The 208,834-nt window shown below is 71.6% G+C and carries 188 protein-coding genes and 4 pseudogenes; 117 read left to right on the forward strand and 75 right to left on the reverse strand.

Going from position 1 to position 208,834, the window contains the following annotated elements:
* A pseudogene (locus BG482_RS44520) lies at positions 1-262 on the forward strand (hypothetical protein); the annotation flags it as partial.
* Here BG482_RS44520 and BG482_RS07295 read toward each other — a convergent pair.
* Positions 231-1,505, reverse strand: coding sequence for a hypothetical protein (locus BG482_RS07295; protein ID WP_069768064.1), 1,275 nt, complete (start codon positions 1,503-1,505; stop codon positions 231-233). The pseudogene BG482_RS44520 and the gene BG482_RS07295 overlap by 32 nt on opposite strands.
* 66 nt (positions 1,506-1,571) lie before the next feature.
* A complete protein-coding gene (locus BG482_RS07300; RefSeq protein ID WP_069768065.1) occupies positions 1,572-2,084 on the reverse strand; it encodes a SigE family RNA polymerase sigma factor in 513 nt (170 codons plus the stop codon).
* A 131-nt stretch (positions 2,085-2,215) separates the two neighbouring features.
* Between BG482_RS07300 and BG482_RS07305 the strand changes: the two genes are divergently transcribed.
* Entirely contained in the window at positions 2,216-2,635 is a 420-nt protein-coding gene (locus tag BG482_RS07305) for a hypothetical protein (protein ID WP_069768066.1), read from the forward strand.
* A 3-nt stretch (positions 2,636-2,638) separates the two neighbouring features.
* The gene (locus tag BG482_RS07310; RefSeq protein WP_069768067.1) at positions 2,639-3,244 is read left to right on the forward strand and encodes a hypothetical protein; all 606 of its coding nucleotides are present in this window, start codon (positions 2,639-2,641) and stop codon (positions 3,242-3,244) included.
* 22 nt (positions 3,245-3,266) lie between these two features.
* On the opposite strand, the gene BG482_RS07315 is transcribed toward BG482_RS07310, so the two are convergent.
* On the reverse strand, positions 3,267-3,851 hold the full coding sequence (locus BG482_RS07315) for a GNAT family N-acetyltransferase (protein ID WP_069768068.1): 585 nt from the start codon (positions 3,849-3,851) through the stop codon (positions 3,267-3,269).
* Between the two features lie 75 nt (positions 3,852-3,926).
* Entirely contained in the window at positions 3,927-5,633 is a 1,707-nt protein-coding gene (locus tag BG482_RS07320) for a chitinase (protein ID WP_069768069.1), read from the reverse strand.
* A gap of 250 nt (positions 5,634-5,883) precedes the next feature.
* On the opposite strand from BG482_RS07320, the gene BG482_RS07325 reads away from it, so the two are divergent.
* From BG482_RS07325 to BG482_RS07390, 14 genes are all read left to right on the forward strand, one after another.
* On the forward strand, positions 5,884-6,771 hold the full coding sequence (locus tag BG482_RS07325) for a hypothetical protein (RefSeq protein ID WP_107450426.1): 888 nt from the start codon (positions 5,884-5,886) through the stop codon (positions 6,769-6,771).
* A 65-nt stretch (positions 6,772-6,836) separates the two neighbouring features.
* Entirely contained in the window at positions 6,837-7,544 is a 708-nt protein-coding gene (gene cpaB, locus BG482_RS07330) for a Flp pilus assembly protein CpaB (protein ID WP_069768071.1), read from the forward strand.
* A 13-nt stretch (positions 7,545-7,557) separates the two neighbouring features.
* A complete protein-coding gene (locus BG482_RS07335) occupies positions 7,558-8,814 on the forward strand; it encodes an AAA family ATPase (protein WP_069768072.1) in 1,257 nt (418 codons plus the stop codon).
* Position 8,815: 1 nt separating this feature from the next.
* Positions 8,816-9,250: a TadE family protein gene (locus BG482_RS07340; RefSeq protein WP_079141651.1), complete on the forward strand. Its 435-nt coding sequence runs from the start codon at positions 8,816-8,818 to the stop codon at positions 9,248-9,250.
* Between the two features lies 1 nt (position 9,251).
* Positions 9,252-9,650, forward strand: a complete 399-nt coding sequence (locus BG482_RS07345) for a TadE/TadG family type IV pilus assembly protein (RefSeq protein WP_069768073.1) — start codon at positions 9,252-9,254, stop codon at positions 9,648-9,650.
* Positions 9,651-9,666: 16 nt separating this feature from the next.
* Positions 9,667-11,001: a CpaF family protein gene (locus BG482_RS07350; RefSeq protein ID WP_069768074.1), complete on the forward strand. Its 1,335-nt coding sequence runs from the start codon at positions 9,667-9,669 to the stop codon at positions 10,999-11,001.
* 5 nt (positions 11,002-11,006) lie between these two features.
* The gene (locus BG482_RS07355; RefSeq protein WP_069768230.1) at positions 11,007-11,951 is read left to right on the forward strand and encodes a type II secretion system F family protein; all 945 of its coding nucleotides are present in this window, start codon (positions 11,007-11,009) and stop codon (positions 11,949-11,951) included.
* A 24-nt stretch (positions 11,952-11,975) separates the two neighbouring features.
* The gene (locus BG482_RS07360; protein ID WP_069768075.1) at positions 11,976-12,863 is read left to right on the forward strand and encodes a DUF5936 domain-containing protein; all 888 of its coding nucleotides are present in this window, start codon (positions 11,976-11,978) and stop codon (positions 12,861-12,863) included.
* A 17-nt stretch (positions 12,864-12,880) separates the two neighbouring features.
* On the forward strand, positions 12,881-14,152 hold the full coding sequence (locus tag BG482_RS07365) for a sensor histidine kinase (protein WP_079141652.1): 1,272 nt from the start codon (positions 12,881-12,883) through the stop codon (positions 14,150-14,152).
* 32 nt (positions 14,153-14,184) lie between these two features.
* Positions 14,185-14,991 (forward strand): response regulator transcription factor, encoded by an 807-nt coding sequence (locus BG482_RS07370; RefSeq protein WP_069768232.1) that lies wholly within the window; start codon positions 14,185-14,187, stop codon positions 14,989-14,991.
* A 142-nt stretch (positions 14,992-15,133) separates the two neighbouring features.
* Positions 15,134-15,337: a Flp family type IVb pilin gene (locus BG482_RS07375; protein WP_069768076.1), complete on the forward strand. Its 204-nt coding sequence runs from the start codon at positions 15,134-15,136 to the stop codon at positions 15,335-15,337.
* A complete protein-coding gene (locus BG482_RS07380; protein WP_079141669.1) occupies positions 15,334-15,936 on the forward strand; it encodes a pilus assembly protein TadG-related protein in 603 nt (200 codons plus the stop codon). Before BG482_RS07375 ends, BG482_RS07380 begins: the two co-directional genes overlap by 4 nt.
* A 31-nt stretch (positions 15,937-15,967) precedes the next feature.
* Positions 15,968-16,552: a hypothetical protein gene (locus tag BG482_RS07385; protein ID WP_069768078.1), complete on the forward strand. Its 585-nt coding sequence runs from the start codon at positions 15,968-15,970 to the stop codon at positions 16,550-16,552.
* Between the two features lie 8 nt (positions 16,553-16,560).
* Positions 16,561-17,175 carry an OmpA family protein gene (locus BG482_RS07390; protein WP_069768079.1) on the forward strand — a complete coding sequence of 205 codons (615 nt, stop codon included), beginning with the start codon at positions 16,561-16,563 and terminating at the stop codon, positions 17,173-17,175.
* A 3-nt stretch (positions 17,176-17,178) separates the two neighbouring features.
* On the opposite strand, the gene BG482_RS07395 is transcribed toward BG482_RS07390, so the two are convergent.
* On the reverse strand, positions 17,179-17,526 hold the full coding sequence (locus tag BG482_RS07395) for a DUF192 domain-containing protein (protein ID WP_069768080.1): 348 nt from the start codon (positions 17,524-17,526) through the stop codon (positions 17,179-17,181).
* 71 nt (positions 17,527-17,597) lie between these two features.
* Between BG482_RS07395 and BG482_RS07400 the strand changes: the two genes are divergently transcribed.
* From BG482_RS07400 to BG482_RS07430, 7 genes are all read left to right on the forward strand, one after another.
* Complete coding sequence (locus tag BG482_RS07400) at positions 17,598-18,167, forward strand: dihydrofolate reductase family protein (RefSeq protein WP_069768081.1); 570 nt, start codon at positions 17,598-17,600, stop codon at positions 18,165-18,167.
* Positions 18,168-18,206: 39 nt separating this feature from the next.
* Positions 18,207-19,061: a class I SAM-dependent methyltransferase gene (locus BG482_RS07405; RefSeq protein WP_079141653.1), complete on the forward strand. Its 855-nt coding sequence runs from the start codon at positions 18,207-18,209 to the stop codon at positions 19,059-19,061.
* 570 nt (positions 19,062-19,631) lie between these two features.
* Positions 19,632-20,405, forward strand: a complete 774-nt coding sequence (locus tag BG482_RS07410; protein WP_069768082.1) for an isoprenyl transferase — start codon at positions 19,632-19,634, stop codon at positions 20,403-20,405.
* A 336-nt stretch (positions 20,406-20,741) separates the two neighbouring features.
* On the forward strand, positions 20,742-22,067 hold the full coding sequence (locus tag BG482_RS07415; protein ID WP_069768083.1) for a PhoH family protein: 1,326 nt from the start codon (positions 20,742-20,744) through the stop codon (positions 22,065-22,067).
* A gap of 421 nt (positions 22,068-22,488) precedes the next feature.
* Positions 22,489-23,163 carry a transglycosylase SLT domain-containing protein gene (locus BG482_RS07420; protein WP_069768084.1) on the forward strand — a complete coding sequence of 225 codons (675 nt, stop codon included), beginning with the start codon at positions 22,489-22,491 and terminating at the stop codon, positions 23,161-23,163.
* A 69-nt stretch (positions 23,164-23,232) separates the two neighbouring features.
* On the forward strand, positions 23,233-23,946 hold the full coding sequence (locus tag BG482_RS07425; RefSeq protein WP_069768085.1) for a transglycosylase SLT domain-containing protein: 714 nt from the start codon (positions 23,233-23,235) through the stop codon (positions 23,944-23,946).
* A gap of 159 nt (positions 23,947-24,105) precedes the next feature.
* Positions 24,106-25,485, forward strand: a complete 1,380-nt coding sequence (locus BG482_RS07430) for an AI-2E family transporter (RefSeq protein WP_069768086.1) — start codon at positions 24,106-24,108, stop codon at positions 25,483-25,485.
* Between the two features lie 59 nt (positions 25,486-25,544).
* Here the strand turns inward: BG482_RS07430 and BG482_RS07435 are convergent, their stop codons facing one another.
* Both BG482_RS07435 and BG482_RS07440 read right to left on the reverse strand, forming a co-directional pair.
* Positions 25,545-26,078 carry an alkyl hydroperoxide reductase gene (locus BG482_RS07435; RefSeq protein WP_069768087.1) on the reverse strand — a complete coding sequence of 178 codons (534 nt, stop codon included), beginning with the start codon at positions 26,076-26,078 and terminating at the stop codon, positions 25,545-25,547.
* 6 nt (positions 26,079-26,084) lie between these two features.
* A complete protein-coding gene (locus tag BG482_RS07440; protein ID WP_069768088.1) occupies positions 26,085-26,639 on the reverse strand; it encodes a peroxiredoxin in 555 nt (184 codons plus the stop codon).
* Positions 26,640-26,772: 133 nt separating this feature from the next.
* Here BG482_RS07440 and BG482_RS07445 point away from each other — a divergent pair, with 133 nt between their 5' ends.
* From BG482_RS07445 to BG482_RS07460, 4 genes are all read left to right on the forward strand, one after another.
* On the forward strand, positions 26,773-27,732 hold the full coding sequence (locus tag BG482_RS07445) for a LysR substrate-binding domain-containing protein (protein ID WP_079141654.1): 960 nt from the start codon (positions 26,773-26,775) through the stop codon (positions 27,730-27,732).
* A 187-nt stretch (positions 27,733-27,919) separates the two neighbouring features.
* Complete coding sequence (locus tag BG482_RS07450; RefSeq protein WP_069768090.1) at positions 27,920-28,819, forward strand: hypothetical protein; 900 nt, start codon at positions 27,920-27,922, stop codon at positions 28,817-28,819.
* Between the two features lie 84 nt (positions 28,820-28,903).
* Positions 28,904-29,290 carry a roadblock/LC7 domain-containing protein gene (locus tag BG482_RS07455; RefSeq protein WP_069768091.1) on the forward strand — a complete coding sequence of 129 codons (387 nt, stop codon included), beginning with the start codon at positions 28,904-28,906 and terminating at the stop codon, positions 29,288-29,290.
* Between the two features lie 4 nt (positions 29,291-29,294).
* Complete coding sequence (locus BG482_RS07460; RefSeq protein ID WP_069768092.1) at positions 29,295-29,723, forward strand: hypothetical protein; 429 nt, start codon at positions 29,295-29,297, stop codon at positions 29,721-29,723.
* Between the two features lie 64 nt (positions 29,724-29,787).
* On the opposite strand, the gene BG482_RS07465 is transcribed toward BG482_RS07460, so the two are convergent.
* From BG482_RS07465 to BG482_RS07485, 5 genes are all read right to left on the reverse strand, one after another.
* Positions 29,788-32,127: an ABC transporter permease gene (locus BG482_RS07465; RefSeq protein WP_069768093.1), complete on the reverse strand. Its 2,340-nt coding sequence runs from the start codon at positions 32,125-32,127 to the stop codon at positions 29,788-29,790.
* Entirely contained in the window at positions 32,124-32,813 is a 690-nt protein-coding gene (locus tag BG482_RS07470) for an ABC transporter ATP-binding protein (protein ID WP_069768094.1), read from the reverse strand. The genes BG482_RS07465 and BG482_RS07470 overlap by 4 nt, the downstream gene beginning before the upstream one ends.
* A complete protein-coding gene (locus BG482_RS07475) occupies positions 32,810-33,334 on the reverse strand; it encodes a PadR family transcriptional regulator (protein WP_069768095.1) in 525 nt (174 codons plus the stop codon). Before BG482_RS07475 ends, BG482_RS07470 begins: the two co-directional genes overlap by 4 nt.
* Positions 33,335-33,523: 189 nt before the next feature.
* Complete coding sequence (locus tag BG482_RS07480; protein ID WP_069768096.1) at positions 33,524-33,778, reverse strand: hypothetical protein; 255 nt, start codon at positions 33,776-33,778, stop codon at positions 33,524-33,526.
* Positions 33,775-34,749, reverse strand: coding sequence for an SPFH domain-containing protein (locus tag BG482_RS07485; protein ID WP_069768097.1), 975 nt, complete (start codon positions 34,747-34,749; stop codon positions 33,775-33,777). Before BG482_RS07485 ends, BG482_RS07480 begins: the two co-directional genes overlap by 4 nt.
* A gap of 289 nt (positions 34,750-35,038) precedes the next feature.
* Here BG482_RS07485 and BG482_RS07490 point away from each other — a divergent pair, with 289 nt between their 5' ends.
* Positions 35,039-37,486 carry a transglycosylase domain-containing protein gene (locus BG482_RS07490; protein ID WP_069768098.1) on the forward strand — a complete coding sequence of 816 codons (2,448 nt, stop codon included), beginning with the start codon at positions 35,039-35,041 and terminating at the stop codon, positions 37,484-37,486.
* 109 nt (positions 37,487-37,595) lie between these two features.
* Here the strand turns inward: BG482_RS07490 and BG482_RS07495 are convergent, their stop codons facing one another.
* From BG482_RS07495 to BG482_RS07510, 4 genes are all read right to left on the reverse strand, one after another.
* On the reverse strand, positions 37,596-39,710 hold the full coding sequence (locus BG482_RS07495; RefSeq protein WP_079141656.1) for a SpoIIE family protein phosphatase: 2,115 nt from the start codon (positions 39,708-39,710) through the stop codon (positions 37,596-37,598).
* 317 nt (positions 39,711-40,027) lie between these two features.
* Positions 40,028-40,720, reverse strand: a complete 693-nt coding sequence (locus BG482_RS07500; RefSeq protein WP_069768100.1) for a DUF402 domain-containing protein — start codon at positions 40,718-40,720, stop codon at positions 40,028-40,030.
* A gap of 74 nt (positions 40,721-40,794) precedes the next feature.
* Complete coding sequence (locus BG482_RS07505; RefSeq protein ID WP_069768101.1) at positions 40,795-42,180, reverse strand: class II fumarate hydratase; 1,386 nt, start codon at positions 42,178-42,180, stop codon at positions 40,795-40,797.
* 115 nt (positions 42,181-42,295) lie between these two features.
* Positions 42,296-43,963, reverse strand: a complete 1,668-nt coding sequence (locus tag BG482_RS07510) for a fumarate hydratase (protein WP_069768102.1) — start codon at positions 43,961-43,963, stop codon at positions 42,296-42,298.
* Between the two features lie 177 nt (positions 43,964-44,140).
* Here BG482_RS07510 and BG482_RS07515 point away from each other — a divergent pair, with 177 nt between their 5' ends.
* Both BG482_RS07515 and BG482_RS07520 read left to right on the forward strand, forming a co-directional pair.
* On the forward strand, positions 44,141-44,851 hold the full coding sequence (locus BG482_RS07515; protein WP_069768103.1) for a DUF1707 domain-containing protein: 711 nt from the start codon (positions 44,141-44,143) through the stop codon (positions 44,849-44,851).
* Positions 44,852-44,981: 130 nt separating this feature from the next.
* Entirely contained in the window at positions 44,982-45,356 is a 375-nt protein-coding gene (locus BG482_RS07520) for a WhiB family transcriptional regulator (protein WP_069768104.1), read from the forward strand.
* A 134-nt stretch (positions 45,357-45,490) separates the two neighbouring features.
* On the opposite strand, the gene glpX is transcribed toward BG482_RS07520, so the two are convergent.
* A complete protein-coding gene (gene glpX / locus BG482_RS07525; protein ID WP_069768105.1) occupies positions 45,491-46,525 on the reverse strand; it encodes a class II fructose-bisphosphatase in 1,035 nt (344 codons plus the stop codon).
* 131 nt (positions 46,526-46,656) lie between these two features.
* Between glpX and BG482_RS07530 the strand changes: the two genes are divergently transcribed.
* Entirely contained in the window at positions 46,657-47,184 is a 528-nt protein-coding gene (locus tag BG482_RS07530; RefSeq protein WP_069768106.1) for a DUF4245 domain-containing protein, read from the forward strand.
* 84 nt (positions 47,185-47,268) lie between these two features.
* Here the strand turns inward: BG482_RS07530 and BG482_RS07535 are convergent, their stop codons facing one another.
* The 3 genes from BG482_RS07535 to xseA form a co-directional block, all read right to left on the reverse strand.
* Complete coding sequence (locus BG482_RS07535; protein WP_069768107.1) at positions 47,269-47,859, reverse strand: malonic semialdehyde reductase; 591 nt, start codon at positions 47,857-47,859, stop codon at positions 47,269-47,271.
* 194 nt (positions 47,860-48,053) lie between these two features.
* The gene (locus tag BG482_RS07540; protein ID WP_069768108.1) at positions 48,054-48,284 is read right to left on the reverse strand and encodes an exodeoxyribonuclease VII small subunit; all 231 of its coding nucleotides are present in this window, start codon (positions 48,282-48,284) and stop codon (positions 48,054-48,056) included.
* Positions 48,281-49,549, reverse strand: coding sequence for an exodeoxyribonuclease VII large subunit (gene xseA, locus BG482_RS07545; protein ID WP_069768109.1), 1,269 nt, complete (start codon positions 49,547-49,549; stop codon positions 48,281-48,283). The genes BG482_RS07540 and xseA overlap by 4 nt, the downstream gene beginning before the upstream one ends.
* Before the next feature lie 98 nt (positions 49,550-49,647).
* Here xseA and BG482_RS07550 point away from each other — a divergent pair, with 98 nt between their 5' ends.
* On the forward strand, positions 49,648-50,676 hold the full coding sequence (locus BG482_RS07550) for a 4-hydroxy-3-methylbut-2-enyl diphosphate reductase (RefSeq protein WP_107450415.1): 1,029 nt from the start codon (positions 49,648-49,650) through the stop codon (positions 50,674-50,676).
* A gap of 30 nt (positions 50,677-50,706) precedes the next feature.
* A complete protein-coding gene (ppgK, locus tag BG482_RS07555) occupies positions 50,707-51,453 on the forward strand; it encodes a polyphosphate--glucose phosphotransferase (RefSeq protein WP_069768111.1) in 747 nt (248 codons plus the stop codon).
* 112 nt (positions 51,454-51,565) lie between these two features.
* Here the strand turns inward: ppgK and BG482_RS07560 are convergent, their stop codons facing one another.
* On the reverse strand, positions 51,566-51,967 hold the full coding sequence (locus BG482_RS07560; RefSeq protein ID WP_370745760.1) for a DUF6542 domain-containing protein: 402 nt from the start codon (positions 51,965-51,967) through the stop codon (positions 51,566-51,568).
* Between the two features lie 385 nt (positions 51,968-52,352).
* On the opposite strand from BG482_RS07560, the gene ychF reads away from it, so the two are divergent.
* Positions 52,353-53,441, forward strand: coding sequence for a redox-regulated ATPase YchF (gene ychF / locus BG482_RS07565; RefSeq protein ID WP_069768112.1), 1,089 nt, complete (start codon positions 52,353-52,355; stop codon positions 53,439-53,441).
* A 368-nt stretch (positions 53,442-53,809) separates the two neighbouring features.
* Positions 53,810-53,956: a hypothetical protein gene (locus BG482_RS43810; protein WP_176741325.1), complete on the forward strand. Its 147-nt coding sequence runs from the start codon at positions 53,810-53,812 to the stop codon at positions 53,954-53,956.
* 47 nt (positions 53,957-54,003) lie between these two features.
* On the opposite strand, the gene BG482_RS07570 is transcribed toward BG482_RS43810, so the two are convergent.
* The 3 genes from BG482_RS07570 to BG482_RS07580 are packed head-to-tail and all read right to left on the reverse strand — an operon-like array spanning position 54,004 to position 56,049.
* Positions 54,004-54,669 (reverse strand): NAD(P)-dependent oxidoreductase, encoded by a 666-nt coding sequence (locus tag BG482_RS07570; RefSeq protein WP_069768235.1) that lies wholly within the window; start codon positions 54,667-54,669, stop codon positions 54,004-54,006.
* A gap of 42 nt (positions 54,670-54,711) precedes the next feature.
* Positions 54,712-55,356: an FMN-dependent NADH-azoreductase gene (locus BG482_RS07575; protein ID WP_069768113.1), complete on the reverse strand. Its 645-nt coding sequence runs from the start codon at positions 55,354-55,356 to the stop codon at positions 54,712-54,714.
* A gap of 15 nt (positions 55,357-55,371) precedes the next feature.
* Positions 55,372-56,049: a DsbA family protein gene (locus tag BG482_RS07580; protein ID WP_069768114.1), complete on the reverse strand. Its 678-nt coding sequence runs from the start codon at positions 56,047-56,049 to the stop codon at positions 55,372-55,374.
* Between the two features lie 118 nt (positions 56,050-56,167).
* Here BG482_RS07580 and BG482_RS07585 point away from each other — a divergent pair, with 118 nt between their 5' ends.
* Positions 56,168-56,578, forward strand: coding sequence for a helix-turn-helix domain-containing protein (locus BG482_RS07585; protein ID WP_107450430.1), 411 nt, complete (start codon positions 56,168-56,170; stop codon positions 56,576-56,578).
* Positions 56,579-56,712: 134 nt separating this feature from the next.
* Here the strand turns inward: BG482_RS07585 and BG482_RS45005 are convergent.
* The 3 genes and pseudogenes from BG482_RS45005 to pepN form a co-directional block, all read right to left on the reverse strand.
* Positions 56,713-56,790 (reverse strand): annotated as a pseudogene (locus BG482_RS45005) (type II toxin-antitoxin system RelE/ParE family toxin); the annotation flags it as partial.
* A 135-nt stretch (positions 56,791-56,925) separates the two neighbouring features.
* Positions 56,926-58,065, reverse strand: coding sequence for a serine hydrolase (locus BG482_RS07590; RefSeq protein ID WP_079141658.1), 1,140 nt, complete (start codon positions 58,063-58,065; stop codon positions 56,926-56,928).
* A complete protein-coding gene (pepN, locus tag BG482_RS07595; protein WP_069768117.1) occupies positions 58,062-60,635 on the reverse strand; it encodes an aminopeptidase N in 2,574 nt (857 codons plus the stop codon). The genes BG482_RS07590 and pepN overlap by 4 nt, the downstream gene beginning before the upstream one ends.
* Before the next feature lie 228 nt (positions 60,636-60,863).
* Between pepN and BG482_RS07600 the strand changes: the two genes are divergently transcribed.
* From BG482_RS07600 to BG482_RS07615, 4 genes are read left to right on the forward strand one after another with little or no spacing between them, the layout of a single operon-like run.
* Positions 60,864-62,165, forward strand: coding sequence for an MFS transporter (locus BG482_RS07600; protein WP_069768118.1), 1,302 nt, complete (start codon positions 60,864-60,866; stop codon positions 62,163-62,165).
* Positions 62,162-65,467, forward strand: a complete 3,306-nt coding sequence (locus BG482_RS07605) for a type I polyketide synthase (protein ID WP_069768119.1) — start codon at positions 62,162-62,164, stop codon at positions 65,465-65,467. The genes BG482_RS07600 and BG482_RS07605 overlap by 4 nt, the downstream gene beginning before the upstream one ends.
* The gene (locus BG482_RS07610; protein ID WP_069768120.1) at positions 65,464-71,439 is read left to right on the forward strand and encodes a non-ribosomal peptide synthetase; all 5,976 of its coding nucleotides are present in this window, start codon (positions 65,464-65,466) and stop codon (positions 71,437-71,439) included. The genes BG482_RS07605 and BG482_RS07610 overlap by 4 nt, the downstream gene beginning before the upstream one ends.
* On the forward strand, positions 71,436-72,956 hold the full coding sequence (locus tag BG482_RS07615) for a condensation domain-containing protein (protein ID WP_069768121.1): 1,521 nt from the start codon (positions 71,436-71,438) through the stop codon (positions 72,954-72,956). Before BG482_RS07610 ends, BG482_RS07615 begins: the two co-directional genes overlap by 4 nt.
* Before the next feature lie 31 nt (positions 72,957-72,987).
* Here the strand turns inward: BG482_RS07615 and BG482_RS40655 are convergent, their stop codons facing one another.
* Complete coding sequence (locus BG482_RS40655) at positions 72,988-73,695, reverse strand: response regulator transcription factor (RefSeq protein ID WP_079141659.1); 708 nt, start codon at positions 73,693-73,695, stop codon at positions 72,988-72,990.
* 210 nt (positions 73,696-73,905) lie between these two features.
* A complete protein-coding gene (locus tag BG482_RS07625; protein WP_069768123.1) occupies positions 73,906-74,829 on the reverse strand; it encodes a helix-turn-helix transcriptional regulator in 924 nt (307 codons plus the stop codon).
* Positions 74,830-75,098: 269 nt separating this feature from the next.
* On the opposite strand from BG482_RS07625, the gene BG482_RS07630 reads away from it, so the two are divergent.
* The gene (locus BG482_RS07630) at positions 75,099-75,281 is read left to right on the forward strand and encodes a hypothetical protein (RefSeq protein ID WP_069768124.1); all 183 of its coding nucleotides are present in this window, start codon (positions 75,099-75,101) and stop codon (positions 75,279-75,281) included.
* Positions 75,282-75,406: 125 nt separating this feature from the next.
* On the opposite strand, the gene BG482_RS07635 is transcribed toward BG482_RS07630, so the two are convergent.
* The 20 genes from BG482_RS07635 to ddaH form a co-directional block, all read right to left on the reverse strand.
* Positions 75,407-76,765 carry a cation:proton antiporter gene (locus BG482_RS07635; protein ID WP_069768125.1) on the reverse strand — a complete coding sequence of 453 codons (1,359 nt, stop codon included), beginning with the start codon at positions 76,763-76,765 and terminating at the stop codon, positions 75,407-75,409.
* 6 nt (positions 76,766-76,771) lie between these two features.
* Entirely contained in the window at positions 76,772-77,356 is a 585-nt protein-coding gene (locus BG482_RS07640; protein ID WP_256096292.1) for a deoxycytidine triphosphate deaminase, read from the reverse strand.
* Complete coding sequence (locus tag BG482_RS07645) at positions 77,353-77,898, reverse strand: AAA family ATPase (protein WP_069768126.1); 546 nt, start codon at positions 77,896-77,898, stop codon at positions 77,353-77,355. Before BG482_RS07645 ends, BG482_RS07640 begins: the two co-directional genes overlap by 4 nt.
* Positions 77,895-78,980, reverse strand: a complete 1,086-nt coding sequence (locus BG482_RS07650; protein ID WP_069768127.1) for a hypothetical protein — start codon at positions 78,978-78,980, stop codon at positions 77,895-77,897. Before BG482_RS07650 ends, BG482_RS07645 begins: the two co-directional genes overlap by 4 nt.
* On the reverse strand, positions 78,977-79,423 hold the full coding sequence (locus BG482_RS07655) for an SRPBCC family protein (RefSeq protein ID WP_069768128.1): 447 nt from the start codon (positions 79,421-79,423) through the stop codon (positions 78,977-78,979). The genes BG482_RS07650 and BG482_RS07655 overlap by 4 nt, the downstream gene beginning before the upstream one ends.
* A 26-nt stretch (positions 79,424-79,449) precedes the next feature.
* Complete coding sequence (locus tag BG482_RS07660) at positions 79,450-80,019, reverse strand: DUF6031 family protein (protein ID WP_069768129.1); 570 nt, start codon at positions 80,017-80,019, stop codon at positions 79,450-79,452.
* Positions 80,016-82,892: a DUF6001 family protein gene (locus BG482_RS45010; RefSeq protein WP_069768130.1), complete on the reverse strand. Its 2,877-nt coding sequence runs from the start codon at positions 82,890-82,892 to the stop codon at positions 80,016-80,018. Before BG482_RS45010 ends, BG482_RS07660 begins: the two co-directional genes overlap by 4 nt.
* Positions 82,889-83,671 carry a TIGR01458 family HAD-type hydrolase gene (locus tag BG482_RS07670; protein WP_069768131.1) on the reverse strand — a complete coding sequence of 261 codons (783 nt, stop codon included), beginning with the start codon at positions 83,669-83,671 and terminating at the stop codon, positions 82,889-82,891. The genes BG482_RS45010 and BG482_RS07670 overlap by 4 nt, the downstream gene beginning before the upstream one ends.
* Position 83,672: 1 nt before the next feature.
* Positions 83,673-84,911 carry a hypothetical protein gene (locus BG482_RS07675; protein WP_069768132.1) on the reverse strand — a complete coding sequence of 413 codons (1,239 nt, stop codon included), beginning with the start codon at positions 84,909-84,911 and terminating at the stop codon, positions 83,673-83,675.
* Positions 84,908-87,412 carry a PEP/pyruvate-binding domain-containing protein gene (locus BG482_RS45785; RefSeq protein WP_069768133.1) on the reverse strand — a complete coding sequence of 835 codons (2,505 nt, stop codon included), beginning with the start codon at positions 87,410-87,412 and terminating at the stop codon, positions 84,908-84,910. Before BG482_RS45785 ends, BG482_RS07675 begins: the two co-directional genes overlap by 4 nt.
* 31 nt (positions 87,413-87,443) lie before the next feature.
* Positions 87,444-88,709 carry an ATP-grasp domain-containing protein gene (locus BG482_RS07685; protein ID WP_069768134.1) on the reverse strand — a complete coding sequence of 422 codons (1,266 nt, stop codon included), beginning with the start codon at positions 88,707-88,709 and terminating at the stop codon, positions 87,444-87,446.
* Complete coding sequence (locus tag BG482_RS07690; protein ID WP_069768135.1) at positions 88,706-89,974, reverse strand: ATP-grasp domain-containing protein; 1,269 nt, start codon at positions 89,972-89,974, stop codon at positions 88,706-88,708. Before BG482_RS07690 ends, BG482_RS07685 begins: the two co-directional genes overlap by 4 nt.
* Before the next feature lie 30 nt (positions 89,975-90,004).
* On the reverse strand, positions 90,005-91,270 hold the full coding sequence (locus BG482_RS07695; protein ID WP_069768136.1) for an ATP-grasp domain-containing protein: 1,266 nt from the start codon (positions 91,268-91,270) through the stop codon (positions 90,005-90,007).
* Between the two features lie 6 nt (positions 91,271-91,276).
* Positions 91,277-92,683, reverse strand: coding sequence for an amino acid permease (locus BG482_RS07700; RefSeq protein ID WP_069768137.1), 1,407 nt, complete (start codon positions 92,681-92,683; stop codon positions 91,277-91,279).
* Positions 92,680-93,564 (reverse strand): hypothetical protein, encoded by an 885-nt coding sequence (locus BG482_RS07705; protein ID WP_256096293.1) that lies wholly within the window; start codon positions 93,562-93,564, stop codon positions 92,680-92,682. Before BG482_RS07705 ends, BG482_RS07700 begins: the two co-directional genes overlap by 4 nt.
* Positions 93,565-93,664: 100 nt before the next feature.
* Positions 93,665-94,195 carry a flavin reductase family protein gene (locus tag BG482_RS07710; protein ID WP_218108777.1) on the reverse strand — a complete coding sequence of 177 codons (531 nt, stop codon included), beginning with the start codon at positions 94,193-94,195 and terminating at the stop codon, positions 93,665-93,667.
* Between the two features lie 24 nt (positions 94,196-94,219).
* Positions 94,220-95,758: a tryptophan halogenase family protein gene (locus tag BG482_RS07715; RefSeq protein ID WP_069768138.1), complete on the reverse strand. Its 1,539-nt coding sequence runs from the start codon at positions 95,756-95,758 to the stop codon at positions 94,220-94,222.
* Positions 95,759-95,837: 79 nt separating this feature from the next.
* A complete protein-coding gene (locus BG482_RS07720) occupies positions 95,838-96,842 on the reverse strand; it encodes a class I SAM-dependent methyltransferase (RefSeq protein ID WP_069768139.1) in 1,005 nt (334 codons plus the stop codon).
* Positions 96,843-96,844: 2 nt separating this feature from the next.
* On the reverse strand, positions 96,845-97,963 hold the full coding sequence (locus tag BG482_RS07725; protein ID WP_069768140.1) for a histidinol-phosphate transaminase: 1,119 nt from the start codon (positions 97,961-97,963) through the stop codon (positions 96,845-96,847).
* Between the two features lie 110 nt (positions 97,964-98,073).
* The gene (ddaH, locus tag BG482_RS07730; RefSeq protein WP_069768238.1) at positions 98,074-98,865 is read right to left on the reverse strand and encodes a dimethylargininase; all 792 of its coding nucleotides are present in this window, start codon (positions 98,863-98,865) and stop codon (positions 98,074-98,076) included.
* A gap of 208 nt (positions 98,866-99,073) precedes the next feature.
* On the opposite strand from ddaH, the gene BG482_RS07735 reads away from it, so the two are divergent.
* The 32 genes from BG482_RS07735 to BG482_RS07885 all read left to right on the forward strand — a co-directional run bounded on the left by BG482_RS07735 (position 99,074) and on the right by BG482_RS07885 (position 134,869).
* Positions 99,074-99,862 (forward strand): metallophosphoesterase, encoded by a 789-nt coding sequence (locus BG482_RS07735; protein ID WP_069768141.1) that lies wholly within the window; start codon positions 99,074-99,076, stop codon positions 99,860-99,862.
* Between the two features lie 167 nt (positions 99,863-100,029).
* Entirely contained in the window at positions 100,030-101,040 is a 1,011-nt protein-coding gene (locus BG482_RS07740; RefSeq protein WP_069768142.1) for a LuxR C-terminal-related transcriptional regulator, read from the forward strand.
* Positions 101,041-101,376: 336 nt separating this feature from the next.
* A complete protein-coding gene (locus tag BG482_RS43815; protein ID WP_176741326.1) occupies positions 101,377-101,520 on the forward strand; it encodes a hypothetical protein in 144 nt (47 codons plus the stop codon).
* 59 nt (positions 101,521-101,579) lie between these two features.
* Positions 101,580-103,169 (forward strand): AMP-binding protein, encoded by a 1,590-nt coding sequence (locus tag BG482_RS07745; protein ID WP_069768143.1) that lies wholly within the window; start codon positions 101,580-101,582, stop codon positions 103,167-103,169.
* Positions 103,166-103,417, forward strand: a complete 252-nt coding sequence (locus BG482_RS07750; protein ID WP_069768144.1) for an acyl carrier protein — start codon at positions 103,166-103,168, stop codon at positions 103,415-103,417. The genes BG482_RS07745 and BG482_RS07750 overlap by 4 nt, the downstream gene beginning before the upstream one ends.
* Positions 103,418-103,428: 11 nt before the next feature.
* On the forward strand, positions 103,429-104,412 hold the full coding sequence (locus tag BG482_RS07755; RefSeq protein WP_069768145.1) for an amidohydrolase family protein: 984 nt from the start codon (positions 103,429-103,431) through the stop codon (positions 104,410-104,412).
* A gap of 30 nt (positions 104,413-104,442) precedes the next feature.
* Positions 104,443-105,369, forward strand: a complete 927-nt coding sequence (locus BG482_RS07760; RefSeq protein WP_079141661.1) for a chlorinating enzyme — start codon at positions 104,443-104,445, stop codon at positions 105,367-105,369.
* Entirely contained in the window at positions 105,359-105,640 is a 282-nt protein-coding gene (locus BG482_RS07765; protein WP_069768146.1) for a hypothetical protein, read from the forward strand. Before BG482_RS07760 ends, BG482_RS07765 begins: the two co-directional genes overlap by 11 nt.
* Positions 105,641-105,715: 75 nt before the next feature.
* Positions 105,716-106,645, forward strand: a complete 930-nt coding sequence (locus BG482_RS07770; protein ID WP_069768147.1) for a hypothetical protein — start codon at positions 105,716-105,718, stop codon at positions 106,643-106,645.
* A 69-nt stretch (positions 106,646-106,714) separates the two neighbouring features.
* Positions 106,715-107,170 (forward strand): GNAT family N-acetyltransferase, encoded by a 456-nt coding sequence (locus tag BG482_RS07775; protein ID WP_069768148.1) that lies wholly within the window; start codon positions 106,715-106,717, stop codon positions 107,168-107,170.
* 28 nt (positions 107,171-107,198) lie between these two features.
* The gene (locus tag BG482_RS07780; RefSeq protein ID WP_141746550.1) at positions 107,199-108,146 is read left to right on the forward strand and encodes a hypothetical protein; all 948 of its coding nucleotides are present in this window, start codon (positions 107,199-107,201) and stop codon (positions 108,144-108,146) included.
* Positions 108,143-109,459, forward strand: a complete 1,317-nt coding sequence (locus tag BG482_RS07785) for a cation:proton antiporter (RefSeq protein ID WP_079141662.1) — start codon at positions 108,143-108,145, stop codon at positions 109,457-109,459. The genes BG482_RS07780 and BG482_RS07785 overlap by 4 nt, the downstream gene beginning before the upstream one ends.
* Before the next feature lie 305 nt (positions 109,460-109,764).
* Positions 109,765-111,615 (forward strand): asparagine synthase (glutamine-hydrolyzing), encoded by a 1,851-nt coding sequence (asnB, locus tag BG482_RS07790; RefSeq protein ID WP_218108778.1) that lies wholly within the window; start codon positions 109,765-109,767, stop codon positions 111,613-111,615.
* A gap of 48 nt (positions 111,616-111,663) precedes the next feature.
* Complete coding sequence (locus BG482_RS07795; RefSeq protein ID WP_069768151.1) at positions 111,664-112,503, forward strand: TauD/TfdA family dioxygenase; 840 nt, start codon at positions 111,664-111,666, stop codon at positions 112,501-112,503.
* Positions 112,500-114,110: a GMC family oxidoreductase gene (locus BG482_RS07800; protein ID WP_069768152.1), complete on the forward strand. Its 1,611-nt coding sequence runs from the start codon at positions 112,500-112,502 to the stop codon at positions 114,108-114,110. Before BG482_RS07795 ends, BG482_RS07800 begins: the two co-directional genes overlap by 4 nt.
* Before the next feature lie 41 nt (positions 114,111-114,151).
* Entirely contained in the window at positions 114,152-115,534 is a 1,383-nt protein-coding gene (locus BG482_RS07805; RefSeq protein ID WP_069768153.1) for a hypothetical protein, read from the forward strand.
* A gap of 13 nt (positions 115,535-115,547) precedes the next feature.
* On the forward strand, positions 115,548-116,246 hold the full coding sequence (locus tag BG482_RS07810) for a bifunctional 2-polyprenyl-6-hydroxyphenol methylase/3-demethylubiquinol 3-O-methyltransferase UbiG (RefSeq protein ID WP_069768154.1): 699 nt from the start codon (positions 115,548-115,550) through the stop codon (positions 116,244-116,246).
* A 39-nt stretch (positions 116,247-116,285) separates the two neighbouring features.
* Positions 116,286-117,590, forward strand: coding sequence for a diaminopimelate decarboxylase (locus BG482_RS07815; protein WP_069768155.1), 1,305 nt, complete (start codon positions 116,286-116,288; stop codon positions 117,588-117,590).
* On the forward strand, positions 117,587-118,408 hold the full coding sequence (locus BG482_RS07820) for a 2,3,4,5-tetrahydropyridine-2,6-dicarboxylate N-succinyltransferase (protein WP_069768156.1): 822 nt from the start codon (positions 117,587-117,589) through the stop codon (positions 118,406-118,408). Before BG482_RS07815 ends, BG482_RS07820 begins: the two co-directional genes overlap by 4 nt.
* Before the next feature lie 3 nt (positions 118,409-118,411).
* Positions 118,412-119,641 (forward strand): aminotransferase class I/II-fold pyridoxal phosphate-dependent enzyme, encoded by a 1,230-nt coding sequence (locus BG482_RS07825; protein ID WP_069768157.1) that lies wholly within the window; start codon positions 118,412-118,414, stop codon positions 119,639-119,641.
* Positions 119,638-120,897, forward strand: a complete 1,260-nt coding sequence (locus BG482_RS07830) for an acetyl-CoA carboxylase biotin carboxylase subunit family protein (RefSeq protein WP_069768158.1) — start codon at positions 119,638-119,640, stop codon at positions 120,895-120,897. Before BG482_RS07825 ends, BG482_RS07830 begins: the two co-directional genes overlap by 4 nt.
* Positions 120,898-120,906: 9 nt before the next feature.
* Positions 120,907-122,109: an acetyl-CoA carboxylase biotin carboxylase subunit family protein gene (locus BG482_RS07835; protein ID WP_069768159.1), complete on the forward strand. Its 1,203-nt coding sequence runs from the start codon at positions 120,907-120,909 to the stop codon at positions 122,107-122,109.
* Positions 122,106-122,648, forward strand: coding sequence for a cupin domain-containing protein (locus BG482_RS07840; protein WP_069768160.1), 543 nt, complete (start codon positions 122,106-122,108; stop codon positions 122,646-122,648). Before BG482_RS07835 ends, BG482_RS07840 begins: the two co-directional genes overlap by 4 nt.
* Positions 122,638-123,969 carry an MFS transporter gene (locus BG482_RS07845; RefSeq protein WP_069768161.1) on the forward strand — a complete coding sequence of 444 codons (1,332 nt, stop codon included), beginning with the start codon at positions 122,638-122,640 and terminating at the stop codon, positions 123,967-123,969. Before BG482_RS07840 ends, BG482_RS07845 begins: the two co-directional genes overlap by 11 nt.
* A gap of 3 nt (positions 123,970-123,972) precedes the next feature.
* Entirely contained in the window at positions 123,973-125,163 is a 1,191-nt protein-coding gene (locus BG482_RS07850) for an ATP-grasp domain-containing protein (RefSeq protein ID WP_069768162.1), read from the forward strand.
* A 236-nt stretch (positions 125,164-125,399) separates the two neighbouring features.
* The gene (locus BG482_RS07855) at positions 125,400-127,604 is read left to right on the forward strand and encodes a DEAD/DEAH box helicase (protein WP_069768163.1); all 2,205 of its coding nucleotides are present in this window, start codon (positions 125,400-125,402) and stop codon (positions 127,602-127,604) included.
* A gap of 181 nt (positions 127,605-127,785) precedes the next feature.
* Complete coding sequence (locus BG482_RS07860) at positions 127,786-129,138, forward strand: DUF4190 domain-containing protein (protein ID WP_069768241.1); 1,353 nt, start codon at positions 127,786-127,788, stop codon at positions 129,136-129,138.
* 147 nt (positions 129,139-129,285) lie between these two features.
* Positions 129,286-130,038 (forward strand): GntR family transcriptional regulator, encoded by a 753-nt coding sequence (locus BG482_RS07865; protein ID WP_069768164.1) that lies wholly within the window; start codon positions 129,286-129,288, stop codon positions 130,036-130,038.
* A gap of 515 nt (positions 130,039-130,553) precedes the next feature.
* Positions 130,554-130,829 (forward strand): hypothetical protein, encoded by a 276-nt coding sequence (locus BG482_RS07870; RefSeq protein ID WP_069768165.1) that lies wholly within the window; start codon positions 130,554-130,556, stop codon positions 130,827-130,829.
* 97 nt (positions 130,830-130,926) lie between these two features.
* Positions 130,927-131,337 (forward strand): (deoxy)nucleoside triphosphate pyrophosphohydrolase, encoded by a 411-nt coding sequence (locus BG482_RS07875; RefSeq protein ID WP_069768166.1) that lies wholly within the window; start codon positions 130,927-130,929, stop codon positions 131,335-131,337.
* A 183-nt stretch (positions 131,338-131,520) separates the two neighbouring features.
* On the forward strand, positions 131,521-131,949 hold the full coding sequence (locus tag BG482_RS07880; RefSeq protein WP_069768167.1) for an ATP-binding protein: 429 nt from the start codon (positions 131,521-131,523) through the stop codon (positions 131,947-131,949).
* A 271-nt stretch (positions 131,950-132,220) separates the two neighbouring features.
* Entirely contained in the window at positions 132,221-134,869 is a 2,649-nt protein-coding gene (locus tag BG482_RS07885) for a SpoIIE family protein phosphatase (RefSeq protein ID WP_069768168.1), read from the forward strand.
* A 7-nt stretch (positions 134,870-134,876) separates the two neighbouring features.
* Here the strand turns inward: BG482_RS07885 and BG482_RS07890 are convergent, their stop codons facing one another.
* Positions 134,877-136,754 (reverse strand): hypothetical protein, encoded by a 1,878-nt coding sequence (locus BG482_RS07890; RefSeq protein ID WP_141746551.1) that lies wholly within the window; start codon positions 136,752-136,754, stop codon positions 134,877-134,879.
* 91 nt (positions 136,755-136,845) lie between these two features.
* On the opposite strand from BG482_RS07890, the gene BG482_RS07895 reads away from it, so the two are divergent.
* Both BG482_RS07895 and BG482_RS07900 read left to right on the forward strand, forming a co-directional pair.
* Entirely contained in the window at positions 136,846-138,000 is a 1,155-nt protein-coding gene (locus BG482_RS07895) for a glycoside hydrolase family 18 protein (protein WP_256096294.1), read from the forward strand.
* A gap of 62 nt (positions 138,001-138,062) precedes the next feature.
* Positions 138,063-138,395, forward strand: coding sequence for a hypothetical protein (locus BG482_RS07900; protein WP_141746552.1), 333 nt, complete (start codon positions 138,063-138,065; stop codon positions 138,393-138,395).
* Here BG482_RS07900 and BG482_RS07905 read toward each other — a convergent pair.
* The 4 genes from BG482_RS07905 to BG482_RS07920 are packed head-to-tail and all read right to left on the reverse strand — an operon-like array spanning position 138,376 to position 142,266.
* On the reverse strand, positions 138,376-139,146 hold the full coding sequence (locus BG482_RS07905) for a succinate dehydrogenase/fumarate reductase iron-sulfur subunit (protein ID WP_069768171.1): 771 nt from the start codon (positions 139,144-139,146) through the stop codon (positions 138,376-138,378). The genes BG482_RS07900 and BG482_RS07905 overlap by 20 nt on opposite strands.
* Positions 139,143-141,080 (reverse strand): fumarate reductase/succinate dehydrogenase flavoprotein subunit, encoded by a 1,938-nt coding sequence (locus BG482_RS07910; RefSeq protein ID WP_069768172.1) that lies wholly within the window; start codon positions 141,078-141,080, stop codon positions 139,143-139,145. The genes BG482_RS07905 and BG482_RS07910 overlap by 4 nt, the downstream gene beginning before the upstream one ends.
* Before the next feature lie 32 nt (positions 141,081-141,112).
* Entirely contained in the window at positions 141,113-141,946 is an 834-nt protein-coding gene (locus BG482_RS07915; protein ID WP_069768173.1) for a hypothetical protein, read from the reverse strand.
* Positions 141,947-141,975: 29 nt separating this feature from the next.
* Complete coding sequence (locus BG482_RS07920; protein ID WP_069768174.1) at positions 141,976-142,266, reverse strand: hypothetical protein; 291 nt, start codon at positions 142,264-142,266, stop codon at positions 141,976-141,978.
* 281 nt (positions 142,267-142,547) lie between these two features.
* On the opposite strand from BG482_RS07920, the gene BG482_RS07925 reads away from it, so the two are divergent.
* Positions 142,548-144,914: an ABC transporter family substrate-binding protein gene (locus BG482_RS07925; RefSeq protein WP_069768175.1), complete on the forward strand. Its 2,367-nt coding sequence runs from the start codon at positions 142,548-142,550 to the stop codon at positions 144,912-144,914.
* Between the two features lie 219 nt (positions 144,915-145,133).
* On the forward strand, positions 145,134-147,041 hold the full coding sequence (gene typA, locus BG482_RS07930) for a translational GTPase TypA (protein WP_069768176.1): 1,908 nt from the start codon (positions 145,134-145,136) through the stop codon (positions 147,039-147,041).
* A gap of 86 nt (positions 147,042-147,127) precedes the next feature.
* Here typA and BG482_RS07935 read toward each other — a convergent pair whose 3' ends face one another.
* Positions 147,128-147,865, reverse strand: coding sequence for a trans-aconitate 2-methyltransferase (locus BG482_RS07935; RefSeq protein ID WP_069768177.1), 738 nt, complete (start codon positions 147,863-147,865; stop codon positions 147,128-147,130).
* Between the two features lie 183 nt (positions 147,866-148,048).
* Between BG482_RS07935 and BG482_RS07940 the strand changes: the two genes are divergently transcribed.
* Together BG482_RS07940 and BG482_RS07945 are read left to right on the forward strand one after the other, a co-directional pair.
* Positions 148,049-148,555, forward strand: a complete 507-nt coding sequence (locus tag BG482_RS07940; protein WP_069768178.1) for a DinB family protein — start codon at positions 148,049-148,051, stop codon at positions 148,553-148,555.
* Positions 148,556-149,015: 460 nt separating this feature from the next.
* Positions 149,016-152,519: a BTAD domain-containing putative transcriptional regulator gene (locus BG482_RS07945; protein WP_069768179.1), complete on the forward strand. Its 3,504-nt coding sequence runs from the start codon at positions 149,016-149,018 to the stop codon at positions 152,517-152,519.
* 22 nt (positions 152,520-152,541) lie between these two features.
* Here BG482_RS07945 and BG482_RS07950 read toward each other — a convergent pair whose 3' ends face one another.
* On the reverse strand, positions 152,542-153,327 hold the full coding sequence (locus BG482_RS07950) for a BTAD domain-containing putative transcriptional regulator (RefSeq protein WP_079141663.1): 786 nt from the start codon (positions 153,325-153,327) through the stop codon (positions 152,542-152,544).
* Positions 153,328-153,978: 651 nt separating this feature from the next.
* On the opposite strand from BG482_RS07950, the gene BG482_RS07955 reads away from it, so the two are divergent.
* The 5 genes from BG482_RS07955 (at position 153,979) to BG482_RS07975 (ending at position 159,813) form a co-directional block, all read left to right on the forward strand.
* The gene (locus BG482_RS07955; RefSeq protein WP_069768180.1) at positions 153,979-155,595 is read left to right on the forward strand and encodes an ABC transporter substrate-binding protein; all 1,617 of its coding nucleotides are present in this window, start codon (positions 153,979-153,981) and stop codon (positions 155,593-155,595) included.
* A gap of 152 nt (positions 155,596-155,747) precedes the next feature.
* The gene (locus tag BG482_RS07960) at positions 155,748-156,674 is read left to right on the forward strand and encodes an ABC transporter permease (protein ID WP_069768181.1); all 927 of its coding nucleotides are present in this window, start codon (positions 155,748-155,750) and stop codon (positions 156,672-156,674) included.
* Positions 156,667-157,605, forward strand: a complete 939-nt coding sequence (locus BG482_RS07965; RefSeq protein WP_069768182.1) for an ABC transporter permease — start codon at positions 156,667-156,669, stop codon at positions 157,603-157,605. Before BG482_RS07960 ends, BG482_RS07965 begins: the two co-directional genes overlap by 8 nt.
* Positions 157,606-157,616: 11 nt before the next feature.
* Positions 157,617-158,672 carry an ABC transporter ATP-binding protein gene (locus tag BG482_RS07970; RefSeq protein WP_069768183.1) on the forward strand — a complete coding sequence of 352 codons (1,056 nt, stop codon included), beginning with the start codon at positions 157,617-157,619 and terminating at the stop codon, positions 158,670-158,672.
* Positions 158,665-159,813: an ABC transporter ATP-binding protein gene (locus BG482_RS07975; protein ID WP_069768184.1), complete on the forward strand. Its 1,149-nt coding sequence runs from the start codon at positions 158,665-158,667 to the stop codon at positions 159,811-159,813. Before BG482_RS07970 ends, BG482_RS07975 begins: the two co-directional genes overlap by 8 nt.
* A 74-nt stretch (positions 159,814-159,887) precedes the next feature.
* Here the strand turns inward: BG482_RS07975 and BG482_RS07980 are convergent, their stop codons facing one another.
* Complete coding sequence (locus tag BG482_RS07980) at positions 159,888-160,427, reverse strand: hypothetical protein (protein WP_069768185.1); 540 nt, start codon at positions 160,425-160,427, stop codon at positions 159,888-159,890.
* Between the two features lie 535 nt (positions 160,428-160,962).
* Between BG482_RS07980 and BG482_RS07985 the strand changes: the two genes are divergently transcribed.
* From BG482_RS07985 to BG482_RS08010, 6 genes are all read left to right on the forward strand, one after another.
* Positions 160,963-161,247: a helix-turn-helix domain-containing protein gene (locus tag BG482_RS07985; RefSeq protein WP_256096295.1), complete on the forward strand. Its 285-nt coding sequence runs from the start codon at positions 160,963-160,965 to the stop codon at positions 161,245-161,247.
* Positions 161,248-161,525: 278 nt separating this feature from the next.
* Positions 161,526-163,157, forward strand: a complete 1,632-nt coding sequence (locus BG482_RS07990) for an ABC transporter substrate-binding protein (RefSeq protein ID WP_069768186.1) — start codon at positions 161,526-161,528, stop codon at positions 163,155-163,157.
* Positions 163,158-163,163: 6 nt separating this feature from the next.
* A complete protein-coding gene (locus BG482_RS07995) occupies positions 163,164-164,087 on the forward strand; it encodes an ABC transporter permease (protein ID WP_069768187.1) in 924 nt (307 codons plus the stop codon).
* A complete protein-coding gene (locus tag BG482_RS08000) occupies positions 164,080-165,120 on the forward strand; it encodes an ABC transporter permease (protein WP_069768188.1) in 1,041 nt (346 codons plus the stop codon). The genes BG482_RS07995 and BG482_RS08000 overlap by 8 nt, the downstream gene beginning before the upstream one ends.
* Positions 165,121-165,127: 7 nt before the next feature.
* Positions 165,128-166,147, forward strand: coding sequence for an ABC transporter ATP-binding protein (locus tag BG482_RS08005; RefSeq protein WP_069768189.1), 1,020 nt, complete (start codon positions 165,128-165,130; stop codon positions 166,145-166,147).
* The gene (locus BG482_RS08010; protein ID WP_069768190.1) at positions 166,140-167,180 is read left to right on the forward strand and encodes an ABC transporter ATP-binding protein; all 1,041 of its coding nucleotides are present in this window, start codon (positions 166,140-166,142) and stop codon (positions 167,178-167,180) included. The genes BG482_RS08005 and BG482_RS08010 overlap by 8 nt, the downstream gene beginning before the upstream one ends.
* A 165-nt stretch (positions 167,181-167,345) precedes the next feature.
* Here the strand turns inward: BG482_RS08010 and BG482_RS08015 are convergent, their stop codons facing one another.
* Complete coding sequence (locus BG482_RS08015) at positions 167,346-169,472, reverse strand: S9 family peptidase (protein ID WP_069768191.1); 2,127 nt, start codon at positions 169,470-169,472, stop codon at positions 167,346-167,348.
* A gap of 179 nt (positions 169,473-169,651) precedes the next feature.
* On the opposite strand from BG482_RS08015, the gene BG482_RS08020 reads away from it, so the two are divergent.
* Positions 169,652-169,846, forward strand: coding sequence for a hypothetical protein (locus BG482_RS08020; RefSeq protein WP_062641281.1), 195 nt, complete (start codon positions 169,652-169,654; stop codon positions 169,844-169,846).
* A gap of 110 nt (positions 169,847-169,956) precedes the next feature.
* On the opposite strand, the pseudogene BG482_RS40665 reads toward BG482_RS08020, so the two are convergent.
* Positions 169,957-170,118, reverse strand: a pseudogene (locus BG482_RS40665) (DUF397 domain-containing protein); the annotation flags it as partial.
* A gap of 249 nt (positions 170,119-170,367) precedes the next feature.
* On the opposite strand from BG482_RS40665, the gene mshB reads away from it, so the two are divergent.
* The 7 genes from mshB (at position 170,368) to BG482_RS08055 (ending at position 177,905) form a co-directional block, all read left to right on the forward strand.
* Complete coding sequence (gene mshB / locus BG482_RS08025; protein ID WP_069768192.1) at positions 170,368-171,282, forward strand: N-acetyl-1-D-myo-inositol-2-amino-2-deoxy-alpha-D-glucopyranoside deacetylase; 915 nt, start codon at positions 170,368-170,370, stop codon at positions 171,280-171,282.
* Positions 171,282-171,692 (forward strand): DUF6113 family protein, encoded by a 411-nt coding sequence (locus tag BG482_RS08030; protein ID WP_069768193.1) that lies wholly within the window; start codon positions 171,282-171,284, stop codon positions 171,690-171,692. The genes mshB and BG482_RS08030 overlap by 1 nt, the downstream gene beginning before the upstream one ends.
* A gap of 154 nt (positions 171,693-171,846) precedes the next feature.
* A complete protein-coding gene (locus BG482_RS43820) occupies positions 171,847-174,345 on the forward strand; it encodes a hypothetical protein (protein ID WP_069768194.1) in 2,499 nt (832 codons plus the stop codon).
* Between the two features lie 92 nt (positions 174,346-174,437).
* Positions 174,438-175,352: an ABC transporter ATP-binding protein gene (locus tag BG482_RS08040; protein ID WP_069768195.1), complete on the forward strand. Its 915-nt coding sequence runs from the start codon at positions 174,438-174,440 to the stop codon at positions 175,350-175,352.
* Positions 175,349-176,089 (forward strand): ABC transporter permease, encoded by a 741-nt coding sequence (locus BG482_RS08045; protein WP_069768196.1) that lies wholly within the window; start codon positions 175,349-175,351, stop codon positions 176,087-176,089. The genes BG482_RS08040 and BG482_RS08045 overlap by 4 nt, the downstream gene beginning before the upstream one ends.
* 5 nt (positions 176,090-176,094) lie before the next feature.
* The gene (locus BG482_RS08050) at positions 176,095-177,291 is read left to right on the forward strand and encodes a sensor histidine kinase (RefSeq protein ID WP_069768245.1); all 1,197 of its coding nucleotides are present in this window, start codon (positions 176,095-176,097) and stop codon (positions 177,289-177,291) included.
* Positions 177,288-177,905, forward strand: coding sequence for a response regulator transcription factor (locus BG482_RS08055; protein WP_069768197.1), 618 nt, complete (start codon positions 177,288-177,290; stop codon positions 177,903-177,905). The genes BG482_RS08050 and BG482_RS08055 overlap by 4 nt, the downstream gene beginning before the upstream one ends.
* Before the next feature lie 34 nt (positions 177,906-177,939).
* On the opposite strand, the gene BG482_RS08060 is transcribed toward BG482_RS08055, so the two are convergent.
* Together BG482_RS08060 and BG482_RS08065 are read right to left on the reverse strand one after the other, a co-directional pair.
* Positions 177,940-178,794 carry a transglutaminase-like domain-containing protein gene (locus BG482_RS08060; RefSeq protein ID WP_069768198.1) on the reverse strand — a complete coding sequence of 285 codons (855 nt, stop codon included), beginning with the start codon at positions 178,792-178,794 and terminating at the stop codon, positions 177,940-177,942.
* Entirely contained in the window at positions 178,791-179,876 is a 1,086-nt protein-coding gene (locus tag BG482_RS08065) for a GNAT family N-acetyltransferase (protein ID WP_079141665.1), read from the reverse strand. The genes BG482_RS08060 and BG482_RS08065 overlap by 4 nt, the downstream gene beginning before the upstream one ends.
* Before the next feature lie 110 nt (positions 179,877-179,986).
* Here BG482_RS08065 and fdxA point away from each other — a divergent pair, with 110 nt between their 5' ends.
* The gene (fdxA, locus tag BG482_RS08070; RefSeq protein ID WP_069768200.1) at positions 179,987-180,310 is read left to right on the forward strand and encodes a ferredoxin; all 324 of its coding nucleotides are present in this window, start codon (positions 179,987-179,989) and stop codon (positions 180,308-180,310) included.
* A 112-nt stretch (positions 180,311-180,422) separates the two neighbouring features.
* Positions 180,423-181,517, forward strand: coding sequence for a bifunctional succinyldiaminopimelate transaminase/glutamate-prephenate aminotransferase (locus BG482_RS08075; protein ID WP_069768201.1), 1,095 nt, complete (start codon positions 180,423-180,425; stop codon positions 181,515-181,517).
* Positions 181,518-181,592: 75 nt separating this feature from the next.
* On the opposite strand, the gene BG482_RS08080 is transcribed toward BG482_RS08075, so the two are convergent.
* Positions 181,593-182,042 (reverse strand): ATP-binding protein, encoded by a 450-nt coding sequence (locus tag BG482_RS08080; protein WP_069768202.1) that lies wholly within the window; start codon positions 182,040-182,042, stop codon positions 181,593-181,595.
* A 312-nt stretch (positions 182,043-182,354) separates the two neighbouring features.
* Entirely contained in the window at positions 182,355-183,371 is a 1,017-nt protein-coding gene (locus BG482_RS08085; RefSeq protein WP_079141666.1) for a heavy metal transporter, read from the reverse strand.
* 94 nt (positions 183,372-183,465) lie between these two features.
* On the opposite strand from BG482_RS08085, the gene dapE reads away from it, so the two are divergent.
* Both dapE and BG482_RS08095 read left to right on the forward strand, forming a co-directional pair.
* Positions 183,466-184,545 carry a succinyl-diaminopimelate desuccinylase gene (gene dapE, locus BG482_RS08090; protein ID WP_069768204.1) on the forward strand — a complete coding sequence of 360 codons (1,080 nt, stop codon included), beginning with the start codon at positions 183,466-183,468 and terminating at the stop codon, positions 184,543-184,545.
* 107 nt (positions 184,546-184,652) lie between these two features.
* Positions 184,653-185,411 carry a TIGR00730 family Rossman fold protein gene (locus BG482_RS08095; RefSeq protein ID WP_069768205.1) on the forward strand — a complete coding sequence of 253 codons (759 nt, stop codon included), beginning with the start codon at positions 184,653-184,655 and terminating at the stop codon, positions 185,409-185,411.
* 3 nt (positions 185,412-185,414) lie between these two features.
* On the opposite strand, the gene folP is transcribed toward BG482_RS08095, so the two are convergent.
* A complete protein-coding gene (gene folP / locus BG482_RS08100) occupies positions 185,415-186,275 on the reverse strand; it encodes a dihydropteroate synthase (RefSeq protein WP_069768206.1) in 861 nt (286 codons plus the stop codon).
* A 130-nt stretch (positions 186,276-186,405) separates the two neighbouring features.
* On the opposite strand from folP, the gene BG482_RS08105 reads away from it, so the two are divergent.
* A complete protein-coding gene (locus BG482_RS08105) occupies positions 186,406-186,759 on the forward strand; it encodes a DivIVA domain-containing protein (protein ID WP_069768207.1) in 354 nt (117 codons plus the stop codon).
* Positions 186,756-187,343, forward strand: a complete 588-nt coding sequence (locus BG482_RS08110) for a DNA-3-methyladenine glycosylase I (protein WP_069768208.1) — start codon at positions 186,756-186,758, stop codon at positions 187,341-187,343. The genes BG482_RS08105 and BG482_RS08110 overlap by 4 nt, the downstream gene beginning before the upstream one ends.
* Positions 187,344-187,391: 48 nt before the next feature.
* On the opposite strand, the gene BG482_RS08115 is transcribed toward BG482_RS08110, so the two are convergent.
* A complete protein-coding gene (locus tag BG482_RS08115; RefSeq protein ID WP_069768209.1) occupies positions 187,392-188,183 on the reverse strand; it encodes an enoyl-CoA hydratase/isomerase family protein in 792 nt (263 codons plus the stop codon).
* A 380-nt stretch (positions 188,184-188,563) separates the two neighbouring features.
* Between BG482_RS08115 and BG482_RS08120 the strand changes: the two genes are divergently transcribed.
* Complete coding sequence (locus BG482_RS08120; protein ID WP_003966491.1) at positions 188,564-188,731, forward strand: DUF3117 domain-containing protein; 168 nt, start codon at positions 188,564-188,566, stop codon at positions 188,729-188,731.
* Positions 188,732-188,927: 196 nt separating this feature from the next.
* Here the strand turns inward: BG482_RS08120 and BG482_RS08125 are convergent, their stop codons facing one another.
* A complete protein-coding gene (locus BG482_RS08125; protein WP_079141667.1) occupies positions 188,928-189,626 on the reverse strand; it encodes an O-methyltransferase in 699 nt (232 codons plus the stop codon).
* A gap of 163 nt (positions 189,627-189,789) precedes the next feature.
* Between BG482_RS08125 and sigE the strand changes: the two genes are divergently transcribed.
* The 5 genes from sigE to BG482_RS08150 all read left to right on the forward strand — a co-directional run bounded on the left by sigE (position 189,790) and on the right by BG482_RS08150 (position 195,295).
* Positions 189,790-190,575 (forward strand): RNA polymerase sigma factor SigE, encoded by a 786-nt coding sequence (sigE, locus tag BG482_RS08130; protein ID WP_256096296.1) that lies wholly within the window; start codon positions 189,790-189,792, stop codon positions 190,573-190,575.
* Positions 190,572-191,561 (forward strand): anti-sigma factor, encoded by a 990-nt coding sequence (locus BG482_RS08135; protein WP_069768212.1) that lies wholly within the window; start codon positions 190,572-190,574, stop codon positions 191,559-191,561. The genes sigE and BG482_RS08135 overlap by 4 nt, the downstream gene beginning before the upstream one ends.
* Positions 191,562-191,717: 156 nt before the next feature.
* Complete coding sequence (locus tag BG482_RS08140) at positions 191,718-193,799, forward strand: trypsin-like peptidase domain-containing protein (protein ID WP_069768213.1); 2,082 nt, start codon at positions 191,718-191,720, stop codon at positions 193,797-193,799.
* A gap of 220 nt (positions 193,800-194,019) precedes the next feature.
* Positions 194,020-194,466, forward strand: a complete 447-nt coding sequence (locus BG482_RS08145; RefSeq protein ID WP_069768214.1) for a sec-independent translocase — start codon at positions 194,020-194,022, stop codon at positions 194,464-194,466.
* 169 nt (positions 194,467-194,635) lie between these two features.
* Entirely contained in the window at positions 194,636-195,295 is a 660-nt protein-coding gene (locus BG482_RS08150; RefSeq protein ID WP_069768215.1) for a hypothetical protein, read from the forward strand.
* 127 nt (positions 195,296-195,422) lie between these two features.
* Here the strand turns inward: BG482_RS08150 and BG482_RS08155 are convergent, their stop codons facing one another.
* The 3 genes from BG482_RS08155 to BG482_RS08165 are packed head-to-tail and all read right to left on the reverse strand — an operon-like array spanning position 195,423 to position 198,523.
* The gene (locus BG482_RS08155; RefSeq protein WP_069768216.1) at positions 195,423-196,556 is read right to left on the reverse strand and encodes an Mrp/NBP35 family ATP-binding protein; all 1,134 of its coding nucleotides are present in this window, start codon (positions 196,554-196,556) and stop codon (positions 195,423-195,425) included.
* Between the two features lie 43 nt (positions 196,557-196,599).
* Complete coding sequence (locus BG482_RS08160; protein WP_069768217.1) at positions 196,600-197,223, reverse strand: DUF1003 domain-containing protein; 624 nt, start codon at positions 197,221-197,223, stop codon at positions 196,600-196,602.
* Positions 197,213-198,523, reverse strand: a complete 1,311-nt coding sequence (locus BG482_RS08165) for a magnesium transporter MgtE N-terminal domain-containing protein (RefSeq protein ID WP_069768218.1) — start codon at positions 198,521-198,523, stop codon at positions 197,213-197,215. Before BG482_RS08165 ends, BG482_RS08160 begins: the two co-directional genes overlap by 11 nt.
* 211 nt (positions 198,524-198,734) lie before the next feature.
* Between BG482_RS08165 and BG482_RS08170 the strand changes: the two genes are divergently transcribed.
* A complete protein-coding gene (locus BG482_RS08170) occupies positions 198,735-199,484 on the forward strand; it encodes a hypothetical protein (RefSeq protein WP_069768219.1) in 750 nt (249 codons plus the stop codon).
* A 52-nt stretch (positions 199,485-199,536) separates the two neighbouring features.
* On the opposite strand, the gene BG482_RS08175 is transcribed toward BG482_RS08170, so the two are convergent.
* Both BG482_RS08175 and BG482_RS08180 read right to left on the reverse strand, forming a co-directional pair.
* Complete coding sequence (locus tag BG482_RS08175) at positions 199,537-200,067, reverse strand: hypothetical protein (RefSeq protein ID WP_069768220.1); 531 nt, start codon at positions 200,065-200,067, stop codon at positions 199,537-199,539.
* 49 nt (positions 200,068-200,116) lie between these two features.
* Positions 200,117-201,247: a magnesium and cobalt transport protein CorA gene (locus tag BG482_RS08180; protein WP_069768221.1), complete on the reverse strand. Its 1,131-nt coding sequence runs from the start codon at positions 201,245-201,247 to the stop codon at positions 200,117-200,119.
* A gap of 556 nt (positions 201,248-201,803) precedes the next feature.
* On the opposite strand from BG482_RS08180, the gene BG482_RS08185 reads away from it, so the two are divergent.
* Positions 201,804-202,388 (forward strand): suppressor of fused domain protein, encoded by a 585-nt coding sequence (locus tag BG482_RS08185; protein WP_069768222.1) that lies wholly within the window; start codon positions 201,804-201,806, stop codon positions 202,386-202,388.
* A gap of 67 nt (positions 202,389-202,455) precedes the next feature.
* Here BG482_RS08185 and BG482_RS08190 read toward each other — a convergent pair whose 3' ends face one another.
* Entirely contained in the window at positions 202,456-203,679 is a 1,224-nt protein-coding gene (locus tag BG482_RS08190; protein ID WP_069768223.1) for an MFS transporter, read from the reverse strand.
* Positions 203,680-203,848: 169 nt separating this feature from the next.
* Here BG482_RS08190 and BG482_RS08195 point away from each other — a divergent pair, with 169 nt between their 5' ends.
* From BG482_RS08195 to BG482_RS08205, 3 genes are all read left to right on the forward strand, one after another.
* Entirely contained in the window at positions 203,849-204,490 is a 642-nt protein-coding gene (locus tag BG482_RS08195) for a DUF6758 family protein (RefSeq protein WP_069768224.1), read from the forward strand.
* A 212-nt stretch (positions 204,491-204,702) separates the two neighbouring features.
* Complete coding sequence (locus tag BG482_RS08200) at positions 204,703-205,560, forward strand: PHP domain-containing protein (protein ID WP_069768225.1); 858 nt, start codon at positions 204,703-204,705, stop codon at positions 205,558-205,560.
* A gap of 54 nt (positions 205,561-205,614) precedes the next feature.
* Positions 205,615-206,220, forward strand: coding sequence for a MarC family protein (locus BG482_RS08205; protein WP_069768226.1), 606 nt, complete (start codon positions 205,615-205,617; stop codon positions 206,218-206,220).
* Positions 206,221-206,290: 70 nt separating this feature from the next.
* On the opposite strand, the gene BG482_RS42410 is transcribed toward BG482_RS08205, so the two are convergent.
* The gene (locus BG482_RS42410; RefSeq protein ID WP_094103735.1) at positions 206,291-206,443 is read right to left on the reverse strand and encodes a hypothetical protein; all 153 of its coding nucleotides are present in this window, start codon (positions 206,441-206,443) and stop codon (positions 206,291-206,293) included.
* Between the two features lie 202 nt (positions 206,444-206,645).
* Here BG482_RS42410 and BG482_RS08210 point away from each other — a divergent pair, with 202 nt between their 5' ends.
* Positions 206,646-207,539 carry an NYN domain-containing protein gene (locus BG482_RS08210; RefSeq protein WP_069768227.1) on the forward strand — a complete coding sequence of 298 codons (894 nt, stop codon included), beginning with the start codon at positions 206,646-206,648 and terminating at the stop codon, positions 207,537-207,539.
* Positions 207,540-207,590: 51 nt separating this feature from the next.
* On the opposite strand, the gene BG482_RS08215 is transcribed toward BG482_RS08210, so the two are convergent.
* Complete coding sequence (locus BG482_RS08215) at positions 207,591-208,460, reverse strand: alpha/beta fold hydrolase (protein ID WP_069768228.1); 870 nt, start codon at positions 208,458-208,460, stop codon at positions 207,591-207,593.
* A 121-nt stretch (positions 208,461-208,581) separates the two neighbouring features.
* Positions 208,582-208,834: pseudogene (locus BG482_RS43825) on the reverse strand (hypothetical protein); the annotation flags it as partial.

Here is a 208,834-nt window from a genome sequence, read left to right on the forward strand (position 1 = left end):
TGGCCCGGACGGCCGCCTCGCCCCGCCCGCGACGGGTGCCCCGCCCCTGATCGGCGCCCCGCCCGCGCCCGACGCGGTGACCGGCGGCATCGCCGAGGGCGCGGGCCGGCGCCGCGTGTCGTGCCTGTCTGCGCTGATCGGCGAGCCGGGCACGACCGGGGAGATCCCCGCCCTGCTCTCCGACGCCCGGTCCCGAGCCGGAAGGCCAGTCCATCGCTGTCCCTCCGCCGTCAGTCCTGGGCGCTGCGCCACCGCGGGCTGAGCGCGATCTCCCGCAGCTGCCCGATCGTCAGGGCGGGCGCGGCCCGCGTCGCCTTCCGGTCCTGCGCCGAGGCGTTGAAAGCGCTGATCACCACCCGCAGGCCGTCCTTGCGCAGGGTGTCGACGGTCCACATCACGACGCCCTCGCCACCCTTCTCGCCCGGCTCCTGACGCGTCGCGACGCGTGTCCCGTCGGGCAGCGTCTCGGCGTCGGAGCCGTACAGGTCACCGGCCGGATCGGACATCCCCGGCTGCACGTTGACCTGGACCAGGCTGCCGCCCTTGCCGTCGTCGACGACGAAGTAGGCGTAGCCGGTCTCCTGGCTGCCGTGCGCGACGCGCTGCAGGCTCTTGGGCAGCAGGAGGGTGAGCTTGCGCAGGACGAGCCAGCCGGCCATCTCCCCGGGACGGGCGGACGAGCCGGACGAGCCCGGCGAGGAGGGCCGGCTCTCCTGCTTCCTCTCGGGCATGGCGTCGATGATCCGCCGCCAGTCGGAGGCCGCGGCCAACGCCTTCAACCGGGCCACGGCGAGCGGCGGTTCGGGCCGGGTCACCGGCTTGCCCTTCTCCGCCGCGGCGTTCCACTCCATGACGCTCACATGGTGCCCGGCCGGGGTGACCAGGTCCGCGCCCCACGCCTTGGTGTCCTCGCGACGGTCGGGATACTCGTAGCCCTGGTAGACGGTGATCGCGGACCGGTCGGGCAGGACCTCGGTGCTGCAGCTGTCGAAGGGCGACTGCTCGCCCTTCTTCGGACAGGGCATCACCGCGGTGGACGGATCGACGCCGCTCGCACCCGGAGAGATCCGGTCCAGGCCCACGGAGACGGACCCCGCGCCCTTGCCGTCGTCGAACACCCCCGCCGCGAGCGGCGGCAGGTCCCCGCCCGTGCCGCGCGCGTCCGACACGGTGAACTCGCCCCGGGGCAGCAGCTTTCGGAGCGTGCGGACCACGTCGTCGGCGGAGTAGGACGCCGGCCCGGCGCTGCCGCTCGCCGCGACGGAGGAGGGCTTCGCGGTGGACGCACCGTCCCACGGCGTCAGCAGCGCCCCGCCCACCCCCACCAGGGCCAGACCGGCCGCACCACCCGCCACGGCGGCCCTGCGCCGCAGCCGCAACCGGTGTCCGCGTGCCTGACCGGCGGCCACGAGCGCGCCGCCCGGGCCGCCGAAGGCGCCGCCCGCCTCGTGCAGGGCGGCGGTGAGCTGTTCCTCGAAAGGGTCGCTGTGCTGGTCTACGGGCATGGTGAACCACCGTCTTCCGCGGGGGATGGATTGAAGTCGTCGGCCGGGGCGAGGAGGGGCCGCGGCTCAGGGTCTGGCGTACTCGCTCATGTCCTCGCCGAGCAGCTCCCGCAGCCGTCCGAGCGCCCGGGAGCAGCGCGTCCGCACCGCCGCCGAACTCGCGTTCATCGCGGAGGCGGTCTCCTCGACCGAGCGGTCCTCCCAGTACCGCAGGACCACCACGGCCCGGTCCTTGGCGGGCAGCCGGCCCAGGGCCTGCAGCAGCGTCAGCCGCAGCGACATGTCGGCGCCGTCGCGGTCGGCGACGTCCGGGAACACCGCCATGGCCCGCTCGCGGCTGCTGCGCCGCCGCTGGTGGGCGAGGAAGGTGCGGGTGAGGACGGTCTGCGCGTATCCGGCCGGGTTGTCGACCCGGGACACGCGCCCCCAGCGCAGGTACAGCCTGCCGAGGGTCTCCTGCACCAGGTCCTCGGCCAGGTGCGTGTCCCCGGCGGTGAGCAGACACGCCGATCGGTACAGATGCCCGGAGCGCGCCGCCGCGAACTCGGCGTACTCGTCCGCGCGGGCGGACTGCCTCATGAATGTTCCCCCTGTGACTGTGCCGGTACCGGTCGGCGTGCTGTCCTCACCTCACTGATGCGGTGGGAGGCGGAAATGTTTCACGGCGGACCGAAAGCAGGCCCACAGAGGGCGCCGGGTAGGTTTCGGCTGTGACAGACCAGCCGCCGCCACCGCCCTCCGTGCCCCCGGGTTTCGGCCCGCCCCCGCCGCAGTACGCCCCGCAGCCCGTCCCACCGCAGCCCGTCCCGCCGCAGCCCGTCGCACCGCAGCCCGGGCCGGCCGGGCCGGGGCCGGAGTTCCTGGCGGTCGACAAGCACAACTCGGTCGTCGTCGACGCCTCGGGCGTGGCCTTCGAGATGTACGACATCACCGTCGACTTCCCGTGGCCCGAGATCCGCAGCGTGCACTACAAGGCGAGCCCCAACGGCAAGGCGCTGATGGTGGCCGTCGTCCACCTGGACGGCCGGGTCTACGAGTGCGTGGTGACGGCGAAGCCGAGGGAGCGGCTGCAGGGCTGGTTCGCTCAACTGGCCTGGGTGCTGGGCCACTACCGGCCGTCGGGCTACTAGCAGATGGCAGCCGAGCGGCCGTCGGGTCCGGCGGGACCGGACCGCGGGCCCGTCCGCCACCACGACCCGGGGGCCCCGCTCGCCTGTTTCACCGCCCGCGTGCTCGTGGTCTGCCCACGCTGCGGCGGTCGCGCTCTGGTGGCTCCCCGGCCGGGCGTCCCCGCACCCCGGTACTGCACGGATCTCCTGTTCCAGCCGCGCCGGCTGGTGTGCGGCGGGTGCGGCGCGACGGCCGGGTGGGAGGCGCGGGCGGACGGCTCCAGCCGGGTCGGCGCGGTGCCGGGCGGCACCGAGGATCCGTTCTTCCGGATGCCGTTGTGGCTGCAGACCCGCTGCGTCGGCCGGATCCTGTGGGCCTACGACGAGGAGCACGTGGAGGCGCTGTCGGCCTTCGTCGGGGCCCGGCTGCGGGAGCGGGGAGGATGGCGGTCGACGAGGGCGATGTGCGACCGGCTGCCGGCGTGGATGAAGAGCGCGCAGAACCGCGCAGAGATCCTGGCCGGCCTGGAGCGGCTGCGGGCGCTGGCGCAGCGGTCGTCCCCGGCCGACCGTTCACCGGCCTCCCACGAACGGAACGACCGCCCGCGCCCGTACCGGATCCTCTACTAGGGCGAACGCGGCCCAGAGCCCGTCAGGCCCGCACGGGCGGCCCCTCTGGCCGTCGGACGGCGGTTCCGTTCGTCGGGGTCGGCCTCCACTCGTGGGCCAGGAGTCCGAGCACCACCTGGTCCAGGAACTCGCCCATCACCCAGGCCGAGGAGCGCAGCACGCCCTCGCGGACGAAGCCGTTGCGCTCGGCGGCGCCCAGCATCGCGGCGTTGTCCGACAGCGTCTCGATCTGCAGCCGCTGCAGGCCCCGCACGACGAAGCCGTAGTGGCACAGCACCGCGACCGAGTCGGCGCCGTACCCCTTGCCGCGGGAGGCCGGCAGCAGCTCCAGCCCGATGTGCGCGGAACGGCTGTGCTGGTCGATGCCCCACAGCGACGCGGCGCCGACCAGCGTGCCACCGCCGAGCTCCACCACGGAGAACGGGACGTGCCGCTCGTTCTTGTCGTCGACGACATGCGGCGATTCCTTCGAGTCGGGCGGGAGCGGCCGCCACGCCCGGCCCTCGGACCGCGAGGCGTTGACCACGTCGTCGTAGAGTTCGGCGTGCAGGACCGCGACGTCGTCCTCGTGCCGGGCCCTGAGCCCGACCTTGCTGCCTCGTAACATGCAGGCTTCCTATCCGAGCGGGCCGACGGAGTGCAATCCGATTTGCCGCCGGCGCCGCGTCGGACTTCCGCCGCGCTACGGCAGCCCGTGCACGTGCGGGCCCACCGCCGACGACCAGGCGTTGCCCGCCGCCGCGTCCCAGTTCGTCGACCAGGTCATCGCGCCGCGCAGGCCGGGATAGGTCTTCGAGGGTTTGAAGGAGCCGCAGTTCGTGCCCTTGGCCAGACAGTCCAGGGCGTTGTTCACCACGGACGGGGAGACGTAGCCGCTGCCCGCGCCGCGGGTGGAGGCCGGGACGCCGAGGCCCACCTGGGACGGGGCCAGGCCGCCTTCCAGCTGGATGCAGGCGAGCGCCGTCAGGAAGTCCACCGAACCCTGGCTGTAGACCTTGCCGTCGCAGCCCAGCATGGAACCGCTGTTGTAGTACTGCATGTTGACGACCGTGAGGATGTCCTTCACGTTCAGCGCGGTCCGGAAGTAGCCGTTCGACGTCGACTGCATGTCGATCGTCTGCGGGGCCATGGTCAGGATCAGCCCGGGCCCCGCCTTCGCGGACAGGGAGCGCAGCGCCTGGGACATGTACGTCGGGTCGAGGCCGTTCTCCAGGTCGATGTCGACGCCGTCGAAGCCGTACGTCTGCATCAGCGCGTACACGGAGTTCGCGAAGTTCGCCGCGGAGGTCGCGTCGTTGACCGACACCGTGCCGTTCTGGCCGCCGATGGAGATGACGACCTTCTTGCCGGCCGCCTGCTTGGCCTTGACGTCGGCCTTGAACCGGTCGACCGTGTAGCCGCCGAGGCCTGCGGAGTCCAGCGTGAACGACACCGCGCCCGGCGTCGAGGTGGCGTCGGCGAAGGCGACCGCGATGATGTCGTAGGCCGAGGGGACGTCGGAGATCTTCTGGACGGTGGCGCCGTTGTCGAAGTTCTGCCAGTACCCCGTCACGGCGTGCCCGGGCAGGGCTCCGCCGCCTCCGTCCCCGCCTCCGGTCGCGGCGGTCGTGCCCGTCACCGGGGCCGACTTCGCCGACTCTCCGGCCGCGTTGGTCGCCGTGACCTGGAAGGTGTACGCCGTCGAGGCGGTCAGGCCGGTCACGGTCGCCGAGGTCCCGGTCACGGTCGTCGCTTTCGCGCCGCCGCGGTAGACGGAGTAGCCCGTCGCGCCGGACACCGCGTTCCAGGAGAGCGAAACGGACGACGACGTCGTGCCGGAGACGGCGAGGCCGCCCGGGGTGCTCGGCACGGTGGGAGCCGGGTCGCCGCCTCCGCCGCCGTCGGGGCCGAACACCGAGACGTCGTCGGCGTAGTAGGCCGCCTGGCCGTACCAGCCGTGCGTGTACGCCGTGACCGAGGTCGTGGACGCTCCGGTGGTGAACGTCGTCGACAGCTGTTTCCACGCCGACGAGTCCGGGGTCCAGGTCGAGACGTCCGTCGTGCCGGTGCCGGTGACGCCCAGGTAGGTGTAGCCGCCCTGGACCCAGGCGCTCAGCGTGTACGTGGAGTTGGGCTTCACCGCCACCGTCTGGCTGCACCGGGCGTTGTCCTGCCCGGCGGGCGTCGCCCTGAGGGCGGACACGCCGCCGTGCACGGGGGAGGGGACCGTGGCGCCGCTCGCCGCCGTGCAGGTCCAGTCGGTCAGGCCGGCCTCGAAGCCGGCGTTCCTGGCGTTGTTCAGGTCCACGGCGGACGCCTGAGCCGCGCCCGTCAGGGACAGGACGAGGGCGGCGGCGACGGCGCCCGCGGCTCCCGGCCAGAGTCGTGTCACGTGCTTAAGTGGGGACATGACAACAAGTTGGTCCAGACCAATTCCGTTGTCAAGGGGTTCGCCCGTGGAGGGCCGGTGGAGGCGGTCGCCGCGTAACCTGCCCCGGTTTGCTGTGAGTTGCGCAAAGAAGAGTTGGCAGGCAGCTACGGAAAGCTGTTCTCCGGCCACAGGGGGCTGGATACAGTGCTGAGGTAGTCACGCAATGAAGTCACCCCGGTGCACCGGAGTAACGCCGGTGGACCGGACCGCGGGAATCGGGGAGCTGCGCGTGCCAACAGCCATTGCCGTGACCGGAGCCGACCTGGCGCTGCCGCCCCAGGACGAACGCACCCTGCCCGCCGCCGTCCTCGCCGACCTGGACCGGCAGCCGCTCGAACAGGCCCTCGCCACCGTGCAGACGCTCGTCGAACAGCACGGGCATGTGATCGTCCTGTACTCGCGGGCCGTGCCGGCCGCCGTGGAGCAGCGACTGCACACCGTCCGCTCCCTCCTGGAGAGCGACCGCATCGCGCTCTTCCGCCCCGACCTCCCCCCGCTCGCGGTGGCCGTCCTGGCCCGCCAGTTGCGCCAGCTCGCCTCCTGCGACCTCGGCCCCGGCGTCGTCGCCTCGGCCGGCCGGCTGCTCACCCACTACCTGCACGCCGGAGCGCTCCTCGGCTCGGTCGCCCGCCTCGACCGCGTCCCCGGCGTCGGCCTGAAGTCGCACGCCCGCTCCTGGGTCCCGGGCAGCCAGTTCGGCGTGCTCGCCCATCCGCAGCCGCAGTTGGTGCGCGCCGGCCCCGAAACCGTGCTCCCCGGACCCGAGTTCGGCACCTGGCTGATGGTCGCGCGCGGTCAGCTGCAGTCCGACTGGGTCACCGATGTCCTCGCCCCCGCCTGGAAGGCACAGGGGCTGCGGGAGACGACGCTGCCCGCCGAGTCCGCCGACTGGTGGGGCACCGGAAAGGCGATCGAGTTCTGCGCCTATCTGCCCGACCTGTCGGTCCTCTACCAACTGGTCGCCTCGGTCCGGCAGAGCGTCTGCCACTGGTGCGGCATCGACGTCATCGGCGACCGCTGCGTCTTCTGCTCCGCGACCCCGCCGTCCGCCGCCGAACTCGGCGCCCGGACCCCCGGCGCCCACCACACCGCCCGCGCGCTCACCGCGGGCGGCTGATCCGGCATGGCCCGCCCGCCCGTTCCCGCCCGCCCGACCCGACCCCCGACGAGGTTGTACGGCTCATGAACTCCCGTCAGCGCCGCGGCGTGATCCTCCTGCTCCTGTCGGTGGTGTGCGCCCTCGGCGCGTTCGCCGGCGTCCTCTCCGTCATGGACGACGTGAAGTCCAAGGTCGGCCCCGAGGTCACCGCGTACGAACTGCGCGCCGACGTCGCGCCGTACACCACTCTGAGCGCGGACCAGTTCAAGAAGATCGAGATGCCGGAACGCTGGCTGTCCGAGAACGCCGTCACCGACCTTGCCGCCATCCGCGGCAAGATCGCCGTGACGACGCTCAGGAAGGGCTCGCTGCTGCAGAGCGACATGATCGTCGACCAGCCCGCCCTGCAGCCGGGGCAGCAGGAGGTCGCCATCATGGTCGACGCGGCCACCGGCGTGGCCGGCAAGATAACCCCGGGCTCGGCGGTCAACGTCTACGCCACCTTCGAGGGGGCCAAGGAGGGCGACCCCGACCAGTCGAAGATCATCGTCACCGGCGCCCGCGTCCTCGACGTCGGCGAGATCAAGGCCCTGGAGCCGGACCAGAACGACCGGAACCGCTCGGCCACCGACGCCGTCCCCATCACCTTCGCGCTGTCCACCCTCGACGCCCAGCGCATCACGTACGCGGAGTCGTTCGCCAAGCGCGTCCGCCTCGCCCTCGTCGCACCCGGCGGCAGCGCCACGGTCCCCGACAAGGACCGCACGTACGAACTCACCACGGACAAGTGAGAGGCCGCCGCCCATGCCCACGAGGATCCTCCCGGCCGTCGGCGACGCGGACGCGGTCCGTTCCCTCACCACCCTGCTCAGCCAGCTCCCGGACGCCGAACCGGTCACCCCGGTCGGCGACTCCACCCAGCTCGTGGACACCCTCGCCCGCCTCGCCGCGGAGTCCGTCGACGAACTGCCCGAGGTCGTCGTCGTCCACGAACGCATCGGCCCGGTACCGGCGCTGGAGCTGGTCCGCGAGGTCGCGCTGCGCTTCCCGGCGGTCGGCGTCATCCTCGTCACCACCGACGCGGGCCCCAGCCTGTTCGCCGCCGCCATGGACTCCGGCGCCCGCGGCCTGGTCACCCTGCCGCTGAGCTACGAGGACCTCGCCAACCGCGTACAGGCCGTCGCCCAGTGGTCGGTCGGCGTACGACGTCACCTCGGCCACGGCGGCGACGTGTTCACCGGCGTCGGCGGCACCGTCGTCACCGTCAGTGGCGCCAAGGGAGGTGTCGGTGCGACCCTCACGGCCGTCCAGCTCGCCCTCGCCGCACAGGCCTCCGGCCGTCCCACCGCCCTGGTCGACCTCGACCTGCAGGCCGGAGACATCGCCTCCTACCTGGACGTCCAGTTCCGCCGCTCGGTCGTCGACCTCGCCGCCATCGCCGACATCTCGCCCCGCATCCTCTCCGAGGCCGTCTTCCGCCACGACACCGGCGTCGCCCTGCTGCTCGCCCCCGGCGAGGGCGAGCGCGGCGAGGAGGTCACCGACCGCGCCGCCCGCCAGATCCTCACCGCCCTGCGCGCGCGCTACGAGGTGGTGGTCGTGGACTGCGGCGCCCAGCTCAGCGGCGCGGGCGCGGTCGCCGTCGAACTGGCCGACCGGGCCCTGCTGGTGACCACCCCCGACGTGGTCGCCGTCCGCGGCGCCAAACGCACCGTCCGCATGTGGGACCGGCTGCAGATCCGCAAGGCCGAGGAGACGACCGTGGTCGTCAACCGCCACAGCCGCGCCACCGAGATCCAGCCCTCGCTCATCCAGAAGATCACCGGCACGACCGTCGCCGCGACCACGGTCCCCGCCAACTTCAAGGAACTCCAGGCCGCGGTCGACGCCGGCCGCGTCCACGCCCTCGACGCCAGGGGCGCCGTCCGCCAGGCGCTGTGGGCGCTCGCCGGCGAACTGGGGCTGGTCAAGGCGCCGGAGACGGCCCTCGTGCGCAGGAGCGGCGGCCGCGGACGCGGCCCTGACCGGGGTCCGGCGGGGTTCCGGCGGCGGAGGGAGTGAGATGACCCCACGGCAGGCGAGGGCGCGCGTGAAGGGCTTCGTGCGGAGCCTCGCGAAGGCTTCCCACGCGCGTGACCGGGGCCAGGTGACCGTCGAGTTCCTCGGCATGACACCGCTGATCATCGTGACCCTGGTGGTGGTGTGGCAGTTCGTCCTCCTGGGATACACGTACACGCTCGCGGGGAATGCTGCCGACGAGGCGGTGCGGGCGGGGACGGCAGCCGAGCCGGGGGAGCGGGAAGCGGTGTGTCAGGAGGCGGGGACCGACAAGCTGTCCGACGCGTGGCAGGCGGACGCCGACGTGTCCTGCGGCGGCAGCGGATTCGTGACGGCCGACGTCACCCTGCACGTCCCCGTCCTCTTCCCCGGCGCCTTCAACCTGCCGTTCACCGTGCACGCTCACGCGGGCGCGGTCGAGGAAGAGGACGGCGACTGAGATGGCGCACCGAAGGCGCGGCAGCGGGAGCGGCGGCGGGCCAGGCCGCGGGCTCGGGCGGGGGCAGGGGCGCGACCGGGGGCAGGCGGCCATCGAGTACCTGGGGTTCCTCCCGGTGCTGCTCGCCGTGGCGCTGGCCGCCGTGCAGCTCGGCCTGGTCGCCTACGGCGCCCAGCAGGCGGGGACGGCGGCCCGTACCGGAGCGCGCAGCGCGTCCCTGCACGAGGACTACGCGGGGGACTGCGCGCGGGCGGTCAGCAGCTGGCTGGACGCCGCTTGCGCGCCCGCGTACTCGGGCGACGAGGTCCGGGTCACGTCCACCGTCACCATCCCGTCCGTCATCCCCGGAGTCGGGGACTTCGAGGCCCACCGGACGGCCACGATGCCGGTCGACCACTGAGGGAAGGGCATCCGACATGAGCCTGCGGGCGCGCATCACCTCCCCCGAGGAGAACGGGCGGGGCGAGGACGGTCATCTGGTCGCCTCCTACCGGACCAAGCTGCTGGAGGAGATCGACCTCGCCGAGATGAGTTCGCTGGCCGCGGCCGAGCGCCGGGCGCGCCTGGAACGGGTGCTGGGCCACATCATCAGCCGCGAGGGGCCGGTGCTGTCGACGGCGGAACGGGCCCAGCTGATCCGCCGGGTCGTCGACGAGGCGCTCGGCCTCGGCATCCTGGAGCCGCTGCTGGAGGACGCGTCGATCACCGAGATCATGGTGAACGGACCGGACGCGATCTTCGTCGAGCGCGGCGGCCGGGTGGAACAGCTACCCCTGCGCTTCGCGTCGAACGACCAGCTGATGCAGACCATCGAGCGCATCGTCTCGACCGTCAACCGGCGGGTGGACGAGACGAACCCGATGGTCGACGCCCGCCTCCCCTCGGGTGAGCGCGTCAACGTGATCATCCCGCCGCTGTCGCTCACCGGCCCCACCCTCACCATCCGCCGCTTCCCCCGCTCCTTCACCCTGCACGAGCTGGTCGGCTTCGGCTCGCTGGACGAGCAGATGCTGTACCTGCTCGCCGGGCTGGTGCAGGCGAAGTTCAACGTGATCGTCTCGGGGGCCACGGGCACCGGCAAGACGACCCTGCTGAACGCGCTCTCCGGTCTGATCCCGGAGGGCGAACGCATCATCACCATCGAGGACTCGGCGGAACTCCAGCTCCAGCAGTCCCATGTGATCCGCCTGGAGTCCCGTCCGCCGAACGTGGAGGGCAACGGCCGCATCACCATCCGCGACCTGGTCCGCAACTCCCTGCGGATGCGCCCCGACCGGATCGTGGTCGGCGAGGTCCGCGGCGGCGAGTCGCTCGACATGCTCCAGGCGATGTCGACGGGCCACGACGGCTCCCTGGCCACCGTCCACGCCAACAGCGCGGAGGACGCCCTGATGCGGCTGCAGACCCTCGCCTCGATGTCGGAGGTCGAGATCCCCTTCGTCGCCCTCCACGACCAGATCAACAGCGCCGTGGACGTCGTCGTCCAGCTCACCCGGTTCGCCGACGGCGCTCGCCGCGTCACCGAGATCGCCCTGCTCGACAGCCACGGCGGGGAACCGTACCGGCTGGCCACGATCGCCCGTTTCAACGCCCAGCCGATGGCCGCGGACGGCCGCGTCCACGGCGCCTTCGAGTACTTCCCGCTGCCACGCCGCACCGCGGACCGCCTGTACATGGCGAGCCAGCCGATCCCGCAGGCCTTCGGAGTGGCGCGAGCGGCACACGAACTGACGACAAGGGAAACCCGGTGACGCCGATGGACCTCGACACCCTGACCTCCCTCACCACCGGCGTGGCCCTCCTGACCTGCGTCCTGGCCGTCGCCGGCCTGCACGCCTACGGGCGCGGCCGGGCGCAGCGGGCGGAGCTGGTCGAACGTCTCTCCCACACCGGCCAGCTCTCCGGCGTCGGCCGTCGGCGCCGCTTCCGCGGCCTGGACCGACGGCTGCGCCGCACGACGGCCGGCCGCAAGCTGGAACTGAGGCTCGCGGCGACCGGCCTCGACGTGACGCCCGGCGAGTTCTTCGCCTGCATGCTGGCGGCGGTGGCCGGCCTGTGGCTGATCGGCCAGGCCACCCTGGCCCCCTTCTTCGGTCCGCTGGCCGGGCTCCTCGGCATCTGGGCCGCCTGGCAGTTCCTCAACTGGCAGCGCCAGAAACGCATCGAGAAGTTCATCAACCAACTCCCCGAGCTCGCCCGCATCCTGGCCAACGCCACCCACGCCGGACTCGCGCTGCGCACCGCTGTCGGCATGGCCGCCGAGGAGCTGGAGGCGCCGGCCGGTGAGGAACTGGCCAAGGTGGCCAACCAGTTGGCGGTCGGCCACTCCATGGACGACGCCCTGGGCGAACTCGCCGACCGCCTCCCCTCCCGCGAACTCGTCGTCCTCGTCACCACCCTGGTCCTCTCCAACCGCGCGGGCGGCCAGGTCGTCGGCGCCCTGCGCAACCTGACGGAGACGCTGGAGGAACGCAAGGAGACCCGGCGCGAGGTGCGCACACAGTTGTCGCAGGTCAACACGACCGCCTACGCCGTGCCGGTGCTGGGGGTGGGCTCCCTCTTCCTGATGAACGGGGTCAAGGACGGCGCCCTGGAACGCATGACCGGCTCACCGCTCGGCCAGGGCGCCGTCATCATCGCCTTCACGCTGTACGCGGTCGGTTTCGTCCTCATCCGCCGCATGTCCCGGATCGACGTCTGAGCCGCAGGGAAGGGAGCACGAACCATGGAACTGCTGCTCGCGACCGTCATGGGCCTGAGCGTCTGGGGCGTCTTCGTCGGCGTGCGCATGTACCGGGCGGACGCCAAGCTCCCCCCGGACCTGGCGCTGGCCCTGGAGATCGGCGCCACCCGCACCGGCGCGGTCGACTCCCTCGTCGACCGGATGGGCATGCGCTACGCCCCCGCCGTACTGCGCCTCATGGGACCCAAGCAGGTGGCCAGGTACCGGCGGAAGATAGACCTGGCGGGCAACCCGGGCGGCCTGACCATCGACCGGTACGCGGCCCGGCGCGCGGTGTACGGCGCGCTGGGCGGGTTCGGCGGCCTGGTCTTCCTCCTGCAGGGCAGGATCGTCCTGGCCCTCGTACTGTTCGCGTTCGCCGCGTTCTGGACCGAGGTCGGCATCTGGGCGGCGATCCGCATCCGCAAGGACGTCATCGAGCGGACGCTGCCCGACTTCCTCGACGTCCTCGCCGTCGTGGTGAGCGCGGGGCTGGGCTTCCGGCAGGCGCTCGGCCGGGTCGCGTCGAAGTACGAGGGACCGTGGGCGGACGAGATCCGCATCACCCTGCGTCAGATGGACCTCGGCGTGAGCCGCCGCGAGGCCTTCGCCGAGCTGCGCCGCCGCAACGACTCCGAGCAGGTCGCCATGTTCGTCACGGCGCTTCAGCAGGGCGAGGAACTCGGCGCGCCGATCGTGGACACCCTGGTCTCGATCGCCAGGGACATGCGCCGCACGGACGCCCAGAACGCCCGCCGCAAGGCGGCCCGCGCCGTGCCCCGGGCCACCCTGATGATCACCACCTTCATGGTCCCGGCCACCATGCTCCTGCTCGGCGCGGGCCTCCTGCTCGGCTCGGGCACCGACTTCAGCCCCCTCACGGGCAACTAGGCGAGCGGGGGACCGCGATGGCGGCGATCACACGAACGGGGGGTACCGGGACGCCCGCCCTGGAGGACGTCTCCCTCCAGGTCAACGCGCTGCAGGCGATGTGCCGGCAGGTCTTCGGGTTCCGGCTCGCGATGATCGCCGTCGCCGCGCCCCCGGCGCTCCTCAACGCCGCGCCCGGCATCGGCGTCCGGCTGGTGGGCGCGGCCGTGGTCGTCACCTTCATGGGCTCGTACGTCCTCTTCCGTGACTGGGAACGCTTCGGCCCGCTGCTGCTGCGCCACCCCTCGCTGCTGGCCGTCGACACCCTGTTCGGCGCGCTGCTGCTGATCTCCGCGGGCCCGGACACGACCCTCGCCTACGTCAGCGTCTGCACCCCGCTGCTCGCCGGCCTCGTGTACGGCTGGCGGGGCGCCGCCTGCTTCGCCTCGCTGCAGTCGCTGATCCTGCTGCTGGTCTACGCGGCCCTGCGCGCGGGCCCGGGCACCGGCGTCGCGGACCGGCTGCTGCTGCCCGGCCTCTGCGTCATCACCGGCGCGATGGGCTCCACCCTGCGCCGGCTCATGCTGCGGTTCGGCTCGGCGACGCAGGCGCTGACCACCGTCCGGGCGCGTCTCGCCGTCACCGAGGCGGTCGCCGCGGAGCGCGCCCGGCTGGCCCGTGAGATGCACGACTCCGTGGCCAAGACGCTGCAGGGGGTGGCTCTCGCCGCGGACGCCCTGGCCCGGTCGGCGGGCTCGCCGGACATGGACCCGGCCCGGGTGCGGCAGCACGCCGACCTGGTGGCTCGCGCCGCCCGCCGCGCCGCCGCCGAGTCCCGCGAACTCCTCACCGAACTGCGCCGGGACGCACCGGACCCCACGCAGGAGATCGACGTCCTGCCCGAACTGGCGGCCCGCACCCGGGCGTTCGCCGACCGCACCGGCCTGGCCGCGAGCTACCACGCCACGGGCGACCGTGCGACGCTGCCGGTCCCGCCCACGGTGGCCCGCCATCTGCTGACGATCACCTCGGAGGCCATGGACAACGTCCAGCGCCACGCGGATCCCACCCACGTCGACGTCCACGCGGGCGTCCACGGCGACGCGCTGTGCATCAGCGTGTACGACGACGGACGCGGCCTGCCCGACGGCACGACGCTCGAACAGCTGCGCCGCGACGGCCACTTCGGCCTGGTCGGCATGGTGGAACGGGCCGCCGCCATCGGCGCCCGCATCCACATCGGCCGCGGCGCGCACCCCGGGGGCACCGAAGTCCGCCTGGAGCTCCCCCTCACCGGGTCCCGCCCGTGAACGACACCCCCCACGCGAACGGAAGCCACGTCATGCCGGACCGACTGCCGCCCCCGGGCGCCGTGCACCCCCTGTTCCCCCCACCGCCCCGGCCCGCCCCCGTACGGGTGATGGTGGCCGACGACAACCCGGTCGTCCGTGCGGGTCTCGCGGCCCTGCTCCGCGACCGGGACGGCATCGCCGTCGTCGCGGAGGCGGCGGACGGCCGCGAGGCTTGCGAGGCCGCAGTCCGGCACCGGCCCGACGTCGTCCTGCTGGACGTCCGCATGCCCGGCGTCGACGGCCTCTCGGCCCTGCCCCACCTGGCCCGGATCGCCCACGTGCTGATGCTGACGTACAGCCACGAGGCCGGAGTCGTCCAGCAGGCCCTGCGCGGCGGGGCGGGGGGATATCTCGTGCACGGGGAGTTCACCGTGGAGGAGCTGGTGTCGGCGGTGCGGGACGTCACGGTGGGCCGGGCGCACCTCACCCCGGCGGCGGCGACGGCGGTCCTGGAGCATATCCAGAAAAGTGCGACTGCACACGACGAAGCGGATCCCGTCCCCCTGTTTTCCCTGACTTCAGAGGAATCGCTTTCGCAGTTGCAATCGCCTGTGAGAGCATCGGTGGCGGAGGGTGGCGCCGGATACGCGCTCAGCGGGAGGGAGGCGGAGATCATGGATCTCATCGCGTCGGGCATGAACAACCGGCAGATCGCCGCCACCTGCTTCATCAGCGAGAAGACGGTCAAGAACCACATCAACCGCATCTTCGCCAAGCTGCACAGCAGCAGCCGCTCCGAGGCCGCGGCCAAGTGGCTGGGGACGGTTGCGGGGGCGCCCCGGCGAGGGGTGGGGTGACGGGCGATGGCGACTCGGGATTGGGCCCGGCATTGGGCCCTGAGGCCCTTAGCCGGAACGGGCGTTCAGGCCTACGCTCAGGATGCCGACAGCGGCACCGGCGCCGAGCGAGCCGGTCACGCGACACCCGGAGGGGAACAGCATGACCAACTGGAACTGGATCCACACCACCGTCGCGTACGTCCAGGCCCGCGCCGCCCGCAGCGACAGGGGCCAGACGGCGGTGGAGTACCTGGGCATCATCGCGGTGGTCGTGGCCATCGTCCTGGCGATCACGGGAACGGACATCGGGCAGACGATCTACAACGCGATCACCGACAAGATCAACGAGGTCATCTCGGGCTGACGAGGTCCTCGCGGTCCGCGGACGCAGGGCAGGCCTTCCCCATCTACATCATGGTGGTGGCGGGTCTGCTCTTTCTGGCGCTCGCCTACCTCGCCGTGGGCCAGGCCGGGGCGAACCGCAACGGAGCCCAGACGGCGGCGGACGCGGCCGCGCTCGCGGCGGCCCTGGACACCAGGGACCAGCTCACCGACGAGTGGACGAGGATCGTGCGCGACCCCACCAAGTGGCAGGCCGTCTTCCATGCCACAGATGCGGTGTTCAACGGCTGCGGGCGTGCCGACCAGCTGGCCGCCCAGAACAATGCCCGCCGACTGGGGTGCGGGCGGGCGGACGGGCTGCTTCCCGGTTACACCGTGCGTGTGGAGACCACCAACGCCGTCGGCGATTCCATAGTCCCCGGCACCGAGAACCTGCACGCGAAGGCGACCGCCACCGCGGTGATCGAACCGGCCTGCACGTTCGAGCTGCCCGGGGCCGGCCCCGCCGACGCACCGCTGCCGACGCTCAGCTGCGATGACGGCGAATGGCATCCCGACCCCGAGCACCCCGCCGACCTCCCGGGCCCCGAAGACCTCTTCGACGTCCACCTGGCCGACTGAGAAGCGAACGACGAGCGAAGGAAACAGCGTGATGAGCATGCGGTTCACGGCGAAGGCCGTCAGGAGGACGACCGCACTGACTGCTGTCGTCGGGTTGGCCCTCGGCGTGGCCGGGTGCGGCGGTGGAGGCGGCGACGACAAGCCCCCGGCGTCGGCGGCGGCGTCGGCGTCGAAAGGAGACGGCTCCGCGCCCACCGCACAGGAGGGGCAGTCCGGTGAGCCTCTGGCCGAGTTGAAGGGGCCCAGCGGCCTGCTGTTGCAGATCACCTCTGCTCTGCGCGACTCGGGTGGCTTCGTCACCGTGACCGCGGACCTGAAGAACGACAGTGCGAAGTTGCTGACCATCCCCGCCCAACTGAGCGGCAACGAGACCGAGATCATCAGAAACGGTCGTTCGTTCGGCGGAGCGACCCTGGTGGACTCCAAAGGGAAGAAGCGTTACTACGTCCTCCGGGACACGGACGGCAGGCCCCTGACCACCACGGGCGTCTCCAGCGTCAAGTCCGGAGACTCCGTACCGGTGTTCATGCAGTTCCCCGCACCGCCCGCCGGCACCTCCGAGGTGTCGTTCCAGATGCCGATGTTCGCGCCTGCCGACATCGCGATCTCCGGGTGAGGCCGCTCATGAACCCACGCCCCACCCTCCTCGCCCTCACCCTCGTATTCGTGTTCGCCGCCCCCGTTCCCGTCGTGCGGGCCGACACCTCGCCCAGTGTTCCCCCCGGCACCGAGCCGACGGCAGCCGCGCCCGTGCAGGTGGACCCCAACGATCCCGACCTCAAGCTTCCCGAGGGCGGCACCCTCGCCGCGCCCAAGGTGCTCGACATCAAGCAGGTCGTCGAGGACGAGTCGGGGGACGAGCGCCGTGAGGACACCAACGCGGACGTGACGTTCGCCCTGCAGGCGGAGGTCCTCTTCGGCAAGGACAGCGCCCGACTCGGCCCGGCGGCGAAGTCCCGCATCGCCAGGATCGCCGAGGAGATCAAGAAGCAGCACACCACCGTCGTCCGCGTCTTCGGCTTCACGGACGACTTGGGGTCCTCCGCTCACGGCGACGTCCTGTCGAAGCAGCGGGCGGACGCCGTCCAGGCGCAGCTCGCGGGCCAGTTGAACGACCCGGACATCACTTTCGAGGTGCGCGGCTACGGCGAGCAGTACCCCATCGCCGACAACTCGACCGAGGCCGGCCGCAAGAAGAACCGCCGGGTGGAGGTCACGTTCCCGCGCACGACGGGCTGAGCCTCACGCGCACACCCGCACCCGGACTCCGGCCGTCAGCCCCCACCCGGCCATCGCGCCTGCCGCCGCCTCCAGGACGTGCCGGGACCGCAGCCGGGGCAGTCCCAGCCGCCCCGGCGCCATCGTGCGCACCGCGATGACGGTGAGCCGGCGGTCGAGATAGGCGACGTCGATCGGCATGCGCATCCCGAAGGTGTGCACCCCGCCGGCCGGCGACAGCAGCAACGCCCCGTCCACGGCGTCCCGTCCCAGCAGCCCTCTGGTCCGGGCCCGGTAGGAGGCGGCGATCTCCAACGGCACCCGGGCCTCCGCCACCAGGAGTTCGCCCCGTCCGTCCCGCCAGCGCGCCATACCCGTCTCCCCTCGGCCGCCTCGCTACCCTCTGCACGGTAGCGAGCCGGGAGACGAAAAGGGGCCCTCGCATGCGGAAGATCGTCCTGATGATGTCGACGTCCCTGGACGGCTATATCGAGGGCCCGGACCGCGACATCTCCTGGCATCGCGTCGACGAGGAACTGCACCGGCACTTCAACACGTTCATCGGGGGACTGGGCGGGCTCCTCAGCGGACGGACCACGTACGAGCTGATGGCCGGCTACTGGCCGACCGCCGACGCCGACCCCGACGCCTCCCCCACCGAGGCCGAGTTCGCCGGCATCTGGCGCGAGATGCCGAAGATCGTCTACTCGCGGACCCTGGAACGCGCCGGCTGGAACACGACGATCGTCCGGGACGTCGTCCCCGAGGAGGTCGTCGCGCTCAAGGAGCAGGCGGGCGGCGACCTGGCGCTCGGCGGAGCCGACGTCGCCGCCGCCTTCCTCCGGCACGATCTCGTCGACGAACTGCGCGTCTACGTCCACCCGGTGCTCATCGGCCGGGGCAAGCCCCTCTTCCCGCACACCGACACCGCCACCGAGACCGCCCTCCGCCTCACCGGGTCGCAGGCCTTCGGCAACGGAGTCGTGCTGCTGCGGTACGAGCGTTCCCGTTAATCGACGGCGTCTCCGCGGCCTCTCTGTCACGATCGTCGGATGGACGACCGGGACAGCGCGTACGACGGCGAGAAGGACGGCGGCACGGACGGCCGAACGGGCGGCGGCGCGACCGGCCGTGTGAAGGGCTCGTTCGAGGACCTGCTCGCCGAAGGGGCGGCCGTCCCCGTCGACGGGTGGGACTTCTCCTGGTTCGAGGGACGCGCCACCGAGGCGCGGCCCTCCTGGGGGTACGCGATGTCGCTGGCCGCGCGGCTGGCCGGCGCGAGCGCCGCGCTCGACGTGCAGACCGGGGGAGGCGAGGTCCTCGACTTCGCCCTCGGCCGGGCCGCCCCCAAGGCTCCCGTCCTCACCGTCGCGACCGAGGGCTGGCCGGCGAACGTCGCCAAGGCCACCGCGCTGCTGCGGCCGCGCGGCATCGCGGTCGTCGCGACCGCGGAGGACGCCCCGCTGCCCTTCGCGGACGCCTCCTTCGACCTGGTGAGCAGCAGGCACCCGGTGCGGCCCCTGTGGCACGAGATCGCCCGGGTCCTGCAGCCCGGCGGAACCTACTTCGCCCAGCACGTGGGCCCGCGCAGCGTGTTCGAGCTCGTCGAGCACTTCCTCGGACCGCAGCCACAGGAGGTGAGCTCCAGTCGTCACCCCGACCGCGAGCGCGCCGAGGCGGAGGCGGCGGGACTGGAGATCGTCGATCTGCGGGCGGAGCGGCTGCGCGTCGAGTTCCACGACGTCGGCGCCGTCGTCCACTTCCTGCGCAAGGTGGTGTGGATGGTCCCCGGCTTCACGGTGGAGGCCTACCGGCCCCGGCTGCGCGCCCTGCACGAGCGGATCGAGGCCGACGGTCCCTTCGTCGCCCACAGCTCCCGCCATCTCGTCGAGGCACGTCGTAGGTGAAGCGGGCGGGAACAGCCGCTCGGGCCCGCTTCTGACCGGATCCGGGAGGCTTCGGTCTCCATGGAGTTTCCACATCGTTATCGCATGTGGTTCACATCCCCGTCCCGCCTGACGTAAGTTCAAGCGAGGCAATTCGCGTGAGCAAAGCTGCGTGGACGTCACCGCGCAGTGGAGGGGGCTGCGCGGTGACGCTCGCGTCAAGCGGGCGTTCGCGGCCGGGTTAGCCCGTCAGGGGGACGGGTCGACGGGCGGCCGACAGGGCCCGAGTCTCCGCGAAACCTGAACTTTCTTCGGCATCAGGGCCCGCTTCCCTGCGAATCAGTCGCATTCCGGCCGTGAACCACCCATGAACCATGTCTAAAACGGTCACCCTCGCGTCGCCGAACGACTCCGGAGAGTAGTTGTGGCGCGCCGATGCGCGCAGCATCACTTACGAAGGGTTATGGTGGAAACCCCCCCTCGGGCCGGTCCGTCTCCCCCCCACGGACCGGCCCGTTTTTTTGCCCAAGTCCCCACAGGGGTAGGCTGCGCCCCGCGGGGACCGCACCGTACGGAGGGGCTGACAATCACGTGAACCTGCGCGACAAGCTGCGCGGCCTTCTGGTCAGGCTGTACGCACGCCGGGTGGAAGGCCACCTGGACCACGCTCAGGTGCCCAAGCACATCGGCGTCATCATGGACGGCAACCGACGCTGGGCGAAGGCCGCGGGTTCCACCACCGAGCACGGTCACCGGGCCGGCGCCGACAAGATCGAGGAGTTCCTCGGCTGGTGCACCGAGACGGACGTCGAGGTGGTCACCCTCTGGCTCCTGTCGACGGACAACCTCGACCGCCCCCAGGAAGAGCTCGTCCCCCTCCTCGGCATCATCGAGGACGTCGTGCGCACCCTCGCCGCGGACGGCCGCTGGCGCGTCCACCACGTCGGCACCCCCGACATCCTCCCCTCCCATGTGCAGACCGCGCTGAAGGAGGCCCAGGACTCCACCGCCCACGTCGACGGAATACTGGTCAACGTCGCCATCGGGTACGGCGGTCGCCAGGAGATCGCCGACGCGGTGCGCTCGATGATCGTGGACGCTGCGGAGAAGGGCACCTCGATGGAGGACCTCGCCGACTCCGTCAGCGTCGACCTCATCGGCCGCCACCTCTACACCGGCGCCCAGCCCGACCCCGACCTGGTGATCCGCACCAGCGGCGAGCAGCGGCTGTCCGGATTCATGCTGTGGCAGACGGCGCACGCGGAGTACTACTTCTGTGAGGTCTTCTGGCCGGCCTTCCGCAAGGTCGACTTCCTGCGGGCCCTGCGCGACTACGCGGCCCGCCATCGGCGCTACGGCGGCTGAGGCGCACACCGGCGAAGCCCCCCGAAGGGGGTTCCGGATACCCCCTTCGGGGTGGACGTAACGTGGAGTTCATCGGCGCGCCGTCATATGCCGTGGCATGGCGGCGCGCGTTCGAGGGCATAAGCCAAGCAGGTCGACGCCCGAACCACGGGTGTCGGATCTCAGCGGACGGCACGGGGCCGTCCGCCCGGGAGGCCCTTTGCACCAGCCCGACCGTGCGGTCACGGCACGGAACAAGCAGCGGGGGGCCGGTTCTCGGCCCGTGCAGGGCGGCCGAGTACCGGCCCAGCTCCACTCCGTCGCTCCCCGACCTCATCCGAGGGGGTACGTCCTTCCGTGGTGACCAGCACAAAGCGTCGTATGCCAGACCGGCGCACCTATGTTCTCGACACCAGCGTCCTGCTGGCCGACCCGAACGCCATGACCCGCTTCGAGGAGCACGAGGTCGTGCTCCCCATCGTCGTGGTCACGGAACTGGAGGCCAAGCGGCACCATCCGGAGCTCGGCTACTTCGCCCGGCAGGCCCTGCGTCTGCTGGACGACTACCGGGTGAAGTTCGGTCGCCTCGACGCCCCCATCCCGATCGGGGAACTCGGCGGCACCGTCCGTGTCGAGCTCAATCACTCGGACCCCAGCGTGTTGCCGACCGGCTACCGCCTGGGGGACAACGACTCCCGCATCCTCGCGGTGGCCCGCAATCTGCAGGCCGAGGGATTCGACGTCACCGTCGTGTCGAAGGACCTCCCGCTCCGGATCAAGGCGTCCTCGGTCGGGCTCCTCGCCGAGGAGTACCGTGCCGAACTCGCCATCACCGGCTCCTCCGGCTGGACCGGGATGTCCGAACTGACGCTGTCCGGCGAACAGGTGGACATCCTCTTCGAGGAGGGCCGCCTGCACGTGGCCGAGGTCGCGGACCTGCCCGTGCACACCGGTCTGACCATCCAGTCGGAGCGTGGCAAGGCCCTGGGCCGCGTCACCGCCGACGGCAGCGTCCGGCTGGTGCGCGGCGACCGGGAGGCCTTCGGCATCAAGGGCCGCAGCGCCGAGCAGCGCATCGCGCTCGATCTGCTGCTCGACCCGGACGTCGGGATCCTGTCCATGGGCGGCCGGGCCGGCACCGGCAAGTCGGCGCTGGCCCTGTGTGCGGGCCTGGAGGCGGTCCTGGAGCGCCGTCAGCACCAGAAGGTGATGGTCTTCCGGCCGCTGTACGCGGTGGGCGGGCAGGAGCTGGGCTATCTGCCCGGTTCCGAGGCCGACAAGATGGGTCCCTGGGCCCAGGCGGTCTTCGACACGCTGTCCGCGGTCACCAGCCGCGAGGTCATCGAGGAGATCACCGCCCGCGGCATGCTGGAGGTCCTGCCGCTGACCCACATCCGCGGCCGCTCCCTCCATGACGCCTTCGTGATCGTCGACGAGGCGCAGTCCCTCGAACGGAACGTGCTGCTCACCGTTCTGTCCCGGATCGGCTCGAATTCCCGGGTGGTTCTGACCCATGATGTCGCGCAAAGGGACAATCTGCGGGTCGGGCGATATGACGGCGTGGTGGCCGTCGTCGAGAAACTGAAGGGGCATCCGCTCTTCGCGCATGTCACGCTGAACCGGTCCGAGAGGTCCCAGATCGCGGCGCTTGTGACCGAAATGCTGGAGGATGGGCAGATCTGATCGACCCGCCCCAAGACATCGGGGCCCGGCGGTAGTTGGCGCCGCTCGACAAAGGCTGTGAGCCTAGTCGGGCGGCGTCGCCGTGTGTGGGGGTTTCGCGAAATCCCTGGGGCCTCCACAGGTGTGAGCTTTCACACGCAACTCGGAATTGCCTTGCGGTGTCGGGTTACGGCAGAGTCTCGGTTCTGTCAGGCCCCGCATACGGCACACCTGTACCCCCAGGGGTACGGAAACCCACTTGCACCACTGTTCAACTCCATAGCGCCGTCGTATGCCGCCCGAGCACCACGCGGCGCTCCCCTTCCGGGAGTTGCCCACCGGGCCCGTGTCTCCAGTGACCCCGTAGTTCGGAGACCAGCGTCAAGGGCACGATCGCGTCCGCCAGGGTCAACGAAGCGGACGATGCTGGAAGGAAAACCGTGTGAGCCGGATCTCGGTCCGGGGATTCGCAGTGGCCTCGGCCACGGCGGTCACCGCTGTCGGAAGCGTCGTCGGCGTTGCCTCGGGCAGCGTCGCGCAGCCCAACGACGCAGAGGCGACGGCGAGCGACGCGACGCTCCTCGCCGACCTGCCCGTGGGCCAGCAGGCCCAGGTGCAGACGGCGTCCCTCACGCAGCAGGCCAGCTACCAGGCCATCGCCGCGGACGAGGGCGCGAAGAAGGACGCCGAGGAAGCGGCCCGCAAGGCCGCGGCCAAGACGGCGGTCGCGAAGAAGGAGGCCGCCGAGAAGGCGGCCAAGGAGCGCGCCGAGGCCAAGACCAAGGCCAGCCGCAGCGCGGGCGACTTCCCGATCCTGAGCTCCTACTCCACCTCGCAGATCCAGGCGATGGCGGCGCAGATGGTGCCGGGCGGCCAGTTCCAGTGCTTCAGCAACATCGTGGACCACGAGTCCAGCTGGAACTACCACGCGGTCAACGCCTCCTCCGGCGCCTACGGCCTCTTCCAGGCGCTGCCGGCCGGCAAGTACGCGTCCGCCGGCGCCGACTGGCAGACCAACCCGGCCACCCAGATCAAGTGGGGCCTGAACTACATGGACAGCCGGTACGGCAGCCCCTGTGAGGCGTGGTCGTTCTGGCAGGCCAACCACTGGTACTGAGCGCGGGCGGCTTCCGGCCGTCGTCCCCCTTCATCTGATGCATCTGATGACACAGCAGAAGGAATCCGAGTGAGCCCGATATCCGCCAGGGGATTCGCCGTGGCCTCGGCCACCGCGGTCACCACCGTCGGCGCCGTCGTGGGAGTCGCCCAGGGCAACGCCCTGCACCCCGTCGACGACGCCCAGGCGACGGGCGGCTCGACGCTGCTCGCCGACTTACCCGTTGGTGAGCAGGTCGAGGTCCAGACCGCCTCCCTGAGCCGACAGGCCGACGCCCAGGCCGTCGCCGCCGACGCCACCGCCAAGAGGACGGCGGAGGAGACGGCCCGCAAGCAGGCCGCCAAGGACGCGGTGGCCAAGCAGCAGGCGGCCGTGGACAAGGCGAAGGCCGAGAAGGAGGCCAAGGAGGCCAAGGAGCGCGCCGAGACGAAGGCCGACACCGAGACGGAGTCCGCCTCGGGCAGTGCCACCTTCGTCCAGCAGGGGTCGTACTCCGCTTCCGAGGTCCAGGCCATCGCCCGCGGGATCGTTCCCGGCGGGCAGTTCCAGTGCTTCAGCAACATCGTGGAGCACGAGTCCGGCTGGAACTACAAGGCCGTCAACCCCTCCTCCGGCGCCTACGGCCTCGTCCAGGCCTACCCCGGCTCCAAGATGTCGTCCGCCGGCGCGGACTGGCGGACCAACCCGGCCACCCAGATCAAGTGGGGCCTGAACTACATGAACGAGCGCTACGGCAGTCCCTGCGGCGCCTGGGACTACTGGCAGGCCAACAGCTCCTACTGACGCCCGTCGTCCCGAGCCGGGGCCCGCAGCGGCCCCGCTCAACCTCGCGCAGCCCCTCCCCGTCATAGGGGGAGGGGCTTTCGCCCTGTACGGTCGGACGGGCCGTGACCGACGACTCCAGGGGGAGTGGTGGGGAGAGACGGGGGAAGAGGACGGATCATGTCGCGAGTGCCAGGGTGGCTCGGCCGGCTCGGCGCCGGTCTGAGCGAGATGAGTGAGCGGCTCGACGAACGACGTGTCGAGGTCCAGCGGGAGAGCGCCGAATCGGAACCGGCGCCCCCCGAGGCGTCCGCGCCCTCTCCCGAGGCGTTCCCGCAGGATTCCGTCCCTCCGGTCCCGCGCCCCGACCCCGCGCACGCGGTGCCGTGGGGGGTCCGGGTCGCGGCCGAGGCGGGCTGGCGGCTGCTGGTGCTCGCCGGGACCCTGTGGGTGCTGATAAGAGTCATCAGCGCGGTCCAGCTGGTCGTCATGGCCTTCGTGGTCGCCTTGCTGCTGACCGCGCTCCTGCAGCCCACGGTGGCCCGGCTGAAGCGGGCCGGCGTGCCCGGCGGGGCCGCCACCGCGCTGACGGCGATCCTCGGATTCGTCGTCATCGGTCTGATGGGCTGGTTCGTGACCTGGCAGGTCATGGCGAACATCGACAACCTCTCCGACCAGGTCCAGGGCGGCATCGACGACCTGCGCCGCTGGCTGCTCAACAGCCCGTTCCACGTAACCGACAAGCAGATCAACGGCATCGCCCAGAACCTGCGGGACGCGATCGGGAACAACACCGACTCGATCACCTCGGCGGGCCTGGAGGGCGTCACCGTCGTCGTCGAGGCGCTGACCGGCATCCTGCTGGCGTTCTTCTCGACCCTGTTCCTGCTCTACGACGGCCGGCGCATCTGGGAGTGGACGCTCAAGCTGGTCCCGGCCGCGGCCCGGCCCGGCGTCGCGGGGGCCGGTCCGCGGGCCTGGGCGACGCTGACGGCGTATGTGCGCGGCACGGTGATCGTCGCGCTGATCGACGCGATCTTCATCGGCCTCGGCATCTACTTCCTCAACGTGCCGATGGCCGTCCCGCTCGCCGTCTTCATCTTCCTGTTCTCCTTCATCCCGCTCGTCGGCGCGGTCGCCTCCGGCGCGCTCGCCGTCGTGGTCGCGCTGGTCACCCAGGGCGTCTTCGCGGCGGTGATGACGCTGCTGGTCGTGCTGGCGGTGCAGCAGATCGAGGGCCACATCCTCCAGCCGTTCATCCTCGGCCGCGCGGTGCGCGTCCACCCACTCGCGGTGGTCCTGTCGGTAGCGGCGGGCGGCATGGTCGCGGGCATCGGCGGCGCGATCGTGGCGGTGCCCCTGGTGGCCGTCACCAACACGGTGGTGGGCTACCTGCACACGTACTCGCGCGAGCAGGCCCTGCGGCACGCACCCCGTCCGCGGGGGGCCACGGCGTCGAACGTGGCCCCGGTGACGGCGGCCCCGGTGACGGCGGCCCCGGCGGGCGGCGCCGAGCCCCCGCCCGGCCCGGCCGCGGAACCCCCGGCCCCGGACGCCTGACGACGACGAAGGCCCCGCACACCCGTGAGGTGTGCGGGGCCTTCGCGCGGCCGCGTACGTCAGTCGGCGAGGATCGCTTCCGCGTCCAGGGTCACGCCGACGGCCTGGATCACCGAAGCGATCTTGAAGGCCTCCTGGACGGTCTCGCGGGAGACGCCCGCCTTGCGCAGCACCTGCTCGTGGGAGTCGAGGCACAGCCCGCAGCCGTTGATCGCGGAGACCGCGAACGACCACAGCTCGAAGTCGACCTTGTCGACGCCGGGGTTGCCGATCACGTTCATCCGCAGCCCGGCCCGCAGGGTGCCGTACTCGTGGTCCGAGAGCAGGTGGCGGGTGCGGTAGAAGACGTTGTTCATCGCCATCACGGCGGCGGCCGACCTGGCGGCGGTGTAGGCCTCCGGCGAGAGGTTGGCCCTGGCCTCCGGCGCCAGCTCGCGCAGCACGATCGGGGAGCGGGAGGCGATCGCGGTCGCCAGCACCGTGCCCCAGAGCTGCTGCGGGGGCAGCTCGGAGTTGCCGATGACGGAGCCGAGGTTGAGCCGCAGGTCCTTGGCGTAGTCCGGTATCGCGGACTTCAGGGAGTCGAGAGACATCTCAGCTCACTCCCCGGCCAGCAGCTTGACCGGGTCGAGGGTGTTCTCGCCCTTGGTCCAGTTGCAGGGGCACAGCTCGTCGGTCTGGAGGGCGTCCAGGACCCGCAGGACCTCCTTGGGGTTGCGGCCGACGGAGCCCGCGGTGACCATCGTGAACTGGATCTCGCGGTTCGGGTCCACGATGAACACGGCGCGCTGGGCGAAGCCGTCCTCGCCCTCGATGCCGAGGTCGCGCATCAGCTCGTGCTTGGAGTCGGCCAGCATCGGGAACGGCAGGTCGGTCAGGTCCGGGTGGTCCTTGCGCCAGGCGTGGTGGACGAACTCGGAGTCACCGGAGAAGCCGAGGATCTGCGCGTCGCGGTCGGCGAACTCCTCGTTCAGCTTGCCGAACGCGGCGATCTCGGTCGGGCAGACGAAGGTGAAGTCCTTGGGCCACGCGAAGACCACGAGCCACTTGCCCTCGTAGGACTTGTGGTGGATCTGCTCGAACTCCGCACCCTTGTCCAGCGAGACGCAGGCGGTCAGTTCGAACTCGGGGAACTTGTCACCGACAGTGAGCACACGCTCTCCTTGCAGCGAGGGAGTGTCCGGATCGCGGACACTTCCCTTGGGTTGGACGGAGCCGATCGTGGCACAGGGTGCATTGATTCGGGAAATGGCTACACTCGATTGAATTGATCGGAGGTAGCTATCAGTGACTGTAGGTAATTCCAGGGCCAGAAGGCGACCGCCCAGTCTGGCCCAGCTCCGGGCCTTCACGGCCGTCGCCGAGCATCTGCACTTCCGGGACGCGGCCGCGGCCATCGGCATGAGCCAGCCCGCCCTGTCCGGCGCCGTCTCGGCCCTGGAGGAGACCCTCGGCGTCACCCTTCTCGAGCGTACGACCCGCAAGGTGCTGCTCTCGCCGGCCGGCGAGCGGCTCGTCGTCCGGGCCAGGGCGGTGCTCGGCGAGGTGGAGGCGCTGATGGAGGAGGCCGAGGCGGTCCGGGCCCCCTTCACCGGAGCGCTGCGCCTCGGCGTCATCCCCACCGTCGCGCCCTACCTCCTGCCGACCGTCCTGCGGCTGGTCCACGAGCGCTACCCGCACCTCGACCTCCAGGTCCACGAGGAGCAGACCGCCGGCCTCGTGGACGGCCTGCACACGGGACGGCTCGACCTGCTGCTGCTCGCCGTCCCCCTCGGTGTCCCCGGTGTCGTCGAACTCCCGCTGTTCGACGAGGACTTCGTGCTGGTCACGCCCCTCGGCCATGAGCTCGGAGGGCGCGCGGGCATCGCGCGCGAGGCACTCAGGGAGCTCACGCTGCTGCTCCTCGACGAGGGGCACTGTCTGCGCGACCAGGCGCTGGACATCTGCCGCGAGGCGGGCCGCGGGGACGCGCCGGTGACGACCACCGCCGCCGGGCTGTCCACCCTCGTCCAGCTCGTCGCCGGCGGCCTGGGCTGCACGCTCCTGCCGCGCACCGCCGTCACCGTCGAGACCAGCCGCAGCACGCACCTGCTCACCGGCTCCTTCGCCGACCCCGCGCCCGCCCGCCGCATCGCCCTGGCCATGCGCACGGGAGCCGCGAGAGGAGCCGAGCACCGGCAGCTGGCGGACGCCCTCCGGGAGGCGCTGCGGCCGCTTCCGGTGCGGGTGCTCGGGGACGACGACTGAAGTCCGCCAGGGCGCGGCACTCGGTCAAATAGCGTCCCTACGAAGCGATTTGAGCTCCCCGGAGGAGCAACTTCCGTCAGCTGAGGGCAGGTCGGAAATCCCGCGCTGGGCCGTGCGCGCCGGCTGATACACATTCCCTCCTCAGCGCTACGCGTCAGGCGTATGTGCGAGAGGCCCAAGGGGAGTGATGTCGGGCTACGAGCTGCTGGCACGCGACCTCGCCGCGTGCGGCCGGGACGGCTTCACCGGGGAGGTGCGCGTGTCCGGCTCGCCCGGCGGCGCCTTCCATCTCCACGGCGGGCTGGTCGTCGCCGTCGAGTCGCCCGGCGCGCCCGGCCCCGAGGCGCTCCTGCTGCGCTCCGGCCGGATCGGGGGCGAGGAGTGGGCCGCTCTGGTGCGCGAGTCCGGCGGCGCGCGCTGGCCGGCCGCCGGACTGATCGCCCACGGCTACGCGGGGGCCGCCCAGCTCCGGGTGGTCTGCGCGATGTCCCTCCAGGACGCCGCGTTCGCGGTCGTCGCGGGCAGCGTCGACGGCTGCGAACGCGGTCCGGCGGCAGGCCCCCCGCCCGCCGCGGTCGCCGTGGGCGAACCGCCCACCCGGCTGCTCCAGGAAGCGTCCCGCAAGCTGCGCGCGCTGCTGGCGCTGCCGTACCCCGTGCGCCCGGACCGGGAGCGGCCCACGCCCGCCCCCGTCTCCTGCGCGGCGACTCGCCTCGGCGACCTGCGGTGCGAGCTGCTCGCGCACGCCGACGGCCGACGCACCGCCCGCGACCTGGCCTTCCGCACCGGACGCGGCGTCTACACCGTCACCGTCGAGGTGGCTCGGATGCTGGGCGAGGGGCTCCTGGAGTGCGTGGACGCACCCCACCCGATCCCGGTCCTGCTACCGGCGGACGGCGGCGGACTGGGCCCCCGGGAACCCATGGCGCCCGCCGCGCCGCCGCAGGGGCCGCCGGACCCGGACCCGTCCGCGCTGCCCCGGCGGCGCCCCGGCGCCAGCGGCATCAACGAAACCCTCACGCCGGAACCGAACGGCGGCAACGGCTGGAAGGAGTTCTTCCGCCTGCGGAACCCCACGGCGAGATGACCACCCCCACGCACCGACCCCACGCACCGACCCCCACAGACAGAACAACGATCACATGCGATCACAGACAGGGGAGTTGCACACATGGACCACCAAGCCCTCGCGCGGGAGATGCGCGGCCTGCGCGAGCAGGTGACCGGCATCACCGACACCGCGGTGGCGGCGGCCGACGGACTGCTCATCGCCGCCGACACCGCCGACTCCATCGACCCCGAGGGCCTCGCCGCCCTCGCCGCGGCCGGCCTCGGCCTCGCCCGCCGCACCTCCGAGGCGACCGCCCGCGGCGCCCTGCACCGCACGGTGGCCTACGGCAGCCACGGCTGCGCCGCGTTCTACGCGGTGGGCGACACCGCGCTGATGGTCGTGCTCGGCGACGAGGGCATGGACGTGGAGCGCCTGCACACGGCGACCCAGCCCGCCCTGCGCCGCATCGACCTGATCCTCACCCGGAAAGCCGCCGAAGGAGTCTGAAGGGATGGCGACGAAGCGTATGACCCCCGGTTTCTCCGATCAGGTGATGGGCCTGGTCAAATCACTGCGTACGGATGCCCCCGACTGCGTCGCCTCCGGCGTCGTCGACATGGCCACCGGCATGCTGCTGTCCTACGAGACCGTCGACAACCATCCGCCCGAGGTCCTGGACCTGCTGGCGGGAGCGACGCTGGACCTGTTCCAGGGCCGCACGGTGGTGATGATCGAGGACGTGTTCAAGGAGCGTCGCGGCGTCCAGAGCGACAACCACTTCTTCCAGGAGATCCTCGTCAACAGCGAGAACCTCACTCACCTGTTCGTGCGGATGACCGAGCAGCAGGACGTCGTCGCGGTGGTCGTCTGCCGCAAGTCGGTCAACGTGGGCATGCTGTTCGCCCAGGTGCGAAGGGTGGTGCGGGAGTACCAGCTGTGAACGCGGACGGTCCCTCCCCCGAGCGGGGGGAGGGACCGGACCGGACGACCGTGGCGGGCGGCGGCTACTCCGTGCGCAGCCCGTCCGGCCGCAGCAGCCGCAGCAGCGGAGGCAGGCTCAGCAGCGTCACCAGGAGGACGACCGCCGCGCCGATGCCGGTCATCGCCAGCACGCTCGGCCAGTCCACGTCCACCGGGGTGTCCGTCATCCGCAGCAGCACCGCGCCCAGGGTGATGCCCACCGTCGCGGCCAGCAGCAGCCCCAGCACGATCGGGATCGCCGTCTGCCACAGCACGGACAGCCCGAGCGTGCGCCGCCGGGTGCCGAAGGCGACCAGCGACGACAGCAGCTTCCTGCGTTCGCGCAGCTGCTCCAGCTGGGAGACCAGCAGGCTCGCCCCGATCAGCGCCAGCACGGCGGCCGCGCCGACCAGCAGCCCGGTGCGGATGGAGCTGAACTTCGTGTCCTGCCGGGTGGCCGTCCAGTTCATCGGCTGGGACAGCGGGTCGACCCTGAACGCCGTGTTACGGGCGTACTCGTAGGCGTCGGGCACGGACTCGTCGATCGAGAGGTAGATCTCCCCGCTGACCCGCTTCTCGGCCGCCTTGGGCAGCGCGCTCGGCGTCATCAGGAAGCCGTCCCGTTCCCAGTCGGTCAGGCCCTTCACGGCATGGGCCTTCTTGACGCCCGGGGGGACGGTCCACTGGACATCCGGGCTGTGGTCGTCGGAGGACTGTTCGAAGTACAACTTCTTGCCGGGCTTGTTGAGGTGCGCACCGTCGTCGGAGTTTCCGGCGCCGTCGAGGACGAACGTGTCGCCGTCCTCGCAGGAGGGCAGCTCCGCCAGCTCGCGCAGGGCCGGGCAGTCGCCCACGGCCAGCGCGCCGAGCGTGTTCGGGCCGTTCTCGGTCTTCCAGGAGGTGTCGCCGAGGTAGCCCTCCCACAGCGCCGTCACCTTGCGGACGGCCTTGGTCTCGGCGAACTTCCGGGCGGTAGGGGCCAGCGGCGCGCCGTCCGGCACCCCGACCTGCATCTGCGCCCGGCTGACGTCCTGACCGGTGGACTTGGTGTAGTCGCTGTCCACGCCGGCGAACAGCATCTGGAGCGCGATCGCCCCGGCCACCGCCACCGCGATGCCGTTGACCATCCGGGCCGCCGTACCGCTGCTCAGCTGAAGCCGCCGTACCGCCAGTTGCCAGGCGACGCCGCCCGAGCCGAGCCGGGCGACGACCGCCTCCACGAGCCAGGGGAGCAGTGCGGTGATGCCGACGAGGATCAGGATGACGCCGCCGCTCACCAGGTACTGGTTGAAGTCGCCGTTGGCGTGGCCCTGCCCGATCATCGGGTAGAGCATCGCGACGCCGCCCAGGGGCAGCAGCAGCCGCCACCACAGGCGCCGCCGCGCGGGCTTGGCGGTGCGCACCACTCCGAGGGGTTCGATCACCACACCGCGCAGGGCGAACAGGGTGACCAGCACCGCCGCCGTCGGCACCGCCAGGACGACCAGCGCGGCCAGGGCGGGCGAGGGGTCGAGATAGCTGGGCCACACACTCACGCCCACCACTTCGACGGTACCCGCCACCTGACGGCCGATCAGGAAGAACACCGTGCCGAGGACCAGGCCCAGCAGGGAGCCGGCCATGGCCTCGCCCGCCGCGATGCGCCGGGTCATCCGGCTGTCGGAACCGATCAGTCTGAGGGCCGCGAGCCGGCGGTCGCGCCGCTCGCCACCGAACCGCACGGCCGCGGCGATGAACACGGCGACGGGCATCAGCAGCACCACGATGACCACGAGGATCAGCAGGAGCAGCACCGGATCGGTCTTCTCGTGCGACGGGTTCGGGTCCCCGAACGTCTCCAGCCGGCTCACCGAGCCGCCGCCGTTGACGTGCATGCTCAGCCCGGTCGCGCCCGAGTAGTAGGCGAGTTCCTGTGAGCCGACCAGCCCGTTCTCCCCGATGGTCCCGACGACGTGGTACGGCAGCCGTTCCCGCAGCGGCGCCGAGTCGTCGGCGGCCAGCAGTCTCTTCAGCGCGGGCGAGACGAACATGTCGCCCTTCGCCGGGAACCGGCTCACGCCGGGCGGCAGCGGGGCGCCCGAGCCTTCCGGCTCCAGCATCCGGCCGCGGATGTCCTTGTCCCGGAACGTGGTGTCGGACTGCGCGATCAGCAGGGTCTTGTCGGATTTGACCGGCGGTTCGCCCAACGGCCAGTCCAGCCTCGCCTGTTCACGGTCGTGGCGTACCTCGAGCGCGTTGGGCGCCGCGGTCGTCAGCAGCAGTACGGCCACCCCGAGGCCGACGCCGACGGCCGTCAGGACCGCCCGGATCCAGCCCTCCCGCCCGCCGCTGAAGGCGAACCGGACCCCCAGGCCCAGGTCTCTGGACCATTGGCGCAGACTCATATGACGCGCTCCATGTCGCGCGACTTGCCGTCCCGAACGACGATCTCGCGGTCGGAGTACGCGGCCACCCGTGCCTCGTGCGTGACGAGGACGACGGCGGCGTTGGCCGTCCGGGCGGCCTCGGTGAGCAGCTCCATCACGCGTTCGCCGTTGAGGGAGTCGAGCGCCCCGGTCGGCTCGTCGGCGAACAGCACCCGGGGGTTGGTGACGAGCGACCGCGCCACGGCGACCCGCTGCCCCTGCCCGCCGGAGACCTCGCCGGGCCGCTTCTTGCCGAGGTCGTCGACCTCCAGGCGCCGCATCCAGTCCAGCGCGGTGCGCTCGGCCTGCTTGCGCGGGGCGCCGTTCAGCCGCAGCGGCAGCGCGACGTTCTCCACGCAGGTCAGTTCGGGCACGAGCTGGCCGAACTGGAACACGAAGCCGAACTCCGTGCGCCGCAGCTGACTGCGCTGGGCGTCGCTCATGGTGGCGAGGTCCCGGCCGTCGTACATGATCGAGCCGGAGTCCGGCGTCACGATGCCGGCGAGGCAGTGCAGCAGCGTCGACTTGCCGGACCCGGACGGACCCATCACCGCGACGACCTCGCCGGGGTGGATGGAGAACTCGGCGCCGTCCAGCGCCATGGTCGGGCCGTATGCCTTGCGCAAGTCCTCGGCGACGAGCAGGGACCCCCCGGGAGCGTTCACGCGTGCATCGCCGCCTTCAGCTTGTCGAGACGTGCGGCGGCCAGCTCCAGCCAGCGCAGGTCGGCTTCGAGATGGAACAGCGCGTGGTCGCAGATCAGCTGGTCGGCCAGATCGCCCTTGCGCTTGCGGTCGGTGAGGATGCGCATGCTGCGCAGGTGCTCCGAGCGCTGGGTGTCGAGGATGTCGGCGGCGTCGCGGTCGGTGAGCAGCGCGAGGACGATCTTCGTGTAGAGCGTGGACTGCAGATACGGCTCGGGCTTCTCGGGCGTGGCGAGCCACTTCTCGACGTCGGTGATCCCGGCGTCGGTGATGGCGTACCGCTTGCGCTCGGGACCGCCGCCGGCCTCGATGCCGTCGACCTCGACGAGCCCGTTCTTCAGCAGACGCGACATCGTCGAGTAGACCTGGCCGTAGTGCAGCGGCCGGTCGTGACCGAACTTCTCGTCGAAGGCCCGCTTGAGGTCGTAACCGTGGCGGGGCCCGGACTCCAGGAGTCCCAGGAGAGTGTGACCGATGGACATGCGAGGACTGTACCCGCGGTGTATACCTGCCGTGTATACACGGAGTGCGCAGGTGGCAGCGGGGGGTACGGTTCCGCAGGTGACAGCGCATTGTCACCGTTTCGCAACAGGTCCCGCGGGAGGATGCCCGGCGCCGGCCCCTGCAGCTGTCGCCCGCCCGCCCCGGGGCGGGCCCGGCAGGCGGGTCCGTCAGGGCTTCGGGGGCCCGGCGGCGGAGCCGCCCGGGGGGCGGCCGCGGCGGGGCAGCGGGCCGGTGTCACCGGGCAGCCGGCCCGCCTCCTTCAAGGCCCTCCGCAGCAGGAACTCGATCTGCGCGTTGGCGGACCGCAGGTCCTCACCGGCCCACCGGGCCAGCGCCTCGTACACCGCGGGATCCAGCCGCAGCAGCACCTGCTTGCGCTGCGGCCGGCCTTGAGGGGCTGCACCCCCGGGGGGAACCGTCACTGGTAGAGGGTCCCGGTGTTCAGCACCGGCTGGGGCGCCCGGTCCCCGCACAGCACCACCATCAGGTTGGACACCATTGCCGCCTTCCGTTCCTCGTCCAGCTCGACGATGCCCTGCTCGGCGATGCGGCCGAGCGCGGCCTCCACCATTCCGACGGCCCCGTCCACGATCTCCCGCCGTGCCGCGACGACCGCACCGGCCTGCTGCCGCTGAAGCATCGCCGAGGCGATCTCGGGAGCGTACGCGAGGTGGGTGAAACGGGACTCGATGATCCGCACACCGGCCGCCTCCACGCGCGCGTGCAGCTCGACGGCGAGCTTCTCGGTGATTTCCTCGGCGTTCCCGCGCAGCGAGAGCCCGTTCTCGTCGTGCGCGTCATAGGGGTACTCGATGGCGATGTGCCGGACGGCCGCCTCGGTCTGGGTGGCGACGAACTCCAGGAAGTCGTCCACCTCGAAGGAGGCCTGCGCGGTGTCCCGCACGTTCCACACCACGACCGCGGCGAGCTCGATCGGGTTGCCGTAGGCGTCGTTGACCTTGAGGACGGCCGTCTCGTGGTTGCGGACCCGGGTGGAGATCTTCTCGCGGGAGGTGAAGGGGTTCACCCAGCGCAGGCCGTCCTCGCGGATGGTGCCCCGGTAGCGGCCGAAGAGCTGCACCACGCGTGCCTCGCCCGGCGCCACCGTGTTCAGTCCGCACATCGCGAGGAACGCGGCGAGGGCGACCAGCACGCCGACGACGATCAGCGCCGCCTTGAGGCCGGTCGCCGTCACCGCGGTGGCCGCGACGATCATCCCGGCGCCGGCCAGCAGCCCGGCCAGGCCGAGCAGCAGCGCCAGTCCGCCGCCCACGCTGTGCGCGGGGAACTCGGTCACGCGCGGGGCGGGCATCTCGGGTGCGTCGACGGCTTCGGCGGCGGCCGAGGGGCCGGGCGCCGAGGTGTCGTGAGCCGAAGGGTCGTGTACGGACATGGCGGGTCCCCGTTTCTCGTCAGCAGCCGTCAACAGTCTTTTCAGTGATCGGCTGTCTATCTAAGTGATATCACTTAAGCGCGAGATGGCAACCCTCCACCCCTCTCGGACGTCGAATCGGTGGGGAGGTCACGCCGGTTCCGCCGGGCGGGGTGCTGATTCTCACGCCCCCCGAAGACCGGATCGACTGCGCCTCGTCATAGACAGCGGTGTTAGCTTTCTGAGCTGACCTGCCCCTGCCCCCGGGCGCTGGTGTGACTGCCGAGTAGGAAGCGGAGCGAGCGGACTCATGGGACGAGCGGAAGAGAGACGAGCGCGACAGCGCGGTGGCCGCCGCGCGGCGCCCCGGAACCGCTCGACGGAGACGGAGTCCGTGGCGCCCACCGCCCACGAAGCCACCGCCGGGACCGCCACAGCGACCGCGACCACCACGGCGCCCGCGCCCGGCGGCCGCGCGGCCGCCCGCAAGGGCGCGAAGAAGGCCGGCAGGGGCACGAAGGGCAAGGCCGGCAAGAAGGACAAGAGCTTCATACGCCGGCTCTTCACCTGGAAGAAGATCCTCGGCACGTTCCTCGGCCTCTGTCTCGCCGTCATCGGCGCCTTCATCTGGCTGTACGTGAGCACCCCGATCCCCGCGGGCAACCCCGACGCCAACCTGCAGAGCAACGTCTACAAGTACGGCGGCGGCGCGCTCCTCGCCCGTGACGGCGACGTCAACCGGGAGAACGTCGACCTCGCCACGATCCCCAAGCCCGTCCAGCACACCTTCGTCGCCGCCGAGAACAAGTCCTTCTACAACGACAACGGCGTCGACTTCAGGGGCACCGCCCGCGGTGTGCTCAACACCCTGATGGGCAAGGGCGCGCAGGGCGGCTCGACGATCACCCAGCAGTACGTCAAGAACTACTACCTGTCCCAGGAACAGACCGTCACGCGCAAGCTGAAGGAACTGGTCATCTCCCTCAAGCTGGACCGGGAGAAGGACAAGGACTACATCCTCGCCGGGTACATCAACACCAGCTACTACGGCCGCGGCGCCTACGGCATCCAGGCCGCCGCCCAGGCCTACTACCGCGTCGACGCCGACAAGCTCAGCGTCGAGCAGGGCGCCTACCTCGCCGCGCTGCTGCAGGCCCCCAGCCAGTACGACTGGGCCGCCGCCTCCGACACCGGCAAACGCCTGGTCCAGGCCCGCTGGAACTACGTCCTCGACAACATGGTCGGCCAGAACTGGCTGGACAAGTCCAAGCGCGAGGGGATGAAGTTCCCGATCCCCAAGGACCCCAAGGCCGCCCCGGGGAAGCAGGGCCAGATCGGCTACCTGGTCGACGCGGCCAACACCGAGCTCGCCAACCAGCTCGTCGCCACGGGCGTCGCCGACGACTACGAGTCGGCCGCGGCCCTGGTCCGCAAGGGCGGCTGGAACATCGAGCTCAACATCGACAAGAAGAAGCAGAAGGCGCTGGAGACCGCGGTCAAGGAGCAGCTCACCAGCAAGCTGGACAAGAAGAAGCGCCCGGTCGACGGCGACGTCCAGGCCGGCGCGGTGTCGGTGAACCCGAAGACCGGCGCGGTCGAGGCGATGTACGGCGGCACGAGCTACACCGAGCACTACCTCAACAACGCCACCCGCACCGACTACCAGCCCGCCTCCACCTTCAAGCCGGTGATCCTCGCCGCGGCCTTCGACGAGAACGCCGTGACCCAGGACGACCAGAAGATCACCGCCAACACGATCTACGACGGCACCAGCAAGCGCCCGGTCGTCGGCAGCGACATCGGGTTCGCCCCGGAGAACGAGGACGACCAGGACTACGGTCCCGTCACCGTCCAGACGGCGCTGAACAAGTCCATCAACTCCGTCTTCGCACAGATGGGCGTGGACGTCGGCATGGACAAGGTGCTCAAGGTCGCCGACGAACTCGGCATGCACACCAAGGACCTGAAGGCCGTGCCGGCCCAGACCCTCGGCACCATGGGCGCGAGCCCCCTGCAGATGGCCGGCGTCTACGCCACCCTCGACAACCACGGCAAGAAGGTCACCCCGGCGCTCATCAAGTCGGCGGAGAACAGCGCCTACCCGTCCTTCAAGCACACCGCCCCCGTGGGCAAGCAGGTCATCGACCGCGAGGCGGCCGACTCGGTCACCTCGGTGCTCACCGGCGTGGTCGACGACGGCACGGCGAAGATCTCCGTGCGGGACAACCCGCTGCGCAAGGGCCAGAAGGTCGCGGGCAAGACGGGTACCTCCGACAACAACAAGTCGGCCTGGTTCACCGGCTACACCCCCGATCTCGTCACCTCGGTCGGCCTCTTCGGCGAGTCCGCGAAGGCCCCGCACCCCCAGGTCACGCTGACCGGCGCGATGACCGGCATCACCAGCAAAAAGGGCCGGATCAACGGCGGTGGCCCCCCGGCGCAGATCTGGGCGGCCTACACCTTCGGCGTCTCCACCAAGGTCACCAAGTTCGACCTGGAGACCGAACAGGGCGCCGCGGTCCAGACGGCGCCCCCGTCGCCGTCCTCGTCGCCGTCGCCGAGCTCCTCGCCGTCCTCGTCGCCGAAGCCGAGCTCCTCGCCGTCCTCGTCGCCGAAGCCGAGCAACTCCGCGTCCTCGTCGCCGAAGCCGAGCAACTCGCCGTCCAGCTCACCGTCGGGCAACACGCCGTCGGTCCCGAGCACGGACGCCCCCCCGACCGGATCGGGGGAGCCGGACAACCCGCTCCTCGGCCAGTAGCACGACGCCGCAGCCGGCGGCGGAACAGCGAAGGGGGCGCCCGGAGATCTCCGGGCGCCCCCTTCGCGCTGTGCATCGTGCGTCTGCTCCTCGCGTCCGCGCGGCGCCGTCAGCTCCGGTTCAGCTCGAACCAGACCACCTTGCCGGTGCTGAGCCGCGTGGCCCCCCAGCGCCGGGCGAGCCGGTTCACCAGATACAGCCCACGCCCGCCCTCGTCGGTCGCCCGGGCCTGCCGCAGCCGGGGCAGCTGCGGGACGTCGTCCCCCACCTCGCACCGCAGCACGTCGGTCCGCAGCAGCCGCAGGGTGACCGGCCGCGTGGCATACCGCACCGCGTTCGTGACGACCTCGCTCACCAGCAGCTCGACCGAGTCGGACATGTCCTCCATGCCCCAACGGGACAGCGCCCGCCGGGCCAGCCGCCGGGCCCGCCCCGGCGCGGCGTCCTCCGGCTCGAGGATCCAGTAGGCCACATCGCTGGGCGCGATCCCGTCGAACCGGGCGGCGAGCAGCGCGATGTCGTCGTCCCGGTCGCCGGGGCCGAGCATGTCGAGCACCTCGTCGCACAGGGCTTCGAGCGGCGGCGGATGGTCCGGTCCGGTCAGCTGGGCGGTCGCCGCGAGCTTCTCCCGCAGCTGTTCTATACCGGTCGCCACGTCCCGCAGCCGGGACTCCACCAGGCCGTCGGTGTACAGCAGCAGCGTCGCCCCGGCGGGCGCGTCGAGTTCCACCGCCTCGAAGTCGACCCCGCCCACGCCGATCGGCGCGCCCGGCGGGACCCGCAGCACCTCGGCCCGGCCGCCCAGATGCAGCAGGACGGGCGGGGGATGCCCCGCGTTGGCGATCGTGATGCGGTGCGCGACCGGGTCGTAGACGGCGTACAGACAGGTCGCCATGCGGTCCGTGCCCAGCCGCTGGGCCTGCTCGTCGAGATGGTGCAGGACCTCCTGCGGCGGCAGGTCCAGCCCGGCCAGGGTCTGGGCCGTCGTGCGCAGCTGCCCCATGATGGCCGCCGACGTCATGGAGTGCCCCATGACGTCGCCCACGACCAGCGCCACCCGGCTGCCCGGCAGCGGGATGGCGTCGTACCAGTCGCCGCCGACCCGGGCGGTCTCCGCCGCCGGCAGGTACCGGGACGCCAGCCGCACGCCCGTGGGACGCGGCAGCGTCTCCGGCAGCATCGTGCGCTGCAGCTCGTCGGCGATGTACGCCTCACGGTCGTACAGCACCGCCTTGTCGATGCCCAGCGCGCTGTGCGTGGCGAGCTGGGCGGCCACCAGCAGATCGTCGTTCTCGAACGGGAGGCGCTCGGGACGGCGCAGGAACACCGCGGCGCCGATCACCCGGCGCCGGCCCCGCAACGGGGCCAGGACGGCCCGCTGACCGCCCGGGACGATCAAGGTGCTCTCCTCGCCGAGGAGTTCGGGCAGAGCGGCCCGGGCGGCCGGATTGTCCGCGAACACCGGACGCACCCCGCGCAGCACCTCCGCGAGCGCGCCGCCGGGCCGCACCTCGCACATGTCCCCGACCGACGCCGACAGCTCGGCCGTCAGCTCCCCGGGCTCCGGAGGCGGCAGCGCCAGCGCGGCGAAGCCCGTCTCGGTGTCACGCTCCTCCGGGATGCGGTCGGTGCGGCGCAGCCGCAGCATGATGCGGTCCGCCGCGGGCCGCTCGTCGCCGACCGGCAGCGGATCGCGCAGATAGACCAGGATCGCGTCGGAGAAGGTCGGCACGGTGGCCCGGCACAGCCCCATCACGATCTCGTCGAGGTCCAGGCCGCGGGCGATCCGACGGGTCGCCGCGCCCACGAAACGCAGCCGGTCCCCGTCCCGGCGCATCGGCGTGGGCCGGCCGGGCGTCACCGCCACCCCGCCGCGCCGCTCCTGCCCGCCGGGCCCCCGTTCCGGGCGCGCCTCGGCGCCCGGCTGGGCCGGGATGGACTCGGGCGCGGGGCGCGGCCGATGCGTGTCCGGTTCGGAGGACGCCGACGGCTGGGAATGCTCGGTCCCGGAGCCCGCCTCCGGACCGGCCGCCGCATCCTTTCCCGCAGCTCCCTGGCCGCCCATGGTGCCCTTTCCGCCTTTTCCGCAGGTCGTCGTACCCGAGCCGTCGGGCGGTAACGCTGCTGCACCCGGCGCGGACGCCTGGGTATGCAGGAGTGCCCCACGGGGGTCCGTGGGGTCGACGCCCTGGGGGCGTTCGTAGGAGATGGGCTGCTCCGTCACGCGTGTCGAATCCGTCCGTCCGGGGCTGCACGCCGCGCGCGCAGTTGGTCCCGCAGGAAGTCCGATACCCGGAATACGTGTCCCCGGAACGGAATTCCCGCGTGGTCAGAGGTTGTTCCTGTGTCGCCGGTGGACCTCGCGCGACCCTGGGAGCCTACGTGGAACGTCCCGCCGGTGTTTCCCTCGTGCCCCTCGCTCACGTCCTGCCGCCCCTCGGTGACGTTCGGTCAGACCCGGCTCGAACTCCGGGAGTTACCGCCTGCGGTGCCTTGCGGAGGACGATCCTACGTTTGCCGCCCGGGGGCGCATCAAGGGTCTCATGTGGACATGTGCGCGGGGGTGCGGTCCCAGTCCTCCGGCAGCAACGGTACGGCCCAGGACGGATCCGGGCGCCAATGCTGCCATCCCTCGTCGAACGGCGGCCCCCACGCGCGGATCCTCTCCACGGCCCTGCGGCCCGCCTCGCGCACCCGCCGGGCCACCGCCGCGTCCATCAGGCCGTCCTGCTGGGCCTGCGCGAACTCGTCCTCGTCGCGCCAGCCCCAACTGCGGTCCGGGTAGACGCAGATGTCCAGGAAATGGTCCTCGGAGTCCACCCCGCCGTCCCAACGGGCCAGCGGCTGCTCCAGGTTGACGTACCAGTTCTTGAACTGCCACCCCGGCTCCCAGAACAGCCACACCGACCAGGGCTCGCCGGGCCGGGCCAGCTTCAGCACGCCGGTCCCGAACCAGCGGTCGCGCTGCACGGTCCGCGGCTTGGTGTACCGGGTGTGCAGCGGCTCCTGGTGCAGCGGAGTGCCGTCCGCGAGCACCGGCTTGACGCACTCCGTGCCCGGGGCCATCCACACGGCGAGGAGTTCCTCGTCGTCCCGCACGACGGTGACCGGGCGGGCGATGTGGAAGCGCGCACCGCCGTTCTCCCGGTAGCGCCACAGGATCCGGTCCCCCGGCTCCCAGAAGGCCGCCGCACCGCCCGTTCCCACGCGTCTCACCGCTCCGCCGTCTGCCATGGACAGATATTAGGTGCCATGGCCATACGACGCTGCGGCGCGCGTCACGGTTCTCACGCCGGGGGCGCGAAATGTCACGGGCGCGTCATCCGCAGGACATCCAGCGCCTCGTCGAGCTGCTGAAGCGTCAGGTCCCCGCGCTCCACGTACCCGCCGTCCAGGACGACCTGGCGGATCGTCGCGCGCTCCGCCAGCGCCTTCTTGGCCACCTTCGCGGCCTCCTCGTACCCGATGTACTTGTTCAGCGGCGTGACCACGGACGGCGAGGACTCGGCGTACTCCCGGGCGCGTTCACGGTGGGCCACGATCCCGTCGACGGTCCGGTCGGCGAGCAGCCGGGAGACGTTGGCCAGCAGCCGGATCGACTCCAGCACGTTCTTGGCGATGACCGGCAGCATGACGTTGAGCTCGAAGTTGCCCGCCGCGCCCGCCGTGGCCACGGTCGCATCGTTGCCGACGACCTGCGCGGCGACCATCAGCACCGCCTCCGGGATCACCGGGTTGACCTTGCCGGGCATGATCGACGAACCCGGCTGGAGGTCGGGCAGGCTGATCTCGGCCAGACCCGTGCGCGGCCCCGAGGCCATCCACCGGAGATCGTTGGCGATCTTCGTGAGGCCCACGGCGATGGTCCGCAGCTGGCCGCTCGTCTCCACGATCCCGTCCCGCGCGCCCTGCGCCTCGAAGTGGTCCCGCGCCTCGGTCAGCGGCAGCCCGGTGACGCGGGCGACCTCCTCGATGACGGCGGCGGAGAACCCGGGGGGAGTGTTGATGCCGGTGCCGACGGCCGTGCCGCCCAGCGGCAGCTCGGCGAGCCGGGGCAGGGAGGCGGTGAGCCGCTCCACGCCGTACCGCACCTGGGCGGCGTACCCGCCGAACTCCTGCCCCAGGGTGACGGGCGTCGCGTCCATGAGGTGGGTGCGCCCCGACTTCACGACGTCGGCGAACTCCTCCGACTTGCGGGTGAGGGAGGCCGCGAGGTGCTCCAGCGCGGGGATCAGGTCGCGGGTGACGGCGGCGGTGGCGGCGATGTGGAGGGAGGAGGGGAACACGTCGTTGGAGGACTGGGAGGCGTTGACGTGGTCGTTGGGGTGCACGTCCCGGCCCAGGCGCTCGGTGGCGAGGGTGGCGACGACCTCGTTGGCGTTCATGTTGGACGACGTCCCGGACCCGGTCTGGAACACGTCCACGGGGAAGTGCTCGTCCCACCGGCCCTCGGCGACCTCGGCGGCCGCCTCCTGGATGGCGTCCGCGATGTCCTGGTCGACCACCCCGAGCCGCGCGTTCACCTTCGCCGCGGCTCCCTTGATGCGCGCCAGCGCCTCGATGTGGGCGCGCTCGATGCGCTGGCCGGAGACGGGGAAGTTCTCGACGGCACGCTGGGTCTGGGCCCTCCACTTGGCGTTCGCCGGGACGTGTACCTCGCCCATGGAGTCGTGCTCGATGCGGTAGTCGCTCATGCACGGTACAGCGATCGGGGCGGCCCGCTTGTTCCTGGCACAGTCCCCTGGGGAGGGGCCTGTGCCACGAGTGCGGGGACGACGGGGCGAGGTCGCTCCGCCGCCCCCTGAACGTTCACGCGAGGCCGGGACCTCGCACGGGGATGGTGGTGAAGGTGGGCGCGGGCGCGGGGTCCTGGAAGAAGTCGTTGCCCTTGTCGTCGACGACGATGAACGCCGGGAAGTCCTCGACCTCGATCTTCCAGACGGCCTCCATGCCGAGCTCCTCGTACTCGACGACCTCGACCTTCTTGATGCAGTCCTGGGCGAGGCGCGCGGCCGGGCCGCCGATGGAGCCGAGGTAGAAGCCGCCGTGGGCGTCGCACGCGTCGGTGACCTGCTTGCTGCGGTTGCCCTTGGCCAGCATCACCTTGGAGCCGCCCGCGGCCTGGAACTGCTCCACGTAGGAGTCCATGCGGCCGGCGGTCGTCGGCCCGAAGGAACCGGAGGCGTACCCCTCGGGGGTCTTGGCCGGACCCGCGTAGTACACCGGGTGGTCCTTCAGGTACTGCGGCATCTCCTCGCCCGCGTCCAGCCGCTCCTTGATCTTGGCGTGCGCGATGTCACGCGCCACGACCAGCGGGCCGGTCAGCGAAAGCCGCGTCTTGACCGGGTACTTGGTCAGCTCGGCGAGGATGTCGTCCATCGGCTGGTTCAGGTCGATCCGGACGACGTCGGACGCCTCGTCGAGGTGCTCGTCCGTGGTCTCCGGCAGGAACCGCGCCGGGTCCGTCTCCAGCTGCTCCAGGAAGACGCCCTCGGCGGTGATCTTCGCCACGGCCTGGCGGTCGGCCGAACAGGAGACGGCGATGGCGACCGGGCAGGACGCGCCGTGCCGCGGGAGGCGCACCACGCGCACGTCGTGGCAGAAGTACTTGCCGCCGAACTGCGCGCCGATGCCGATCTTCTGCGTCAGTTCGAAGACCTTCTCCTCCAGCTCCTTGTCCCGGAAACCGTGCCCGAGCGGCGATCCCTCCGCCGGGATCTCGTCCAGGTAGTGCGCGGAGGCGTACTTCGCGGTCTTCAGCGCGTACTCGGCGCTGGTGCCGCCGACGACGATCGCCAGGTGGTACGGCGGGCAGGCGGCCGTGCCCAGCGAGCGGATCTTCTCCTCCAGGAACTTCATCATGGAGGCTTCGTTCAGGACGGCCTTCGTCTCCTGGTAGAGGAAGCTCTTGTTGGCCGAGCCGCCGCCCTTCGCCATGAACAGGAACTTGTAGGCGCCGCCGTCGGTGGCGTACAGCTCGATCTGCGCCGGGAGGTTGGAGCCGGTGTTCTTCTCGTCCCACATGGTCAGCGGGGCCATCTGCGAGTAGCGCAGATTGAGGTTCAGGTACGCGTCGTAGATCCCGCGGCTGAGGGCGGCCTCGTCGCCGCCCTCGGTGAGCACGTTCTGCCCGCGCTTGCCCATGACGATCGCGGTGCCGGTGTCCTGGCACATGGGCAGCACGCCCGCGGCCGCGATGTTCGCGTTCTTCAGCAGGTCCAGCGCGACGAACTTGTCGTTGGCGGAGGCCTCCGGGTCGTCGATGATGCGGCGCAGCTGGGCGAGGTGGGCCGGGCGCAGATAGTGCTGGATGTCGTGGATCGCCTCCTCGGCGAGCTTGCGCAGCGCCTCCGGCTCGACCTTGAGGAACGTCCGCCCGTCGGCCTCGAAGGTGGAGACACCCTCGGAGGTCACCAGCCGGTAGGGGGTGGTGTCCTCTCCCTGGGGGAGCAGATCGGTGTACTCGAACTCAGGCATCGGTGCCCATTCCTCACTCGACAGACGGCGACCGCCTCCATTGGCGGGCGCCCACCAGCGTAGGACCTGCCGCGGACGGCGGGTCTGTGAGGTCGGGCTCAGTACCCCTGTTCCCGGACGCGCGGACGGCCGGGAACAGGGGTATCGCGATCTATCGTGTTTCGGTAGGCTGCTGTCGTGGACCTTCAGAAGCAGAGCAGCGCCCCTGCCGCCGCCCCCACCACGGCCTCCGCGCCGGTCGCCGAGCTGCGCGCGTCGGACGCCGACCGCGACCGTATCGCCGACATGCTGCGCGAGGCCCTGGCGGAGGGCCGGCTGACGGCCGACGAGCACGCCGAGCGCGTCGACGGCGTGCTGGCCGCGAAGACGGTCGGCGAGCTGGAGGCGTTCGTCCGGGACCTGCCGGCCGCGCATGAGCGGCGCGCGGCTCCCGCCTCCGCCCCCTCCCGGCCCACCGTCGGCGCGATCCCGGCGGACCCCGACGACAGCGTTGTCGCGATCTTCAGCAGTGCGGTCCGTCGTGGACGCTGGCGCGCGGGCCGACGGATTCACGCCTATGCGGTCTTCGGCAGCGTGGAGATCGACCTCACCGAGGCGCTCTTCGAGTACCAGCAGGTGGTGATCAAGGCGATCTCGGTCTTCGGCAACGTGGAGGTCCGCGTCCCGGAGAACGTGTCGCTGCGCGGCACCGGCGGCGCGGTCCTCGGCAACTTCGAGGTGGACGCGCTGGACTCCCCGCAGCCGGACGCGCCGGTGGTCTACGTCGACGGCTGGGCGGTCCTGGGCAACATCGAGGGCCGGCCGAAGCGGGGCAAGCTCGTGGCGGACATCCTGGACCGGGTGCAGCGCAAGGTCGACAAGGGGCTGCGCAGACACCTGGACCGTTGACGGCGAGAACGCGCCAACGTCGGGGCCGGCGGAGTCCGGCGGTCGCGAACCCTGTGCATAGGCGCGCGTACAGCGGGTAGGCCTTGCTGCATCGTCGCTCGCTCGCGAAGCCGTCGTCAGGAGTAGACCCGTGCTGCAACCGCCGCATTCGTCCCTGCAGGTCGCCGCCGTCCCGGCCCAGCGGGTGCCAGCGCGCGACAGGGACCAAGACGCTCCCTGGCACACCGAGGCGGTGTGCCGCCGGGACGAGGCAGGCCTGTTCTTCGCCCCCTCCAAGGAGCCCACGGCCGCCCGGCTCTCGCGCGAGGAAGCGGCGAAGCGGGTCTGCGCGCGCTGTCCCGTGATGGTGGAGTGCCGCGAGCACGCGCTGCTTCAGCCCGAGCCCTACGGCGTCTGGGGCGGCCTCACCGCGGCCGAGCGCCGCGTGGTCCTCGCCCGGCGCCGCCGCCGGGACGTCGAACTGCAGAAGGCGCGCGCGGCGGGCCGCATAGCGCAGGCCGGTTAGGGCGCGCGTCCGGAGCATGAAAGGGGCGCCCCCCTCCGCACCGGGGGGCGCCCGCAGACCGGAACGAGCCAGGGCGAAGCCGCTTCGTCCGGCGGTGGCGTGCCGCCCGGCCGATGCCGCTTCGCCCGGACCGGCTACTTCGCCCGGTCGAAGTCGACGGCGCTGTAGGCCCGCAGCTTGCTCAGCCGGTGCTCCGAGTCGATGCGCCGGACCGTGCCGGACTTCGACCGCATCACGATCGAGTCCGTGGTCGCCGTCTCCGACCGGTACCGGACGCCCCGCAGCAGCTCGCCGTCGGTGATGCCGGTGGCGACGAAGAACACGTTCTCGCCGGTGACCAGGTCCTCGGTGGTCAGCACCCGGTCGAGGTCGTGCCCGGCGTCGATCGCACGCTGCCGCTCCTCGTCGTCCTTGGGCCACAGCTTGCCCTGGATGACGCCGCCCAGGCACTTCACGGCGCAGGCCGAGATGATTCCTTCGGGCGTGCCGCCGACGCCGAGCAGCAGGTCGATGCCGGTGCCTTCGCGCAGAGCCAGGATCGAGCCGGCGACGTCGCCGTCGGAGATGAGCTTGATGCGCGCACCGGTCGCCCGGATCTCCTCGATGATGCCCGCGTGCCGCGGCCGGTCCAGGATGACGACGGTGACGTCCTCGGGCGTGGCCCGCTTGGCCTTGGCGACCCGGCGGATGTTGACCTCGACGGGCGCGTCGATGTCGACGAACTCGGCCGCCTCCGGCCCGGTGACCAGCTTGTCCATGTAGAACACGGCGGACGGGTCGAACATGGCCCCGCGCTCGGTGGCGGCGAGGACGGCGATCGCGTTCGGCATGCCCTTGGCCGTCAGCGTGGTGCCGTCGATCGGGTCGACCGCGATGTCGACCTCGGGCCCGGTGCCGTCGCCGACGCGCTCGCCGTTGAAGAGCATCGGGGCTTCGTCCTTCTCGCCCTCCCCGATGACGACCACGCCGTTCATCGACACGGTGGACACGAGGGTGCGCATGGCGCGTACCGCGGCGCCGTCGGCGCCGTTCTTGTCCCCGCGTCCCACCCAGCGGCCCGCGGCCATGGCGGCGGCTTCGGTCACCCGGACGAGTTCCAGGGCGAGGTTGCGGTCGGGGGCCTCGGAGGGCACATCGAGTTCGGACGGCAAGTGATGATGCTCGGTCATCGGAGCGCACCTTTCTGACTGATACGACGACGGCCGGATGAGGGTTCGAAGTCCGACTCTATCGTCAGTACGACAAAATGAGCAGGGGACCCCACGGATGAGCGCGCCGGGCACCTGCGACGATAGGGGGCGTGGCAGGTTCGAACGGCAAGCAGAAGACGGCCCGGGACATGATCCTCTCCCTGGGGCTGATCATGATCGCGGCGTGGGTCATCTACCTCTTCATCCCGCACGACGACCGCGCTCCCGACGTCAAGCGGGTCGACTACCGCGTCGAACTCCTCACCGCGCGCCGAGCGGCGTCGTACCCGGTGGCCGCGCCCGAGGGCCTGCCCGACACGTGGAAGGCGACCTCGGTGCGCTTCAAGGGCGACGACTTCGACGCCTGGCACCTCGGCTTCCACGCCCCCGACGGGGAGTACGTGACCATCGAGCAGTCCACTCAGCGCCGCTCGCAGTTCATCGACGAGGCCAGCCAGGGCTCGACCGAGACCAAGGTCACCGAGCAGATCGACGGCCGCACCTGGACCCGTTACACCGGCGGCCGCTACGACGCCCTCGTCCTGCGGGACGCCGCCAAGGGTTCCACCACGGTGGTCGCCGGCACGGGCGGCTTCGGACAGCTGACGACGATGGCCGGCGCGCTGAAGCTGGCGTGAGCCCACCCGTGCGCACGCACCCGGGCGCACGCGCGAAGAGGCCCCCGGCGTGTGTGCCGGGGGCCTCTTCGCGCGTGCGCGGTCTCAGACGGTGGTGACGACCTCGTCGTAGGCAAGGCGCGGGGAGCGCGGGTACCAGGCGTCCTCGCCGGGCCTGCCGATGTTGACGACCATCAGCGGGGTGTGGTCGTCGTCCAGGAACTCCTTGCGGACGCCCTCCAGGTCGACGCCGGTCATCGGGCCGGCGGCGAGGCCCGCGGCACGGACGCCGATGATGAAGTACGCGGCCTGCAGGGCGGCGTTCAGCGCGGCGGCGCCCTCACGGGCCGGACGCTCGCTGAAGAAGAGGTCCTTGGCCTGCGGGAAGGCCGGGAAGAGGGTGGGCAGCTCCTCGTGGAACTCGTTGTCCGCGGAGAGGATCGCGACCAGCGGGGCGGTCGAGGTCTTGGCCTGGTTGCCCTCGGCCATGTGCTGCACCAGGCGCTCGCGGGCCTCGGCGGAGCGGACCAGGGTGATGCGCAGCGGGGTCTGGTTGAACGCCGTCGGCCCGTACTTGACCAGGTCGTAGATCGCCTGGACCTGCTCGTCGGTCACCGGCTCGTCGGTGAAGGCGTTCGCGGTGCGGGCCTCGCGGAACAGCAGGTCCTGGGCGGCGGGGTCAAGAGCGAGAGACATGCGTGGACTTCCTCGGGGTGCGTCCGGATCCAGTACCGGACCGTGGTCCGGATCGGCTGACGTCGTCGACCGTACGTCAGGGAAGTTCAAGGTTCAACGAATGGCGGGGTGGAGTGATCCACTTCACAGTCACCCGGGGCGGTGTGGCGCCGGGGTCGGCGGCGGGTCTGCCGGGGTGACGGGGCGCAGGCGGATCATTCGTCGTCCGCGGTCCCCGTCTCCCCCTCCTCGGCCAGCGCCGCGTCCAGCCGGGCGCGGGCGCCCTCCAGCCAGCGCCGGCACACCTTGGCCAGCTCCTCACCGCGCTCCCAGAGGGCGAGGGACTCCTCCAGCGACGTGCCCCCCGCCTCCAGACGCCGTACTACCTCGATCAACTCGTCCCGGGCCTGCTCGTAGCCGAGCGCCTCGTCCGTCCTGCTCGTCATGCACCCATTCCCTTGCCGGTTCCTGCCTTGCCGGTTCCCGCGCCGCCGGTTCCTGCCGAGTCGTCGACCCGGACGGTGAACTCGCCCTCGGCGACCCGCGCGCGCAACACGTCGTCCGCCGTCACGTCGCCGGGATCCCGGACCACCTGCCCGTCCGCCCTCTGCAGCACGGCGTACCCGCGCTTCAGCGTCGCCGCCGGCGACAGGGCGACCACGCGCGCGTGCGTGTGCGTCAGTTCGGAGTCGGCACGGTCCAGGAGATGTCCGAGCGTGCGCCGCGAACGGTCCACGAGCGAGGCGACGTGATCGGCCCGTTCGTCGATCATCCGGTGGGGATCCTGTATCGCGGGCCGCGCGAGGGCCTGCGCGAGCCCGCGCTCCTCCCGCTCCACGTACGCCTCCACACACCTGCGCGCCCGCCCGCGCAGCATCCGCACCCGCTCCAGCTCCTCGCCGACGTCCGGCACCACCTTCTTCGCGGCGTCGGTCGGCGTCGAGGCGCGAAGGTCGGCCACATGGTCGAGCAGCGGGTTGTCCGGCTCGTGCCCGATCGCCGAGACGACCGGCGTACGGCAGGCCGCGACCGCGCGGACCAGCTGCTCGTCCGAGAACGGCAGCAGATCCTCCACGCTTCCGCCGCCCCGCGCGACGACGATCACGTCCACCTCTTCCAGCGCGTCCAGCTCCTTCACCGCCTGGACGACCTGGGTCACCGCGTGCACCCCCTGCACGGCGACGTTGCGCACCTCGAAGCGGACCGCGGGCCAGCGGTGCCGGGCGTTCTCCAGGACGTCCCGCTCCGCGGCGGAGGCCCGCCCGCACACCAGCCCGATCAGCTGCGGCAGAAAGGGCAGCGGCTTCTTCCGCGACGATGCGAAGAGCCCCTCCGCGGCCAGCGACTTCTTCAACTGCTCCAGCCGCGCCAGCAGTTCCCCGACACCGACCGGTTTTATCTCCACGGCCCGCAACGACAACTGCCCGCGCGGCGCGTACCACTCCGGCTTCGCGTGGACGACGACCCGCGCGCCCTCGCCGACGACGTCCGCGACCGCGTCGTAGACCTGGCGGTAGCACGTCACACCCACGGAGATGTCGTGCGAAGGGTCCCGCAGCGTCAGAAAGACGACGCCCGCCCCCGGGCGCCGTGACAGCTGGGTGATCTGCCCCTCGACCCACACCGCGCCGAGCCGGTCGATCCATCCTCCGATGAGCCGCGAGACCTGGCCGACGGGCAGCGGGGCGTCCGCGGACGTGTTCACAGCCATGCGGTCGAGAGTATCGGCCCCGACCGACAACCCGGGGCCCGCGACCCGGCCGGCGGCGGGGCCCCGATACGCCGACGGGGGCCTGGCACGGCCTTACGATGGGAGGCATGACTGCTTCGCCTGGCCGCCGCCGTGTCCTGCTCGCCGCTCCCCGGGGCTACTGCGCGGGCGTCGACCGCGCCGTGATCGCCGTCGAGAAGGCGCTTGAGCAGTACGGGGCTCCGGTCTACGTCCGGCACGAGATCGTCCACAACAAGTACGTCGTGCAGACCCTGGAGAACAAGGGCGCCGTCTTCGTCGAGCGGACGGAGGAGGTGCCCCCGGGCAACATCGTCATGTTCTCCGCGCACGGCGTCGCCCCCGTCGTCCACGAGGAGGCCGCGCGCGGCCGGCTCGCGACCATCGACGCGACCTGCCCGCTGGTCACCAAGGTCCACAAGGAAGCCGTCCGCTTCGCCCAGGAGGACTACGACATCCTGCTGATCGGGCACGAGGGCCACGAGGAGGTCATCGGCACCTCCGGCGAGGCCCCGGACCACATCCAGCTCGTCGACGGCCCCGAGGACGTCGCCAAGGTCGAGGTCCGCGACCCGTCGAAGATCGTCTGGCTCTCCCAGACCACCCTCTCCGTCGACGAGACGATGGAGACGGTCGACGCCCTGAAGGAGAAGTTCCCGCAGCTCGTCTCCCCGCCGAGCGACGACATCTGCTACGCCACGCAGAACCGTCAGCTCGCGGTGAAGCAGATGGGTGCGGAGGCCGAGCTGGTGATCGTGGTCGGCTCGCGCAACTCCTCCAACTCCAAGCGGCTCGTCGAGGTCGCCAAGCTCGCCGGCTCCCGTGAGGCCTACCTGGTGGACTTCGCGAGCGAGATCGACGAGGCCTGGCTGGAGGGCGTCACCACGGTGGGCGTCACCTCCGGCGCCTCCGTCCCGGAGGTCCTCGTGGAAGAGGTCCTGGCCTGGCTCACCGAGCGCGGCTACGGCGACGTCGAGCTGGTCAAGGCCGCGGAGGAGCACATCACCTTCTCGCTGCCCAAGGAACTCCGCCGCGACCTGCGCGAAGAAGCCGCGGCGCTGGTCGCCGAGCGCGGCGGAAGCGGTGCCGCGGGCTCCTCGGCGGAGTGACCGATCAGTCGGTCGTCGTAACGTAGGGCCATGCAGATCTTCGGCGTGGACATCGGTGGATCCGGGATCAAGGGCGCTCCCGTTGACCTGGACAAGGGCGATCTGGCTCAGGAGCGCCACAAAGTGCTCACCCCGCAACCGGCGACACCCGAGGGCGTCGCCGACGGCGTGAAGCAGGTCGTGGAGCACTTCGGCTGGAGCGGCCCCGTCGGCCTGACGTTTCCCGGCGTGGTCACCGGCGGATCCACCATCCGCACGGCGGCCAACGTGGACAAGAGCTGGATCGACACCGACGCGCGCGCGTTGTTCGGCGAGCGGCTCGGCGGCCTGCCGGTGACCGTGGTCAACGACGCGGACGCGGCCGGCGTCGCCGAGATGTCCTTCGGCGCGGGCCGCGACCGCAGCGGCACGGTGATCATGCTGACGTTCGGCACCGGCATCGGCAGCGCCCTCTTCGTCGACGGGGCCCTGGTCCCCAACAGCGAACTCGGCCACCTGGAACTGCACGGCCACGACGCCGAGAAGCGCGCCAGCAGCAAGGCCAGGGAGGACCACGAGCTGACGTGGGAACACTGGGCGCACCGCGTCCAGAAGTACCTCGCCCACGTCGAGATGCTCTTCTCACCCGAGCTGTTCATCATCGGCGGCGGCGTCAGCCGCAAGTCCGACAAGTTCCTGCACTTCATCGAGGGCATCAAGGCGGAGATCGTCCCGGCCCAGCTCCAGAACAACGCGGGAATCGTGGGCGCGGCGATGAGGGCGGCCAAGCCGGAGTAGGGGACCGGGGCCCCGGTCCCGGCCTTCGGCCCCGGTTCCGGCCGTAGGCGGCTCCCGTCCGTTTGTCGGCGGGCCCTGCCCCGGGCCGGCCCGCGGTCGCGGGCCGGGCGGGCTAGTCGCGGGTCGCGTCGGTTCGTCGGCGGGTCGCTGTCCGGTGCAGACCGCGGGTCAGGATGGTCAGTCCGGCCAGCAGGGTGCCGCCGTAGAGCCAGCCGACCTGCGTGGCCAGCGCCGTCACCAGTCCCGCCAGCCGCTCCCCGGCCCCGTCGCCGCCCCTGGCCACGGGCAGCAGCCCGACCGCGAAGGCGATCGGCACGACCACCGGTGCGGCGAGCAGCTCGGCTCCGCGCACCCAGAGGCCGGTGAGCACGCACACCGGCAGGAACAGCACGCTGTACACCGTCAGCGAGGCACCGAAGAGCAGCTGGTCCAGGCATCCGAGCACGAACATCAGGGCACCGCTGAACAAGCCGCCGCCCAGCCCGGTGAGCCGTGGGTTCGGCAGCCGTCGCACGGCCCCCGGGCCGGTCGCCGCCGCCGACGACGGCGGAGCCGGCCGCCGTCCTGCGGGGCGTGCGGGGCGTGCGGGCCTCGCGGCCGGGCGTGGCGGTCTGCGGTTTGCCTCCCGGTCGGCCTGGGGCGGCAGCGGCTGACCGCCGGGTCGGGTGCCTGGGTTCGGGGGGCGCGTCCTGTGTTGCTCCACCGGACCAACCTAGGTCGGTTTATGTGCTGAATCGGGTGTCGGACACGCCGTGCGGCGATGCTTGGCCATCCGTTCGACAGGGCCGCCGGGCCGGGGCCGGCCACGCCGTAAACTGGTGGATCGGTCAGCCCTCTGGCCCTGGCCCTCTCACTCCGGGAACGGGCCCTTTGGCCCTCTCACCACGGGAAGTCGCAACGTGTCGCTCACGATCGGAATCGTCGGTCTGCCGAATGTCGGCAAGTCGACCCTGTTCAACGCCCTGACCAAGAACGACGTGCTGGCGGCCAACTACCCGTTCGCCACGATCGAGCCGAACGTGGGCGTGGTCGGCGTCCCCGACGCGCGCCTGACCAAGCTGGCCGAGATCTTCTCCTCGCAGCGGATCCTTCCGGCCACCGTCGACTTCGTCGACATCGCGGGCATCGTGAAGGGCGCCTCCGAGGGTGAGGGCCTGGGCAACAAGTTCCTGGCGAACATCCGCGAGTCCGATGCGATCTGCCAGGTCATCCGCGCCTTCAAGGACGAGAACGTCGTCCACGTCGACGGCAAGGTCTCGCCCAAGGACGACATCGAGACGATCAACACCGAGCTGATCCTCGCCGACCTGCAGACCATCGAGAAGGTCCTGCCCCGCCTCCAGAAGGAGTCGCGGATCAAGAAGGACGTCGGACCCAAGGTCGCGGCGGTCGAGGCGGCGAAGGAGATCCTGGAGAAGGGCGACACGCTCTTCTCCGCGGGCATCGTCCAGGGCTCGGGCAACGAGGAGCTCCTGCACGACCTGCACCTGCTCACCACCAAGCCGTTCCTCTACGTCTTCAACGTCGACGAGGACGAACTGGTCGACGAGGACTTCAAGGCCGAGCAGCGCGCCCTGGTCGCCCCCGCCGAGGCGATCTTCCTCAACGCCAAGCTGGAGGCGGACCTCGCCGAGCTGGACGAGGACGACGCCATGGAGCTCCTGGAGTCGGTCGGCGCGGAGGAGCCCGGCCTCACCACCCTCGCCCGCGTCGGCTTCAACACCCTCGGCCTGCAGACGTACCTCACGGCCGGTCCCAAGGAATCCCGCGCCTGGACGATCAAGAAGGGGGCCACCGCCCCCGAGGCCGCCGGCGTCATCCACACGGACTTCCAGAAGGGCTTCATCAAGGCGGAGGTCATCTCCTTCGCCGACCTGGTGGAGACCGGCTCGGTCGCCGAGGCCCGCGCGAAGGGCAAGGCCCGCATGGAGGGCAAGGAGTACGTGATGCAGGACGGCGATGTGGTGGAGTTCCGCTTCAACGTGTAGCGGGTCACCTACCACCGCGCCGTCGATCTGGTGAACATGCAGGTCAGGAAGGGTCTGACTCCGGGGAGTCGGACCCTTCGTTTTTTCCGTGCCCGGATCGTGCTGGGATGAGAGTCGCCGAGGCCGCGCTGCGACAGCATCGCCCCGTGGCCATGCTGACTTCCGATATCGACGGCATGTGCCGAGCTGTGCGGCGAGCGGGTCCGGTTCGTGGCGGTGTGACTTCCCCTGGTCCGTTTTCTGCAGTTCCGTGGACCGCCGATGTCGGTAACCGGCGATCCGCCACGATGTGGCGAGCCAAGGCTCAGTAGGAGCGGGAGGGGCTCCAGTCGCCGAGGAAGGGCTCGAGGTCGTCGCCGAGTGATGCCGTGCCTGAGCGCCACGGCCCCGAACGCCTTCTGAAGATCGTCGAACACGACGCGCAGGCGCTGGTTGAACGCGATGTCGGTGTGGGGGTGTCGGTTGTCGTCATGTCACTCCAGTCCGGCGTCGCGGTCGAGGGGCGGCGCGCCTGAGATCGGACAGCTGTTGTGCACGGCGTGGGTGTGGATCATGGGGTGGGTCATCCTCGGGTGTTCCAGACGAGGGGGGCTCTGCGGATCCAGGTGTCGTCCTCGATCGTCTGGACGAGGAACTGGGCGAGGTCGGCGCGGTTGATCCAGGCGCCGGGCTTTTCGGTGCCGGCCTCGGCTGCCCGTACGGGGCCACCGGCGGGCTTGTCGGTGAGGGCGACGGCGCGGGCCAGGGTCCAGTCGATGCCGGACGAGGCGCGGACGACCTGGTCGAGGCCGGTGTGGTCCTCGAAGCCCGCCTTGATGTTCGACAGCTTGATGAACGCCCTGACCAGCGGGTTGAGCCGGGCCCAGTCGTCGCCCGCGCCCTGCGTGGACGTCAGCACGATGCGGGGTATGCCCTGTTCGCCCATGACGGTGAGCGTGTTGCGGGCGGCGTCGGTCATGAGCATCGGCGGGCTGACCGGCTTGGCCCACGGGTTGTCGGAGGCGCGGGCGTTGGACAGCGCGCTGATCACCCCCTCGGTGCCTTCGGCGGCCCGGCGGATGTCGTCGATGTTCGCAGGGGTGCCCTGGATCAGCTCGACGCCGGCCGGTGCCGGCACCTTGTCGGGGTTGCGGACGAGGGCGCGGACGTGGTGGCCGCGCTGGGCCGCGTGCTCCAGGACGTGGGAGCCGGTGCGGCCGCTGCCGCCGAGGACCAGGAGGTTGCTCATGGTGATCAAACGCCTTTCGGGCAGTTCAGGGTGGAGGGGGGATCAGGCGGCCGGCTGACCGGTCAGGGCAGAGCCCAGGCGGCGGGCCTCGTCGTGCGCCTTCGTCATGGACGCCTCGTGCATCGGCAGCAGCCGGGCCATCATCGGCACGTACGGGGCCATGGTCAGTTCGGGCAGGACCGTCGTCAGGTCGAGGCCGAGGTTGGTCGGGTGGCCGAGGACGGTTTCCAGCGTCGGCACCAGGTGGTCCATGCCGTGCTCGGGGGCGCCGGGGCCGTAGCCGCCGCCGCGTGCGGAGATCAGTACGGCGGGGCGGCCGAGGGTGGGAGGAGGTCCGTCGAAGCTCAGGGTGCGCCCGGCGACCATGATCTGGTCCAGCCATGCCTTGAACACGGACGGCATCGTGAGGTTGTACATCGGCACGGTGAAGAGGTAAGCGTCGGCGCCGAGGAATTCCTCGATCAGTTCGTCCTGGACCGCCAGGGCCTTCGCCTGCTCGGGGGTGTGCTCGGGGGGGTCGGTGGTGCGGGCGGTGATGCCCGCCGCGCTGAGGTGCGGGGCGGGGTGGACGGCCAGGTCGCGGTGGACGACGGCGCCCTTCCACTCGTCACGGAAGGACCGGGCGACCTGACGGGAGACGGATGCCTCGTCGAGCGAGGAGGCGTCGATGTGCAGCAGGTAGGACATGGAGAGTTCAGCCTTTCAAAATGATCGAGGGTGGGTCGGGGAGCGACCGGTGGAGGCCGGCTGCGGTACGGCGCAGCCGTCCGGGCCGCAGACCGGAGCGTCGCCGTCGGTGCCGGGGATGCCGTACCGGCCGTCGACGACGATGAAGGGTGCTCCGGTGGCCCCCAGGCGCCGGCCGCGGGCGGCATCGTCGCGGACCTGCCGCTGGTAGCGGTGCTCGGTGAGCGCCTGACGCGTGCCCTCGCGGTCCAGAGCGATCTCCTGAGCCAGGTCGAGCAGGTCGTCCAGGCTGAAGACCGGGCGGGCCTGACCGAAGTAGGCGCGGAAGATCGCGTCCCAGGCTTCGGGGTTCCTGCCCTCGGCGGAGGCGTGGGCGAGGAACTCGTGCGCCAGGTCGGTGTTGCCGACCAGGTTGTCCAGCACCTGGTAGGGGCTGAGCCCCTCGGACTCGGCCAGCGCCTCGATCCGACGTGTCGACGCCTCGGCCTGGGAGCCGCCCATGCCGTGCCGGTGCAGCAGCGCGTCACGGACGCTGAAGGTCTCGCCCACGGGGAAGGAGCTGCTCAGTGGGAACGAGTGGTGGACGACCTCCACCTCGCCGCCGTGCTCGAACCGCTCCACGGCCCGGTCCAGACGGTGGCTGCCCAGTCCGCACCACGGGCAGGTGACCTCGGCCCAGATCTCGATCTCCATGACGCGCCTCCCATGCCTGCGCTTGATTCCTACTTTTTGTTCGTAGCGCCATGATGGGCCAGTATGGAAGTCGACACAAAAGGCACATCGGTGTTCGTGCCGGAGAGGAATGTTCGTCATGGAGGTCACCGGCAGCCCGGACGGCGCGGCGGCGGTGGGACCCTGTGCCCGCATCCCCGCAGAGCACATGGAGTTCATCCGGCAGGTCCTCGACCGCGTCGGCGACAAGTGGAGCCTGCTGCTCATCGCGGTGGTGGAGGCCGGCCCGCTGCGCTACACCGACCTGCAGCGCCAGGTCCCCGGAATCTCCCAGCGGATGCTCACCCTCACGCTCCGCCGGCTCCACGAGGACGGTCTGATCATCCGCACCGCATACGCGGAGGTTCCACCGCGCGTCGAGTACGCCCTCACCCCGCTGGGGCGCGGCCTCCACGAGATCGTGACGTCCCTGATCGGCTGGGCCGCCGACCATCACGACGAGATCCGCGAGCACCGGGCCCGCGCCGCGGCACCAGCAGCCCGGTCCTGACCGCAGGGGCAGCCGTCGGCTGTCGGCGTCGGGCGGGAAGGCCGTTCTGCGTGGTGAGGACGAGGGTGTGCGTCACCATGCCGACACCGGCGCCGAGCAGGGAGACGCACACGCAGGCGACGGCGATCGGGATGTCGCAGCGCCATGTCCCGAGGGATCTTCCGAAGTTCGGCCTGCGCCTCCGGGCGGAAGACGGTTCGGTGCTCACTCACCGCGCGCCGGCGTCTCCGGCGTGCCCGACGCCTGCCGCCGGGGGCGCGGCCTGCGCGGTGTCGCCTCGCCGGCCGGCCGGCCGATCCGGCGCGGGACGGAACCTTCCCGCGCCCGCCGCCCGCCCGGCGGACCCGCTACAGGCCGTCCAGCACGCTCCCGATCAGCAGGGCGTTCTCCTCGTCGGCCGCTCCGGGTGCCGAGAAGCGGCTGCGCACGTATGCGTAGGCGAGGCCCAGCGCGGGGCTCGCGAACGCGATGGCGCCGGCCGCGCCCCCGTGGCCGTAGGCGTCGGGGCCGAGACGCGGGAAGCGGTCGCCGAAGAGCTGGAAGCCGAGGGCGAAGTGGCTCTCGAACCCGGTGACGACATCCACGCCCTGGGAGTGGATCCGGGTGAACTCCGCGGTCGTGTCCGCGGTGAGCAGCGGAGCGCTTCCGTCGAGTCCGCTGCAGGCCGCCGCGTAGGCGCCGGCCACTCCCCGGGCCGAGGCCACCCCGCCCGCCGAGCCCTGGCCGAGCTCCCGGGTGCGCCGGAAGTTCGGGAAGACGGAGAGGTCCGGCAGATACCGGGTGCTGAAGGCGATCGCGAGCAGCTTCCCGGGCTCCTCCGGGGCGCCGCCGGCCGGGGCGGGCAACTCGGGAGCGGGCCCCACCGGCAGGTAGCGGGGCTCGAGGGTCTCGGGCAGGCCGAGGTAGAAGTCCAGCGCGTGGGGTCGGCGCACCTTGCGCTCCCACCAGTCCTGGAGGCTGCGCCCGGTGGCCCGGCGGACCACTTCGCCGGTCAGCGCGGCGATGACCAGGCCGTGGTACCCGAACGCGGTCCCCGGGCGCCAGTACGGGGCCTGCGCGGCGAGCCGCTCGGCGAGCAGCCGGTCGTCGGCCAGCTCCTCGACCGTGAATTCGTCGGGTACACCGACCAGTCCGGCCTGATGGGCCAACAGCGAGCGCAACGTGATCTCGCCCTTGCCCGCCTGGGCGAACTCGGGCCAGTACGAGGCGACCGTACGGTCGAGATCCAGCACCCCGTCCTGGACGAGGAGCGCCACCACGAGGTGCGCCGCGCCCTTGCTCACGGAGAACACGCCGGTGAGGGAGTCACCGTCGACCCCCGGCCCCGCCCACAGGTCGACCACGCGCCGGCCGTGCACATGCACCGCCAACTGCTGTCCGACCGGCAGCGGCTGCGACTTCACCACCTGCTCGAAGGCCTCCCGCACGCCCTTGAATCCGGCGTCCACCCAGCCCTGCACCATCTGCGGCCCACCCTTCATGGTCATTGCCTCTCAGCATCGGCTGCCTGTGCCCTCAGTGCCCTCTCCAGATCGGCCCGGCATTCAGTGATCATCCGCCGTAGCCTGGCCCCCGGGCGTGCGCTCGCCAGCCAGTCGTCCGTCGCGGCCAGCGTCTCCGGGGAGATCTGCGTACTCGGGTAGAGACCGGTGATGGTCCGCGTACCGGTATCAGGGCTTCGGTTCTCGTAGACGTCCTGGAGGGACGCGAAGTACGCGTCCCTGTACGGCGCCAGGAGCTCGCGCTGGTCGGGCTGGACGAAGCCGAGGATGACGGCATGCTGGAGGGTGTTCGCCAGCTCGCCCTTCTCCACGACCTCCCGCCACGCCTGCGCCTTGGCCTCCGGAGCCGGGCGGGCGGCGCGGGCGGTCGCGGCGTGGCGCTCTCCGGCGGCCGTCCTGTCCCGCTCGTACTCGGCGGCGATCTCCGCCTCGTCGAAGCGCCCGACCACCGCGAGCCGCTGCACGAACGCCCAGCGCAGCTCGGTGTCCACGGCCAGGCCCTCGACGGTCTCGGTCCCTTCCAGGAGTGCCTCCAGCAGGTCCAGCTGCTCCGGGGTCCGAGCGGTCGCGGCGAGGGCGCGGGCCCAGGCCAGCTGATGGTCACTGCCGGGCTCCGCCGTGCGCAGGTGGGCCTGTGTCGCCTCGGCCCAGCGGGTCAGCAGGGACTCGCGGGCGTCCGGGGCGGCGTAGTGGTCGAGCGCGAGCTTGACCTGCTGCTGCACGGACTCCACCACACCGACGTCCGTCTCCTTCGCGACGGTGGCGAGCGCCAGGCCGAGATAGTCGCGGGCCGGCAGCTCCGCGTCGCGGGTCATGTCCCAGGCGGCGGACCAGCACAGGGCTCGCGGCAGGGAATCCTCGAAGTCGCCGAGGTGCTCGGCGACGAACGCCAGCGACTGCTCGTCCAGGCGGACCTTCGCGTACGACAGGTCGTCGTCGTTGAGGAGGAACACCGCGGGGCGGCGCTTGCCGGTCAGTTCGGGCACCGCGGTCAGCTCGCCGTCGACGTCCAGTTCGACGCGGTCGGTGCGGACCAGCTTGCCGGAGCGGGTGTCGAGCTCGTAGAGACCGATCGCGATGCGGTGCGGCCGCAGGACCGGCTCGCCCTCGGCGCCGGGGGGCAGGGGCGGGGCCTCCTGGCGCACGGCGAAGGAGGTGGTGATCCCGTCGGCGTCGGTGGTGATCTCCGGGCGGAGGATGTTGATGCCGGCGGTCTCCAGCCATTTCCTCGACCAGGTCCTCAGGTCGCGGCCGGAGGACTCCTCCAGGGCGCTCAGCAGGTCTGACAGGCGGGTGTTGCCGTAGGCGTGGCGCTCGAAGTAGGCCTGCACACCCTTGAAGAACTCGTCCTCGCCGACGTACGCGACGAGCTGCTTGAGGACGGAGGCGCCCTTGGCGTAGGTGATGCCGTCGAAGTTGCCCATCACGTCGTCGAGATCCCGGATGTCGGCCATGACCGGGTGGGTGGACGGCAGTTGGTCCTGGCGGTAGGCCCACGTCTTGGTGGAGTTCGCGAACGTGGTCCAGGCGTGCGGCCGGCGCGAGCCGGGGGCGGCTGCCTGGCAGGCGACGGAGGCGTAGGTGGCGAAGGACTCGTTCAGCCACAGGTCGTCCCACCACCGCATGGTGACGAGGTCGCCGAACCACATGTGGGCGAGCTCGTGCAGGAGGCCCCGGTCCAGGGTCTCGTGCTCGGAGGGCGTGGCCCTGGACCGGAAGACGTACTGGTCCTTGATGGTGACGGCGCCGGCGTTCTCCATCGCGCCCGCGTTGAACTCGGGCACGAACAGCTGGTCGTACTTCTTGAACGGGTAAGGGCAGCCGAACTTTTCCTGGAACCAGTCGAAGCCCTGCCGGGTGAGCCTGAAGATCTCGTCGGAGTCGAGGTGCTCGGCGAGGGAGGGGCGGCAGTAGATGCCCAGTGGCACGCTCCGCCCGTCCTTCTCGTACACGCTGTGCACGGAGTGGTACGGCCCGACGATCAGCGCCGTGACGTACGACGAGATACGAGGCGTCGGGTCGAAGGTCCAGACGTCGTCCCGCGGTGCCGGCGTCGGCGAGTTGGAGACGACGGTCCAGCCCGCGGGCGCCTTCACCGTGAACTGGAAGGTGGCCTTCAGGTCCGGTTGCTCGAAGGAGGCGAAGACCCGGCGGGCGTCCGGCACCTGGAACTGGGTGTAGAGGTACGTCTGCTCGTCCACGGGGTCCACGAAGCGGTGCAGGCCCTCACCGGTGTTGGTGTAGGCGCAGTCCGCGACGACGCGCAGGACGTTGCGCCCCTCCGGCAGGCCCGGCAGGGCGATGCGTGAGTCGTGCCAGACCCCGGTGGGGTCCAGCGCACCGCCGTTCAGCGTGATCTCGTGGACGGCCGGTGCGACCAGGTCGATGAAGGACTCGGCGCCGCCGCGCGTGACGTCGAAGCGAACCGTCGTCACCGACCGGAACCGGCTTTCCTCCTGCGCTCCGGAGAGGTCGAGTTCGATCTCGTACGAGTCGACGGTGAGCAACTCGCCCCGCTGCCGGGCCTCTTCGCGAGTGAGATTCGTACCGGACAACGGGATCACTCCTGTGGTGAAGCCAAGCCGACCGAGCCGCCGAGCGCCGCCCGCCTGCTGCGAGAGCGTAGCAGCGGGGTGGTGTGCCACCGCGGGGCAAATGCGGACGGACAGTGCGAATTCGGCGCGGCGCGCGGTGAAGCCGCAGAACCGGGCGGTCTCTCCTCATGGCTGGGGGTCGGGACGCGGTGTTTCGATGCCTGGGAAACCGGACGAGGAAGGGCCCCCATGCTTCTCTTCCGTCTGCTGGTCCTCGGCAACTCCGTTTCCGCCTACGGCAGTTATCTGAATCTGGTGGCGGTGAACGTCTTCGTCTACCGGACCACCGGAAGCTCTCTCGCGGTCGGCGCCTTCATGGCGCTCCGGCTGGCGGCGACGGTGGTCTCCGGGTTCATCAGCGGGGAGCTCGTCTCGCGCCACGACCGCAGGAAGATCATGGTTGCGGCCGATCTCCTCCAGGCCGCGGCGCTCGTCGGCGCCCTGCTGACGTCCCGAGAAGCACGGCTCGTCGCGTTGTACGCCTTCGCCCTGGTGACCGGGGCGTGTGCCACGGCCTCGCAGACAGCGCTGCGCAGTGCCGTCCCGGAGATGGTGGGCGCCGCGGAGCGGGTCGGCGCCAACGGGCTGGTGGCCACGGGCAGATCGATCGCGATGGTGGCCGGTTTCTCGTCGGCGGGGGTGCTGACCGCCGCGTACGGCTACTCGGCCGCGCTGGTCGTGGATGCCGGCACCTTTCTCGTGTCCGCCGCCGTCCTGTCGCTGCTGCCGCTGCGCACCCGGGCCGACCAGGCGCTGCCGGGCGCAGAGGGCGAGGCGGGCGAGGCGGGTGGGGAGGAGACGAAGCGCACGGGTCCCGGGGCGCTCGTTCTGCTCCGGGCCTTTCCGGTGGTCGCCGTCCTGATCGCCGTCCGGGGCGTCGACGGGCTGGGGTCCTCCTCCCACAACGTCGCCCTGCCCGTCTATTCGGCGATCCGGGACGCGGCTCACCCGGCCGCGTTCATCAGCTGGTTCTGGGCGACCTGGGCGGTGGGGAACGTCGTGGCGCAGCAGTTGTGCCGGCGCCTCGCGCTGCGGCGCGGCCGGCCGCCCGGCGAGCGGGCCTTCGCGCTGGGCGCGTGTGTGATGTCGGCCGCGTTCATCGCCGTGTTCAGCACGCCGCCGACCGGGCCGGCCATGGGCCTGGCACTGCTCGCCGGCATGGCCGACGGTTTCACCGAGACCGTCTACGTCAGCCGCCTGCAGGAGACGCCCGACCACTGGCGCGGACGGGTCTTCGGGCTGTCCGCGGTCGCCGAGAACACGGGGTTCGGCCTGGGAATGCTGCTGAGCGCCGCCCTGTTGGAGCGGTCCTCCCCGTTCGCCGTGGTGGGCGTCTTCCACGGTCTGGCCATCGCCTTGTGCCTGCTGCTCCTGGCCTGGCTGCAGCAGAGGCGGCGGCGACGCGGCGGTGGACCGGTCGACACCGGCGCCCGCGCGTCGTACAGCGGCCGCACCGTCCGACCGGTACTGACCGAGGGGACGGACGCGTGACGACCGTGAGTTCGGCCCACGTCGCCGTCATCGGCCTGTCGCTCCGCTTCCCGGGCGCCGATTCCCCCGAGCGGTTCTGGGACAACGTCCGCACCGGCACGGTGTCCCTGCGGCACTTCAGGCCGGGGGAGCTGGAGGCGGCCGGTACACCGGCCGCCGTACGGGCCGATCCCGAGTTCGTGGCCGCCGGCGCACCGCTCGGGGACGTCTCCGGCTTCGACGCCGAGTACTTCGGGATGAGCCCGCGGGAAGCCACGATCACCGATCCCCAGCACCGGATGTTCCTGGAGTGCTGCCAGCACGCGCTGGAGGACGCCGGGTACCCGCTGGAACGGGACGGCCTGAGCGTGGGCGTGTTCGCCAGCACCGGACACCACCTCTACTCCATGCAGAACTACCTGCTCAACAACGTCCTTCCGGAGGGGATCCCCGACGACTGGGTCTCCCGTATGCAGACCATGGTCGGCAACTACCCCGACTTCACGGCGACCCGCGCCTCCTTCCGGCTCGGCCTGACCGGGCCCTCGGTCAACGTCCAGACCGGCTGTTCCAGTTCACTCGTCGCCGTTCAGCTCGCCGCCCGGTGCGTCGTCCTGGGGGACGCGGACCTCGCCGTGGCCGGGGCCACCGCCGTCCACGTCCCGCAGACGCTCGGCTACCGCTTCGTGAAGGGGTCGATCCTCTCCCGCAGCGGTGTGCTGCGCGCCTTCGACGCCGCCTCCGACGGCACGGTGGGCGGATCGGGCGTGGCGGCCGTGGTCCTCAAACGGCTGGACCGGGCGCTCGCCGACGGTGACACCGTGTACGGCGTGATCCGCGGCTGCGGTGTCACCAACGACGGTGCCGCGAAACGGGGTTACGCCGCGCCCAGCTCCCTCGGCCAGTACCGGGCCATCCGGCGCGCGTTCGAGGCGGCCGGGGTCGACGCCGCGACCATCGGCTACCTGGAGACGCACGGCACCGGCACGTTCAAGGGCGACCCCATCGAATTCGAGGGCGCGGTACGGGCCTTCCGCGAGGACAGCGATCTGGTCGGGCACTGCGCCCTCGGGGCGACCAAGGCCAACATCGGTCATCTGGACGTGTGTTCCGGGCTCGCCGGACTGATCAAGGCCCTGCTGGTGCTGCGCCACGGGGTCATTCCGCCCCTGGCGGGTTTCACCGCGCCGAATCCGGCACTCGCGCTGGCCGGCAGCCCCTTCTACATCCCCACGGAGGCCCGGGACTGGCCGCGGGGCGACGTCCCGCGCAGAGCCGGGGTCACCTCCCTGGGAGTCGGCGGCACCAATGTGCACATCGTGCTGGAGGAACCACCGGCCCCGGCCCCGCGTGCCTGCGACGCCCCGCCTCCGCCGCCGGTGCTGCCGCTGTCGGGCCGTAGCCGGGCCGCGCTCGCCGCCAACGCCCGCGCGTTCCGGGACCGGCTGCGGCGCACCCCGGAGGTCGACATGGCCGACCTGGTCACGACGGCGGCCCTCGGACGCCGGTCGCACCCTCACCGACTCGCGGTGCGCGGGGCCACTCCCGGGGCGCTCGCGGACGCCCTCGACCGCCATCTCACCGGTGGCGCGGCGTCGGCCGCCACGGGAGTGGCGTCGGAGGGCGCCTTCCCCGGCGTGGCGCTGCTGTTCACCGGGCAGGGCGAGGTGCACCCGGGCACGGCCGGACCGCTGTACGAGCGGTTTCCCGTCGTACGGGACGTGCTGGACCGCTGCGAGGAGCTGTACCGGGCGGAACACGGCGCCTCGCTCCTTCGGTCCATGCGGGCTCCCGGCGCGGTGGAGGGGACATGGCCCTCCTCGTCGGCCCAGCCCGCGCTGTTCGCCCTCCAGTGCGCGCTCACCGCGCTCTGGGCTTCCTTCGGCATCGAACCGGCCGTCACCGCCGGGCACAGCCTCGGCGAGTACGCCGCCCTGTACGCGGCCGGCGGCCTGACACTGACCGACGGACTGCGCCTCACCGCGTGGCGCGGCCACCTGACCGAGCGGCTCGGCGCACCCGGTGGCATGGTGGCCGTGCACACCGACCGGGCGGCCGCCGCGGAGTACGCGGCCCGGGAGCCCGGGGTGGAACTCGCGGCCGTCAACGGGGAGCTGAGGCAGGTGCTGGCCGGTCCCGCGGCCGCTGTGGACCGGTTGTGCCGGACGCTGGACGACGCGGGCGTGGCTCACCGCCGGCTGACCGTGGACCGGGCCTTCCACACGGCGCTCATGGACCCGGTCCTGGAGGAGTTCCGGCATCGGCTCGACGGGCTCGCCTTCCGGCCGCTGCGGGTGCCGTTCGTGAGCGCCGTGGACGGGGCCGCACGACCGGCCGGATGGCTGCCGGACGCCGCCTACCTGCTGAACCAGGCCCGGCGGCCGGTCCGCTTCGACCTGGTGCTGCGGGAGCCCGCCCTGCGCGGCGTCGGCGCGCTGATCGAGGCGGGTCCGCGAGGCACCCTGTGCGCACTGGCCCGGGAGGCGCTGCCGGACGTGCCGGCGCTGCCCAGCCTGCCCCCGCGCGGACGGCTCGAAGCGCTGTGGGAGGCGGTCGCGGCCTTGTACTGCGCGGGCGCGCCCCTCGACTGGCGGACGCTGCTCGACGGCTGTGACGGGCGGCGGATCTCCCTGCCCGGCTACCCCTTTCAGCACAGGAAGTACTGGACAGGACCGGCGCCGGCACCAGACGGCGCCGAGGAATCGACGAAGGACGGGGTCACACCCATGGAATCGTGGTCGGTCACCCAGCGCGTGCGGCGCCGCATCATCGAGGTCACGGCACGTCACCTCAACTACTCCGACGCGGAGATCGCCCCGGACACGTCGTTCTTCGACCTGGGCGCGGACTCCCTGCAGATGATCAACGTGCTGCGGGAGCTGGAGCAGGAGCACCGGGTGAAGGTGACGATGCGTGAACTGTTCGAGGAGGCCACGACGCCTCGGCAACTGGCCGAGCTGATCGTCGGCCGCAGCGAGGGGCCGGCGCCGGAATCCACCGCCGGCACGACTCCGGAACCCGTGCCCGCCACGACGCCGGAACCCGTGCCCGGCACGGCCTCCGTCTCGCCCCTGCGACCGGTGCCGAGCATGTCGCCGTCGCCTTCGCCGTCGCCTTCGCTGTCGCTGTCGCCGGACGCCGTCCCACCCCGGCCGGCCTCGGCCGGCCACGAGGAGTGCGCGTCCCGGCGTGAACTGGTCGACCTCACCCGGCAGGTCATGCAGATCTCCCAGATCCAGCTGCAGCTGATGAACCAGCTGACCCAGATGCTGGCCACCACGACGCCCACGGCCGCCCCGGTCCACGGGAACGTCGTCAGGTGACCGCCCCGACGTCCCTCGGCGCGGCCATCGACCGGGACCTGGCCGCCATGACCGAGCTCGCCCGGCGGATCGACAGCCGGCTCGGCGTTCCCGGCGACCCGGAACCGGGACCGTCCCCCGCGCCGGGCGCCCCACCCGCCGTGCACGGCCCCCGGGTGACCGTCCCCCGTGGCTCCGGGATGGCCGGCGGCTCCGCGTCGCCCCGGCAGCGGGCGCACCTCGACGACCTGGTGCGGCGGTACACGAGCAGGACCCGTCGCTCGAAGGAGCTCGCCGCCCGGCACCGCCGGGTGCTCGCGGACAGCCGGTCGGTGGTCGGTTTCCGCAGCAGCACCAAGGAGATGCTGTACCCGATCGCGGCGAACCGGGCGAGCGGGGCACACCTGGAGGACGTCGACGGCAACCGGTACGTCGACATCACCATGGGCTTCGGGGTACTGCTCTTCGGCCACGAGCCGACATTCGTCACCGAGGCCGTACAGCGCCACCTCGCCCGGGGCATCCGGCTCGGCCCGCGCGCCGAGGAGACCGGCGAGGCCGCGGAGCTGCTGGCCGGTCTCACCGGCATGGAGCGGGTGGCGTTCGCCAACTCCGGTACGGAGGCCAACTCCGGCGCGCTGCGGCTGGCGCGTGCGGCCACCGGGCGCGGCCTGGTGGTGACCTTCCACGGTTCGTACCACGGCCACGCGGACAACGTGCTGGGCCGCGGCGCCCCCGCCCCGGGCGGCGGGCCCACCGTGCCCGTCTCACCCGGCATCCCGCGCAGCGCCGTCGCCGATCTGCTCGTGCTCGACTACGGTACCGAGCAGGCGCTGGCCACGATCGAGGAGCACGCCGACCGGATCGCCGCCGTGGTGCTCGAACCCGTGCAGAGCCGCCACCCCGCGCTGCGGCCCGTCGCGTTCGTGCGCCGGCTGCGGGAGCTGACCCGGCGCCACGGCATCGTCCTGATGTTCGACGAGATGCTGACCGGGTTCCGGCCCGCCCTGCGCGGCGCGCAGGAACTGTTCGGCGTCACACCCGATCTCGCCACCTACGGCAAGCTGCTCGGCGGCGGCTACCCGATCGGTGCCATCGCCGGCCGCGCCGACATCATGGACGGCGTCGACGGCGGGTTCTGGGAGTACGGCGACGACAGCTACCCCCGCACGGACACCACCTTCTTCGGCGGGACGTACATCCAGCATCCGGTGTCCATGACGGCGGCCCGCGCCGTCCTGGCCCATCTCAAGGAGCAGGGGCCGGGTCTCCAGAAGCGCCTGAACGCCCGGACGGACCGGTTCGCGACCGAGCTCAACGGCTTCTTCACGGACGAGGAGTTCCCGCTGCGGCTGGCCCACTTCGGCTCGATGTTCCGGTTCGAGCACCAGGCCGACATGGAGCTGCTGTACCACCACCTGATGCTGCGCGGCGTACACGTCTGGGAGTGGCGGAACTTCTTCCTGTCCACGGCGCACACGGACGAGGATCTGACGGCGGTCACCGACGCGGTCAAGGGCTCCCTGCGCGAACTGCGCGACGCGGGGTTCTTCACCGCCACGAAGCCTCGCCCGCTGCCGAAGCCCCACCCCGAGCGCCTGGCGTCCCCGGCGGCCCTCGCGGCACCCGCGGCTCCGGTGCTGACCGGGGCGGGCGGCGCCACCCCCGACTTCAGTCTCTACTTCTTCGGCGACTATCCCGAGACCTCCAGCCCGCAGGACGGTTTCGAACTGCTCCTGGAGGCCGCCCGGTTCGCCGACGCCCGGGGTTTCCACGCCGTATGGAGTCCCGAGCGGCACTTCCACTCCTTCGGCGGCCTCTTCCCGAACCCGGTGGTCCTCGCCGCCGCCCTCGCCCGCGAGACCTCGCGGATCCGGATCAACGCCGGATCCGTGGTCCTGCCGCTCCACGACTCCATCCGGGTGGCGGAGGAGTGGTCGATGGCGGACAACCTGTCCCGAGGGCGTGTCGGCATCGGCGTCGCGAGCGGCTGGCACGCGGGCGACTTCGTCTTCTTCCCGGGCCGCTACGACCGCCGCAGGGAGACGACGTACGAGCAGGTGGAGGAGGTCCGGCGGCTGTGGCGCGGTGAGGCGCTGACGCGCGGCGGCGGCGACGGGCAGCGCGAGGTGCGGTTGTTCCCACGGCCGGTGCAGCCGGCGGTGCCCATGTACGCGGCCGTCGTCGGCAATCCGGAGTCGTACGAGCTGGCGGCACGGCACGACCTGGGGATCGTCACCAACCTGATGGCCCAGAGCGTGGAACAGCTCGCCGAGAACATCGCGCGGTACCGCAAGGTCCGCGCCGAGCACGGTCTCGATCCCGCCGCGGGCCGGGTGGCCGTCCTGCTGCACACCTATCTGGCCGACGACCACGCGACGGCGCGAGCGGAGGCGTACGAACCGCTGGCGCGCTACATGCGGTCGTCGCTCTCCCTCTTCGCCGGGGTGGCCGACAGCCTCGGCCACCGGGTGGACCCGGACTCTCTCGGCCCCGACGACCTGGACGCCCTGCTGCGCCGCGGATACCGCCGTTACTGCGACCAGCGGGCGCTGATCGGTACGCCCGCCTCGGTCGCGCCGGTCGTCGACGCGGTCGTCGCCGCCGGTGCGGACGAGATCGTCTCCTTGGTCGACTTCGGACTGTCCGCCGACCGGCTGCGCGCCGGACTCGACCGGCTCGACGAGTTGCGCGCCTCGTACGGGCGCCGGGCGGCGGCCCTGAGCGCGGGGGCGCCGCTGTCCGCCGCCCGGCGTGCGGTGTGCTTCGTCGAGCGGATGTTCCCGGGCAGACGGCTGTACAACGAGATCAAGGCCGTACGCCTGGACGGCCCGTTGGACGTCTCCGCGCTGCGTGCGGCGCTGCACGGGCTCGTGGCGCGGCACGAAGCACTGCGGACGGTGTTCCGCGACGTCGACGGCGAGCCCCGGCAGTTCGTGCTGCCGGCCGCGGTGCCGGACTTCACCGTCGTCGAAGGGCCCGTCGAGGAGGCGCTGAGGACGGAGGGGGCGCGCGACTTCGACCTTGCCGAGGGACCGCTGTTCGCGGCCAGGCTGGTCCGGTCGAGCCGGGACGAGCATGTGCTGGTGCTCGTGATGCACCACATCGTCGTGGACGCCGGGTCCGCGGCCGTCATCGCCCGCGACCTGTCGGTCCTCTACCGGGCCGCGCGCACCGCGGAGCCCGCCCGGCTGCCGGAACTCGCGCCCGGTCACGGCGCGGGGGCCGCCGAGCCCGTGGACCACGAGGCGGACCTGGCGTACTGGCGGAAGACGCTGGACGGGGAGCTGCCGGTCCTGGCCCTGCCGGCCGACCGGCCGCGGCCGGCCACGATGACCGGACGGGGCCGTTCCCTGTTCCGCGCCCTCGGCCCCGAACTCAGCCGCGAGCTCAGAGAGTTGAGCCGGCGGCACCGGGTCACCCTGTTCATGACCCTGCTCGCCGGGTACGCGTCCGCGCTCCACCGCGCCACCGGCCAGGACGAACTCGTCGTCGGCACACCGGTGTCCGACCGCCCCGCGGGCGCCGAGGACCTGGTGGGCTTCTTCGTCAACACCGTCGCGCTGCGCCTCGACCTCTCCGGCGCCCCCTCCTTCGCCGAACTGCTGCGGAGGGTGCGGGGCACGGCCCTGGACGCCTACGACCACGCCGCGGTGCCGTTCGAGACGGTCGTACGGGTCGTCAATCCCGTGCGGTGCACGGACCGTACGCCGGTGTACCAGGCGCTGGCCGAGTTCGAGACCGGCGATCCCTTCCGCCTCGACCTGCCGGACGTCCGCGCCGTGCCACTGGAGACCGGGTCCGACCGCGCGCTGACGGACCTGGCGGTGTACTTCACCGACTGCCCCGACGGCGTCCGCGTCCGGCTGGAGTACAGCACGGACCTGTTCGACGAGGCGACCGTGGAGGCGTTCTTCGCCTCACTGCGCGAGATCCTGACCGCGGCCGTACGCGAGGCCGGCCCGCCACCGGGCATGCGTCCGCAGGACCGGGAGGACACCACCGTCCACGGGCTCGTCGCCCGGCGCGCCGCGGCGCATCCCGAGCGCACCGCCGTGGCCGACGGGGCGACGGTGCTGAGCTACGGGGAGCTGGACCGGCGTGCCGGGCGGCTGGGCGCGGTGCTCCGTGCCCATGAGGCGGACGGGCCGGTCGCCGTGCTGCTGCCCCGGTCGGCGGAGCTGGTCGTCGCCCAGCTCGGCGTCCTGAAGTCGGGACGTGCGTATGTGCCGCTCGACCCGGCGCTCGGCTCGGCGCACACGCGGCGGATCCTCGCCGACTGCGGTGCTCGGCTGCTGGTGACCTCGGACGACTTGCGGGAGCCGGCAGGACCGCTGACGGGACTCACCGTGATCGATGTCGCGGAGGCAGGGGACGCCGGGCCGGTGCCGCCCGTGCACGAGCAGCCGTCGGACTCGCCCGACGACCCCTGCTACGTCGTCTACACCTCCGGCACCTCCGGCAGCCCCAACGGTGTCGTCGTCACCCACCGCAATCTGCTCAACCTGTGCCGCTGGCACCACCGGTTCCTGGGCGTCTCGGGCGAGGACCGCAGCGCCCTGGTGTGCAGCCCCGCCTTCGACGCCGCCGTGCTGGAGATCTGGCCGGCGCTGACCGCCGGCGCCTCCCTGGCCGTCGCCGACGAGGCGTCCCGCCTCGATCCGCCGGCCCTGGCCCGCTGGTACTCCGCTGCCGGCGTGACCTTCTCCATCCTGCCCACCCCGCTGGGCGAGGCCGTTCTCCAGCTGGATCCGGCGCGGCAGCCCGCCCTCAGGCAGTTGCTGATCGGTGGGGACGTCATGCGGCGCAGGCCGCGGCCCGGCACGCCGTACCGGGTCTTCAACGTGTACGGGCCGACCGAGGGCACCGTGCTGGCCACCGTCGCCGAGGTCGCCCCCGCGCCGCCCGGCGCCGACGCCGGGCCGGTGCCCATCGGACGGCCCATCGACGGAGTGCGACTGCGGGTGCTCGACGCCGGGGGCGGGCCGGTTTCCACCGGGACCGTGGGGGAGCTGTACCTCGCCGGCGCCGGGGTCGCGCAAGGCTATCTCGGACGGCCGGAGGAGACCGCCCGCCGGTTCCTCCCCGACCCGGACGACCCCACGGGTGCGGGACGGCTGTACCGGACGGGCGATCTGGTGCGGGAGCAGGCCGACGGTGTGCTGGAGTTCCACGGGCGCGTCGACGACCAGGTGAAGATCCGCGGCTTCCGGGTGGAGCCGGAGGAGGTGTCACGGGCCCTGCTCGCGCTGCCCGGAGTCCGGGACGCCGTGGTGACGGCCCGCCGGGACAGCCGGGGGGACGCCTGTCTCGCGGCGTACGTGGTCCTGTCCGGGCCTGCGACCGGGCCGGACGGGGACGAGCGGGCGGCGGCCGACCGGCTGTGCGCCGCGCTGGCGGAGCGGGTCCCGGACCATCTGGTGCCACGGGCCTGGTCGTTCCCTGCCGCGCTGCCCGTCACCGGCAACGGGAAGCTGGACCGGGCCGCGCTGCCGCCGCCCGATCTGGTGGCGTCCCCGGTGGCGGCGGCCGACGTGTCCCTCCCGGTGCGGGCATCGGACGTCAGGTCCGTCCCGGTGCCGGAGCCGGAGGAGACCAACATCGGGTCGACGGAGCTGCGGGTGCGGCTCATCTGGTCGGCGGAGTTCGACGTCGGCGCCGACGAGATCGGGCCCGACACCTCGTTCTTCGAACTCGGCGGCCACTCGATCACGGCCATACGCCTGCTGAACCGGGTACGGGAGGCCTTCGACACCGACTATCCGATGGCGTGCTTCTACCGGGCGCCGACCGTGCGGGCCATGGTGGCGCGGCTCGCCGGTGGCGGCGACGACGGGATCGTGGCCGGTGCGGAGGCGCCGCCCGGCGACCGGGCGGAGACCGGCGAGGGCGCGGGGACCGGCCACGCGGAGTGGACCGGCGAGGAGGGGTGGACCGGCGAGGAGGGCGGCGCCGAGGCGAGGGCCCGCGCGCGTGTGGCGGGCAGTCTGTGAGCCGCCCGGCCGGCGCGGCTCGTGCGGCGGACGCGCCCGGTGGCGCCCCGGCCGACCGGATCACCGAGCTGGTGGTACGGCTAGCCGAGGCCGACGTGCGGCTCTCGGCGGACGGGGCACGGCTGCGGTACGACGGGCCCGCGAGCGCCGTGACAGGGCCGCTGCTGACCGAACTGCGCGAGCTGAAGGACGAGTTGCTGGTGCGGGTCGAGACCGGGCGGGTGCTGCGGAGCGGGGCCGCCAGCCGGGAGCAGACGCGGTACCTGGCCCTGCACGAGGAGCTGCCGCTTCCCCAGGTGCTCAATGTGCCCTTCCGCGTCGACCTGGAGGGAGCGCTGGACGTCGGCGCCCTGCGCGGTGCTCTCGCCCGCCTGGTGCTGCGGCACGAGTCGCTGCGCACCCGGTATCGCCGGAACGGGGCGCGCCGGCTGCAGGAGATCCTCGCGCCGCGCCCGCTGGTCCTGCCCGTCGAGGACCTGACGCGGGACGCCGACCCGGGGGACAGCGCGGGGCGGATCGCGTCGCACGAGGCGGCCGTCGCCTTCGACCCGGGCGCCGGCACCGCGCCGAGGCTGCGGTTGCTGCGCACCGGGCCCCGGGCCTGGACGCTGCTGCTGGTGCTGCACCACTCCGGCTGCGACGGCTGGTCGGTCAGCCTGTTGCTGAGTGAACTGGCAGCGCTGTACACGGCGTTGGTCACGGGTCGGCCGGCCGGCCTGGATCCCCGGCCGCCACAGCCGCTGGAGTACGCGCGGTGGCAGGGCGACCGGGCCGCGGACCCGGCGACGGCGGCCCGCTGCCGCGCCTACTGGGCCGGCCGGTTGGGCGGTCTCCCGGCCGGGCATGCGCTGCCGCTCGACCGGCCGCGGCCGAGGCGACTGAGCGGTCTGGGCGGCACGGAGCTCTTCACCGTGCCGGCCGGGACCCTGCGGGCCGTGGCCGCGTGCGCGGCGCGTCACCGCACCTCGGTGTTCGCGGTATGCGCCGCGGCTTTCGGCATGCTGCTGGGCCGGCTGTCGGGGAGGCCGGAGCTGCCCGTGGTCGTGCCCTACGCCAACCGCGACCGCAGGGAGCTGGAGAGACTCGTGGCCTGCACCACCGCGCCGTTCGTCCTGCGGCTCGCTGCGGGGGAGGAGGCGGATCTCGGCCCGCTGGCGGCCCGCACCGGGCTCGCGGCCCTGGAGTCGGTCGACCGGCTGCTGCCGCTCGGGGAGGTCGAGCAGTGTCTCGCGCCCGGGACCTCCACGGGAGCGGCGCTGCCGATCAGCTTCCACTTCCAGAACTCGCTGGAGATCGGGCCGGAGCTGACCCTGCCCGGCCTGGCCGTGACCGTCACCCCGGTCGCCGGCCCGGCCTCCCGCGACGAGCTGGGGCTCGGACTGATTCCGGTCGGCGATGTCCTGTCCGGGTACGTGGAGTTCACCACGGACCTGTGGGATCCGGCCACCGTGCGCGGCTGGATCCGTGACTACGTGGCGCTGCTGCACCGCGCGGCGAGCCGCGGAGCCGTCTCGTGACGTCGTACGGCGGTCCGGCCCGGGGGCCGGGTCAGCCCTGGCGGCTGAGGGCTCCGGCGCGGCGGACGGCCGGGCTCGACTGCCCGCGGGAGAAGAGGGACCCGGTCACCCTTCGCGCGAAGGCCGTCAGTTCGCTGCGGTCGTTCAGCCCCGTCTTGCGACGGATGACCGCCCGGCACTCCTCCACCGTCCGCACGCCGATGTGCAGCCGGGCGGCGATCTGGCGGTTGGTGAGCCCGTTGGAGATCAGCTCCAGCACGTCCAGTTCGCGCCGGCTCAGCCCGGCGACGGGCTCGACCGGTTCGTCGTAGAGGAGTTGGCCGACGAGTTGCGGGTGGATGTACATGCCTCCGGCGATCACCGCGCGGACCGCGGACTGCAATTCCGCGATTCTGCTGCCCTTGGGAATGTATCCATGGGCGCCGGCCCGTATTGCGGACTGCGCAGTGACGATGTCACCCTGCGGACCGGCGACCAGAATCCGGAGTCCCGGATTTCGGTTGAGCGCATCCGGAATCTCGGCAACGAGATCCATGCCGTGCAGACTGGTTCCCGCGATGAGGAGCCCGGGTGGCGTCGAAGCAAAGCTGCACCGGAGTTCCCGGATGGTCTCCACCTCCGCCACGGCGTCGAATCCACACCGTTCCGCGACGAGGCGCAGACCGTAACGGATGAGCGGCAGGTCATCCGCGACGACAGCTCGTTTTGCCAGGCCGTCTGCCAATTCCGCACCGCGCATGTAGGACCTCACAAGGTGTTTTCTCGTTGAACGTCCGCAGCTTCAATCGTCCGTCACTTCGCTGTCACCGGTCCAGCGCGCCCCGGTGGCAGCAACTGGCCTGCAGTGTCACGCCACTGGCCATCCGGGTCTCCCGACCCTGACACCCCGACCCGACACCCGGACCCGGACACCCGGATCCGGACACCCGGGATGCGGTCGGCCGGTCGGCTATCCGCCCGACTCGGTGAAGCCGAGGTCGGTCACGTCGTCGAGCAGACACCTGCGCTGGGCGACGATGCCGGCCTGGAACCGGCTGTTGACACCCAGGTCCTGCATGATCGCGGCGATGTGCCGGCGACAGGTGCGCAGTGCCATCCCCATGCGCCGGGCCACCGCCTCGTCCGACAGGCCGCGGGCCATGAGTCGCAGGATCGACCTCCTGACCTCCTCGACAGTGCCCTGGTAGCCGAGGTCGGAGGCGTCGAACGGGGTGGCGTCTCCCCATGTCTGGTCCAGCAGGCGCAGCAGATAGGCGACGACGACCCGTTCCCGGACGACGGCGGCTCCGGGCGGACTGTCGCCGTGCGGCCGGTCGGGCAGGAACGCGATCTTGCGGTCGAAGATGATCAGCCGCTCGCCGATCTGCCCGGTGGTGCGCACTTCGGCGCCGCATTTGACGATCTTGCTGACGTAGGACCGGGTCGCCAGGTCGCCGCGCGCGGTGTGCTGGTACAACACCCGCATCCGGACGCCGCGTTCGAGCATGGCGATGTCGCGGGGCAGCGCCTCGGCCAGGATGCGGTGGTTCCTGGCCCCGCCGGGCTGGACCGTGACCACCTCCTCGCGGCACTCGGAGGCCGCGATCCGCAGCAGGCCGCGCACCTCGTCCGCGTCGCTGAACACCTCGACGGCGGACCGGTCGCCGGTCTCGGTCAGCTGTTCCTCGTAGACCGGCAGCAGCGACAGCATCTGCGCGCGCAGCATGCGCAACTGGTTTTCCTGGGCGTGGATTCGCTCTTCGACCGGAGCCGAGAAGTCGGCGGCGGCGATGTCCGGGCGTACCGGAAGCAATGAATCGGTTTCTGTTCCCCGCCGCAGGAGTTTCAGTTCCAGGAGTTGTTCGACGGCACATTTCAGGTCGGCCCGCGCCATCCCAAGATCTTCCGCGGCGTCCTCGAGCCGGATACTCCGGGTGCGCAGCGCGTAAAGATACACCCCTGTTACGTCATCGTTAAGCCCTGCTATTCGAAACAGGCTGCCCTGTCCCATTTTCCCCCTTATGCCCTTAGGGCTGTAAGTGCCGACCACTTGCTGCCATCGCGCAACCCTGGACGAGCCCGTGCGTGACCCGGAAATCTTTTGGCAGCGAGGACGAGCCAACAATTCCGTGGCGAAAAAGGATCCAATTCCGAGGAGTGGAAGTGAACCTCAAGCAAGCGTGGAAGTACCCTTTCGTGGCGCTGGCCCTCACCGCATCGCTCTGGGTCTCCATGGGCACGGTGGCCGGCGGGCCCGCGCAGCACGCCACCGTTCAGGCCGACACGGGGTGGGGCTCGGCCCCGCGGAACCTGGCGCAGGCGCCCGGCGACACGGGCTGGGGCTGAACCTGCCGTCATGTGACGACCGGATGGTGCGGTGTCCGTGACATGGACATACTCTAGCCACGGAGACGGGGCGACGGCATGGATGCCGTCGCCCCGCCCGCGTGAGGTGACTGTCTTCCCTCCGCCTACCGCCGTTCCGGCTCGCTCCCGACCGCGACGGGGGCGTCGGCCGCAGGCCGCGGCAGGCGCTGCGCGGAGCCCAGCAGATCGCCCCGGGACCGTGCGCGTTCCAGCCATATCCCGGCGAGCAGCGAGGTGACGATCGCGGTCAGCACCAGGGTGGTGAACATCTCGGAGCTGACGATCCGTGCGTCGTAGGCGAGCGTCGCCATGAGGATGCCGGGACCGCCGCGGGCGTTCAGGGCGACCGCGAGGTTGACCGCCCCGGAGCGGGGATGGCCCACCAGCCGGGCGCCGCCGTAGACGCTCAGCGCCTTCACCGCGCACGCCAGCACGAGGAAGCCGGTGACCAGGGCCGGGCTGAAGTGGGAGACGAGATCCAGCTTGAGGCCGACCAGGGCGAAGTACACGGGGACGAACAGGCCGTCGCCCAGACCCCTGACCGTGCGCAGGGCCGGCGAGTCGTCGTCGCCGCTGCCGAAACCGACGCAGAGACCCACCGCGAACGCCCCGAAGACCGGAGTGATCCCCAGGAACGTGCACAGCCCGGCGACGGCCAGCAGGAGCAGCAGCAGTACCGGCACCCCGGCGGACGGCAGAACCGGCCGCCGGGGGCGGTCCGCCGCGGCCGCCCTGCCCGCACCCAGCCTCCGTCCGACGAGCGCGACGAGCGCGAGAAAGAGCACCGACACGGTCGCGTGGTACGCGGCGGACTCCCCGCCGGCCCCGACCCCCAGCAGCGCTGCCGCGCCGAACCCGTCGGCGGAGCCATGGTCCGCCATGCCGAGAGCGACGCTCAGCAGCACGTTGAGGACGACGTCCTCCACCACGGCGACCGAGAGCACGACCCGGGCGAAGGCGGTCCGGATGATGCCCAGGTCCAGCATGATCCGGGAGATCACCGGGATGCTGGTCACCGCCACGAAGCTGGCGATGACCAGCGTGAACGCGGTCGCCTCGTGCGCCGCGCCGTAGAAAGGCTCGGCGTCGGCGGCCGTCACCAGGAGACCGCCGAACAGGAACGGCAGCACCATGCCGACGACGGCGATGACCGTGACGGCGGGGGCGTCCTGCCGGCGGAAGACGCTGCGCATCTCGGATCCGGCCATGAACATCAGCAGGATCGCGCCGAGCTGGGAGAACAGTTGCAGCGAGACCGTGGCCGGCCCCGCAGGGGGGAACAGCCACGCCTGCGCGCCGGGCGCCACCGCGCCCAGCAGGCTCGGGCCGAACAGCAGTCCGCCGCCGATCTCCCCGATCACGCGCGGCAGCCGGAACCGGATGAACAGCCGGCCTGCCGCGTGCGCCGCCGCCAGCAGCAGCGCCAGCGAGATCAGCACGTGGAACAGGTCCTCCTGGCCCATCTCCCCCTAGCCCTTCCCCGCCGACACGAGCGCCGGAGCGTCCGGAGCGAGCAGTTCCACGCCGTTCTCGGCCGGCGGCGCCTCCTGGGCCAGCCGGGACGCCACCGCCGAGCGCGACCCGCTGTACTTGCCGCGATAGCCCACCGGTTCACCCTGCATCGACCAGAACGCGAGCTTGCCGATGACCATGCCCGGGTAGACCCGGACCGGGTGGGCGACCTGCATCTCCAGGGTCCAGGGGAACACCGCGCCGCTGTGGCCCAGCGGGGCGGAGAACTGGATCCAGATGCCGAGGGTGGAGGCGGACCGGCAGGCGTACAGGGTGGCCGCGTAGTGCGGGCTGCCCATCGCCTCCATGGTGCCGCCGAGGTAGAAGCGGCCGGGCTCCAGGAGCATGCCCTCGTCGCCCATGGTGGTGTGGTGGGCGGTCGGCGGTTCGAAGCAGTCGATGACCTTGTCGTCGTACCAGAGGATGTCCGGGGCGAGCCGGAAGCCGTAGCTGTTCGGCTCGATGCGTTCGGGGTCGAAGTCGTCGATGTGGACGCGGCCGTTCCGCACCTCGGAAAGAATCTGGGGTCCGCTGAGTATCACAGCCAGCTCCTCAACAAGTCGTGGACGGCGGTGCGGTAGGCATCGAGGTCACCGCTGTTGTCGATGACGGCGTCGGGGGTGATCAGGTCGATCTCCCGGGTGGAGCGGTCGGCGCGGGTGGGATCGCCGCGTTCCGCCAGGCGCTTGAGGCGGACGTCCTCGTCACAGGTGACGCGCAGCACCCGGAACCCGTGCGCGCGCAGCACCGGTGCGTCGACATGCGGGTCCCGCAGGTCGTCGTTGACCACGACCTGCGCCGGCGCCGATGCCAGCCGCCGGGTGAAGTCGTCGGCCAGGGAGGTCGGTCTGATCCGGCGCAGTGCGTCCGCGAGCGCCTCCATCAGGAGCTGGTCCTGGGCCCCCTCGGCCAGCGGCGCGCCGGCCCGCCGGTAGACCTCGGCCTGCAGGTCGTACAGGGGGGCGGCGAGTTTGACCCGCGCGTGGGAGAGGCCCCGGGCGCCGGCGAACTCCGCGATCAGACCGGCGCAGGTGGACTTCCCGGTGCCGGCCGGCGCGACCACCGCGATCCGCAGCGCGCTCATACCGTCGCCCCCGCGCCGGCGTGGTGCGCCAGCACCTCGTCGGGGTCGACGTCCAGCGTGCCGACCAGACGGATCATGGCCACGGAGGGCAGATCCTCCCGGAGCCGGGCCAGCGACCGGTAGAAGTGCTGGTAGTCCGGGACGAGATGGGACTGCCAGGTGAAGAAGGTGGTGTCCACCTGCCGGTCGACGATCTTGTTCAGCTGCGCCCAGCGCTCGTTGCCGTCCGTCACCGCGCGCACCGCCAGTGGCTCGCCGGGCCGCACCTCCGGCAGCAGAATCGCCGCCAGGGGCTTCGGATCGGCGGAGAACGGCGTCCCCAGCCACGACTCGAAGACGTCCGGATCGATGAGGATCTTGTGCGAGTCGGCGTAGGCGTCCAGCCCCGCGTCGACATGCGTGCGCACGAGTTCGGTGAGCCGGGCATGGGCGCGGATGGTGCCGACACCGACATAGGGGTAGTCGCGCCACGGATGCACCACGACCCTGCCGTTCTCGTGGGTGCAGAACAGCTTGTCACCGGTGAAGTAGCGCCACTTGGGGGAGCGGAGCGCGGAGAGCAGGGTGGTGGTCTTGCCCGCGCCCTTCGGCCCGGCGACGATCACCGCGCGCTCTCCGTCGTGGATGCCGGAGGCGTGCAGCACGACGGTGCCGTGGTCCTCCTCGTTGCGGATGACGAGGTCGCGGACGAAGTCGATGATCTGGACGGTGGAGTCGGCGGTGATCCGGATCAGGAACTCGTTGTCCTTGGCGACGTCGACCGGGGCGTCCAGCAGGGTGGCGCGGTTCACGTACAGCCGGCGCCCGCCCTCGTCCACCACGTGGGCGTCGAAGTTGAATTCCCGCGCGTTGCTGCGCCGGATCACCGACAGGGGCAACTGCCAGACCTCCGGGCGCACGTCCGCGCTCGGGTCGTACGGGGCGACCTCGATCCGGAAGGTCGTCTCCCGCCCGGGGCGGTCCTGCGGGCCGTCCGTGATCAGGTGCCGGAAGAACCGCCGTATCGGCGCGAACGCGCTCTCCGCGGCCGGGTCGACGTCGAACCGGACCGTCGTGTTGATGAAGTCGAGCCAGCTGGTCACGGGCTTTCCTCTCGTACGGCCACGGTCAGCGCCCGCAGCAGAGCGTCGGCATGGGCCTGGAACGACTGGGCCCAGATCGGGTCGAGCAGCGGGGCCAGCCCGTCCACTCCGAGGTGGAAGTCCACGGTGAGCGCGACCCGGGAGCCGCCGGGCACCTCGGTCACGGACCAGTCGCCGGACAGCTCCTGGAGATCACCGGTCACCTGCTCGAAGCGCAGCCGAGGGCCCGGTTCGGCGAACTCCCGCTGGCTCCATGTGATCTCACTGCCGTTCAGCAGCACGCGCCACGCGGTTCTGCGGGCGCCGTCGCCCCGGGCCGGCAGCGGCTCCACGGAGCGGACGTGTTCCGCCCGGGAGGCCACCGCCTCCCCCTTCTTGAGTACGGTCCAGGCCTCGTCAGGGTGCACTCCCGGGAGGTCCGTGGTCGCCTGGATCAAAGGCATTACAGCCACCTTTCGCGTCGCACCGGTCAGGCGTCCTTCATGAACGGGGTCAGAAACCCGACGTCCAGCCCGGCCCCCCGGGCCAGCGCGGCCCAGGTGCGCAGGGTCACCAGCATGTCCCGCTGTCCCTGGGCGACCAGCCGGTCCGGCAGCTCGCCGGGGAACGCCGCCAGCAGGCGTTCCCACAGCACGTGGATGTCGTCCACCCGGCAGGAGTCGGCCCCGAACTCCTCGTCCAGGCCGAAGATCTCGATGAGCTCCGGGCCCGACGCGGCGACCAGTTCGTGCAGCCCGTACTCCAGGGCGAGGGCCAGACAGTGTGCGTCACCGGACGGCACCCGGCCGGCCAGCCGCTGGTCGATGTCGGCGAGCTGCTCCAGCAGGCGCAGCCTGGCCGACTGGCGCATCTGCGGCTGCTCGGCGCCTCCCTCCAGGTCCTCGATGTAGGCGCGGCCCTCCGCGAGCATGAGCCAGGCCACCTGGATCCATGTCTCCACGGCGTGTGCGGCGGGCAGCACGTGCCCGGCCCGCACTCCAGGCAGCACCGGCACCTCTCGTGCGGTCTGCGGCCGGGATTCCCGGACGGCGGTGCTCATACGGTCTCCTCCTCGACGTAACCGATCTCCAGCCGGTAGGCGCCCGCCCGCAGGGAGCGCAGCAGCCATGCGGCGCGGTCCGCCCCGAGCTCCGCCAGACCGGACAGCGGGACCGGGTGGGCGAGCTGCCCGGACGGCTCGCCCTCGGACGGCTGCACCAGGCCGCCGCCCGCCGCCAGCAGCACGGAGGCGCCGGGCAGGAACGCATGGGTGCCGACGCCGTCCACGGGGACGCAGCGGACGGTGATCCGTGCGGCGGTCTCCGTCACCCGCACGGCCTCCTCCGCGAGCGACAGGTACTCGGGCGCCATCGCCCGCTCGTCGGTGGAGGCGGGAAGCATGCCGCCGATCTGCTTGCGCAACCGCTCGACCTCGGAGGCGACGGCCTCGGTGCGGGCGTCGCGCCAGCCGGCCGTGCGGACCGTCCGGGTCCAGCGCAGCAGGTACCACTTGCGGGTCGTGTAGACGTCGCCGTGGTGCGAGAGCAGCGCGTCCATGAGGTGCAGCAGCGCGTTGAACGCGTAACCCACCCGGCCGCGCCGCTCGCCCGCGGCTTCCGCGAGGGACAGGTGCACCACCTGCTCCAGCGCGGAGTGCAGCGCGGCGCGGGACCAGACCGTGCTGAGCGCGGGAAGCCAGTCCAGGAACGGTGCCTCGCCGTTCAGCGTGATGCCGTTGACGATCCGCTCGGTCTGCTTGCGGCGCGGCTCACGCTCCTTGTCCCAGCGGCGGAACCCGGCGACCGTGCCGGCCGGTTCGCATCCGGCCAGGGCGGCCAGATGATGCAGGTTCGCCTGCAGTTCGTCCCGCGAGAACGAGACCACCTCCAGATGGTGCCCGCCCTCGAAGATCTTGGTGGAGATCCGGGGGCCGCTGATCGGCTCCTCCTGGATGCGGATGAAGTCCAGGTCGCTCGTCGCGTTGGCGAGGCCGTGCACGGGCGAACTGGTGAGCAGCAGCAGCCCGTCGCCGACGCGCTCCGCCATCAGGCCGGAGAGCCACTGCGGTGCCAGACCTCGGTCGGCGAGGAAGCCGGAGACGTGCGCGGCGCGCCGCGCGACCAGGTCCGTCGGCGGAAGCGTGAGCGGTGATGCCGTACTTGCGCCCAAGACGGGCTCCTTTGCCGAGACGTCGGATACGTGGGGTGCGTGGGATGTGTGGGGTGATGCGGACCCGGGGAGCGCGTGAGGTGCGTGGGATCCGTCCGCCGTGCCGGCTGTTTCCGGCAGGGGCAGCCCCAGCTGTCCGGCGACCAGCCGGGCTGGACGGGTGTTGTCGACGACCGGGGGTCCGCAGGCCGGCGCGATGCCCGGTCCCAGCGCCGCGAAGACCGCGTGCAGCCGGCTGCTGCCGGTGTTGACGACATGGGCGCCGGACTTGGGGGTCCGGCGGACCACGGGTCCGTCGGCACCGGCGGCGGCCGTCGGCTGGTAGTCGTCGGCGAGCGCCACGTACACGGGCCCGCTGTGCTCGGCGGAACCGTCGAGGAGCGGGACGCCGTCCCCGTCCAGGAAACCGGACACCACCGGGGCGCCGCTGTCGGGATCCGTGAGCTGCGCCAGCACGCGCATGGCCCTCGCCAGATCCGCGCCCGGCGCCGTGGACGCCGGCCCGGCCCACAGGGAGCCGTTGTTCGCGGGGTGGTAGTAGACGGCCGAGTCGCGAGGTTCGACCTCCCCGGCCGGGGCCCGGGATGCCAGACCGGCGCGGATCAGCGGTTCGTTGAGATGCACCAGGTGCGTGCTGCCGACCATCCCGTGGTCGGCGGCCAGCACCACGGTGTCGTCCGGTCCGGCCCGGTCGAGAACCCGGGCGAGGATCTCGTCCGCCCACCCGTACACGCGGGTGATCCGCTCCCAGGCGGCGTCCGCGACGTCCGGCCGGTGCGCGGCGCTGTCCCGGTCGCACCAGCCGAGCAGTTCATGGCCGACGTCGTCCGTCATCGGCAGGTAGACGACGACCAGCTGGGCTCCGTGCGTGGCGAGCACCGCGTCCGCGGCCGCGCCGAAGGAGCGCGCCACGCACTCCACGGAGCCGAGGAACACGTCCTCCGCCCGGCCGTCGCCGCCCTCGGCGAGCCGCGGCCCGAAGACCCCGGACCGGTAGAGCGGGCCCACGCCCTCCCCGGCGAACGGCCACGCGGACGCCGACCGCAGCGCGTCCACCACCGGCTCGTCGCCGCCCGCGAACCGCGGCCGCCAGACACCGGTGTGGACGACGAGCGGCCCGTCGGCGCCCTGCACGCACGCCAGCCAGGTGCCCGGAGCCTCCGCTCCCCCGGCGAGGCGCACGGGCCGCCAGCCACCGTCCGGGACGAGGGCGACGGCGGTGCCGTCCGGGGTGCGCACCGTCACCGGCTCGCCCGGCTCGGGGTCCAGGACCTGGAGCGCATAGGGGCCCAGCTCCCAGCGCCGGGTGCGCCCCTCGCCGGGCCGTACCGCGAGCACCGCGTGCCGGACCAGCCGGTCGCCGTACGCCGTGACGGCCCCGTCGACGTACGGGCCGGTGGCGCCGGACCCGTCGAACACCCAGGGCGTGTGGACGAAGGCGCCGCGCAGACCACGCCGGGCGAGCGCGTCCCACACCGGCCGCACCGCGGGGAACTCGGGCGAGAACCCGCTGACCTCGCTCCACGGCTCGCCGCCCCGCCCGCCGGGCACCGTGAACCCCGTCACGCCGTGGTCGCGGGGCCAGCTCCCGGTGAACAGCGTGGCCAGGGACGGCGGGGTCTGGCAGTTGGGCCGGGCCGGGCGGGCCGCCGCGAACAGGCCCTGGCGGCGCAGCCGGCTGACGGCGGGCAGCGCGCCCTCCCGTTCCAGCCGGTCCACCACCCAGTGCGCCGCCGCGTCCCACACCACCCAGTACACGGTCATGCCGCGGTCAACTCCCCCAGCAGGGCGGGCACGTCGGCGATGGAGTCGACGACGTGGTCGGCCCGCGGGTGGCCGCTCTCCGCGAGCTGGTCGGCGTACTTCCCGGTGCGGACCTGGACGGTACGCAGTCCGGCGGCCCGTCCGCCCGCGATGTCCGTGGTCGCGTCGTCGCCGACGACGACGCAACCGCCCGGTTCCGTGCCCAGCGACGCGGCGGCCAGCGCGAAGAACGAGGCCGAGGGCTTGCCGAGGACCCGCGCGGAGACCCCCGCCGCGTACTCCAGGGCCGCAACGACCGCGCCCGTGTCCAGGTGGTCGCCGTCGGCGCGCTTGAAATAGCGGCCGCGCTGCAGCGCCAGCAGCTCGGCCCCGGTGCGGACCGCCCGGAACGCCTCGTCCAGCGACGGGTAGTCAAGGGTGTCCCGGCAGTCGCCGACCAGGACGTGCGTGTACGGACCGCTGTCCGCGGCGTCGAACTCGGCCCGCAGCGCCCGGGACACCAGCGGACGGACCCGGGCGTCCGGAGTGCCCGCGAGGTGGGCACGCGCCGCCGAGACCGGCGTGAACAGCTCCTCCTCGCGCACCTGCAGCCCGAGGCCCGCGAGCATGGCGAGGATGTCCTCGGACGGCTGGGAGTCGGTGTTGGTGAGGAATCGCAGCCCGAGACCCAGCGCGCGCAGGCCGGCCACGGCCTCCGCCGCGCCGGGCACCGGCGCGCCCTCGGCGTACAGGGTGCCCTCCAGATCGAGCAGCACGGCGACGGGAGAGGTGGACGTCACGTCAGCTCACCGCGCCGGACAGCGAGGGGCGGGCCGCCACGACGTCCTTGAGGAAGGTGCGCTTGGAGTAGTAGCCCCGGGTGGCGTCCTGGCCGTGCTCCCGCAAAAAGCCCTCCAGCCAGGAGGCGATCTCCTCCATCTCGGCCAGCGCCGCGGCCTCGTCGGGTTCGACGGCGGTACGGCTGCGCAGATACTCCAGCTCGCACTGGTTGAGGACGACGTCCCGGTCCGCCACCAGGCTGCAGTGGTCGAAGAAGATCCCGTAGACGTGGCCGGTGCGCACGGACTCGAAGTTGATGTCGTAGCGCACCCGCCGGAACGACGGCATCCGTACCGCCTGGACCTTCAGCTCCTCCTCGACGTAACGCTCGAACCCGCCGTCGTCCTCGACCTGCACTCCGTAGGTGTGGGTCTCGCGGCGGTTGAACGTGTCCTCGGCGTACCACTTGCGCTTGACGAGGTGCTTGCCGTCCGTGGTGGGGATGAAGGACACGTACCCGCGCTCGGCCTCGGGCCCGGTCACCTCGAACAGGTGGTTGAGGTAGTCCCACGCCTGGAACTCGTCCCGGTACTCCATGGCGTGACCGGGCAGTTCCCCGCCGCGGACCCGGCGATACAGCTCCAGCGTCAGGCCCCAGGAGTCGACGGGAGGGGCCAGCGTGTACTTGTACTCCAGCTCGTTGCCGCCGAAGCACTTGCGGTAGTAGCGCTGGTGGTTGTTGAGGAACAGGAACTGCTCGGCGTGCGCCTCGACCGCGCCGGCCAGCCAGGTCAGCTCCTCGGGGCCGGCGCCGACGGCGACCGGTTCGGGGGTGACCCGGATGAAGCAGGCGTCCTCGGCGAGGAACCGCACCTGGCTGTGGACATGCACCCCGGCCGCGTCGCCGCTGACGTAGAACAGCGGTACCAGCGGGCCCTGTTCACCGGGCGGGAGACCGGTCACCGCGGTGACCGCGGCTCGCAACGCGCCGCCCGGCTGCATGCCCGGGAAGAGCGCCGCGCCGTCCGCGAGCGCGCTGTGCCGCCGAGATCCGTCGACCGTGCGGGCCTTCAGCTCGACGCCGTCAAGGTCGTTCCAGCCGACCACGATCGTGTTGCTGGGCCAGTCCGTCTCCACCGGGCGGGCCAGCGGAACCAGCACCACGGGGTCCGAACCCCGCAGGGGCGCCGTGCCGTTCAGCAGGTGCAGTCCGCCCAGCACCAGCCAGGCCCGCCGCGCCGTGAGCGTGTTGTCCGTCATCGCCGTTCTCCTTTACGGCCGGCCGTGGTGACCGTTCCGTCGCTGATGACCACTTCGGTCCCGTCGATCGCCCCGCCCGCCGCCACCGCCGGGACGCCGGCCTCCCGGAGCAGGATCGCCAGATGGCCGAGGGTCGAGCCCTGTTCGAAGACGAAGCCCGCGACCCGGCCGATGAGGACGGAGAGCACGGCGTAGGGGCGGCAGGCGTACACGACCGGAGGGCCGTCGCACGCCGCGACCCGGTCGATGACACGGGCCATGGCCTCGTGCTCGCCGACGTCCTGGGACTTGTCCACGCTGACCGCCGGACCGATCGAGAGCCGGGCGAGCAGCTCGTCCTCGTCGTCCAGGCGCAGCAGCGGACCGCGGGCGGTGCCGGGCGAGATGAGCACGCCCCCGCCGGACACGGTGACCGTGTCGTGCGAGCCGAGCAGCGAGTAGTCGACGAAGTACACCTGGTCGCCGTCGAGGACCCACTCCAGGGTGAGCGGACCGTGCGCTTCGTGCATCGCCGTCGTGAACCGGGCGATGCCGGCCAGATGCGGCAGCAGCGCCTCCCCGCCGGGCGCCACGGACACGTTGTCCGGGTCCGTCGGCTCCCGGCCCAGGTCGCGCACCAGGACGGTCTCGCCGCCGGCGGTACCGCGGTTGAGGGCCATGAGCCCGTCCGGAGTGAACTCGACCACCAGACCCTCGCCGGCCGGGCGGGAGATCACCCCGAGCCGTCCGCGGTGGAAGTCGCGGACGACGACCGTGTGCAGTTCCGTGGCCTCTGCGGCGGCGCCGCTGGCCTGCGCCAGACAGGCGACGACCTCCTTCTTGGGCACCACGATCTGCCGCAGCGTGTCGCCGAAGTCCAGCACGCACTCCTCGGAGCCGCCCTCGGCGAGCGTCGCGGACAGGCGGGCCCCGGCCGTCTCGTCGTGCAGGCCGCGCCCGTTGTACCGCAGCACCCAGCCGGCGCCGACCGTGACGCCGTTGTCCCTGGCCAGCCGGTAGGCGGGGCCGCGCTTGGCGACGTACGTGCCGTAGACGGCGGCGACCTCACCGAGGTGGAACCCGGCGGGCAGCTCGTCGAAGTAGAGGCTGTGCGCCTCGATCCGCGGCTCGGGATCGGTGTGCGCGGACCGGCGCGAGGCGGTCACCGGGCGGACCTGCAACAGGTGCACGCCCGTGTCGTCGGCGGCCCATTCGACGTCGACGTCGTGCCCGCGGCTCTCCTTCAGCGCGCGGGCCAGCCCGATCACCTCCTCCAGCACGGCCCGGTGCGGATCGGCGGCCGGGACCGGACGGTCGGAGGTGACGCGCGTCGGCACCGCGACACCGGCGACCAGCTCGTCCGCCAGTCCCTCCAGGTACTCCACGATGACCTGGTCCCCGGTGTCCGCGTCCAGGCCGGTGAAGGCCACCCCCGCGACCGTCGGCCGCACCAGGGCCTGCACGATCACCGCGAGCCGGGGGAGGGGGTCGAAGTTGCCGGCGCGCACCCGGGCCGCGACGGCGGCGGGCTCGTAGTACGACGCCCAGCAGCGCTCCACGGCGGCGGCGGCCTCGTCCGCCCCGGTAACGCCCAGGACGGTGTGATGCACCCCGGCCAGGCTGGACGCCGCGGTGTCCTCCTCGATGCCCGAGGAACGCACGGCCAGTTCGGCGCCCGCCGCGTCCTTGAAGACGTCCTGCAGCCGGGTGGCGAGCAGGGTCCGGGCCTTGTCCGGAAGCCGGACCTGCGCGCCGATCTTGGCGATGCGTTCGACGGAGTCGGTGTAGAAGGCGCCGACGGTGGCCCGCAGATCGACGAACGCGTCCGCCAGGTCCGTCCGCTGCTGCTCGGTCAGCGCATCGGCGAACTCCCCGGCGGGGACGCAGAAGGCCACCGGCACCCGATGCTCGCGGCTGTGGGCCGCCAACTGGGCGAACTTCGGTCCGACTTCGGACACCTCGACACTGGCGCCCAGACCGGGGAACCGCTGCCGGGCGAACTGCTTGTCGATGTCGATGTGGATGTCGCTGGACCGGGGCCCCACGGACCCCTGGTACTTGCCGTCGTACAGCAGGATCTCGCCCTGCGGACGCCACCACATCATCTGGCCGATGTTGATGCCCGGGTACACCCGTACCCGGTTCAGGGTGTAGAGCTGCAGCGTCCACTGACCGGTGAAGCCGATGTCGCCCAGGCTCGCCGAAAGGTTGATGAAGATGCCGAGCCGAGCCACCGAGGAACGTGCCGCGAAGGTCGGCGCGTACACCTTGCTGCCCAGCACCTCGATGGTGTGCGCGAGATACAGCCGCCCCGGCTCCAGTACATAGCCTTCGTCGGGTATCTCGATCTCGTCGAACTCGTTGGTCTGCTTCGCGTCGAGCGGCAGGTTGCGGTAGACCCGCAGGGTGCGCCCGAGGCGGAAGTTGTAGCTGTTCGGATTGACCTGCTCCGGCGTGAACGGCTCAATGGTGATGCGCCCATTGGCCCATTCACGCTCGATCTCGTTGCCCGTCAGAATCACGGAGACTCCTGTGAATGCGAGAGGGGTGCGATCAGGGGGACGGCGGCCGTTCGGTGCTGATTTGTATGCGTGCGGCCAGGTGCTCGGCTCGGGCGACGGCCGCCGGGCCGTCCTCGGCCGTCGCCGTCACATGCCCGGACCGCTGCCAGGAACTGGTCACCGGGTCGATGCGGTCGCCGGGCGCCACATCGATCTCCACCTCGTGGACGCCGGGCAGCAGGGCCGTCTCCTCCCGGCCCGTGACGGCCTGCACGATGCCTGGCGGCGCGGTGAGGAACCGGATGGCGGCCCCGCGGGCCGGCCGGTCGGGCAGCTTGGGCACGCGCCCTTCGAGGACGGCGGCGTAGGCGCGGAACAGACTGGTGTCGTAGGCCAGTCCGATCAGGTGCGGGATGTTGTCGCCGGGCAGGCGGGCCGCGCACTCGACGAGGTGCGGATCGGTGCCGTCGACGAGGATCCACTCCGCGTGCAGCACCCCGCTGCGGAACCCGGTGCCCCGGACCAGGTCGCGGACACCGGCGGCGAGGGCCGCGGTGACCGGTGCGGGAAGGACCGCGGGCACGCCCTGGCCGAGCTCCACCGGTTTGGCGCCGGCCTGGACGGTCTTCGCGGTGACGTTCTCGAAGACGATCCCGCCGTCCTGGACCAGCGCCTCCACGCTGACCTCGGGCCCGTACAGCCGCTGTTCGGCCAGGTAGCGGGCCGCGGGCACCCGTCCGGTGCGGGTGAGGGTCTCGTCCACGTCGACCGTGCTGCGCCAGGCGGCCTCGACCGGGTCTCCCGCGTCGAGCAGGCTGACCCCGAGGCTGGCCTGGCGGTTGGCCGGTTTGAGCACACAGGCGCCGCCGTGCCGGGACCGGAAGTCCTCCACCTCGGCGGGGCCGTCGACCAGCCGCCAGTCGGGCTGCCGGATTCCCGTGTCCGCGACGGCCGTGCGGAGCCGGGCCTTGTCGCGGAAGGCGCGAGCCGCGCGGACACCGGCCCCGGGCAGACCCCAGGCCTCGGCGAGTGCGGCGGCGGCGACGACGGCGTACTCGTTCACGGGGATGACGGCCTGGACCCCGTCCGGGCGGGGGACCTGCCCGATCAGCGCCGTGAGGTCCGCGTCGTCCTCGCTCTGGGTCGGCGCGGGCAGCAGTCCGACGGCGGACGGCAGCGCGGTCACCCGGGCGCCCACCCCGCGGGCGTCGATGATCTCCGGCTCCTCCAGCACCAGCAGCCGGGCGTCGGTGAGATGCCGGTCGAGTTCGGCGGCGAGGTTGCCGAACCCGACGACGACATGGGTGGCCTCGGTCATCCGGTGCCTCCCGCGGGGGCCGTGCGGACCCGCAGCGCGCGCTCGGCGCTGTCGAGGGCGGCACGGCACTTGTCGGCGCCGTCGGCCAGTGCGGTGGCGAAGGCGATGCGCCCGAAGGTGATGCCCTTGGGCGGCGGCGACACGACATCGCCGGGCCGGGCCACGACGACGGCGGAGCTGACCGACGGGGCCAGGGCGTCCTCGTCGAAGGACACCGACTCGATCACGGTGTCGTCGGCCTCCGGGTAGAAGAACCGGATGCCGGCGACGAGCGTCCGGCTGCGCGCGGTGCGCGGCGGACGCCCGCAGGCGACGGCCGCGGCGGCCAGGCCGGGGTCGGTCCCGGTGGCGAGGGCGCCGAGATGCGGGATGAGGTCGCCGCCGAGCCGGCCGTTGACCTCGATGACCTTGGGGCCGTCGGTGGTGAGCTTGAACTCGGTGTGGGTCCAGCCGTCCCGGTAACCGAGGGCCCGGTGGGTGTCGCGCAGCGCGGTCAGAAGGCTCCGGTCGGCCAGCAGCGGGTCGCCGCCGTCCAGCAGATGACCGGTCTCCTCGAAGTAGGGCGGGAACCCGGTCTGCTTGCGGACCACGTACAGCGGCGTGACCTCACCGCGGTGGACGACCGCGTCGACGCTGATCTCGGGTGCGTCGAGATACTCCTCGACCAGGACGGCGCTCTCGTGGCGTGGCGCGTCGGGGACGGTCGCCTCGTGGGAGAACGGGAAGCGGTCGGCCAGCTCGGCCGGGCCGGCGACCAGTACGACGCCGTAACTCGCGGCCGCATTGCGCGGCTTGAGGACCACCGGGTACCCGATGCGGTCCGCGGCGGCCAGTGCCTCGTGCACGTCCGCCACCAGCTGGAACGCGGGTTGCGGCACGCCCGCCCCGGCGAGTGCCCCGCGGGTGAGGAACTTGTCGCGGCAGCGCTCGACGGCGTCCACCTCACCGCCCGGCAGCCCGAGGGCGGCGGCGACGTGCGCGGCCGAAAGGATGCGCGCCTCGTCCCAGGACAGCACACCCGCCACGGGCTCCTCGGCGGCGACCTTCTGCGCGGCCGCCGTCAGCGTCTCCGCGCCCATGTCCGCGACCACGCTGTGCCCGCTCAGGTACGGCGTCTCCCAGGTGGGGCCGGCCGTGTTGAGCAGGTGCAGGCGGTAGCGCGTGCTGATGGACCGGAAGAGGTACTCGCGGAACAGTTGCATCCCGGGACCGATCAGCAGCAGCAGCTCGGGCCGCTCCGCGTCGCCGGGGGCGTGTGTGCCCATGGGGGTTCTCCAGATTCTTCTGAGGTGCCGTCAGTGGCCGGGCGAGGGTTCCAGGTCGTAGAAGCCGGCGCCGTCCAGGTAGCGCGCGGTGGCGTAGTCGCGCAGGACGTAGCCCTCCACCTCGTGCAGCAGGTGGACCAGCATCGGGTAGGTGAAGTCGTTGACGGTCCGGCTGACCGGGCCGCCCGGCCGCACGCGCATCAGCACGTCGTGATAGCTCTCCAGCCCGCGCAGCTCGTCCATCCGCGGCAGCCGTCGCAGGGTTCCGGAAGCGGGGGCGATCATGTTGACGCAGACGGCGTGCCGCTTGATCTCGTACGGGCTGGCCGCCCGCTCCTTGAACCCGTCCGGATCCAGATACGCGTCGACGGTCCACTCCAGCTGGCTCGCCCCGATCGCCTTGCCGGTGAGCACGGGCAGATCCGCCCCGCAGATCCGGGCGCCGGTCTCGACCAGGCGCGGGCCCTTCGGAGTGAGCTTCAGCTCGGTGTGCGCGGGGCCGTTGCGGATGCCGAGGGCGTCCAGCACGGAGAAGGCGTACTCCGTGAGCAACGACTGCTCCGGGCCGGTGCTGGGCAGCAGATGGGATCCGCCCAGCAGGTCGCGGACCCCGTTGACGTCGAGGTGCTGGGTCTTCCAGATGTCGCAGGCGTAGTGGACGCCGTCGAGGCTCACCGAGTTGACGTAGTACTCCACGCCCTCCAGGTACTCCTGGACCACGACCGCCTCGTTGACCAGGTCCAGGGCGCTGAGGTGGCCGACGACCGAGCGGAAGGCGGCCGCCAGTTCCTCCTCGGTGTCGCAGAACGCCACACCGTCGTTGCCGGAGCTCTTGAGCGGCTTGAGGACGACCCGGCCGCCGCCGATCGCGTCGTACCACTCGGCGATCTCGTCCCACGTGGTGGCGCGGATCTGCTCGGCGGCCGGCACCCCGGCCGCCCGCACGGTCTCGACCATGAGGTACTTGTCGCGTCTGGCCGGGCTGAGCGCGGTGCCGTTGGAGCGCAGGCCCAGCGCCTCGGCGAGCGTGTCGGCCAGTTCGACCCCGCTCTCCATGCCGGGTATCAGCACCTCGGGCCCGATCTCGCCGAGGGCCCGCAGAGTGGCCTCGACATCGCCCGCGTGCACGATGTTGGCGCTGAAGTTCTCCTCCAGGAAGGTGTGCCGGACCAGCGGCGGGATCACCGGGGTGCTCTGGACGTGGACGCAGGTGTAACCGCGTTCCTTGAACAGGGGGGCGAGATGGCGCTGGGTGGAGTAGGCGTCGACGATGACGACGACTCGGGCAGGGGCCATGGTCGGTCACTTCTTCCTTCGGACGAGCGGGTGGAGGAGGGCCAGGAACACGAGGAAGGGCAGCCCGACCTTCCAGGCGATGGCGAAGGGGCCGGTGAAGGCGGAGGCGACCAGCACGCCCACGACGAACACCATGGCCGCGACCGTGGAGAACGGCGCTCCCGGAAGGCTGACGGCCGGCCGGGGCGGCCCGTCGGCGGGCCGCCGGGCCCGGAACGCGAGATGGCTGGCGAAGATGATCAGCCAGGTGGCCATGCCGCCGAACAGCCCGATGCCGAGCAGCAGTTGAAACGCGTCGTCGGGCGAGACCGCGGAGACCACGCCGGCGAGCGCGAGCCCGGCGGCCGAGGCCAGCACGGCGGCGGCCGGAGTGCCCCGCCGCCCGACCCGGGCCAGAAGGGCCGGGGCGCACCCGTCCTGGGCGAGCGAGTACACGGTGCGGGAGGCGATGTAGAGCTGGGAGTTGGCGGCGGACAGGGCGGCGGTCAGGACGACGAAGTTCATCACCCCGGCCGCGGCCGGCACCCCGGCCACGTCGAAGAGCCGCACGAACGGACTCTGTTCGACGCCGTGCGCGCCCGCGGCCTCCCGCCAGGGCACGATGGACAGCAGGACGGACGTGGACAGCAGGTAGAACAGCACCAGCCGGGCCACGGTGCCACGGGCGGCGCGCGGCAGATCCCGGGCCGGGTCGCGGGACTCGGCCGCGCTCAGCGCGAACGCCTCCACCCCGCCGTAGCTCAGGGTGACGATGGTCAGGGCGAGGACCACGCCCGTGATCCCGTGCGGGGCGAAGCCGCCGTCGTCGGTCCAGGCGGACACACCGGTCGCCGGGTGCCCCGGAAGGCCGAGGAACACGTAGGCGAGTCCGCAGCCGATGAAGAGCACGATGACCGTCACCTTGATCATCGCGGACCAGTACTCCACCTCGCCGAACAGCCGCACCGAGGCGAGGTTCACCACGAGGATGAGCAGGCCGAAGGCGCTCACGGCCGCCCAGAGCGGAACCTGCGGCCACCAGTAGCGGACGTACAGACCCACCGCGACCATCTCGCTGCCGCTGATGATCACCTGCGTCGTCCAGTAGATCCACCGTTGTACGAAGCCCATGAGCGGCCCGAGATACCGGCGGGTGACGGCGCCGAATCCGCCGGCCTCCGGGTGTGCCACCGTCATCTCGGCCAGGGCGTAGGCGAGCAGGATCGCGACGACGGCGCCGGCCGCGTAGGCCACCACGACCGCCGGACCGGCCAGTGAGATGGCCAGTCCCGAACCGAGGAAGAGACCGGTGCCGATGGTGCCGCCGATGGAGATCATGCCGATCTGCCGGCCGGACAGGGAGCGGCGCAGTCCGCCCGCGTCCGGGGCCGGGACGGCGGTCGAGCGGTCGTCGACGGGTGAGTGAACGCTCATGTCCAGGAGACCACCGTCGTGTCGTCGATGAACCCGAACAGCCCCGAGAGCGTCGTACGGCGCACGTCGGCGGCTTCGCTCGGCTCCACGGCGTGCACGTGCGAGCCGTTGAAGACGTAGACGTCGCCCGGGTCGATCGTCAGCCAGGCGCTCTCGACGCCCGCCAGCGCCTCGACGGGGTACGGGGAGCCGGTGTACACGGTGCCCAGCCGGCGCTTGCTGTTCTCGTCGGGCTGGATGTTCCACACGCCGAGACGGCCGCCGGCCCCGTTCTCCAGGCAGATGTTGAGAGCGCAGATCTGGTGGTCCGCCGTGCGCTGGATCTCGAAGTCCGCCTGCTGCGGCTCGCCGCACTGGCCGCGGTCCTCGTGCGGCAGCAGGGCGAACTCGCCGCGTCCGAACCAGGAGCGCAGCACGCCCCGGCAGGCCTCCCGGCCCTCGTGGGCGGCCCGCCGGACCGTCCCGCCCTCGGGGGCGAGGGCGCCGGCGAGTCCGTCGTAGAACACGGTCAGCGGGTCGCCCTCGACGGCCAGGACGTCGTCCAGGGCCGCCTCGACCTCGGCGCACTCGTCGAGATAGGTCCGCGTGGTCTTGTGGTAGTGGTAGGCGCCGATGTACCGGACGGGAGCCTCGCCGTCCCGGCTGCGGGCCTCGCCGTTTCGCCAGAAACGCTCGGCCAGTTCGGTGCAGACGGCGGCCGGGACCATGCCGCGGAACACGGCGCCGAGGACCTTCCCGCGCAGCACGTCGAGCACCGCCTGTGGCTGATAGCCCTGGTGTTCCTGGAACCGGAAGTAGTCCGCGTCACCGCTCCAGCCGCCGAGGGCGGGGGCGTTCGCGCCGCCGCCGGAGGGGGCGAGGGTGGTGGTGATGGCAGTCAATCTGGTGTCTCCTTCGGACGATCGGTCGGACGGACGGGCGTGCGGTCCGCCGTCCCCCGGGCGTCCGCCCGGCCCGCACGGGTCGGGCGGACGCCCGGGGTCAGGGCGCGGCGTGCTCCTCCACCGGCCAGTGGGAGAAGCGCTGCTGCCCGTACAGCAGGGGGGAGTCCGTCCGCTGCTCCACGTGGACGACCTCGCCGAAGACGACCGCGTGCGTGCCGACGACGGTGGTGGCCGACAGCCGGCACTCCGCGAAGGCGAAGGCGTCCTCTTCCAGCCAGGGCTGCCCGAGCCGCGGCCCCGGCCGCCAGCCGACCCGGGTGAACCTGTCCTCGGCCGGCGAGGAGAAGATCTTCGCCGCGTCCAAGCCGCGCGCGTGCAGCAGGTTGACGGTGAAGGCGCCGCTGTCGCGCAGCGCCCGCAGGGTGCCGCTCGCGGTGTTCAGGCAGACCAGCAGGCTGGGCGGATCGAGGGTGACGCTGCTCAGCGACGTACAGGTCAGGCCATGCGGCCGGCCCTTGCGGTCCACCGCGGTCACCACGGCGACACCGGTCGGGAAGGACCTCATCAGGCCCCGGAACCGGTCGTGTTCCACGGCGTCGGCGGAGCCGGTCACGGTGTGTGTGCTCACCTTGCTCACTCGCCTCTCGGCTCGTCAGGCGTGGAGCGAGGCCAGGTACTGGTAGCAGCTGGGCAGCGCCGCGACCATCTGGTCGGCCTCCTCCTTCAGCCGGGCGAACTCCCGTTCGGCGCCGGCCGGGTCGAGGTGCGCGAGCGCGGGACGCGGCCCGGCCGGCTCCAGGCCCAGGCCCATGAGCATCGCGTTCCACGAGTACGACTCGAAGCCGTGGTAGTACGGGTAGATGGACTCCTCGTCCAGCAGATGCGAACGGGCCGACGCGAGCCGCTCCTTGAGGCCCTCGGGCATGGCCCGGACCTTGGCCTCCTTCCAGTACGGCGTGTCCTCCCGGGTGGCGGCCGCGTAGTGCAGTACCAGGAACTCCTTGACGCCGTCCACGACATGCGCGACCCGGCTGTTGTAGTCGGCCGCCAACTGCGGGTCCCAGTGCTCGTCCGGGAAGTGCTTCACCAGCTGCTCGATGCCGTGCTGGATGAAGAAGATGCCGGTGGACTCCAGCGGTTCGACGAAGGCGCTGGCCAGGCCGATCGCCACGCAGTTCTTCACCCACGACCGGTCATTGCGGCCGATCCGCATGCGGATGTGGTTCGCCTCCAGGTCCTCGTGACCGGGACCGACGAAGTCCCGCAGGGTCTGCTCGGCCTCCTCCGGGGTGATGTACTCGTCCGAGTAGACATAGCCGTTGCCGTTGCGCCTGAAGAGCGGGATCGTCCAGATCCAGCCCGCGTCCATGGCCGTCGCGGTGGTGTACGGGTTCATCTCCGTGGCGTGCTCACGGGGCACCCGCAGGGCCACGGCCCGGTTGTTCGGCAGCACGTCGTTGAACGACTCGAACGTCTCGCCCAGCGTCTTGTTGATCAGCAGGCCCCGGAACCCGGTGCAGTCGATGAACAGGTCGCCCTCGATCCGGCCGTGCTCCTTGGTCGTGACATGGCTGAGCCAGCCGCGCTCGTCCTGACCGACCTCCACCACGTCGTCGATCACATGCCGTACGCCGCGGTCGGTGCTGTACTCGGCGAGGAACTTCGCCACCAGGTCGGCGTCGAAGTGGTAGGCGTACGGGAACTGGGCGCGCTGCTCCTCCAGGGTCGAGCGGCCCAGCGAGCCGTCCAGGTCCATGGAGAACAGGGAGCCGTCCATGAGCCGGGGCGAGCGCTTGGCCTCGCACAGTGCCGTGGTGATGAAGCACTGCCGGTCGAAGGGACGACTGCGGTCGCCGATGCGCAGCCACCAGTCGGCGAGGGAGAAGCCGTCGGCGGACCGCAGCCGCTCGAAGGGGTGGTAGAAGTGCTGGCCGGGGCCTCGCCAGTTCTCGAAGCGGATGCCCAGCTTGTAACCGCCGGCGCACTTCGGCAGCCACTCGCTCTCGTCGAGGCCGAGGTAGTCGAAGAAGTGCCGGACCGTGCTGAACGTGGCCTCGCCGACGCCGATGCGGGTCACCCGCTCGGACTCGACCAGGGTCACCTTCAGACGGTCGTCGAAGGCGGCCTTCAGGTAGGAGGCCGTCATCCAGCCCGCGGTGCCACCGCCGACGATCACTACGGAATCAATCACCGATTTCCCCTTTGCGTTCGCGTGCTCTGTCTGCTGCCGGGCTGCCGGCCGGACGGTTCCCGGCGGCGGCGCGGCGGGGTCATACCGCTTCGAGGAGGTAGAGCCAGGTCGAGGGGGCTCCGAACGGTTCCCGGCGGGCGATCTTCAGTCCGCCCGCCTCGAAGGCGTCCTCGTAGGTGCTGCGGGACTGGAGCCGCACGCCCATGAACGCGTGGGCCAGCTCGAAGCCGAGGGAGAAGACCGGGGGCTGTCCCTGGTGCCGGGAGGCGTCCTGCGCGGCGGTGTCGGCCAGCAGGAAGTAGCGGGCGTCGGGGAAGACCCGGCGCAGCGAACGGACCAACTCGGGATGGTCGTCGGTGGACGCGAACAGGTCGTGCAGCATGAAGATGCTGACGACGAGGTCGACACCGGGAAAGGTGCGGTCCGACTTCAGCAGCTCGATGACATTGGCCTGGACGAAATCGACCTGGTCGGCGAGCCCTCGCTCACGGCTCTGCTCCGTCGCCATGGCGCAGGCGTCGGCGCTGATGTCGATGCCGATGCCCCGGCGCCCGGGGCGCTGCGCGCACAGCTGGAGGAGCCGGGAGCCGTCGCCGCAGCCGATGTCGACCGCGGTGCCGAAGTCGATGGAACCCAGCACCTCGTCCTGGGTCGGGCGCATCAGCGCGCGGTCCGCCTCGGCGCAGCCCAGGGCGACCCGGCCGTCGTCGCGCCGGACGTCGATCCCGAACCGCGCTCCGTCACCCGCGAGTTGGGCCAGCTGCCGCCACACCTCCCCGTGACCGCCCACGCACCAGGTGAAGAAGCCCTGCTGCCGCAGGAGGTCCTGCCCGGTCCCGGTGAGTTCGGCGGTGGTGTCGTCCAGCGTGACGAAGCCGAGGCGGGCCATGGTGACCAGCAGGGCGACGAGCCGGCTCTCCTCGGCCTGCGGGGCGAGCTCGGCGATCTCGGTGACGCCGTCCGCCCAGCGCTCCAGCACGCCGAGTTCGTGCAGCGCGTAGAAGGCGTGGGCGCCGACGTATCCGTTGAACAGCATGGCCGGTGTCATGACCGCGGTGTTCGCGGCCGGTACGGAAGTGGACATCCCTACTCGCTCTCGATGTCGGCGACGGTGTGTGGAACGACGGCGGAAAGGGCCGTGCAGAACCGGTCGACCTGCTCTTCGGTGCCGACGGTCACCCGCAGGTATCCGGGCTTGCCGAGCGGGGCGAGGTCCCGGACGAGCACCCCGTGTTCGGCGGCGAGCCGGCCGGCCACGGCGGTGCTGTCGGCGCCGGTGCGCACCAGCACGAAGTTGGCCTCGGAGGGGACCGGGTCGAGGCCGGCGGCTTCGAGGCCCTTGACCAGCCGTTCGCGGGCGGCCGCGGTCCGCTCGCGAACCCCGGCGAGGAACTCCGGGTGGTCCAGGGCGGTGACGGCCGCCCGCTGGGCGATGCGATTGACGCTGAACGGCATGGACTGCCGGGTGGCGCGGATCCGTCCGACCAGGTCGGCGGGCCCGACGAGGTAGCCGATGCGCAGCGCGGCCAGCCCCCAGGCCTTGGAGAAGGTGCGCATCACCAGGGCGCGCCGGCCGCGGCGTACGGCGTCCAGCGTGACGTCGTGCTCGGGCGCGGCGAACTCGATGTAGGCCTCGTCGAAGACGGCGACGGCCCCGGTCTCCTCGGCGACGTCGATGATCTCCCCGACCTCTGCCCGGTCCAGGACCGTGCCGCTCGGGTTGTGCGGGTTGCAGACGAACGCCAGGCGCGCGCCGTCCCGCAGAGCCTCGGCCATCGCGCTGGGGCAGACCCGGTGGTCGGCCAGGGGGACGGGGCGCGGGTCGGCCCCGGCGACCGCGGCGGCCGCCGCGTACCCGGGGAAGGTCTGCTCCGTGACCGCGACGGTTCCGGCGGCGGGCCGGCCGGAGGAAGGCGTGAGAAAGGTGAGGGAGATCAGCTGGATGAGTTCGTCGGCGCCGTTGGCGACGGCCACCATGTCGGGAGTGACCCCGACGGACCGGGCGATGCGCTCACGGATCTCCGTGCATTCGTGGTCGGGATAATGAGTGTGCAGGCTCCGCAGTTCTTCCGCGGCCGCGTCGAGAGCCTCCGCGGGCGCACCGTAGGGGCTCTCGTTGAAATGGAGCCTGAGTTGCTCGCGGCCGTCGGGGATTTCTCCCTGGGACCCGAGTATTTCACTCGTGGCGGTCAATGCTGTGGCCATGCGGACATCCCCGTTCCTTCCGTCCGTGGGTCGATCGAAGCAGTTGTCCCTGCGGGGCGGCATGAGGGTCGGCCGTCGGATTCCGCGGACTACCCGCAGGACGGCGGGCGTTATGCCGGATTCGGTGGTGCGTCGCGCAACTCGAGGGTGAGGCACTTGACTCCGCCACCGCCCTTGAGGAATTCCGTCACGTCCGTGCCGATGACGTCGAAGCCCCGCTCGCGGATCTGCGCGCCGAGCCGGGCGGCGGCCTTCGCGAGCACGACCGTGCGGCCGTCCGACAGGGCATTGAGCCCGAACGCCGCGGCGTCGTCCTCGTCGGCGAGTACGGCGTCGGGGAACAGCTCACGCAGGGTGGCCCGGCTCTCCGGGGAGAACGCCTGCGGGTAGTAGGCGATCCGCCGTCCGTCCAGTACGGCGATCGCGGTGTCCAGGTGGTAGAAGCGCGGGTCGACCAGCGTCAGACCGACCACGGTCCGGCCGAAGGCCTCGGCGACCTCTGTTCCGGAGGCCGGGTCGGAGCGGAAACCGCTGCCGGAGAGGATGCACTGGTCCAGGACGAGGAAGTCGCCTTCTCCCTCGTTCACCGAATCCGCCTGCAGGGTGGCGAATCCGCGTTGCTCGAACCATTTGAGGAAGGCGGGTTCCTCACCCCTGCGCTCGGGGTTGCGGAATCGCGACACCAGGGCCTTTCCGCCCAGCACGATGCCCGCGTTCGCGGTGAACACGAGGTCCGGCAGTCCGGGCAGCGGGTCCAGCAGTTCGACGGTGTGACCGAGGTCCTGGTAGATGTCCCGGAGTCGCTCCCACTGGCGTACGGCCAACGCGGTGTCGACCGGGATTTCCGGGCGCATCCACACGTTGATCGAATAGTCCACGGTGAACCAGGTCGGCGGGCACATCAGATAGTTGCCCAATGGTCTGCTCCCGTTGGGTGAGGGAATTCTGTGGCTGTTGCCGCAGTGAACCAGCGACGTGCCGTGCCGACCGTCGAGTAACACCGCCGTCTTCTGCGGCTGTTCCGCGACGGGCCGGAAGAAGCGCCGCCGATGTCCCCTTTGTTCAGATCGGTTCGGGGCAGGTGGCGCGACCGCGTCTAGGGTGGGGCGCGTGTTCGTCTTCGCGCAGCTGAGTGACCTGCATCTGGGGCAGAACCGCACCGGGGACGGCGGTGCCAGGGCCGCCGAGCGGGCCCGGCGCGTCCTGACCTACCTGGACCGGCTGCCCGGCCGGCTCGACGCCGTACTGGTCTCGGGCGACCTGGCCGACCACGGCACGGACGAGGAGTACGAGGAGTTCCTGGCGCTCGCCGGGGCGCGGGCCGCCGGCGCGCGGGACAGCCGCCCTCCGCTGCTGGTGTGCCCCGGCAACCACGATGTGCGCGCCCCGTTCCGCCGGCACCTGCTGCCCGGGGACGGCGCGGACCGGGACACCCCGGCCGACCGGGCGCACCGGCTGCCCGGCGCGACGTTCCTGATGTGCGACTCCAGCGTCCCCGGCGAGGACCACGGCGTGCTCACCGCCGAGACCCTGGACTGGCTGGACCGCGAACTCACCGACGACCCGCGGCACGTCCCCGCGTTCGTGGTGCTGCATCACCCTCCGGTGCCGCTGAGCGTGCCCTACGTCGACGAGATCCGCCTCCGGGACGAGGAGTCGTTTGCCGCGCTGCTGCGACGGCATCCGCGCGTGGTCGCGGTGCTGTGCGGGCACGCCCACACCGCTGCCGCCACCACCTTCGCCGGGCGGCCGCTCCTCGTGGCGCCCGGGACCGTGTCGACGTGTGCGCTGCCCTGGGAGGGCGGCGAGCCGGTCGACTACGACCTGCCGCCCGCCGTCGCCTTCCACGTACTGGCCGACGACCACCGTCTGACCACGCACTTCCGCGTCGTTCCCTGACCGCGGGGCCCGCTGCGCGGGTGCTTCTCCTCTGATTCCACGGCCCGGGCCGCCCGCTGCCGTCCGCGTGTCGAACAGGCTCTGCCGGAGACGGCCGTCGAGCCCTTATCGTCCCCATGGACGGAAGCTGCACGGCAGCAAGCTGCCACGGAGTCAGAAAGCGAGATATGAAGGCCAAGTCCCGCATTCCGCAGCAGACGGTGATCGAGGAGACCCTCCAGAGGGTGTACGGCCACGCGCTCAGCCACCCGTTCGGCGACGTCATCGACGTGGAGGCGACGGCCGCCCAACTCGGCTTCCCCGTCACGGACGTGCACGCCGCCGTCGCGGAGCTGACGGACATGGGACTGCTGCGTGACCGGCCGGGACGCGGCCTGGTGGCGGTGGCGCCGGACGAGGCGGTCAGCCGGGTGCTCGGTCCGCTGGAGTTCGAACTGCGCACCCGGCGTGTGCAGATCGAGGAGACCCGGGCGCGGCTCCAGTCCTTCACACCGCTCTTCGAGGCCAGCCGCGGCGTCGGCGGACAGCCCCGGCAGGTGGAGATCATCGAGAACCTCGACGACGTGCGCACCGCCATCACCGAGTTGTCGGCGACCTGCACCTCGGAGATCCTCACCGCCCAGCCTGGCGGCGGGCGCCGGGAGGACGTGCTGGTGGAGGCGGCGCCTCGCGACTACGAGACGCTGCGCAGGGGCGTGGAGATGCGCATCCTCTACCAGCACACCGCCCGCTCCAGCCGGGGCACCCACTCCTACGTCGAGCAGGTGACCCGACTCGGCGCGGAAGTGCGCACGCTGGACGACCAGTTCATGCGTTTCCTGGTCTTCGACCGGGAGCGCGCGCTGATCGCCACGCCCGGCAACCCGGCCGGCGCCGCCCTCGTCCGGGATCCCAACGTCGTCGCGTTCCTGGTCGAGGCGTACGAGCGGCTGTGGCTCTCGGCCGAGCCCTTCGTGGTGGAGGCCGACGCCCAGCCGGAGATCGCGGACGCCCTGAAGGAGGCCATCGTCCGGCTGCTCACGACGGGCCTGACCGACGAGGCCGTGGCCCGGCGCCTGGGGATGTCGGTGCGGACCTGCCGACGCCACGTCGCCGAGCTCATGGCGTCGCTCAACGCCGAGAGCCGCTTCCAGGCCGGCTACCTGCTCGCTCTGCAGGAGCAGTCGGAGTCCGAATAGGGCCTCTCTTCGGGATCTTGCCGGGGTCGCGGGCCCCGGCACACGCCCGCCCCTGCCTTGCAGCCGCACGCACCAGCACCCGCTCGGAGCCGCTACGAGGCGCCGCGGCTGCGCGCGGACCGATCCGAGAGAAAGGCCCTGGCGCCCTCTACATCCGATTTCTCCCCCGGGGCATCAAGCTGCCATGCAGCATGATGCTCACTTCTGCCGCCGCCCAGCGGCCCCCGTTCCTGGCACCGTGATGGCAGCGCGGCGCACCGCCTGCGGGCGGAAGGCGAGTTCCGGCGTCGCAGATCACGTTGAAGTGCATCACTGATACGTACTGGGGGGCGGAAAGTGAAGCGATTCGGCACGTTCTTCTCCGTCGGGGTCATGATCTTCCCGGCCGCGCCGGCGCAGGAAATGGCGGCCATGGTCGAACCGCGGCCCGCATTCACCGCGGCGACCTCGGATCCCGGCGACGACACCGGCTGGGGATGATCCGCTTTCCCCGCGTTCTCACTTCCCGGAATTCCGCGTCCGAACCGAGGATCACGCCCTTGCCGATCAACGATCTCTACAAGAATCTGGCCGAGCATCCGGATCGCCGGATGCGGTTTTTCGCCATCGACGGACGAATGGTCACCAAGACCTTTCCGGAAGTCCACGACGACGTCGTACGGCTCATGGACGAACTGCGCGACCGTGGTGTGGGCGCCGGGGACCTCGTGGGCATCGCCGGCCCGAACTCCTACGAGTGGGTCGTCGCCGACCTCGCCCTGCTGGGGTTGGGGTGCGTCTCCGTGGCGCTGCCGCTGGAGCGCCGCACGGACGCGGCGACCATGGACGAACTGGCCGGCAGGTACGGGCTCTCGGCGCTCCTGCTGACCCAGGCGCCGCCCGGGAACCCGGACCTGCCGCAGGGTGTCGCGTGGCTGGGCCTGCGGCCGCCGGCCTTCGAGCCGAGGCCGGCTCCGGCGCGGCCGGACCTGCCGGACGACGTCTTCTCCATCGCCTTCTCCTCGGGCACGTCGGGCAGCAAGAAGGGCCTGATGATGTCCGCGAAGGGCGTCGAGAACACCATCCGGACCTCCGGCGAGGCCTGGCGGGTGGACGGGGACGACAACCTCCTGATCGTCATGCCCTTCTCCAACTTCCAGCAGCGCTACCTGATCTACCTGGCCGTCCGGTACGGACTCGACGCGACCGTCGTGGCGCCGGAGCGGATGTTCCAGAAGATGCGGGACTTCGAGCCGACCATCGTCCTCGGCCCGCCGTCGTTCTTCGAGGTCGCCCACAACCGGGTCGACTCCGCCGGAGTCCGGGAGCGCTGGCCGGTGCTGCTGGCCGCCGTGCTCGACGCGGTCCTGCCGGACCGGGTCGGCCGCCCCCTGCGGGCCCGGCTGGGCCGCCGCTGGACGGGCATGTACGGCTCCCGGGTACGGCTGATGTTCACCGGCTCCGCCCCGGTGCCCCCGCGCACGGTCCGGCTGTTCCAGCTGCTGGGCGCCCCGCTGCACGAGGTGTACGGGAGCACCGAGGTCGGCTGGATCGCCTTCAACCTGCCGGGGCGCAGCAAGGTGGGCAGCGCCGGCCGGCCCGTCGACGGGATCGGGGTCGAGGTCGCCGACGACGGCGAGGTCGTGGTGCGCACCGACAGCCCGCAGTGCCTCGGCTATGTCTTCGAGGGCACCGAGACCCAGGACACGGTCTTCCTGCCCGGCGGCCGGGTGGCCACCGGCGATCTGGGCCGCTTCGACGAGGCGGGGTTCCTGCGTCTGGTCGGCCGGAAGAAGAACGTGATCATCACGCGCAGCGGGGTCAAGATCAACCCGGAGGAACTGGAACTCGCCGTGGAGAAGGCCTGCCGGGTGACCCGGGCGATGGTCGCGTCGCCCTCCGGGGACGGCTTGCTGACCTGTGTCGTCTGGCTCGACGACTGGCGGTCCCCGGAGCGCACGGCAGAGGTCGAGGCGTACATCGAAGAGTCCAACAGACAGCGCGAAGCAGCCCGCAGGATCTCGGACGTCGTATTCCGGCCCGAGTCCGAACTGACGGTGGAGAGCGGTCTGCTGACGAGAAATTTCAAGGTCGACAGGAGCGCGGTCGCGCGCACGATATTCGGCGAGAAAACCGGGGCGGGACGATGAACAAAGGGCATGTCAGCGACGACGAGATCTGCCGGCTCATCGCGAGCGTCCTCGCGAAGAAGGCGGCGAAGAACGGAGTGTCACCGGAGATGAGCCTGCGCGCCGATCTGGGCGTCGATTCGCTCACCCTCATGAGCATGGTCTTCGTTCTTGAGGAGAAGACCGGAATCGATGCCTTCGGCCGGGTCGAGCAGTTCGTCGGGGCCGAGTCCGTGGCCGACATCATCAAGATCGTACGAGAGAGCTGAGAGGCCCTTTCATGTCCGAATTCGCATCCGGCGCCCACAAGGACCCCGGCGCACCGCGGATCATCGACTTCCACAGCCACATCGCCTCCGGCATGTGTTTTCCGCAGTCCTTCAACGACGGTGTCGTCGACAACATGACGGTCGCTCTGACCAGCCGTGGACTGCCCGTGACCCGCGAGAAGGTCGCGCGGATGCACGCCGGGACCCTGACGGACCCGCTCTGCGACGAACTGGTCGCGCAGATGGACGAGGCCGGCATCGCGGAATCCGTGCTGCTGCTGCCGGACTTCACGTTCGCGCTCAAGGACAGCACGCACACCATCGCGGAACTCGTCGAGCACCACAGGAAGGTCGTGGAGCGTCACCCCGGCCGATTCCGGGTCTTCGTGGGCGTCGACCCCCGGTGGGGCGCGGACGGCCTGGCCCTCTTCGAGCGGGCGATCACCGAGTACGGCTTCGACGGCATGAAGCTGTACCCGCCCTGCGGGTACCGGCTCTCGGACGAGGCGCTCTACCCGTTCTACGAGATCTGCGCGCGATACGGCCTGCCGGTCCTGACGCACATCGGGGCGACATCGCCCGTACTGGACTTCGAGATCGCGCAGCCCATCTACGTCGACAAGGCGGCCAGGGACTTTCCCGGGATCGACTTCGTGCTCGCGCACGGCAGCGTCCACTACCCGGACGAGGTCGCCATGTTGTGCAACAACCGGCCGAACATCTACGTCGACGTCAGCGGTTACGAGGCGTTCGGCGCCGCCGCGCTCAACACGCTGTTCCGGCGCGGCATCAACCACAAGATCCTCTTCGGCACGGACTGGCCGGTGTTCCGGCTCCAGGGCCGGCAGACGGACCTGGTCGAAAAGCTCGACAAGGAGGGCGCGTTCCCCGAGTCGATGACCGATGCGGACCGGGATCTCTTCTTCTACAAGAACGCGGCCCGGTTGCTCGGCAAGAACAAGCTGAAGCCCTCAGAGGTCACTGCCGCTCTCTGAGGTCCCGTTCAATCACAGAAAGGCACCAAGGTGACGGAAGGCCAGACCAAGACGGATTTCCTCGGACTGACCGAGGAGCAGATCGAGTTCTTCAAGGAGAACGGTTTCGTGGGGCCGTTCGACCTCTACTCGGAGGACGAGGCCCCGCTGCTGTGGAACCAGGCCATGATCGAGATGGTCACCTCGGCGAACAAGCCCCACAACTCGACGGTCATCAACTACGACCGGCACCTCGACTGCAACACGCTGTCCGACCACATCAGCCGGCCGGAGATCGTGCACAAGCTGCGCAGCCTCATCGGCGACGACATCCTGTGCTGGAAGACGAACATCTTCAAGAAGGCCCCCGGCGAGGCCGGGACCGGCTGGCACCAGGTGGAGACCTTCGTGGTCGGCGAGACGACCACCTCGGCCACTCCCTCCCTCAAGTACACCGAGGAGACGGACCATCTGACGCAGGAACTGACGGTGTGGACCGCGTTCTCCCCGGCGGGCCGGGAGAACGGCTGCCTGCGCTACATCCCCGGCAGCCACAAGAAGTGGTACTACGACGAGAGCAAGCCGCTCACGTACAGCGTGGAGAGCCGGTCCCACGACTTCTTCGGATACGACTACTCCGAACTCAAGCTCGACAAGGACTGGGACCCCAGCGACGAGCAGGTCGTCGAGATGGAGATGAAGCCCGGCCAGTTCGTCATCTTCCTGGCCAAATGCATCCACGGCTCCCTGCCCAACGTCAGCGACACCACCCGCCTGGGCTTCGCCTCCCGCTACGTCTCGCCGTCGGTGAAGGTGTACGAGGACGTCGACAGCCTCAGTGAGTTCGGCGACACCATCAGCCTCGACTACCACGGCAGCGTCCTCGTCTCCGGTGAGGACAAGTACGGCCACAACCGGATCCACGACAAGAACCTGAACGGACACCCCTTCAAGAAGGCCGACACCGATGAGCACTGACGACTACCGGAAGAAGCTCGCGGACTTCCTCCGGACGCAGCCCACGACCGAGGGCGTGACCCACGAGGACGTCGTCAAGGCGACGACACGCGACGAACTGGGCATCAGCTCGCTCGGCGTCATCCTGCTCCTGGTGACCTACATCAAGGAGCACAAGAACGACTGCGTGCAGCTCAAGCCGGAGTGGGTCTCCCGCCTCCACGACATCGACGGCATCACGTCCGTACTGCGCGAGATCGACGAGACCGACCTGGCGCAGGCCACGGCATGACGTCCACCGGAATGCGTTCCCCGGGTCCGGCGGCCGGCAGCGGCGCGGGACCCGGGGCGGTGAGGGCGAGGCGCGGTGACCACTGATCCCACCGGCATCGGCATCGGCTCGTTCGCCTGCGTCTTCGGCGACCAGCAGCGAAAGCCGCACGACATACCGGGGTTCGAGGCGCTGTGGGACGAGCGGTCCTCCGGCGCGGACTTCTCCGCGATGGGCTGCGAGACCTTCCGGACCATGACCGCCCCGGTCGAGGAGTACGTGATCGAGGCGGTGCGCCGAACCCTGGACGACGGCGCCGTCGCCCCCGCGGACGTCGACTACCTGTTGCTGGCCACCAGCGACGCCCGGCTGACCGCGCTCGGCAGTGACTTCGCCGCCCGCCTTCTGGACGCGCTGGGACTCGTGGACTGCGTCCCGGTGCTGCTCTCCTACCAGCAGTGCTGCAGTTCGCTCACGGCCCTGCGACACGGGCACGACCTGCTCCTGGGCGACCCGGACGCCCGCCATGCGGTCCTGGTCTCGCTGGACTTCACCCCGGACGACGACGACCGGGTGCGCTCCTTCGCCCTGTTCGGTGACGCCGTCGCCAGCTGTCTGATCAGCCGGAGCGGACAGGGCCTGGTACGGCTCCTCGCCTCGGCCGTGCGCGCCGACCACGAAGGGCTGCTGGGACGTGACTCGTTCGTCTCCCGGCAACGGGCCGCGCAGTCGGCGCTCACCCGGGCCGGTGCGTCCGCCGGCCGCCGGGCCACGGACGTCACCAGGGTGTTCCCCACCAACCTCTACGCGCCGATCACCCTGTTCAACGCCTCCATAGCGGGCCTGCACCGCGACCGTCTGCACTTCGCCGGAACCCTCGCCGCGTACGGTCACTGCGGGAACTCCGACTGGCTGATCAACCTCGTCGACCACCATGACGAGACCGGCATCCGCCCCGGGGAGACCCATCTGGCCGTTTCCTCGGCACCCGGATTCTTCGCCTGTGCGCTGTTCGAGGGAATCTGAACCCGGCCCCGCCCCGCGGCCGCGAGGCGACGGCCTCGTCACCCGAGCACCCGGAGGAAAAGGAACACCATGCAGATTTCCGTCGACGACCTCTCCGGCCCGGAGATCGCCTCCTTCCTGGCGGAGCACGTCCAGGACATGCGGGCCGTCACCCCGCTGGAGAGCAAGCACGCGCTCGACCTCGACGGTCTGCGCCGCCCGGAGGTGACCTTCTGGTCGGCCTGGGACGGCGGGGCCCTGGTGGGCTGCGCCGCCATCAAGCGCATCGACGCCGGACACGCGGAGATCAAGTCGATGCGCACGGCCCCGGCCCGCAAGCGCAGCGGGGTGGCTTCCCGCCTGCTCGAACACCTCCTCTCCGAGGCCCGTCGCATGGGGTACTCCCGGCTCAGCCTGGAGACGGGGGCGACGGATTTCTTCGCCCCCGCCCGCGGCCTCTACGAGAAGTTCGGATTCGAGTACTGCGCGCCATTCGCGAACTACAAGGAAGACCCGAACAGCGCGTTCATGACGCGGCTGCTCTGAACCGAGCCCCGAAGGGGGACCACGACCCGTGGATGTGACCTATCCCTATGACAGAGAGCTGTTCAGCCGGCTCTTCCTGAACTGCTCCCAGCGCCAGTCGCTCGTCATGCTCGCCGAACACGAACCGCTGACGCACCTGCTGCTCCAACGGTGTCTGATCAGCACCGACGACATCCTGCGGCAGATCGTCAGGGAGCAGCGGCCCAAGTACGCCTTCGACAGCGGCCTCCTCGACCCCGACGACCTGGCGGACATCGGGGTCGTCGCGGAGGAGACGACGTTCGGCAGCTATGCCGAGGCGCGCGGACTGCTGCTGGACGTGGTCGCTGAGGAGGGGTACGCGATCCTGGTGGGGGACGTCTTCTACTGGCCGCACTGCCCCGAGTACACCCGGCAGCACCTGACGCACAGCATCCTGCTCAAGAAGTACGACGAGGACACGGCCCGCTGGTCGATCGTCGACGACAACCCGGCGAGCCTGCTGTGCGAGTACGCCTACCCGGAGGAGGTGATCGCGGCCGCCTTCGACAACGGCGAACTGCGCCGGGTGCGCTACTTCACCCGCAAGGACTTCGACGCGTCCGAGGCCGCGGCCGCCTCCCGCCGGACCCTCGTCCGGCGGCTCGAGCGGTACGAGGACGGCCTCACCCTGTTCACCGGGGCCGCGGACTTCATCGCCTGCCCCTGGATCGCCCCGGAACGGGTCGTCTCCCTGCTGCACGACGCCTTCTCCCTCTACCAGGGCTCGCGCACCGCACTCACCGAGTACGTCCGCCGCGTCCTCGACGACCCCCGCGCCGAGGACGTGCTGACGACGATCACGCGCCACAGCGCGGAGGTGCAGAACCAGTTGCTGCTCGCCAAGGTCACCGGCTCGCTGGACGCCGGCCCGGTGACGGAGGTCTGCGTCCGGCTCGCGGAGGCCGAGCGGGAACTGCTGCACCGGCTGAGGACCACGTCAGGAGAGCGGGTATGAAGGAGAACCTCGTCTCGCTGCTGATCCTCGACCTCGCTCTGATCATCGCTCTGGCGAAGGCGGCGGGCCGGCTGGCCCGGGCGCTCGGACAGCCACCGGTCATAGGGGAGATCGTGGCCGGGCTGCTGCTCGGCCCCACCCTCTTCGGCGGCGCGCTCTCCGGCACCCTGGTGCCGGTGGAGGTGCGGCCCTACCTCGGCGCCCTGGCCGATGTGGGCCTGGTGCTGTTCATGTTCGCGGTGGGCCTGGAGTTCGACTTCGAGCGTTTGCGCGGCTCGGGCCGTATGGCCGGCGCCGCTGTCGCCGGGGCGGCCCTCGTGCCGTTCGCCCTCGGACTCGGGCTCGGCTGGTATCTGCTGCGCACCTACGAGCCTCCCCACCGCACCGCGTTCCTGCTGTTCATCGGGGTCGCGGTGTCGGTGACGGCCTTCCCGGTGCTGGCCCGCATCCTGTCCGACCGGGGCATGAACGGGACCTGGCTGGGCTCCGTGGCCCTGTCCACCGCGGCGGTCTGCGACCTCGCGGCCTGGTCGATGCTCGCCGGCATCCAGGCCCTGGCAGGCGCGAGCGGGCACCAGTGGCGGGTGCTGCTGGTGGTGCCGTACGCGGCGGTGCTGTTCCTGCTGGTACGGCCGCTGCTCGGGCGGTACCTGGCCGGGGAGGGCGCGGCGGGGTCCCAGCCCGCCGGCACCTTCACCCTCGTACTGGTCGGCGCCCTGGTCTCCGCCGGGGTGACGCAGTGGATCGGCCTGCACTTCGTGATGGGGGCGTTCCTGTTCGGGCTCGTGGTGCCGCGACGGGAGAAGACCTCCGCCGTGCGGGAGGAACTGCTGCAGCGCACCCAGCACATGACCGTGCTCCTGCTGCCCGTGTACTTCGTCGTCGCGGGCTTCAAGGTGGACCTCTCCGACATCGGCGCCGACGGACTGGTCCAGCTGGCCGCGATCTTCCTGGTGGCCGTCACCGGCAAGTTCGCCGGCACCTGGTTCGCCGCCCGGTCCTCGGGCATGTCACCCCGGGGCTCCGCGGTGCTGGCCTGTCTGATGAACACCCGCGGGCTGACCGAGCTCATCGCCCTGGGCATCGGCATGGAGGCGGGGCTGCTCGACCAGCGGCTCTACTCGCTCTTCGTCGTCATGGCGGTCGCCACGACGGCCATGACCGGCCCCGTGCTGCGGCTCCTGACGGGACGCGGCGACCAGGAACTCGAACTGGACTTCATCGTGCCCCCGCCCAGGCGGTCCGTCGAGTCCCCCGCCCCCGCGCGGCGCACCGTCCTGGCGCGTTCCGAGCCGCCCCGCACCCGCTGGTGAGCGGGGCGGCTCCGCCCGCGGGGGAGAAGCGCCCGATTTGCGGCACTCGTTCCGCCGTGCATCAAGATGCCATGCAGCTTCCGCGTCGATAAGGGCGCTCCCTTCGACGGGCCGGTCTGGCACGGTTGTTCCGGGCACCATTACGGAAACCGTCGAGAACTCGGAATACACCACAGTCCGGAAATGATCCGGCGCGGTGGTTCCGTGCGCCCGAAAACCGGCGCGCAGCTATTTCCTCGTGAAGTGAATCCATGAAGGTGATCCGGTGCGAGAAAGCCTCGGATACCTCGATTTTTTTCCAAGGGGTGAAGTCATTGAGCGGCGTGGTGGGGTGGGCCGATTTCCGGCGTGATCTGGGCGACCAGGGTGACGTCCTGCGGGCGATGACGGACACACTGCGTCACCGCGGCCCGGACACCGAGGACGTCTGGCTGTCCGCGCGGGCCGGCATCGGCCACCGGGGCCTGGCGACGACGGGTGAGCCCGACGACGTCCGGCCCGCCCGGGCCGAGACGGACCGGGGCACGGTGTACGTCGCGCACGCCGGTGAGGTCTACGACGCGGACGCCCTGCGACGGGACGTGGAGGCGGCCGGAGGCCGGCCGCGGAACCGCTCCACCGCCGAACTGCTGCTCCAGGCCTACCTGCTGTGGGGCACCGGGTTCGCGGAGCGGGTCGACGGCACCTTCGGCCTCGCCGTCTGGGACGGCCGGGACCGCAGAATGCACCTGATCCGGGACCGGATCGGCATCAAACCCCTCTACTACCACGCGTACCCGGGCGGCGTCCTCTTCGCCTCCGAGCCCAAGGGCGTCCTCGCCCATCCCCGCTTCGAGGCACGCCTGGACCTCGCCAAGCTGCCCGTCGTCCTGCAGCCGAGGCTGGGCCTGCCCGGCGAGACCGCGCTCCAGGGCCTGTACGAGGTCCCGCCCGCCCACGTCGTCACCTTCACCGAGTCGGGCACCACACACCGCCGGTACTGGGAGCTGGTCAGCGAGCCGCACCACGACTCCTTCGAGGTGACGGCGCGCCGCGTGGCCGAACTGCTCGACGACGCGGTGCGCCGGCAGCTCGTCACGGACGTGCCGCTCGCCGCGATGCTCTCCGGTGGTGTGGACTCCACCTCCGTGGCCGCGCTCGCCGTGCGGGCGCTGCGCAAGGAGACCCCGGACCGCGAACTGCGCACGTACTGCGTACGGTTCGAGAGCGACCCGGCGCACTTCGTGGCCACCGAGCTGCGGCCCGACGTCGACGCGCCCTACGCCGCCGAGGCCGCCGACTTCATCGGCACCCGGCACACCACGCTCACCGCCACGCTCCAGGACGTCCTGGACGCCGTCCCGGCCACCCGGCGCGCCCGCGACCTGCCGGGCTGGGGTCAGTTCGACGCGTCGATGTACCTCATTTTCCAGCAGATCGGGCAGGGTGCGAAGGTCGCGTTGACGGGCGAGGCCGCCGACGAGATCTTCGGCGGGTACCCGTACTTCTTCAAGCCGGAGGTCGTCGGACGCGACGACTTCCCTTGGCTGGGCGACGGCCCCCGGCTCTCCCGGTTCCTCAGCCCCGGGCTGCTGGCCGAACTCGACCCGGCCGAGGACGAACGCGCCCGCTACAGCGAGCTGCTGCGCCGGGTGCCGCGGCTGCCCGGCGAGAGCGCCGAGGACGCCCGGATGCGGGAGGTGTTCTTCCTCGGGCTGGCCGGGCCGCTGTCGGTCATCCTCGACCGCAAGGAGCGCATGAGCATGGCGCACGGGCTCGACGTGCGCGTCCCGTTCTGCGATCGCCGGCTCCTGGAGTACGTCTGGAACGTGCCCTGGGCGCTGAAGTCACAGGGTGGGGTGAAGGGCCTGCTCAAGGCGGCCATGGCCGACGCCCTGCCGCCGAGCACGGTCAACCGCAGGAAGAGCGCCTACCCGCATGTGCAGAACCCGGTGTACGACCGGACGCTGATCCGTGAGGCCGCGCGGATCGCGGGCGACCGGCGGTCCCCGCTGTCCGGCCTGTTCGACGGCGCGGCGCTGACCGGGCTGATCGAGCAGATCCGCGCGGGCGCGGTGCGCGGCGAGCTGCCCGGCGGCTCCAACCAGGCCGCGCTGCTGATCCAGCTCGTCGAACTGAGCCACTGGATGGACGAGTACCAGGTGTCCCTGCCCTGACCGGTAACCGCCTGACGTCACGACCGAATTCCCAGGGAGTCCCCACTCATGCTTGAACTGGTCCCCATCACCGACGGCATCGGTACGGAAGTCCGCGGTATCGACGTCTCCGGCCCGATCTCCGACCGCGACTTCGACCGGATCCACCAGGCCTGGATCGACACCACGATCCTGCTGTTCCGCGGCCAGACGATGACGCCGGCCCAGCACATCGAGTTCACCCGGCGCTTCGGCGAGGTCTGCGCCTACACCCGTTCGCAGTTCAACCACGATGAGCACCCCGAGATCCTGATCCTGTCCAACCTCAGCCGCGACGGAAAGCCGATCGGCTCCGCGTACAGCGGGCGGGTGTGGCACAGCGACGGCGCCTATCTGACGGACCCCCCGGTCGGGTCGATGCTCTACGCCCGCGAGGTCCCGCCCGAGGGCGGCGACACCTGGTACGGCAACATGTTCGCCGCCTACGAGGCGCTGCCACCGTCGGTCAAGGAGCGCATCGAGGACCTCAAGGTGGTCATCAGCCGGGTCCGGTCCCGGCCCTACAACTACCCCGACCGCCCCGCGCCCACCGAGCGGGAACGCGCCGAGTGGACCGACGTCATCCACCCGCTGGTACGCGTCCACGAGGAGAACGGCCGCAGGGCGCTGTACGCCGGCGGGAACGTGCCGTGGCACATCGAGGGCCTGTCCGAGGACGAGAGCGCGCCCCTGATCACCTACCTCCAGGAGTTCTCGGTGCAGCCCCGCTTCACCTACCGCCACCGGTGGCAGGTCGGCGACATCATGCTGTGGGACAACCGCAGCGCCATGCACCGGGCCACCTACTACGACCACGTGAAACACCGCCGGCTGATGCACCGTACGACCATCTCGGGGCGGCGCTCATGACGCGCTTCGACTACGTCGTCGTCGGGGCCGGAGCCGCGGGCTGCGTGCTGGCCGGCCGGCTCACCGAGGACCCCGCGATCCGGGTGCTGCTGCTGGAGTCGGGCACCGAACGGCGCAGCCCGCTGCTGACCGTCCCCGCCGCGGAGACGGTGCTGATGGGCAACCCCAAGTACGACTGGTGCTTCGAGACCGACGCCGACCCCACGATCGACGGCCGCAGCCTGAGCATCCCCCGCGGCCGGCTGCTCGGCGGATCCAACGCGATCAACGGCATGATCTTCGTGCGCGGCCAGCGGGAGGACTACGACGACTGGGAGCGGCTCGGCAACCCCGGCTGGTCCTGGGAGGGCGTTCTGCCCTACTTCCGCAGCATGGAGCGCGCCACTGCCTTCGCGAGCGGCAGCCGCGGCCACTCCGGGCCGATCTCGGTCGGCGAGCCGCGCGACCGGGACGAGCTGACCGAGGCGTTCCTCGACGCGGCGGCGAAGGCCGGCTATCCACGGAACCCGGACTACAACTCCGGCGACCAGGAGGGCTTCGGCTACTACCAGGTCAACCACGAGGACGGGCGCCGCTCCTCCGCCCTCGGCACCTACCTCAAGGAGGCCAGGAAGCGCCCGAACCTCACCCTGGTCACCGATTCGCACGTCACCCGGCTCCTGTTCGAGGGCACCCGGTGCACCGGGGTCGCCTTCCGCGACGGAGACGCCGACCGCACGGTCCGCTGCGGCCGGGAGGTCATCGTCAGCGCCGGGGCCGTCCAGTCCCCGCAACTGCTGGAGCTCTCCGGCGTCGGTTCCGCGCAGATCCTGGGCGAGGCCGGCGTACCGGTGGTGCACCACCTGCCCGGAGTCGGCGAGAACTTCCGCGACCACTTCGCCGCCCGCCTGAGGTGGCGGGTGCGCCGGCCGATCACCTTCAACGAGCGCTCCCGCGGACTCGCTCTGGCCCGCGAGGTGGGCCGGTACCTGCGCGAGCGCCGGGGGCTGCTCAGCCTGCCCATCGCCCTGGGCTACGGCTTCGTCCGCTCCATGCCCGAACTCACCCGCCCCGACCTGCAGTTCCACTTCGCGCCGGCGAGCTACGGCGGCGGCAGGAGCAGGCGCCTGGACACCGAGCCGGGCATGACCCTCGGCGTGTATCCGCTGCGGCCCGAGTCCAAGGGGTCCATCCACATCCGCTCCCGCAACCCGATGACCGCGCCGGCCATCCGTCCCCGCTTCCTGGAGTCCGAACGCGACCGGGCCACCCTGATCGAGGGCATGCGCATCGGCCGGCGGATCGTGGAGGGGTCGAGCCTGGACGACTACCGCGCGTTCGAGCTGATGCCCGGCAGCGAGGTGCGCACGGACGACGAACTGCTCGCCTACGCCCGTGAACACGGCGACACCTCCTACCACCCGGTCGGCACCTGCCGGATGGGCGACGACGAGATGGCCGTGGTGGACGCGCGGCTGCGCGTGCGCGGCATGCACGGACTGCGGGTCGTCGACGCGTCCGTGATGCCCGTGATGGTCTCGGGCAACACCAACGCCGCCAGCATGATGATCGGCGAAAAGGGCGCGGCGCTGGTCCTGGAGGACCACCGGGAACGCGACCGCGCCTGACCGGGCAGGGCAGCAACTCCACATCCAGAACAGGAGGTTCCATGTCTGAAAAGCTCACGGCGGACCGTTTCGAACACACCGCCAACGTCGAACGCACCGGTTCGTACCGCGCGCGCCGCAGCGCCTTCTGGCCCCCGTCCGCCTCCTACGCGCTCAGCTGCCTGGACCTCGCCGGGGCGACCCCCGACCTCGGCGACGGCTTCCGCCGGGCGCTGGCCGGCCTCGAGCGCACGATCGAGACCGAGTGGCATGCCGTCAAGGAGATCGGGATCCCGTCCCGCCGCCGCTTCAACGACCCGACGGCGGCCGCCGAGGCCCTGCGCGAGGTCGCCCGGCATCTGCCGGGCGCGGCCGACCGGCGCGCCGCCGAGCTGCGCGCCGACGCGGTCCAGCGCGGCTACGACGACACCATTCTCGAGGAACTCGCTTCGCTGAAGGAGGAGTTCACCGTCGTCGCCGGACAGATCTCCACCTGGTACGGCAAGGACCCCCGGGGCCTGCCCACGGCCTTCGCGTGCCGCGCCGACACGGACCGCCAGGAACACGTCGACCGGGCGCTGGGCCTGCGCGAGGAGGCGGCCGCCTATCTGCGCGGCCTCCACGCCGACCTGCGGCTCGGCGAGATGCCGGCCTTCGGCGCGGCCGAGCTGTTCTTCATGGCCGGTGAGGGCGACCTGCACCCCAAGCACATCGCCTACTTCCTGCCCGAGGACGAGGGCGTGAAGTACTCGCCGTTCAAGAAGACGTACTACTTCGCCAACACCCACCGGGCGCTGCTGGAGACGGTCTCCGCACCGCTGGCCGCCCGCCACCTCACGGCCGGCCCGCGCTTCGACCCGGCCGACGAGAGGTTCGCCGCCATCCCGGTCCTCGGAGTGCTCGGGCACGAACTGGGCCACTTCGTCCACCGGCCGGCGACCGATTTCAAGGACCTCAACGCCGAGGACCGCTGGGCCTCCGTGGTCCTCCAGGAGGTCGCCGCCGACGTCTTCGGCATCCTGATCCTGGCCGAGGTCTGGGCACCGCGGCTGGGCATCGACACCGAGGACTGCCTCGCCTACTACCTCGCCGAGTGCCTGCGCTACCTCGACCGAGGCCTGGGCCACTTCCCGGACAGCGACGGCATGTACCTGCAGCTGTCCTACTTCACGCAACTCGGCGCTCTGGAAACCGACCCGGACGGCGCGCCCCGCCTGACCGGCGAACCCGGCGCCGTCCTGGCCGCCCTGCGCTCGCTGGCGCGGGTCCTGGCCGACACCCTCCTCGCCACGGACACCGGACGGGCGGTCCGCCTGCACGAGGCCTTCGGCCCGGCGACCGCGGCCCCGCTGGCCCCCCTCGTCGAGGGACTGCGCGGTGGGCCGCTGCGCTCCATCGAGTACACCCAAGAGCACCTCCACACCTCCGCCACTGCAGCCTCCTGAAAGCGGGACGACGATGATCACCGGGACTCGGCAGGACCTCGACAGCGTGCGCGACTACTACACCACCCGGCGCGCGGTGGAAGACGGCGAGGCGACCATCTACGCCATCTGGGAGAGGGGAGAGGCATTCAACGACTCGGTCACCCCGTCGACGTACGTGCCCGAGTACCGCTCCCACATGGCGCTCAAGCTGCTCTCGCTCACGCAGGACGGCGCCCGTGTCTTCTCGCTGGGCTGCGGCAACGCCGCCGTGGAAGGGGTCGTCGCCGGCCTCAACCGGGTGGTGCGCGGTATCGACTTCAACGAGGAGGCCGTCGGACTCGCCCGGGACAAGGGCGTGGACGCTTTCACCGCCGACTACTTCAGCCTGCTGCCGTCCGACGTCGAGGGCACCGACCTCATCTACGCCGACGGGTTCTTCGGCCATCTCTTCGACGAGAAGCGGGAGATCGGCCCCGCCCTGGACAAACTCGCCTCCCTGAAGCCCAAGTCGGGCTCCTACCTGGTCGTCTCCAACGACGCACCGGCCGACCCCGACGCGCCGTTCGCCCCGCACGAGCGGGTCCAGGACTTCTGGTTCCTGTCCAAGGACTATCTCCAGAACCGGCTGGCGGACATCGGCTGCACACCGGTGGAGAGCTACTACTTCCCGTACCTGCGACCCCTCAGCGGCATGCGCAACCGCACCGTCTGCGTGGCCCGGGTCCCGTAACCACCATCGGTCGTCCGTCCCGTTGCGAAGGGGAACACCTTGCCCATAGCCGATGGGTTCGAGCGGCGCCTGCGGCCGCTCCTCGCAGATATCGTCGCCGTCTACGGCACCCCGTTCCACCTCTACGACGCCCGGGGCATCATCGACACCCACCGTGCGATGGCCGCCGCCTTCGCCGGCGAGCCCTACCGTCAGCACTTCGCGGTCAAGGCCCTGCCCAACCCCGCCGTGCTCTCCCTGCTGCTGGCGGAGGGCAGCGGACTCGACTGCGCCTCGCCGGTCGAGCTGGAACTGGCCCAGGAGGTCGGGGCCGGCGCCGGCGACATCGTCTTCACCTCCAACAACACCACGCCTCAGGAGTACGAACTCGCCCTGAAAACGGGGGCCTTGGTCACCTTCGACGACCGCTCGCTCCTCGACCGGGCCGACGTCCTGCCGGAGACCGTCGCCTTCCGGGTCTCACCGCACGGGCTGTCCGCCGGCTCCCGCCTCATGGGCGACGCGCAGGCGACGAAGTTCGGAGTGCCGGTGAGCGACCTCGCCGACGCCTACCGAGAGGCCCGTCGGCGCGGCGTCACCCGCTTCGGCATCCACGGCATGACCTGCGCCAACGAACTCGACGTGGGCCGGGCGGCGCGCGCCGCCGCGGACGTGATCGAACTGGGCGCGCGGATCGCCGAGGACGTGGGCATCACGTTCGACTACGTCAACGTCGGCGGCGGCCTCGGCATCCCCTACCGCCCCGAGGAGCGGCCGTTCGACTTCACGGCCTACGCGGACGCCATCCTGGCCGCCCGCCGCCGCTTCTTCCCCCGCACGGCGCCCCGGATCCTGATGGAGTGCGGACGGTACGTCACCGGCCCGCACGGCGTCCTGGTGACCCGCGTCGTCAACCGGTGCCGCAAGAACCGGGAGATCGTCGGTGTGGACGCGTCGATGTCCGCGCTGATGCGCCCCGGGTTCTACGGCGCCTACCACCACGTCAGCCTGCCCTTCGCCGGCGGACGGCCCGAGGCGTGCTACGACGTCGTCGGCTCGCTCTGCGAGAACATGGACAAGTTCGCCGTCGACCGGACGCTGCCCGACCCCCGGATCGGCGACATCGCCCTCGTGCACGACACCGGCGCCCACGGGCACGCGATGGGCTTCACCTACAACGGGCGGCTGCGCCCCGCCGAACTGCTGCTCACACCGGACGGCGACGTCGTCGAGATCCGCCGTGCCGAACGGTACGAGGACTACGTCGCCACCGTCCGCCCGCAGCCCGTTCCCGTCCTGAGCGCACCGGCCCGCCCCGCTGCCCGGGAGCCACACACCGCAGGCGAACAGGAGCCGACGGCATGAATTCCAGAGCGCTCATCGAGGACGCATTCGAGCGCCGCACCGAGCTGACCCCGTCCGACCTCGAAGAGCTCGCCCCGCACATCGAGGCCGGCCTGGCCGCCCTCGACCGGGGCGAACTACGGGCCGCGAGCCCGGTGGACGGGACATGGGTCGCCGACACCTGCGTCAAGAAGCTGATCCTGCTGTCCTTCCTGCTCGGCCGCAGTGAACTCGCCGCGTCCGGCCCCGGCCGGCCCCGGACCTACGACAAGGTGCCGCTGAAGTTCGAGGACTGGCAGGAGGACGACTTCGACAAGGCGCGCATCCGGGTGGTCCCGGGCGCCGTCGTCCGGCGCGGCGCCCATGTGGCGCCGGGCGCCGTGCTCATGCCGTCCTTCATCAACATCGGCGCCTACGTCGGCGCGGGCACCATGGTCGACACCTGGGCCACGATCGGCTCCTGCGCACAGATAGGCGAGCGCTGCCACATCTCCGGCGGCGCCGGTATCGGCGGCGTCCTCGAACCCATCGGCGACAACCCCGTCGTCATCGAGGACGACGTGTTCGTCGGCGCCCGCAGCGAGATCGCCGAGGGCGTACGCGTGCGGCGCGGTGCCGTCATCGGCATGGGCGTGTACCTGGGCGCCTCCACACCGGTCGTGGACCGGGCGAGCGGCGAGGTGCTGCGCGGCGACATTCCGGAGAACGCCGTCGTGGTCGCGGGGGCGCGCACCGACCCCAAGCGGCCCGAGCTGTCCACGTACGCGGCGGTGATCGTGAAGTACGCGGACGAGCGCACCCGGGGGAAGACCGCGCTGAACGACCTGGTGCGGGACTGACCCATGAGCCCGTCCGCCAGCGCCTTCGCCCGGCTGCACACCCTGCAGCACGGCGTGCCCACGCCGCCGGGACTCGACCCCGTCCAGCTCCACCTGGGCGAGGCGCGGCTCGACGCCGGTCTCGACCCGGCCCCCCTGGCCGACGCCGCCGGCTGGGAACGCTATCCGCGCCTGGGCGGCACCGACGAACTGCGCCGTGCCTACCAGGACTGGCTGGGCCGCCGCTTCGGGGTGCGCACAGGCCTGGCCGACGGGCGCCTGGCGGTCGAGCCCACTCCGGGCAGCAAGCAGGCCGTGGCAGTCGCCGTGGCCCGCGCGGTCGCGAACCGGCCGGAGGGTGGCCCGAAGGCGGTCGTCATGCCCAATCCCTTCTATCCGACCTACCATGCCGCGACCCTGGCCTCCGCCGCCCGCCCGGTCTACTACGGCGCCGCCGGCGACGTCGCCGACGGCGTCGCGGCGGCCGTCGAGACGGCGGACGCACCCGTCGCCGCGGTCCTCGTGTGCAGCCCCGGCAATCCGCGCGGTGACGTACTCACCGAGGACGCCCTGCGGTCCGTCGCGAAGACCGCTGCCGCCGCCGGGGCCGTGCTCGTCGTCGACGAGTGCTACACCGACCTCTGGTGCGACCGGCCGCCCCCCGGATTCCTGACGCTGGTGGAGCAGGGGACGGTGGAGCCCGGCCGGTTCCTCGTGCTGCACAGCCTGTCCAAGCGGTCCGGCGCCCCGGGGCTGCGCAGCGGTTGTGCCGCGGGCGACCCGGACACCGTCGCGGAGTACGCCCACTACAACCGGTCCTGCGGCGTGTCCACACCCGCGCCCGTGTGCGCCGCCGCCGCCGCGCTGTGGCGCGACGAGACCCATGTCCGGCGCTCGCGCCGGGCCCTCGCCCGCAACTGGGAGCTCGCGGACGAACTGCTCGCCGCCGTTCCGGGCTACCGCAGGGCGCCGGCCGGGTTCTTCCTGTGGCTGCCGGTCGACGACGACGAGACCACGGCCCGCCGGCTGTGGCACGAGCACGCCCTGTCCGTGATGCCGGGCCGCTATCTGGCCGCCGATCAGCCGGACGGCCGCAACCCGGGCGCCGGGCATCTGCGCATCGCCCTGGTGCACCCCGAACCGGTGATGCGCGCGGCGCTGCTGCGGCTGCGCGACGCCCTGCGGCCGCCCGGCGCACTCCGCCCGACCGCACCACCGAACACCCCTCCACCGACACGAGGACGCCTCCCATGACCCACGCCGAGGAGAAGCCACTGCTGCTGGTCGTCACCAGCGGTCTGCGGCGCTACCGCGAGTACCTGCTGCGGTCGATGGCCACCCGCTACCGGGTCCATCTGATCGACTCCACCGCCCCCACCTGGGAGGCGCCCTACCTGTACGGCTCGACGGTGGTGCCCGACACCGGCGCCCACCATGTGCTCCGGGCCGCCCGGCAGGTCGCGGCGCGCGAAACCGTGTCCGGGGTCATGAGCTGGCACGAGGAGCACATCGTGCAGGCGGCCCTGGTCGCCGCGGAACTCGGCCTCCCCGGCACTCCCGCCGAGGCCGTCCGCCGCTGCCGGGACAAGTTCGCCACCCGCACCGCGCTCGCCGCCGCCGGGCTGCCCCAGCCGCGCTTCGAACTCGCCGGCAGCCGAGCGGAGGCGCTGGCCGCCGCCGAACGGCTCGGCTACCCGGTGGTCATCAAACCGCGCGCCGCGGGCGGCAGCCAGGGCGTCGTCCTCGTCCACGACGCGGCCGAACTCTCCCGGCAGTTCGACACCACCCGGGACGTCCCGGTCCCGCACACCCCCGACTTCGACCGGCTGGTGCTCGTCGAGGAGTACCTGCGGGGTCCGGAGATCAGCGTCGACGCGGTGGTCCGGGGCGGCCGCGTCACCCCGCTCTTCGTGGCCCGCAAGGAGGTGGGGTATCCGCCGTACTTCGAGGAGACCGGCCACCGTGTGGACAGTGCCGACCCGCTGCTCGGCGACCCCGACCTGCTGCGTACGCTGACCCGCATCCACGAGGCGCTCGGCTGCACCGACGGCTGGACCCACAGCGAGCTCAAGCTCGGCCCGCAGGGCCCCCGGCTGATCGAGGTCAACGGACGCCTGGGCGGCGACCTGATCCCCTACCTCGGCCTGCGCGCCACCGGCATCGACCCGGGGCTCGCCGCGGCCGACGTCGCCTGCGGCGCCGTACCGGACACCACCCCGTCGGCCCGGGGAGTGGCGGGCGTGCGCTTCTTCTACCCGGAGCTCAACGACTCCGTCATCGCCTCGATCGGCTTCGACGACAGCGCGCTGCCCGCGGCCACCGACCTGCTGGTGCCCCTGGTGGAGCCCGGCGACGTGGTGTCACCGCCGCGCCAGGGCCTCATCGACGGGCGGGTCGCCCTGGCGACCGCGGTGGCCGGCGGGCGACAGGAATGCGCCGACGCCCTCGACGCGGCCGAGCGCGCGCTGCGCCTGACCGTGGCCGAGCCGTCCTTCGCCCCGGCGCGGTAGGGGAACGCCATGCACATCCTGGTCATGCACCGTGTCCCCGACTCGTTCGTGCACTACGCCGAGCAGATCGACCACGAGGTCCACGACGTCACCTACGTCAGCGCCCCCGACCGGCTCGCCACCCTGCCCGAGGGCGTGCGCGGCCGTCGCATCCGGCGCCGCGGCACCGGCGACACCGCCGACGAGGTGCTCGCCGCCGTGGCCGGACTGCCCCGGCCCGACGCGGTCATCGCCCTTTCGGAGTACGACCTGCTGCCCGCCGCCCGGGTCCGCGAGGCGCTCGGCGTCGACGGCCCCGACGTACAGGCCGTGCTGCCCACCCGCGACAAGGTCGTGATGAAGTCGGCGGTCGCCGCGGCGGGCCTGCGCGTCCCACGCTTCGCCCCACTCGCCACGGCGCTCGCGCAGGGCGCCGACTCGCTGCCCTGGAGCGGGCGCACCATCCTCAAACCGCTCGCGGGCGCCTCCAGCGAGGGCGTCACCGCCTATCCCGGACCCGCCGAGGCACTGGCCGCCGCCGGCAGCGTCGACGTGGACTCCTTCGAGGCCGAGGAGTTCGTCGAAGGGCCGATCATCCACGTCGACGGTCTGCTCGCGGCCGGCGCCCTCGTCGCCGTGCAGGCCAGCCGGTACGTCGGCACCTGCCTGGGCTATGCCGCGGGACGGCCGCTGGGCTCGGTGCAGACCGACACCACGCCCGAGGTGACCGAGTGGACGCTCGCCTGTCTGCGCGCCGTCGGCATCGCGGACGGCCCCTTCCACCTGGAGGGCATCGCCACCTCCGAGGGCCTGGTCTTCCTGGAGGTGGGGGCACGCGTCGGCGGCGCGGACGTGGTCGACACCTTCGAGCTGGCCACCGGGGTGCACATGCCCTCCGTCCAGGTCCGGATGACGGTCGACGGCTCCGCCGCCCTGCCCGCCGCCAGGACACCCGGGCACGGCGAGCGGTACGGCTGGTTCGCCGTGCCCGGTCACACCCTCGGCACCCGTTACTGCCGGATCGAGGGGGAGAAGCCCTTCCGGGACGACCCGGTGGTGCGGCGCTGGGCGCAGCGCTCCCCGCACGAGCCGGTCAAGGACGTGATCACCTACGCCGACGCCGACGTCCCGATCGCGGGAGTGATCGGCCCCGCCCCCACCGACGTACTGGAGCGCTTCCTCACCGACTTCTTCGCATCGGTGCGGATCACCCCGGCAGAGGAGCCCTCATGACCCTGCAACCCCGCCTCGTCGTGGCGGCCCGGACCGAGGACGGCACCTCCGTCGTGGCCGCCGACCACCCCGTCCCGGCCGTCACCGTGGGCGCCTGGCCCGGCTCGCGCTTCCACCTGGCCTGGGGCAGCGAGGACGGCGGCGCCCGGGTCGGCAACGGCACGCCCGAGCCCGTCACCCTGCCCTTCTTCCCCGGACCCGGCGGCACCCGGCTCATCTACGCCCGCTACGAGCCGCAGTCCACCACCCCCGCCCCGGTCGGCGACCCGGAGGCGCTCGCCGCCGAGGTCGAGGAGCGCCTCCCCGGCCTCATGGACGTCTTCGAACCCGGCGGGTCCCCGCTGCACGCCACCGACACCCTGGACTACGGGATCTGTCTGCAGGGCGAGCTGCACCTGGAACTCGACGACGGCAAGGAGACTCTGATCACCCCGGGCACCTGTGTCGTCCAGCTCGGCACACGGCACGCCTGGCACAACCGGGGCACCGAGCCCGCCCTGATGTGCTTCGTCGGGATCGGAGCCGACCGTGACGACTGAGAAGGCGCCCAGGACGGCCGGCCCCCGCACCCCCGTCGCCCTGCTGCGCGCCTGGCTGCCCGCCGGCCGCAGCGCGCGCAGGCTCGTCACCGCGTCGTTCGTCGACTCCCTGGGCACCGGTCTGTTCATCGCCGGCTCGGCCCTGTTCTTCACCAGCGTCCTCGGGCTGACGACCGTTCAGGTCGGCATCGGACTGTCCCTGGCCGGGCTGGCCGGGGTCCTCGGCATGGTGCCGCTGGGCCGGCTCGCCGACCGGATCGGCGGCAAGCGCGCCATCGTGGCCCTCTACACCTGGCGAGGGGTCTGCTTCATCCTCTACCCCTTCGCGCGTGAGCCCGCGGCCTTCTTCGTCCTGGCGTTCCTCATCGGTATGGCGGAGTTCGGCGGCGGCCCCATCGTCCAGCGCATCGTCGGCGCGGTCGAGGGTGAGGGATCCCGGGTGCGGACCATGGCCGTCATCGCCTCTCTGCGCAACGTCGGTTTCAGCATGGGCGCGGTGCTGGCCTCCTTCGCCCTGGCCACGGACAGCCCCACGGCCTTCACGGCGCTCGTCTTCCTCGACGCGCTGACGTTCCTCGGCGCCGCCGTGCTGCTGTCCCGGCTGCCCTCGGCGGCCAACGGCACCACCGGCGGGTCCGCCGACCGCACTTCGGCCGGCGCCGCCGTGCTCCAGGTGCACGACCCCAGGTTCCTGGCCCTGTCCCTGCTCAACGGCGCGCTCTTCCTGCACGCCATCATGCTCACCGCGGCGCTCCCGCTGTGGATCGCCACCAGGACCGAGGCGCCCCCGGCCGCCATCGGCGCCGTCGTCTTCATCAACACGGTGCTCGTCGTGCTGCTCCAGGTCCGCCTCAGCCGCGGCTCCGTGGACCTGCGCAGCGCCGCTCGCCGCCAGCAGTGGGCCGGCTGGGCCCTGGCCGGCTGCTGCCTGCTGACGGCCCTGGCCGCCGACGCCGGGCCCGTCCTGGCGACCGCCCTGGTCGTCGGCGCGACCCTGGCGCTGACCCTGGGCGAGATCTGGCAGTCGGTCGGCGCCTGGCGGCTGTCCTACACGCTGTCCCCGGAAGACCGGCGCGGCTACTACCTGTCGGTGTACGAACTCGGCACCAGCACCGCGTCCGCCGCCGGACCCGCGCTGCTCACCTGGGCGGTGATCGGGAACGGGCAGGCGGGCTGGATCGGACTGGCCGTCTGCTTCGCCCTGGCCGGTCTCGCGGTCACCGTGATCGCGCACCGCGCGGGCCGCGCCGTCGGCGCCTCGGCCCCGGCGACACGGGAACAGGCGCTGTCCTCCGTCCACGAGTCGGCACAGGAGAGGTGAACCATGCGGAGGCTGCTGCTGGTCGGAGTCGGACTGACGGGACGGCCCTACGCCGCCGCCGCCCGTCGGCTCGGGATGCGGGTGCACGCGGTGGAGACCGAGGCCAGGGCGGCGGCACTGGCCGCGGAGGTCGACGAGCTCACCGTGTGCCGGGGCGGCTCGGACGAGCTGTGGTACGAGGCCGCCGCCATGGCCGTGCGCACCGCGCGGCCCGACGGGGTGCTGGCCTTCAGCGAGCCGCACGTGCTGGCAGCCGCTCTGGTCCAGGACGAACTCGGCCTGCCGGGGCCCTCGTTGCGAGCGGCGGCGATCTCGCGGAACAAGGCGTTGCAGCGCGCGCGGTTCGCGGCGGCGGGCATCGGCCAGCCCGAGCACCTGGTGACCGACCGGCTCGCCGACGCCGCCGGCTGGGCCGTGCCCCGGCTGCCGGTCGTCGTCAAGCCGCTGTCCTCGGCGGGCAGCGCGGGGGTCGAACTGGTCGCGGACGAGGCGGGGTTCGCGGACGTGGCCGCGCGTCGCGCCGGTGAGGGCCGGCTGCTGGTCGAACGGGCGGTGCGGGGGCCCGAGTACAGCTGGGAAGCGCTGGTGCGCGAGGGCAAGGCGTGGTTCACCAACCTGACCGAGAAGGAGACCAGCGGGCCGCCGTACTTCGTGGAGACCGGGCACCGCGTCCCGGCCCCGGCCGACGCGGCCACGCGGGCGGCCGCCGACGACCTCGGCGCCGCCGTGCTCGACGCCCTCGGCATGCACACCGGCATCGTGCACCTGGAGTTCCGCAGCACCGAGAGCGGCCCGTCGGTCATGGAGGTCGCCGTGCGCACGCCGGGAGACCGTCTGATGGACCTGCTCGGCCTCGCCCACGGAATCGACTGCTACGAGGCGGCGGTCCGCATGGCGCTCGGCGAGACCGTGCCGCCCCCGCCGCCCGGCCCGGCCCGGCACACGGCGGTCCATCTGCTCGCGGCGTCCCCCGGCACCGTCACCGCCGTGCACGGGCTCGCCGACGTTCTCGCCCACCCCTGTGTGGTGGAGGCCGAGGTGAGTGTCGCGCCGGGCGATGTCGTCGCCCCGGTCCGTTCCTCGGCCGAGCGCGTCGGCCAGGTCCTCCTCGCCGCCGACGACCCGGACCTGCTCACGGCGGCCCTCGCCGACGTCCGCGCCGCCCTTCGTGTCGAAACCCGTCCCGCACCGTGACAGCCGGTGGGGGCCCGCCGGTCGCCGTGTGAGAGCGGCTCGGGGGAGCCCGACGATCCGTGGCGCCCCCTGTCCGGGCTCGGCGAGCCGTGCGACCCCGCGGGCGACTTCGCCGGGCGACCCGAAGGAGGCGGTCGCGGACGGCGGGGCGGTCCGGTGGGGGATGCGAGCATGGACCGGAGGCCGGGTCCGGGTGCGCGAGCGCATCGGGCGGGCGGCGGGTACCGGGGGGACGCATGGCACAGGCCAGGGAGCTGTACGAGGACGGAGCGCGGCTGTACGACGGCGCGCGTACCCTGCGCGCCGACCACGCCCGCGCCCTGGAAGCGGTCCGAGCGGCCCACACCCCGCTCCGGGACGCGTCGGTGGCCGAGGAACTCGGGTCCATCCCGCTCAACCGGCTGAAGGACGTCACCGAGGGCCGGCTGCGCCTCGCGGCGGTGGAGGCGGCCGGGTTCGCGACGGTGCGCGAGGTCCACGAGGCGAGCCGCCACCGGCTCCGCCAGATCCCCGGCGTCGGCGCGCAGACCGCCGACCAGGCCCTCGCCGCCGCCCGGCAGATCGCCCGCGCCGTCGGGGAGACCGTCTCGGTGCGGATCGACGTCGACCGCCCCGAGCCCCGCACCACCGCCCTGGTCACCGCGCTGTACCGGCTCGTCGAGGCGGGCCCCGAGCTGCCCCGCGCGGTGGAGGCCGCCGAGCGGTACGAGAAGAGGCTCGCCGAACTGCTGCCCGCGGCCCGTCCCGCAACCGGCAGGCTGCGGCTGGCGCTCACCGGTCGCTTCCGCCGGGAGGCCGCCCGCGCCGCGCTCGCCGAGCTGCGCGAGCTGACGGCCGAGGCCGCCGGGGCGGACGTCCCGCTGCGACTGGCGCAGGCCACCGCCGACCTGCTGCGCGAACCGGCCTCCGAGATCGAGCCCTGGGTCGATTTCGAGGTCCGCTCGGCCGAGTACTACAGCCGGCTGGCGGAGATCTGCGCCCAGCCGACGGATCTGGCCGCCGCCGAGGGGTTCGTGCCCTCCGAGGTGGCCGAGCGGGTGCACGCGCAGCCCCTGGACGACACCCACCGCCGGGTCTCCCTGCGCGGCTACCAGGCCTTCGGAGCCCGGTTCGCGCTGGCTCAGCGCCGGGTCGTCCTCGGGGACGAGATGGGGCTGGGCAAGACGGTCCAGGCCATCGCCGCGCTCGCCCATCTCGCGGCGGAGGGGCACACCCACTTCCTGGTGGTGTGCCCGGCCGGCGTGCTCATCAACTGGACGCGCGAGATCGGCGCCCGCAGCACGCTCAGGGCGCTGCCGGTGCACGGCCCGGACCGGTGGGACGCGTACGCGGAGTGGCGCGAGCGCGGCGGCGTCGCCGTCACCACCTTCGACGTGCTGCACACCCTGCCCGCGCCCAGGACGCCCGAGCCCGGGCCCGAGTCCGACGGCGGACCGCCCCCCGGGCTGCTCGTCGTCGACGAGGCGCACTACGTCAAGAACCCCGACACCCGCCGGGCCCGCTCGGTCGCGGTGTGGACGGCGCTCTGCGACCGCGTCCTGTTCCTCACCGGCACGCCCATGGAGAACCGGGTCGAGGAGTTCCGCGCCCTCGTGCGCCACCTCCGGCCCGATCTGGTCGCGGAGCCGGGCGAGGGCCACCGCGCGGCGGGCCCGCACGCCTTCCGCAGGGCCGTCGCCCCCGCCTACCTGCGCCGCAACCAGAAGGACGTGCTCACCGAACTGCCCGCGCTGATCCAGGTCGACGAATGGGAGGAGTTCAGCGCCGCAGACGAGGACGCCTACCGCGCGGCCGTCGCCGCGGGGAACTTCATGGCGATGCGCAGGGCCGCCTACGCCGACCCGGAGAAGTCCGCCAAGCTGCAACGGCTGCGGGAACTGGTCGCGGAGGCGGCCGCCAACGGTCTGAAGGCGATCGTGTTCTCGTACTTCCGCGACGTCCTGACGGTCGTCCAGGAAGCTCTCGGCGACGACGTGTTCGGCCCGCTGGCCGGAGACGTGCCGGCCGCCCGCCGACAGCGTCTCGTCGACGACTTCACGGCGGCCGGGGGACACGCGGTGCTGCTCTGCCAGATCGAGGCGGGCGGCGTCGGACTCAACCTCCAGGCCGCGTCCGTGGTCATCCTGTGCGAGCCGCAGATCAAGCCGACGCTGGAGCACCAGGCCGTGGCCCGCGCCCACCGCATGGGCCAGGTCCGCGCGGTCCAGGTGCACCGTCTGCTGGCCGCCGACAGCGTGGACGACCGGCTGCTGCGCATCCTGAGGAACAAGAACCGCCTGTTCGACGCCTACGCCCGGCGCAGCGACACCGCGGAGGCGAGCCCGGACGCGGTCGACGTCTCCGACGACGGCATCGCCCGCCGCATCGTCGAGGAGGAGCAGCGCAGGCTGGCCGTCGAACCCAGGGACGCGCCCGCGCCCTCGCCCTCGCACGGGCCCTGACGGACAACGTCGACCGGCCCGTCGGCCATGGGCGTCCCGGCGGGCGTGGGCATCGCGCAACTGTCGCACGCCGGTTCGGATCCGTTGGCGGAATCCCCTGCCAGACTGACCGGAGCACATGATCGGCCGCCTCGCGCCACCGCCCAACTGCCCAACCGCCTGAACCAGGAGCACGGTGCTCGTGTCCATACCTCCGCCCCCAGGGCCCCACCGGCCCGAGGACCCGTACCAGCCTCCGCAGCCGCCGAACCCCTACCCGCAGGACCCGTTCGCGCCGCCGCAGCGCCCGTACGCACAGGACCCGTACGCACAGGACCCGTACGCACAGGACCCGTACGCACAGGACCCGTACGCGCGGGGGGCGTACGGTCCGCCCGGGTACCAGAGCCCTGCGGGACCCCAGGGCCCGTACCCGCAGGCCCCCTACGGGGCCGCGCCCTACCCGGTCTGGGGGCAGGGTTACAGCCCCTACGGCCGGCTCCCGGCGATCAACGGCCTGGCGGTCGCCGCCCTCGTGCTGGGCATCCTCTGCTTCCTGCCGGCCGTCGGCCTGGTGCTCGGGATCATCGCGCTGGCGCAGATCAGGAAGCGGGGCGAGCGCGGCAAGGGGATGGCGGTCGCGGGCTCGATCCTGTCCTCCGTCGGGCTCGCGCTGTGGGTCCTGGCGCTGGCCACGGGCGGCGCGGCCGACTTCTGGCAGGGGTTCAAGGAGGGCGCGGGCGCGCGCTCCGGCTTCTCGCTGGCCAAGGGCGACTGCTTCGACATGCCGGGCGAGACCTTCGACGGGGACGTCTACGACGTCGACGAGGTGGCCTGCGCGGGCGAGCACGACGCCGAGGTCTTCGCGACGGTCCCGCTGTCCGGCCGCAGCTTCCCGGGCGACGACCGCGTCACGCAGGTGGCCGACGACAAGTGCCACCGGCTCCGTGACGCCTACGCGATGGACCCCTGGGCGCTGACCGACAAGGCGGACGTCTACTACCTCACGCCCACCTCGGAGAGCTGGAACCTCGGCGACCGGGAGATCACCTGCGTCTTCGGTCCCGTGGACGACACGGGCACCCTGACCGGCTCGCTGCGCGAGGACGAGACGACCCTCGACGCCGACCAGCTGACCTTCCTCAAGGCGATGGCCGCCGTCGACGAGGTCCTCTACCAGGAGCCGGAGGACTCCGCCGAGGGCGCGTCGGCGGCCGACCTGACCTGGGCCGGGAGCGCCCGGGACGTCACCGGCGCGCAGGCGGTCGCGCTGGGGGCCCACACCTGGTCCGCGACGTCACGGGGGCCGGTCGCCGCCCTGGTGAAGGACATGCGGACGGAGAGCGAGGAGTGGGCGGCGGCGGCGAAGGCCACCGACGCCGACGGCTTCTACGAGCACTATGAGACCGCCTACGGGTACGTGGACGGCCGATCCACCGTCACCGCACGCGAGGCTCTGGGTCTGGCCACCACGCCGCCCCTCTACGACGACGGCTCCGACAGCGGGGGCGGAGGCACCGGCGGGGGCGACAGCGAGAGTGGCCTCGATGTGTGATCACGTCCACAGCGGGGAGAAAGTGCCTGGGTAAAGCGTTTCGCGGACAGATGTCATCACATCGAGTGATTCTCTGGCCTTTGCTTGCATGGCGGAACCCACGGTTGCCAGGCTGTAGCTGTCTGTACAACCTGATGGGAGTGGCCAGTGACATTCGGTGAGCAGCCGGCGTATCTGCGTGTCGCGGGTGATCTCCGCAAGAAGATCGCCGACGGATCGCTGCCACCGCACACCCGCCTCCCGTCCCAGGCGAGAATCCGCGAGGAGTACGGCGTCTCGGACACCGTCGCCCTGGAGGCGCGCAAGGTGCTGATGGCCGAGGGCCTGGTCGAGGGCCGCTCCGGCTCGGGGACGTACGTGCGCGAGCGGCCCGTTCCCCGCCGGATCGCCCGCTCCGGCTACCGCCCGGTGAGCGGGGCGACGCCGTTCCGCCAGGAGCAGGCCGAGGCGCACACCCGGGGGACGTGGGAGTCCAGCAGCGAGCAGGTCGAGGCGGGCGTCGCCGTCGCGGAGCGGCTCGGCCTCCAGCCCGGCGACCGGGTGATGTGCACGAAGTACGTCTTCCGGGAGGCCGGTGAGGCGATGATGCTCTCCACGTCCTGGGAGCCGCTCGCGGTCACCGGCCGCACCCCGGTGATGCTGCCCGAGGAGGGTCCGCTGGGTGGCATGGGCGTCGTCGAGCGGATGCGGGCCATCGACGTCATCGTCGACAACGTCACCGAGGAGGTGGGGGCACGCCCCGGTCTCGCGGAGGAACTCCTCTCCCTCGGCGGCGTCCCCGGGCATGTGGTCCTGGTCGTGCAGCGCACGTACTACGCCTCGGGCCGTCCGGTGGAGACGGCCGACGTGGTGATCCCGGCCGACCGCTACCGGGTCGCGTACCACCTGCCGGTGAAGTAGCCGCCCGGGGCGGGCGGGGAGAGCGGGGCGGGGGAACGGGCCGAGGGGAAGCGGGGCGGGGCGGCGGAAGGGGCGGGGCGCAGGGCGCCGCCCGATGGAGCGGCCCGTGGTGCGGGTGGAGTGGGGGAGGCGGGGGCGCGGCCAGGGGCCGTAGCGCATGATGTCGAGCGGCGCACACCCTTCCGGCAGTTGCCTCCGGAATTCGCCCCTCCCGGAGCCTGCCGCCCGGCGTCGGAATCCGGTCGTTTCCGCTTGTTCCCGCAGGTCGTCCGGTACGCGCCCGGAACCCCGCCGACCGGACGCGTTGCGGCGCACGCACGGCGCGTTCGGCCTCGTGCGCCCCCTGCGTCTTGGCTGGTTGCGTACCTCTTTGTGCAAAGCCGTGTTCGGTGCGTAAAGGTAAGGCGTACGCTCGGGCATATGCGGATTGCGGTTTCCTTGGCAGGCGGGGCGCGCGGCGCACCGCGGACGGGATCCGGCGGTCGGGCCGGGGCGGGAAGGGGGCGGGAGGCACGATGAACGACAGCACCACCTCTCTGCCCTGGCTCGTCATACGGCAGGACGACAACGGCAACCGCTACCGCGTGGGCAGGTACGCGACCCGGGGCGAGGCCCAGGAGACCGCGGACAGCCTCGACGGGCGCGGACACAAGCAGCTCTACTGGGTCGAGCGCGTGGGCCAGGCCCAGGGGCCGCCGCAGCGCCACCCCCAGACCCCGCATCAGGCTCAGACCCCGCATCAGACGCAGCCTCAGGCCCAGGTGCAGAACGGCGACAGCACCCTCAACTGACCGGGTTCCCCACCCGGGGCGTGCCCCGCCCCGACCTCGGTCCGGGCCGGCCCGGCGCCGATCCCGGGCCCGCCCCGGGTCCCGTAGGCTCCGCCGCATGACGGAACGGATCGTGGTGGTGGGAGCCGCCCTGCTCGACGACGGCCGCCTGCTCGCCGCGCGCCGCAGTGCGCCGCCGGAGCTGGCCGGGCGCTGGGAACTGCCCGGCGGCAAGGTCGAGCCGGGGGAGACGCCCGAGGCGGCCCTCGTGCGCGAACTGCGCGAGGAACTCGGCGTCGAGGCCGAGACCGTCGAGCCGGTCCCGGGGGAGTGGCCTCTGAGGCCGCCCTACGTCCTGCGCGTGTGGACTGCCCGGCTCCGGCCCGGCTCGGCCGCCCCCGAGCCGCTCCAGGATCATGACGCGCTGCGCTGGCTCGCTCCCGACGAGGCGTGGGACGTCGACTGGCTCGACCAGGACGTGCCCGCGGTGCGCGAGACGCTCGCCAGACTCGCCGCCGACGCGCGCTGAGTCCTGGCGGCCCGCCCCGACGCACGGCTGCCGCCCTGGCCCGGCGGGGCGCGTCGGCGGGGCGCGCCGGCAGGGGGAGTGGTGGCAGGCTGTACGCCGTTCGTGCCACTGTGCGCCCTGCCGAGCGGTACTGGCCCATGGATATCGGGTATGTGCCCATTAACCCCACGAAACCGGACATGGGTGTACTCGCTGGGCTGGGAAGTGATCGGCGTGATCGACACCGAGGGCGACCGAGCCGAGTGGTCGTTTCCCGCGGAGCCCGGTGCGGTGCGCACCGCCCGCCGCGCCGTCCGGAACCAGTTGCGGCACTGGGACCTCGACAGCGTGGGCGACATCGCGGCTCTGCTGGTCAGCGAGTTGGTGACCAACGCTCTTCGGCACGCGACCGGTCCCATCGGAGTCCGTCTGGTCCGCCCGGCGCACCTCGACGGCGTGCTGCTGGTCGAGGTGTCAGACCCGTTGCCGGACCCGCCGCGCGAGCGGGTCGCCCGGCTCGATGACGAGAGCGGGCGCGGGCTGCAGCTCGTGGCCTCCTCCGCGCGCCGCTGGGGCACCCGGCCCGGCGGCGCCGGCAAGACCGTGTGGTTCGAACTCGCGGTGCCGGGTTGACGGGGCGTGACGCGGGGATGACCCCCGTGTACGGCGGGGCCCCCGCCGTCACCTGCGCGGTGCGGGTCCGCGACCGGTGCCGAAAGGTGTGGTTCGACCACGTGCCCGCTGGTTAGAAGACTGGAAGTGTTGTCGCGGGACGGGCCAAAAAACGCCTGGACCGTGCTGTGATCGTGAACACCGTGTCGTGCGGACCCGTAGTGCTGGATACTGCGGGCAGCCGCCGCCGGTGACCGGTGCCGGACGCGGTGAGCTGGAGGGGACGGTTCGCGTGAGCGAGATACCAGCGAAGGCCACGGAGTCCGAGGACCCGTCGGGCGGCGCGAGGGCGGAGGCCGCGAGTGCGCTCGCCGGCGACTCCGTGCGCGGCGTCGCGGACGGGCAGGGCGAAGCGGCGACGCCCGGTGACGCCATGTGGCAGAGCAGCCCGCCCGGTTCGATCTACGACTACATCAAGGTCGCCTCGTTCTCCATCGGCCCCGACGGCCTCGTCGACCAGTGGAGTCTGCGCGCCGAGCAGATCTTCGGCATCTCCGCCGAGCGGGCCGTCGGCATGGATCCCATCGACGCGTTCGTGGATCCGGACCTGCGCGAACGCGGTCAGCGCAAGATGGCCGAGATCCTCGACGGGCGGGAGTGGACCGGTGTGGTCCCCTTTCGGATGCCCGATCCGGTGCCCGGCGGCGGCCGGGGCGAGCAGGGCCTCGCCGAGGTCTACGTCATGCCGACGCGCAGTCTGGACGGCGAGAAGGCCGCCGTGTGCATCGTCGTCGACGTCCGCACGCTCCGCAGCATCGAGACGGACCTCGCCGCCTCGCAGGCGATTTTCGGTCAATCCCCGTTCGGCTTCCTGCTGATCGACCCCGACCTGCGGGTCCGCCGTGCCAACCAGCGGTTCGCCTCCATCTTCGGCGGCACTCCGGACGAACATCACGGCAAGGGCGTCCACGACTATCTGCCCCGGCCCGAGGCCGAGCGGGTCAGCGCCACCCTGCGCCGGGTCCTGGAGACCGGCGACTCCATCACGGACATGCACGTCACCGGGTTCGTCCCCGGCTCCGACGAACGCCGGCACTGGTCGATCAACCTGTACCGGGTGCACAGCGGCAGCGGCCGCCCGATCGGCATCGCCTGGCTCGGCACCGACATCACCGCCCGTCGCGCGGCCGCCCGCGAGGCCGCCGCCGCACGGCGCAATCTCGCCCTCCTGAACGAGGCGGGAGCCCGCATAGGGAACTCCCTCGACCTGGAGACGACCGCGCGCGAGCTCCTCGACGTGGTCGTGCCCGGCTTCTGCGACCTGGCCACCGTGGACCTCTACCAGGGGCTCCTGGCCGGCGACGAGACGCCGCCCGGCCTCGCCGACGGCAGCGCGGAACTGCGCCGGGTCGCCTTCTCCTCCGCCGTCTCCGACGCCCCCTTCCCCGGTGCGGGAGCGCCCGTCGCGGTCGGCGCGGTCCACCACTTCCCGTTCAACTCGCCCTGCGCGGACGCCCTGCGCACCGCCCGCCCGCAGAGCATCCCCGGCGAGGAGGGCGGCCTCGTGCAGTCCACCCTCGCCGTCCCGATGGTCGCCCACGACACCGTCGTCGGCCTCGCGCAGTTCTCGCGGACCAAGGGGAGCGAGCCGTTCGGCGACCGGGACCGCGAGCTGGCCGTGGAGCTCGCGGCGCGGGCGGCGGTCTGCATCGACAACGCCCGTCTGTACCGGCGCGAGCACGAAAGGGCGTTGATGCTGCAGCGGTCGCTGCTGCCGCCCGGTGACCCGGTGGCGTCGGGCCTGGACATCGCCTGCCGCTACCTTCCCGGCAACGTCTCGATGGGCCGGCCCAGCGAGGTCGGCGGCGACTGGTTCGACGTCATCGAACTGCCCGGCCACCGCACGGCGCTGGTGGTGGGCGACGTGATGGGCCGCGGTCTGCGGGCCGCGGTCGCGATGGGCGAACTGCGCACGGCCGTGCGCACGCTGGCCCTGCTCGACCTCGAACCGGCGGAGGTGCTCTCCGCGTTGGACGAGATCGCGCGCGGGCTCGGCACCCCGGGCGGCGTCCAGCAGGCCACCCGGGCCGCCCGTCGGCCCCGCGAGGCCGACCTGTCCGAGGTGTACCTCGCGACCTGTGTGTACGCGGTCTACGACTCGGTGACCCGGCGCTGCACCTTCGCCAACGCGGGCCATCTGCCCCCCGTCCTCGTCGAGCCCGGCGAGCCGGCCCTGATGCTCGACGTGCCGCCGGGCATGCCGCTCGGCGTGGGCGGCGAACCTTTCGAGGAGGTGGAGGTCGATCTCCCCGAGGGCGCGCTGCTGGCGCTCTACACGGATGGACTGGTCGAGTCCCGCGACCATCCCCTGGACGAGGGGCTCAACGCGTTCGTCGGGGCGCTCACCGATCCCACGAGGCCGCTGGAGGACGTCTGCGACCACGTCCTCAACACCCTCGACTCGCACCACGGCGAGGACGACATCGCGCTGCTGATGGCCCGGGTGCAGGGTCTGCCCGCCGACTCGGTCGGCGACTGGACGCTGCCCCGCGAGCCGCGCAGTGTGGGCCGGGCGCGGGAGTACGCGCGGGCGCAGTTGCTGTCCTGGGATCTGGAACCCCTCGTCGACACGACGGAACTGCTGGTCAGCGAGCTGGTCACGAATGCGCTGCGATACGGCGAGGGGGAGATCAGACTCCGGCTGCTGCTGGACCGCACCCTGGTGTGCGAGGTCTGGGACGCGGGTCTCGTCCAGCCGCGCCGCCGCCGCGCCCGGGACACCGACGAGGGCGGCCGTGGCCTGCAGCTGGTGGGGCTGCTGTCGGCGGCCTGGGGCTCGCGCCGGACTCCGCGCGGCAAGACGGTGTGGTTCGAACTGCCCCTGCCCGACGGCGAGACGACTCTGGCGGACCCGGCGGAAGCCCTGCTGAGCCTGTTCTGACGCGCGCTCACCCACCGGCGGGGGGCGCGGCCGGTCCGGCGAAGCCCGCGGGCGTCCCGCCGTCGGGGTCCTCGGCCGGGACGACGCCGCCGAGTACGGCCCCGCCGACGCCTGCCGTGTGGTCCGGCCCCGCGTAGGGGTTCCCGTGCGCCCGGACGTCGAGTTCGGCCAGTTCCCGCGCCTCCAGGGCGAAGGCGTCGGCAGGTGCGCGGTCCGCCGGGTCGCCCGTCGCGAGGAGCCGCTGCGCCTCCGCGAGCCGGGTGCGCGCGACCGCGCCCACGGCCCCCCGGTGCGTCTCGACGAAGTCGGCCGCGGCGGCGGTGGCGGTCCGGGCGGCGATCAGGGCGGCGGCCTGCAGCGTCCCGTCCTGCCCTGACGCGATCGGCGCGGTCGCCCGCACGATCCGCCGCAGCACCCCGATCGGATCCCGGTCCGCCTCACGCACCCCCTGCCCAGCGGTGTCCTGACGAGTGATGTCCTGTCCAGCGGGGTCCTGACGAGCGGTGTCCTGCCCGTCGGAGTGCGACCCACCCGGGCCCGGTCCGTCGGAGTCCGGTGTGTGCGAGCCCTGCCGGGGTGAGTCCCGCCGGTGCGAGTCCTGTGCCTCGGGTCGGCTGCCGGGCTTCGGGTCCGGGGGCTGGGGGCCCGGCAGTTGGCGCCGGATCGAGGCGAGCACCGTCTCGGCCTGCAGCAGACGGGCGTGCAGCTCCCCCGGGGAGGCGTCCGACGACGCGACGACCACCTGCCGCCCCGTCCCCGTACCGGCGTCCGCCGCCGCCCCTTCCCCGCCTCCTTCCGCTTCCTCTTTCCCGTGCGCTTCCCCGGCCCGGGCCCGGGCCAGCTCCGCCTCCGCGGCCGCCAGGGCGACCGGCGCGGTGTGCTCGGCGGCCCGCAGCTCGCCGGCGAGCCGGTCGACGCCCTCCAGGAGGACGGCGGCCTGCGTGATGACCCCCTCGGCGGCGCGGAGTTGCCGGGCCGCCTGCTCCGGCTGCCCCGCATCGGCCGACTGCCGGGCCTCGTTCAACCGGACGGTGGCGAACAGAAGCCGGTCCTTCGCCTGTTCCACGTTCCCGAGGACGCCGGTGGTGGCGGTGGGCGTGTACCGGGCCCGCAACTCGGAGAGGACGGCTTCCGCGGCCCCCACCCGCCCGGTCAGCTCCCGGAACCGGCCCTCGGCGACCACCAGGGCCTCGCCCGACGCCCGGCCCGGCTCCCGCAGCCCCTCGAACGCCCCGGACGCCGAGTCCAGCAGCCCCCGCGCCTCCTTGCACCGGCCGACGATCCCGGCGAGCGCGTGGCCCCGGGCGGACTCCTCCTGCGGCACCCCCTCGTCGTACCGCTGCCGCATCCGGAACGCGGCGGCCAGTTCGGCGGCGGCCCCGTCGACGGTCCGGCGGAAGCGCGCGGTGTCCTCCGCCGCGAACAGAGCCTCGGCGAAGCCGAGTTCACAACGGGCCGCCCGGATCCGGTCGTCGGCGGCGACCAGCGCGGCACAGGACTGCTCGTCGAGGGCGGGGGGCTGCGGCGGCGACTGCGCGGCGGGAGGGCTGCTCGCTCCGCCGGGGGTCGTCCGGTCGCGGGTGCGTCTGACCCGGCGTATGTACGCGTAGCCTGCCGCCGCACCTGCCGCGCCGACGGCCACCAGCGGCAGCACCAGATCGACGGTGGACCTCCCGCCGTCCTCGGCGGTGACGGCGACGGCGGCCGTGCTCGCGGCGGGCGTCGGCTCCTTGATCGCAACCGGAACGTCGGCGCCGGACGTCATCCCTGGCAACACCAGCCACACGACCCCGACCGCACCGCCCAGCACGGTTTGGGCCACCCGTACGGACAGGTGCGAGCCGGTTCGCCGGGGCCGGCCTCGACGAGGCTGCGAAGGGGTCACATTTGCGAGCGTATGGCCGCGAATGCGGGCACGCGAGCGGGATGCACCCGACTCGGGGGCCGTGGGGCGGAACGACACGGGAGGGGGCCCGATGGAACGAGCACCGGAACGGACGACGGCACAGACCGAGGCCGAGACCGAGACCGAGACCGAGGGCGAGGGCGAGCGCGATGCCGGGGTCGTGGCCGGCGGCGGGAGCGGGAGCGACGACGGCGGCGGCGAGGGGGCCTCGGGGGGCAGGCGGTGGCGGCTGTGGGTGCGCCGGGGTGCGTTGGCCGCCGTGCTGCTCGTCCTCGTGCCGGTGCTGGTCGCCGAGGCCGCGCTGCGCGTGAACTACCTGGGCGATCCGGCCGAGGGCACGCGCACCCGCGGCAAGGACGCCCTGTGGCTGGGCCACGCCTGGGTCGACGGGCGCAAGACGGACGCCGACGTCCGGGCGCTCGGCCGCCGGCTGCAGAACACCGGCATCCGGGACCTCTACGTGCACGCCGGTCCGCTGGAGCACGACGGCACGTTGCCCGCGTCCGCCTACGCCCGTGCGCGCTGGTTCATCGCCGCCGTGCACCGGGAAGCGCCGAAGCTCCGCGTCCAGGCCTGGCTGGGCGACGTGCTCGCCAGTGAGAGCCCGGACGGCATGCGTCTGGAGCGTGCGGCGACCCGTGCCGCCGTCGTGCGGTCGACCCGGGAGGTCCTCGCGGCCGGCTTCGAGGGCGCGCACTTCGACCTCGAACCCCTCCACTCCGGCGACGGCGACTACCTCGCCCTCCTCGACGCCCTGCGCGCCGTCACCCGGGCCCGGCACGCCCAGCTCTCCGTCGCCGCCCACCAGATCGACCCGGTCCCCGGCTTCCACTCGTTCTGGGGCACGACCACCGGGCACCCCAAGTGGTGGTCGCAGAGATTCTTCGGCGAGGTCGCCCGCCGCGTCGACCAGATCGCCGTCATGTCGTACGACACCATGCAGCCCCTGCAGAGCACCTACGGCGGCTATGTCGCCCAGCAGACCTCGCTCGCCCTGGAGGTCACCCCGGCCTCCACCGACCTGTTGATGGGACTGCCCTTCTACCGCGAGAACCGCTTCGGCCACTGGGCGCACGCGGAGACCGTCGCCGCCGCCGTGCGAGGTGTCCGGCTGGGGCTGTCCCGGACCGACGCGGACCGGGCGAACTTCGGCGTCGCGGCGTACGTCGACTTCGCGGCGACGGAGACCGACTGGCTTTCGTACCAGCGGGGTTGGGTCCGGTAGGCAGACGGTCTCTTTGCGCGCGGACCTCTTGCCGGCGGCGGGATCACGGGGATCATGAGGGCATGTACTGGGCAATGGTGGGCACGGGCGCCGTCTGCGTCGCGATCATGGCGGCGATGGGCGTCGCGGCCGTCGTCCGGGAGTGGGTGCCGCCGCGCGGCGCCGGGCTGGTGCTGCGGCCGAGGCTGTGGGGGGCCGGCGTCCTGATGAGCGCCGTGGGGCTGGGTTCCTTCATGTTCCTGGGCCCGTTGGCCGCCGACCCCCCGGCGGTGAACCGCTACGTCCCGCTCGCCGGGATGGCCGTCAACATCGCCGGGCTCGGCCTCCAGACGTACGCCCGGCGTCCCGGCCGCACGCCCCGGCTGCCCCCGACGTCTACGACGGCCGCCTCCTGATCTTCGATCCGAGCCACACCAGCGGGTCGTACTTGCGGTCGACCGCCCGCTCCTTCAGGGGGATCAGCGCATTGTCCGTGATCTTGATGCCCTCGGGACAGACCTCGGTGCAGCACTTGGTGATGTTGCAGTAACCGAGACCGTGCTCGTCCTGGGCGGCGCGTTTGCGGTCCAGTCCGCTCTCCTCGGCCGCGTCCAGCGGGTGCATGTCCAGCTCGGCGACCCGCATCAGGAAGCGCGGGCCCGCGAAGGCCGTCTTGTTCTCCTCGTGGTCGCGCACGACATGGCAGGTGTCCTGGCACAGGAAGCACTCGATGCACTTGCGGAACTCCTGCGGCCGGTCCACGTCCTCCTGGAACATCCGGTACTCGCCCGGCCCTACCCCTTCGGGCGGCACGAACGCCGGGACCTCCCGTGCCTTCTGGTAGTTGAAGCCCACGTCCGTGACCAGATCGCGGATCACGGGGAAGGCGCGCAGGGGAGTGACGGTGATCGTCTCCGCGCGGTCGAAGACGGACATGCGGGTCATGCACAGCAGCCGGGGACGCCCGTTGATCTCCGCCGAACAGGAACCGCACTTGCCCGCCTTGCAGTTCCAGCGGACGGCGAGATCGGGAGCCTGGGTGGACTGGAGGCGGTGGACGATGTCCAGGACCACCTCGCCGTCGTTGACCTCGATCGTGAAGTCCTCCAGGCCCCCGCCCCGCACGTCGCCCCGCCACACCCTGAAGTGGGCGTCGTAGCTGCTCATTCGTACAGCTCCTCTTCGGTGAGGTACTTGACCAGCTCCTCCTTCTCGAAAAGGGCGAGCAGGTCGGGGCGGATGGGGTCGGTGGTCTCCCGCACGAGCCGGATCTGGCCGTCCTCGGGGTCGGCCACCGGCGGGCCGCCGGCCGGATCGGCCGGCACGCACAGCAGGTTGACGTTGCGCCAGGCGCGTTCCATCGCCGGGTGGTCCTCACGGGTGTGGCCGCCGCGCGACTCGGTGCGTTCCAGAGCCGCACGTGCCACGCACTCGCTGACCAGCAGCATGTTCCGCAGGTCGAGGGCCAGGTGCCAGCCGGGGTTGAACTGGCGGTGACCCTCGACGCCGGCCCGCCGGGCCCGGACCCGCAGCTGCGCCAGCTTGAGCAGGGCCTGCTTCATCTCGCCCTCCCGGCGGATGATGCCGACCAGGTCGTTCATGGTCTGCTGCAGTTCCTGGTGGACCGCGTAGGGATTCTCCGCGGGGCCGGGCGCGGGCTCCTCGCCGGCCGCCTCGGCGGAGAAGGGGCGCAGGGCCTCCGCGGCCGCCGCGTCCACCTGGGCGTCGTCCACCTGGGGCCGCCCGGTCGCCGCCGCGGCGTGCTCGGCCGCGTGCAGGCCGGCTCGCCGGCCGAACACCAGCAGGTCGGAGAGGGAGTTGCCGCCGAGCCGGTTGGAGCCGTGCATGCCGCCGGCCACCTCGCCGGCCGCGAACAGTCCGGGTACCCCGCGCGCGGCCGCCGTGTCGGAGTCGACCGCGATGCCGCCCATCACGTAATGGCAGGTCGGGCCCACCTCCATCGCCTCGGCGGTGATGTCCACGTCCGCCAGCTCCTTGAACTGGTGGTACATCGAGGGCAGCCGCCGGCGGATCACCTCGGCGGGCATGCGCGTCGACACGTCCAGGAAGACACCGCCGTGCGGGGAGCCGCGGCCCGCCTTCACCTCCGAATTGATGGCGCGGGCCACCTCGTCGCGGGGGAGCAGCTCGGGGGGACGCCGGTTGTGGTCCGGGTCCTCGTACCAGCGGTCGCCCTCCTCCTCGGACTCGGCGTACTTCTCCTTGAAGACGTCCGGGACGTAGTCGAACATGAACCGCTTGCCCTCGGAGTTGCGCAGCACCCCGCCGTCGCCGCGGACGGACTCCGTGACGAGGATGCCCTTGACCGACGGAGGCCAGACCATGCCCGTGGGGTGGAACTGCACGAACTCCATGTTGAGCAGGGGGGCTCCGGCGAGCAGCGCCAGCGCATGGCCGTCGCCGGTGTACTCCCACGAGTTCGACGTCACCTTGAACGACTTGCCGATGCCCCCGGTGGCGATCACCACGGACGGCGCCTTCAGGACGAAGAAGCGGCCGGTCTCGCGCTCGTAGGCGAAGACGCCGCTCACCTTGGAACCGTCCTTCAGGACCCGGGTGACCGTGCACTCCTGGAAGACCTTCAGCCGGGACTCGTAGTCGCCGGTCTCCTTGTGGTCCTCCTGCTGCAGCGAGACGATCTTCTGCTGGAGGGTGCGGATCAGCTCCAGGCCGGTGCGGTCGCCGACGTGGGCCAGGCGCGGGTACTCGTGGCCGCCGAAGTTGCGCTGGGAGATGCGGCCGTCCTTGGTGCGGTCGAACAGCGCGCCCCAGGTCTCCAGCTCCCAGACCCGGTCCGGGGCCTCCTGGGCGTGCAGCTCCGCCATCCGCCACTGGTTGAGGAACTTGCCGCCGCGCAGGGTGTCGCGGAAGTGGACCTGCCAGTTGTCGTGCTCGTTGGCGTTGGCCATCGCCGCCGCGATGCCGCCCTCGGCCATCACCGTGTGCGCCTTGCCGAACAGCGACTTGCAGATGACGGCCGTGCGGGCGCCCCGCTCACGGGCCTCGATGGCGGCGCGCAGCCCGGCGCCCCCCGCCCCGACCACGACGACGTCCCACTCCTGGCGGTCGACCACGGACATCAGCAGGCCCCACTCATCAGGTTCGGCAGCATCTAGAAAAACCTCGGATCGTCGAAGACACCGGACGCGACGAGATAGACGTAGAAGTCGGCGAGCGCCACGCTGACCAGCGACGCCCAGGCGAGCAGCATGTGGCGGGCGTTGAGCCTGCCGACGAACTGCCACGCCCGGTAGCGCACGGGGTGCCTGGAGAAGTGCTTCAGCTTGCCGCCCACGATGTGCCGGCAGGAGTGGCAGGAGAGCGTGTACGCCCAGATCAGGGTGATGTTGAGCAGGAAGACGAGGGTGCCCAGGCCCATGTGTCCCCATGCGTAGTGCTCGTCGCGGAAGGAGAGCACCGTGTCGTACGTGAGGATCCCGGCGACGAGGATCGCCGCGTAGAAGAAGTACCGGTGGACGTTCTGCAGGATCAGCGGGAAGCGGGTCTCGCCGGTGTACTTCTGGTGCGGTTCGGCGACCGCGCAGGCCGGGGGCGAGGCCCAGAAGCCCCGGTAGTAGGCCTTGCGGTAGTAGTAGCAGGTCAGCCGGAAGCCGAGCGGGAAGATCAGGATGATGATCGCCGGGGAGATGCCCCACCAGCCGCCGAGGAGGTCGGTGTTCGGGCCGGCGTGCATGGGCCGGCAGTTCTCCGCCAGACAGGGCGAGTAGAACGGCGAGACGTAGGGCGCCGCGTAGTAGTCCGCGTTCGCGAAGGCCCGCCAGGTCGAGTACACGATGAACGCCAGCAGGCCGGCCGCGGTGGCGGCGGGGGCCAGCCACCAGCGGTCGGTCCGCAGATGGGGCGCGGCGATCGCGGCGCGCCCGGCGCCGCGTACGCCGCTCGAAGGACGGGGGTCGGTGGGTGGGGGTTCCGTGCCAGTGGCCAACTCAGGACTCCGGTCGGGTCGAGGCTCGGTCAGGGTGCGTGCCGGTGCCGGGCGCCGAGTCCCTCGTCGTCGGTGTCGATCCACAGGGAGTCGTCGTACGGGGTGTCGGGGATGGTGACGAGCTCGGGCCGGCGCGGCGCGGCGGGCTGGGCCGCGGCCTCGCGCAGCAGCGCGACGCTCTCCTTCAGATGACCGGCGTCGGCGCGGACCCGGCGCATCTCCAGGCCGCCGCTGCCGAGCTGCTGTTCCAGGCGGTCGACGGACCGGGTGAGGTCGTCGAGGCAGCGCTGTACCGCTGTCAGGTCGTCGTGCACGGACATGCCATGACCTCGCTTCCGTGGGCTTCTCGCCCCTGGACGGCAACGTTCATGCGCCTGCGAGTGTTGCGCGTCACACGGGTCGATGTGAAGGCGTGTGCAGCGATTGGCGGATACGGAGGGGGTGCGTTGCTCCGCACGAGTGGCCTTGGACTGCCCCGCCGCCGTGTCGCCGTCGGCAGGCGAACCGTTTCCCTTTCAGTGGGCCGTAGATCTGATCAACACCAAAATACCGCCAAATGTGATCAGAACGCACCGTCAGCGGCTCACCGGAGGTACCAGAGATGTCTCACGACGGCGTCGGCCCGCGCGCGGTGACGCGCTCGGTCGCCTTCCTCACCGCAGGTGTCCTCGCGGTGCCCCTGCTGACGGGTTGCGGCTCACCGGACGAGGCCGGCCGGCCCCTGGCGCGCCAGGACGTCGCCCGGGCCGCCCGCGCCTCGGTCGCCGAGGGCGGCACACTGCGCTGGGCGGTGGACGCCGTCCCGGAGACCTTCAACGCCTTCCAGTCGGACGCCGACGCCACGACCGCACAGGTCGCCCAGGCCGTGCTCCCGTCGATGTACCGGATGGACGCGAACGGGCGGCCGCAGCGCGACGCCGACTACCTGGAGTCCGCGAAGGTCGTCGCCACCGAGCCCAAGCAGGTCGTGCTGTACAAGCTGAACCAGCAGGCCGTCTGGAGCGACGGCCGGGAGATCGGCGCCGCCGACTTCGCCGCCCAGTGGCGGGCACTGTCGGGCAAGGACAGCGCGTACTGGACCGCCCGCAACGCCGGCTACGACCGCATCGAGAAGATCGAGCGCGGAGCCAACGACCTGGAGGTCAGGGTCACCTTCAGCCGGACCTACGCCGACTGGAGGTCGCTGTTCTCCCCGCTGTACCCGAAGGACGTCATGGGCACGCCCGACTCCTTCAACGACGGCGCGCGGCGCAAGCTGAAGGTGACCGCCGGCCCGTTCGCCGTGAAGCAGGTCGACCGCAAGAAGAAGCAGGTCAGCCTCACCCGCAACCCCCGCTGGTGGGGGAAGCCGGCCAAGCTCTCGGAGATCGTGCTGACGGCCGTCCCGAGGGACGAGCGGACGTCCGCGCTGGCCGCCGGGAAGATCGACCTGGCCGAGATCGATCCGTCCGACGCGCAGAGCGTCGACGGCGCCGCGAAGGGCACGGCGGGACCGCCCGCCGGCTCCGGACCCGCCGGCGTGGAGGCCCTGCGCAAGTGGGCTCTCGCCCACGGCATCGACACGGCCCAGGACGCGGCCGACGACCAGGCCGACGACCAGGCCGACGACGAGGCCGACGACGAGTCCGACGACGAGGGGAAGTCCTCGTCCGGGGCCGCGGGCGCGCAGGCCAAGACCCGCGCGAAGCTGATCAAGGCGATCGCGAAGTGGGAGAGCCGGCAGAAGGCGCTGCGCGCGTTCGAGGTGCGCAGATCGCTGGAGCCCGCGTACACCCAGCTGGCCCTGAACGGCTCGCAGGGACCGCTTGCGGACGAGCGGGTGCGGCGGGCCGTGGCCCGCGCCCTGGACCGCAAGGAGCTGGCCAAGGCCGTCCTGAAGCCGCTGGGTCTGCCCGCGGAGCCCGTGGGCAGCCATCTGGCCCTGGCCGGGCAGGACGCGTACGCCGACAACAGCGGAGCGCTCGGCGGCCAGGACACGGCCGAGGCGCAGGCGCTCCTCGCGGACGCCGGCTGGGTGCCCGGAGGCCCCGTCACCGAGAAGGGCAAGGACAAGGGCGAGAAGGCGGCCGGTTCGGCGGGCAGGAAGCCGGACGGTTCGAAGGCCAAGAAGTCCGACGGTTCGAAGAGCAAGAAGTCCGACGACGACGGCACGTACGTCGTCGGCGAGGACGACAAGGCGCCGGTCGAGAGCGGCCGTGACGAAAGACGCCACACCGCGAAGAACGAGGCCGGCGGGCGGCGGCTCGCCCAGGACGGCAAGCAGTACAAGGGGCTGCGCCAGGGAGGCGCCCCCGGCGCCTACGCCCCGAAGGGCACCGCCGCCCCCGAGGCCGACGCGGCACTGCGGGCCGGCGCCGCTCCGAAGGCCGACGCCACGACCGTCGGAGCACCGGCCAAGGCACTGGCCAAGGACGGCAAGGCGCTCGACCTGCGGTTCGTGCTGCCGTCCGGCCCGGGATCGCAGTCCCTGCAGGCGGTCGCCGAGCGGATCACGAAGATGCTCGCGAAGGTCGGCATCCGCACCGAGATCACCAAGGTCTCGGACGCGAGCTACTTCAAGGACCACATCGCGTCCGGCGACTACGACCTCGCCCTGTACTCCTGGCCCGCGTCTGCCTTCCCGGCCACCGACGCCCGGCCCGTCTACGCCAAACCGCGGCCTGCCGCAGACGGCTCCCTGACCGTGGAGCAGAACTACACCAGGGTCGGCACCGACCAGGTCGACCAACTGTTCGCCCAGGCGCTCGCGACCCTGGACCGCGACGAGGCACGCTCACTGATCCGCAAGGCCGACTCGCGCATCTGGGCGGCCGCCGGATCGATTCCCCTCTACCAGCGGCCGCAGCTCACGGCCGTGCGGAAGAACCTGGTGAACGCGGGCTCCTTCGGCTTCCAGACGCCCGTCTACGAGGACATGGGCTTCCTGGAGAAGGGCGCGAAGGCCGCCGGGAGCCCCGCGCGGAAGTGAGCGCGGACCGGGCCCGGAACCGTCGCGGAACCGTCGCGGAACCGGGCCCGGAGGTGAGCGGGAGGTGATCGCCGGATGAACCGTGCGGCCCTGCGGAGGCCTTCCCCCGCGGGGCCACGTACGATGGGGTGAGGCCGTGGCGTGTCAAGCCCGGCAGGGCCCGCGTAACACAGACGTACGCAGCAGGGTCGCCCTCACACTCCGGGAGAACGCCGCTTTATGGCCACGCGCCACGACATTCGCAACGTAGCCATCGTCGCCCACGTCGACCACGGCAAGACGACTCTGGTCGACGCCATGCTCAAGCAGGCCGGCGCCTTCGCGGCGCACGCCGCCGAGTCGCTCGACGACCGCATGATGGACTCGAACGACCTGGAGCGTGAGAAGGGCATCACGATCCTCGCCAAGAACACGGCGGTGAAGTACCACCCCAAGGACGGGGGGGACGTCGTGACCATCAACATCATCGACACCCCCGGTCACGCCGACTTCGGCGGCGAGGTGGAGCGCGGCCTGTCGATGGTCGACGCCGTCGTGCTGCTGGTGGACGCCTCCGAGGGCCCGCTGCCGCAGACCCGCTTCGTGCTGCGCAAGGCGCTGCAGGCCCGCCTGCCCGTCATCCTGTGCATCAACAAGACGGACCGCCCGGACTCGCGCATCGACGAGGTCGTCAACGAGGCCTACGACCTCTTCCTCGACCTCGACGCCGACGAGGACCAGATCGAGTTCCCGATCGTCTACGCCTGCGCACGGGACGGCGTCGCCTCGCTGACCAAGCCGGAGGACGGCACGGTCCCGAAGGACAGCGACAGCCTGGAGCCCTTCTTCTCCACGATCCTGTCGCACGTCCCGGCCCCCGAGTACGACGAGGAGGCCCCGCTCCAGGCGCACGTCACCAACCTGGACGCCGACAACTTCCTCGGCCGTATCGCGCTGCTGCGCGTCGAGCAGGGCGAGCTGCGCAAGGGCCAGACCGTCACGTGGATCAAGCGCGACGGCACCATGTCCAACGTGCGCATCACCGAGCTGCTGATGACGGAGGCGCTCACCCGCAAGCCCGCCGAGAAGGCGGGCCCCGGTGACATCTGCGCCGTCGCCGGCATCCCGGAGATCATGATCGGCGAGACCCTCGCCGACCCCGAGAACCCCGTCGCGCTGCCGCTCATCACGGTCGACGAGCCGGCCATCTCGATGACCATCGGCACCAACACCTCGCCGCTGGTCGGCCGGGGCGGCACCGGCAAGGGCGCGGAGAACAAGGCCGCGGTCAAGGACCGCAAGGTCACCGCCCGCCAGGTCAAGGACCGCCTCGACCGCGAGCTGGTCGGCAACGTCTCGCTCCGGGTCCTGGACACCGAGCGTCCCGACGCCTGGGAGGTGCAGGGCCGCGGTGAGCTGGCGCTGGCCATCCTGGTCGAGCAGATGCGCCGTGAGGGCTTCGAGCTGACCATCGGCAAGCCGCAGGTCGTCACCAAGCTCGTCGACGGCAAGGTCTACGAGCCGGTCGAGCGCATGACGATCGACGTGCCCGAGGAGCACATGGGCGCCGTCACGCAGCTCATGGGCGTGCGCAAGGGCCGGATGGACAACATGTCCAACCACGGCTCCGGCTGGGTCCGCATGGAGTTCGTGGTCCCCTCCCGTGGTCTCATCGGCTTCCGCACCGAGTTCCTCACCGGTACGCGCGGCACGGGCATCGCCCACTCCATCCACGAGGGCCACGAGCCGTGGTTCGGCACCCTGACGACCCGTAACAACGGTTCGCTGGTCGCCGACCGCGCCGGCGCCGTCACCGCGTTCGCGATGACCAACCTGCAGGAGCGCGGCGTCCTGTTCACCGACCCCGGCACCGAGGTGTACGAGGGCATGATCGTCGGCGAGAACTCGCGCTCCGACGACATGGACGTGAACATCACCAAGGAGAAGAAGCTCACGAACATGCGGTCGTCCTCGGCCGACTCGTTCGAGGCGATCGTCCCGCCGCGCAAGCTGTCGCTGGAGCAGTCCCTGGAGTTCTGCCGTGACGACGAGTGCGTCGAGGTGACCCCGGAGGCGATTCGCATCCGCAAGGTCGTCCTCGACCAGCGCGACCGGGCCCGCACCGCCAGCCGCGCCAAGCACGGCTGATCCGCGAGCAGTTCGCGGGCGGGCGCACGCGCTCGCAAGCCCGGGTTCCCTCAGGGGGCCCGGGCTTTTCGCGGCCCGCCGCCCCGTCAGGCCCGTGCGGCCAGGGTGATGATCTCCGGGCTCGTCGCCGTCAACGGCCCCCGGGCCCAGTCCCCGTACTGCGCCTCCACCCGTAGCCCCGCCTCGGCCAGGAAACGGGTCAGGGCCGCGGGGGTGAGGAAGCGCAGGGTCGCGCGGCTGGTACGAGGCTCGGGCCAGTCGTCCGAGTCGAAGCTCTCCGTGAAGGTGACCCGGTCGCCGAAGGGCTCGTCCTCGACCTCGTGCCAGACCCGGACGACACGGCCGTGGGCGTCGGTCACCTTGCGCACCCGGTCCGGGGTCCAGGCCTGCCAGGCCCGCACCGCCGGGTTGCGGGTCTCGAACACGAACCGGCCGCCCTCGCCCAATGCGCACCGCACGGCCCGCAGGGCGGCGCGCAGTTGCTCGTCGCCCAGGAGCGCCTGGAAGGCGTGGCCCGTCATCGTGACGAGGTCGAACTCACCGTTCCACAGCCGGGTGCCCAGGTCGCCGAGCAGCCACTCCACGCCGGGCGCCCGGCGCCGGGCCTGGACGAGCATCGCGGCCGCCGGGTCGAGGCCCGTGAGCCGGCCGGAGTGGCCGGCCGCGGTGGCCCGCGCGAGGAGCCGGCCGGTGCCGCAGCCGACGTCGAGCACCGCGTCGGCCGAACTCACCAGGTCCAGATAGAAGTCGTCGTCCGGGCCCCACGGATTGATGCTGTCGTACAGCGCGGCGAGTGCGAGATCCGCGAACGAATGATCGACCACCGCGGCAGTCTGCCATAGCCCGCCGCACGGGAAGACAAGATCCACGACATGCGGAACCGGCGCCCGGCGCCCGGCGCGACACCCTCCGGACCGGGGCGGGCGCGACCCCGGCGTGAGATCCGCGCCGACGCCCCCGGCGAAACTCCCTCGACAAGCAGACGGGGGCCGGACAGGCTCTGCGCGATGACGAGAACAGACGACATGCCCACCGCCTGGGACGAGCGCACCCAGCTCACCACCTTCCTCGACTACGCCCGGGACACCGCCCGCGCCAAGTGCGCGGACCTCTCCGACGCGGACGCCCGCAAAGCGCCCCTGCCGGGTTCGCCGCTGATGACCCCGAGCGGCCTGATCAGCCATCTGCGCTGGGTCGAGTACTACTGGTTCCGCGTCGTCCTCCTCGGCGAGGAGGACGAGGGACCCTGGACCGACGAGGACCCCGACCGCGAGATGCGCGTCGCCGTCGACCTCCCGCTCGCGCGGCTGCTCGACGAGTACGCCGAACACGCCGAAGCGCACCGCGCGCTGGTGGCCGGACACGACCTGGACACCCGGGCGGTGCGGCCGGCCCGCGACGGCCGCCACGTGGACCTGCGCTGGATCCTCCTGCATCTGATCGAGGAGACGGCCCGGCACAACGGTCACCTCGACATCCTGCGCGAGCTGATCGACGGCACGACCGGCGTCTGAACGCCCAGGGCGACCCACCCCCCCGATCCGCTCGCGATCCCGGCCTGCGCCTGCCGTGGCGACGGAGACCGCCCGAAAAACCCCTCGAAGACCGGCGGAAGACCGACGAGTGACCGACGGAAGAGCGATGAAAGACCGACGAAAGGCCGATGAAAGACCGACGAAAGACTGCTGAAAGACCGACGAAGGACCAGTGAAAGACCACTGAAAGACCGCTGAAAGGCCGTTGAAGGAGCCGGGAAAGACGGCCCACGGAGACTGGTGGTGCGGGGCGGGCGACCGACGGGGGACACGCGGCGCCCGCCCCCGAGCCACCTCCTGCCGCACCGCGCCGCACCACGCGGGCCGCGCCCGGCCCGGACGCCGGCAGTTGGCCGGATCCCGACCCCGGGCGGCCCGGAGGTTCGCGTCGGCGAAGCCCGGCGTTGCTCGGCCGTCGTCGCTGGTCTACGTTCTGTCAATGCTCACCCCACGGCTCCGGTTCCGTCTGCTCGGACCCCTGGACGTCGAGATCGACGGCCGGGCCGTTTCGCTCACCGGACGGCAACGGGCGCTGTGCGCGGTCCTCCTGCTGCACGCCAACCACGTCGTCTCGGTCGACCGGCTGATCCAGTGCCTGTGGGACGACCGCCCGCCCGGCGCCGGCGCGGCCCGCGTACGGGCCCTCGTCGCCGAGGTGCGGCGTGCCCTCGGGCCCTCGGGGACGGACCTGCTGACCACCCGTCGGCCCGGCTACGTCATGCACGCCGGCCCGGCCGAACTGGATCTGCTGGCCTTCGAGAACCTCGTCAGGGACGGCTCGCGGGCCGCGGCCGACGGCGACTGGCGGACGGCCCGGCGCTGTGGTGAGGAGGCCCTCGAGCTGTGGCGGGACGAGCCGCTCGCCGACCTCCCGGAAATGGGCGTGCGCGAGGCGGAGCGTCAACGCCTCGGCGAACTGCACCTGGTGGCCCGCGAGAGCGTGGCCGAGGCGGAGATCGAGACCGGCCGGCACCGGCAGGCCATCGCCGAACTGCTGCGGCTGACCGCCGCCCACCCGCTGCGCGAACGCCCGCACGGCCTGCTCATGGCCGCCCTGCACCAGGACGGCCGCAGCGCCGAGGCGCTGGAGCTGTACACCGCGCTGCGCCGGCGCATGGTGGACGAGCTGGGCATGGAACCCTCCGTCGACCTCAGGGACCTGCATCACCGTCTGCTGGGCGGCGGCAGGACCGGCGCGGTCCTCACCGGCGGACCCGGCGCCCGCCTGTCCCGGTCCCAGTCCCGGTCGCCGTCCCCCTCACCGCTGCAGCCGCAGACGCAGGCGTCGAGCGCGGCTCCCGAGCGGCCCGTGCCCCGCCAACTGCCGCCCACACCGCGCCGTTTCGTCGGTCGCGACCGGGAACTCGACCGCCTCGACTCCTGCCTGCACGGCGCCGAACCGCTCGCCCTCATCGTGGGGCCGGCGGGCGTCGGCAAGAGCGCCCTGGCGCTGAACTGGGCGCACCGGGTCGCCGACCGCTTCCCCGACGGCCAGCTCTTCCTCGACATGCGGGGCTTCGACAACGCCGAGCCGATGACCCCCGACGAGGCGCTGCCGCTGCTTCTGCAGGGCCTGGGCTGCGCCCCGCGCGACATCCCGCTGGGCGCCGAGGCGCAGACCGCGCTGTACCGGACGCTGCTGGCGGACCGCCGGGTGCTGGTCGTCCTCGACGACGTGGCCGACGCGTCCTACGTACGGCGGCTGCTGCCCGCCTCGGCCGGCTCGCTCACGCTGGTGACGAGCCGCGACAAGCTCAGCGGCCTGGTCACCCTGGACGGCGGATACCGGGTGTCCTGCGACGTTCTCGACAGCGCCGCCGCGCTGGAGCTGATCAGCGGCGCGGTCGGCGCGGAGGCCGTCGCCGCCGATCCGGACGCCGCGACCCGGCTCGTCGAACTCTGCGACCGCCTGCCCCTCGCCCTGTGCGTGGCGGGCTCCTGGATCGGTGACCGGCCAGGCAGTATCCGGGCATACGTCCGTGACCTCGCCGACCGGGGGCGACTGGCCCGGCTGCACGTCGAGGGGGAGGAGTCCGTCGCCGTGCGGGCCGCGCTCGACCTGTCCTACGGGACGCTGCCCGACGAGGCCCGGCTGGCCTTCCGCCGGCTGGGCACGCTGCCGGGCACCGGCCGGTCGGTCCCGGCGGCCGCCGCTGCCGCCGGGCTCGACGAACGCCGCCTGGCCGACCTGCTGCGGCTGGCCCAGCGCGTGCACCTGCTGCGCGACGTCGAGCACGGCCGCCCCGCCTGGCACGACCTCGTGCACGAGTACGCCCGCGACCGCACGGCCGCCGAGGACGCCCCCGAGGAGCGGCAGGCCGCCGTCACCCGCGTCCTCGACCACTATCTGCAGAGCGTCGTCAACGCCGCCGCCACGGCGGGCCTGTACGTCATGCGCACCCGCCCGGGCCCCGTGGAGGGCTCGCTGCCACGGGAGTTCAACACGACCGAGGAGGCGTACGCCTGGTTCGACGGTGAGTGGGACGACATCGCGGCCGCGATCGGACACGCCGCCGAGCACGGCCCCGCGCCGTTCGTGTGGTGGCTGGTGGACGCGCTCCAGGACCTCTTCCACCACCGCAGGCCGCTGTCCGACTGGATGCGGCTGGCCACCCTCGCCCGGGAGGTGGCCGCGCGCCACGGCGACGAGGTCGGCCAGGCCTCGATGTGCCTGTCCCTGGGCAGCGCCCGCTGGCGCAACGGGGACCTGCGGGGTGCGCTGGCCGAGTACGAGGAGGGGGAGCAGCTGGCGCGCCGGGCCGGCTGGGCGTACGGCGAGGCCGGCAGCCTCCAGGGCAAGGGCGTCACCCTCAAGCTCCTCGGCGAGCTGCGCCGCGCGCTGCCCTGCTACGACCGGGCGCTCACGCTGTACCGCACCCTGGGGAACGTCAAGAACGAAGAGATCATGCTGATCAACACGGCGTCCCTGAACCTGGCCCTGGGACGGCTGGACGCGGCCGAGGAGGCGGCGTGTTCGGCCCTCGACCTGGTCGGCGACACCGTCCACCACAACCGGGCGATGGCGCTCGTCAGCCTCGCCCAGGTGCGGCAGCGGCAGGCGCGGTTCGACGAGGCGGCGGCGGCGCTGCGCACCTGCTTCCTCGTCTCCCGCGACTCCGGCTCCACCTACACGGAGGCGGTGGCCCTGGAGGCGCTGGGCCGGGTCCGCGCCGACGCCGGCCGGGACGACCTCGCGCTCCTCGCCTACGAGGACGCCCTCGCCGTGTCCCGCCGGGTGGAGAACCGCAACTGCCAGGTCGACAGCCTGGTCGGGATCGCCTCGGTGAAACTGCGCGCGGGCCGCGCCGAGGAGACGGCCGAACACCTCGACGCCGCCTTCGAGACGGCGGAGCGCACCGGACACCGCGCGGGCCTGGTCGAGGTGCTGCTGGCCCGCGCCGACCTGGCCCGCGCTCAAGGCCGGCCCGCCGACGCCCTGGACTGTCTGGAGCGCGCCGAAGGCCTCGCCACCGACGGCACCCCTCTCGCCCTCCCTCGAATCCACCTCACCACCGCCTTGACCCTCCTGAACACCGACACCGACACCGACACCGACACCGACACCGACAGCGACAGCGATACAGAAACGCAAACAGCTACAGACGCAGACATAGTGACCGCCACCGCCACCGCCACAGAGTCCGGCGCCCGGGCCCGGGCCAGGGCCGAGGCGGGCCTGGCCGTCGCCCTGGCCGAGGCATCCGGTCAGCGTCTTCTCCACGCTCACGCCCTCGTGGCCCTGGCCCTCGCTCACGAGGCGTACGGCGACGCCGGTTCGGCGCACACCGCTCGGGCGCGGGCCGAAGCGCTGTACGGGACGATCGGGGGCCGGACCGGGTCCCGGGTGCCGCCGCGCCCCCTGCCGGGGCATCGGCACCGCGAACTTCCCCAGGACGCGGAGTCCCGTCTCACCCTCTATCTGACCGAGCACTTCGACGGCTGACCGCGACCGCCGGCGCGGCCGCTCAGGCGGACGTGGCATACGCGCTGCCGAGCCCGAGCCGGGGGTCGCGGGCGAGGATGCGTTCCTGCAGCGACCGCAGGTCCGGGCCCGGCTCGCAGCCCAGGAGGTCGACCATCCGCAGGCGCAGCAGCCGGAAGCAGTCCAGCGCGTCCGCCTGACGTCCGCCACGGTGCAGGGCGAGCATCAGCAGACCGGCGACCTTCTCGTCGAAGGGGTGCATCTCGGCGAGCCAGTGCAGCTGCGGCAGGCACTCCTCGTGCCGTCCCGCGCGCAGGTACAGCTCGGTGCTGCCGATCAGCGCCTCCCGGTGCTCGCGCCGCAGCGCCGTCCGCGCCGACTCCGCCCAGGGCGTGCGCACGTCGGAGAGCGGCTCGCCGCGCCACAGTTCGAGAGCCCGCCCGTAGAGACCGAGGGCCGTGTCCGTCTCGCCGGCGCGGGCGGTGTGCTGCGCCTGGCGGACGAGGGCGCGGAACCGCGCGGTGTCCACGGACCGCTCGTCGACGGCGAGGACGTACCCGCCCCGTCTGCGGGCCAGTTCGAAGCTCCCGCTCCGCTGTCCGTCGGCCCCCAGCGCCTTTCGCAGCCGGGTGGCCTGGATGTAGAGCGCGTCGCGCGGATGCATGGGCCGTCGCTCCTGCCACACCCGCTCGATCAGCGTCTCGTCGGCCACGAAGACCCCCGGGGTCCATGCCAGCGCCGCCAGCAGCAGTTTGGTGCCGTGCGGAAGCGGCAGCTTGTCACCGGAGTGGGCGCGAGCCTCCACGCAGCCCAGCAACTGGATTTCCATGCCGTACCCCCGTACCTCGAACCACTTGAGTCACCACTGTGTGCGCGGGGTGTTCGGGTGGCGCATGGATGCTGCACGGGTGCGGCGACCGGCTGGGCGCGGGCACCCTCGGTGGGACGGGCGGAGAGGCCGAGGGGGCAGGGAAGACGTAGGGAAAACCCTTCGTCATGGCCATGGAGTCCGCTCCAAGCGGCTTTGCCTACTAGCCTGCTGTGTGAACGGACGGCCTGCGCGGCTTCGAGCGCGCCTCCGTGTGTCTCCGGATGCCCCGTCGCGGGCAGCTCGACACGGCCGATGCACACGGTCGACCCGGGGGCAAGTGAATTTCTTCTCCTCGTTGTCCGCAATACGGACAGCCATCCCCGGTAGATGTGTAACAAGTCCGTTTCGCAGGGATCTTTCTGCTAGCTGTTTGTCCGGATTTTGGAAGAAGTACACATCAGGTGTGATCGAACCGAGACCTTTGGGGTGTGGTTCGCCCTTCGCCCATGGCAGATAGTTAGGCGCGTAGAGCTCGGAATGAACGGGTCACGCGCTGCAGCTGCGGCGACTCGCGAGCCCGGGGGGCACCTGACTGTTTCAGGCACCGGTGACGGTGGTGTCATGTGCCCCTTCATGTGGTGAACCAATGGACTCATGAGGAGGAGCCCCATGCGTGGTGCCAAGAGCGCCAAGTGGGTTGCGATAGCCGCCGTTGTGGCGCTGGGTGCGACGGCCTGTGGCGGTGGCGGGGACTCGGGCAGCTCGGCCAAGGGCGACGGCACCGTGGCGGTGGAGATCGGCGAACCGCAGAACAGCCTGGTTCCCACCAACACGTACGAGACCGAGGGCGGCCAGGTCATCAACGCCCTCTTCACGGGTCTGACCAAGCTTGACGCCAGCAACAAGGTCGTCAACGCGATGGCGGAGTCGATCGACTCCAAGGACAACAAGGTCTGGACGATCAAGCTCAAGTCGGGCTACACCTTCCACAACGGGGAGAAGGTCACCGCCCAGTCCTTCATCGACGCCTGGAACTACGGCGCGAACCAGACCAACGCCCAGCAGACCAACCCGCTGTTCAGCCACATCCAGGGCTACAGCGACCTGAACCCGGGCGAGGGCAAGAAGCCCACGACCGACAAGCTCTCCGGTCTGAAGGCCGTCGGCGACGACACGCTGCAGGTCACCCTGACCGGCGCGTTCTCCGCCTTCCCGTCGCAGCTCTCGTTCACCGCGTTCGTGCCGCTGCCCAAGGCGTTCTTCAAGGACCCGAAGGGCTTCGGCGAGGCCCCGATCGGCAACGGCCCCTTCGAGATGAAGGGCAAGTTCAAGCACAACGAGTCGATCAGCACCACGAAGTACGACAAGTACCCGGACGCCTCGAAGATCGAGGTCAAGGGCGTCAACTTCAAGATCTACTCGAACCTGGACACCGCCTACAAGGACCTCGTCGCGGGCAACCTCGACAGCCTCCTGACGATCCCGACCTCGGGTCTGCCGACGTACAAGAAGGACCTGCCGAACCGCACGATCGACGAGCCCGACTCGGCCGTCGGTTACATCGGCTTCCCGGTCAAGTACAACAAGGCCTTCCAGAACGCGGATCTGCGCAAGGCGATCTCCATGTCGATCGACCGGAAGACGATCTCCGACAAGATCTTCCTCGGCGCCCGTACCCCCGCGGACGACTACATCAGCCCCATCATCGACGGCTACCGCAAGGGCGCGTGCGGTGAGGCCTGCACGCTGAACCCGGCCAAGGCCAAGGAGCTGTACAAGAAGAGCGGCGGGCTGCCCGGCAACACGCTGGAGATCGGCTACAACGCCGACGGCGGCCACAAGGAATGGGTCGAGGCGGTCGCCAACCAGATCCAGCAGAACCTGGGCGTCAAGGTGACGGCCAAGCCGTTCGAGCAGTTCCAGACGATCCTGAACGACCTGGACGCCAAGAAGTACAGCGGCGCCTTCCGGATGGCCTGGAGCATGGACTACCCGGACGCGGAGGACTACCTCCGTCCGGTCTTCTCCAAGGAAGCCATCGCCAACGGCTCGAACTACTCGGGTTACGTCAACGAGGACTTCGAGAAGCTCCTCGTGCAGGGCGACCAGGCCCCGTCGCACGAAGAGGCCGTCAAGAAGTACCAGGCGGCGGACGACGTCCTGCTCAAGGACCTGCCGTACATCCCGGTGTACTTCTACACGATGAACGCGGGCTTCAGCGACAAGATCAAGTCGATGAAGGTCGCCGGTCACCAGATCCTGTGGGACACGGTCAAGCTCAGCTGACCCGAGTCTGAGCAGTTCCGAAACACTGCGGAACAGGGTGAGCAGGGGGGCGCATCACCAGCCTTCCCCTGCTCACCCCTTCTGCCGTCTCCCGTCCGACAGTGCCGCCTTCCCGGCAGCGGGCGGGTCGAGCACCCCCCTCTGGAGTACCGATGGGCCGATACGTCGTGCGCCGCCTCCTGCAGGTAATCCCTGTGGCGATAGGCGTCACGTTCATCATCTTCTGCCTGGTCTTCGCTCTGCCCGGCGACCCGATCCAGGCACTGGCCGGCGACAAGCGCGCCGACCCCAACGTCGCGGCGATCCTCCGCGCGCACTACCACCTCAACGAACCGCTGTACCAGCAGTACTGGCACTACATCAGCGGCGTCTTCACCGGTGACCTCGGCGAGACGTACAACGGGCGTGCCATCACCGACATCGTGTCGGAGCGGTTCCCCGTCACCCTGAAGCTGGGCCTGACCGCCTTCGCCCTCGAAGCAGTCATCGGTGTCGTGGCGGGCATCTTCTCCGCGCTCAAGCGGGGCAAGTTCCTCGACAACGTGGTGCTGGTCTCCACGCTGGTGCTGATCTCGATCCCCGTCTTCGTCCTGGGCAGCGTGCTCCAGCTCGAGTTCGGCGTGAACCTCAAGGCCACGCCCGTGGCCGGCATCCAGCAGGGCTGGCCGCAGAGTTACATCCTTCCGGCCATCGTGCTCGCCGCGACCTCGATGGCGTACATCGCCCGGCTCACCCGGGCGAGCATGACGGAGTCGATCCGCGCCGACTACGTGCGCACCGCGATCGCCAAGGGACTGCCGCAGCGCCGGGTCATCGGTCTGCACGCCCTGCGCAACTCCCTGATTCCGGTCATCACGTTCCTGGGCTTCGACCTCGGCGCCCTCATGGGCGGCGCCATCATCACCGAGCGCGTGTTCAACATGCCCGGCATCGGCGGCCAGTTGGCCCAGTCCCTCTATCTGCGCGAGCGTCCCGTCGTGGTCGGACTGGTCACCCTCCTGGTGCTGATCTACCTGGTGGCGAACCTTCTCGTAGACCTGATGTACGCCGTGCTCGACCCGAGGATCCGCTATGAGTGAGAAGACGATAGAGAGGCCGACCACCGACGAGGCCGCCCTCGCCAAGGAGATCGAGGCCGACGAGAAGGCGGCGGCACGTCAGGCGAGCCTGTTCAAGGACGGCTGGGCGGACCTGCGCAAGCGTCCGATGTTCATCGTGTCGGGGCTCGTCATCGTGTTCCTGCTCGCCCTGGCGGTCGCCCCCGGTCTGTTCACGGCGCGCTCCCCGTTCTCGGACGGCTTCTGCCAGCTCCAGAACTCCATGACCCCGCCCACCTCGGGGCACCTCTTCGGTTACGACGTGCAGGGCTGCGACATCTACACGCGGACCGTGTACGGAGCCCGGAACTCGATCATCGTGGGCGTCGTGACGACCATCGTGACGACCCTCATCGGTGGCCTGGTGGGCATGCTCGCCGGTCTCGTGGGCGGCTGGATCGACGCGGTCCTCTCCCGTGTCACCGAGGTCTTCTCGGCGCTGCCGCTGCTCGTCGGCGGTCTGCTGATCATGTCGATCTGGGGCGGCGGCGACGTGTGGTCGGTGTCGCTGATCATGGCGATCCTCGGCTGGCCGCAGGTATTCCGCATCATGCGCGGCGAGGTCATCTCCAACAAGTACAACGACTACGTGGCGGCCGCCCGGGCGCTCGGCGCGGGACCGGGGCGGATCGCGTTCCGGCACGTCCTGCCGAACACGCTCGCCCCCGTCATCGTCATCACCACGATGAACCTGGGCGTCTACATCGCGGCCGAGGCCGCCCTGTCCTACCTGGGCATCGGCATCCAGTACCCCAACATCTCCTGGGGTCTGATGATCAGCGACGCCCAGGACCGGTTCCTGACCTCGCCGCACGCACTGCTGTTCCCGGCCGGCGCCCTGAGCATCACCGTGCTGGCGTTCATCATGCTCGGCGACGTGGTGCGCGACGCCTTCGACCCCAAGATGCGCTGAGGGAGGCGTACGTGACCATCATCGATCAGACAGACGCCGTCCCGGCTCCGCGTGACGGCGAGAACACCGGTCCGCTTCTCGACGTGCGGGACCTGCACGTCGAGTTCCACACCCGCGAGGGCGTGGTCCGGGCCGTCAACGGCGTCAACTACTCCGTGAGTTCCGGTGAGACCCTCGCCGTGCTCGGCGAGTCCGGCTCCGGCAAGTCCGTGACGGCACAGGCCATCATGGGCATCCTCGACATGCCTCCGGCCCGCATCCCCAAGGGCGAGATCCGCTTCCACGGCAAGGACATGCTCGCCATGTCCGAGGAGGAGCGGCGCAAGCTGCGCGGTGCCCGCATCGCGATGATCTTCCAGGACGCGCTGTCCGCCCTCAACCCCGTGCTCAGCGTGGGCTTCCAGCTCGGTGAGATGTTCCGCGTCCACCAGGGGATGTCCCGCAAGGACGCCAAGGCCAAGGCCGTGGAGCTGATGGACCGGGTGAAGATCCCGGCGGCCGCGGCACGGGTGAACGACTACCCGCACCAGTTCTCGGGCGGTATGCGCCAGCGCATCATGATCGCGATGGCGCTCGCCCTGGAGCCGGACCTGATCATCGCCGACGAGCCGACCACGGCCCTCGACGTGACGGTCCAGGCCCAGGTGATGGACCTGCTCGCGGAGCTCCAGCGCGAGTACCAGATGGGCCTGATCCTCATCACCCACGACCTGGGTGTGGTCGCGGACGTCGCCGACAAGATCGCGGTGATGTACGCGGGCCGGATCGTGGAGACCGCGCCGGTGCACGAGCTGTACAAGCGCCCCGCCCACCCCTACACGCGCGGTCTGCTCGACTCGATCCCGCGTCTGGACCAGAAGGGCCAGGAGCTCTACGCGATCAGGGGCCTGCCGCCCAACCTGCTGAAGGTGCCGAAGGGCTGTGCCTTCAACCCCCGTTGCGACCGCGCACAGGACGTGTGCCGCACGGACGTTCCGCCGCTGGTCCAGGTGACCGAGCGGGACGGGACGGCACTGCCCGGCCGCGCCAGCGCGTGCCACTTCTGGAAGGAGACGATCCATGGCTGACACGACCAAGGCCACCGAGCCCGGGGACGCCACGCCCAACGTCTCCCCGCTGGAGGTCGCCGACGTGCACTCGGTGGAGGAGAAGGTCGCCGCCCTCGACGCGCCCGTCGAGCGAGGCGAGCCGATCCTCCAGGTGCGCAACCTCGTCAAGCACTTCCCGCTGACCCAGGGCATCCTCGTCAAGCGGCAGGTCGGCGCGGTGAAGGCCGTCGACGGCGTCTCCTTCGACCTGTACCAGGGCGAGACCCTGGGCATCGTGGGCGAGTCCGGCTGCGGCAAGTCGACGGTCGCCAAGGTTCTGATGAACCTGGAGAAGGCGACCGCCGGCGAGGTCTTCTACAAGGGCCAGGACATCACCAAGCTGTCCGGGCGGGCGCTGAAGGCGGTCCGCCGGAACATCCAGATGATCTTCCAGGACCCGTACACCTCGCTCAACCCGCGCATGACGGTGGGCGACATCGTCGGCGAGCCCTTCGACATCCACCCCGATGTGGCCCCCAAGGGCGACCGGCGGCAGCGGGTGCGCGAGCTGCTGGACGTCGTCGGTCTGAACCCGGAGTACATCAACCGCTACCCGCACCAGTTCTCGGGCGGTCAGCGTCAGCGCATCGGCATCGCCCGGGGTCTGGCGCTCAACCCCGAGGTCATCATCTGCGACGAGCCGGTCTCCGCTCTGGACGTGTCCGTCCAGGCCCAGGTCATCAACCTGATGGAGCGACTGCAGGACGAGTTCAACCTGTCCTACATCTTCATCGCGCACGACCTGTCGATCGTCCGGCACATCTCGGACCGGGTCGGTGTGATGTACCTCGGCCGGCTCGCCGAGATCGGCTCCGACGAGCAGATCTACGAGCACCCGACGCACCCGTACACCCAGGCGCTGCTGTCGGCGGTCCCGGTGCCCGACCCGGAGGCCCGTGAGGGCCGCGACCGGATCATCCTCACCGGTGACGTGCCGTCGCCGGCGAACCCGCCGTCCGGCTGCCGCTTCCGCACCCGCTGCTGGAAGGCCCAGGACAAGTGCGCCGAGGAGACTCCTCTCCTGGCCGTCCCCGAGCGCTTCAAGGGGGTGGACACGCCGGCGGCCCACGAGTCGGCCTGCCACTTCGCCGAGGTGAAGGACGTCGTCCACGCGGGGTGACCCGCCGGGCGGCACCTGCCCGCACACACGAGAGCGGCCCGCCGGGAATCCCGGCGGGCCGCTCTCGCGTCACGCTACTTCCACTCCAGGCCCCAGACGTTGGCGTCCTTCTTCACCGGAGCGGTGAACCACTTCGCCCACTTCGTGCTCTCGTGGTACTTGCAGTGGCCGTCGTAGTAGTACGTGAACTTCGTGGCCTTGAACTTCTTCGACTCGTGGAACATCGTCATGCGGACCTTGGTCTTGCCCGCCTTGTTCTTCGCCGGAATCGAGTACGTCCAGCTGTTCGACTTCGACCACGACTTGCCGACGGTCACGCTGAACGACGTGCTCGCCTTCGCGAAGATGACCCCGGCCTCGGCCTCGACGCCCGCCGTGCCGCTGGCGCTGACGGTGGCCGTCTTCGTGTGGTTGTAGGTGAGGTTGCCGCCGAGGTTGTCGTACATCCAGTCGCTGTGCAGGTTGGTCGGCTTGCTCACCGTGGACTTGTTGGTGATGTGGTAGCCGGTTCCCGGGCTCGGCGCGCAAGCGGCCGAGGCGGGCGCGGCCGCGCCGGCCACGATGCCGCCGGCGACGACGGCGGTGGTGATCAGGGTACTTGCGATCTTCCGCACGTACTTTTCCCTTCGAGTGAGTAAGTCGGCAGACGGCTCGCACCGGTCTGCCTGTGTGCGCTCCAGGCGGTCTCGACGTACTCACCAGAACCCCCGTGAGGAGCCCGGCCGGCCTGCCGCGGTGGGCAGTTCGGCGGGTGATCACCGGAGCGCGACGCCAGAATCGGCCGTGTGCCGGCGCGGGGCAACCGATATGCCGGATGCCCCGCCGCAGCTCGTCCGACGCCGGCCATTGACAACCGCGAGCGGTGCCGGGCAAAGCGTGCAGACGGGAACACCGGAGGGCACGAACCCGTTCGATTACGCCCTTCTGCGCGATACGTCACCATCACTCGGGCGATATGTCGTGAGGAAGGTCTCATCAGGGAACGCCATGCGGCGGACGGTATGACAGGGCCCCCTCAAGTCTTCCCCAAGCCCGGAACCGCCCGCCGTGGGCGCGGGTCCTGATCGGCAGAGCGCCTCGCGGACCCCTCCGGGCGTGCGCGGGGCGCCGACGGCTCTGACGAACGGGGAGAGTGACGAAGTGTTGGCTGTGACGCAACGCGGAGGGGCCGGCGGCCCGGTGCCGGGCGAGTGGCTCGGAAGACCCTTCGGGGTGGCCGTACGGACCAGGCGGCTGGAGTTGGGGCTGACCCAGGAACGTCTCGCGGGGCAGGCGGGCATGAGCCAGGGGGCGCTGTCGCGTCTGGAGCACGGCCGCGGGGTGCCGACGCTGCCGCTGCTGGAACGACTCGCGGCGGCGCTGTCGTCGAACCTGCTGATCTCGCTGTCGCCGCACGGCGCGGTCCATGTGGTCTTCAAGGCGCCGCCCAGCTGAGCGGACCCCCGTCGACCGACTCCAGGACGTCTCGTGCCGCGAAGGCACGGGACGTCCTCGTCATTCGGAATCCGGACGCGCCCGGAAGGCGGGGCCGCCCGAACGGCCCAACCGGGTCACTCGACGACCGTCTCCTCGGCCCCGACACAACCCGTACGGGTGTGGTGAGGGTGCACGGCTCATGCAATGTGCCGATATTGACTGGCAAAGGATCAAAATCCCGGCGCCGACGGCACTTCGCCGCTCAGGACAGGCGCGCGGTCAACGAGGAGGCATCCATGCGTGGAGCCACGCACGCCAGGTGGGCCGCATTGGCGGCGGCGGCAGCGCTCACGGCGACGGCCTGCGGGGGCGGGGGGAGCGGCAGCGGGAGCAGCGACGGGGGCGCGGTGCTCAGCTCGTCCTGGGGAGACCCGCAGAACCCGCTGGAGCCCGCCAACACCAACGAGGTGCAGGGCGGCAAGGTCCTCGACATGATCTTCCGCAGCCTGAAGAAGTACAACCCGGAGACCGGCGCGGCCGAGGACATGCTGGCCGAGAAGATCGACACCACGGACTCCCAGAACTTCACCATCACCGTCAAGGACGGCTGGACGTTCAGCAACGGCGAGAAGGTGACGGCGAAGTCCTTCGTCGACGCCTGGAACTACGGCGCGAGCCTGAAGAACAATCAGAAGAACGCCTACTTCTTCCAGTACATCGACGGCTACGCCCAGGTGCACCCCGACGGGGGCACGCAGAGCGCCGACACCCTCTCCGGCCTGAAGGTCGTCAACGACAAGACCTTCACCGTCAAGCTCACGCAGAAGTTCTCCACCTTCCCCGACACCCTGGGCTACCCCGCGTTCGCGCCGCTGCCCCAGTCCTTCTTCAGCGACCACGCGGGCTGGCTGAAGAAGCCGGTCGGGAACGGTCCGTACACGATCGACTCGTACACCAAGGGCTCGCAGATGGCCCTGAAGAAGTGGGACGGCTACCCGGGCGACGACAAGGCGCAGAACGGCGGGGTGACGCTGAAGGTCTACACCGACAACAACACCGCCTACACCGACCTGCTGGCCGGCAACCTCGACCTGGTCGACGACGTGCCCGCGGCCCAGCTCAAGAACGTCAAGGCCGACCTCGGCGACCGCTACCTCAACACCCCGGCCGGCATCATCCAGACGCTCGCCTTCCCGTTCTACGACCCGAAGTGGAACGCCGCCGGCTCGGCCAAGGTCCGCACCGGTCTGTCCCGCGCGATCGACCGCAAGCAGATCACCGAGACGATCTTCCAGAACACCCGCACCCCCGCCACCGACTGGACCTCCCCGGTGCTCGGCGAGGAGGGCGGCTTCAAGCAGGGCCTGTGCGGGGACGCCTGCGACTACGACCCCGCGGCGGCGAAGAAGCTCATCCAGGAGGGCGGCGGCCTCCCCGGCGGCCAGGTCAAGATCACGTACAACGCGGACACCGGATCCCACAAGCAGTGGGTCGACGCCGTCTGCAACTCGATCAACAACGCCCTCGGCAACGACAAGGCCTGCGTCGGCAACCCGGTCGGCACCTTCGCGGACTTCCGCACCCAGATCGGCGAGAAGAAGATGAGCGGCCCGTTCCGGGCGGGGTGGCAGATGGACTACCCCCTCATCCAGAACTTCCTCCAGCCGCTCTACTACACGAACGCCTCGTCCAACGACGGCAAGTGGTCGAACAAGCAGTTCGACTCGCTCGTCAACCAGGCCAACACCGAGACCGACACCGCCAAGGCCGTGCAGACCTTCCAGAAGGCCGAGGAGGTCGTCCGCGACAACATGGCCGCCATCCCGCTCTGGTACCAGAACGGCAGCGCCGGCTACTCCGAGCGGCTCTCGAACGTCAAGCTCAACCCGTTCTCCGTCCCGGTCTACAACGAGATCAAGGTCGGCTGACCCGCCATGGGCCGGTATGTGATCCGGCGTCTGCTCCAGATGATCCCGGTGTTCATCGGGGCCACGCTGCTGATCTTCCTCATGGTGAACGTGATGGGCGACCCCATCGCGGGTCTGTGCGGGGACCGTCAGTGCGACCCGGCCACCGCCGCCCAGCTGAAGAAGGAGTTCGGCCTCGACAAGCCGGTCTGGCAGCAGTACCTCACCTACATGGGGAACGTCTTCACCGGAGACTTCGGTACGGCGTTCAACGGCCAGCCGGTCACCGAGCTGATGGCGTCGGCGTTCCCGGTCACCATCCGGCTGACGATCGTCGCGATCCTCTTCGAGATCGTCATCGGCATCGTCCTGGGCGTCGTGACGGGCCTGCGCCGTGGCCGGCCCGTCGACACCGGGGTGCTGCTGCTCACCCTCGTGGTCATCTCCGTCCCCACCTTCGTCACCGGCCTGCTGCTGCAACTGCTGCTCGGCGTCGAGTGGGGCTGGATCAAGCCGTCGGTCTCCACGGAGGCGACCTTCGGCGAGCTGATCGTGCCGGGCCTGGTGCTGGCCTCCGTCTCCCTGGCGTACGTCACCCGGCTGACCCGCACGTCCATCGCGGAGAACAAACGGTCCGACTACGTCCGCACGGCCGTCGCCAAGGGACTGCCCCGGCGCCGGGTCGTCACCCGGCATCTGCTGCGCAACTCGCTCATCCCCGTGGTGACGTTCATCGGGACCGACATCGGCGCCCTGATGGGCGGCGCGATCGTCACCGAGCGCATCTTCAACATCCACGGCGTCGGCTTCCAGCTCTATCAGGGCATCCTGCGCCAGAACACCCAGACCGTCGTCGGCTTCGTGACCGTCCTCGTCCTGGTCTTCCTGGTGGCCAACCTGCTCGTCGACCTGCTGTACGCCGTACTCGACCCGAGGATCCGCTATGCCTGAGCCGACGCCGCCGGAGCATCACCTGCCGGGCGCGGGCCGCACCCCGGAGGACGGCGCCATCGCCGACACCGGCATGGGCGGGGCGATGGACCTGGCCACGGCGGAGGGCGAGACCCTGGAGAGGAGATCCGGCGGGCCGCCGGGCACGGGACCGTCGGGGCGGGACGCGGGAGCGGCCTCGGGCGAACGGGCCCGGTCGCTGTGGTCCGACGCCTGGCGCGACCTGCGCCGCAACCCGGTCTTCATCATCGCCGCCCTGGTCATCCTCTTCCTGGTCTTCATCTCCCTGTGGCCCGGTTCCATCACCTGGCTGAGCCCTCTCAAGTGCGACCTCGCCAAGGCCCAGGAGGGCTCCCAGCCCGGCCACCCGTTCGGCTTCGACGGCCAGGGCTGCGACGTGTACACACGCGTCGTCTACGGCGCCCGCACGTCCGTCACGGTCGGCGTCCTGGCCACGCTCGGCGTGGCCCTGCTCGGCAGCGTGCTGGGCGGTCTCGCCGGCTTCTTCGGAGGGACGTCGGACTCGCTGCTCTCCCGGATCACCGACGTCTTCTTCGCCATCCCGGTCGTCCTCGGCGGACTCGTCCTCCTCTCCGTCGTGACCAGCAACACGGTCTGGCCGGTCATCGGGTTCATGGTGCTGCTGGGCTGGCCGCAGATCTCCCGCATCGCCCGCGGCTCGGTGATCACCGCCAAGCAGAACGACTACGTCCAGGCCGCCCGCGCCCTGGGCGCCTCGAACTCCCGCCTCCTGCTGCGTCACATCACCCCGAACGCCGTCGCCCCGGTCATCGTGGTGGCGACCATCGCGCTCGGCACGTACATCGCGCTGGAGGCGACCCTGTCCTACCTCGGCGTCGGTCTGAAGCCGCCGACCGTCTCCTGGGGCATCGACATCTCCGCCGCCTCCCCCTACATCCGCAACGCCCCGCACGCCCTGCTGTGGCCCTCGGGCGCCCTGGCGGTCACGGTCCTGGCGTTCATCATGCTCGGCGACGCGGTCCGCGACGCCCTCGACCCGAAGCTGAGGTGACGGTCGGATGCTGCTCGAAGTGCGTGACCTGCACGTGGAGTTCCGCACCCGGGACGGGGTAGCCCGGGCCGTCAACGGCGTCACCTACGGCGTGGACGCGGGCGAGACCCTCGCCGTGCTCGGCGAGTCCGGCTCCGGCAAGTCCGTCACCGCCCAGGCGATCATGGGCATCCTCGACATGCCGCCCGGCCGGATCACCGCCGGCGAGATCGTCTTCCGGGGCCGGGACCTGCTCACGCTCAAGGAGGAGGAGCGCCGTAAGGTCCGCGGGGCCGAGATGGCGATGATCTTCCAGGACGCCCTGTCCTCCCTGAACCCCGTGCTGTCGGTCGGCGACCAGCTCGGCGAGATGTTCGTCGTGCACCGCGGCATGTCGAGGAAGGACGCGCGGGCCAGGGCCGTGGAGCTGATGGACCGGGTCCGCATCCCGGCCGCCCGCGAACGCGTCCGGGACTACCCGCACCAGTTCTCCGGGGGCATGCGCCAGCGCATCATGATCGCGATGGCCATGGCCCTGGAACCGGCGCTCATCATCGCCGACGAGCCCACCACAGCCCTGGACGTCACGGTCCAGGCCCAGGTCATGGACCTGCTCGCCGAGCTGCAGCGCGAGTACCACATGGGCCTGATCCTCATCACCCACGACCTGGGCGTGGTCGCGGACGTGGCCGACCGCATCGCGGTGATGTACGCGGGCCGGATCGTCGAGTCCGCCCCGGTGCACGACATCTACAAGGCCCCGGCGCACCCGTACACCCGCGGCCTGCTCGACTCGATCCCCCGCCTGGACCAGAAGGGCCAGGAGCTCTACGCCATCAAGGGCCTGCCGCCCAACCTGATGAACATCCCGCCGGGCTGCGCGTTCAACCCGCGCTGCCCGATGGCCCAGGACGTGTGCCGCACGGACGTGCCGCCGCTCTACGAGGTCACCGGGGGAACCGAGGCGGCCCGGGTCGCCGGGATCGACGAGTCGCCCGCGGACCGCACGAGCGCGTGCCCCTTCTGGAGGGAGTGCCTGCATGGTTGAGCCGATTCTGGAGGTCAGCGGGCTGCACAAGCACTACCCGCTGACGCAGGGGATCGTCTTCCGCAAACACGTCGGCGCGGTGAAGGCCGTCGACGGCGTGGACTTCACGCTCGGCCGGGGCGAGACGCTGGGCATCGTGGGGGAGTCCGGCTGCGGCAAGTCGACCGTCGCCAAGATGCTGGTCAACCTGGAGCGGCCCACGCAGGGGCAGATCCGTTACAAGGGCGAGGACGTCACCAGGCTGTCGGGCCGGGCCCTGAAGGCCGTCCGCCGCAACATCCAGATGGTCTTCCAGGACCCGTACACCTCCCTCAACCCGCGCATGACGGTCGGCGACATCATCGGGGAGCCGTACGAGATCCACCCCGAGGTGGCGCCCAAGGGCGACCGGCGCCGCAAGGTCCAGGACCTGCTGGACGTCGTCGGCCTCAACCCCGAGTACATCAACCGCTACCCGCACCAGTTCTCCGGCGGCCAGCGCCAGCGCATCGGCATCGCGCGCGGACTGGCCCTGCGCCCGGAGGTGATCGTCGCCGACGAGCCGGTGTCGGCGCTGGACGTGTCGGTCCAGGCGCAGGTGATCAACCTGATGGACCGGCTGCAGAGCGAATTCGACCTGTCCTACCTCTTCATCGCGCACGACCTGTCGATCGTCCGGCACATCTCGGACCGGGTCGGGGTGATGTACCTCGGACGGATCGTGGAGATCGGCCGCGACGCCGAGATCTACGACCACCCCACGCACCCGTACACCCAGGCCCTCCTCTCCGCGGTCCCGCTGCCGGACCCGGAGGCGCGGGAGCGCCGGGAGCGGATCATCCTGGCGGGCGACGTGCCGTCCCCGACGAACATCCCCTCCGGCTGCCGCTTCCGCACCCGCTGCTGGAAGGCGCAGGAGCGCTGCGCCCAGGAGGTGCCGGCGCTGGCCGTCCCGGCGCAGTTCCGGCTCGCCACGGGTCCGGCGGCCCATGCCTCGGCATGCCACTTCGCCGAGGAGAAACAGGTGGTCCCCCCGGAGGAGCGGGAGAACTGACCAGGGCGGCGCACACCTGTGCATTTGCACAGCAACCGCGTTAACACGCAGGCAACTTGGCCGACCCGGTTCCGATATACGGACGCGCCAGGCTGGACAGCGTACGGCCGTGCGGGTGCCGTAAACGGGCCGGGGCGTCTCATGTCGCCCCGGCCCGTTGCCGTGTCAGGTCCGCGCGAGGCCCAGGGAGCGGCGGAGGAAGTCCAGCTGCAGGTGCAGGAGGTTCTCGGCGACCTGCTCCTGCGGGGTCATGTGGGTCACGCCGGACAGGGGCAGCACCTCGTGCGGCCGGCCGGCGGCGAGCAGCGCCGAGGACAGCCGCAACGAGTGGGCGACCACCACGTTGTCGTCCGCCAACCCGTGGATGATCAGCATCGGGCGGGCCGGTTCGACGGCGTCCACCAGGCCCTCGTCGTCGATCAGCGAGTTGCGCCGGTAGACCTCGGGGCGCTCCCCGGGGTGGCCGAGATAGCGCTCCTGGTAGTGCGTGTCGTACAGGCGCAGGTCGGTGACCGGGGCGCCGACCACGGCCGCGTGGAAGACGTCGGGGCGGCGCAGCGCCGCGAGTGCGGCCAGGTACCCGCCGAAGGACCAGCCGCGGACGGCCACCCGGGTCAGGTCGAGCGGGAAGCGTTCGGCGAGCGCGTGCAGGGCGTCCACCTGGTCCTCCAGGGTGATCGCGGCGACGTCGTCCCGGATCGCCTTCTCCCAGGCGGGGGAGCGGCCCGGCGTCCCCCGGCCGTCGGCGACGATCACCGCGAAGCCCTGGTCCGCGAACCACTGCGAGGTCAGATGCGCGTTGTGGGCGGCCAGCACCCGCTGTCCGTGCGGCCCGCCGTAGGGGTCCAGGAGGACCGGCAGAGGGGCGTCACCGGGGTAGTCCGTCGGCATAAGCACGGCGCACGGGATGCGTCGTGCGCCCCCTTCGGCGAAGGTCACGCGGGGGGTCAGACCGGGATCCTCCGCATACGACCGGACGGTTGTCGCCTGCTTCCCCCCGCGCAGCACCCGCGCCACGCTCCCCGGCCGGTCCGGCGTCGCCGACACCATGACCGTCACCGACCCCGAGCGCACCGCCGAGTGCACCCCGGGCTCCTGGGAGAGGCGTTCCACGCCGAGCTCGTTGACGCGGTAGACGTGGATCTCGCCGATCTCCGGCGCGGCCGCGTCCTCCCCGGCGGAAGCCGAGACCAGCACGTCGTCCGACGTCACGTCCAGCACCGCCCGCACATGCAACTGAGCTCCGGTGAGCGGGCGTTCGCCCACCGTGAGCACCCGCGCCCCGCCCTCGTCCGCGATCCGGACGAGCTGTCCGGAGGGGCTCCAGCACGGCACCCCGGGGAAAAGTTCCAGCCAAATCCGATCTTCGTCGGCATGCACCATCCGGGTCGTCCCGGAGTCGGTGTCCACGGCCAGGAACAACTGACTGCGCTGGTCGCGCGCCTGTACGAGCAGCAGCGGCGCCCCCGCCCCTGACCAGTGCACTCGCGCCAGATACGGGAAGCGCGAGCGGTCCCAGGAGACCTCCGTGCGCACCCCGTCGAGCCCGAACACGAACAGCCGCACCTCCGCGTTGGCCGTCCCGGCAGCCGGATAGGGCACGTGTTGTGGGTCACGTTTCGGCTGGGCCGGATCCGAGATCCACCAGCGCTCCACCGGCGTGTCGTCCACCCTCGCGACCAGCAGCCGATCCGACTCCGGAGCCCACCAGAACCCACGCTGGCGGCCCATCTCCTCGGCCGCGATGAACTCGGCCAGCCCATAGGAAACCGTGTCCGATTCCGGTTCCGCCACCGCCCGGTCGTCCTCGCCCCCGGCGCCCACCACCCGCAGAGCGCCTCCCGCGACGTACGCCACGAGCCGTCCGTCGGGAGACGGCCGGGGGTCGATCGCCGGCCCGGCGACCGGGAGTTCGGCGGCCGTCCCGGCCCGCAGCTCGGCCGTGAAAAGCCGTCCTGACAAGGCGAAAGACGCCAGCTCAACGGCATCGTCGGTGGCGTAGCCGACGATGCCGGCGCCACCCTCGCGGCTGCGTTCACGGCGCGCCCGCTCCTGGGGCGAGAGGTCCTCCGAGGCGCCGCCGAGCAGGGTGCCCGGGTCGGCGGCGAGGCGTTCCGTACCGTCGGCCGGATCGAGGACCCACAGGGCGCCCGCACGGTCCGTGCCGGAGCCGGACCGCAGGAACACGACCCGGGAGCCGTCGGGGGCCACCGTGAACGAACGCGGCGCGCCGAGGGTGAAACGCTGGGTGCGGGCGTGCCTGCGGGGGAAGGAGCCGGAGTCGGTCGTCATCCCCCGACCATATTGGCCATGCTCCCCCCTTGTGCGGCTGTGCGCCGAGAGATGCGCGCCCACACATAGTTATGATCACTAGCGCTGCGTGGGTATGAACCTGCTGGCTGATGTATGGATTTACCAGTTCCCTCGATCTGTTGTCCCCCACGTTCCCGGGTCCTTGGAGGTGAGCCGCCGTGGCACTCTCGATTTCGGCGGTGGTGCTGCTGGCGATCGTCGTCTTCCTGCTGGTCAAGAAGTCGGGACTGAAGGGCGGTCACGCTGTCGTCTGCATCCTGCTCGGCTTCTACCTGGCCTCCTCGACGATCGCGCCCACGATCAGCGATCTGACGACGAGCGTGGCGAGCATGATCGGCAGCATCAAGTTCTGACGTGTGGCGGCACGGGCTCCGCCCGGCGGCCGCCCGGAACGAGTTCACGGCCGTCGCCCGCTTCCTCGGCGGCGAGGTCGAAGTACCGGGGGTCGAGGTCGAGCAGACCGTCAGCCCTCGGGCACGTATGCCACGACGTCCGCCCGTGCCTCGGGTGACGACGTGAAGCGCGGGCTGCCGTCGGCGCACTCGCAGTCGCGGACGTGGGCGGCGCCGGGGGTGGTGGCCGTCTCGACGCAAGAGACCCCCTCGGCGCCGCCGCCGTTCCCGCTCCTGAACCAGGTTCGTCCGCCTCAGCCCTGAGCCGGACCGGCGGCCGTTCACCTGCGCCCTGCCGCGCCCTTCCGTGCCCTTCCGTCACCCGGACCGAGGGCGTTCGGAGCCGCCACGACCCCTGACCGCCGGAAGACCACCCGCTGCCGTGACTGCGGGGACGGGTCGGCGGCGGCATCGACGACGAGGGGTGACGGGCGGGCGGGGGCATGACCGGGGGAGGGGGGTCGCCTCGTAGGGTTGGCCTCATGACGGAACTGCCCTCCCTCGACCTCCGGCCGGAGGGACCCCCATCTCGCGCCGCGCGGCGTCTGCTGCTGGTGCACGCGCACCCGGACGACGAGTCGATCAACAACGGCGCGACCATGGCCAGGTACGCGGCCGAGGGCGTCCACGTGACCCTGGTCACCTGCACCCTCGGCGAGCGTGGCGAGGTCATCCCGCCGCAGCTGCGGGAGCTGACCGGAGCCGCCCTCGGGGAACATCGCGGAGGCGAGCTCGCCGCCGCCATGGCCGAACTCGGCGTCGACGACTTCCGGCTGCTCGGCGGTCCGGGCCGCTACGGCGACTCCGGGATGATGGGCCTGTCCGACAACGACGATCCGGCGTGCTTCTGGCAGGCGGACGTCGACGACGCCGCCGCGTCTCTCGTCGAGGTGATCCTGGAGGTGCGCCCCCAGGTCCTCGTCACCTACGACGACGACGGCGGCTACGGCCACCCCGACCACATCCAGGCCCACCGCGTCGCCATGCGGGCCGTGGAACTGGCCGAGGCCGCCGGATGGCGCATCCCCAAGGTGTACTGGAACCGCGTCCCGCGATCCGTCGCCGACGACGCCTTCGCCCGGCTCCGTGACGAGCTGCCGGCGCTCCCCTTCACCCGCAGCGCCGTCGTCTCCGACGTGCCGGGCGTCGTGGACGACGACCGCGTCACCGCCGAGATCGACGGCACGGGGGCCCCCGCCGCCGCCAAGGCCGCCGCGATGCGCGCGCACGCCACCCAGATCGAAGTCGCCCCTGGGGACCGGTACTTCGTCCTGTCCAACGAACTCGCCCAGCCCCTCTTCCCGACCGAGTACTACGAGCTCGTGCGCGGGGAGTCCGCCGGGAAGAGGGAGACCGACCTCTTCGCGGGCGTCGACGACGCGGAGGGGGCGGCCTGATGTCCGACCGTGGCTCGATGCTCGCCCAGCCGCTGCGGATGCCCCCCGCCGGACGGATCGCCGCTTATACGGCACTCCTGTTCCTCGGCGCGGTCGTCGGCGTCGCCGGCGCGCTCGTCCAGGCCGGCTCGTTCCCCGGCGGCCTGCTCCTCGCGCTCGTGGGCGCGGCCGGGCTGTTCATCGGCGGCGCGCGGGCCCTCGACACCCGTGCCGGGGCCGTCGCGCCCGCCGTCGGATGGATGCTCTCCGTCGTGCTGTGCACCGCGGGGCGCCCCGAGGGCGACTTCCTGTTCGGTGCGGGAGGCGGTTCGTATCTCTTCCTGCTCGGCGGCATGGCACTTGCTGTGATCTGCGCCACCATTGGTTTGGGGCGGCAACCGGTCGGCGACGACGTCCGACTTGGGAAGTGACGTACCACTTCACCGCGGCCCGCCCGTGGGAGTCCCGTGTGGGTTTCCCCGGCGGTCGTGGGATACGGGCCAGAAGTGGCCAGTATGGTGGTGCGCGCCGCCGAGCTGCCCGTGAGGTCGTGGCGGGCGGCGGAGCCAACCTGGAGAACCTGCCTTGAGTCGTGAAACTGACAGTCCGTCCTCCGGGCCCAACGGGTCCAACGGGCGCGGCGGAGCCGCATACCCCTCGGGCACGCCGCCGTACGGCACCCCCGTGGTGTCCGACGGCGGCCCCGACGCGGGCCGTTCGGCCGCGCGGCCGGAGGAACGCAAGACCGAGACCACGCTGACGACGCGGATCCGCATCAACATCCCCGGATCGCGGCCCATTCCGCCGGTCGTCGTGCGCACGCCCGTCGGCGACGCGGACCACGCGGGCGACGAGGGATCGGGCGGCAAGCCCGATCGCGGCGTCGACGCGCAGCAGGCGGCGCCCCCGGGCGCCGTCGGCCCGACCTCGTCCGACACCGGCTCGTTCGAGCTGCCCGCGGACCCCGCGACGGGCGCCGAGGACAAGACGAGCGACTGGTTCGCGCCGCGCAAGTCCGCGCCCGGCAAGCCCGGTCAGGGCGGCGGCGGGACCAACGGAGCCGGTCTTCCGGGCGGTTCGGCCGCCGGGACCGGCACGCCCGACGGCGCCCCGGCCGCAGCACCCGCCCCCGGCGGCACGCCCGCCTCCGGCGGCGCACGGTCGGGCGCCGGGCGTCCCGGCGGCGTGGTCGGCTCCATGAGCGTGCCCGGCGGCGCCCGCTCCGGCGGCACCAACGGCGCGGGACTCCCCGGGGCCACCGGCGGTCCCGTGGCTCCCGGTCACGGCGGCGGCACGGGCTCCTTCGACGTGACCGAGGCGCTCGCCGCGGGCCCCCTCGGCAACGGCTCGCGTCCCGGCCAGGGGCAGGGCCAGGGGCAGGGCCAGGCGCAGGGTCAGGGTCCGGCGCAGACGCCGGGCCAGGGCGGCGCCGACTCGAGCCGCGACAACCTGCCGTACTTCTCCGGCACCGGACCGAACGGCCTCCCCGGCCCCAACGGCGGTCCCGGCGGCCCGAACGGCCTCCCGGGCGGTCCTCACGGCCTTCCCGGCGGCCCGGGCGGTCAGGCGGGCCTTCCGGCCGGTCCGGGCGGCCCCGGCGTCCCGGGCGGCTCCTACGACTTCAACGGCCCCGACGGGCCCGGCGGTCCCGGAGGCCGAGGCGGCCCGCAGCGCGGCCCCGCCGGCCCGACCACCGGACCGGTCACCGGCGACGGCCCGATGGTGCCCCCGGTGAACGGCGGCGCGCCGGGCGCGACGCGCGCTCCCGGAGCTCCCGGCGGCCCCGGCGCGCCGTCCGGCCCGGGCGGTCCCGGCGGTCCGCGGTCCGCCGCTCCCGGCGCCGGCGCCGGTGTCGGCCGGCTCCCGGGCGGGGGCCTGAGCGACGACACCGCGATCCTCACCCCCCAGAAGCCCGCCCCCGAACCGGGCGCGGGCGGTTACGGCGGCCGTCCGGCGGACAACGTCTCCGGACACACCGTCACCAGCGGTATCCCCGTGGTCCCGGCCGGCGGCAAGGGCGGCCCGGGCGGACCCTTCACGGGCGGCGCGCCGGCCGACGGACCGCTGCCGCACACCCCGCCCAAGGCGTCGGAGCAGGGCAGGCAGAGCCCGCCCGCGGGCGACTCCAAGAAGAAAAAGAAGAAGGGCCGCAGCAAGCTCCCGCTGCTCGGCGGTCTGGTGGTCGTCGCGGGAATCGGGCTCTACGGCGCCGGTCTGCTGATGAACCACTCCGACGTGCCCAAGGGCACCACCGTCCTCGGCGTCGACATCGGCGGCGGCACCCGCGACGACGCCGTCAAGAAGCTCGACGACGCCTTCGGCAAGCGGGTCGCGCAACCGCTGAAGCTGTCCGTCGACAGCGGCTCCGTCACGCTCAAGCCGGACCAGGCCGGTCTGCAGTTCGACTTCCAGGCCACGGTCGACGACGCCGCCAAGAGCGACTACAACCCGGTCTCCGTGGTCGGCTCGCTGTTCGGGCAGCACCGTGAGGTCGAGCCCGAGATGCCGGTCGACGAGGAGAAGCTGCAGGCCGCCCTGCAGAGCGCGGCGGGCGGCTCCGGCTCGTCCACCGACGGCACCATCAAGTTCGAGTCCGGCAAGGCCGTCCCCGTCTACGGCAAGGCCGGCAAGGGCATCGACGCGGCGAAGGCACAGGACGCCGTGGTGGCGGCCTACCGCACCCAGGTGGAGACCGGCACGGCGGCCGGCGTGAAGGTGCCGACGACCACCAGGCAGCCGACGGTGGCCGACGCCGAGGTCGACCGCATGATGAAGGAGTTCGCCGAACCGGCGATGTCCGGCAAGGTCACCGTCATGACCGACGCCGCGCACGCGGTCTCCTTCACCCCGAAGAACTCCCTGTGGAAGTTCCTCAAGGTCAAGGCCGTCAACGGCAAGCTCGTCGAGAGCTACGACCAGGCGGCGCTGACGGAGCTGTACGGCGGCACCTTCAACGGCGTCCTGATCACCCGCGGCACCGGTCAGAAGACGGCCGTCACCGTCCAGGACGTCATCGGCGCGCTGCGTCCCGCCCTCAAGAGCGAGACGAACCGGACCGGGGTCATCGACACCGACCCCAGCTGACGCGTTCGGCGGTGCCGCATGACATCTGTCATGCGGCACCGCGGACGTCCGACACTGCCGCCCCGCGGGCCGTCCGCGCGACGATGACCGTCATGACGACGCAGACAGCACCGGCGGTCGGGTTCGACCAGGTGAGCAAGAGCTTCGGGAACGTACGGGCCGTGGACGGCCTGACGCTCTCGCTGCGCCCGGGGGAGACCGTGGCGCTGCTGGGACCCAACGGGGCGGGCAAGTCCACCACCCTCGACCTGCTCCTCGGTCTCAAGCAGCCCGACAGCGGCGCGGTCCGCGTCTTCGGGGTCACCGCGCGCGAGGCGATCGTCGCCGGCCGGGTGGGAGCGATGCTGCAGAGCGGCGGACTGATGGACGAGGTCACCGTCGCCGAGATCGTCGGCCTCGCCTGCGCCCTGCACCCCAAGCCGTACAAGGCCTCCGAGGTGATGGCCCGCGCGGGCATCACGCAGATCGCCTCCCGCAAGGTGAACAAGCTCTCCGGCGGCCAGGCCCAGCGCGTCCGGTTCGCCCTCGCCACCGCCGGCGACAGCGACCTGATCGTCCTGGACGAGCCGACCACCGGCATGGACGTCACCGCCCGTCAGGCCTTCTGGGCCACCATGCGAGAGCAGGCCGACCAGGGCCGTACCGTCCTGTTCGCCACGCACTACCTGGAGGAGGCCGACGCCATAGCCGACCGGGTGCTGGTCCTGCACCGGGGCCGGCTGCTGGCCGACGGCACGGCGGCCGAGATCAAAGCGAAGGCGGGCGCGCGGCGGATCGCCTTCGACCTGGAGGGCGAGATCGACGAACGGGCCCTGCGCGAGCTGCCCTTCCTCACGGTCCTCGACGTGTCCGGGCACACCGTGCGCATCCAGTCCGCCGACGCCGACGCCACCGTCCACGCGCTGTACGGGCTCGGCCTCTACCCCCGCAACCTCGAAGTCGCCGGGCTCGGTCTCGAGCAGGCCTTCGTCGCCATCACCGCCGCCGAGGAGGCGAAGACCAAGTGAACAGCCTGATCAAGCTGGAGCTCGCCCGCGCCCTGCGCAACCGCAAGTTCCTGTTCTTCTCCGTGATCTATCCCTCGGTGCTGTTCCTGCTGATCTCCAGCACCTCCGACACCACCACGAAGGTCGACGGGACGGGCCTGACCCTGCCGACGTACATGATGGTCTCGATGGCCTCCTTCGGCGCTCTCACGGCCGTCCTGATGGGCAACAGCGAGCGCATCGCCAAGGAACGAGAGAGCGGCTGGGTACGGCAGCTGCGGCTGACCACGCTCCCGGGCCGCGGATACGTCCTCGCCAAGACCGCCAGCGCGGCCGTGGTCAGTCTCCCGTCCATCGTCGTGGTGTTCGTCTGCGCCGCGGCCCTGAAGGACGTCCGGCTGGACGCCTGGCAGTGGGCCGCCCTCACGGCCGCGATCTGGGCCGGCAGCCTCGTCTTCGCCGCCCTGGGGGTCGCGATCGGCTACCTCGCCGACGGGGACGCCGTCCGCCCGATCACGATGATCACCTACTTCGGGCTGTCGATCCTCGGCGGCCTGTGGTGGCCCACGGCCACCTTCCCGGGCTGGCTGCGGGACATAGCCGAGTGGGCTCCCACCCACGCGTACGCTGCCCTGGGGCAGGCGATCGAACAGAGCCAGGCCCCGCACGCCAAGGACATCGCCATCCTGGTCGCCTTCTTCGCCCTGTTCACGGGCGGTGCGGCCTGGCTGTACCGGAAGGACACGCTGAAGGCGTGAGCGTCATGACGCAGGACCAGTCGAACGAGTCCCGGCGGGAGCCCCGGATCCTGCCGGGCATGCCGGCCCGTGACCAGCGCGAGCTGTGGCGCCGCAAGCTGCTCTGGATCGGCGTCTGGCTGGTGTTCCTCAGCTCGCCGGTGCACGACCTCGTCGCCGGGAACCACACCACCGGCGCGACCGTGGCCGGCTGGCTGGGTCTCGCGGTGTTCGTGGGCGTCTATCTCGCCCTGCTGTTCCGGAACATGGGGGACGCGCCCTTCGTCTCCACGCTGGTCGCCGCCCTCATCGGCTCCATGGCGGTGCTCGCCACCGTCCTGGGCCTCACCATGGGGTCCGCCTGGCTGGGCCTGTACTGCTACGTCTCGGTGGCCTGCGGGAGCGCGCTCCCGATGCGGGCGGCGTTCTGGACGATCCCGGGCACGGGCGCGGTCATGCTCCTCGTCGGTCTGCGCTCCGACGAGGAGGAGGCGCTCAACCTCCTGCTGCTGGTCCTGCTCATCGGGTTCGCGATGACGGGCGTGAGCCAACTGGTCCGCACGACGGTGGAGTTGCGCAAGGCCCGCGCGACGGTCGCCCAACTGGCCGCCAACGAGGAGCGGCTGCGGCTGGCCAGGGACCTGCACGACCTGCTCGGCCACTCGCTGTCCCTCATCACGCTCAAGAGCGAGCTGGCCGGCCGGATGCTCCCCGACCACCCCGGCAAGGCCGCCCAGCAGGTCGCCGACATCGAACAGGTCAGCCGACAGGCCCTGGTGGACGTCCGCGAGGCCGTCACCGGCTACCGGCGTCCCCGGCTTGCATCCGAACTGGCCGGCGCGGAGGTCGCGTTGACGGCGGCCGGCGTCGTCGCCGCGATACCCGCGGAACCGGACCTGGAGGGCGTCCCCGAGGAGAGCGAGTCCGCGCTGGCCTGGGCGCTGCGCGAGGCGATCACCAACGTCGTACGGCACAGCGGCGCGACCCGCTGCACGGTGGACGTCGTACGGCGTCAGACCCTCGACGGCCCGGTCGTCGAACTCTCCGTCGAGGACGACGGCTCCGGCGGCTCCGGCAAGGGCCCCGGCAACGGTCTCACCGGCCTGACCGAACGGCTGGAGAAGGCGAGCGGCACCCTGGACGCGGACCGCCTGAAGAAGGGCTTCCGGCTGACCGCCCGGGTCCCGGCCGGCCCGGCGTCCGACATAGGATCCCGCTCATGAGTGGTGGCACGATCAAGGTCCTGCTGGCCGAGGACCAGTCGATGGTCCGCGAGGCCCTGGCGGCCCTGCTCGGCCTGGAGGACGACATCGAGGTGGTCGCCCAGGTGGCGCGGGGCGACGAGGTCCTCGCGGCCGCCCGCGCCCACGACGTCGACGTGGCCCTCCTCGACATCGAGATGCCGGGCGCGACGGGCATCGAGGCCGCGACCCAACTCCACCGCGAACTGCCGCGGTTGAAGCTGGTCGTGCTCACCACCTTCGGCCGCCCCGGCTATCTGCGCAGCGCGATGGAGGCGGGCGCGGACGCGTTCCTGGTCAAGGACGCCCCGGCCGCCCAGCTCGCCCAGGCGGTCCGCAAGGTCCTCGCGGGCGAACGGGTCATCGATCCCACGCTCGCGGCGGCGGCCCTGGCGGAGGGCGCCAACCCCCTGACCGACCGTGAGCGGGAGGTCCTGCGGGCGGCGGCCGACGGCTCGACCAACGCGGAACTCGCCGTCGACCTGCACTTGTCCCAGGGCACGGTCCGCAACTACCTGTCGACGGCCATACAGAAACTCGCGGTGCGCAACCGGGCGGAGGCGGTCCGCACCGCCAGGGAGAAGGGCTGGCTGTGAGGCCCGAGCCGCGGCCGGCGTGACCGGCGGGGTCTCAGTTCAACAGGGCCCGCGCGGCGAACGCCTCCTTGCGCACCCGCTCCGCCGTCGCCTCGTCCACGACCTCCACCAGCGACGCGTACTCCTCCAACTCGACGGCCCCGCCGACGAAGTCGCCCCGCTGGACCATCAACTGCCCCTTCTCGTAGCGCAGTCGCGCCGGATGCGAGGGCACGGCCAGCCCCAGTTCCACGGCCCACAACGCGACGTCCGACCGCTCCGGACGGGCCGCGGCCCACGAGCGGATGTTGTTCAGGATCCGCATCACCACGTCCAGCGGCTCCGCCGGTTCCCGCATCGACGGCTCCAGCCGCGCCCCCGTCGCCCCGGTGACCAGCTGCTCCGCATCGCCGCCGCTCAGCACGCGGCCGCCGTCGAAGGGGTCGACGAGCACCTGGTGCCCGATGTCCCCGGGCGGCCCGAACCCCACCACGAAGTGCCCCGGCAGCGCGACCCCGTACACCGGGGCCCCGGCCCGCCGCGCGACCTCCACCCACACCACGGACAGCAGGATCGGCAGCCCCCGCCGCCGCGTCAGCACGGAGTGCAGCAGCGACGACTCCAGCCGGTCGTAGTCCGGGGCCGACCCGCCGAAGCCGTACCGCTCGCCGAGCAGCTCCCGCAGCGCCACGGCCCACGCGTGCGGTCCGCCGGGCCGGAAGGGCAGCTGCCCCGCCAGCCGGTCCAGCTCGATCTGAGCGGCGTCCAGACCGGCCTCGTCCAGCCGCGGATCAGCCGCCGCGCCGATCAGCAGACACAGCAGGGCCAGATCGGGCCGCTCGGCCCGCGCCTCCTCGGCGAACCGCCGCCGCACCTCCGCGCGGTCGATCCCGCTCCCGGCCTCGCTCACGACGCCCCTGCCGAGGACTCCCGCGACGGCTCCCGGTAGTGGTGGTAGGCGTGATGCGCGGCGAAGCCCATCCCGGCGTACAGCGTCCGCGCGCCCGTGTTCTCCTCCTCCACCTGCAGCCAGGCCGCCGAGGCTCCCTCCGCCAGCGCCTGCCGGGCCAGCGCGGCCATCACGGTCGTGGCGAGGCCCTCGCGCCGCCGCGCCGGATCGACCTCGACGGCGGCGAACCCGGCCCACCGCCCGTCCACGACGCACCGCCCGATCGCGGTCGGCGGCCCGCCGTCCGGTCCGGGCACGGACGCGAACCACACCGACGGCCCGTCCCCGCTCCCGGCTCCGCCCGAGCCGGGAGACCCGCCGCCCAGCACCTTGAGGGCCGCCTCGCCGACCCCCTTGCGCTGATACCGCGCCAGCCACGCCCGGTCGGCCTCCCGGGCCAGCACCACGCCCGTGGCCTCCGCCCGGTCGGCGACCGGCGCCAGCGCCCCGATCCACAGCTGAGCCGTCACCTCACGCACCCAGCCGCGCTCCTCCAGCCGGGCGCTCAGCAGCTCCTCCGCGCCCTCGGCCCCCGTCGCCGTCTGCACATAGGCGGGCAGCCCGCGCCGGCCGTACCAGCCCCGTACGACGTCCAGGGCCGCGTCGAGCGGCATCCCGGGGTCGCCGAGCGGCAGCACCGAGTTGGCCCGGCGGGTGAAGCCCGCGGCGGCCCGCAGCTCCCATGCGCCGAGCCGCTCGCTCTCCACGGGACGCCACGCCCGCGCGGCGACCCGGGCGAGCTCCGCGTAGGAGGCGGCGGGCCCGCGCCGGCGGGCGGGGGCGGGCGGCACGACCTTCCCCGCGACCAGCGAGGAGACGTCAACACGGACGCTTTCGCCGCTCTTCCGTGTGATCACGAGCACATCGTCGTCCCATGATGTGAGAACACCTACCGTGTCGGTGAATTTGTCCCCCATGGACGCGGCACCGCTCAAGCACCGGACGGAGACACGTTTGCCCACGTCAGCGGCGGTGATACGGACCTCCATGCGTCCGGCGGCCGAGATTTCCACAGGTCGGTTCACCCCTCCTGTTCGGATCATGCCCAAGAACGGAGATACTAGGGGCGGGCATCGACGACGCCGCGCTCCCGCGCGCCAGGCGGCGGAGCCTGAGGAGGCCCGCCGGCGCCCTATCGAGGAGGAACGACAGCGTGACCTACGTCATCGCGCAGCCTTGTGTCGACGTGAAGGACAAGGCCTGCATCGAAGAGTGCCCGGTCGACTGCATCTACGAGGGCCAGCGGTCCTTGTACATCCACCCGGACGAATGCGTCGACTGCGGTGCCTGTGAGCCGGTCTGCCCGGTCGAGGCGATCTTCTACGAGGACGACACTCCGGAGGAGTGGAAGGACTACTACAAGGCGAACGTCGAGTTCTTCGACGACCTCGGCTCGCCCGGCGGCGCCAGCAAGCTGGGTCTGATCGAGCGCGACCACCCCTTCGTCGCCGCGCTGCCGCCGCAGGCGGCCGAGTAATCCGCAGCAGCGGCCCGCACTCCGTGCCGCCTCGGTCCCGTACGGCCTGATCGCGCCGATCGCCGTACGGGACCGAGGCGTTTGCCGTCCGTACGAAAGTGAGCCAGTCACCGTGTCCTCCGCAGTCTCCGACCGTCTTCCCACCTTCCCCTGGGACAAGCTGGAGCCGTACAAGAAGACGGCCGCAGCGCACCCGGACGGCATCGTCGACCTCTCCGTCGGCACCCCGGTCGACCCGGTTCCCGACCTGATCCAGAAGGCCCTGATCGACGCTGCGGACTCGCCGGGCTACCCGACCGTCTGGGGCACCCCGGCCCTGCGGGACGCGATCACCGGCTGGGTGGAGCGCCGTCTGGGCGCCCGCGAGGTCACCCACCGCCATGTCCTGCCGATCGTCGGCTCCAAGGAGCTGGTGGCCTGGCTCCCGACCCAGCTCGGGCTCGGCCCCGGCGACCGGGTGGCCTTCCCGCGGCTGGCCTACCCGACGTACGAGGTGGGCGCACGGCTGGCCCGCGCGCGGTACGAGGTCTACGACGACCCCACGACCCTGGACCCGACCGACCTCAGGCTGCTCTGGCTGAACTCGCCGTCCAACCCCACGGGACGGGTCCTGTCCAAGGCGGAGCTGACCTCGATCGTCGCCTGGGCGAGGCGTCACGGGGTGCTGGTCTTCTCCGACGAGTGCTACCTGGAGCTGGGCTGGGAGGCGGACCCGGTCTCGGTCCTCCACCCGGACGTCAACGGCGGCTCGTACGAGGGCGTCGTCGCGGTGCACTCGCTCTCCAAGCGATCGAACCTGGCCGGCTACCGGGCGGCCTTCCTGGCGGGCGACCCGGCCGTCCTCGGGCCCCTGCTGGAGATCCGCAAGCACGGCGGCATGATGACCTCGGCGCCCACCCAGGCGGCGGTCGTGGCGGCCCTCGGCGACGACGTCCACGTCCGCGAGCAGCGCGAACGCTACGCGGCCCGCCGCACCCTGCTGCGCGACGCACTGCTGTCCCACGGCTTCCGCATCGAGCACAGCGAGGCCAGCCTGTACCTCTGGGCGACGCGGGACGAGTCCTGCTGGACCACGGTCGCCGACCTGGCCGCCCGGGGCATCCTGGTGGCCCCCGGCGACTTCTACGGCGAGGCGGGCGAGCGGTTCGTGCGCGTGGCCCTCACGGCGACGGACGAGCGGGTGCGAGCGGCCGTGGAGCGCCTGTAGCCGTTTCCCGCGAAGCGACGGGGCCCGGGGGCGAACCCCCGGGCCCCGTCGCAGCTCACGCGGTCGGGCCGGGCACTAGCCGAGCGGCAGGCTCTTCACCGGCAGCGTCTGCGCGCCGGGCAGCCCGCCCTTGGTGAGGGAGTCGGTCGGCAGCCCGCCCTTCGTGGCGGTCGACGCGGTGTCCCCGAGGAGGTCCCCGGCGGAGCCCGCCGCCTCGCCGGCCGTCTTCTGCGCCGCCGGCGCCGCCTTCTGCACGGCCTTGCCGCCGGTCTTGCCCGCGGCCGGGACCGCCTTCTGCACGGTCTTGCCGCCGGCCTCACCCGCGAGTCCGGTCACGTTCTGCGCCGCGCCGTCGACCGTGTTGCCGACGCTCGCCCCGTCCAGGGCGGTCAGCCCGCCGAGGTTCGGAGCGGCGGGAAGGCTGGGGGCCGCACTGGCGGAGCCGGCCACACCGACCCCGGCGGCCGCTCCTGCAGCGACGAGCAGCGCGGCACGGGCGATCCGGCGGGTCAGGGGGAGAGACATGATGCTCCTTCGACGGGAGAGAACAAGGACTGTCTGTGACTGCTGTGACTGTCTGTCTGTCCGGGCCCGGACGCAGTGACTACCGCTCGGAGCCCGCGAAGGTTGCGCACGGCCGACGTAAAGAGTTGGCAATGCGTCGCATTATCGGCTGCGGATAAAAACGGGCAAAGACCGCCCGATGTGAAAGTCCGCCAAACCGGTGCGGCCCTTTGTCCTCAAGGGATTCCCGGCCTGCGGGGGTGACGGCGCGAAAACCTGAGCACCCGGCCGTACGAACCCCCCGCACACGACCCGGACGGGTGAAGACCCGTACTACTGCTCGGTGACGATCCGCACGCTGTCCGCCCCGCCGCCCGCCGCCGAACCCCCGGCGGCCTCCGCGCTGGTGGAACCGGTCGCCCGCCACCGGCTGTCGGTGTTCCCGGAGACCCACTCCCGGCCCGCGTACGCGACGCGCTCGATCCGCAGCGCCGAGGCGTTGGCCACCGCCCAGTGGGCCAGCTGCCAACCGCGCTCGCCGACGCTGCGCCCGCCCGCGGTGGTGTCCTCGGACACGGGCAGCGTCAGGACCCGCCCGGAGGTCTCGGCGAGGGGGACCCCGGCGGCGGCCGACGAGGTCTTCCGCGCGCCCGCGCCCGCGCCGGTCTGCGAGCCGGTCTTCGCGCCCTCCTGCCGCAGCGTGCCGCGCCCGAAGTCACGGGTCAACGCCGCCCGCACCGCCGCCGGTCCGGTGGCCGCCGTGGCCCGCGAGCGGCCGTCACAGGTGAGCGTCGCCGCCGAGGTCCCGGTCAGCGCGGCGGCCAGCAGCACGGCGTCCTGCTCGTGCTTGGCGTACGCCTCCGGGTACCCGCTGCGCTGCACGCGCTGCGCGGCGACCGTCAGCGGGAGCTCGGCGTAGTCGTGGACCTTGGCGAGGTGCTTGTAGAAGACGTCCGCCGCGTACGCCGGGTCCGTGACCTGCTGCTCGGTGCCCCAGCCCTGCGAGGGCCGCTGCTGGAACAGGCCGAGCGAGTCACGGTCGCCATGGGCGAGGTTGCGCAGACCCGACTCCTGGATTGCGGTCGCGAGAGCGATGGCCACGGCCCGCTCGGGCATGGCCCGGTCGGTGCCGACGGCGGCGATCGTGGCCGCGTTCACCGCCTGCTCCGGCGAGAACTCGTACGTCGCCCCGCCGGCGTCGCCGGAGACGACCCGGCAGCCGGGATCTCCCGTCCCGCCGGAGACGTACTGGACCACGGCGTAACCCGCGACGGCGGACAGGACCACGCAGGCCGCCCCGAAACGGAGGAGGCGGCCGCGGCGCTTGGGGGAAGGCGACGGCTCTGGCACGCGTACAAGGTACTGGAGAGTACGCAGGAGCAGGAGGGGTGTGCGCACGGGCGGGGAAGAGGGGGCGCTCGACAGGCGCGTTAGGGTCGACCGCATGGCCGACACCCCGCTTGACCTCACCCTGGACGCCGCGGCGCTCACCGCGTGGCTCGTCGACTTCCGTTCGGAGAGCGGCGACGAGAAGCCGCTCGCGGACGCGATCGAGACCGCACTGCGCGCACTTCCCCACCTGACGGTGGACCGCCACGGCAACAACGTGATCGCCCGCACGAACCTGGGCCGCGCGGAGCGCGTCGTCCTGGCCGGCCACATCGACACCGTGCCGATCGCCGACAACGTCCCGTCGAGGCTGGACGAGGACGGGGTCCTGTGGGGCTGCGGCACCTGTGACATGAAGTCGGGGGTGGCGGTCCAGCTGCGCATCGCGGCGACGGTACCGGCGCCCAACCGCGACCTGACCTTCGTCTTCTACGACAACGAGGAGGTCGCCGCCCACCTCAACGGCCTCAAGCACGTGGCCGAGGCCCACCCCGAGTGGCTGGCCGGCGACTTCGCGGTGCTCCTCGAACCCTCCGACGGGCAGGTCGAGGGCGGCTGCCAGGGCACCCTGCGGGTCCTGCTGAAGACCAAGGGCGAGCGGGCCCACTCGGCACGCGGCTGGATGGGGTCCAACGCGATCCACGCGGCCGCCCCGATCCTGGCCCGCCTGGCCGCCTACGAGCCGCGCCACCCCGTCATCGACGGACTGGAGTACCGCGAGGGCCTCAACGCGGTCGGCGTCACGGGCGGCGTCGCCGGCAACGTCATCCCCGACGAGTGCGTGGTCACCGTCAACTTCCGCTACGCGCCCGACCGCAGCGAGGAGGAGGCCGTCGCCCACGTCCGCGACGTGTTCGCCGACTGCGCGGTGGCGGAGTTCGTGGTCGACGACCACAGCCCCGCCGCGCTGCCCGGCCTCTCCCACCCCGCGGCCGCCGCCTTCATCGAGGCGGTCGGCGGAACCCCCCTGCCCAAGTACGGCTGGACGGACGTCAGCCGCTTCTCCGCACTGGGCGTGCCCGCCGTCAACTACGGCCCCGGCAACCCGCACTTGGCGCACAAGCGGGACGAACGCGTGGAGACGGCCAAGATCCTGGCCGGCGAGGAGCGGCTGAGGGCCTGGCTCACCGCCTGAGCCGGCGCCGGCCGAGGGCGGTTCGCGGCGGACACGCCGACGTCCCCCGCCCGTAACCCGCGTGGATCTACGCTGAGGTGGAACGAACGAAGCGGAGGGAGTTCACCATGCCTACAGGGAACCCCGAGGGAAAGAAGCAGCCACCGGACGAACAGCGTCTGGGCCCCGTCCTGCGACGCCGGGACCAGGTGCAGGCGAGCACGACGGACCAGCGGCTGCTGGACGAACGGGCCCCCTCGGACTGGGTGCACACGGACCCCTGGCGAGTGCTGCGGATCCAGTCGGAGTTCATCGAGGGGTTCGGCACCCTCGCCGAACTCCCCCCGGCGATCAGCGTGTTCGGCTCTGCCCGCACACCGGTCGGCTCCCCGGAGTACGAGGCGGGCGTACGGCTCGGCGGCGCCCTCGTCGACGCCGGCTGGGCCGTGATCACGGGCGGCGGCCCGGGCGCGATGGAGGCGGCCAACAAGGGCGCGAGCGAGGCGGGCGGCACGTCCGTCGGCCTCGGCATCGAGCTGCCCTTCGAACAGGGGCTCAACCCCTACGTCGACATCGGCCTGAACTTCCGCTACTTCTTCGTCCGCAAGATGATGTTCGTGAAGTACGCGCAGGGCTTCGTCGTCCTCCCCGGCGGCCTCGGCACCCTGGACGAGCTCTTCGAGGCCCTCACCCTCGTCCAGACCCAGAAGGTCACCCGCTTCCCCATCGTCCTCTTCGGCACCCAGTACTGGGGCGGTCTGATCGACTGGCTCAAGAACACCCTGATCGCCCAGGGCAAGGCGGCCGAGAAGGACCTCCTCCTCTTCCACGTCACGGACGACGTGGACGAGGCCGTGGCCCTGGTCTCCAAGGAGGCCGCCCGCTAGGGCCTACGCGAGCCCCCGGCGCGCCACCGCCGGGGGCCGGTGGCCCGCGATCGACGCGACCATGTCGAGCACCTGCCGCGTCTCCGCCACCTCGTGCACCCGGTACACCTGCGCCCCGAGCCACGCGGACACCGCGGTCGTGGCCAGCGTGCCGACCACCCGCTCCTTCACCGGCCGGTCCAGCGTCTCGCCGACGAAGTCCTTGTTGGACAGGGACACCAGCACCGGCCACCCCGTCTCCACCATCTCCCCGAGCCGCCGGGTCGCCTCCAGGCCGTGCCGGGTGTTCTTGCCGAAGTCGTGCCCCGGATCGATCAGGATCGACTCCCGCGGCACCCCCAGCCCCGCGGCCCGCTCCGCCAGCCCCACCGTCACCCGCAGGATGTCGGCCATGACGTCGTCGTACGTCACCCGGTGCGGACGCGTCCGCGGCTGCGCGCCGCCCGCGTGCGTGCACACCAGGCCGGCCCCGTGGCGCGCCGCGACCTCCGCCAGCCGCGGATCCACCCCGCCCCACGCGTCGTTCAGCAGGTCGGCGCCGGCCTCGCAGACCGCCTCCCCGACCTCCGCCCGCCAGGTGTCCACGCTGATGACGACGTCCGGGAAGCGCCGCCGCACCTCGGCCACGAAACCGACGGTCCGCCGGGCCTCCTCCTGCGCGGTCACCTCTTCACCGGGCCCGGCCTTCACCCCGCCGATGTCGATGACGGCCGCGCCCTCCGCCACCGCCTGCTCCACGCGCGCGAGGGCCGGTTCGTCCCGGAAGGTCGCACCCTGGTCGTAGAAGGAGTCCGGGGTCCGGTTGACGATCGCCATGATCACCGGCTCGTGCGCGCCGAATTCACGCCTGCCCAGCCTGAGCATCCCCTGTGACCTCTCCTAGTACGTCCTGCACTTCCGCCGCCTGCGACCCTAACTGTCGGACCCGCATGGCACGATCGGACCCACACACATCCGCTCCGAGCACACCGAGTGTGGAGACCCACCGATGGTTATGTTCCTGTTCCTGGTCATCGCGCTCGCCGTCGTGGTCGCCGCGGTGACACTCGCCGTGGTGGGCGGCGGCGAGGGCACCGGCCCGCTGCCGGAGGTCGCCCCCGAGCGTCTGCACGACCCGCTGCCCGCGGACCGCCCGGTCGACCGTTCCGATGTCGACCGCCTGCGCTTCCCGCTGAGCGCCCGCGGCTACCGCATGGCCGACGTCGACGACGCCCTGAACCGTCTCGCCGCCGAACTCGCCGAGCGCGACGCCCGCATCGCCGACCTGGAGTCGGCCCTGGCCGGCGCGCAGGCCCCGGCCGCGCCCCACGTCTCCATGGAGAAGCAGACCCCCGAGGACCAGCAGTGAGCGACGGCACCGCCCTCGCGGGGGCGGACGGCGCGCTGCGCTGCCCCTGGGCCCTGTCCACGCCGGACTACGTCACGTACCACGACGAGGAGTGGGGCCGCCCGGTCCACGGCGACGACGCGCTGTTCGAACGGCTCAGCCTGGAAGCCTTCCAGTCGGGCCTGTCCTGGATCACGATCCTGCGCCGCCGCGCCGGGTTCCGCGCCGCCTTCGCCGGCTTCGAGATCGCCTCGGTCGCCGTCTTCACCGACGAGGACCGCGAACGCCTCCTGACCGACCCGGGCATCATCCGCAACCGGGCCAAGATCGACGCCACCCTCGCCAACGCGCGCGTGCTGGCCGAGTGGGCGCCGGGCGACCTGGACGAGCTGATCTGGTCGCACGCCCCCGACCGGGCCGGCCGGCCGGCGCCGAAGACCCTGGCGGACGTCCCGGCCGTCACGGACGAGTCGACGGCCCTGTCCAAGGCGCTGAAGAAGCGGGGCCTGCGCTTCGTCGGGCCGACGACGGCGTACGCGTTGATGCAGGCATGCGGTCTGGTCGACGACCACCTGGCGTCTTGCGTGAGGAGAAGCGCCGCCTGACGGGGGCGGGCGACCGTCCCATGCCCACCCCCGCGACGGCAGCCGGCGTCAGCGGCCCAGGTACTTCGGGGTCTCCTTCTGGACGAACGCCCGCACCGCGATCGCGTGGTCCTCGGAGGCCCCGGCCCGCGTCTGCAGCTCGTCCTCCTTGTCCAGCGTCTCGGAGAGGGTGTGCGCCGACCCGTAGGCGACGGCCTCCTTGATCGCCGCGTAGGCCACCGTCGGCCCCGCGGCGAGGGCCCGGGCCACCTTCTCCGCCTCCGCGCGCAGCGCGTCCGCAGGCACGATCCGGCTCGCGATGCCCAGCTCGTACGCCTCCTGGGCCTTGATGCTGCGCGGGAAGAGCAGCAGATCGGCGGCGCGGCCCGGCCCGATCACCCGGGGCAGCGTCCACGAGACGCCGGAGTCGGCGGTGAGCGCGACACCCGCGAAGGAGGTGTTGAAGGACGCCGTGTCGGCCACGACGCGGTAGTCCGCGGCCAGCGCGAAACCGAGGCCGGCGCCCGCGGCGACCCCGTTGACCGCGGCCACCACCGGCTTCGGCGCCTCCGTCAGCGCGCGCACGATCGGGTTGTAGTGCTCCGCGACCGTGCTCATGACCTGCTTCGAGCCTTCGGCCAGCAGACCGATGTGCTCCTTGAGGTCCTGCCCCACGCAGAACGCCCGCTCGCCGGCGGCGGTCAGCAGCACGGCCCGTACGGCGTCGTCGGAGGCCGCGGACCGCACCGCGTCCCGGAGGGCGACCTTGGTCGCGATGTTCAGCGCGTTCATCGCCTCGGGGCGGTTCAGCGTGATCGTCGCGAGCCCGTCACTCACCTCGTAGAGCACGGTGTCGACCATGGCGTTCTTCCCCTCCGTGTCGCGGCTGGGACGTCCTACCGGTCGGTACGCCCCTTGTACGAGGACAGCATGGCGGAGATCACCGGCCGAGGACCGGACCCGACGTGTGACCTGCGTCAAACAATTCGGGACGGATTCCGGCGGCCGGAAGCGCGTGCGGCCGCGCAGTATCGCAGCCACATCGCCGAATTGAGTGGTTTTGCTCGCGCGCGTTGCCCAAGCGATGCCGACTGATGTTGGTCATCGGGTCCTGAGATGCGGGATAATGGCCTGGAAGCAATGTGTTCGATGCCGGTGCCGCGGGTCCCACGCTGGATCGCGGCTGCCCTTCAGGGGCCGTCGGCTTTGGCGATGAGCTGGTTTCAGGAAGGGGAACGAGCATGGCGGCCATGAAGCCGCGAACGGGTGATGGCCCGCTCGAGGTGACCAAGGAGGGGCGGGGCATCGTCATGCGCGTTCCGCTCGAAGGCGGCGGGCGGCTCGTCGTCGAGCTGACCCCTGACGAGGCCGACGCGCTCGGCGACGCCCTGAAGAAGGTCGTCGGCTGACGCGAAGCGACCCTGCACTTTCGACCGCTCCGGTGTCCTTCTCGGGTACCGGAGCGGTTGTTTTTCCCGGGTTCCCACCAGGGTCTTCACCGGGGATTTCCAGGAGCCTTCCTAGGGATTTCCCGGGGTCTTCCGGGGTTCGCCGTGGCCGCTCGGCCCGAAAGGCCCAACGCCCGGGCCCGAACCTCTCAGCGCCTCAGCGCTTGACCGCGCACAGGAGCCCGTCGCCCACCGGCAGCAGCGACGTCACCAGCTCCTGGCTCTCGCGCACCGCCCGCAGCAGCTCCCGGATGCGTATGACCTCCGTGGGCTGCGGCCCCGAATCGACCGTGCGGCCGTTGGCGAAGACGCCCTCGAAGACGACCAGCCCACCCGGACGCAGCAGGCGCAACGATTCAGCGAGGTACTCCAGCAGCTCCAGCCGATCACCGTCACAGAAGACCAGGTCATAGCCGGAGTCCGCGAGACGGGGCAGGACGTCGAGCGCGCGGCCCGGGATGAACCGGGCCCGGTTGCTGGCGAAGCCGCAGGCGCGGAAGGCCTGCCGGGCGAACTGCTGGTGCTCCGGCTCGGGGTCCACGGTCGTCAGGACGCCGTCCGGGCGCATACCGTGCAGCAGGTGGATCCCGGAGACGCCGGTGCCGGTGCCGATCTCGGCGACCGCCTTCGCGTCCACGGTGGCGGCGAGCATCCGCAGCGCGGCGCCCGTGCTGGGCGACACCGAGCGCAGCCCTGCCTCGCGGGCCCGGTCGCGGGCCCAGCGCAGCGCTTCGTCCTCGGCGGCATAGGCGTCGGCGAACGCCCAGCTTGCCTGCCGGTTGCCGGTAATGACCCTCTCCTGTCCCCGTGGTTGCCTGGGCGTGACTGTATCCGTTGCCGCCGGGAACCCGCAGATGGGACCGGGCGTTTGAAGGGGTGGGAACGACTACGGGGGGACACGGTTGGATCACGACGTGGGACAGGGCGCCGAGCAGGTGCTGACGCAGTCGCACGAGCGGTGCGGGCACAGATCAAATTCTCGTAAAACCGCTTATCCGGAGCTAACGGGCGAGGTGGCTATGGTAGGGGCTCCACTGGACACCACCAATGCCGACAGGGGAGGTGCGGCCGCACCTGTGGATCGGGGAGGAGTGCTGCGGCGCTTTCTCGGGTCGGCAGGCAGGCCGAGATCCGTGAACGACACCGCTGCTGACCCCAGCCACTCCGCCGGCATCGCCGTCGGCCCAGCCCAGACCGCGACCTTCACCACCGACGCGGACGGGCAGGCGTGGACTCCGCCCACGTGGGAGGAGATCGTCAGTATGCACAGCGGCCGGGTCTACCGGCTCGCCTACCGGCTGACCGGCAACCAGCACGACGCCGAGGACCTCACCCAGGAGGTCTTCGTCCGCGTCTTCCGTTCCCTGTCGACGTACACGCCGGGCACCTTCGAGGGCTGGCTGCACCGCATCACGACCAACCTCTTCCTGGACATGGTCCGCCGCAAGCAGCGCATCCGCTTCGACGCGCTCGGCGACGACGCGGCCGAGCGGCTGCCCAGCAAGGAGCCCACCCCGCAGCAGGCCTTCAACGACGCCCACTTCGACGCGGACGTCCAGCAGGCCCTCGACACCCTCGCGCCGGAGTTCCGCGCCGCGGTCGTGCTGTGCGACATCGAGGGGCTCTCCTACGAGGAGATCGCCGCGACCCTCGGCGTCAAGCTGGGCACGGTCCGCTCGCGCATCCACCGTGGCCGTTCGCAGCTGCGCAAGGCCCTCGCACACCGTGCGCCCGAGGCCCGCGCCGGACGTCGTTCCTTCGTGGCCCGTGTGCCCGCACTGGGAGGAGGGGGCGCGACCGCGTGAGTGGATCCCGACACGACGCAGCCGAGCGGCTCCTCGCGGAGCAGCATCTCGGCGACCGGCTCTCGGCCCTGGTGGACGGCGAGCTCGGTCACGACACCCGCGAGCGGGTGCTCGCACACGTGGCGACCTGCCCGAAGTGCAAGACGGAGGTCGACGCCCAACGCCGGCTGAAGAACGTCTTCGCCGAGGTCGCCCCGCCCGCCCCCTCGGAAAGCTTTCTGGCCCGCCTTCAGGGGCTCCCCGCGGGAGGCGACTCCGACGGTGGTGGAACGCCGCTGGGCGGGGGAGGCTTCGCCGACGGAGTCTTCGGAGTGAGGGGCACGAGACGGGACGAGCCCTTCGAGTTCCGCTATGCGCCTCCTCGGGCCCATGGCTCCGTCCTCTCTCCCGCCTCGGACCGCGGCTTCCGCATCCATCCCGTCGGCCGCGCAGGCGACCGGCACGACGCCGAGCGGTCGCGAGGCATGCGGTTCGCGTTCGTCGCCGCCGGCGCGGTGTCGCTGGCCGCGATCGCGCTGGGCGGCATGACCACTGTCGCCCCGGTCGACACGACCGCGGACGGCCGTGCCGGGTCGGGCTCCGGAAGCAATGTGACACCGGCCCGCACCCCGGGCGCGGGCTCCGCGACGGCGGAGACCCAACGCCGCCGTGCCGTCGGCCCTCTGCTCTCCCAGGGCGGCCAACTCGGCGACACCCCGGTCAGCCCGACGGAGGTGTCGGCGCCGCTGCTGCCGGGGATGCCCGCTCAGCCCGGCGGTCCGGTGGAACAGGCCCTGCACCGGCTGACCACGCCCATGGTGGCCGGCGCCGCGGTCATGTCTCCGTTGATACGTCCGCTCGACACGAATTCCCCGGTCTCCCTGAGCGCCTGGACCGCCACCGGCGCCAAGCTCGCCGGTCCCGGTCTGCTCGCCGCACCCGTCCCCCTCACCACGTCCGCTCCCAGCCGCTCTTCTGCCCTCCCTCCCGGGCGGCACACCCGCTGACCCGCACTCTGCGCCGCGCCCGGCGAACCTGGTTGAATCGCGTTGGACCGCGTCCTGCCAGGCAGCCGGGCGCGACGGCGGAGTGCGCCGGGCGGGGCCGAGGGCGCGGTGCGCCACCGGTTCGACGCCGTGGTCGGCTCGAGTGGGGGAGAGAGCATGGACGAGGGAAAGCCCACGAAGGCGAAGTGGTGGAGCCTGCCTCGACAGCCGTCGCCGACACGACAGGACTCTGAGGACCGCGCCGACGACCCGAGGGCCGAGTCCGCGAGCTCGGTGCCCGGCCCGGCCGACGGCGACTTCGAACTGGCCCGCCCGAACCCCGCCCCCGCCCCCGCCCTCACCCCCACCCCCACCCCCGCCGCCGTCGACGACGGCGACTACGAACTGAGCCGCCCGGCGACTGTCCCGGAGACGAGCGGCGTCCAGCACACAGCCGACCCGGACGACATCGAGCACTCGGAGAGTCCGAGGGACACCGAGGGCGCGGGAATCGCGGAGGGCGGGGCGATACCGGGCCCGGTGGACCCGGAGAACGGGGTCGACCCCCGTGCGGGCGGCTCCCCCGCCGCCGACTCCGCCGGCGGCGCCCTGGTAGACGCGGGTTCCGCCGACGGCGAGGGCGCCCCGTCCGGGCCCGTCCTCGCTGATGCCCTCCCCGTGGACACCCGCGATGTGCCGGCTCCCGACGCTCCCCACGCTCCCGACGCTCCCTGCGATCCTCTCGACCCTGCCCCGGGAGTGGGCGCGCGGGGCAGGGTGGGGCCGTTGCACGATCCCGATCCCTACAGCACCCCGCCGTACGGGGAGCCCGGTCCCTGGGCTCCCGCACCCCCGGTGCAGCACCCGGCGGTCGCGTCCGTTCCCGTTCCGGCGCCCGGGACCGGGGACCCGGCCCCCGGAGCCGAGGTCGCACCCCACGCGGCCGCGCATCCCGCTGGACCGGAGGCACCGCCAGGGCCCCTGCCCATCGGGCCCCCCGCCCCTGCACCCGATCCCGCGCTCCCCTCTTCCCCCGCCCCCTCTACCTCCTTCGCTGCCGCAGGTCCCTGGCGGCGTTACGACCCCTGGTCCGCGGAACCGTTCGCGGGTTCCACCGGGGTGGAGTCCGTCGGCGAGGCCCAGTGGCGTCGGCAGGCGCGCGGGAAGCTCGTCGTCGGTGCTGTGGCCGTCGCGCTCGTCGCCGGCGGGCTCGGCGGAGCCGTCGGCACCTATCTGGAGCGCAACGGCGGGCTGCGCCCGATACGGCTGCCGCAGGCCTCCCCGGAACCCACCGGGCGGGCCGCCGACGGCGTGGCCGGGGTCGCCGCGCGGGCCCTGCCAGGCGTCGTCACCCTGCACGTCAGCGGCGGCGACGAGTCCGGCACCGGAACCGGGTTCGTCCTCGACTCCCGCGGCTACATCCTCACCAACAACCACGTGGTCGAGTCGGCCAGGAGCGGCGGCGGGATATCCGTCGTCTTCGACGGCGGGCAGACCGTCAAGGCCGAGGTCGTCGGCCGGGACAGCGGCTACGACCTGGCCGTGGTGCGGGTGACCGGGGTGAAGGGCCTCAGGCCCCTCTCCCTCGGCAACTCCGACGACGTCCGGGTCGGCGACCCGGTCGTCGCCATCGGCGCGCCGTTCGACCTGGAGGGCACGGTCACCTCCGGCATCATCAGCGCCAGGGAGCGGCCCGTCGTCGCCGACGGCGGGAGCGGCGACACGAGCGACGTCTCGTACGTGGACGCCCTCCAGACCGACGCGCCGATCAATCCCGGCAACTCCGGCGGCCCCCTCCTCGACGCGCGGGGCCGGGTCATCGGCGTCAACTCCGCCATCCGGTCCGGCGCCGACGGCACCGACACGTCCGACGCCCAGGGCGGTTCGATCGGCCTGGGTTTCGCCATCCCGATCAACCTGGGCAGACGCGTGGCGGAGGAACTGATCAACACGGGCAGGGCGATCCACCCGGTCATCGGAGTCAGCCTCGACCTGGACTACACCGGGGACGGCGCCCTCGTCAGTGCCACGGGCACCGACGGAGACTCCCCGGTCACGCCCGGCGGCCCCGGCGACCGGGCCGGGATCAAAGCGGGCGACGTCATCACCGAGGTCGACGGCCGGCGTGTCCACACCGGTGGGGAGCTGATCGTCAGGACCCGCGCCCACCGTCCGGGCGACCGTCTGGAGCTGACGGTCGAGCGGGCCGGGCGGGAGCGCACGCTCAGCCTCGTTCTCGGCTCGTCCGACGGCGGCTGAGGCGGCGACGGACGCGAACATCACAGGTCGGACCCCGAAATCCGGCCCCGCAAGGCAAACAACGCGGAAACTCGGCCGTGTACACCCGGTCGGAGGCCTCGGGACGGTACCGGTCGGACAGGTGTGACAGGTACCGTGGACCCGGCCCGGACCGCGGAAGACCCGAACTGACCACTGAGGGCCGAGGGCCGAGGACCGCGGACATCGCAAGGAGCTTCAGGTGTTCAATGACATAGGACCGCTCGAGCTGGTGACGATCATCGTCCTGGCCGTGCTCGTCTTCGGTCCTGACAAGCTCCCGAAGGTCATCCAGGACGTGATGCGCACCGTCCGGAAGATCCGTGAGTTCTCGGAGAGCGCCAAGGCGGACATCCGCAGCGAACTGGGCCCGGAGTTCAAGGACTTCGAGTTCGAGGACCTCAACCCCAAGACGTTCATCCGCAAGCAGCTGGACAACGACGAGCTGGGGCTGAAGGAGATCCGCAACGGCTTCGACCTGAAGAAGGAGATGGCCGACGTCACGGACGCGGTCCACAGCCGCGACACGGACGCCCCCTCCGCGTCGGGTTCCGCGGGCGCGTCGGGCGGCGCGCGCGTCGACATGACCAAGCGCCCCGAGAAGCCGGGCGAGGACGACCGTCCGCCCTTCGACGCGGACGCCACCTGAGCCGTCGGCGATCCCCGATGTGAGGGGACGCACGCTCCACGCGCCGGGTGGATTCCCGGCAGCCCGGAGCGGGGTGGCTATGCTGCCTGGTTGTTGTGCGGAGCGGACGAGTACGCCCGAAGGGGGGCGGGCCGGCCGTTCCGTCGAGAACGAGGAGGCGTCCGGGCACATGGAGACGACGAGTCGGGCAGTCGCGCAGACGCCGGCCGCGGAGGACGGGCAGCAGGTCCCCTCCGCACGGCGCACGGTCGACGGCTACCTGGAGGCACCCTTCCCCTGGTACGGCCTCGACGAGGCCTTCACGGGGCCGCGCTGGCTGATGCAGGTGGGCACGGCCGCCGACGGGGCCGTCGAGCACGGTTCCATCGGGCACGGGGACGAGCCCTCGGTGCGGCACGAGACGGCCGGCGAGGACCGCGGGAAGTTCGCGGTCGTCGTGACCGTCGCCGCGAACCCGGTACGGCGCAGTGCGGACGGCACCGGACTGCTGGAGGCGACGTCCGTGTCGTCGGCGGCCTGGCTCGCCGGGGTGGGCCTGCTGTCCTTCACCTGGCCGGGCCAGATGGACCACAGCCTGCGCGACGACTGGCTGGACCAGCAGACCGAGACGGCGTGGGTCCTCGCCGACGACCTCGCCGGCCCGGACTGGTCCACGCTGTCCCTGCCGGTCGACGGTGTGCCGACCCCGTTCCACTACCGCGAGTCCGAGTTCGGCTGGGTGCTGGCCGGTTCGACCTCGCAAGGGGTGCACGTGGGCGCGTACGGCAGGGGCATGAGCGCGTACGGCCTCGGCTTCGCCATGATCAAGGACATCGAGACGTACGCCTGACGGCGGTACGCCCGAGCCCTGTGACAGTGGGGGCGCCGTCCCTGCACGGACGGCGCCCCCACTGTCGCGAAGCGGAGCGAAGGACGGGGACCCGCGAGCGGGCCGGGTCCTTCCAGAACTCGTCGCGCTAGAACTTGTTGCGCGGGGTGATGCCCAGCGACAGGCCCGACAGGCCGCGCTGCCGGCCGCCCAGCTTGCCGGCGATGGCGCGCAGCGCTGAGCCCGCGGGGGACTCGGGGTCGGTCAGGACGACCGGCCTGCCGTCGTCGCCGCCCTCGCGCAGCCGGACGTCGATCGGGATGGAGCCGAGGACCGGGACGTTCGCGCCGGTCGTGCGGGTCAGGCCGTCGGCCACCGTCTGGCCGCCGCCGGTGCCGAAGACGTCGACCATCTCCCCGCAGTGCGGGCAGGGCAGGCCGGACATGTTCTCGACCACGCCGACGATCTTCTGGTGGGTCTGCACGGCGATGGAGCCGGCCCGCTCGGCGACCTCGGCCGCCGCCTGCTGCGGGGTCGTCACGACCAGGATCTCGGCGTTCGGGACCAGCTGGGCCACGGAGATCGCGATGTCGCCCGTGCCGGGCGGCAGGTCCAGGAGGAGGACGTCCAGGTCACCCCAGTAGACGTCCGCGAGGAACTGCTGGAGCGCGCGGTGGAGCATCGGGCCGCGCCAGACGACCGGGGCGTTGCCCGGTGTGAACATGCCGATGGAGATGACCTTCACGCCGTTCGCGGACGGCGGCATGATCATGTTCTCGACCTGGGTGGGACGGCCCTCCACGCCCAGCATGCGGGGCACGCTGTGACCGTAGATGTCGGCGTCGACCACACCCACCTTCAGGCCGTCGGCCGCCATCGCCGCCGCCAGGTTCACCGTCACCGACGACTTGCCGACGCCGCCCTTGCCGGAGGCGACCGCGTACACGCGGGTCAGCGAGCCCGGCTTGGCGAAGGGGACCTCGCGCTCGGTCTGGCCGCCGCGCAGGGCGTTCGCCAGCTCCTTGCGCTGTTCGTCGCTCATCACGTCGAGGGTGACGTCGACGCGGGTGACGCCCTCCACCGCGGAGACCGCGTCGGTCACCCGCTGCGTGATCGTCTCGCGCATCGGGCAGCCGGAGACCGTCAGGTACACGGTGACCGCGACCGCCCCGTCCGCGGCGATCTCCACCGACTTCACCATCCCGAGTTCGGTGATGGGCCGGTTGATCTCGGGGTCGTTCACCGTCGCCAGTGCCTCGCGCACCGCGTCTTCGCTAGCCATAGAGACGATGGTACGGCGACCTGCGGGAACCCCGGTAAGCCCATCACCGGTCGTCTACGTCACGTCCCCGCGACCGTTCTGCCGGGAATACGGCATGTTCGCGGTGACCGTCCCACCGTTCCTCCAGCTCCTTGACCATGTCCTGAAGTTCGGAGCGGATCCAGTCCCGGGTGGCGACTTCGCCCAGACCGATGCGCAGGGCGGCGATCTCCCTGGTCAGGTACTCGGTGTCGGCGATGGACCGCTCGTTGGACTTGCGGTCCTGTTCCAGGTTGACCCGGTCGCGGTCGTCCTGCCGGTTCTGCGCGAGCAGGATCAGCGGGGCCGCGTAGGAGGCCTGCAGCGACAGCATCAGGGTCAGGAAGATGAACGGATAGTTGTCGAACCGCAGATCCGGCGGGGCGAAGATGTTCCACAGGACCCAGGCGATGATGACGACCGTCATCCAGACGATGAACCGGCCGGTGCCCAGGAAGCGCGCGATGCGCTCCGACAGCCGTCCGAAGGCCTCCGGGTCCCACTCGGGCAGGATCCGGTGCCGGGGCGACCGCGGCTGGTCCAGCCGGGCCCGGGTGCGGCCGCTCGCCGTGGCGCCCGTGGGGGTGCGCTCGCGGCCCGCGCCGGCCTGGGCGCGCTCGCGGCCCGCGCTCTCGCGTTCAGGAGCCATGCGGACCGGCCCCCTCGGTCTCGGGCTCGGCCGCCGGCTCGTTCTCCAGGTGGAACTCCGTCTCCCGCCAGTCCTCCGGCAGCATGTGGTCCAGGACGTCGTCCACGGTCACCGCACCGAGGAGCGAGCCCGCCTCGTCCACCACGGGCGCCGCGACCATGTCGTACGTCGCGAAGAACCCGGCGACGACCGGCAGGGCGGCGTCCGGCGCCAGGGCCTGCAGATCGTCGTCGAGGATCGAACTGACCAGCGTGTACGGAGGATCGCGCAGGAGCCGCTGGAAGTGGACCGTGCCCAGGTACTTGCCGGTCGGGGTCTCGTCGGGCGGGCGGCAGACGTAGACCTGCGCGGCGAGCGCGGGGGAGAGGTCCGGGTTGCGCACCCTGGCAAGGGCGTCGGCGACGGTGGCGTCGGGGCGCAGGACGATCGGCTCGGTGGTCATCAGGCCGCCCGCCGTGTGCTCCTCGTACGCCATCAGGCGCCGCATGTCGGCCGCGTCGTCGGGCTGCATCAGACTCAGCAGCCGCTCCTTGTCCTCCTCCGGGAGCTCGGAGAGCAGGTCGGCCGCGTCGTCGGGGTCCATCGCCTCCAGGACGTCCGCCGCGCGCTCCTCCTTCAGCTTGCCGAGGATCTCGATCTGGTCGTCCTCCGGCAACTCCTCCAGGACGTCGGCCAGGCGGTCGTCGTCGAGGGCGGCGGCCACCTCGGCGCGCCGCTTCGCGGAGAGGTGGTGCAGGACGTTGGCCAGGTCGGCGGGGCGCAGCTGCTCGAACGTGGCCAGCAGACTCTCCGCGCCCTGCCCGTGCTCCTCCAGCGAGAACCCGGTCACCGCCGACCACTCCACGGTCAGCGTCTCGCCCTTGGCCCGCCGGAAGGCCGTCGCCTTCTTGCCCTTGCGGACGAAGACCCGGTCGATCTCCCAGTCGCGGCGGGCCGGCAGCTGCTGCACCGACACGTCGAGGACGGTGACCTCCTCGCCGGTCTCGACGAGCGTGACCCGCCGGTCGAGCAGCTCCCCGAACACCAGACGCTCGGTGGGCCGCTGCTCGAAGCGGCGGACGTTGAGCACGCCGGTGGTGATGACCTGACCGGACTCGACGCCGGTCACCCGGGTCATGGGCAGGAAGATCCGGCGCCGGGTGGACAGTTCGACGACCAGCCCCAGCACTCTCGGCGGCCGCCGCCGCACGCGCAGCACGACGACGAGTTCGCGCACGCGGCCCACCTGGTCGCCGTTCGGATCGAACACGGGGATGCCCGAGAGATGCGAGACGAAGATCCGGGGGGCTCCCGCTGCCATGACCGCCCCTCCTTGTCGTTCGCGCCGGTGCGCGCTGTTGCCGGTGATGCTCTTTTCCCAATTGCCCGCTCGTGCGGGCTTCAGGCTAGCCCGTCCCGATCGGATACGCCCTGGTGGGGCGTCCGGACGGACTGGCTCCGCCCGGCCTCCGCGACCCCGGTACGCTGCCGTACGCCGCTCGGCACACCCCCGCAGAAAGGCAGCCTTCCCTGTGACTGCGATCCCCCAGGGCCGTACTCGCCGGACCCCGCTGGTGAGCGCGATGTGCGCACTGGTCGTGGGCATGGGACTGGCCGGGTGCAGTGAGGATCCGGACGAGGGGACGAACGGGGTGGGCAAGCTGTCCGCCGCGCAGATCCAGGAGAAGACCAAGGCGGCCGCCGGTTCCGTGGACGCGGTGCGGATGTCGGGGAGCGTCGTCACCAGCGGGCGCACGTACAAGCTCGAGATGAGCCTGAAGGCGGACGGAGGCGCCGGGTCGGTCACCGCGCAGGGGGCCACCTTCCATCTGCTGCGGGTAGGCGAGCAGCTGTTCCTCAAGGCGGACGCGGCGTTCTGGAAGAAGGAGGACGGCACGTCCGGCGACGGCTCCGACGCGGCGGCCGCCGGCAAACTCGACGGCAAGTACGTCAAGGTGCCGACGGGCGACCCCTCGTACAAGAAGTTCAGCGGGTTCACGGACAAGGACCTCCTCCTCGACGGTCTGCTGACGCTGCACGGCGCGCTGGCCACCGACGGTCACCACGAGCAGTCCGGGGTGCGCACGATCCGCATCACCGGCGACGGCGGCTCCGGCGGCACGCTGGACGTGTCGCTGGAGGGCAAGCCGTATCCCCTGCTGCTGGAACGCGCGGGCGGCGCCGGGACGCTGCGCTTCTCCTCCTGGGGCAAGGACTTCGCCCTGGAGGAGCCGGCGAAGGACGACACGGTGGACTACGGCAAGCAGCTCCCGACGTCGTGACCGGCAGCTCCCGACGTGAGCGGCAGCTCCCGGGGTCGTGAGCGGGTGACCGCTACTTCCGTCTGCGTCGGCGCAGGAGCAGCTTCGGCAGTCCGGCGGGCGCCGGCTCGCGTGTGGTGGCCGGGGTGGGGACGGGCCGGGCGGCGAGACTCCCCTGCGGGAGCGGCGAGGTGGCGCCGGTCGGCTCCAGGCGGAGCACCCGGCACTCACGCGCCCAGCGTTCGGTCATGGCTTCGCCGTCGGGCGCGTTCAGCCGCTTGCCCTTGAGCTCGGCGACGGCCGCCTCCCAGGCTTCGGAGCCGGGCGCGAGCTCGGCGACCTTCGCCGTCCAGGTCACCAGCCGGCCGCCCTTGTCCTTGCTGCGGACGGTGACCTCGGCCGAGCCGCCCTCGACGAGTCCCGGCAGCGGCTGCTCGCCGGGCCCGTCGCCGACCAGACAGGCGGCGCCGTCGTGCCACACGTGCCACAGTGCCCGCGCGGCCGCCCCGTCCGCGCCCCGGACCCAGACGAGGCCGGACTTCTTGGTGGCCTCCTCGAGGAGGGTCCGGTCGACGAGGGCCTGTCCGAGCAGCTCGCTTGTCATGCCGCCCAGCCTATCCGTGGGCCGTCCGGGCGGGTCCTCGGCGATGTCCTCACAGCCAGCCGTTGCGCTTCAGCGTGCGGTGGATGCCCACACAGAGGGCCACCATGGCCGACATGACCACGGGGTAGCCGTACTTCCAGTGCAGTTCCGGCATGTAGTCGAAGTTCATCCCGTACACCCCGCACACCATCGTCGGCACGGCGATGATGGCGGCCCAGGACGTGATCTTGCGCATGTCCTCGTTCTGCGCGACGGAGGCCTGTGCGAGGTTGGCCTGCAGGATCGAGTTGAGCAGTTCGTCGAAGCCGATGACCTGCTCCTGGACCCGGGCGAGGTGGTCGGCGACGTCCCGGAAGTACTTCTGGATGTCGGGGTCGACCAGCCGCATCGGCCGCTCGCTCAGCAGCTGCATCGGCCGCAGCAGCGGCGACACCGCCCGCTTGAACTCCAGCACCTCGCGCTTGAGTTGGTAGATCCGGCTCGCGTCCGTGCCGCGCGGGGTGCCCTTGCGGCCCGGCGAGAACACCTCGGTCTCGACCTCGTCGATGTCGTCCTGCACGGCGTCCGCGACCGCGATGTAGCCGTCGACGACGTGGTCGGCGATCGCGTGCAGCACCGCCGAGGGGCCCTTGGCGAGGAGCTCGGGGTCGTCCTGCAGGCGGTGGCGCAGTGCACGCAGCGAGCCCTGGCCGCCGTGCCGGACGGTGATGAAGAAGTCCTTGCCGGTGAAGCACATGACCTCACCGGTCTCGACGACCTCGCTGTTGGCCGTCAGCCGGTCGTGCTCGATGTAGTGGATGGTCTTGAAGACGGTGAAGAGGGAGTCGTCGTAGCGCTCCAGCTTGGGCCGCTGATGCGCTTGCACCGCGTCCTCCACGGCCAGCGGGTGCAGCCCGAACTCGCTGGCGATACCGGCGAATTCGGCCTCGGTCGGCTCGTGGAGGCCGATCCACACGAAGCCTCCGTCGCGCCGCACCTGGCGCATGGCCTCCTGCGGGGTCGGCGCCTGCGGGAACGCGACGCGCGATCCGTCGCGGTAGACGGCGCAGTCGACGACGGCCGACGGGGTTCCGGGGTCGCGGGTGGTGTCGTAGGCGCCGGTGTCCGTACGCCCGCCCCCCTTGCGCAGGGAGGGGCGGGCGGGGCGGACGACGGCACGGAGGTCGCGGATCATCGACATGGCAGGCTCCTTCGCGACGAGCAAAGAAAGACCGCCACGACGGATGGAACTGCCCGGAATGGGGACGTCCTGACTGGGAGTCTCCCCGGCCTTCAGGCTGGGAAAGGGTTTGGCACGTCCACAAAGCGGGGAGCACCGCTCCGTCGCGGTGGCGAGCTTCGCTGCTGAATCAGACCGGAGTGATCTGGCAGATCGGATCGGTCGGACCGATCGGGCAGATCAGGCAAAAAACGAAACGAAGTGCTCTTCCGCATGAAGACGAAGGCGACAGACGGCGACCAGCCGGAGGCGAAGAGGCCAGAGCAGCGGTATCAGCGGCGGGAAGAGCGAGTGGTACTGCACGGGTGACTTCGATCCATGACAGCCCCACCTCCTCCAGCCGGTCCCTCGTAAGGGAGTCTCGTCTGCGTCGAGGCGAGATGGCCGCCCTCTCAGTGCCTTGAAAGCCTGTGAGGTGCCTACCGCGTCCTGCCCCGAACCACCGGGCCAGAGTACCAGTCGCCTGAAGTGTCAAGGCGCTGCTTTGCCCCGCGCTGACGAGTTCTATGCTCGCCGCATGGTTGATGTTCTCCCTCTGGTCGAGGCTCGTTTGCGCACCGCGCTGGGCGAGCCGGACGCCCGCGCCGCGGTCACCTTCCTCGGCACGGACCGCGTCGAGGTGCTGCGCTTCCACGAGGGCGATGTCGTCCGCTACGCCACGCTCGGCATGTCCGCGCAGCCGATGAGCGACCCCACGGCGGTGCTCGCCGATCCGCTCCGGGGCCCGCGCGCCGAGCTGCTCCTGTCCGTGCGGCCGGGTGGCGTCGACACCGGCAAGGTGCTCCGTCCGCTCGCCGTGCTCGCGGCGTCCCCGCAGGTCGAGGGGGTGGTCGTGGCTCCAGGGGCGTCCCTCGACGTGGGCGAGCCGCTGTGGCCCGGGGCTGCGTTCACCTCGGTGCTGGTCGCCGAGCCGGGCGGTCTGGTCGAGGACCTCGACCTCGACGAGCCCCTCGACCCGGTCCGTTTCCTGCCGCTGCTTCCCATGACGCCCAACGAGGCCGCCTGGAAGCGCGTCCACGGCGCCCAGGCGCTCCAGGAGCGGTGGCTGACGAACGGGACGGACCTCCGGGACCCGTCCCGGACATCCGTCCCGCTCGACTGACGCTTCGTGAGGAACGTCACCAACACGCTTCCGGGAGAGATCAGTTGACCGGACCGGGGTGCGGATCTCAGTTCGCGAAGACCGTGACCCCGTCCTCCGTCGCGTGCTGCGGTTCCAGTTCCTGCGCGTCGTGGGTCAGCGCCGTGCGCCGTACGAGGACCACGACCGCACCGAGCACCGCCGTCACCGCCGCGACCACGAACGGCATGTGGATGTCGCTCCACTCCTCGATCTTCGGCGCGAAGTAGGGCGCGGCCGCGGCCGCGAACCACCGAACGAAGTTGTAGCCGGCGCTCGCCACCGGGCGCGGGGCGTCCGACACGCCGAGCGCCAACTCGGTGTAGACGGTGTTGTTCACGCCGATGAACGCGCCGGACAGGATCGTGCAGACGACCGCCGTGGTGTGGTCGCCGTAGCCGAGGGCGAGCACGTCGGCGGCGAGCAGCACCAGTGAGCCGCCGAGCACCTTCAGCGAGCCGAACCGCTTCTGCAGACGCGGCGCCACGAGCACCGAGAAGACGGCGAGCAGCACGCCCCACGCGAAGAACACCGCGCCCGACTTGTAGGGGGTCATGTTCAGCACGAACGGGGTGAAGGCCAGCACGGTGAAGAACGTGTAGTTGTAGAAGAACGCCGAGGCCGCCGCGGAGGCGAGCCCGCCGTGGCCGAGCGCCTTGAGCGGGTCGAGCAGCGAGGTCCTGCGGGCCGGCTTCGGCTGCTCCTTCAGGAACGCCGTGATGCACAGGAAGCCGACGGCCATCAGGAACGCGGTGCCGAAGAACGGGTAGCGCCAGCTGGCGTCGCCCAGCAGGGCGCCCAGCAGGGGGCCGCAGGCCATGCCGAGGCCGAGGGCGGACTCGTACAGCAGGATGGCGGCCGCGCTGCCGCCGGCCGCGGCGCCGACGATCACCGCGAGGGCGGTGGAGACGAAGAGCGCGTTGCCCAGTCCCCAGCCGGCCCGGAAGCCGACGAGTTCGGCGACCGAGCCGGAGGTGCCCGCGAGGCCCGCGAAGACGACCACCAGGGCGAGGCCGAGCAGCAGGGTGCGGCGCCCGCCGATGCGACTGGAGACGAAGCCGGTGACCAGCATCGCGAGGGCGGTGATGAGGAAGTAGGAGGTGAAGAGCAGGGAGACCTGACTGGCCGTGGCGTTCAGGCCCTGGGCGATGGACGGCAGGATCGGGTCGACCAGGCCGATGCCCATGAAGGCGACGACGGACGCGCCTGCCGTCGCCCACACCGCCTTCGGCTGCCGCAGGATGCTTCCGGCTCCGGCGTCGAACGTGTCCATGGTTCCCCTCGTCCCGGTAGATGGTTGGTATATACACACAGTAAGTTAGATCGCCTAATGAATGCAAGTTACATCTACATCTTTCCCGGGCGTCGCTCCTTGGTCGGATTCCGTCCGGACGGGTGATCGTCCTTGACGTGGGCGGGCTCGGGTAGGACCGTGGGGCCCTATGAGGGGCGAACCCAGTTGCCCGAAGTGTGGTGGCCGGGTCAGGGCTCCCGGACTCTTCGCCGATTCCTGGCAGTGCGATGTGCACGGGACGGTGCATCCGCTGCAGCCCGTGATCCCGCCCAGCGTCGAGGCCCTCAGCGTCGTCGTGCACCGCACGCAGGTGCCCGTGTGGATGCCGTGGCCGCTGCCGGTCGGCTGGCTCTTCACCGGCGTGACGTACGCGGGCGACGACCGCAGCGGGGGCCGTGCCACCGTCGTGGCCTGCTCCGGGCCCGGTCCGCTCGGCGGCATGGGTGAGCTGATCCTGGTCGCGGAGGAGCTGGGCGTCGGCCTCGGGGCGCGGTACGCCGGCGTCGACGGGCCCGATCCGGGGCCCTATATGAGCGTCGAGAAGCCCCCGCAGGCCAAGGTGCTCGCCGCCGGCCGTCCGACTCCCCTCTGGCATGTCTCCGCCACCCCGGACGATCGCGCGGTGTTCGCGGGGGAGGCCCGGGGGCTGTGGCTGTGGGCGGTGGTCTGGCCCGAGCAGTCCGGGCTGCTGATGTACGACGAACTCGTGCTGACGGACCTGCGGGACGCGGGGGCCGAGGTCGAGCTGGTGCCCTGCGGGGCACTGTCGCCGCGCCTGCTCAAGCCGTAGCGCTCCGCCGGGGCGGACTGCCCGGGGCGGAGTGCACCGGGCGGAGTGCACCGGGCGGAGTGTGTCTGGGGTGCTTTCCAGGTCCTTTTCGGGGAGTCGCGAGCGCGCTATGTGTAGGGGGTGCTCGTGGGTTTCGGGTGTGACAGAGGCTGGCTGATTACCGGCTATGCTGGAGCGTCCCCGTCCGTCCGTCACCGTCTGGAGCCCGCGTCGTGCGCATCGACCTGCACTGCCACTCCACGGCGTCCGACGGCACGGACACCCCGGCCGAACTGGTGCGCAACGCGGCCGCCGCCGGTCTGGACGTCGTCGCGCTGACCGATCACGACACCACCCGTGGATACGCCGAGGCCATCGCCGCGCTGCCGTCGGGGCTCACGCTCGTGACCGGCGCCGAGCTGTCCTGCCGGATCGACGGCGTCGGCATGCACATGCTGGCCTATCTGTTCGACCCCGAGGAGCCCGCCCTCCTCGCCGAGCGCGAACTGGTGCGCGACGACCGGGTGCCCCGGGCGCGCGCGATGGTGGCCAAGCTGAACGCGCTGGGCGTGCCGGTCACCTGGGAACAGGTCGCGCGGATCGCGGGCGAGGGGTCCGTCGGGCGGCCGCATGTGGCCGCCGCCCTGGTCGAGCTCGGCGTCGTCCCCACCGTGAGCGACGCCTTCACCCGGGACTGGCTCGCCGACGGCGGGCGCGCCCACGCCGAGAAGCACGAGACCGACCCGTTCGAGGCGATCCGGCTGGTCAAGGGCGCGGGCGGGGTCACCGTCTTCGCCCACCCGGCCGCCGGCAAGCGGGGGCGTACCGTGCCGGAGTCGGCGATCGCCGAGCTGGCCGCCGCCGGCCTCGACGGCATCGAGGTCGACCACATGGACCACGACGCGGACACGCGGGAGCGGCTGCGCGCACTGGCGAAGGATCTGGGGCTGCTGGTCACCGGCTCCTCGGACTACCACGGCAGCCGCAAGACGTGCGAGCTCGGCGAGTACACGACCGACCCCGAGGTGTACGGGGAGATCACCCGGCGCGCCACCGGGGCGTTCCCGGTGCCGGGGGCCGGCGGAGCCTGAGGCTCTTCCCGCGTGTCCCCCTTCTGACCTCTTCCCCGCAAGGCTCCTGCACTGATGTTCGACGTCGCCGTCTTCGGCTCCCTGTTCCTCACCCTTTTCGTCATCATGGATCCCCCGGGGATCACCCCGATCTTCCTCGCACTGACCGCCGGACGCCCCGGCAAGGTGCAGAAGCGGATGGCCTTCCAGGCGGTCTGCGTGGCCGGCGGTGTGATCGCCGTCTTCGGACTGCTGGGCCACCAGATCCTCGACTACCTGCATGTCTCCGTGCCCGCGCTGATGATCGCGGGCGGGCTGCTGCTCCTGCTGATCGCGCTCGACCTGCTCACCGGCAAGACCGACGAGCCGAAGCAGACCAAGGACGTCAACGTCGCGCTCGTCCCGCTGGGCATGCCCCTGCTGGCCGGGCCGGGCGCGATCGTGTCCGTCATCCTCGCCGTGCAGAAGGCCGACAGCGTCGCCACGCAGGTCTCGGTGTGGGCGGCGATCCTCGCCATCCATGTGGTGCTGTGGCTGGTGATGCGGTACTCGCTGCTGATCATCCGGCTCATCAAGGACGGCGGCGTGGTCCTGGTGACGAGGCTCGCGGGCATGATGCTCTCCGCGATCGCCGTACAGCAGATCATCAACGGAGTCACCCAGGTGATCCGGGCGGGCTGAACGCGCCCCGGCGCACACAGAGCCCCCCACGGCATCGCCGTGGGGGGCTCTGAAGTCTGTGCGGGACCCGTTATGAGGCCGAGGCGTCGGCCGGACGGATCCACAGCCGCTGCCCGATGGCGGCGGCCTGCTGAACGATCCGGTTGACGGAGGCGGCGTCCACGACGGTGCTGTCCACGGGCGTGCCGTCGACGTCGTCGAGTCGCATGATTTCGAAGCGCATAGCTTCTCCCTTCGTCTGGTCATCCCCCTCGCGGGGGATTGCTGTGCCTGCTGCTACATGAGTAGTCAACGCGGTGCGTGTTACAAACATTCCCTACGCTAAAGAAATTTTTCGAACGACTAATTACTAGCGAGTAAGGTTTTGCCGGGACTGAACGGGACCGGTTGTGTTCGCAGCGTGACCACCGGGACAATGGGGGGCGATGAACGACGACCTCCCGGCCCTCGCCGCCCGTATCGACCGCACGAACGAGCTGCTCACCCGCATGCTCGCCGAGGTGGCCAAGACGCCCTCGACCCACGCGATCTTCGTCGACGCGGGATACCTGTACGCGGCGGCGGGACGCCTGGTGGCCGGGACCGAGGACCGCCGGGCCTTCGACCTCGACGCCGAGGGCCTGATCGAGGCGCTCATCGACCGCGCCCGCTCGATCTTCGCCGACAGCCGGCTGCTGCGCGTCTACTGGTACGACGGCGCCCGGCGCCGCATCCACACCGCCGAACAGCAGTCCATCGCCGAGCTGCCGGACGTCAAGGTGCGGCTGGGCAACCTCAACGCCAACAACCAGCAGAAGGGCGTCGACTCGCTGATCCGCTCCGACCTCGAGTCCCTGGCCCGCCATCGTGCCATCAGCGACGCGGCCCTGCTGGGCGGCGACGAGGACCTGGTCTCGGCCGTGGAGGCCGCACAGGGGTACGGCGCCCGCGTCCACCTGTGGGGCATCGAGGCGCCGGACGGCCGCAACCAGGCCGAGCCGCTGCTCTGGGAGGTCGACAGCCAGCGCACCCTCGACCTCGACTTCTTCAAGCCGTACGTCTCACGGCGCACCGCCGCCTACGAGGCGCCCGGCGCGAGCCGCCCCACCCGGGAGGCCGTTCGCTTCGTCGGCGCGCAGATCGCGGCGAAGTGGCTGGTGGCCCGGGGCAGGGAGACACTGGCCGAGCTCCTGCCGGGCCACCCCTATCTGCCCGGCTCGGTCGACCAGGACCTCCTGGTCGAGGCCGAGGGCATCCTGCAGTACTCCCTGCGTGGCCAGGCGGACCTCAGGCGCGCGCTGCGCGACGGCTTCTGGGAGCACGTCCGGACGCAGTACTAGCGGCCGCTCGCCGGCCGGGCCGACGGCGCGCGCAGCCCCGACGGCGTCGGTTCAGCGGTCCCAGAAGTCGGCGAGCGCATGGGCCATCGGCAGCGGCTTGTCCAGGTTCGGCGAGTGCTCGGCGCCCGGCACGACCGTCCGGTGCGCGCGCAGGTCCACGGCCATGGCGTCCAGCAGGGGCACCGGCCAGGTGTCGTCCCGCGCGCCCGACAGGACGTGCAGCGGCAGCGGCACCGCCGCCAGTTCGCCGACACGGTCCGGTTCGGCGCACAACTGGCGTCCCGTGGCGAGGAGTTGAGCGGGTTTGTGATTCAGCCAGCGCAACCGCATCTGATCCAGCTTGCCGAAGCCGCGGGCCGGACCGCCGACCTCCTCGGGCGGGCCCATGGCCAGGATCGCCGCCCACACCTGCGGCATGGACATCACCGCGAGCGCGTCGTGCAGCAGCTTCACCCGCTGTTTCTGGGACTCCGAGATCTCGCCGGGGCCCGAGGAGACGAGCGTGAACGAGACGAAGGGGGAGTGGTCCAGCAGAACGGCGGCCCGGGCGATCTGACCGCCCAGGGAGTGCCCGACCAGATGCACGGGAGCATCGAGGGCGGCCGCCTGCGCGAGCACATCCCTGGCCAACTCCTCCTGGGCGTAGGGTGATTCGTCATGTGCCGGACCGTCGGACTCGTTCTGGCCGCGCCCGTCCACGGCGACGCTCCGGTAGCCGCGGGCCGCGAGCGGCTCGTGCAGCCGGTGGAAGTCCTCCTTGCTCCCGGTGAAGCCGGGCATCAGCAGCGCGACGCCGCGCGGCTCGACACCGGCGGGCACGGGCGCGTCGACGACGGCGAACTCACCGCGCTCGGTCCGCAGCGCGTAGGCACGCGCGCCGGGAGGGGGCGGGAAGGGGGTGGCGATGCTCGGCCTGGTCACGTGCCGAGGCTACCGGCAGGGCTCGCCGCGCGCCCTCGCCGGGACCCGCGGCGGGGAATGCCGACGGCCCGGCCCCTCACGAGGAGGGACCGGGCCGTCGGGCGATGCCGTGCCCGTTCGATCAGCTGTCCGCGGGCTCCGCGGCGGCCGTCGCCTTGCGGGCGCGGCGCACCCGGGGCTTCGCCTCGGCCGCGGCTTCGGCCTCGGCGGGTGCCGGGGCGGTGGCGGCGGTCTTGCGGGCGCGGCGCGGCTTGGCGGGTTCCGCTTCCTGGGTGGCCTGGGCCGGGATCTCGGCGGTGGTGGCCGTCGTCTCGGGCTGGGCCGCCTTGCGGGTGGTGCGGCGGCGCGGCTTGGCCTCCGTGCCCTCGGCCGTG

This window comes from Streptomyces sp. LUP30 (assembly GCF_001746365.1).
Lineage (GTDB): Bacteria > Actinomycetota > Actinomycetes > Streptomycetales > Streptomycetaceae > Streptomyces.

Coding starts and splice junctions, on each gene's coding strand:
- ppgK (WP_069768111.1), top strand. CDS start 50,707: ATGCAGATCTTCGGCGTGGACATCGGTGGATCCGGGATCAAGGGCGCT.
- BG482_RS08050 (WP_069768245.1), top strand. CDS start 176,095: ATGACGCAGGACCAGTCGAACGAGTCCCGGCGGGAGCCCCGGATCCTG.
- BG482_RS07725 (WP_069768140.1), bottom strand. CDS start 97,963: ATGGCCACAGCATTGACCGCCACGAGTGAAATACTCGGGTCCCAGGGA.
- BG482_RS08190 (WP_069768223.1), bottom strand. CDS start 203,679: ATGGACACGTTCGACGCCGGAGCCGGAAGCATCCTGCGGCAGCCGAAG.
- BG482_RS07320 (WP_069768069.1), bottom strand. CDS start 5,633: ATGTCCCCACTTAAGCACGTGACACGACTCTGGCCGGGAGCCGCGGGC.
- BG482_RS08055 (WP_069768197.1), top strand. CDS start 177,288: ATGAGTGGTGGCACGATCAAGGTCCTGCTGGCCGAGGACCAGTCGATG.
- BG482_RS07405 (WP_079141653.1), top strand. CDS start 18,207: ATGGACGACCGGGACAGCGCGTACGACGGCGAGAAGGACGGCGGCACG.
- BG482_RS07870 (WP_069768165.1), top strand. CDS start 130,554: ATGAACGACAGCACCACCTCTCTGCCCTGGCTCGTCATACGGCAGGAC.
- BG482_RS42410 (WP_094103735.1), bottom strand. CDS start 206,443: ATGCGCTTCGAAATCATGCGACTCGACGACGTCGACGGCACGCCCGTG.
- BG482_RS07830 (WP_069768158.1), top strand. CDS start 119,638: ATGACCCACGCCGAGGAGAAGCCACTGCTGCTGGTCGTCACCAGCGGT.
- BG482_RS08140 (WP_069768213.1), top strand. CDS start 191,718: ATGGACGAGGGAAAGCCCACGAAGGCGAAGTGGTGGAGCCTGCCTCGA.
- BG482_RS07355 (WP_069768230.1), top strand. CDS start 11,007: ATGGACCTCGACACCCTGACCTCCCTCACCACCGGCGTGGCCCTCCTG.
- BG482_RS07740 (WP_069768142.1), top strand. CDS start 100,030: ATGAAGGCCAAGTCCCGCATTCCGCAGCAGACGGTGATCGAGGAGACC.
- BG482_RS07785 (WP_079141662.1), top strand. CDS start 108,143: ATGAAGGAGAACCTCGTCTCGCTGCTGATCCTCGACCTCGCTCTGATC.
- BG482_RS07905 (WP_069768171.1), bottom strand. CDS start 139,146: ATGAGCAGCTACGACGCCCACTTCAGGGTGTGGCGGGGCGACGTGCGG.
- BG482_RS07800 (WP_069768152.1), top strand. CDS start 112,500: ATGACGCGCTTCGACTACGTCGTCGTCGGGGCCGGAGCCGCGGGCTGC.
- BG482_RS08105 (WP_069768207.1), top strand. CDS start 186,406: ATGTTCCTGTTCCTGGTCATCGCGCTCGCCGTCGTGGTCGCCGCGGTG.
- BG482_RS07365 (WP_079141652.1), top strand. CDS start 12,881: ATGGCGGCGATCACACGAACGGGGGGTACCGGGACGCCCGCCCTGGAG.
- BG482_RS07575 (WP_069768113.1), bottom strand. CDS start 55,356: ATGTCCTACCTGCTGCACATCGACGCCTCCTCGCTCGACGAGGCATCC.
- BG482_RS08000 (WP_069768188.1), top strand. CDS start 164,080: ATGCCTGAGCCGACGCCGCCGGAGCATCACCTGCCGGGCGCGGGCCGC.
- BG482_RS07940 (WP_069768178.1), top strand. CDS start 148,049: ATGACGAGAACAGACGACATGCCCACCGCCTGGGACGAGCGCACCCAG.
- BG482_RS07540 (WP_069768108.1), bottom strand. CDS start 48,284: ATGACGAGCAGGACGGACGAGGCGCTCGGCTACGAGCAGGCCCGGGAC.
- BG482_RS07920 (WP_069768174.1), bottom strand. CDS start 142,266: ATGTCCGTGCACGACGACCTGACAGCGGTACAGCGCTGCCTCGACGAC.
- ddaH (WP_069768238.1), bottom strand. CDS start 98,865: ATGTGCCCGCCGACCTGGTTCACCGTGGACTATTCGATCAACGTGTGG.
- BG482_RS07375 (WP_069768076.1), top strand. CDS start 15,134: ATGACCAACTGGAACTGGATCCACACCACCGTCGCGTACGTCCAGGCC.
- BG482_RS07775 (WP_069768148.1), top strand. CDS start 106,715: ATGCAGATTTCCGTCGACGACCTCTCCGGCCCGGAGATCGCCTCCTTC.
- BG482_RS07435 (WP_069768087.1), bottom strand. CDS start 26,078: ATGTCTCTCGACTCCCTGAAGTCCGCGATACCGGACTACGCCAAGGAC.
- BG482_RS07500 (WP_069768100.1), bottom strand. CDS start 40,720: ATGGCAGACGGCGGAGCGGTGAGACGCGTGGGAACGGGCGGTGCGGCG.
- dapE (WP_069768204.1), top strand. CDS start 183,466: ATGGCCGACACCCCGCTTGACCTCACCCTGGACGCCGCGGCGCTCACC.
- BG482_RS07950 (WP_079141663.1), bottom strand. CDS start 153,327: ATGGAAATCCAGTTGCTGGGCTGCGTGGAGGCTCGCGCCCACTCCGGT.
- BG482_RS08165 (WP_069768218.1), bottom strand. CDS start 198,523: ATGGCAGCGGGAGCCCCCCGGATCTTCGTCTCGCATCTCTCGGGCATC.
- BG482_RS07655 (WP_069768128.1), bottom strand. CDS start 79,423: ATGCCTTTGATCCAGGCGACCACGGACCTCCCGGGAGTGCACCCTGAC.
- BG482_RS08095 (WP_069768205.1), top strand. CDS start 184,653: ATGCCTACAGGGAACCCCGAGGGAAAGAAGCAGCCACCGGACGAACAG.
- BG482_RS08010 (WP_069768190.1), top strand. CDS start 166,140: ATGGTTGAGCCGATTCTGGAGGTCAGCGGGCTGCACAAGCACTACCCG.
- BG482_RS07490 (WP_069768098.1), top strand. CDS start 35,039: ATGGGACGAGCGGAAGAGAGACGAGCGCGACAGCGCGGTGGCCGCCGC.
- BG482_RS08065 (WP_079141665.1), bottom strand. CDS start 179,876: ATGATCCGAACAGGAGGGGTGAACCGACCTGTGGAAATCTCGGCCGCC.
- BG482_RS07300 (WP_069768065.1), bottom strand. CDS start 2,084: ATGAGGCAGTCCGCCCGCGCGGACGAGTACGCCGAGTTCGCGGCGGCG.
- BG482_RS07660 (WP_069768129.1), bottom strand. CDS start 80,019: ATGAGCACCGCCGTCCGGGAATCCCGGCCGCAGACCGCACGAGAGGTG.
- BG482_RS07995 (WP_069768187.1), top strand. CDS start 163,164: ATGGGCCGGTATGTGATCCGGCGTCTGCTCCAGATGATCCCGGTGTTC.
- BG482_RS07455 (WP_069768091.1), top strand. CDS start 28,904: ATGGACCACCAAGCCCTCGCGCGGGAGATGCGCGGCCTGCGCGAGCAG.
- xseA (WP_069768109.1), bottom strand. CDS start 49,549: ATGGCTGTGAACACGTCCGCGGACGCCCCGCTGCCCGTCGGCCAGGTC.
- BG482_RS08150 (WP_069768215.1), top strand. CDS start 194,636: ATGGAGACGACGAGTCGGGCAGTCGCGCAGACGCCGGCCGCGGAGGAC.
- BG482_RS07450 (WP_069768090.1), top strand. CDS start 27,920: ATGTCGGGCTACGAGCTGCTGGCACGCGACCTCGCCGCGTGCGGCCGG.
- BG482_RS07550 (WP_107450415.1), top strand. CDS start 49,648: ATGGGAGGCATGACTGCTTCGCCTGGCCGCCGCCGTGTCCTGCTCGCC.
- BG482_RS08195 (WP_069768224.1), top strand. CDS start 203,849: ATGAGGGGCGAACCCAGTTGCCCGAAGTGTGGTGGCCGGGTCAGGGCT.
- folP (WP_069768206.1), bottom strand. CDS start 186,275: ATGCTCAGGCTGGGCAGGCGTGAATTCGGCGCGCACGAGCCGGTGATC.
- BG482_RS07925 (WP_069768175.1), top strand. CDS start 142,548: ATGTCTCACGACGGCGTCGGCCCGCGCGCGGTGACGCGCTCGGTCGCC.
- BG482_RS07390 (WP_069768079.1), top strand. CDS start 16,561: ATGAACCCACGCCCCACCCTCCTCGCCCTCACCCTCGTATTCGTGTTC.
- BG482_RS07910 (WP_069768172.1), bottom strand. CDS start 141,080: ATGTCCGTGGTCGACCGCCAGGAGTGGGACGTCGTCGTGGTCGGGGCG.
- BG482_RS08080 (WP_069768202.1), bottom strand. CDS start 182,042: ATGTCTCTCCCCCTGACCCGCCGGATCGCCCGTGCCGCGCTGCTCGTC.
- BG482_RS07510 (WP_069768102.1), bottom strand. CDS start 43,963: ATGCCTGAGTTCGAGTACACCGATCTGCTCCCCCAGGGAGAGGACACC.
- glpX (WP_069768105.1), bottom strand. CDS start 46,525: ATGACCGAGCATCATCACTTGCCGTCCGAACTCGATGTGCCCTCCGAG.
- BG482_RS08155 (WP_069768216.1), bottom strand. CDS start 196,556: ATGGCTAGCGAAGACGCGGTGCGCGAGGCACTGGCGACGGTGAACGAC.
- BG482_RS07900 (WP_141746552.1), top strand. CDS start 138,063: ATGTACTGGGCAATGGTGGGCACGGGCGCCGTCTGCGTCGCGATCATG.
- BG482_RS07295 (WP_069768064.1), bottom strand. CDS start 1,505: ATGCCCGTAGACCAGCACAGCGACCCTTTCGAGGAACAGCTCACCGCC.
- BG482_RS07840 (WP_069768160.1), top strand. CDS start 122,106: ATGACCCTGCAACCCCGCCTCGTCGTGGCGGCCCGGACCGAGGACGGC.
- BG482_RS08015 (WP_069768191.1), bottom strand. CDS start 169,472: ATGACGACCGACTCCGGCTCCTTCCCCCGCAGGCACGCCCGCACCCAG.
- BG482_RS07945 (WP_069768179.1), top strand. CDS start 149,016: ATGCTCACCCCACGGCTCCGGTTCCGTCTGCTCGGACCCCTGGACGTC.
- BG482_RS07695 (WP_069768136.1), bottom strand. CDS start 91,270: ATGGCCCCTGCCCGAGTCGTCGTCATCGTCGACGCCTACTCCACCCAG.
- BG482_RS07635 (WP_069768125.1), bottom strand. CDS start 76,765: ATGGGCCAGGAGGACCTGTTCCACGTGCTGATCTCGCTGGCGCTGCTG.
- BG482_RS07360 (WP_069768075.1), top strand. CDS start 11,976: ATGGAACTGCTGCTCGCGACCGTCATGGGCCTGAGCGTCTGGGGCGTC.
- BG482_RS07700 (WP_069768137.1), bottom strand. CDS start 92,683: ATGAGCGTTCACTCACCCGTCGACGACCGCTCGACCGCCGTCCCGGCC.
- BG482_RS07370 (WP_069768232.1), top strand. CDS start 14,185: ATGCCGGACCGACTGCCGCCCCCGGGCGCCGTGCACCCCCTGTTCCCC.
- BG482_RS07825 (WP_069768157.1), top strand. CDS start 118,412: ATGAGCCCGTCCGCCAGCGCCTTCGCCCGGCTGCACACCCTGCAGCAC.
- BG482_RS07570 (WP_069768235.1), bottom strand. CDS start 54,669: ATGAGCAACCTCCTGGTCCTCGGCGGCAGCGGCCGCACCGGCTCCCAC.
- BG482_RS07430 (WP_069768086.1), top strand. CDS start 24,106: ATGTCGCGAGTGCCAGGGTGGCTCGGCCGGCTCGGCGCCGGTCTGAGC.
- BG482_RS07810 (WP_069768154.1), top strand. CDS start 115,548: ATGATCACCGGGACTCGGCAGGACCTCGACAGCGTGCGCGACTACTAC.
- BG482_RS07960 (WP_069768181.1), top strand. CDS start 155,748: ATGGGCCGATACGTCGTGCGCCGCCTCCTGCAGGTAATCCCTGTGGCG.
- BG482_RS07335 (WP_069768072.1), top strand. CDS start 7,558: ATGCCCACGAGGATCCTCCCGGCCGTCGGCGACGCGGACGCGGTCCGT.
- typA (WP_069768176.1), top strand. CDS start 145,134: ATGGCCACGCGCCACGACATTCGCAACGTAGCCATCGTCGCCCACGTC.
- BG482_RS07765 (WP_069768146.1), top strand. CDS start 105,359: ATGAGCACTGACGACTACCGGAAGAAGCTCGCGGACTTCCTCCGGACG.
- BG482_RS07975 (WP_069768184.1), top strand. CDS start 158,665: ATGGCTGACACGACCAAGGCCACCGAGCCCGGGGACGCCACGCCCAAC.
- BG482_RS07310 (WP_069768067.1), top strand. CDS start 2,639: ATGGCAGCCGAGCGGCCGTCGGGTCCGGCGGGACCGGACCGCGGGCCC.
- BG482_RS07675 (WP_069768132.1), bottom strand. CDS start 84,911: ATGACGGACAACACGCTCACGGCGCGGCGGGCCTGGCTGGTGCTGGGC.
- mshB (WP_069768192.1), top strand. CDS start 170,368: ATGACGGAACTGCCCTCCCTCGACCTCCGGCCGGAGGGACCCCCATCT.
- BG482_RS07720 (WP_069768139.1), bottom strand. CDS start 96,842: ATGTCCACTTCCGTACCGGCCGCGAACACCGCGGTCATGACACCGGCC.
- BG482_RS08040 (WP_069768195.1), top strand. CDS start 174,438: ATGACGACGCAGACAGCACCGGCGGTCGGGTTCGACCAGGTGAGCAAG.
- BG482_RS07580 (WP_069768114.1), bottom strand. CDS start 56,049: ATGGAGATCGAGATCTGGGCCGAGGTCACCTGCCCGTGGTGCGGACTG.
- BG482_RS08005 (WP_069768189.1), top strand. CDS start 165,128: ATGCTGCTCGAAGTGCGTGACCTGCACGTGGAGTTCCGCACCCGGGAC.
- BG482_RS07585 (WP_107450430.1), top strand. CDS start 56,168: ATGGAGGTCACCGGCAGCCCGGACGGCGCGGCGGCGGTGGGACCCTGT.
- BG482_RS07465 (WP_069768093.1), bottom strand. CDS start 32,127: ATGAGTCTGCGCCAATGGTCCAGAGACCTGGGCCTGGGGGTCCGGTTC.
- BG482_RS08180 (WP_069768221.1), bottom strand. CDS start 201,247: ATGTCGATGATCCGCGACCTCCGTGCCGTCGTCCGCCCCGCCCGCCCC.
- BG482_RS07350 (WP_069768074.1), top strand. CDS start 9,667: ATGAGCCTGCGGGCGCGCATCACCTCCCCCGAGGAGAACGGGCGGGGC.
- BG482_RS07645 (WP_069768126.1), bottom strand. CDS start 77,898: ATGAGCGCGCTGCGGATCGCGGTGGTCGCGCCGGCCGGCACCGGGAAG.
- BG482_RS07590 (WP_079141658.1), bottom strand. CDS start 58,065: ATGACCATGAAGGGTGGGCCGCAGATGGTGCAGGGCTGGGTGGACGCC.
- BG482_RS07685 (WP_069768134.1), bottom strand. CDS start 88,709: ATGACCGAGGCCACCCATGTCGTCGTCGGGTTCGGCAACCTCGCCGCC.
- BG482_RS07340 (WP_079141651.1), top strand. CDS start 8,816: ATGACCCCACGGCAGGCGAGGGCGCGCGTGAAGGGCTTCGTGCGGAGC.
- BG482_RS07535 (WP_069768107.1), bottom strand. CDS start 47,859: ATGTCTCTCGCTCTTGACCCCGCCGCCCAGGACCTGCTGTTCCGCGAG.
- BG482_RS07400 (WP_069768081.1), top strand. CDS start 17,598: ATGCGGAAGATCGTCCTGATGATGTCGACGTCCCTGGACGGCTATATC.
- BG482_RS07955 (WP_069768180.1), top strand. CDS start 153,979: ATGCGTGGTGCCAAGAGCGCCAAGTGGGTTGCGATAGCCGCCGTTGTG.
- BG482_RS07805 (WP_069768153.1), top strand. CDS start 114,152: ATGTCTGAAAAGCTCACGGCGGACCGTTTCGAACACACCGCCAACGTC.
- BG482_RS07835 (WP_069768159.1), top strand. CDS start 120,907: ATGCACATCCTGGTCATGCACCGTGTCCCCGACTCGTTCGTGCACTAC.
- BG482_RS45010 (WP_069768130.1), bottom strand. CDS start 82,892: ATGACCGTGTACTGGGTGGTGTGGGACGCGGCGGCGCACTGGGTGGTG.
- BG482_RS07475 (WP_069768095.1), bottom strand. CDS start 33,334: ATGTCCATCGGTCACACTCTCCTGGGACTCCTGGAGTCCGGGCCCCGC.
- BG482_RS07600 (WP_069768118.1), top strand. CDS start 60,864: ATGCTTCTCTTCCGTCTGCTGGTCCTCGGCAACTCCGTTTCCGCCTAC.
- BG482_RS07505 (WP_069768101.1), bottom strand. CDS start 42,180: ATGAGCGACTACCGCATCGAGCACGACTCCATGGGCGAGGTACACGTC.
- BG482_RS07875 (WP_069768166.1), top strand. CDS start 130,927: ATGACGGAACGGATCGTGGTGGTGGGAGCCGCCCTGCTCGACGACGGC.
- BG482_RS08210 (WP_069768227.1), top strand. CDS start 206,646: ATGAACGACGACCTCCCGGCCCTCGCCGCCCGTATCGACCGCACGAAC.
- BG482_RS07345 (WP_069768073.1), top strand. CDS start 9,252: ATGGCGCACCGAAGGCGCGGCAGCGGGAGCGGCGGCGGGCCAGGCCGC.
- BG482_RS07855 (WP_069768163.1), top strand. CDS start 125,400: ATGGCACAGGCCAGGGAGCTGTACGAGGACGGAGCGCGGCTGTACGAC.
- BG482_RS07395 (WP_069768080.1), bottom strand. CDS start 17,526: ATGGCGCGCTGGCGGGACGGACGGGGCGAACTCCTGGTGGCGGAGGCC.
- BG482_RS08205 (WP_069768226.1), top strand. CDS start 205,615: ATGTTCGACGTCGCCGTCTTCGGCTCCCTGTTCCTCACCCTTTTCGTC.
- BG482_RS08030 (WP_069768193.1), top strand. CDS start 171,282: ATGTCCGACCGTGGCTCGATGCTCGCCCAGCCGCTGCGGATGCCCCCC.
- BG482_RS07485 (WP_069768097.1), bottom strand. CDS start 34,749: ATGTCCGTACACGACCCTTCGGCTCACGACACCTCGGCGCCCGGCCCC.
- BG482_RS07625 (WP_069768123.1), bottom strand. CDS start 74,829: ATGGCGCGGGCCGACCTGAAATGTGCCGTCGAACAACTCCTGGAACTG.
- cpaB (WP_069768071.1), top strand. CDS start 6,837: ATGAACTCCCGTCAGCGCCGCGGCGTGATCCTCCTGCTCCTGTCGGTG.
- BG482_RS07755 (WP_069768145.1), top strand. CDS start 103,429: ATGTCCGAATTCGCATCCGGCGCCCACAAGGACCCCGGCGCACCGCGG.
- BG482_RS08160 (WP_069768217.1), bottom strand. CDS start 197,223: ATGGCTCCTGAACGCGAGAGCGCGGGCCGCGAGCGCGCCCAGGCCGGC.
- BG482_RS07850 (WP_069768162.1), top strand. CDS start 123,973: ATGCGGAGGCTGCTGCTGGTCGGAGTCGGACTGACGGGACGGCCCTAC.
- BG482_RS07750 (WP_069768144.1), top strand. CDS start 103,166: ATGAACAAAGGGCATGTCAGCGACGACGAGATCTGCCGGCTCATCGCG.
- BG482_RS08185 (WP_069768222.1), top strand. CDS start 201,804: ATGGTTGATGTTCTCCCTCTGGTCGAGGCTCGTTTGCGCACCGCGCTG.
- BG482_RS07690 (WP_069768135.1), bottom strand. CDS start 89,974: ATGGGCACACACGCCCCCGGCGACGCGGAGCGGCCCGAGCTGCTGCTG.
- BG482_RS40655 (WP_079141659.1), bottom strand. CDS start 73,695: ATGCGCGGTGCGGAATTGGCAGACGGCCTGGCAAAACGAGCTGTCGTC.
- BG482_RS07460 (WP_069768092.1), top strand. CDS start 29,295: ATGGCGACGAAGCGTATGACCCCCGGTTTCTCCGATCAGGTGATGGGC.
- BG482_RS08115 (WP_069768209.1), bottom strand. CDS start 188,183: ATGGTCGACACCGTGCTCTACGAGGTGAGTGACGGGCTCGCGACGATC.
- sigE (WP_256096296.1), top strand. CDS start 189,790: ATGGTAGGGGCTCCACTGGACACCACCAATGCCGACAGGGGAGGTGCG.
- BG482_RS07895 (WP_256096294.1), top strand. CDS start 136,846: ATGGAACGAGCACCGGAACGGACGACGGCACAGACCGAGGCCGAGACC.
- BG482_RS07315 (WP_069768068.1), bottom strand. CDS start 3,851: ATGTTACGAGGCAGCAAGGTCGGGCTCAGGGCCCGGCACGAGGACGAC.
- BG482_RS07990 (WP_069768186.1), top strand. CDS start 161,526: ATGCGTGGAGCCACGCACGCCAGGTGGGCCGCATTGGCGGCGGCGGCA.
- BG482_RS07965 (WP_069768182.1), top strand. CDS start 156,667: ATGAGTGAGAAGACGATAGAGAGGCCGACCACCGACGAGGCCGCCCTC.
- BG482_RS07795 (WP_069768151.1), top strand. CDS start 111,664: ATGCTTGAACTGGTCCCCATCACCGACGGCATCGGTACGGAAGTCCGC.
- BG482_RS07385 (WP_069768078.1), top strand. CDS start 15,968: ATGAGCATGCGGTTCACGGCGAAGGCCGTCAGGAGGACGACCGCACTG.
- BG482_RS07820 (WP_069768156.1), top strand. CDS start 117,587: ATGAATTCCAGAGCGCTCATCGAGGACGCATTCGAGCGCCGCACCGAG.
- BG482_RS08175 (WP_069768220.1), bottom strand. CDS start 200,067: ATGACAAGCGAGCTGCTCGGACAGGCCCTCGTCGACCGGACCCTCCTC.
- BG482_RS08120 (WP_003966491.1), top strand. CDS start 188,564: ATGGCGGCCATGAAGCCGCGAACGGGTGATGGCCCGCTCGAGGTGACC.